Here is a 230,686-nt window from a genome sequence, read left to right as displayed (position 1 = left end):
TATTTACTTTTTTGTAAACGTAGGCTGCATTTGCGTATAACTGAGTATTATCACTCAAATCATAACCCATATTCACTTCAAATTTTGCAGCTGCAGTTTCAGGTGAACCATTAATATTACCTGCATCTGGATTTCTACCTAAAAATTCTTCAACATCCGATAACGTAAGTAATTCCGCTGCATTAGGGTCATAAAAATCAGCAAATTCACCATCAGCATCAACTGTGCCAGGTCTATTGGCTTGATTAACTTTAGATAAGTCAATTGTATAGTTGATAAAACCTTTGTCTTCGTCAATGGTAGAGCCATTGTTAACTGCAACACCAAACATTTCTCCATCACCCTCGCTTGTGATACCAGTTCTAACCGTCGCAGATCCTTCAGTAGGACTATCTTTTAGAATAATGTTCATTACACCAGCAATTGCATCAGAACCATATTGGGCAGAAGCACCATCACGCAAAATTTCAACTCTTTTAATAGCATCTGTAGGAATAGCAGAAATATCTGCTCCTGTTTCACCACGGCCTGGAGAAGTTTGTGTGTATAATAAGGCACTTAAGTTCTTGCGCTTTCCATTAATCAATATTAATGTTCTAGAAGGTCCCATATTTCTAATTTCATATGGATCTAACAAAGACGTTGCATCATTTACAGGAGTTTGTACCGTATTAAAAGAGGGTATTTTGTACTGTAAAGCTTTATCAAATGATACTTGTCCCGTAGAGGTTAAATCTTTAGCACCAATAACATCAACAGGTAATGCGCTATCCACATTACTTCTTGGCGCTGTTCTTGAACCTACAACAACAAATTCATCTAATTGGTTACCTTCAGATAAAGTTATATTGATGGTCGTTTGGCCTCCAATTTTCTTCTCTTTGGTTTCAAAACCAATGTAGCTAAATACTAAGGTTCCGTCACTAGGAGCTTCAATAGTGTAGTTTCCATCAAAGTCTGTAGTAGTACCATTTGTAGAGCCTTTTACGACAATATTGGCTCCTGCTAGCGGAATACCATCGCCGTCTTTCACGGTTCCTTTTACCTCGCTTTGCGAGAAAAGGCTTGTAACGCTAAACATTAGCGTTAGTAGTAATAAATTAGTCAATTTCATAAATAGTGATTTTAAAGATTAATTAGTAATTAAGATGTATCTCGGTGTGAGTAAGATATTAAATTGTAATTATGTATAGGAATTTTATGTATTATTAAATCATAAAATTCTTACTTTGTTAAAATTTGAAATTTAGGCCAGCGCGTAATGTGGTGCCGTTGAACCCAAATTGATTTACTTCCCAAGGATATTTAAAGCGCCCTCCTAAATCAGTAACAACATCACCTTTAGTGATAATTTCGTCAGGGTAAACATTTAATAAGTTGTTTACACCTATGTTTCCACTTATTTTACTTGAGAAATTGTAATTGAAAATTAAATCAGTAATAATTTTTCCAGAGAAAGTTTGATCTTTGTCAATATCCGTGGCATGTTGCCAGGTTACTTCGCCAAAATAGGTATTGTTCAATACGACGGTCAGGTCTTTAATAGCATAATCTAATCCTAACAAAACTTTAGACTTAGGTCTAGCTGAAATAATTCTAGATTCTTCTTTTCTGTTGAATATATCGTAATTGTTTTGTGCTAAAAGGGTAGGAGTGTTAATTTCTCCGTCAATTTTAGTTTCATTGAAATTAGCAGAAAGTGTTGCATTTAAATAACCGCCACCTAAAGAAATGTCCTTATAGGAAGCAACTAAATCTACTCCGTTTGTGGTGGTATTTACAGCATTTACAAAAAATTTGAGGCTAGTGATAGAATTGTCTATTAATATTTGTTCTACAGGATTTGTGTTTGCATCATCACTATCAAACCCTATCTCTCCTGTAAAAAGTACTCTGTCGTCCATTTTTACATTGTAGTAATCCAATGCTAAAGTGAAGTCATTGGTTACTTTATAAGTAAGTCCGGCAGAAATATTTTTAGAAGTCTCTGCAGTTAACTGTGGCACACCTAGTCCGTCTCTTATTACAGGATCAACGTTATTAAATGTTCCTTGGTTAGATATTGTATTTCCAGAAACCAATGTTTGTACATTGCTTAAATAGATTTGATGAAGTGAAGGAGCTCTAAATCCAGTACTATAAGAGGCTCTTATAGCCCCTTTACTTTCGCCAAATAAATACCTAGAGCTTACTTTCCAAGAACTATTGCTGCCAAAATCACTGAAATCCTCAAATCTGATGGCGCCACCAATTAAAAAAGCTTCCGTGATATCCCATTCAGCATCACCATAAACACCAAAATTATTTCTTTCGGCAATAACGGCATTAGACGGCTGTAATCCTGGAAATGATTGGGCTCCTCCTAAAACGTATGATGCCGTATCTCCTGCTTTAGCGGTAAAGCGTTCTTCACGGACTTCCGCACCAAAAGCAATATTGAAATCGCCAAAACCTCTAGAGAAATCTAAATTGCTTAATGTATTGCTAAAAGTATACGCACCAACATCAAATGAGGTAGGGCTACTTGCTCCTAAAGCAGGGTTTAGACTATTGCTCACTGTATAATCTACTGCATTTCTACCATAGGTTCCGCTTAAGTCTACATTAAAGCCTAAAAATTTAGTTTTTATACCTATAGTAACATTATTGTCTCTAATATCAGTTTCAAACGAAGGTTGAAAACCATCATAAGGTTGGTTTTCATCATGTAGCAGGTTAAATGGGTCTCCCACCCAATATGGAGCTCTGTAAAGCGCAAAGCTTTTACCTGTTCTATAGGTTAGGCCACCGAAAGTGTAAAACTCTCCATTCCCATTTTTAAATGGGACGCCAGCATTGAAAAATACATCAGCGTTTTTCATTTCTGGTTGACCGATAGTCATTCCTAAATCTGGATTTGCAGCTAACCAGTCTCCCCATGTAGGGTCATTTGCCGCGATTCCAAACAGAGAATCTTCTCCAGGAGTTCCTGCTCTGTTTGTAGATTCTTGTTCATAGTATCCTAGAGTGAAATTTAAATACCCACCGTTGTCACCTATATTTATTGAAGAATTCAAATCTGCTCCAAAATTAAAGCCATCACCTTCTGTAGTTATTCCTGTATTGATATTTATAGTAGTATACTCTACATTTTTTTTCAAAACCATGTTGATTATTCCTGCTATAGCATCAGAGCCATACTGTGCAGAGGCTCCATCTCGTAATACTTCTATGCGTTCAATTGCTGCGGAAGGAATACTTTTTAAATCAACACCAACTTCACCTTTACCAGGGGTATCATTTATATAAACTAATGCACTTTGGTTTTTTCGTTTTCCATTTATTAGCACCAAAGTTCTGCTTGGTCCTAAGCCTCTCAAGTCTGCAGGATCAAAATGGGCAGTTGCATCTGAAACGGTTTGATTCGTAGAGTTGAAAGAAGGTACTTTATACGTAAGCATCTTATCTACGGTAGGTTGCCCGGTATTTTTAAGTTCCGAAACACCAATATTATCTATAGGTACGGCAGATTCAATTGCTGTTCTAGGCTTAGAACGATTACCTACCATGATAATCTCATCTAGTTGTTCTCCTTCGTTTAAACTTACGTTTATAGTATTTCTTCCTGCTATTTTTTGTTCTGTAGTATTGTAACCAATATAGCTAAAGACTAGTGTGGCATCATCACTAACTGTGATCGTGTAGTTGCCGTCAAAATCTGTTGTTGTTCCATTTGTGGTACCTTTTTCGATAATATTAGCACCCGCTAAAGGAATACCGTCCTGGTCTACAATTTTTCCTGAAACAGAATTTTGAATGACTAAAAAACGTAAAGAAGTATTTACTTTTTTTGATGTGCCAACTTCAACTTTTTCAAGAATACTTCTTTCTATCTCTTTTCCATAAACAGCATAGTACTTATTTCCTAGATATTCAAAATCAAAACTAGTCTTCTCTTCAAGTTTAGTTAGAATTTTATCTAAACGATTATAATTGTACTCTTCAGGATTTAATGAAGAGCCCGAGAGTACTTCTGGGTTATAGGTAAAGTAAACTGTGTGTTTTTTACTTAGTTCATCTAGAAAAGCCACTAAGGCAATTTTAGCATCTTCACTTTCCGTTTTAATAGGATCATTTGCAGTAGCATAATTTATTTGTGCTACTAGAAAAATGAATAGAAGCAGTGTTTTAATTGGAGTTCTCCCGTTCATAATAGTGAATTTTAATTATTGATAATTAGTAAGTTATTGTCTATATGATGTATTTTAATTCCCGCAGATTTTTCTATAGCTTTAATGCAGATGTTTAAATTACCGTTAGGTATTCCACCTGTAAGTGTTATTTTTTTTGATTTTTCATCTTCAAATTCTGTCGTTACGCCGTAAGAGTTTTCTAAGTAATGCATCACCTCAAGTAATGAGATGTTATTAAAAACAAATGTTTCTTCTCTCCAGAAAGAATAGTCAAGATTAGAATTGATAATTTCATGTGAGAAAAGATCGTTTTTATTTGAATAGGTGGCAATTTCACCAGGTTTCATTTTTTTTCTTGAACCATTTTTCAATTCTAATTGTATAGATCCTTCGTCTAATAATACCTTCGTTTTTTCGTCTCTCGTATTCACATTAAAATGCGTCCCAAAAACCTCAACTTTAAGATCGTTGGTGGTTACCCAAAACTTGGCTTTAGTAGAAGGTTTAGATTTTACCTTAAAATAGGCTTCACCTTGAAGTAATACATTTCTAGGATTTTCTTTATCATATTTTAATTCTGAATTTCCATTTAAAACAACTGTAGTGCCATCAGATAATGTTAAGTTTATGGTCTCTCCAAATCCTGTTTTTTGAACTACGTAAGTTTTGTTTTCTTGTAAATTATAAAATAGAATAAGTAGGGTTGCTATAAAAAAGCTAGCCCCAGCTAAAACGTATTTAGATACGTTTGATTTTTTTCTAGGAATATCAATTGCTGCTTGGTCTGTATTTATTTTAGCTAATACATCATTCAGTTTAGCTTCAATAAATTCTGGCTCAAAAGTATTATCCTTAAAATTGATTCCTAAAATAATGTCACGAGCAGTAAATACAATTTCTGCATAATCAGAATTGGCCTCAATCCATTTGTTCCAAAATGTTACATCATTTCTATTTCTTTTGTACACCCAATTTTTAAATGAAGTGTCTTCCAAAAGATTCTCTAACAAATGTTGCTTACTCTCTTCCATGCTTTAATTTGTATAACCAATTATGCTGTTACACTTATAAAGAGAGGAAAGGTTGAATTATATACCCTATAAAATTGAAAAATAAACAAATTATTTTCTCAAAATAGCCGAAAGCATATTGTTTTCAATGGTTTTTCTGATTTTTGAAAAAGCTTTTTGAAGGGTATTTAGAACACTTTGATAAGAAATATCCATAGAGGTAGAGATATCAGACATGGATAATTCGCCATAATATTTTAAATAAATAACCTCTCTTTCTCTAGGGGAAAGGGTATTCAATATTAAGGTGATGGAGTTTGTTTGCACAAAAGAAATTTCTTGATGAATCTTTAATTCTTCAGGAGAGAATTCAAAATTAGATATATTCTCAGTATCTGAATTTAAGTCTGTAAAATTACGCTCCTTTTTAAGTGTGCAGAAAAGAGCTCTTCTGAATGAAATAAATAAGTAAGCTTTAATATTTTTCACTTCTCCTATAGTATTTCTATTATCATGAAGGTAGATAAAAAACGCTTGAAGGCAATCTTCTGTAATACATGAATTGTTACAGAGCTTTATACCATAATTATAAAGTGAAGCGTAGTACTTTTTAAACAATAAAGAGAATGCATTAGTGTCCCCTTGTAAAAATAGAGACCATATGATTTCTTCGTTATTTAAAGACATAAAAATTTTTTGTTTGAATTTAAAAGTATAACATTAAGGTTGAAAAAAGGTTAAATTAGCAAAATAAATGATGATTTATGTATTTAGCAGCTAAAACATTATTGATTTCTCTAATTAGCGCGCTAAATGTTTAGCATTTATTAATGTTAGTTGTAGTGTTTTAGTTTAATGGTAAAGATTATATTTGCACTTTCTTAAAATAAAGAACTGATGAAAGCAGGAATTGTAGGGTTACCAAACGTGGGGAAATCCACACTATTTAATTGTTTATCGAATGCAAAAGCACAAAGTGCGAATTTTCCTTTTTGTACGATAGAACCAAATATAGGTGTGGTGAATGTTCCGGATCCGAGATTGCAAAAATTAGAAGAGTTAGTAGATCCTGAACGCGTATTACCTGCTACTGTAGATATTGTAGATATTGCAGGTTTGGTAAAAGGAGCTAGTAAGGGTGAAGGTTTAGGGAATCAGTTTTTAGGAAATATTCGTGAAACGGATGCTATTTTGCATGTGTTACGTTGTTTTGATAATGATAATATAGTACATGTTGATGGGTCTGTAGATCCTATTAGAGATAAGGAAACTATTGATATGGAGTTGCAGTTGAAAGATTTAGAGACTGTAGATAAGAAACTAGAAAAAGTAAAAAGAGCTGCTAAGACAGGTAATAAAGAAGCTCAGAAAGAAGAAGCGGTGTTATTGGCTATAAAAAAAGGACTTGAAGCGGGTACTTCTGTTAGGGCAATAGCTATTTCTAAAGAAGATCATAGTGAGTTTGTACATCCTTTACAGTTTATTACAGATAAACCTGTGATGTATGTTTGTAATGTAGATGAAGAAAGTGCTGTTAACGGTAATGCTTATGTAGAAAAAGTAAAAGCAGCTGTGGCACATGAAAATGCAGAAGTTATTTTCTTAGCGGTAGGAACAGAAGCAGATATTACAGAATTAGAAACCTATGAAGAACGTCAAATGTTCTTAGAAGATTTAGGGCTTTCTGAGCCTGGATCAGGTAAATTAATACGTGGAGCTTATAAACTGTTGAATTTAGAGACTTATTTTACCGCAGGTGTTAAAGAGGTCCGTGCTTGGACTATTCCTGTTGGGGCTACTGCGCCTCAAGCAGCGGGAGTTATTCATACTGACTTTGAGAAAGGATTTATCCGTGCAGAAGTCATCGCTTATGATGATTATGTGGCTCATGGTAGTGAAGCAAAAGTAAAAGAAGCAGGTAAAATGCGAGTAGAAGGTAAGGAGTACATTGTTAAAGATGGCGATGTAATGCACTTTAGGTTTAACGTATAAGCCCCCTTTTGAGTATCGTATTTTCTAAGCTAATCGAGTTTAAAAGAGGGTAATCTCTTTTAAATTTGTTTAGATGTTTAAGAATTCGTCGTCAACAAGCTTAGGAATTATAGTTGCAATTTTAGGAGTAGTCTTATTTTCTGCTAAAGCGGTTATTGTAAAACTTGCCTATCAATATAAGGTAGACTATTTAACGCTTTTATTTCTGAGAATGGTATTTTCTTTTCCATTCTACTTGGTAATAGCATTTTGGAAAAAACCAGCACATCCAGAAGTAATCAAGAAAATTGATTGGTTCTGGTTGTTCTTTTTTGGATTCATTGGTTATTACTTAGCCAGTTTGTTTGATTTTATGGGGCTGCAATATATTAAAGCAGGTCTAGAACGCATCATATTATTTGTATACCCAACCATTGTTGTACTTATTTCTTGGTTAGTTTTTAAAAAGAAGCTGAGTAGAAATCAATGTATAGCACTTTTAATCACCTATATAGGAGTTCTTGTTGCATTTTGGGGTGAGATAGGTTTAAAAGGGGAAGGTGCAATTTTAGGAGGATTCTTAATTTTATTGAGTGCCATCACATATGCATCTTACCTTGTTGGGAGCGGTTGGTTAATTCCGAAGTTTGGAACACTTCAATTTACTTCGTATGCAATGATTGTGTCTACTATCGTTGTTGTTATTCATTATTTAATTAAAGGAAATTACCAACTTTTTGAGTATCCTAAGGAAGTATATTACTTAGGGTTTTTAATGGCTATTTTTTGTACTTTAATACCTTCGTTTTTGGTTTCCGCAGCAATTGAGCGACTAGGAGCATCAACATTTTCTATGTTTGGTAGCTTAGGACCAATAGCAACAATTTTGTTGGCTTTTGTTTTTTTAGATGAACGGGTTACTTTCTTGCAGGCAATTGGTATGTGTATCGTTCTTTTTGGTGTAACTTTGGTTGCCTTTAATAAACGTAAAAATAACGTAGTCTAAAGTTCTGATTGTAAATAATTATTTTTTATAAAAAGCAAAATCCATTTTATTTAATTTGAAATAATGGAACTATCAACAAAAACTTATTTGTTATTGTTGATTACTTTCGTTTCAGGAAGTTTTATCTTTCAATTACACTTGTTATATTAGCAACACTTTCGAAGAAACCCCAATCATGTCAGAAAATACAGATTATACAGAAGATAATATCCGTTCACTCGACTGGAAAGAGCATATTCGTATGCGTCCTGGTATGTATATTGGGAAGTTAGGCGATGGTTCTTCCGCAGATGATGGTATTTATATTTTATTGAAAGAAGTAGTAGATAACTGTATCGATGAATTTGTAATGGGTTCTGGTAGAACTATTGACATCACTATAAAAGACAACTTAGTAGCTGTTCGTGATTACGGTCGTGGTATTCCTTTAGGTAAGGTGGTAGATGTAGTCTCTAAAATGAATACTGGTGGGAAGTATGATTCTCGCGCCTTTAAGAAATCGGTAGGACTAAATGGGGTAGGTACAAAAGCAGTAAATGCGTTGTCTACTTTCTTTAAAGTAGAGTCTTCTAGAGATAACCAATTAAAGACGGCGGAATTTCATCAAGGAAATTTAGTTCAGGAAGAAGGTCCAGGTGATACTTCAAAAAGAAAAGGAACTAAGGTGTCTTTTATTCCAGATGAAGTTATTTTTAAAAAATACAAGTATCGCAATGAGTATATAGAGCGAATGCTCAAAAATTATGTCTATCTAAATCCAGGGTTGACTATCGTTTTCAACGGTGAAAAGTTTTTTTCTGAAAACGGATTAAAAGATCTTTTAGAGGACAATAACAACATGGAAGATATGTTGTATCCTATTATTCATTTAAAAGGTGATGATATAGAAGTTGCAATAACACACAGTAAAACCCAATACAGTGAAGAGTATCATTCGTTTGTAAACGGCCAACATACTACACAGGGTGGTACGCACCAGTCCGCATTTAGAGAAGCGATAGCTAAAACTATTCGTGATTTTTATGGTAAAAGTTATGATGCTTCTGATATTCGGAAGTCTATTATTTCTGCAATAGCCATTAAAGTGATGGAGCCAGTTTTTGAAAGTCAGACAAAAACAAAATTAGGTTCTACCGATATGGGAGGAGAGTTTCCTACGGTAAGAACATACATCAATGATTTTATAGGGACAAAGCTAGATAATTACCTGCATAAGAATCCGGACACAGCAGAAAAGCTTCAGCGTAAGATTATGCAGGCCGAAAAAGAACGTAAAGATCTTTCTGGAATTCGGAAGCTAGCAAGAGATAGAGCTAAAAAATCGAATTTACATAATAAAAAACTACGCGATTGTCGTGTACATTTAGGAGATATTAAAAACAACCGGTATTTAGAAAGTACTTTGTTTATTACAGAGGGGGATTCTGCATCTGGATCCATTACAAAATCGCGTGACGTAAATACGCAGGCTGTATTTAGTCTTAGAGGGAAACCTTTAAACTCTTATGGAATGAGTAAAAAGATCGTTTATGAAAACGAGGAATTTAACTTATTGCAGGCAGCCTTGAATATTGAAGATTCAATGGAAGATTTACGTTATAATAAAATTGTCATAGCAACAGATGCTGATGTCGATGGTATGCACATTCGTTTGTTATTGATTACATTTTTCTTGCAGTTCTTTCCAGAATTGATAAAAGAAAACCATTTGTATATTTTACAAACACCTTTGTTTAGAGTTAGAAATAAAAAACAAACTTTTTACTGTTATAGCCCTGAGGAGAAAAAAGCAGCAATGGAAGCTTTGTCTGGTAAACCAGAAATTACCCGATTCAAAGGTTTGGGAGAAATCTCTCCAGATGAATTTCAACATTTTATAGGTGAGGATATTCGTTTAGAGCCTGTAATGTTAGATAAATCAATGTCCATCGAGGCGTTGTTAGAGTTTTATATGGGTAAAAATACACCAGACCGCCAAAAATTTATTATAGAAAATCTTAAAGTAGAGTTAGACCTTATAGAGGATAACTAATTATAAACCAAAATAATACGATTCTTTCTGCATGGAAGAGAATGAAGAGCTTAACGAAGAACATTTAGAGCCTCAAGATAACCAAGAGAATGCCCAAGATTCCTTAACGAAAGTTACAGGAATGTATAAAGATTGGTTCTTAGATTATGCCTCATATGTAATTTTGGAGCGTGCGGTACCAGCAATTGAAGATGGTTTTAAACCAGTTCAAAGGCGTATTATGCATGCGTTAAAAGAATTAGATGATGGGCGCTATAACAAAGTAGCGAATGTAGTAGGACATACCATGCAGTATCACCCACATGGGGATGCTAGTATTGCGGATGCTATGGTGCAAATTGGTCAAAAAGATCTTTTGATTGATACACAAGGGAACTGGGGTAACATTCTCACAGGAGATAGTGCTGCGGCTTCACGTTATATTGAAGCGCGGTTGTCAAAATTTGCATTAGAAGTTGTTTTTAGTCCTAAAATTACAGCATGGCAATCCTCTTATGATGGTCGTAAAAAAGAACCTACAAATTTACCGGTTAAGTTTCCGTTGCTTTTAGCACAAGGAGCAGAGGGTATTGCGGTGGGTTTGTCTACGAAAGTATTGCCTCATAATTTTATTGAATTAATAGATTCTTCGATAAAACATTTAAAAGGTCAGAAATTCACCATTTTCCCAGACTTTCCAACGTCAGGAATTATAGATGTAAGTAACTATAATGACGGCATCAGAGGTGGGAAGATTAGGGTTAGGGCAAAAATATCTCAATTAGACAAAAGTACGCTGGTTATTAATGAGATACCTTATGGTACTAACACTTCTTCTTTAATAGATTCTATCTTAAAAGCTAACGAAAAAGGTAAAATAAGGGTTCGTAAAATTGAAGACAATACTGCGGCAGATGTTGAAATATTAATTCATCTACCTCCAGGTTTGTCACCAGATAAAACTATTGATGCCTTATATGCTTTTACGGCATGTGAATCTTCAATTTCACCGCTAGGGTGTATTATTGAGGATAATAAACCTTTATTTATAGGGGTTACAGAAATGCTTCAGCGTTCAACGGATTATACGGTAGAACTATTAAGGGCAGAGTTAGAAGTGCAATTAAGAGAGCTTGAGGAGCAATGGCATTTTGCATCACTAGAGCGAATCTTTATTGAAAATCGTATTTATCGAGATATTGAAGAGCAGGAGACATGGGAAGGTGTAATTAAAGCTATTGATGATGGTTTAAAACCATACATTAAGCATCTTAAACGTGCTGTTACCGAAGAGGATATTACACGCTTAACGGAGATTCGTATAAAACGTATCTCAAAATTTGATATTGATAAAGCACAACAGCTTATTGATAGTTTAGAAGAAAGAATAGCAGAAGTAAAAAATCATTTAGCACATATCATTGATTTCGCGATTGATTATTTCAAAAATTTAAAATCGAAATATGGCAAAGATCGTGAGCGTAAATCTGAAATCAGGATTTTTGATGACATCGAAGCCACGAAAGTTGCAATAAGAAATACAAAACTATACGTGAATCGTGAAGAAGGCTTTTTGGGTACTTCACTAAAGCGCGATGAATATGTTGGTGATTGCAGTGATATTGATGATATTATTGTAATGACTAAAGCGGGCGAAATGATGATAACAAAAGTAGATTCTAAGACTTTTGTGGGTAAAAACATCATTCATGTCGCTATATTTAAGAAAAAAGACAAGCGTACCATTTACAATATGGTGTATAAGGATGGTAAAGGTGGGCCTAGTTACATCAAAAGATTTTATGTTACGGGAGTTACGCGTGATAAAATGTATGATTTAGTGAATGGAACTCCTAATTCTGAAGTTTTGTACTTTTCTGAGAATCCAAATGGAGAAGCGGAAGTGATCTCTATTTTATTGCGACAAGCTGGTAGTATTAAGAAGTTAAAGTGGGATATTGATTTTGCTGATATTTTGATAAAAGGGAGAGCTTCAAAAGGAAACATCGTAACAAAATACCCGGTGAAGCGCATCGAGCTAAAAGAAAAAGGTGTTTCTACCTTAAAACCTCGTAAGATTTGGTTTGATGATGTAGTGAGGCGTTTAAATGTGGATGCAAGAGGGGAGTTATTAGGGGAATTTAGAGGAGAAGATAGGCTTTTAGTAATTACTCAGAAAGGATTTGTTAAAACCTTCTTGCCAGAAATGACAATACACTTTGATGATGATATGATTGTTCTGGAGAAATGGATTCCAAATAAACCGTTGTCTTCTGTTTATTATGAAGGCGAAAAAGAGCGGTATTACATCAAACGTTTCTTGGTGGAGAATGAAAACAAAGAGGATTTGTTTATCTCTGAGCATCCTAAATCTGTTTTAGAAATAGTCTCTACCGATTGGCGACCAGTTTTTGAAATTGAATTTTCAAAACAACGCGGCAAGGATCAAAAACCTAATCAAACAATTGATGTAGAAGATTTTATAGCTGTTAAAGGAATAAAAGCTTTAGGTAATCAAGTAACTGCAGATAAGATAAAAAATGTAGATGCCTTAGAGCCTTTGGAGTATATAGCCCCGGAGCCAGTAAAAACAGCTGATGTTACAGTTGTAGCTAAAGAAGGTGCTGTTACGAACGAAGAGTCAGAAGAGTCGCCAGAAAAAAAGAATGACGATGGTGAAGATGACGGTTTTCCGGCTAGCCTATTTTAAATAGAATTTATTTTGAAGAAATTTTTTCAAGAATTTAAGAGTTTTGCTATTAAGGGCAACTTAATAGATATTGCTGTTGGGGTGATCATTGGGGCTGCTTTTAATAATGTCGTGAATGTGTTGGTTAAAAAGATTATTATGCCACCGCTCTCGTTATTAACAGAAGGTGTTAATCTTCATGAGAAAAAGTATGTTTTAAGACCAGCAACAGGTGTAAGTGATGAAGTAGCAATAGGTTATGGCGAGTTAGTAGAAGTTTTAATAGACTTTGTAATCGTCGCGTTTACTATTTTTATTGTTGTAAAAGGCTTTAATAGATTTAAAACAAAAGCCCAAGATCCTAAAAACAAGAATGTAGAAACACCACGAGAAATAGAGCTTTTATCTAACATGGAAAAGCTTTTGCAAGAACAAAACGAATTGCTTAAAAAAAAGTAAGTCAAAAAATTTAAATGTTAAACAAAGTGTGCATTCACTAGGAATAGTAGTATTTTTGACAAATTAAAATTTTTAAATGGAATTAACGAATCCTCTAGTTTACGGTGCGCCGTGCTTTATTATCTTTATTTTATTGGAACTTACCTACAGTAAAAATCACGATGAACATCACGATTTGTACGACTGGAAAGATCTTTTTGCAAGTGGTTTCATGGGGGTTGGTTCAGCGATACTAGCAGCACTTTTAAAAGTTGTTTCTGCCATAGTTATCTTCACTTATGTGTTTGAGTTATTTAATCCTGCAGTAAATGGCGTGAATGTAAATATTTTAGGCTATGAATCTTTTGGCTATGTTTGGTATGTATGGTTGCTTTGTCAATTAGCAGACGACTTTACATATTATTGGTTCCATAGAGCTAATCATGAAATAAGAATATTATGGGCCGCTCATATTGTTCATCATTCATCAGATAACTTTAATTTAGGTACTGCGGTGCGTAATGGGTGGTTTACACTTTTATACAAGCCATTGTTTTATATGTGGATGCCAGCAATTGGGTTTAAACCAGAAATGGTAGTTTTTTGTTTAGGAATAGAGGCGTTATGGCAATTTCAACTTCATACGGTGTTACTTCCTAAGCTTGGTATCTTTGAAAAATTTATGAATACACACACCATGCATCAAGTGCATCACGCACAGAATGTGGAATATTTAGATAAAAACCATGGTGGATTTTTAAATATTTTTGACAGGATGTTTGGTACTTGGTTGCCTTTAGATGATAGTATTGATGTGAAATACGGGGTTATTCACGCACCGAGCTCTAACAATCCAATTGTTATCCTGACACATGAATTTAAGGATATCTGGGTTGATATGAAGAAATCGCCAAAAATATGGCACAAGCTTATGTATATATTTGGTCCTCCGGGTTGGAGTCACGATGGGAGTACATTGACGGTTAAACAGCAGCAAAGATTGTTTAAAGACCACGAAAGTAAAAATTCGAAAGTAGCTTATAGTAGGCCTAACTAATTGACAGAGAACATAAAATAAAAAAAGGCCTTACATGGATTTCCATGTAAGGCCTTTTTTGTTTTGAAATGGATGTAGATTGAGAAACTAGCATTTCTGTGACAAACAGCAGTCTGTATTTTCAATTTCATGTTTTTTATTAAGGGAATACTATGAATGGTTGCATCGGTTTGAAAATAGAGGTCCAGAATTTCAATTTTTATAACTTAAGGAGGTATTCTTATGTTTATTTAAAAGGGCCTTAATTAGGTTCTCTATTTCAGTTTCTAGGCTCAAGTGAAAAGGAGTCTAGGCTTATAATTATTAAAAAAGCTTATTCTCTCTATTTTAAACGATAATAAGGCGTTCTAAGGTCTTATTTAGTAGTTAACAATGAATCTTATTGTAAAAAACCAGTCTAGTGAGATAGGTGCTTAAAAATAGTACTAGCTCTCCTTTTGATAATAGCTAAGATGAAGTGTCTCGGTAGACTTCATTCTTTTTTTTGTGAAGCCTGAATAAGAAAAATAAAAACAAAGAGTGTGTAGCGAAGAAAGTGGACTTAAACGTTGTGTTTAAATAATTGATATTTATGTATAACGATTAGCCTTATTTAAATTTTCAAAATGAATTCAGAAATTTTATTAGTAAGGAAACAACGGAAGAATAAACTCCGCTTAGTCTGTTTTTACTGCGGTTCCTTTAGATTTGTGGCTTTTGCCAACTACACCATATTCAAATAAGTAGGAATCTTTTGTAGTCGATAGTATTTTATAGTGAATGGGAGTTTGGTTGTCGCTGGGGGTTAAGATAAATTCACAGTCATTTAACCATCTTACAGCAGCGGTATCTATTTTGTTATCATATCGTTCAATACTGTATTGATCGGTTCTTGTAAATGAACTGATCTTTTTCTCGCCATTAACGGTGTATTCAAAAGTAAAATCACCTGTCTTAAATGATTTACAATCACGTTCTGGCTGGTAGCAAGCGCTTAAAATAAAACAAAAAATCAACCCTAAAAAAAATCGTGTTCCCATAGGTGCAAATTAAAGAAATTTTGTTGGGATGTACTAGGGTAGATGCTACTTAAAAGTTACATCAAAGCTGATAGGCTTCAAAACTTCCATCGTCATAAAATAAAACAACTTTTTCAATTACTTTTTTTCCATCGCGTTTTTTTTCAACAAGCTTTTCTTTAAATTCTAAAGGAAGTTGTGGTGGGGCAATTGGAGCTTCTGCTTTTTCTGGCGTAGGTTTTTTAACTTCAGGAGTTGGGGTTGGAGGAGGTGCAACGGGTGTAGCTGAAGGTGGTGCAGGTTGCTTTTCTGGCTTGTGAGGAAAACTGCCTTTTCCGTTTAAGAACCAATAAAGGTTTACTTCAGGATAAGCATTCACAACTTTCATCACAAATTCCAAACTTGGCTTGTTTCTGCCAGAAAGTAAATGGGATATACTAGAACGTTGAACGGATACTTTATCTGCAAAAACAGCTGCTGATAATCCGTAATAATCCAGTATTTTCTCTAGTCTTTTTATAAATTCTTCCGAGTTTACCATTGTAAACAATATTTATGTGATGTTACAAATGTTACAACGGTAAACAAATGTGTTTTTCACTGGTTTTTAGCTAATTATATTAAATAAATACTCTAGTTAACAAGGGTTAAATGTCTGAAATATTGATTTATAGGCTGTTAACATTGTATTTCCTTATATTCTGCCGTTTTGTAAGTTACAATTGTATTATTTAAGATGCAAATATACTAAAATACTGTTTACAAATGTAAATTATACGGTATACAATTGTAAATTATTAAGGTCTTACTTTTGTAATCCAAATGAAGCAAATTATATGGTAGATTTTATAGCATTACATGACTCTTGTAGGGAGCCTACTGTGCAAGGAAGGTATGTAACAAATAACATGGTATTTCCTTTTTTAGACCGCTTAGAGGGGCAATTTAAAATCGAAGTAATCGGGAGATCTGTTTTAAACAAAGAGATCAAATCAGTAACTTTTGGGACAGGGAAATACAAAATTTTAATGTGGTCTCAGATGCATGGTAATGAATCTACCACCACGAAAGCAGTGTTGGATTTTTTTAATCTTATAGACTCCAATTCAGATGTTGCACAATATCTTTTGACATCATGTACTTTTAAAGTTATTCCTATTCTCAATCCTGATGGTGCAGAAGTCTATACCCGAATTAATGCCAATGGGGTAGATTTGAACAGAGATGCTCAAGATAGGTCTCAACCTGAAAGTAATGTCCTTAGAGCTGCTTTTGACTCTTTTGTACCTGATTATTGTTTTAACTTACATGACCAACGCACAATTTTTAACGTTGGGGTAACTTCAAAACCTGCTACAGTTTCATTTTTAGCACCTTCTCATGATGAAGAACGCAGTATTTCTGAGACTAGAGGAATAAGCATGCAATTAATTGTGGCAATGAACAAAGAGCTTCAAAAATACATTCCTGGGCAAGTAGGTAGGTATGATGATGGCTTTAATGCTAATTGTGTGGGAGATTCTTTCCAAATGCTTAATAAGCCTACTGTATTGTTTGAGTCTGGTCATTTTTCTAACGATTACGAAAGAGAGGAAACTAGAAAGTTCATTTTTTGTGCTTTAGTTGCAGGTTGTCAGGCTATTGCAGCGCAAGATATAGCAGCATATCCTCAGGCAGACTATTTTGAGATTCCAGAAAATGGAAAATTATTTTATGATATTCTTATAAAAAATGCCGATTTTGTAAATAAAAGCTTACAAAACGGAACTGATATTGGGATTTTGTTTAAAGAAACCCTTGTCTCAGGTGTATTAACATTTGTTCCATATATTGAAAAAACGGGAAACTTGAGTAATTTTTATGGTCATAAAACATTTAATTGTCTGAATAATAAGGATATAGAAGAGTTAAAGGGGATGAAAGAGGTATTTGACTTAATTAAAAAAAAATGAATATTTTTTTTTAATACTACTAAAAGATTACGTTTTTGTTAAAATTATATAAGATTTATTGAATTTAATTTCTTTATTCGTTACTTTTGCCTCAAATTATAGTATAGAATGGGAAAAGTTAAGTTAGATGAAATAGACCACCAGATTCTGGATATGTTAATTGACAATACCAGAACTCCTTTTACAGATATTGCAAAGAAACTTTTGATTTCTGCAGGTACGGTTCATGTACGTGTTAAGAAAATGGAAGAAGCAGGGATCATAAAAGGTTCATCATTGACATTAGATTATGTGAAACTTGGATATGCTTTTATAGCATATGTTGGTATTTTCTTAGAGAAAACACATCAAACAAAATTTGTTTTGGAGCGTTTAAATCAGATTCCGAATGTAACCGTAGCGCATATTACTACTGGTAAATTCAATATCTTCTGTAAAATTAGAGCTAAAGATACAAATCATGCCAAAAACATCATTTTCAAAATAGATGATATTGATGGTATTAGTCGCACAGAAACGATGATTTCTTTAGAAGAAAGTATCAATGATAAGAAACGATTGATGCATACCATTTTTAACGAAATGTAAAAGCGTAAAGTACAATTTATCAAATCAATCCCATTGGAAACATTTTTCATTGGGATTTTTTAATTTCTAATTATGAAAACATCAGAATTACTTAAGGAAGATTACAATCCGTATTACCAGACCTATATTCTAGCTTTAGGTGAGGTCAATTTGAAAGAAGAATTGATAGAAGGTTTAGCTAAGTTTGAAAAATTTGCAGCTGAAATTCCTGAAGAAAAACTAAACTATGCATATGCTGAAGGAAAATGGACAGTAGCCGAAGCACTAGTGCATATAATTGATACGGAAAGAGTATTTCAATATAGAGCCTTGTGTTTTTCTAGAAATGATAAAGCATCTTTTCCGGGTTTTGAGCAAGATGATTATATACTAAATGCTAACGCAGGTAATAGGAGTAAGAAAAGCTTATTAGAAGAATTTACGGCAGTGCGTAAATCTAGTATTGCGTTATTTAATTCGTTTTCAGAAACAGACTTGCAAAAGCGGGGGGTTGCAAGTGGTTCATCCATGAGTGTAGGAGCGGTTGGTTTTATCTTATCAGGGCATTTAAACCATCATAAACGAATTTTAGAAGAAAGATACCTTTAATCTAAATCTTCTTCTGTTTCGTATTCATTTTTAAAAACATGCTCATGAATTTCTACTTCAGATTCTTCATTGGCTAAATTTTTGGGCTCAGTAGTTAACTCTTTCTCGATGTTATCGTCAAAATTGGCGATGAAATTAGAAAGGCTCTTGCTAATTTTTACGAGATAGATGATATCTTGTGTTTTTACCTGTACAGCTTCTATTAATTCGCCATGCATGTTTTTAAACGCAATGATGTCAGAATCGCCATAACCATGAGGATAACTTTCAATGAGTAAAGCAGCTACTTCGTGACTTAATTTTTTGTAATCTACAATTTTACGTAACATAGTTTGGTTGGTTTTTGATTATATACCTAAACTATACATTTTTAGTTCTTCTCTTAATTAAGAGTTGTAGCCTGCTGATTTTTAGTAGGTGTAACCATTAATTTTTGTAGTAAGAGAAAGATTCTTCTAATAATTCTTGTGAAACTTTCACGTCAATTTCAGGTTCTCCTATCTTTTTTAAGAGTACAAAATTGATATTACCATGAGAATTCTTTTTATCAAACTTTAGTAATTTTAAAATAGCCTCAATATCTTCAGGACTAAAGTCTATTTTTGGATAGTTGCTTAAAAAAGTAGATTTAATATCTTCTAGTTCGTCTTTTGGTAAACCTGTTAGTTTATAGGAAATATACCCTTCTAATATCATTCCAATTGCAATAGCTTCACCATGTAGAAGTAATTCATGCTTTGGGTTTTCTAAAAAATAAGACTCTACAGCATGACCTAAGGTATGGCCGTAGTTTAATATTTTTCTAATATTTTGTTCTGTTGGATCTAGAAGTACAACTTCATTTTTAATGGTAACAGAGTGGTAGATAAGTTTGTCAATATTCTCTAAAGAACTTAAGGCTTTTAGTTCATTCCAGTACAATTGATCCTGGATTAAACCATGCTTAAGCATTTCAGCAAATCCGCTTTGCATTTGACGTTCTTCTAAGGTTTGTAAAAAACTAGATACAACGAGTACCATTTCTGGTTGATTGATGACCCCAACTTGGTTTTTTAAAGCTCCTAAATCTACACCTGTTTTTCCTCCAACGGAAGCATCGACCATAGACAATAATGTGGTTGGTACGTTTATAAAGTTAATTCCTCGCTTAAAAGTAGAGGCAACAAAACCTCCAAGATCGGTAACAACTCCGCCACCCACGTTAATCATGACACTTTTTCTATCCGCATCTAATTCGGATAACACTTCCCAAACTTGGGTGCATGTTGCTATGTTTTTGTTAATTTCTCCTGCTTCAATTTCAATGACTTCAAAATCATAATCTCCATGTATTTCGGCCATAAAAGGAGCTAAACAGAAGTTATGGGTATTTTCATCAACCAAAATAAAAATTTTCGAATAATTAGCTTTGCTTAAATGCTCGTTTAAACGAAGGAAGGCAGTTTCATTAAAATGAACAGCGTAAGATGATGAAGTGATAGAAATCATTACTATGTGTTTTTATGGTGTAACCCATTCTTAATTTTTCTTAAACCTATTTTATTCAATTTAAGCTGAGTTATTTATTGTAAATATGCTGCAAAATAAAGACTATTTTTAGTTTTAAGAATACAATTGGAGTAGTTATATTTGATTCGTTAATAAATTATTAGAAATGAAATCTATTTTTGAGAATACCGCAACGGCTTTTGCATTAAAAACGGATGCCGAGTTGGAGCGTGCTTATTTTTTATTTAAAATGATATCAAATGAGCCTCTTGTTCGTATTGGTACGGCAATGACAAATTTTGCAATAAAGGCTAAGTTACCTGTAGAAGGGTTGATAAGGGCAACTGTTTTTGATCATTTTTGTGGCGGAATTAGCGAAAAAGATTGTTTGCCAGTCGTAGATAAATTATTTACAAAAGGGGTTAGTTCAGTCTTAGATTATTCCGTAGAAGGAAAAAATACTGAAGATCCTCTAGACGAGGCGCTACAAATGATTTTGAAAGTTTTGGATTTTGTGAAAGAGAAAGAAGCAATTCCGTTTGCCGTATTTAAGCCTACAGGGTATGGTAGGTTTTCTTTATTTCAAAAAAAGACGGAAGGAAAGCCTTTTACGGATAAGGAACAGGAAGAATGGAATAGAGTAGTGGCGCGTTTTGAAAAAACGTGTAAAAAAGCGTATGACTTAGATGTTGCGCTTTTAATAGATGGTGAAGAAAGTTGGATGCAAGGTGCAGCAGATGAGCTTGCAGAAGAAATGATGCGTAAATATAATAAAGAGAAAGTTGTCGTGTACAATACTTTACAGCTGTATCGTTGGGATCGTCTTGATTATTTAAAAGACTTGAAGGAAAGAGCGGAACGTGATGGGTTCAAAATAGGAATGAAACTAGTTCGTGGTGCTTACATGGAAAAAGAGAATGAAAGAGCTTTAGAGAAAGGATATCCTTCTCCAATTTGTGGTTCTAAAGTAGCAACAGACACGAATTATGATACCGTTGTAGCTTATATGATTGAAAATTTAGACAAGATGTCTATTTATATGGGTACACATAACGAGGAGAGTTGTTATAAGATGATGGATTTAATGAACCATAAAAATCTAAAACCAGATCATACTAGTATTTGGTTTGGACAGTTATATGGTATGAGTGATCATATATCTTTTAATCTTGCTGCAAGTGGCTTTAACGTATCTAAATACTTACCCTTTGGCCCCGTTAGAGACGTTATGCCCTATTTAATACGAAGAGCAGAAGAAAACACCTCGGTAGCGGGGCAAACCAGTCGCGAATTAAATTTACTTAAGATAGAACGTAAGCGCAGAAAAATATAAGAACTAACTTATTTAATATTTTCAATGACAATTTTGGTGGGGCAATTGGTAACAGTTAATGTTTTCATTGCTCCACTTTTTTGTTCGTGTTCTATACTATAGGTTTTACAAGGTTTAGATTTTGTATCACTATGTTCAAAATCGACTTCACCATCTGTAAAAAAAGATTTAATTTGAATAGAATCTATCTCTCCTGCTTGCACCATTCTGGTAACTTCATCGGAATAGGAGTATGATTTTGATCTAAGATCTTTTAGTACCCGACAGTTAGGAAAGTAACAGAATTCAGTACCCGTTTCTTTGGCTTTGTTTTTTAAGAAAACTGCTAAAAAAACTAGACCGATTGATAAGCCGAATAAAAAGAAGCCTAATCGTTTTAAAAATGACATAAAGTAGAATTAAAAAATAAGAAAATTAATATCGTTGTAAGAAAGGTCAAACCATTCGCCAACAGTTTTATTGGTAAGTATTCCTCGGTAAAAATAAAGTCCGTTTCTCAAACCTTTATCAAATCGAAGTGCGTTTTCTACGCCACCATCTTCTCCAATCTTCAATAAGTACGGCGTAAAGATATTACTAATAGAGATGGACGCTGTTTTTGGGTATCGAGACGGAATATTGGGTACAGCATAATGAACTACGCCATATTTTTCTAAAGTAGGTTTATCGTGACTAGTCACTTCACTAGTTTCAAAGCAACCGCCCATATCAATACTTACATCTATAATTACCGCACCTTTTTTCATATGCTCTACCATGGTTTGTGATACAACTACAGGAGCTCTATCTTTTCCACGGGTAGCGCCAATTGCAACATCGCATCGTTTTAGCGCTTTGAGTAAGTTTTTTGGCTGAATGGTAGACGTATATACGGTTTGCCTTAAGTGTGATTGTATGTTTCTAAGCTTGGTAATGGAGTTATCAAATATTTTAACATTTGCACCTAAACCAATTGCGGAACGCGCTGCAAACTCTCCCACGGTGCCAGCACCTATGATAACAACTTCTACTGGTGGAACGCCGCTAATATTGCCAAACATGAGTCCGTTTCCTTTATTGGTATTAGACATTATTTCCGAAGCAATAAGCACCGAAGAAATTCCAGCAATTTCACTTAAAGAGCGTACCGCAGGGTATTTGCCGTCATCATCCATGATGTATTCAAAGGCAATAGCTGTTAACCGCTTTTTGGCAAGCGTTTCAAAATATTTTTTAGACTGTGTTTTTATTTGAAGCGCAGAGATAATGGTTGTTTGCGGATTCATTAATTCTAATTCCGCTAATGTCGGTGGTTCTACTTTTAATAGAATAGAGCAACCGAATACTTTTTTAGTATCTCTAGTAATTTCTGCACCTGCATTGGTGTATTCTATATCTGTAAAATTAGCCCCTTCGCCAGCTCCTGCTTCCAAAAGTACGCGATGTCCGTTTGCGGTAATCGCATTTACGGCATCGGGAGTTAAGCAAATACGTTTTTCTTGGTATTGATTTTCTTTAGGAATTCCAATGAAGAGTTCTCCTTTTTGGCGTAATACTTCAAGGGTTTCTTCTTGCGGAAGTAACTGTTGTTTGCTAAAGGGCGACGTTGGTTTATCCATTTGCTGTAAATATAAAAATTAGTCAATGAAAATTGACAAACTAGCACTATTAAAATAATAGTAAAAGCAAATTTACAACTTTTTACCCTTTAGGTCTTTTTCTTTTTGCAGGCGTTCTCTTTCCTTATATTCTTTTAGTTCTGCATCAATAGCATCTAGATCTATGCCGTGTACATGTTTATCAAATAATTTTACGCGAATAAAATATACTATGGGTATGATAATCATACAGACGCCCAATAAATAAAGCAATTCGTTTTCGTCAACTTTTAAAGACTCACCATAAATAGAAGAAAATAATTGGAAAGCATACATGGCAATTGGGATTAAAATAGCATGGTACCACCAGTTTTTGCAAGTTATAAACCAAATAGTTAATAGGTATAATGGTATTATTTTATTTAAATAATACCAAACGGCAATTTTTATGTTACCATAACCATTTTGAGTTATTGGAACTCCTAAGAAATTCCAAGTTTTTATATCTGGGCTTGAAGGTAAATACTTGTAGCTGTAAAAGAATAAGACTGATAGTGAGATGAATAAAGCTAGCAAACCTTCGATTAGTAATTTTTTTCTAATTTTTTTTTTTTCGGTGCTCATAAATGTCTCTAGTACTAGGATAGTACTTTAAACTTTAAATATTTGAAAATATTGTATACAAAAAAGCAACTCAATAAAATTGAGTTGCTTTAACGAAATAATTTAATTTTTATCCTTGAGGAAGAATTTTGATTTCGGCCTTATCGACTGAGTTTATCTCATATAATTTATCATCATCAGTTGAACTTGTAGAAGTACAAGAAGATAATGCGAATAATGCGATTGCTGCGATTGCTAGGAGGGATTTTTTTGTGTTCATCGTAAAATAAATTTAGTTGGTTTTTATTTGATTTTGATTTAAATGTAAGAAAACACCTAATTAAATATCTTCTCACAATGTTAAATTAAGTATTTTAACATTAAAAACCTACACATTGTCGATAAAATTTTTTTTAACGGAAAAAACATAACAAAAACAAGGCCTAAGCGATGTACTTATTTTTTTGCATATTGGGCATGAGTATAGCGAAAGGTATTAAGACGGAATTTGAAGCATTCTGGTGCTTGTATCTAGTATAGAAATAGAGAGGTGAGTAGCATCTTCTGGAATTAAACTACCAATTTTGTCTGGCCATTCCATAAAAACCCAATGATTGGAATACAGGTAATCTTCCACGCCAAAATCTAAGGCTTCAGATTCGTCATTTAATCTGTAAAAATCAAAATGATACGCTAGAGTATTGTTTTGAGCATCACTATATTCATTGACAATTCCAAAAGTAGGACTGCTTGCTTCTCCATGGCCGCCAAGTTCTTTTACAATAGCTTTTATTAAAGTTGTTTTACCTGCACCCATTTCGCCATGAAAACATATTTTTTTTGAAGGCGAGTTTTCAATAATTAATTTCGCTATTTCTTTAATTTCCTCTTGTCTATATTCCTTATTCATATCATATTTTTAGAACATACAATTTTAAGGTATATATTTATGGCAAAAAAGTTCCCTATTGAAAATTATACCTAAGAAATTATTAAAGCTGAATTTACTTTTGGCTATTTTGGTATTTTGTTTACCGGTTTTACTGTATATATATTTATTGTTTCCAAGAACTACGATATTAGATTTATGGTTTTTTTCCTATGAAATTCAACATTTTAAAAATGCAGAATATTTAATCTATTTCTTATTTGGGAAATTTTATGTCATTGTAATACTTAGTATTTGGTTTCTAACAATATCAAATTGGTGGAGGTGTTTAATACTTCCAACAATCATTTATTTTGTATTTCAATTAAATCAAATTATTGTCCAAGAATTAGAGGTTGAACAGAACATTTATTTTGTGGGCTGTGGCTTAGGTGTTTGTTACAGTATTTTATTGCACCTTGTATATAGGAGATCTAAAATATTTAAAGTCACGTTTATTCAAATATTGACCTATGATATGTTAAAATTATTGAAAACTAATTTTAAAGAGAAAAGAATATTTGATTTAAAGAGCCGATGGCTCACTGATAAAGCAGCTAAAACAACTTCCATAAACGAGAAAAATACGCTTATTGAAGAAGTTAGGAAATTAGAAATGCATCTATTATACAATAATAAATTACCATTGTTTAAACATGGAAATAAATCAAACGGTAAAACAGGTTATTTTATAGCTGTTCTAGTGGTTTTAACTCCTTGTATGCTATATATCTATAATTTTATTCCTGATGATCTTGATGGAATTTTGCGATTAGGAACATTTCATTACAACACAGGGTTTGCGCATGTAAAACTCTTTGGGTATTATTTTTTTACTAAACTCTTCTATATAGTACTTTTGGCTACCTGGTTTTACACCACTAATAATATTTTGAAGTGGGGTATATTTATAAACCTAATTGTTGTGGTATTTCAAATGTTTACAATTTTAGATAATTCTAATACTAAATTAGATGAGCATGAGTTATTAACATCATTGCCCATAATGATTCCTGTAATACTGACTTTTATATTGTTAAACCAAATTATAAAATATAAGAGTAAGAACGATGTTTTAAATGAAGATATAGAAGAAGAGGTTCAGGAGGTACTAACACAACTTACTGTTTTGGGAAATAATGAGCATGGATTAATCAAAGAATTATTACTTCTCAGAAATGACAAGAATACTCTAGACAAAGAAGATTACTTTAGTCAGTTGAAAGCTTTAAAATCTAAACTTCAAAATAGCCTTGTTAATTAAATCAGTTTTTAAACTCTAATTTTATTTTGAATATAATCCCTAGAAATTTATTAAGATTAAACCTAATTATAGCGATAATAGTTTTTTCGCTTCCTTTATGGTTTTACACGTACTTATTAATTCCTAAAACATTATATGTTGACTTGTTTTTTTGGAAATATGAGATGCAGAGTTATTCTAGCTTTTACATATTCGTTTATATGATGATTCAGAAATTATACGTACTAGTTTTTATTAGTATTTGGTTCATTACAATATCTGATTGGTGGAAATATTCTTTAGTACCAATCATAATGAGTTTGGCTTATTTAATTTCAGATATGTTTTTCAGAGAGTCTGGATATACGCATATTTATTTTTTTGGGATTATGCTGGGATTGATTTATGTTTTATTTCTTAGTTTTTTAAGCAGGAAATATCAATTTAATGCCATTGAAAAAGTGAGGTTTTTGGTATTTGACATATCAAAACTTTTATTTTTAGGACTTCAGGAGAAGAAGATATATATAGAAAAGAAAGATAATTTTAATTCAGAAAAATTTGAAAGTATATCTAATATGCATCAAAATAGTTTGAATTTTAAAATAAAAAATTTGCAATCTTTTTTAAGGTATAAAAATAAATCAGTTTTAAATTTAAAGGAACGCAAAGAGTCATTTAATTTAGGCCTTGTAATTATAATTTTACTTTCTCCATTTTTATTTTTTATGCATTATTTAGCACCAGTCGATACATCAATTATACATATTGGATCATTCCAGTATGAAACTAAATATTTAGCATTAAGAATTTTTTTTTATTTTTTTAATACTAAGTTATTTAACTTAATTGTATTATCTGTGTGGTTCTTCACGACAAGAAATATTTTAAAGTATGGTATTTTTTTTAATGTTATCATTGCAGTTTTTCAGTTTGTTACGGTACTAGATAATACAGAGTCTAGAGCTGATGAGAGTGAGTTAATTACTGCACTTCCCATCATGATTCCAATTTTATTGACTTTTCTACTCTTACACAGGGTCATTAAATATAAAAGCAAGAACGATATTTTAAATGAAGAGATAGAAAAGGAGATTCAGGAAGTGATAACACAGCTTAATGCAGTGGAAAATAAGGAGAATGAACTCATTAAAGCATTGCTTCTTCTTAGAGGTAAGAAGAATATTCTAGATAAAGAAGATTACTTTAGTCAGTTGAAAGCTTTAAAATCTAAACTTCAAAATAGCCTTGTTAATTAAATCAGTTTTTAAACTCTAATTTTATTTTGAAAGTTCCTCAAAGAAGACATCTTAAACTGAACCTAATATGGGCGATTCTAGTATTTTGTTTGCCCTTACTGTTGTATGTTTATTTATTATTTCCAGAAGTAAAAGTATTTAATTTTTGGAATTTTACATGGGAGACAATAGAATACATTAATATATCTAATTTAATGTATTATATTTTTGTACCAGTTTATGTATTATGCTTTTTAAGTATTTGGTTTTTAGCTATAACAGATAATTGGTGTTATATGATCTTACCAAATATAATTTATTTTTGGTATCAAATTGTGGTAGCTGTTTCTAATGAGTTTGCAATAAGTTTTATTATATATGAATTAAGTATTTTACTAGGAATTTTTTACTGTCTATTCCTATATTTTTTGAAAGGTAGAATTAAATTGTCTTCATTACAGAACATAAGTCCGCAATCCTTTGATATAATAAAAATTCTTAATCACAGTATTAAGGAAAAGAGCGTTTTTAGTAATATGAGTGTTTTTAAAAAGCAGGAAATTATTGAAAGGAGTATAGGTATTAAAAATTTACATGAAAGGATAAAGCATTTAGAAACATTATTAAGCAATACTATTAAAGCCCCTTTTTTTCAAGGGGTAATTAAAGTAAATAAAAAGAGTAATTTCATTATAGGGACAATATTGTTAGTTGCTCCTTTTCTACTCTTTTTGTATAAATGGATTCCTTCTAATTCTAAAACTATTGATTTGTACATATTTTCTTATGAAACAAACTTTCCTAATGCAAAAATTTTCATGTACTTTTTTATGAATAAATTATATAATTTAATTTTACTCTCAGTTTGGTTTTTCACAACTAAGGGTATTCTTAAATACGGTATTTTTTTCAATATTATTATGGTCGTATTTCAAATTACTCAAGGTTTAAATAATACGGAATCTAAAGTCGATGAGAGTGAGTTAATTACTGCGCTTCCTATCATGATACCAATTTTATTAACCTTTCTACTGTTTCACAGGATCATTAAATATAAAAGTAAGAACGATATTTTAAATGAAGAGATAGAGGAGGAGATTCAGAAGGTGTTAACTGCAATCAATGCTATGGAACAAGATGAAAATAGCTTAGTTGCAGAATTAATTTCACTACGAGAAAATCAAGCAAAACTTTCTAAAGCAACATATCAAGAGGAACTTTTAAGAATAAAAGGTGCTATTGAACGAAAAATAGCGTCAGAATAACTTTTAAACATACCAATGGTCCTAATTCTACGTACATATAACAAAGTGTAGAATCCTTACCTATGAATTTGTATTTTAAAAAGAAGGTGGCTTTTCAGGTTATTGTTACTTTTTTTATTTTAATTCTTTGCATTTTTATGTATGCTTATCTTTTTTTTAAAGATATGGTCGTATGGAAAACACCTTTTTTTGAAATCACTCCAGTTTTTTTCGATAATATAGAATACAGTGTGTGGCATTATTTTTCGAAAATCCATCTAGCCCTTTTAGCTTCTTTTATTTTTTTAACGACAATTGATAGGTGGAAATATGCCTTGATAGTTTTTATTTTCATTGGTTATTATCAAGTTTGTGGAGCATTTAATGTAGTTGGTTACGGTGTAATTTTGTCGGAAAAATTACCTTTTGTAGTATTTCCTCTACATTTGGTGTTGCTTTTCTATATTGATAAAAAATTGAATAGGTACAGAATCGAAGCGACCAACGTTAAACAAATTAATATTCTAAAAGAGTTACTTAGTTTGCCGCAATACAAGGTCAAAAATGACACTATTCAAAGGAAGATTAACAATCAAGATATATTATTCAAAACTATATTTTCTTTAGACCGACGTTTGAAAGAATTACAGACCCTTTCTCATGATATTACGAGTAGGTATACAATATATATGGCTAGTGCAAATACGAAAAATATTTTTCTATTTTTCTTTATTCTTTTACTACCTCTACTTACTTTTTCTTTTAATTGGGTTCCGGTTACGGTAAATGAAGTAGCTTTTTTTAACGTAAAATTAAAAATTCCGGAAGGTGATTTTCAGACCTATGTATGGTTAATAAGTTTTAAGCTTACCGTATTTGTATTACTTTTTATATGGTTTGTAACGTCAAAACAACTTTGGAGGTATGCTGTGTTAATTCATTTAAGTGTAGTTGCACTACAGCTCTACCAAGTGATAATTGGCAGTGAAACAATATTTGATGAAGTAGAAATTTTTAATGCGATACCGGTAATAGTTCCTTTGTTGGTATTAATTCTCTTTTTAATAAAGTGGATCAATTACAAAACGAAGGCAGAGTATCTCAATGAAGTGGTGAATGAAAAAATGAATATAATTTTAGAGCTCATTGAAAAAAGTCAGTTGGGGGGAACTAAATTAATCCTCCAATTTCAAGACTTAAAATCCGAAAAGGAAACGATGAAAGAGGAGGATTATTTTGAACGATTAAATGAGCTTAAGAAAGCCATTGAAAATCAAGGCGTAATTTTATAGAAGACACTTAATTTTTGCCTTCCATTGCATTAATTTCGTCAGTTACATCTTTTAAAAGACTACGTAACTCTCTTTCTTGACGCTCTCTAATCTTACGCTCAATAATTTGCTCAATTTCCGACTGTTTTTCCTTCGGTAATTGGTTAAAATTTAAAGAATTTGCTTCGGATTTTAACATCTCTCCTTCGCCGGTTATTAACCAAACTAAGTTTAAATTAGGATAAGTGGCGACTATATTCTCTATAACGTCACTCCCTATTGAGGCATTGTTCTTTAGCATTCTTAATGTGTAACCATTACTTGCACCTATGGAAAGGTCAAATTGTCGGGCACTCATACCTGCATGCTTGATGAACTGCATCAATCTATCTACTGTTTTGAACATAACTATTGTTTTTAGTTGAAACTATAGTAAATATAGGTATTATTCGTTAAACAATGATGCGTAATTCCCCATTTATTAGATGAAATGCACTCTTTTCGTGTGTGTTACATAAATTGGTAGGAAATACGCTGTGAAATACTTCAGGGTAGATTCTATTCGTCAATGCCTAAATTAGGTTTTAGTTTAAAATCTACCTTGGTTCTAGTACTACAAACGGAATTATCATTTCTTCTAAAGATACCCCGCCATGTTGGTACGTATTTCTATAATAACTCACATAATGATTGTAGTTGTTCGGGTATGCAAAAAACAAATCATTCTTAGCAAATATAAAGGAGCTGCTCATGTTGATGGTCGGCAGAAATATAGCACTTGGTTTTGTTGCTTCGTACACTTCTTTTTTCTCGTAGGATAAACTTCGCCCCGTTTTATAGCGCAAATTTAGACTAGTGTCTTTATCACCAACAACCTTAGAGGGCTGTTTAACATTTATTGTTCCGTGGTCTGTAGTAATAATCAACTTTTGACCCATAGTCTGTGCTTGTTGGATGATTTCTAACAGAGGAGAGTTCTTAAACCAACTCTGAGTTAAAGACCTGTAAGCTTTGTCATTAGAGGCTAGTTCTTTAATTACTTCCATTTCTGTTTTTGAATGCGAAAGCATATCCACGAAATTGTAAACAATAACAGTTAGATCATTTTTTTTCTGAGTTTTGTAATTCTGAGACAGTTGTTTTCCTTGTCTTAGGCTGGTTATTTTATGATATTCCCAGGTTAAGTCTAAACCTAATCGCTTTAATTGTGTGCCTAGAAACTCTGCTTCAAATAAGTTTTTACCACCTTCATCTGTATCGTTTTTCCACCATTCAGGATATTTTTTTTCCATATCCAGAGGGGTTAAGCCAGAGAATATCGCATTTCTAGCATATTGCGTAGCTGTAGGTAGAATGCTAAAATAACTTGTTTCCTTTTTCTTTTTGAAAAAAGGAGTTACAGTATCTTCAAAGGCAAGCCATTGATCATAGCGTAAATTATCAACTACCACGAGTAGGGTAGGCTGGTCTTTTAATTCAGGTTTTACTAATTCTCTAAATACGGTATGTGACAAAACAGGTGCATCTTCATCTGTAAACCAATCTTCGTAATTTTTATCAATAAATTTTCCAAATTGATTATTTGCTTCAGATTTTTGAGATTCTAATATTTCAAACATGCTAGAATCTTCAATTTCTTCAAGGCGTAGTTCCCATGTAATTAATTTTTTATATAGATCGGTCCACTCCGTATAAGAATTTACCATCGATAAATCCATGGCTATTTTACGAAATTCTTGCTGATAATTTGCCGTTGTCTTTTCAGAAACCAATCTTGAATTGTCTAAACTTTTCTTCAGAGATAATAAAATTTGATTCGGATTGACGGGTTTAATTAGATAGTCTGCTATTTTAGATCCAATAGCTTCATCCATAATATATTCTTCTTCGCTTTTGGTAATCATAACCACAGGTAGCGTGGCATCTATATCTTTTAACTCTGTTAGCGTCTCTAATCCTGAGATTCCTGGCATGTTCTCGTCTAAGAAAACAATATCAAAACGCGTTTTTGCAACCTCCTCAAGTGCTTCTTGTCCGCTTTTACAGGTTACTACCTTATAATTTTTACTTTCTAAAAATAGAATGTGAGATTTTAATAAATCAATTTCATCATCTACCCAAAGTATCGTTATTTTATTCATGTATGTTGTATAAATCTATTTAAGGCCTTTTAGCCTTCTAATATTCTAGCTTTTTAATGGTATACTTAAAGTGCAATTGTATAACTTTGAAGCTAACAAATCTTTTTAATTTGATAAAGTTAAAGAAACTTGAAATTTTTAATGATCCAATTTACGGATTTATTAACATTCCCGACCCTTTAGTTTTTAGTTTGATAGCTGAACCTAGCTTTCAGCGCTTGCGTAGAATATCTCAAATGGGCATGTCTTATTTGGTGTATCCTGGTGCGCATCATACGCGTTTTCATCATGCTTTAGGGTGTATGCATCTTATGCAAGAAGCTGTTCAAACACTACGTACTAAGGATATTGAAATTTCTAAAGAGGAAGAGCAGGGCTTACTTTGTGCAATTTTATTACACGATATAGGTCATGGTCCTTTTTCACATGCTATGGAACATAGTATTGTAGAAGGAGTAAGTCATGAATATATTTCCTTAAAGTTTATGGAATCTTTAAATGAGAAATTTAAAGGTAAATTAACTATAGCTATAGCTATTTTTAAAGGAGAATATCCTAAGAAATTTTTAAATCAACTAGTATCCAGTCAGTTAGATATGGATCGTCTTGATTATTTAAAAAGAGATAGTTTTTATACAGGGGTGGCAGAAGGGAATATTAATTCCGAACGATTAATTACCATGTTAAATGTTGTTAATAACGAGCTTGTGGTAGAGCGAAAAGGAATTTACTCTGTAGAGAAATTTCTAATGGCCCGCAGGTTTATGTATTGGCAAGTGTATTTGCATAAAACAGGGCTGGTTGCAGAACAGTTGCTTATTAGTATTTTAAAACGAGCAAAAGAATTGCTGGTCAGAGGTGAGAAGCTGCATTGTAGTGAAGCTCTTATGTTTTTTATGACCAATAAAATAGGAAAAGATAATTTTACAGAAGCGGTATTAAATCGTTTTGCCGCTTTAGATGATGTGGATATTCTTTCGGCGATAAAAGAATGGCAGAATTCGTCAGATTTTACACTTTCTAAGCTTTCTGGGATGATTTTGAATAGAGAATTATTGCAAATTAAGATTAAAAGTAACCCGATTGATCCAAAAAAAATCAAAAAACAGCGTGCTATATTTATGAAGGCTTACAACCTAAATGAACAAGATGTAAATTATTTTGTTTTCTCTGGAATCGTCCAAAATCAGACCTATGATTCTAAAAAACAAAATATTAAAATAATAAATGATAACGGAAAAGTAATCGATGTAGTGAAGGCTTCTGATCAATTAAATTTGAAATCAGTTTCTAAAATTACTACCAAATATTATATCTGTTATCCTAAACTTACTGTTTAACTATTTTTGTTACTTTTGCCTTTATGAAATTTACAGCAAGTCAAATTGCAGGTATTTTGGAGGGAGAACTGGAAGGTAATCCTGATATCGCTGTTGATAGATTGGCTAAAATCGAAGAAGGAGAACTAGGATCTCTTACTTTTTTAGCAAATCCGAAATATACGCAACATATATATACTACTAAATCTTCGATAACAATCGTAAATAGAGATTTTGTAGCTGAGCATGATTTATCAACTACACTTATTAAGGTAGATGATGCCTATGAGGCATTCTCAACGTTATTAGAATATTACAATCAAGTAAAAAATAATAAAACAGGTATAGAGAGTCCGTCTTTTATAGCAGAATCCACTACGTACGGAGAAGACTGTTATGTAGGTGCTTTCGCCTATATAGGAGAAAACGTTACATTAGGTAATAAAGTAAAGATATATCCTAATGTTTATGTTGGAGACAATGTACGTTTAGGAGATAATGTTATCATTTTTGCGGGAGCTAAAATATATTCAGAATCTATTATTGGTAATAATTGCGTAATCCATAGTGGTGTAATTGTGGGGTCAGACGGATTTGGTTTTACGCCCAATACAGAAGGAGAGTACCGAAAAGTACCGCAAACGGGTAATGTAATTATTGAAGATAACGTAGATATTGGTGCAGGAACCACTATTGATAGAGCGACGCTAGGATCTACAGTGATAAGAAAAGGCGTAAAGCTAGACAATCAAATACAGATTGCACATAATGTAGAAATTGGAGAGCATACCGTGATTGCTGCACAAACAGGGGTTGCAGGTTCTACCAAGATAGGAAAACACTGCATGATTGGTGGTCAAGTAGGGATAGTTGGGCATATAACCATTGGAGATAATGTGCGTATTCAAGCACAGTCTGGTATCGGAAGAAATATAAAGAATGGAGAAATAATACAAGGTTCACCTGCATTGACTTATGGTGATTACAATAAGTCTTATGTGCATTTTAAAAATTTACCGAAGATTATTAATAGGATTAACGAATTAGAAAAAAAGATTGGCCGTGAGCAATAAACAACGAACAATTGGCAAAGAGGTTACTTTATCTGGTGTAGGATTACATACAGGAGAGAACGTTACAATGAAATTAGTACCTGCGCCTGAAAATCATGGGTATGCTTTTAAACGAACAGATTTGGAAGGAGAACCTATTATTGAGGCAGATGCAACCTACGTTGTAAATACTCAAAGAGGAACCAATTTAGAAAAAAGAGGCGTAAAGATTCAAACTTCTGAGCATGTTCTTGCAGCATTAGTAGGTCTGGAGATAGACAACGTATTAATAGAGTTAAATGCTCCAGAACCACCAATTATGGATGGTTCGTCTAAGTTTTTCGTAGAAGCACTTGAAGAAGCGGGAATAGTTGAGCAAGAGGCTGAAAGAGAAATATACGTAGTTAAAGAAGTGATTTCGTATAAGGATGAAGCTACTGGAAGCGAAATAACTATAATACCATCAGACGACTATCAAATTACTACTATGGTAGATTTTGGGACTAAAGTTTTAGGAACTCAAAATGCAACGTTAAATAAGCTATCAGATTTTAAAGCAGAAATTTCTGAGGCTAGAACGTTTAGCTTTCTACATGAATTAGAAATGCTTTTGGATCATGGATTAATAAAAGGTGGCGATCTAAACAATGCCATCGTTTATGTAGATAAAGAAATCTCAGAAGAGACCATGAAAAAGCTTGAAAAAGCTTTTAATAAAAAGAAGTTATCTATTAAGCCAAACGGAATTTTAGACAACTTGACCTTGCATCATCCTAATGAAGCAGCGCGTCATAAATTACTAGATGTTATAGGAGATGTGGCTTTAGCAGGGACACGTATTCGAGGTAAAATCATTGCAAATAAACCTGGTCACTTTGTAAATACGCAGTTTGCAAAAAAACTGTCGAAAATTATAAAATTAGAAAAACGCAATAAGGTTCCACAATATGATTTGAATAAGCCACCTTTGATGGATATTCATCAAATTATGGATGTATTGCCTCATAGGCCTCCATTTTTGTTGATCGATCGTATTTTAGAGCTTTCAGATACGCATGTGGTAGGTATGAAAAATGTAACCATGAATGAAAATTTCTTTATGGGACATTTTCCAGGAGCTCCCGTAATGCCTGGTGTATTACAAGTAGAAGCTATGGCTCAAACAGGAGGTATCTTAGTGTTAAGCACAGTTCCGGATCCAGAAAATTATTTAACTTTTTTCATGAAGATGGATAATGTTAAATTCAAACAAAAAGTACTTCCAGGTGATACATTAACATTTCACTGTAGCCTTATTACGCCAATAAGAAGAGGTATATGTCACATGCAAGCGTATGCTTATGCAAATAATAAGTTGGTATGTGAAGCAGAATTAATGGCGCAAATAGCTAAAAAGAAATAGAATGAATCAACCACTGGCATATATTCATCCAGGAGCAAAAATAGCTAAAAACGTAGTAGTAGAACCCTTTACAACGATACACAATAATGTAATTATTGGAGATGGTACTTGGATAGGTTCAAATGTTACTATTATGGAAGGTGCAAGAATCGGAAAAAATTGTAATATTTTTCCTGGTGCTGTAATTTCCGCACCACCTCAAGATTTAAAATATCAAGGAGAAGAAACTACTGTTATCATAGGAGATAACACAACTATTAGAGAATGTGCAACCATTCATAAAGGAACTTCTGACCGTATGAAAACGGTTATTGGAAAAAACTGTCTGATCATGGCGTATTGCCATGTTGCCCACGATTGTTTGGTTGGAGATAATTGTATCTTTTCAAATAACTCTACGTTGGCGGGTCATGTAACGATTGGCGATAATGTTATTTTAGCAGGCTTGGTAGCAGTACATCAATTTGTATCTATTGGGCAACATGCTTTTGTTACAGGTGGGTCTTTAGTTCGTAAAGATGTTCCTCCATATGTAAAAGCAGCACGTGAGCCACTTTCATATGTAGGTATAAACTCTGTTGGATTAAGAAGAAGAGGAATTCCTTCTGAAAAAATTAGAGAGGTACAAAATATCTATAGAATTTTATACCAGAAAAACTATAATAATTCTCAAGCAGTTCAAATTATTGAAGCGGAAATGGAAGCGACTCCAGAGCGTGATGAAATTCTTCAGTTTATTAGAGATTCTCAACGTGGAATAATGAAAGGTTATTTTAGTAATAATTAACCTAACTTCCAATTTATAAAAGTAAATTTAAACGTTAGTGATGATATTTTAGTTGATTAACTACGAATCATACACCAACAATTAGTACTATAATTATGGCATCAACATCAGATATTAGAAAAGGACTTTGTATTCGTTACAATAACGATATTTTCAAAATTATTGAGTTTTTACATGTAAAGCCAGGAAAAGGTCCGGCATTTGTTCGTACAAAATTAAAAAGTGTTACCTCAGGTAAAGTTTTAGATAATACATTTTCTGGAGGTAGTAAAATTGAAGATGTTCGTGTTGAAACGCGTTCGTATCAATATTTATACCCTGAAGGGCAAACGTATCATTTTATGAATACGCAAGATTATAATCAAATTACACTTGAAGAAAGTGCATTAGATTCTCCTGGACTTTTAAAAGAAGGAGAAATAGTTACTATTCTCTTCAATACAGAAGATAGCATGCCTTTATCTGTAGATATGCCGGCAAGTGTGGTGTTAGAAGTAACGTATACGGAGCCAGGTGTTAAAGGCAATACAGCAACGAATGCTACTAAACCTGCAAAAGTGGAAACTGGTGCAGAGGTAAATGTTCCTTTGTTTATTAATGAAGGAGATAAAATTAAAGTAGATACTACTTCAGGTTCTTATATGGAACGTGTTAAAGAATAATAGAAGTTAAGCGAGTATATAAATGAAGTTTCCTATTGCGTATAGTTTAGAGCAAATTGCCAGTATTATTCAATCTGAATTTGTGGGTGATGCTGATTTTCAGGTTTTGGGAATGAACGAAATTCATGTGGTAGAATCAGGTGATATTGTTTTTGTAGATCATCCAAAGTATTATGATAAGGCTTTAAAATCTAAGGCAACTACAATTTTAATAAATAAAAAAGTAGACTGTCCCGAAGGAAAAGCTTTGTTGATTTCAGAGGATCCTTTTAGGGACTTCAATAAACTTACCGCTTTTTTTAAACCATTTAAGAAAACCTCTCATAGTATTTCTTCCACCGCTAAAATAGGGAAAGACACGGTTATTCAGCCAAATACATTTATTGGTAATGAAGTTGTTATTGGAGATAATTGTAGAATACACTCCAATGTGTCTATTTATGACCATTGTGTAATTGGTAATAATGTAACCATTCATGCGGGGACTGTTTTAGGATCAGATGCATTCTATTATAAAAATAGACCAGAAGGCTTTGATAAATTAGTATCTGGTGGGCGTGTTGTTATTGAAGATCATGTAGATATCGGAGCACTTTGCACTTTAGATAGGGGTGTTACAGGAGATACGAGAGTAAAGAAAGGAACTAAAATTGATAATCAGGTTCATGTTGGTCATGATACCGTTATTGGTGAAAAGTGTCTAATAGCATCGCAAACGGGTATTGCTGGTTGTGTAATTATTGAAGATGAAGTTACCCTTTGGGGGCAAGTTGGGGTGATAAGTGCGATCACTATTGGGAAAAAAGCAGTAGTTTTAGCGCAATCAGGAGTTTCAAAATCTCTTGAAGGAAATGCTGTTTATTTTGGGAGTCCTGCTGAAGAAGCACGTGAAAAAATGAAGCAAATGGCTTGGATTAAACAAATTCCGAACATAATAAAAAAATAGAAGCACAAATAAGCTAAGGAAATACTTTATAAATTGTTTTCAATGCCATATTTTTGCATAGCAATAAATTAATATAGATATAAAATGAGTGTTTTAGTCAATAAAGATTCCAAAATAATTGTACAAGGTTTTACAGGTAGTGAAGGTACCTTTCACGCAGGTCAAATGATTGATTACGGTACGAACATCGTTGGTGGTGTTACTCCAGGTAAAGGCGGGCAAGAACATTTAGGAAAGCCGGTTTTTAATACTGTTCATGAAGCTGTTGAAAAAGTTGGAGCAGACACGACTATTATATTTGTTCCGCCAGCTTTCGCTGCAGATGCAATTATGGAAGCTGCTAATGCAGGTATTAAAGTAATTATTACAATTACTGAAGGTATTCCTGTAGCTGATATGGTAAAAGCAGCAAACTATATTAAAGATATGGATTGTCGCTTAATTGGCCCTAACTGTCCAGGTGTTATTACTCCAGGTGAAGCTAAAGTTGGTATTATGCCAGGTTTTGTTTTCAAAAAAGGGAATGTTGGTATTGTTTCTAAATCAGGAACATTAACCTATGAAGCGGCTGATCAAGTAGTGCGTCAAGGTTTAGGTATTACAACGGCTATCGGTATTGGTGGTGATCCAATTATTGGAACAACAACAAAAGAAGCGGTGGAAATGTTAATCAATGATCCAGAAACAGAATGTGTGGTTATGATTGGTGAAATTGGAGGTCAATTAGAGCCAGATGCTGCAAGATGGTACAAAGCAAGTGGTAGTAAAAAACCAATTGTAGGCTTTATTGCAGGTGAAACTGCTCCTGCTGGTAGAACAATGGGTCATGCTGGTGCAATTGTTGGCGGTAGTGATGATACTGCTCAAGCTAAAAAACGCATCATGCGTGAGTGTGGTATTCACGTGGTGGAGTCTCCAGCTGAAATTGGATTGAAAGTTAAAGAAGTAATGGGATAATTGTCTAACAATTAATTCAAAGTATATAAGCTTAAAAAATCCCGTTTATTCTGAATAATTTTCAGTTTAAACGGGATTTTAGCTATCTATATATCAAACAAAAGGTATATTTGAATAACAACTGAACAAATCGAACAAAAATGAAGTTATTAGAAGGTAAAAACGTAATAATTACAGGTGCAAGTAGAGGTATTGGTACCGGTATTGCTCAAGTTTTTGCAGACCATGGAGCTAATGTGGCTTTTACATACAGTTCTAGTGAGGCGCCAGCTTTAGCATTAGAAAAAGAACTAACGGCTAAAGGTGTAAAAGCAAAAGCATATAAAAGTAATGCTGCTAGTTTTAGTGATTCAGAAGCATTGGTGGCTAAAGTTTTAGAAGATTTTGGCGGATCAATAGATGTTTTGATTAACAATGCTGGGATTACAAAAGATAACCTTCTAATGCGTATGTCTGAAGATGATTTTGATAAAGTAATTGAGATTAATCTAAAGTCGGTTTTTAATATGACTAAAGCGGTTCAACGCACCATGTTAAAACAACGTAAAGGTTCTATTATAAATATGAGTAGTGTGGTTGGTGTTAAGGGTAACGCAGGTCAAACCAACTACGCAGCATCAAAAGCGGGTATGATCGGCTTTACAAAATCTATAGCACTAGAATTAGGTTCTAGAAATATTCGTTGTAATGCTATTGCTCCAGGGTTTATTGAAACAGAAATGACAGATAAACTTGATGCAAAAGTTGTGCAAGGATGGAGAGATGGTATTCCTTTAAAAAGAGGCGGAAGTCCAGAAGATATTGCAAATGCTTGTTTGTTCTTTGCTTCAGATTTATCTGCATACGTAACTGGTCAAGTGTTAAATGTTGATGGAGGAATGCTAACTTAGTAGTAACTAAAACTATGCAAATTCAGACTATCCTTTTTTTAATTGCAGCAGCTTTTGTTGCTATAGGAATAGTCCTTTTTCAATATTATTACAAAAATAAAAAGAGAGGAAAACGAATTGTTTTGCTCTCTTTTTTACGTTTTACAGCATTGTTTTCTCTTTTTTTACTACTTATTAATCCAAAATTTGTAAAAACGGAATATGTATTAGAAAAAACTAATTTAGTGGTCGTTGCTGATAATTCTAGTTCAATGGCAGCCAATTCAGCGGAATTAGTTGCATTTTTAGACCAAATTAAATCAAATAAAACACTAACTGATAAATTTAAAATTGATTATTACAGATTTGGTAATCAGTTTCAAGCACTTGATTCATTAAGCTTCTTTGAAACGAATACGAACATTGCGAAAGCGTTGAAATCTGTATCCGGAATTTACAACCAGAAAAATACAGTTGGAGTATTACTTTCAGATGGGAATCAAACCATAGGGCAGGACTATGAGTTCTATGGCGATAAAATTAATATTCCTTTTTATTCCGTAGTTTTTGGGGATACTACAAAGTATGAAGACATTAAAATTAATCAGGTAAATACAAATAAATTTGCCTTCTTAAAAAACAAATTTCCAATTGAATGCTATATAGCTTATGATGGAGAAAAAAACGTTAGTGTTCCTGTCTCTATTACTGTAGATGGGAAAACAGTATTTAAAGAGCAGGTACAGTTCTCTAACGACATACAATCAAAACGTATACATACCTTTTTAAATGCAGATGCCATTGGTGTGAAAACCATTGACATTACTGTAGGGGCCTTGAAAAACGAAAGAAATATAATAAACAATAGGAAATCTATTGCAGTTGAAGTAATTGATGAAAAGACGAATGTAACGATAGTTTCAGCTGTTATGCATCCTGATTTAGGAGCTTTGAAAAAAGCAATAGAAACTAATGAGCAGAGGTCCGTGACCATTGTAAAACCTTCTGTGTCTAAAGAAATATTAGAAGAGACCGATGTTTTTATCTGCTATCAGCCAGATGTGAATTTTAAGGCTGTTTACTCTTTTATTATGGATTCTTATTCTAATTACTTTACAGTTGTGGGAACCAAGACAGATCTGAATTTCCTTAATTCGTTGGGCTTGGGTTATAGAATTGAAACGGGATACCCTATTCAAGAAGTGTTAGGGAAAGTAAACCCTTCCTTTTCTAAATATGATATATCGTCCAGTGACTTTACGGATTACCCACCTTTAACAAGCAATTCAGGTGCAATTACTTTTTCCGGAACTCATGATGCATTGCTGCAAAGGAATATAAGGGGAGTAGATTTAAATAATCCCCTTTTGGCAATTTCTGAAAATAAGGGTCAAAAAACAGCTGTTTTACTTGGGGAGAATATTTGGAAATGGCGTTTGAAGAATTATGTGAACCTTGAAAATTTCGAAAATTTCGATACTTTTTTAGGTAAACTCATGCTTTATTTGTCTAATAATACAAAAAAAGAGCGTTTGTCAATTGATTATAAGTCGGTTTATGAAAATTTAGGGTTGGCAAAAGTTACGGCTACCTATTCTGATGAGACTTATGTATTTGATGCCAAGGCAAATCTTTTTATACAAATTGCTGGAGGAGTAAAGATTCCAATGCTGTTAAAAACCAATTATTTTGAAGCAGATCTAAGTGATTTGAAACCGGGTACTTATTCCTTTAAGATAGGGGTAGAAGGGAAGTCAATTTTAAAATCTGGTAAATTTACTGTTTTAGATTATGATGTAGAGCAACAGTTCTTTTCATCGAATTATCAGAAAATGGAAAATTTTTCTACAGCAACTAACGCATCACTTTTGTATCCTAATCAATTTACGCAGCTTTTAAAGGTGCTTGATGCGGATAAACGCTTTCTTCCAACCCAGAAAAGCGTAGAAAATGTCGTATCTTTGATAGACTTTAAAATCCTTCTAGGGCTTATTATTATAGCACTTTCATTAGAATGGTTCATCAGAAAATATAACGGATTAATTTAAATTTAAATTCAAATATGGATAAAATTCCAAAAATTGCATTACCAGCGGTTTTCGCTTTAGTAGTTTTAATAATATTAATTTCAAAATCTACCGTTACGGTTGACTCAGGTCAGGCTGGTGTTTTGTACAAACAATTTCAAGGCGGTGTTGTTACAGATGAACCACCATTAGGAGAAGGTTTTCATTTTGTGGCTCCTTGGAATAAGGTTTTTATTTATGAGGTGAGACAACAAGAAGTTTTGGAGAAAATGAATGTTTTATCTAGTAATGGATTAGATATTAAATTAGAAGCTTCTGCTTGGTTTGAGCCTGTTCGTAGTGAATTAGGTAAGTTACACCAAGAAAAAGGGGAAGATTACATACAAAGAGTATTATTACCTACAATACGTTCTGCGGCACGTTCTGTAGTAGGGAGGTATACGCCAGAGCAATTATATTCTAGCAAACGTGATGCTATTCAGCAAGAGATTTTTGACGAAACCCAAAAGATCGTTGAGGGAGAATATATTCAATTAAATGAAATTTTGGTTCGTGACGTAACCTTGCCTTCTACGATTAAAGACGCAATTGAGCGTAAGCTTAAACAAGAACAAGAATCATTAGAATATGAATTTCGTTTAGTGACAGCAAAGAAAGAAGCGGAAAAAGTAACCATTGAAGCTCAGGGTAAAGCTGATGCAAACCGTATTTTAAGTGCATCATTGACCGATAAGATTCTACAGGATAAAGGTATTGATGCTACATTAGAACTATCTAAATCTCCGAACACTAAAGTTGTTATCGTTGGTGGCGGAGAATCAGGCTTGCCATTAATTTTGGGGAATAACTAATCTGTTAGTTTTTGAATAAAAACAAGAACAGTTGTTAAAAAAACGATTTTTTATTTTTTAACACTAAAATTAATTTTACTTTTACATCAGAATGAAAAATACAACTACACATCATCATCATTTTTATACTTGCTTTCAAGCGAGGTAGAAATGTATTGTAGTAGTACAACATATTTTAAACCCGTTTGAGCAATCAAACGGGTTTTGTTTTTAAACTTTTTTTGATTGCCAGACACAAACTAATAAGAAAATGACAAAAATTAGAATTGCTATTCAAAAATCAGGACGTTTAAATGAAGAGTCTATCGAGATTCTGAAAGATTGTGGTATCTCAATAGATAATGGTCGCGATCAATTAAAAGCTTCTTCTCGTAACTTTCCAATGGAGGTGTTTTATTTGAGAAATGGAGATATTCCTCAGTACTTAAGAGATGGAGTGGTAGATATTGCTATTATTGGAGAGAATGTTTTAATTGAAAAAGGGGAAGATATCTCTATTGCTGAGAAATTAGGATTTTCAAAATGCAAAGTGTCTTTAGCAGTACCCAAGGCGGTAAAATATGATTCTGTCAAAGATTTTCAAGGAAAGCGTATCGCAACATCATACCCAAATACAGTAAAAAATTATTTGGCAGAAAAAGGTGTTTCTGCAGATATTCACATTATTAATGGTTCTGTAGAGATTGCTCCAAATATTGGTTTGGCAGATGCTATTTGTGATATTGTTTCTAGCGGCAGTACTTTGTTTAAGAATAACCTAAAGGAAGTAGAAGTAATGTTGAAAAGTGAAGCTGTTTTGGCAGTATCACCTAAAATAACAGAAGAAAGAAAAGGTATTCTTGAAAAACTGCAATTCAGAATTCAATCGGTTCTAAGAGCGAGACAATCAAAATATGTATTGCTGAATGCGCCGAATGATAAATTACCTATGATATTAGATTTATTACCAGGAATGCGTAGTCCTACCGTTTTACCATTAGCTGAAGAAGGATGGAGCTCGGTGCATACGGTAATTAAAAAAGATTCTTTCTGGGAGGTAATAGATGAATTGAAACAAGCTGGTGCCGAAGGGATTTTAGTTTGTCCTATTGAAAAAATGGTTTTATAGTACAACTGATGAAGCTTAATTTTGAAATAAGATTGATTCCTTATGAAGAGCTGGAATCAATTATCCCATTAGTCATTCAATTAAATATGGGAAAATTACCTGAAGAAACATTGAAAAGCAGATTGAAAGATATGCTTGTCATGGGAGGGTATCAGTGTATTGGAGTATATGATAATAAACAATTGATTGGATGCTGCGGATTTTGGGTGTTAAACAAGCTATATGCAGGGAAACATCTAGAACCAGACAATGTTTTTGTAGAAACGAACTATAGAAGCGCAGGAGTTGGAGAATTAATGATGAATTGGTTGTTTGATTATGCAAAAAGCATTAATTGTGTTGGAGCAGAAGTGAATTGTTATCGGCATAATGAAAAAGGAAAAAAGTTCTGGGAGCGTCAAGGTTTTGAAGCTTTAGGGTATCACATGATAAAGAAATTTGATTAGTATTTGCTATGAATAAAATATATAATCCTGAAAGAAAAGATTGGAAAACAATTCTTAAGCGTCCCACTAAGAGCGTTGCAGATATTGAAAGTACGGTAAATCAAGTTTTTGAAGAGCTTCAAGAAAACGGTGATGCTACTATAAAAAAGTATACCGAAAAGTTTGATGGTGTTTCTATATCAGCGCTATTAGTTACGGATGATGAAATTGTTAAAGCAAATAGTTTGGTTTCTGTGGATTTAAAAGAGGCTATTCTTCTTGCTAAAGATAATATTGATAAATTTCACGCTGCTCAAAAAACAGAAAGTATAGAAGTAGAAACCAGTCCAGGAGTACACTGTTGGCAAGTGAAAAGACCAATAGAGAAGGTAGGTTTGTATATTCCGGGAGGAACAGCACCATTATTTTCAACAATCTTAATGTTAGCGGTTCCTGCTAATATTGCAGGTTGTTCAGAAATTGTTTTATGTTCGCCACCCAACAAAGAAGGGAAAATACACCCTGCTATTTTATATACGGCTAATCTTTGTGGTGTAACTAAGATTTTTAAAGTAGGAGGCATTCAGGCAATTGCGGCAATGACCTTTGGAACAGAAACTATTCCTCAAGTGTATAAGATATTTGGCCCTGGAAATCAATACGTAACAGTTGCAAAGCAGATTGCTACAAAACATGGTGTAGCTATTGATATGCCTGCGGGGCCAAGTGAGCTTTTAGTAGTCGCAGATGATACAGCCAATGCGGAATTTGTAGCATCAGATTTATTAAGTCAAGCAGAGCATGGCATTGATAGTCAAGTTATATTGGTAACCACTTCTAAAAAAATGCTTGATGCGGTAGAAAAAGAAGTTGAATTTCAAATTGAAGATTTACCACGTAAAGAAATCGCTCAAAAAGCAATTGATAATAGTAAATTAATTTACTTAGAAGATGATCAGACAGCTCAGGAATTAATCAATGAGTATGGTCCTGAACATTACATTGTCTGTGTAGAAGATGAGGGTTCTTATTTGAGTGCAATTACGAATGCAGGTTCTGTTTTTATTGGAAATTATACACCAGAAAGTGCAGGAGATTATGCTTCAGGAACCAATCATACGCTACCAACTAATGGTTATGCTAAGCAATATAGTGGTGTAAACTTAGATAGTTTTATGAAAAGCATGACTTTTCAAAAAATTTCAAAAGAAGGGATTCAAGAAATTGGTTATGCTATTGAGTTAATGGCAGAAGCAGAAGGTTTGCAAGCACATAAAAATGCCGTAACGCTACGATTAAATAGTTTAGACGATGAATAAACTAGAAATACAAAACTTGGTTCGCGAGAATGTAAAAGGATTGAGTCCTTATTCTTCAGCGCGCGATGAATATGTTTCTGATGGTTCTCAAATGGTGTTTTTAGATGCTAACGAGAATCCATTTGAAAATGGAGTCAACAGATATCCTGATCCGCAGCAAAGAAACTTAAAAGAGGTCTTAGCAGCACAAAAAGGGGTGAAGGCAACTAATATTCTGTTTGGGAATGGTAGTGATGAAGTTTTAGATCTTATATTTCGTGCTTTTTGTGAGCCTAAAGAGGATAATATCATCACACTGCCACCAACCTACGGCATGTATAAGGTATTATCGGGAATTAATAATATTGAAAATAGAGAGGTGCTGTTAACAACCGATTTTGAGCCTGATGTTGATCAGATTCTTAATACGGTAGATGCTAACTCTAAGGTGTTATTCCTTTGCTCCCCCAATAATCCAACAGCAAATAGCTTTTCTAAAACAAAAGTCACCACTTTATTGGAGCGGTTTAAGGGAATTGTTGTTATTGATGAAGCGTATATTGATTTTTCAAAAGAAGAATCATGGCTGTCAGAATTATCAAAGTATAACAATTTGATACTAACACAAACACTTTCAAAAGCATATGGAATGGCAGGAATCCGATTAGGAGTGTGTTATGCATCTGAAGAAATTATAACTATTCTTAATAAAATTAAGCCTCCATATAATGTAAATGAGTTGACTCAAAAAAGAGCATTAGAACGTGTTTTGGATATTAAAAAGGTAAATAAGGAAGTTGCAGATATTTTAGCTGAAAGAGAATTGTTAGCTAAAGCATTGTTTCAATTAAATTTCGTTACTAAAGTATATGACACCGATGCTAATTTTGTACTAGCTAAGCTGGATAATGCTACAGAGCGATACAATCAATTGCTGGCTAGGGGTGTTGTGGTAAGGAACCGTACAACACAGCCTTTGTGTGAAAATACTTTACGCTTTACAGTAGGTACTGCAGAGGAGAATAAAAAATTAATACAGGTTCTAAAAGAAATTCAATAAGGATGAAAAAAGTACTTTTTATAGATCGAGATGGTACGATCATTAAAGAAACCGTAGATGAGCAAATTGATGGTTTTGAAAAAATGACCTTCTATCCAAAAGCATTTACGTTTTTAGGTAAAATAGCTAAGGAGTTGGATTATGAATTGGTGATGATAACCAATCAAGACGGACTAGGAACGGATGTTTTTCCAGAGGATACGTTTTGGCCTGTGCATAATTTTATCATGAATTCTTTTGAGAATGAAGGTGTTGTATTTGATAAAGTATTTTTAGATAGAACATTCCCGCATGAAAATGCAAATACGCGTAAACCAGGAACAGGATTACTTACGGAATATTTCTCGGAAGAGTATGATTTAGCAAATTCTTTTGTTATCGGAGATCGTCTAACAGATATGGAATTAGCGAAGAATCTTGGAGCAAAAGGTATTTTTATAAATGATGAAACTAATCTCGGAACAGGAGAAATTACTGTGAAAAGGGATAAACTGGATGAATTTATAGCTACTGAAACTAATGATTGGGAAAAGATTTACGAGTTTTTAAAATTAAAAGATCGAGTTTCGACGATAAGTCGTAAAACCAATGAGACTGATATTCAAATCAAAGTGAACCTTGATGGAACTGGAAAAAGTAGTATTGCTACTGGTCTTGCTTTTTTTGATCATATGTTAGATCAATTGGCGCGTCACGGTCAAATGGATTTAGATATTAAAGTTGATGGTGATTTAGAAGTAGACGAGCACCATACTATTGAAGATACAGCAATTGCACTAGGGGAAGTTTTTCATAAAGCATTGGGTACAAAATTAGGTATCGAGCGTTATGGATTCTGCTTACCAATGGATGATTGCTTGGCACAAGTAGCTATAGATTTTGGGGGAAGAAATTGGTTGGTTTGGGAGGCCGAGTTTAAAAGAGAAAAAGTAGGCGATATGCCAACTGAAATGTTTTTACACTTTTTTAAATCATTTAGTGATGGAGCAAAAGCCAACATAAATATAAAAGCAGAAGGGGCTAATGAGCATCATAAAATTGAAGCTATTTTCAAGGCTTTTGCAAAAGCAATAAAAATGGCAGTAAAACGTGATGTAGAAAAGATGGTATTGCCATCTACGAAAGGAATGTTATAAAATAGTTGAATGAAAATAGTAATTATTAATTACGGAGCTGGAAATATTCAAAGCATAAAATTTGCAATTCAACGCCTTGGTTTTGAGGCTGTTTTAACAAATGATGTAGATGAAATTCTAGCAGCCGATAAGGTCATTTTTCCAGGGGTTGGCGAAGCAAGTAGTGCAATGCATAAATTGCGAGCCAGTGGTTTAGATGCCTTGGTTCCAAAATTAAAACAGCCTGTTTTAGGGATTTGTTTAGGAATGCAGTTAATGTGTAATTCAACCGAAGAAGGTAGCACAGATGGCTTAGGAATTTTTGATGTGGATGTAGTGAAGTTTTCAAGTCAAGTAAAAGTGCCACAAATTGGATGGAATCAAATTCAGGATTTAAGGTCAGAATTATTTAATGAGGTTTCGGAAGAAGAATACATTTATTTGGTACATAGTTATTACGCACCAATTTGTGAAGAGACGATAGCAACATCTGATTATGATGTTATCTATAGCGCGGCATTACAAAAAAACAATTTTTACGGAACCCAGTTTCACCCTGAAAAAAGCAGTAGTGTAGGAGAGAAAATTCTTTTGAATTTTTTAAAAATGTAAGAGCATGTCATTCGTAATTTCAACAGATAAAGACAAATTAGATATAAAAAAAATACACCAATACATTAGTGTAGAATCTTATTGGGGTGTAGGTAGAACTATTGAAGAAGTGAAAACTACTATTGATCATTCTTTTTGTTTTGGAATTTATGATAAATACGGCGAACAAATAGGTTTTTCAAGGGTCGTTACAGATCAAATTTTGTTTGCTTATTTAATGGATGTTATCATTTTTACGAAATATCAAGGTAATGGTTATGGCAAACATCTTGTAGATTTTATGATGAATCATGAATTAATTAAAAAAGTAAAGACAATTGCTCTCAAAACAAAAGATGCACATAGTTTGTATGAACGACACGGATTTAAAAAAGTTGGAAATTCTGATTTTTGGATGTCCATTGATAAAATAAAATTATAATGAGAATTATCCCAGCAATAGATATTATAGACGGTAAATGTGTTCGGCTTTCAAAAGGTGATTATGACACTAAGAAAATTTACAATGAAAATCCACTTGAAGTCGCCAAAGATTTTGAGGCGCACGGAATTGAATATTTACATTTAGTAGACTTAGATGGAGCCAAGTCTAAACATATTGTAAATCATAAGGTATTAGAACAAATAGCGTCACAAACCAATTTGAAAATCGATTTTGGTGGTGGTTTAAAGACCGATGAGGATTTGAAAATAGCTTTCAATAGTGGAGCTTCTCAAATTACAGGCGGAAGCATTGCGGTAAAAGATCAGGACACATTTTTAGGTTGGATAGAAACTTACGGAGCTGAAAAAATTATCTTGGGAGCCGATGCTTTAAATGAAAAAGTGGCAGTTTCAGGGTGGCAGGAAGATTCTAAACAAGAACTAATACCATTTATTCAGGCTTATCAGGATAAGGGAATTGTATTTGTTATCTGTACAGACATTAGTAAAGACGGCATGTTGCAAGGACCTTCGTTTAATTTGTATGAACGTATTTTAAACGAAACAGGTCAAGGAATTGATGGAAGTGGAATTCATTTGATTGCCTCAGGAGGTATTTCTACCTTTGATGAGTTGCCTAAATTAGCGGAACTAGGTTGTGAGGGAACTATCATTGGAAAAGCTATTTACGAGAATAGAATCAGTTTAAAACAATTAGAAGATTACATACTTTCTAAATAAACAATATGCTAACAAAACGAATAATACCTTGTTTAGATATTAAAAACGGACGTACCGTAAAAGGGATCAATTTTGTTGATTTACGTGATGCAGGCGATCCGGTAGAATTGGCAGAAATCTATGCAAATTCTGGAGCAGATGAGTTGGTCTTCTTAGATATTTCAGCTACCGAAGAACGACGTAAAACACTAGCTGATTTAGTCTATCGTGTAGCGGAAAAAGTAAATATCCCATTTACTGTTGGTGGTGGAATATCTTCTATTGAAGATGTAGATATATTGCTGCATAATGGTGCAGATAAGGTTTCTATTAACTCATCAGCTGTTAAAAATCCGCAATTAATAAATGATTTATCAGCAAAATTTGGTTCGCAATGTATTGTCGTTGCAATAGATGCAAAGCTGATTGATGGTGAGTGGATTGTGCATTTAGTGGGAGGGAAAGTACCTACTGAAATTCGCTTGTTTGATTGGGCAAAAGAAGTAGAAGAACGTGGCGCGGGTGAAATCTTATTCACCTCTATGGATAATGACGGTACCAAAGACGGTTTTGCGAATGAAGCACTTGCAAAATTATCAACAGAATTAAATATTCCTATCATTGCCTCTGGTGGCGCAGGGAATATGCAGCATTTTACAGATACTTTTATAGATGGTAAAGCAGATGCGGCACTTGCGGCTAGTGTATTCCATTTTAAAGAAATAGAAATAGTAGATTTGAAAAAAGAATTAAAGGCTAACGGTATTCCTGTTAGATTATAACATAGTAAAAAAGGAGTCTGAAAAATAGTATACCGATAGAAAATAAAAACAGCGATGTACAGCCGACTTACATAAAATAAATAAAGTTCAACTGATGAAAATAGATTTCAATAAAAATACAGACGGATTAATACCTGCCATCATACAAGATGCAACAACAAAGAATGTTTTGATGTTGGGGTATATGAACCAAGAAGCTTTTGATAAGACACAAGAAACAAATAAAGTCACCTTTTTTAGTCGTACTAAAAAGCGCTTATGGACCAAAGGAGAAGAGAGTGGTAATTTCTTAAATCTTGTAGCTATTAAAAACGATTGTGATAATGATACTTTACTGATCACTGTAAATCCAGTAGGACCTACATGTCATAAAGGAACGGATACCTGTTGGGAAGAAGAAAATACAAGTTCTTTTGGATTCTTGACAAAGCTTGAAGCGATTATAACAGACCGTAAAAATAACCCAGAGAATCAAGACAGTTATGTGGCGTCACTTTTCAGAAAAGGGATTAATAAAGTAGCTCAAAAAGTAGGGGAAGAAGCCGTAGAAGTTGTTATTGAGGCAAAAGATAACGATGATAAATTATTTTTAAGTGAAAGTGCTGATTTGTTATTTCATTACTTGATACTGTTACAAGCGAAAGGATTTACTTTAAAAGATGTAGAAGAAATTTTGAAGAAGAGAAATTAATTTCATAAAAATAGTTACTTTTTATAAATCCGAAATAGTGTAGAGATATGCTAATTCGGATTTTTTTTGTAAAAATGTGTTGCTCGTGAGAGCTAATTACTCAATTGTAACGTATATGTTAAGGTTGTTAAAAAACAAGGGAATATCATACTTGTATAAAGCTGTGTAATTATACAGAATGTGTGTAAAATTTACACATCTTTTATAAGGGGAATGCCTGAAAACACCAGCAAATTGGTTTTAATTATAAATGGTACGCAAGTTGCCCTAAGTAATTAAGAATTGATACGAAAAAAATAAAGAGAGAACGCATATTATGAAAACAGGAACAATTACGTTAAAAGAATTATATTCCACAGTAAACAATAAATTTTTAAGTGGAGACAAGCCATCTAGTCCTATTAATTTTTGGGCTATTGCGGTGCTTATAAGTTCGTTTGCTTTAATGATTGGAGCAGGTTACGTTGTTTACTTATTACAAGCAGATTTTGAGCAATTTAATTTTGAAAGACTAAACACAAGTTGGGGCTTTGCATTTTTTATAGTTGCAGCTTCTTTGTTTTTCTTTAAAGTTACTTTCTTCTTATATAACTTATTTCTTTACTTTAAGTACAAGCCTATAGCCTCAGTAAGTGATGAAGAGTTGCCAACATGTACGGTAATTGTACCTGCTTATAATGAAGGAAAGCAAGTTTGGGCTACTTTAAAGAGTTTAGCAAAAAGTGACTATCCGGAACATAAACTACAATTATTAGCTATTGATGATGGTAGTAAAGATGATACTTGGAAATGGATGCAAGAGGCAAAAAGAGTCTTAGGAGACCGAGTAACAATTTTACAACAGCCAAAAAACATGGGAAAACGCCATGCGTTATACCGTGGTTTTAATTTAGGAACAGGAGAAATTTTCATTACAGTAGATAGTGATTCTGTGGTAAACACAGATACGCTTCGTAATTTAGTGAGTCCGTTTATTGTAGATGAAAAATGTGGCGCTGTAGCTGGTAATATTCAAGTATTGAATAATGAAAGAGCTATTCTGCCTAAAATGCTGAACGTGAGTTTTGTAATGAGTTTTGAATTCAAACGTTCTGCAGAGAGTAGTTTAGATTCTGTACTTTGTACTCCAGGTGCATTAGCAGCTTATAGAGCAGAAGCAGTTTTTAATTGCTTGCCAGAATGGATCAATCAAACCTTCATGGGGCAACCTTCAGATATTGGTGAAGATAGAGCAATGACCAATATGATCTTAAAACAAGGCTACCATGTTTTATTTCAAAGAAATGCATTTGCGTATACAAATGTTCCTGAAAAGTATACAGGGTTATATAAAATGTTCATCAGATGGGGTAGAAGTAACGTTCGTGAGAATATTGCAATGTCTCAATATGTTTTCACAAACTTTAGAGAAGGTTCTAAATTTGGATCAAGACTCTTATTTATTAGTCAAGCTCTAAAAATTATCATGACGTACCCATTCTTATTGTTTATGTTGTTCTTCATTATAACACATCCCATATTATTTGTAAGCTCTACATTGTTAAGTATTTTGGTAGTATCTACTTTCCCTGTATTGTTTTACGCAAAGAGATATAGCTTATCACAAGCATTTTGGGCGTATTCTTACAGTATTCTATTTACATTTGGGTTATTCTGGATTACCCCTTATGCAATAGCAACAGCAAGCAGAAGAGGTTGGTTAACAAGAGAGATTGCAGCTTAATTAGTTAAGCATTAAAAAAATAATCTAAAATCCGCATCATATCCTTTATGATGCGGATTTTTTATTTTAATAAGTAATGTATAAAAATGAAAATACTGCAATAAAAATCCATAAGCAGAAAGCCAAAAGAATAGGTTTGTATCCTGTTGCTTTAAGATCTTTTATAGAAATTGAAGTACCCACTAAAAAGAGCGTTAGAATTAGTAATTTTTTAGAAAGTGATACAATAGAATGTGTGGCAACTTCTGGTAGAAGATGATAGCTATTAACAACAATGGCAATGAGGAAAAGGAGAATAAAATAAGGGATTTTTATACGTTCTCCTTTGGTTTTAAAAACAAACATAGATAGCACGGATAATGGAATAATCCAAAGTGTTCTCGATAGTTTAACGGTAGTTGCTATCCGCAAAGCTTCATCACCATAACCTAATGCAGCGCCAACTACAGAACTTGTATCATGAATGGCTATAGCGCACCAAAGACCAAACTGGTGTTGGTTAAGACCAAATAGGTGTCCTAAAGCAGGGAAAATAAACAAAGCAATGGCATTTAGGGTGAATACAACACCTAGTGCTACACTAATGGTTTTGCCATTGGCACGAATGACAGGAGAAATTGCAGCAATTGCACTACCACCACAAATTGATGTTCCTGAGGTAATTAAATGCCCAAGTTTTACCTCAATCTTTAATAATCGAGTTAATAAAAAACCTAAACTAACCGTAAGTACAATGGAGAAAAAGGTTAGGCCTAATCCTTCTTTACTTGTTGCTAAGGTGTCTTTTATGTACATGCCAAAGCCCAGCCCAATGATTGACACTTTTAAAAGTATCTGAATGGCATTTTGACTGTATTTTTTAATTGGATTTTTAAAGAGCAGTGAAAAGGTAAAGCCTAAGAATAATGCAGTAGGGCTATTGATAAAGCCTAGCATTGCAGCAATTAAAATACTTATAAAAAGTAATGGGGCTAATACAGCTTTCATTTCAACTAATTTTGAAAGACAAAACTAGTGGTTAATCATAACTATTAAGCAAACTTAATTCGTATGTGTGATAACTAAAAGTTATAGTTGTTTTGAACAAATCGTTCAAAGTAATCCATAAGACTAGATTTATAGCCCGTTCTAGATACAAAATAAAACCATCGTTCCATTGAAAACCCTTTAAGGTCAATAATCTTGAGTTTGTTCGTGATTAAATCTTCTCGAACGGCGTGAATGGAGAGTAAAGCATAGGCATCAGAATAATATAAGTAATTTTTAATGGCCTCTGTGCTATTCAGGGTTACGGCTACATTTAATGACTTTATATTTTGATCTAGTAAAGCTTCATAGATTATTTCACGTGTTCCGGATCCAGACTCACGTTCAATAATAGGTAGTTCTTGGAGCTTTTTTAAAGTGATAGTTCCCTTAGGAAATTGTGTGTTCTTTTCACTAGTCACTAAAACAATTTCATCTTTAATAAATTTTTTAAAATTGAGTTTCGGATTCGTATTTTTCCCTTCTGTGATTCCGAAATCTAATTGTTGGTTTAGGATGAGTGCTTCAATATGATCAGAGTTATCACTTTCAATTTGAAAACTTGTTTTTGGATACTGAGTTCTGAATTGGGCAATAATTTTGGGGATGATATAGCTGGCTAAGGTGGTGCTTGCTCCAAATTTTATAACATCGGGCAGCTGGTTGTCTTTGTGTATAAACTGATTTTCAATTTCAGAATAGACCTCTAGTATTCTATTTACATAGATTAAAAAAGATTTTCCGTCCTCCGTAAGTTCAATGGAGTTGCGCTTTCTTATAAAAAAAGTAGTGTTATATTCATCTTCTAAGTTCCGTATGGCCTTAGAGATTGCCGGTTGAGAAATAAATAACTGTTCAGCAGCTTTTGTAAAACTGGAGTGGTATGCAACAGATTTAAATATCTTAAGTTTATTATCCATAGATCATGAAAATAGCTTTTCAAAGATACTTTAAACTTTAGAGATGGTTAAGCTGAAAAATAAATCGTGGAAATGTTAGTTTTCTGCTAATTCCATAGATTTAAGGTCTAGTTCTGTAATTAATTCCTGTGTATTTTGATGTACTCTTTTGCTATAAAACCTACCACGATCCCAGTCAGGAGCATCTACAGCATGCTCTAAGTCACTTATCGTATGTTCAATTTTTAATTTTAATTCTTCATCTTTACTAGTCTCTAAGTATTCAGAAATATCTAAATATGCTTCTAAGGCTTTCTCTGAGTAATACCGTTGATGGTCAAAATTGTTAGAGCCTAAGGCTTTCTTTGTATGGTTTAAAGCATAGCTTGCTTTCGTGTAAATAACATCCCACTCGGTATCATTAGAAGTAAACAAGAAGGAACATAAAATGCTGAAGGTGATAATTAATTTGGTCATAGGTTTAGTTTTTGTAGGAAAACGTTTACAAATAACGTTTATTTTTTTCAATTAATACCTACCACCACACGATAAAAATTTTTTGAAGCTCATTATTTTTATCTTTCATCCATAACATGGGAGCTTGTTTTCGTTCATGCGATCTTTGAATGTCTATCAGGATAGCTTGGTGTGTTTTCCATGCTATAGCAGCTGTTGGAGTTATAATCCAATCTTGTTTATTGAGTAGATGAAAGTGATTTTCTTTAAATTCAGGCGATTCTAGTTCATTGAAGCGCAACCAGCAACCAACAATACAATTTTTATTTAAGGTATTAAGAGTTACTTCCTTATAATAGGGTTTAAATAATTGTGCTTTAAAACATGTTTTTGAGCTTATCTTATTCGGGTTTATACACTTTGATTCTAGAAACTGTAAGGCTTCTTTCGTTTTTAAAAGAGTGAATTGTTTGTGCTTAATTTTCTGAATTTTTTCATAGAATGCATCTTTTCGGTTTGGACCAACTAATTGATGCATTTCATCGGAAATAGCGGTGTCAATAATATAAAATTTATACGTTAGTTCAACATGTGTTACTTCTTGATTTTTAGTGTTTTGTAAGATAAAATCTATTTCCCCGATGGTTCTGTTCTCATTGCGAATAGGCTGGTTAAACACTAAAGTTTTATACGAAGTAGAATGGGCGATTAGTTGTTGAAATAGATATTCAATTTGATGCCCTAATCTAATATTTTGCGGAACCGTCTGAAGGGAGAAGTCAGTTAAATTAATTTCTGGAAAATTAAATTGAGGAATATCATTAAAGGTGTCATTCCATAACTCTTGGGTCTGTAAGAAACCTTTTACTTGTGCTACATTCATTACAGCTAAAGTTACAACAAAGCGTTAAGGTTTCTTAAATGGTAGCTTCCTTTTGTTAAAAGTGTTATTTTTATAGTATGGCTATGAATACAAGAAAAGGGTTCCGGTTTGCGACCTATGAAGCGCCGGACCTAACTCCCTTTGAAAAACTTTTTGATATTTTTCAAGAACTGATTACGCATACTTCTGGAGATGTTGATGAGGCATTAGATTGGTTGCGTGAGTTGGATAAGGAGTACGAACTTACCGATGAGAATTATACAATAGATGATTTTATCGAAGACCTGAAAGCAAAAGGGTATTTACAGGAAGAATTTAAAGATGGAGGAGGAGAAGGTACTGATGGGGATGAATCCACCAAGGGTGGCGATTTATCGATTACTGCAAAAATGGAACGTATTATAAGACAACGTGCATTAGATCAGATTTTCGGAAAATTGAAACGGAATGGTGCAGGCAATCATAAAACTGGAAAATCTGGGCAAGGAGATGAGCATACCGGTGAATTAAGAGAATATCGTTATGGTGATGGTTTAGATCGTATTTCAATGACGGAGAGTATTAAAAATGCTCAGATTAGCAGTGGTATAGGAGAGTTTTCTTTAAATGAAGATGACTTGGTAGTAGAAGATACCCACTACAAAGCGCAGATGAGTACAGTGTTAATGATAGATATTAGCCATAGTATGATATTGTATGGCGAGGATCGTATTACACCTGCAAAAAAAGTGGCAATGGCACTGGCGGAGTTAATTACCACACGGTACCCTAAAGACACGCTAGATATTTTGGTTTTTGGTAACGATGCGTGGCCAATTCCTATTAAAGATCTTCCTTATCTAAAGGTAGGACCGTATCATACAAATACGGTTGCTGGTCTTCAATTGGCAATGGACATGCTTCGTAGAAAACGGAATACAAACAAGCAAATTTTTATGATCACAGATGGTAAACCAAGTTGTTTGCGAATGCCAGACGGTAGTTATTATAAAAACAGTGTAGGTTTAGATGATTTTATTGTAGAGAAATGTTACAATATGGCACGCCAGGCAAGGAAACACCATATCCCAATTACCACTTTTATGATTGCACAAGATCCTTATTTAATGCAGTTCATAAGGCATTTTACGGAGGCAAATAAAGGAAAAGCCTTTTTTACAGGTCTCAAAGGTTTGGGAGAAATGATTTTTGAAGATTATGAAGCAAATAGAAAAAAACGTTTGAAGTAATGCGCTTAGTTGCTTTAAAATAAGTTATTTATAAAAAAAATTGAATACAACATATGAAACTAAAGTATAACGAAATAAACACTTTGGGTGAGCTAAAAAAAGCGGGTTACCTAAGTAAAAGTATAAAAGATGAGCTTAGAGATAATCTAAGAGATAAAATAAAAAAAGGAGAAGAAACCTTTACAGGAGTTTGGGGGTATGAAAATTCTGTAATCCCAGAATTAGAAAGAGCCATTCTGTCAAGGCATAATATTAATTTATTAGGTTTAAGGGGGCAAGCAAAAACAAGGTTGGCACGTTTGATGGTGAATTTGTTAGATGAAAATATCCCTGTAGTTGGTGGATCAGAAATTAATGACGATCCGTTAAAGCCAATGTCTCGCTATGCCATGGAATTAATCAAAGAAAAAGGCGATGCCACTCCTATTACTTGGCTACACCGAAGTGAGCGTTTTTCTGAGAAATTAGCAACGCCAGATGTTACGGTAGCAGATTTGATTGGGGATGTAGACCCTATTAAAGCGGCAAATTTAAAATTATCCTATGCCGATGATCGTGTAATTCATTTTGGAATGATACCTAGAGCCAACAGATGTATTTTTGTGATTAATGAATTGCCAGATTTACAAGCTCGGATCCAAGTATCTTTATTCAATATTTTACAAGAAGGAGACATTCAGATCCGTGGTTTTAAATTGCGTTTGCCTTTAGATATTCAGTTCGTATTTACGGCAAACCCTGAAGATTATACCAATAGAGGGAGTATTGTAACTCCTCTAAAAGATAGAATTGGTTCACAGATTTTAACCCATTATCCAGAAGATATTGAAACGGCTCGTAAAATTACAGAACAAGAATCTAAGTTAGATACACGACAAACAGATGCCGTTTATGTGCCAGACGTTGCAAAAGATTTGTTAGAGCAAATTAGCTTTGAAGCGCGTGAAAGCGAATATGTAGATGCAAAAAGTGGGGTGAGTGCCCGTACGAGTATTACGGCTTTTGAGAATTTATTGAGTACAGCAGAGCGTAGAGCATTACTAACGGGTGCGGACAGTACAATGGTTCGTTTGAGTGATTTTCTTGGGATTATTCCTTCTATTACAGGTAAAATAGAATTGGTGTATGAAGGGGAGCAAGAAGGGGCAGATGGCGTTGCTGCCATTTTAATTGACGATGCCGTTAAAACTTTATTTCCGAAGTATTTCCCTGAAATAAATAAGTTAGAGAAAAAAGGAGAAGAAACACCTTATGATGAATTGTTGCATTGGTTTTTTCAAGGAGACGGTTTTGAACTTCTAGATGAGTATACCGATGAAGAATATAAGAGAGCTTTAGATGATATTCCAGCATTAAATCAGTTAATAAAAGAATATCAACCAGAATATGCTAAGAAAGATATTTATTTCTTAAAAGAATTATTGCTTTGGGGCCTTGTGGCTTATAAGAAGTTGAATAAAAATCGTTTTGAAGAAGGCTATCAATTTAAAGATATGTATAGTAGTTTTTTTAACGATTTGTAATTAACATATCTATTCTGAAAATGAAAAAACCCTTCCCATACAGGAAGGGTTTTCAACTTTCAAAACATAACAATCTGTCTCCCATTTAGTTTACCTGATACGCAGGTAGGTTAAAAATAAAAGAACTTCCTTCTTTGGGTTTACTCAATACTGTAATGGTGGTATCATGTAAGTCCATAATTTTTTTAACTATAGCTAGGCCTAAGCCATATCCTTGTTTCTTAGTGCTTTTGTCCACTTGCTTGTAACGGTCAAAAATATACGGCAATTCACTTACTGCAATTCCTGTTCCCGTATCACTAATATTAATTTCAATATTTTTTCCTTTCTTGAGTAAGGAAAGCGTTACAGTACCATTATCTTCTGTATATTTCAAAGCATTCTCTATGAGGTTTTGTAAGGCTCTCTCCACCAAGCTTACATCGGCAAAAACCAAACAATTGTCTTCGGGATTGTTAAGTTTAAGGCTTATATTCTTTTTATCTGCCAATACTTTAAATTTCGCAATTAAATCATGCGAAAGTTCTGTTATAGAAAAAGGTTCTTTTATCGGGCTAACCTGCTCAGCTTCTAATTTAGAATATTCAAACAATTGATTTATAAGCTTTGAAAGCTTGTCTATATTATCATGGGTAATTTGGAGGTATTCCTTTTTATCATTTTCCGATAAAGTTTCATTTTTCATTTGCAATGTTTCAACATACCCTTTTAGAATAGCTAGTGGGGTTCGTAAATCATGCGAAACATTGGCAATTAGTTCTCTTCTGAGTAGATCTACAGATTTCATTTTATCCATGTTATCTACTATGGTATCTGCCATTTCATTGAAAGAATTAGCTAAAATTGCAATATCAGATGTATCAGGATTTTCTATGCGAGCATCTAAATCTCCTTCTTGGAAACTTCTAACAGTTTTGGTAATTAATAGCAAATTTTTTGTCAAAAACCAGATGCTTAATAAGGCAATCAAAGCGGCAAAAAACATAGTTAATAATGTGGCACCCAAGCCAAGTTTCATGAAATATTGTCCCAAAAGATTATCACTTACTACTTGAAAATCTTTTCCTGCTAAAATTATATAGATAAACCCTTCTCTACCATCAATATTAAAAGGTGCTACTGAAAAAATATTCTGTTCTTCGTGGTTTCTTGGATCATCGCCTAAAACATATTTTTCACCTTTTGTGTTTATAAAATAGTTAATAGGTGCTAATGAAACAGATTGCATAGGTGCATTGCCACTATGGTCTAATACAACCGAATAAAGTACAGTTCCAGATTTATTTAACAAGTAAACCTCGATACTATGGTTAACAGCCATCATATCATGCATTAAATCACCAAACAGCGCTTTGTTAACACTACCGTCTTCTAAAAAGGGAGATTCCTTCTGGAATTTTTCATTGATTACATGATTTGCCGTATTGGCATTTATGCGTTGGGTAGTTTCTTCATTATATTTATTCGCTAAATAAGCTGTAATAATAATGTAAGAAGCGCCCATTAAAACAATAATTAAAACAAAGGCTAGCCATAGTTTTTTTATCAATTTAGGAGTAAGCGTTTTTTCGTTTTTTTTCATGCAAGTATATCTTCATTGAATTTGTAACCAACTCCCCAAGTAGTAAGAATAAAAGAGGGGTTTGCCATATCAGATTCAATTTTGGCTCTTAATCTATTAATGTGAGAGTTTACAGTATGCTCGTACCCCTCAAAATTGTATCCCCAAATCATGTTTAGTAAATCTGTTCTTGTGTAATTTCTGCCAGGATTAGAAGCCATTAACACTAGAAGTTCAAATTCTTTCGGGGAAAGCTCAATTTTTTTATCATTTAAGATCACTTTTCGTTTATCTATATCGATACTGAGTCCTTCCGCATAAATAGAGGAAGAATCTTTTTGAGGAATAGGTTTTATATCTGTTCTGCGTAAAACTGCTTTGACTCTAGCTAAAAGCTCACGAATGCTAAAGGGTTTGGTGATATAATCATCTGCTCCAATCTCCAATCCTAAAACACGATCTATTTCTTCAGATTTAGCGGTTAGCATAATAATAGGCGTATTTTTTTGGCTTCTTATTTTTTTGCAAATTTCAATACCATCCATAGTTGGTAGCGTTAGATCTAGAAGTATTAAATCATAAGAATTGTCTAAAGCCATTTCTAAACCAACTTTTCCATCCATAGCTTTTGCTGTGGTATATATCAAATCAGTTAGGTGTATTTCTAACAATTTGATTATTTCTGGATCGTCTTCTATGATTAATATTTGTTTCATAACTATTTTCAGATGCTAAACACGTTAAAATGTATCACACAAATATCACAACGCACTAAAAGTTTCTATAAAGCTGAAAATGCAGCATTTAAAACATATTCGGATGTGGTTATTTTAATGATTTTATAGCAAATAGCCGAATTTTTATAAAAATCCTTACAAAAAATATTGTTTTTCTGTCAATAGTTTAGTCTTAAAGCAGAAATAGGGCGCTTAAAGAGGGATGTCTTACTTAGAGTTTTTGTCTAATTCTTCAAACTTAAAAGAGCCTATGAATATTTTTCTATAGTGAAAAGTTAATAGAGTAAGGACCAGTAGAAAAAAGTGTAGGACAATAATTAGAAGCCCAATAGGTAAAAAGGTTTTGGGCATTTCTAGATGGCCAAAATTATTGATAGTACTCAGGCGGTAGATAGCTTCAAAAAATTTAAAAACATACACGGAAAATATAAAATATAAAACATACTCTACATTCCTTAATTCAGGATCTGCATTTTTCTTAGTAATTAATTTTACAAGAATTTGGTATAGGTAAGTAAAATGTACGAACGATAATATTGGAAAGATATAATTATCAAACTTTAAAAAATAGAACTTGTTAGTATATAATCCATAAAAGCTGAATACATTAAGTATCAACAATAATATTGTGGATAATAACACAAGTACCCTTGGGGGGAAAAGGCGTATTATAAGGCGCATAAGTAGGTTTGTTTGGTCTTGGGAGACCATTTAATTTAAAACGATACTTGATTTTATTTATTTGAAACTAATCGTTGAACTACAGTAAATGTTGAGAAGTAGTAAAAACCTGTTGTAGGAATATCCATGAAATACCTATTTGTTCGATTTGAGAAATTAGCATTTAGAAATTTACTTTTTGATTTTAGTTTTACAGAATTCGTATTGTTATATTTGAGAGAACTAAATAACTATAAAATGAAAAAAATACTATTCACCTTAGTAGCCTTGCTACTGGTCATGACACTGCAATCGCAGCGTAAAGTAGAAGACGTAAAAAGCTTTACTCTTACTAATGGAATGAAAATTATGGTCTTGGAGGATCATAGCATTCCCAATGCTAACATGTATATTTTTTGGAAAGTAGGTTCTAGAAATGAATACCCAGGTATCACCGGTCTTTCCCATTTTTTTGAGCATATGATGTTTAATGGCTCAAAAAAATATGGACCTAAAATGTTCGATAGAACAATGGAGGCTTCAGGAGGTAGTAATAATGCATATACCACTGAAAATGTTACGGTGTATACAGATTGGTTTCCATCTAGTTCTATGGAAACAATTTTTGATTTGGAAGCAGATCGTATTGCAGATTTAGCTTTGGATCCTAAAATGGTAGAAAGTGAGCGTGGTGTTGTTTTGAGTGAAAGAAGTACAGGCTTAGAAAATTCTAATTTTAGAAATATAAGTGAAGAGGTTAAAGCTTCTGCTTTTTCTGCGCATCCATACCGATGGTCTGTAATTGGGTATGAATCTGATATAAAAAACTGGACTATTGAGGATTTGCAAACGTATTTTGATACGTATTATGCGCCTAATAATGCTGTTGTTGTTATATCGGGCGATGTTACTTTAGAAGGGGTGAAAAAAATGGCAAAACAATATTTAGAACCTATTCCTGCACAACCAGCACCTAGAAAAGTGCATACCGTGGAGCCTGTGCAGCGTGGAGAAAAGCGAGTAATGGTACATAAACAGGTAAGTACACCAAATGTACTTATTGCATACCATGTGCCAGAAACCCAACATGAAGATTATTATGCTTTAGATGTTTTAAGTTCTGTATTAAGTAGTGGTAAGAGTAGTAAGTTGTATAGTGCCTTGGTTGATGAAGCTCAAATTGCAACACGTGTTTTTACATATGTACCAGAGAGTTTTGATCCAAACCTGTTTTATTTTTACGGGATCGCAAATCAAGATGTATCCGCAGACACTTTGGAAAAAGGAATTTTAAGTGTTTTAGAGGATGTAATAGCGAATGGAGTTACAGAAAAAGAATTGCAAAAAGTAAAGAATCAGAAATTAATGGAGTTTTATAAAACCTTAGAAACCATTAATGGTAAAAGTAATACGCTAGGAAGCTATGAGGTATATTTTGGGGATTATAAAAAAATGTATACCGCTCCATCCGCCTATGAAAAGGTAAGTGTGGAAGATATTCAAAGAGTAGCTAAAAAATATTTTATAAAAAGCAATAGAACGGTAGGAGTGTTGCAAAATAACGAACCAGTTAGTAGTGATTCTTCTAAATAGACCAGCACCTTTAACACTTAAGAAATTACGTATTATGAAACATATTATTAAAACAGTTGTTTTTGCAGCCTTTGCTTTTCTTTTTACAAGTACTATAACGGCTCAAGAAAAATTTAAGCTTCCAGAATATACCCAATTCAAATTAAAAAATGGTTTAACCGTGTATCTGATGGAGCAGCATGAAGTTCCCTTAATTCAACTGACGGGTGTCTTTCCTGGAGGCGCTATCTTTGATGAAGAAAGTAAAAGCGGACTTGCTAATATCACAGCTGAAGCATTAGCTTTAGGAAGTAAAAACTACACAAAAGCTCAAATAGAAGAAAATGTGGAATTTTTAGGAGCCACAATGAGCACAGGGGCTTCCTTAGAATATGCCTATTTGTCCTCTTCTTTTATGAAGAAAGACCAAAAAGAAATTCTTACTATACTTAAAGACGTCTTATTAAACCCAACTTTTCCTAAAGAAGAGTTAGATAAACTGTTGAGTAGGAGGCTAGTGGAAATGGATCAAAGTAAGGAAAGTCCAAGAGCTGTTTTAGGGAGTTATTACAATAAATTTGTTTTTGGAAATCACCCTTATGGGAATCCTGAAGAAGGGATTAAATCTACTTTAGAGACAATCACCAAAGAAGATATTACCAGTTTTTATAAAGACATGTATGTTCCAAGTACATCGGCCATTGCGGTAGTTGGCGATTTTGATACAAAAAGCATGAAAAGAGAAATAGAATCACTTTTCGGTAAATGGAAATCAGAGGATGTGATAGCGTTAAGTTTGCCCGTCGCTCCTGTACCTAATGAGCCCCGCGTTTTGGTTGTAAATAAAGAAGATGCAACGGAGACTACATTTTATATTGGAGGACCAGGTATTTCTAGGAATAATCCAGATTATGTAGGGTTAGAGGTTATAAATACTATTCTAGGAGGTAGATTCACCTCTTGGTTAAATGATGAGTTACGAGTAAATTCAGGGCTTACCTATGGTGCTTCAAGTTGGTTTTCTCATTATAAATTAGGAGGTTCATTTATTATGGCCACATTTACGGCAAATGAAACCACAGAGCAAACAATAGATTTAGCTTTGACTACCTATAAAAAGCTTCATGAAAAAGGCTTGGATCAAGAAATATTACTATCTGCTAAAAACTATGTAAAAGGGCAATTTCCTCCAAATTATGAAACAAATAGGGCTTTGGCGGGTTTATTGACAGATATGTTTACTTATAATTTTGATGAAGCATACATCAATACATTTAGTGATCAAGTAGATGCATTAACGGTTGAGAAAGCAGGCCAATTAATTGAAACCTATTTTCCGAAAGATAACTTACAATTTGTCCTTATTGGAAAAGCATCCGAAATAGTAGAGATGGCTAAAAAATATGGCACAGTTAAACAGGTAGAAATCACAGCAGACGGATTTTAGAACCTATTATAATTGTTGTAAAAACCCCATCATTGTTACCTGTGATGGGGTTTTTGTTGTTTATTATTCACTGTGTTTTCTTGAGGATACTAAAACTTTAATCAGGAAATAATTAGGAGGCAGTTAGGTGCGGAGAAAAAGAAGTAGCTCATATGTTTTATATAAAGAGTATTTTTGCTTTAGATTAATGAATACATGCAAAGAATCCGTTATTATTACCTTGTTAAGCTTCAATTCTTGGGTTTTAGATATAGTGGTTGGCAGAAACAGCCAGGACAAAAAACGATAGAAAGCATGTTGGTAAAAACGCTAAAATTTATTTTGCCAAATCAGAAGTTTAAGATTCTAGGAGCAGGGAGAACAGATGCTAAAGTTTCTGCCTTAGATGCTGCTTTTGAGCTCTACCTAGAGGAGTCACCTATAGCTTCGCTGGAAGATTTTTTAGAATTGTTTAATAAAAACCTTCCTCCAGATATTCGCATACTAAGTATTACAGAGGTCGACGAGTCTTTTAATATTATTCAAAATAGCAAAGAAAAAGAATACATTTACTTATTTTCATACGGTAAAAAAAGCCACCCGTTTTGTGCGCCTTACTTGGTTACGTTTTTAGATGATTTAGATCTTGATAAAATGAAGACCGTAGCTAAGTATTTTGAGGGTACACATAATTTTAAATCGTATACCGCTAGATTACAAGAGAATACAACCGTTATTAGAACTGTTAATTCATGTGAAATAGTAGAGAATAATATTCTGAAAGCCAATTTTTTTCCAGAAAAAACGTATGGTTTTCATGTTAAGGGAGAAGGTTTTATGCGGTATCAGATTCGGATGATGATGGGGGTTTTGGTCCAGGTAGGTAAAGGAGAGTTATCAGAAGAAGAAGTTTTAAATTCTTTAAAAGAGGAGAGTAACATGCAATTACCCTTCGTAGCACCGGGTTCGGGCTTAATTTTGAATCAAGTGGATTTTCATAATTTAGGGTAATCCTCTAAATTTATATTAAAATTAATGTATGACAAAAAAGAAGCCGAAATTTAAATTAAGAATTAAAAAGCCTTCAAAACTTCATAAAATCACAGGGAAAGCTCCTGGTACTGTTACGTATACAGGGCAGAGAGAAGGAGTCAAATCTATTTTGTCTGCAATTAACTATGACGAGAATACCTTAAATATTCATGAGGAAATAGGGTTAGATCAAATAGATGTCCATCAGAAATCATCATTTACTTCTTGGATAGATGTTGTTGGAATCAGTGACGAGTTGTTTATAGATCAATTGGGAAAATTGTTTCAGATAAACCCTTTGGTTTTAGAAGATATTGCAAATACACAACAGCGACCCAAGATAGATGAATATGAAAATTATATTTTTGGGGTTTTTAAAATGTTGTATTTAAATGAGAATCAAGAAATAGTTAGTGAGCACTTAGCGCTTATTTTAATGGAGTCTTCAGTAATTGTTTTTCAGGAAATGAAGGATGATGTTTTTGATGGACTGCGAGATCGAATAAAAACAAAATCGGGGAGAATACGTACCCGTGGGGCAGATTATTTATTCTTTGCATTATTAGATGCTGTAGTAGATAATTACTTTGTAATCTTAGAACATATTAATCATAGGATTGAAGTGTTAGAAGATGAAGTATATGATAATCCTACCAATGATGTTGTACATAGAATACAAGAATTAAAAAAAGAAGTACTCAAAGTAAGAAGACAGATAGCGCCAGTTAAAGAATTAGTAGGTAGGTTGTTAGATTCGGAAAGTGCGTTGATAAAAAAAGATACTAAACTATTTTTAAGAGACGTTCAAGATCATTGTATAGAAATAAATGAAAGCCTTCAAATTTATAGAGAGATGTCTATGAGTTTAATGGAGATGTACATGAGTAATATGAGTAATAAGATGAATGAAGTTATGAAAGTACTAACCATCATGGCTTCAATATTTATTCCTCTAACTTTTATAGCAGGGGTCTATGGGATGAATTTTGACAACATGCCCGAGTTACATTCTAAATATGGTTATGCTGTAGTTTGGGGCATCATGATAATGATGTTTATTGGAATGTTAATTTACTTTAAACGTAAAAAGTGGTTATAATCTTTTCGGTTAGTTATCAAACAAACCAGAAGATAAATAACGATCGCCTCTATCGCAGATAATACTCACAATGACACCACTTTCTAAAGTATTGGCTAATCTGATGGCTGCAGCTGCCGCTCCGCCACTGCTCATCCCTGCAAAAATACCTTCTTCCTTAGCTAATCTTAAAGTCATTTGTGTAGCTTCTTCTTGGCTCACTTCTAGAACAGAATCAACCTTTGAAGCATTAAATATTTTAGGTAAATATTCTTGGGGCCATTTTCTAATACCAGGGATACTAGAGTTATCTGTAGGTTGTACGCCTACGATTTGTACGTCTTTATTTTGTTCTTTTAAATAGGTCGATGTTCCCATAATAGTACCAGTAGTGCCCATTGAAGAGACAAAATGTGTTACTTTCTGATCGGTATCTTTCCATATTTCAGGACCTGTAGATTTATAGTGTGCTTTCCAGTTATCATCATTTCCAAACTGATTTAACATGACAAAGCTTTGATTCTTTACTTTATCCTCTGCGTAATCTCTGGCACCTTCAATACCAACACTGGAAGGGGTTAAGGTAACCGTTGCTCCATATGCTCGCATAGTTTGTACACGTTCTACAGTAGCATTTTCGGGCATGACTAATTCAATGTTTAATCCGTAAATATTAGCAATCATAGCTAAAGCAATACCCGTATTTCCGCTTGTAGCTTCTATTAATTTAGTGTCTTTAGAAATAGTTCCACGATCAAGCGCACTTTTTATCATATTTAAAGCAGCTCTATCTTTAACGCTACCACCAGGGTTTTGTCCTTCTAATTTAAAATATAATTTTACATTAGGGTTGGTGTTTAATACGCGAGATAAAACAAGAGGCGTATTTCCTATTAAATCAATAATACTATGAGACATTTGGTGCTGTTTTTATTTTAATTTCAGAAGAGTGATACACGGTTGAGTTTGCGGGTACAGACGAAGTTATAAACGCATTTCCGCCGATGATGCTATTGGCACCAATGACCGTTTTGCCTCCAAGAATAGTTGCATTAGCATAGATAGTAACATTATCTTCTATGGTAGGATGTCTTTTAGTTTTTCGTAAATTTTTAGCAACATACAATCCGCCTAAGGTAACTCCTTGGTAGATTCTAACATGATCCATGATTACAGCAGCTTCTCCAATAACAACTCCGGTTCCATGATCTATAAAGAATGATTTTCCAATTTGTGCGCCAGGATTTATGTCTACACCAGTTTGTCTGTGGGCATACTCCGTCATTAATCTCGGTACTAAAGGAAACCCTTCTGCATACAATTCATGTGCTAACCTGTAAATGGCAATAGCATAAAAACCTGGATACGCCATATATACCTCTTCAATAGAAGAGGAAGCAGGATCACAATTAACAAAAGCTTTGGCATCTAGATTAAGTTTTTCTAGAACTTCAGGCAATTTTATCACGTAACGCTCCCAGACCTTCTTACACGGCTGGTCTATTTCCCAACACCCTAAATCCACCAATTCATCAAAAAGATGTTCTAGGACCTCTAAATTTTCTTCTACAGGGGTGTCAATGTCAAAAAGTGTATAAAACAGTTTGTCTGTAAACTGCTGTACTTTTTCTTTTAACTTGAACCTTAGATTAGGTTGTGTTTTATGCTTATTTATCTTGTCGATAATTGACTCTGAATCCATAATACTAAAATGAATATCAAAATTAACCAATATTTTAAAAGACGCTTGCTTAATTTGGTTAACTTTCTTGTTAAATTCGTTGTAAAAATAAGTCGGATGGAGCACCAAGTACTAACAAATGATGTCTTAAAATTTTTAAAACAACTAGAAAAAAACAACAATAGAGCGTGGTTTGATGAAAAAAAAGCTGTTTTTAAAGCGCATGAAAAAAGTGTTAAGGAGTTGTATAGTAGTGTTTTAGAAGGGCTTAGAGGTACTGATGAAATAGAGAAATTAAAAATGTTTAGAATTTACAGAGATGTACGTTTTTCTAAAGATAAAACCCCTTATAAATCACATTTTGCAGGGTCGTTCTCTAGGACAGGAGCAAAATTACGTGGGGGATACTATATTCGTTTAAAACCAGGAGAAAGTTTTATTGCAGCCGGGTTCTGGGCACCTAATAAAGAAGATTTGTTAAGAATTAGAAAAGAATTAGAACTTGACGCAGAAGAGTTTAGAGCTGTAATCGGCGCGCCCTCATTTAAAAAAGTATGGGGAGCTATAACGGGTGATGAACTAAAAACAGCCCCAAAAGGATTTGATAAAGAGCATAAAGACATTGATCTTATACGTAAAAAGCAATTTATTTTTGTGCGTAATTTGTCAGACCAAGAGATTTTAGCTCCTGATTTTGTTAAAAAAGTTACAGATTCATTTGTAGCTGTTCGCCCATTTTTTGACTTAATGAGCGATATTCTTACTACAGATTTAAACGGTACCTCTCTTTTAGACTAAAGCTTCGTTCTCAAAAAATTGAATTTGATTTTTTAGGCGTTCTACCACCATATTCATCATTCTTTTATTTAAAGCAGAAGAATTTTGAATATAGGTTTGGTACTCCTCAACGGTAAATTGGCCAATAATCATCCCTTTTAAAGCGTTCCGAAACTTGATATCTTTTTGAATAGCATTTTCAATATAAATGATTCGTTTTTCTAGAGAAAGCGAATAATAAGTGTTCTTGTGTTTTTTAATATAATTTTTAAAAACATCAAGTAGTAATGGGTTTTGGAGTTTTAGAACAGGCCTTAAGGTCTTGTTCTGGAAATACTCTTCGACACTCATGGTATCGGAAATTCTTGCTGTGGCTATTTCAGGCCTAATCTTTGTCAGACTGTGTGATCTTTCGTTCATCAGTTCTTTTTTCTTAAAGATAGGTATTAGAATATTTGCATCTGTTTCTCAAACATTTACTTTTTAACGGTTTTATGAACAATTAATATTTTCAAGAATAAGAATATAAGTATTTTCTTCTATAAAAATTATTAAATTGTATAAAATTATCTAGGGAGAATTCAGGATTCGGAAAATAACAAAACTTTGCGATTTAAGATTATTCTACCCTAATTTACTTTATTAATTTTGCAGTCAAAAAGATATAATTATGAGATTTCATACAAGAAAATGGGTTAAGCCAGAAGACTTAAATGCGAACAACACATTGTTTGGAGGTAGAGTCTTGGCTTGGATTGATGAGGAGTGTGCATTGTATAGTATCATTCAATTAGAGAACAAGAAGGTAGTTACAAAATACATGTCTGAAATCAATTTTATGAGCACTGCAGAGAAAGGTGATATTATAGAAATTGGAATAGAAGTAGTAAAGTTTGGAAAATCTTCTTTAACCTTAAATTGCGAGGTACGTAACAAAATGACTCATGAAACGATTGTAACAGTAGACAATATTATTATGGTTAATTTAGGAGAGAATGGAAAATCATTATCGCATAATAAAACGAAGATAGAATATGTTAAGGATAGATTAGCAGCTCAGGAGTAAGTTGTTCATTTTTAATTAATTATATACTGTTTTCTAATATAAAGTTTAAGTCCAAAGTATTAGGTAAAACAGTTTCTTCCAAAGTGCTTTAGCTTTATTTATTCGTATACTACTTAAGTTGTCTTAATTTAAGTAGCTAAAAATCAGATTGTTATTAATTTCAATCTGATTTTTTTATTCTTCAAAGTCTAGTTAATATAGATAATAAGTATTCTTTTAGCGATGAATTACATCCATATTCTTTGCGCTAACCTCATCTTTACTGGTTTTTACAACATTATTGGTTCACTAGATAACATTTAGTTGTGTAACCTACGCTATTTCAGCAATTTTAGACTATAAAGAACGTAGCACAGCTACTTGCGATCCTATCAAGGAGCATTTATCAGGACAAAAAAATAATAGTAACCCAAATTTATTTACTTTGAAATCTAACGAATTACTTTCCTATATATCGGACTTAGAATTAAAACTAAGTAGTTTTTCCTTTGAAGAACTGACCTCTGATGAGGCGGTTAGGTTAAAAGATTCTTTCCAAGCTTTTAAAGAAAAGATTGAGGAGAAAACGGTAAGTGCGGTAGCTTCAGAAGCGCCTAGAAAGGTAAAAGCTTTAAACGAAAACTTAAAAAGTCGCAATAAAACAATTCCGGCATCAAATGATGAGCAGCTTATTGCCCGAGTGAGTCATGAGATAAGAACGCCGCTCAATGGTATTGTTGGTTTTACAGAGTTATTGTCAGAAAGTACACTAACAGAAAACCAGGCAACACATGTGCAGGCCATAAAAGGAGCTTCTAACACATTGTTAACGCTAATAAATGAACTGTTAGAATATTCAAAATTGACTTCTGGAACTGCCTATTTTGAATCTGTAGATTTCAATTTTAATAATATTGTTAATGACGTTTGCTATTTATGCCAGACGCTTATAGTGAATCCTAAGGTTAGCTTTAATGTTTCTTATTCAGATGCAGTACCTGAAAATTTAATAGGCGATCCTTCTAAGTTATCTCAAGTGCTTTTAAACCTTATTGGTAATGCTATAAAATTTGTGGAAGAGGGTAGTATCAACCTAGCGATTGATGTAGCTCATAAAAGTAAAAATAAAGTGGTCCTCAATTTTTCGGTAACCGATACGGGCATTGGAATAGCGGAAGAAAAGTTAACTACTATTTTTGATTATTACAAACAAGCATCAGAAGATACTCAGAAGCATTACGGAGGTACAGGCTTAGGGCTGAGTATTGTAAAACATATTATTGAATCTCTAAACGGTAAAATATCTGTTAAAAGTGAATTGGGTGTGGGTACTACGTTTAATTTTTCACTTCCATATCAAATTGGGCAAGCAAAAGATCTTGTTTCTAATATACTTATAGATGAAGAGATTCTCGCGCAAGAGCTGCAAATAAAAAAGCTTAACATTCTTGTGTTTGAGGACAATACGATGAATCAGAAACTAATTCAGAATCGCCTAGATAATTGGGGTTGTTGCAATTATATTACGGATGATTTAAATGATGGCGTCGCTATTTTAGAACACTATAAAATAGATGTTATTTTAATGGACTTACGGATGCCTGTAACTAGTGGTTACCTTGTTGCAAAAGTGATTCGTGAACATAAAAACGAACGAATTAAAAGTTTACCCATTATAGCGCTTACAGCAGATTTTTCTATTAAAGATAAAAATTTATGTGCAGCCAATGGAATCAATGATTATTTATTAAAACCTTTTGACGCTAAGGTGTTGTTGCAAAAGATTACAACAAATGCGAATATAAATAGGAATACCTTAAACCAAATTGAACCTATGAAATCCCCCCAAGTAATTTCAAAAATCAATTTTACAGAACCTTTTAATGTCAATCTATCTGGCGTAATAGAAGATTGTTTAGGTGATGTAGAAATTTTAGAAGAATTAGTACAGTTATTTAAACAAAATATTGTAGAATTTATTGGCAAAACAAAATTAGACTTAAAATATTCCAATAGTGAGGGTGTACAGTTTAATACACATAAGATAAAAGCAGGATTGCGTATCATGCAAACTGATGGATTGCTCCGTATTGTAGAGCAAATGCATAAAGTGTGTTTAGAAGACCAGGATTTTAAATATTTAAATTTTCTTTTTGATTGTTTTGTAAAAGAATACCCAATCATTGAAAATGAAATAGAAATAGCTATTTCAGCCTATAAGAATAGCAATTAATATGGGTGCTATAAAATTACTTTTGGCAGATGATGATCAACTTCTGGCTTCCCTTTTAGACTTTCGTCTAAAAAAGGCGGGTTATGAAGTTAAAATCTGTACAGATGGTAAAAGCGTAAAAGCCTATTTGGAAACAGAAAAGCCAGATATTATAGTGTCTGATATTATGATGCCCTATTTTTCTGGTTTAGAAATCACAGATTACGTACGTAACGAATTAAAATTAGATGTGCCTATAATTATTCTATCATCCGCAGGGAATGAAGAGAATATCTTGAGTGCATTTAAACTAGGTGCTAATGATTTTTTAGCAAAACCAGTAAGTCCAGCCGAATTGCTTTTAAGGCTTAAAAAAGAGCTCGCAAGAATTTAATTAAATAAAATATTTGAAGTTCCCCCAACTCAAAATTTTTCATTTGATAAGTGCTCCGAAGATCCATACGGATATTTTGTGGGATTTATCTGTCTTATTTGTAATACTTTCTGCAGTATATTTTGTCGCTATCTTTTTTTATAGAAATAAATTTCTGAAAAAATCTGCAGATACTAGTAGACGTAAAAATACCTTGGCACCCTTGGTAAGTGAGTTCTTGTTTTATCAAGAGCAAGAAGGGTCTAAAGACGAAAAGAAGAGTTATATACAGAAAAAAATAGAGATACGAGAGCTTATTAAGGATGTTGAAAATGAAAAGGTCTTAACAGAAATACTTCTAGATCTTAAAAAAGATGTTTCTGGCGATACACGAAAACAGTTATTCAAGCTATATAAAGATTTGAACTTAGAGATCCGAGCTTTCGAGAAGCTTAAGAGTTGGAAATGGCAAAAAATTTCTCAAGCCATGTTTGAGTTAACTCAAATGCAAGTGGCAGAATCTTATGACTTTATTAGTGGGTTTATAAACGATAAGCGATCAGTGATTCGTAAACAAGCAGAGATTTCCTCAGTTACACTAGATCATAATGGTATTTCATATTTCCTAGATACCACGGTATATCAGATTTCAGAATGGCAGCAGCTCAAGATTTTAGAAGTGCTTTCTAATCATGAGGATTTTGATCCGCCGCGTTTTTATAAATGGCTAACATCTAAAAATAAGCATGTTATTTTATTTGCACTAAGGCTTATAAAACATTACGATCAAGATGATTCAAGAGCCTCTATAATTGCTTTAATGCGTCATAAAAATAGTAGCATCAAATTGGAAGCTATCAACTGTATCAAGCAATTTTATTTTGTAGAAGCAAAACCGGCCTTGAAAACTGTTTTTTGGAAGAATAGAACAAATGTTAAACTAGCTATTTTAGATACTTTGGCTGAAATTGGTGATAAAGCTGAGCTTTCTTTTCTATTAGATGTTGCTCATAAAGAACGCAATTTTACGGTAAAAAGTAAAGCTTTGAGTGCTATGAATTCTATACAACCAGAATATATAATTCCTACAGAAGATATTGAGTTATTTGATGAAGAGGAAGAGGAACCACCTCTAAAAATTAATACCCCAACTGTGGCTGCCGAAGAGGATACTGTACCTGATGAAAATATAGCACTTTCTGTAGATAGTCATGAGGAAGTCTTGTCAGAAGTACTACCACAAACAGATATTATAGATACCATGTATGCAGCAATGGTGGAGTTTATTCCTAAGGATGTAAAGGTTAATCAACTTCTCGTAGATCAAGATTTTTCTACCGAAGAAGCCAAGCAATTTCTAAAACATGAAACAGTTTCTATTTCTGGAGAGGAGATTCCGTTTGAGGCTGAAATAGACGCGGATAAAGAGGAGGTCGATTATGAGTCCATAGAAATTCAAACGGAGTCTAAAGTGTTAATCAAACAAGAAGATAGCTTTGATAATGTAGCGGAAGATTTAGCACCTACTTATGAAAGTATCTTTAAGTCTTTATTCGAAAAATCTGATGATGCCTGTAAATTAATATTATTAGAGGAAATGGTTTCATTAGCTGATGATAAAGATCTTGCTTTTTTAAATAGTTTAGAGAATTATCCCAATCCTAAAATTAAATCAAAAGCTTCTTTTGTAATACATGTTTTAAAAGAAAGGATAAAAATAGAGACACCAGAGAAAGGAGTGGTAGATTCAATGATAAGTATGTTGAATGAAATTTCAAAAGATACCACGGTTGCTATTCATCCAGAAGTGAATCAGGAAATACCGATAAACCTTGAAGAAGAAGTCCCGCTAAGCATGTCTCCCATTATAGAGAAATTAAAATCTTTAGAATATTGTTTTTTGGAAGAGGAGAAAGAACATCAAGAATCAGAATATTTAGATCTTTTTGATATTAATTTTCAGATAGATTTAGCACCAGAAAAACGCCTTGCAGATATGGCAAACGATAATGTTGTTCGTCCTATAAAACATGAGCACGCCTTAACGCAAGAAGAACATGGCTTTTTTCAGCAATTTTTAGATTTCCCCGTTACGGTAATAGACAAACTCCATGGATAGCGGTCTTTTTAATATCATTTTAGATTATATAAACATCGTATTCTTTGTGTTTACAGCAGTGCTATTTACCCTTTTTACAGTTATGGGGTACTTGTCTACTAAAGGCTCGCTACATTATAGAAATAAGAATAGTTTTGGAGATTTGTCAAAGGTTATGGCATCTCCGTTAGCCCCAAGCCTTACTATAGTAGCACCTGCATTTAATGAAGGAATGACTATTGTAGAGAATATTAGATCACTTATGTCTTTAAAATACGTGAACTACGAGGTAATGGTGGTTAATGATGGCAGTAAAGATGATACGCTACAAAAAATGATAGATGCGTATGATTTGGTAAAGATTGATAGACCAATAGACCCCAATTGGAAATCTAAACCTATTCGAGGCATATATAAATCTACGCAACAATCTTTTTCTAAACTTACGGTAATTGATAAGGAGAATGGGGGGAAATCGGATGCATTAAATACTGGCATGCAGCTTTCAGAAAATCAATACATAGGGTGTATAGATGTAGATTGTTTGTTACTCCCAGATGCGTTACTTCATGTGGTAAAATCTTTTTATCAACGCTCAGAAAAAAGAGTAATTGCGGTAGGAGGAGTTATTCGTGTTGCCAATTCTTGCGTTATTAATGGAGGAGCATTGGAGGAGATTCGATTGCCTAAAAATTGGCTAGCAAGGTTTCAGCTATTAGAATATACTAGATCATTCTTATTAGGGAGAATGGCATTTGGCCGCATGGATAGTCTTTTAATTATTTCAGGTGCTTTTGGTTTTTTTGATCGTGAAATTGCATTGGCTTGTGGTGGTTATGATACCCATACAGTAGGGGAAGACATGGAAATTGTTTTCCGGATGCGAAGGTATATGGTTGAAAATAAATTGCCACATACCATTGAATATATTCCAGATGCACTTTGTTGGACCGAAGTTCCTGAAAGTAAAAAAATATTAGTAAACCAGCGAGACCGTTGGTCGAGGGGTAATTTTGAAACCCTATATAAACATAGAGATATGTTCTTTAACCCTAAGTATGGTAGATTAGGAATGATAAGTTATCCTTATTGGTTCTTTTATGAATGGTTAGCGCCCTTATTAGAGTTTTTCGGATTTTTCTCTATCATCTTGTTTTATTATTTAGGTATTTTAAATTTCCCTTTTTTTATAGCGATTACCACTATGATTTATACCTATTCCATCATGTTTAGTTTTTATGCTATTCTTTGGGAGGTTTACTCGTATAATGAATATAAAAAAGTGAAAGACATTTTAAATTTAAGGGGTTGTGCTCTGGTAGAACCATTTATTTTTCATCCAATTGTCGTGTTTGCGGCGGTACGAGGAAATTATAAGAAGCTATTTAAAATTAAGTCGGGTTGGGGTACCATAACGCGAAAAGGGTTTGCAAAAACGGTATAGGCATGGAAGTTAAGATAAACATACTTCGCAAAGCGACCTTAAGAGGATATACTAGGTTAATTCTAGCATATTTGTTTTGTCTTATTCTACTTTCTGTTTATCAGTATGTGGCGCTTTATTTTAAAGGGGTTACCGATCGTATTTTTGGTATGAGTTTTTTTCTTGCGACAATTCATCATATAGGTTTCAGCGCATTAGTGGCCTTATCTTTGGTAATTCCTTATCGTTTGTTGGAGCGCTTAAAACCTCGACTTGGAATCAAATTTGTTTTTGCAATCATAGTTTTCCTTTTGTGTTTAGAAGCGCTATTAATAGGCTATTATACAGCTGCCTATGTTCCTTTAGGTTCAGATCTTTTAGGGTACTCAATTCAAAATATTCTGAATATTATTTTTAAATCAGGTAATTTCGGCAGGTATGCTACAGGACTTTTTGCGGTCATAATCTTTGTTTTTTATACCTTTTTTAAATTTACAGGTTCATTTTATCATTATATCAGTAAAATGTTTCCGTTCACTATATTTTTAATGAGTTTGTTTTTAATGACCTTATTTACGGAACGAAAACCTATAAATGATAATAAAACTCAATATTTAGTTTATAATTTAATTTCCGCTTCTTTAGAGAAGACAGATTATATTGTGAAAACGGAATTCCCACTACTCAGGGATAGTAATAGTAAGGATGTATTAGGGGCGTATTTTAACCTTAAAGAGGAGGTTCCAAATTTTGTTTTTATTGTGGTTGAGGGTTTAGGGGGCGACTTTGTTGGCGATGATGCAGAATTTGGTGGTTTTACACCATTTATTGATGAGTTAACTCATAAATCGCTCTATTTTGATCATTTTTTAAGCAATACGGGAAGAACTTTTGGAGTCATTCCATCATTATTGGGTTCCTTGCCTTTTGGTAATAAAGGATTTATGAACCTAGAAGAAATGCCTAATAAAGTGACGTTATTTAGCATCTTAAAAAATAATGGATACCATACTAACTTTTATATGGGAGCGAATAGTTCTTTTGATCATTTAGATCAATTTCTGCGAAGTGAAAATATTGATGTTCTAATAGATCGAAGTAAATACGAAAGAAGTTACAAACTACAACCGGCTGATGCTGCAGGAGCCTCTTGGGGATACCCTGATAAAGAGTTGTACAAAAAAGCATTGGCAAATTTTATGGCTGATGATGCACCGAGCTTAGATGTTTTTATGACCTTGACCACACACGAACCGTTTATATTGCCCAATCAGGATTTTTACGATGCTAAAGTCGAGACCATTTTAGAACACTCTAATCGCTATGAAAAGCGTACCCGAAAGTTAATTACTAGAAACAAGGCTATATTCAGTTGCTTACTTTATGGAGATGAGGCCCTCCGAGACTTTATGATTGCTTATGAAAAAAAACCTTCCTATAGCAATACAATTTTTGTGATTACAGGCGATCATCGTTTGGTGCCTATTCCGCAGAAAAATACATTGCGTCGCTTTCATGTTCCCATGCTGTTTTTTAGTCCTTTATTAAAAGAACCCCAGAAGATTAGTGCAGTTTCTTCTCATATAGATGTGGTACCTAGTATTCTGGCTATGCTTTCTGAAAAGTATAAAATTAACTTGGCTGAGAAGTCATCCTGGCTAGGGGAAGGTCTTGATATGCATGCTGAATTTAGAATAGCTAAAAACATTCCTTTAATGCGAAATAAAAACGAACTCAACGATATTATTTCTAATGAGCATTTTTATAGTAAGGGCAATCTATTTAAAATTAGTAAGTATATGGAATTAGAGGAACTAAGTGAAGATGTGACGGATTACGAGGTGCTATTAGATGATTTTAAAGGATTAAATGCTTATGTAACAAAAAATAACAAGATTCTACCAGAAGCGTATGTATTTCATAAAATGGAGCAAAAGAAGTTTACTAGTAAAGAGACGGTTTGGATAAATAGTCAGTTTAATGGTAAAGATTTTGACAATGCCTATGAAACCGCGAAGCAATTAGCTTTTAATGGCGATTATGATAAGGCTTTGTTGCTTATAAAGTTTATACGATCACAAGTACCAAGTCACATTGATGCTTCTATTTTAAAAGGGCGCGTGAAAGCTTGGAATGGAGATTATGATGAAGCTATTTTGATTTTAGAGGAATGTCTAAAAACAAATCCCAATTATGAGGATATTTATCTGGCCATGTTAGATGTTTATTTCTGGTCTGGCAAAAATGAAAAAGTATTGTTTTTGTTTGAAAAAATTCAGGATAATAATATCCTAGGATCAGAAATTAGTAAAAAGCTAAAGCGCTCCTATCAAATACTTCAAAAAACAAGGAAAGAATCTAACACCTTAATTGTTAACGCTAATATAGAAGCTTATATGGCTTCGGAAATATAATATGGATAAGAGAAGAATATACCTATTACTAGTGTTATGTGCGATAGTATGCGGCGTAAAAGCACAGGAGTCTGTGTTTACTGGCGATGCTGATGCTTCTTTTTTAAATGCGCGAGAAATAGCTTTTGCTGGACGTAGAGGAGAGGCGAGAGATACGCTGCGGTTAATTCTCTCTAAATATCCTAACTACACAGAAGTACGTACCTTATTGGCAAAGACTTATAGCTGGGATGCTGCTTATGATGAAGCTAGAATAGAATTTAATAAAATAACGTCTTCCAATAAAAACAATAAAGAAGTATGGGTTGCCGCTATTAAAAATGAAATCTATGGTAAGAACTATAGTACAGCTATAGGGTTGTCTAATAAGGCCTTACTTTATTTACGGGAGGATATGGATATTATGGTTTTAAAGGAAGAGGCCATCCAAGCTATTGCTACTTCTCGTGAAAAAGAATTATCTATTCAAGAATCAGATAGTATACTACCAGGTATAAAAGAATTTAAAAATAGTGTTGATGTCTCTGGGAGTATAGATGTTTTTAATAAGGTCTACGACCCCATGTATTTGACAAGTATAAGTTATACTAGAAAAACAAAATATGGGAGTATCATTCCTAGAATAAACTATGCCAATAGATTTAATACAAGTGGTGTTCAGTATGAGGTTGATGCTTATCCTCAATTTTCTAAAAAAGTATATATGTATACAAATTATGGTTTTTCAGACGCTAGTATTTTTCCTAAGCATAGGGCAGGAGCAGAGCTCTATGTAAACTTACCAAAGGCTATGGAAGTTTCGTTAGGAGCGCGTTATCTCAACTTTGTAACCAGTGATGTTTATATTTATACGGCTTCCTTTGGCGTATATCGTGGTAATTACTTTTTTTCGCTCCGCCCTTATATCACACCATCAGCAGGCAATAGCCTTAGTGTTTCAGGGAATATTTTAGTACGTAAATATTTAAAAGACAACTATAATTATTGGGGAGCCAATTTTAGTTATGGGTACATTTCAGATCTAAAGCAGTTTAAAAACGGAACTACCTTATTGGCAGAAACCTTACTGTACTTAGAAACTCAGCAGCTTAATCTAGAGTATCAATTTACATTTAAAAACAATCCTAATGCCTTAAAAACAATGGTGGGAGTTACTAGGCAAGAATTAAGTTTTGATCCAGGAAACTTCTTCATAGCGGGTACAGTAGGTTTTATCTATCAAATTAAGTTTTAAACGGAGCATTTTTTCCTTCAATTTAATTTGACCACAATTTTCAAGAGTTTCACCACATTAAATTGTAACACTTCAACTATTCATATACATTTATGGTGTAATTAACCCAAATCCTTTAATTATGCTTTACGATACCTACGGAGAAGAATATTTATCATTCTTACAAGATCTCAATGAGATTTTAAGTTTAAATGAATTAGTAGAATTAGATTTTTTTTAAAAAGAGGCATTAACGTATAAACAAAATAAACCTATGTCAAACAAGAATCAAGAAAACTCAGCTTATGTAAATTTCATCAATAATTTGAATGAAATATTAGGTAATTATAATATCAACGAATTAAATCGTTCTTAGAAAAAGAGAATTATATCCATAAAAAAGGCTCGCAAATTGCGAGCCTTTTTTTATTTTAACCTAAATAGGTTTTAAGTATTTTACTTCGAGAATTGTGTTTCAATTTACGAATTGCCTTTTCTCTAATTTGACGTACACGTTCACGTGTTAAATCAAAAGTCTGACCTATTTCTTCTAAGGTCATAGAATGTTGATCACCAATACCATAATAAAGTTTTACTACATCTGCTTCACGTTGCGACAAAGTCTCTAACGCTCTATTGATTTCAATATTTAAAGACTGTTGTAATAATTGTTTATCAGGGTTAGGAGATTCTCCTGATCCTATTACATTGTACAAGTTAGAATCTTCCCCTTCTTTTAAGGGAGCATCCATAGATACGTGTCTTCCCGTATTCTTAAGAGACTGCTGTACTTCACTCACGGTCATTTCTAACTCTTTTGCAATTTCTTCTGCAGAAGGAGGTCTTTCATGTGCTTGCTCTAAATAAGAAAAAGCTTTTTTAATCTTGTTTATAGAACCAATCTTATTCAGCGGTAACCGTACAATACGAGATTGCTCTGCTAATGCTTGTAAAATCGCTTGTCTAATCCACCAAACTGCATATGAAATAAATTTAAACCCTCTTGTTTCATCAAAACGTTTGGCTGCTTTTACTAAACCAACGTTTCCTTCATTAATTAAATCGGGCAATGTTAAGCCTTGATTCTGGTATTGTTTAGCAACAGATACTACAAAACGTAAATTTGCCGTAGTTAATTTTTCTAAGGCTAATTGATCACCTTCTCTAATTCGTTGCGCTAAATCAACCTCCTCATTTGCGGTTATTAAATCTATTTTACTGATATCTTGCAAGTATTTATCTAATGATTTTGACTCTCTATTAGTTACTTGCTTAATTATCTTAAGTTGCCTCATATATCTATCTATTGTTCGAACTTACATTATACGTTTTAAAAAAGACATTTCCTAATATATGGGTAAATAAGCCTCATATTTATGAAAAATTTAAGGAATCGGAAAATTTGCCTCCAACTTTTGAGCAGCTTATCTTTGTAGTCTATGAGTAAGACAGCCTTGAAAAAATTCGTATCAGAAGCACCAAAAAAAGAATTGGAAGCACAACTTGTAGATTTGTATGTAAGATTTCCTGTGGTCAAAGAATATTATGATTTTATCTTCAACCCAAAAGAGGATAAGCTAATTCAAGCGGCAAAAATTAAAATTTCAAATGAATATTTTCCTATTCGGCGTAAAAGAGCACGGGCACGAAGATCTATCGCTCAAAAATTTATAAAGCATTACCTCAAACTTGGGGTAGAGTCTTATCTTTTGGCAGATTTGATGTTGTATAATCTAGAAATAGCACAATCTTTTTCCTCAGAAAAGAATGTCGCAGATACGTTTTACAAAAGTATGCTCAACTCATTTGATCAAGCGATTACCTATATTTCTCAGGAAAACCTGTTGCCAAATTTTAATAAACGTATTGCTGTTATTTATACTTCTGTAGAGGAACAGCGTTGGCCAAACCTTGAAGACTTTTCTAGAGTTTTAGATAAAATTGATACTTAAAAAATTTATTTAAGAACTAATATTTTATTTAAGCACAAAAATCTGCTAGTTTTGTAAAATTGGCATTTTTGTACATAAATAACAGAAATACCAGCTAAAATTTAAATCTTGGGCAGCTTTTGAAGGTACAAAACCATACAACAGAAAAGACACTTTACGATTATCAGTTAGAAGATTTGAATACTATTTTTACGTTTTTAAATGAATCTAACGACGATGTTAATCTCTTATATCAACTACCCACAGGGGGAGGAAAAACAGTAGTTTTTTCAGAAATTGCGCGTCGTTTTATTACCGAACGTAAGAAAAAAGTAATTGTGCTAACGCATCGAATAGAACTAGGGGCTCAGACCTCTAGAATGCTAAAAACTTTTGGCGTTAAAAATAAGGTTATTAACAGTAGTGTTAAAGAGCTTGTAGATCAAGATGAATATATGTGTTTCGTGGCTATGGTAGAAACACTGAACAATAGACTTCAGGAAGATAAAGTAGAGCTTAATGATATAGGTCTTGTTATTATTGATGAAGCTCACTATAACTCTTTTCGTAAACTTTTTAAATATTTCGAAAAAGCAGTTATTCTTGGGGTTACGGCTACTCCGCTGAGCTCCAATATTAAGCTTCCGATGAAGGATAACTATAAGAAGCTAATCATCGGTGAATCGATACAATCTTTAATTGATAAGAATTTTCTAGCGAAAGCCGAGGTGTACCATAAAGATGTAAGTTTAAAAACACTTAAATTAGGTGTTGGCGGCGATTATACTGTAAAATCTTCTGATGAACTTTATGGTAATTATGGTATGGTTACCAAGTTAATATCAACCTATGAGGATATTGCAAAAGGCACAAAAACGTTAATTTTTAATAATGGGATCAATACGTCTAGGTATGTATATGAATCTTTTAAAAAAGCGGGTTATACTATACGCCACTTAGATAATAAAAATACGGCTACAGAACGAAAAGAAATCTTAAAGTGGTTTTCTGAAACCCCTGGAGCAATCCTTTCCTCGGTGAGTATTCTTACCACTGGTTTTGATGAGCCCACAGTAGAAACTATTATATTAAACAGAGCAACAAAATCACTCACCCTATATTTTCAAATGATTGGTAGAGGTTCCCGTATTTTGCCAAATAAAGATAAATTTACCGTAATTGATATGGGGAATAATGTTGCACGTTTTGGTATGTGGGATGCTCCAATTGATTGGAAAGAAATTTTTCTTTTCCCAGAGTTTTATCTGGAAAACATTAGAAATGATGAAGAAATTGAACGTGATTTTGTGTATGAAATGCCGGATGATTTACGTGCGCAATTCTCTAAATCTGATAACTTAAGTTTTGATGTAAAAGAAGAGTATAAAAAAGTTTTTGCAGCAGGAAAAAAATCCAAATTGGTTCTGGAACATAGTATTGAACAGCATGCTAGAATCTGTATTGAAAATAGCGAGGATGTTTTTGATGCACGAATTCTTGCCAAACAACTCAAAGATGATATTGAATATCGTGTTCGTTTATATTCGTATTGTATTATGAACAATACTAAAAACTACAAAGAATGGCTGGCGGAAGATTATGAGCGTAAATTACGTTTAAAAATCTCTCAAAAATTTTCTGAGAAACTATAGACATGCGAATGCAAAAAGTGCTATTTATAGGTGTTAATTGGCCTGAGCTTACCACTGCTGCGGGAACCCGAATCATGCAATTGCTTCAGGTTTTTCTTCAAAACAACGTTCAGGTTACTTTTGCAAGTACGGCGGCCGAATCTCAATTTACCATAGATTTACAGGAATTAAATATTGTCAAGGCGAAAATTGAATTAAATAACCCGTCTTTTGATGTTTTTATCTCAGAGTTACAGCCTGATGTTGTTGTTTTTGATCGTTTTATCATTGAAGAACAGTTTGGATGGAGAGTTGCAGAACACGTCCCTGATGCCATACGTATTTTAGACACAGAAGATGTGCATAGTTTACGAATTATCCGTCAAGAATTATTCAAAAAAAATAGTCCATTCTCTGCTTCTTTATGGCTCCAAAGTGATGTGGCTAAAAGAGAATTGGCTAGTATATACCGCTGTGATCTCTCATTGATTATTTCAAGTTTTGAAATGCAAATTTTACAAGAAGAGGCTAAAATAGATCCAGCATTATTACTCCACTTGCCTTTTATGGTACATGCAGTTTCAGAGGAGCAAATAGCGCAGTATCCAAATTTTTTAAATCGAAAAGATTTCATATGCATTGGTAATGGTAAGCATGCTCCTAATGTAGACGCGGTATTGTGGTTGAAAACTAAAATTTGGCCTCAAATAAAAAAAGAATTACCAGGCGCTAATTTGCATATTTATGGTTCATACCTCTCCCAACAAGTTTTGCAAATGCATAAACCTATTGAAGGTTTCTATATTCAGGGATTTACGAAAAATTTAAAAGATACTTTTACAAGTGCAAAGTTGAATTTAGCACCTTTGCGTTTTGGAGCAGGAATTAAAGGAAAACTTCTAGATAGTATGCGTTTTGGTACGCCAAGTATAACTACAGCTATTGGAGCAGAGGGCATGGCAGATAATTTGCCATGGAATGGTGCAATTGCTACAGATGAGGTAGACTTTGTTAGGAAAGCCGTTGCATTATATACTAAGGAAGAGCAATGGATAGAAGCTCAGGCTAACGGATATAAAATTCTAAAATCTAACTATGATGCTGTCCGTTTAGAAAATCAGTTTGTAATGATTTTAGAAAAACTCCAAAAAAACATAATACTCCATAGACAAAACAATATAGTAGGGGGGTTATTGCAACATCAAAGTATGCAAAGTACCAAGTATATGGCTAAATGGATAGAAGCTAAAAATTCTTAGGAACAGAAGAGCTCTTTTCCATCATTCTAAAAACGGTTTGAAAGTCTAAGAAGACCATTGGTGTTTCACTAAACTATCCATATATTTTCTCTTATCTTTGAAGCATTAAAGTGAAATTGAAAATGAAAAAAATCGACTGGAAAACGGTAAAAGAGTTTGAAGATATTACCTATAAAAAGTGTGATGGAGTTGCGCGTATAGCATTTAATAGACCAAATGTGCGTAATGCATTTAGACCAAAAACTACAAGTGAATTATACCAAGCATTTTATGATGCACAAGAAGACACTTCTATAGGAGTTGTTTTGTTAGCAGCAGAAGGGCCATCAACGAAAGATGGGGTGTATTCTTTTTGCAGCGGTGGCGATCAAAGAGCTAGGGGAGATCAAGGGTATGTTGGTGAGGATGGAATGCATCGCTTAAATATATTAGAAGTCCAGCGCTTAATTCGGTTTATGCCAAAAGCAGTTATAGCGGTAGTTCCTGGTTGGGCAGTAGGTGGCGGACATTCTTTACATGTGGTTTGTGATTTAACATTAGCGAGTAAAGAACACGCCATATTTAAGCAAACGGATGCCGATGTTACTAGTTTTGATGGCGGGTATGGTTCTGCATATTTAGCAAAAATGGTAGGTCAGAAAAAAGCGAGAGAAATTTTCTTTCTAGGACGAAATTATTCTGCTCAAGAAGCTTTTGAAATGGGTATGGTAAATGCTGTTATTCCTCATGATGAATTAGAGGATACTGCTTTTCAGTGGGCGCAAGAGATTTTAGAAAAATCGCCAACCTCTATAAAGATGCTTAAATTTGCTATGAATCTAACTGATGATGGTATGGTGGGGCAGCAAGTATTTGCGGGTGAAGCTACACGTTTGGCTTATATGACAGAGGAAGCTAAAGAGGGTAGGAATGCCTTTTTAGAAAAGCGTAAGCCCGACTTTGGTAAAAATAAATGGATTCCTTAAACCGGGTGGAATATGAATACTGTATACGTATAGTTTCACTTTAGGGAATTAAAAAAGACCTATTCAATTAAGAAAAGGCCTTTTACGAGAACACTATATGAAAATGAAAAATTTTATTTCGTTTTGATTACACTGCTAAAGTATACAAGACATATACCTTTTTAAAACTATTGTTGTGAACACCTCCATAATTGTGGTGAACGTTTTAAAAGTTGTTATTTAGCTTAAAAAGAATACAAAAAAACTATTTCGAATACATCAAATTATGTCGTTTAAAAAGTTACAGCCAGAATTAAAAGAAGTCCTAAGTAATCATGGAATTACACAGTATACAGAATTCCAAAAAGCAATACTCCCTAAAATAAAGGGAGGTGCAAGTGTTTTTGGGATTGCACCTCAGGGAGCAGGTAAAACGACAGCCATTGTTATCGCGGTACTTCAGAAATTAGAATGTAAGCCTTTTGAAGATGCGCCCCGAGCATTGATTTTTGTAAAAGATAAAAAATCTGCGCTTGAGTTGGCAGCAGAGTTTGATAAGTACATACGCAGAATGGACTTACGGGTCTATTGTGCATACGATGAGCAGAATTTGGAAGACCAGCGTGCCGATATTTACGATGGTGTAGATGTTGTTATTGCAACACCTAAACGGTTGAATAAAATATTCTATTTAAATGGAATTAACCTAGGAGCTCTTAAAATGTTTATGGTTGAAGATGCGGAATTTTTAATTAAAGCAAGTGCATATTCAGATTTAATTAGAACACCAGAGAGTTTAGAAAAATGCCAATATATTGTATTTGGAACTGAGTTTGATGAACGTATGACTCGTATGCAAGACGCATTTATGGCGAATGCGCATATTGTAGAAACCAAATAATCTTTTAGCAGGTTTAATAAATTGAAAAAGAGCTTTAACCATTGGTTAAAGCTCTTTTTACGAGAACACTATATGAAAAATGAAAAACTAATCTAATATCTTAACTACAGTGTAAATTTAAGATGCAAATACATGTTCTCGAAAATATTGTTGTCAACTAAGGAATAGTTGTGGTGAGTTTCTTAAAATTTGTTTTTTACGAGATTCAAAGACCAAAGGGTTACTCTTTTAAAGCACTTATTATCTCACTTAGAAATTCATTCACATTAAAATTAGGGTTCTCAGAAAGTCCCGTTCTTACAACCACTAAATCTTTAGAAGGGATTACGAATACATATTGTCCTTGAAATCCGTTTGCAGAAAACATATCTCGGGGTACATCAGGAAACTTACCTCCGGCGTTTAACCAGAAATGTGCACCATATACACCATCCGAGTGTTTTGTGGGTGTGGTGATATAATTCACCCAGTTCTCGTCAAATAACTGCGTACCGTTCCAATTTCCTTTATTGAGGTATAAAATACCAAATTTAGCCCAATCACGTGTGGTTGCCCAAGAATAAGAAGATGCGATGTAATTTCCATCCATATCAGCTTCTAGGAGCATAGAGTGCATTCCTATTTTATCAATTAAAGTTTTATACGGGAAATCTAAATAATCCTGACGATTTGCAAATCGATCTCTTAAAATACCTGAAAGCAGATTAGAAGTTCCCGAAGAATAATTCCAAATTTCCGTTGGTTTGGCTACCGCTTCTTTTTCTGCCTGTACTTTAGTCATATCACTAGCTAGGAAAAGCATTTTTGTTACATCAGAAATAGTCGTGTAATTTTCATCCCAAGCAAGTCCGCTTTGCATACGTAGTAAATGGTTTAACGTTATGTTTTTTCGGTCATCCTTTTGCCATGAAGCAATAGGTGCCCGCATATCTAAATCTATTTTACCTTCATATGCTAACATTCCATACAAGGTAGCTATGATACTCTTAGTCATGGACCATCCTAAAATACGTGATTCTTTATTAAATCCGTCAGCATATCTTTCTGCAATAATTTTTCCTTTATGGTAGACTAAAACCGTACGGGTTTTCTTTAGTTCAGCATCTGAAAAACTATGTGCTATTGCTGCATTTAATTTAGGGAAATTTACATGATCAAATAAACTATCTGGTGGTTGTGAGGTCTCAAAAGGAAAAGATGAATCAATTGCCTTTGTTCTATTTGGTTGTAAATAAGGTTTGTTTTCATCATAAGAATCATTAACCAATACACATCCTAAACCTTCTCTATAAACCGCTTTCCTTGGCATTAATCCAAATACAGTCCCCGTTGTACTATTTTTAGCTATTTTCACGTCTGCTAGTTTTACGAGAGGAACATTGTTGTCATTTTCAGCTACGGATGCTGCTGTTCTTTCGCCAATAAAAATACTAGACGCCATGTTTTTTGATGCGAACCCGGCGATTAGATTTAATTTGGGATAATTTAAATAACCAATAACAAATAATGCAAGTACAAGAACGAGTAGGATTCTTTTGAAAATTTTCATTTAAAACGGATTTGTAGATTTATTGTATCTTTAAATTAAGCATAAATATAACTAATATAATAGGGCTATTGCTAGTTTAAATATTTCATAAAGAATCAAGACTAGTGGCGTGTCTTTTAAGTGGAGCTAGCTTTTAGATAGTGCGAACTAAAAAAATATTAAGATTGAAAAGAATATATAATCTAGGGAGTACATTAAGGTTTTAACGGTGTAATAAAAAAAATACTGATAATGGTTTTAAAACGATGTTATTACGTGTTATTTGCGCTGGTTTTACTAGTAGGATGCAATCACGAAGAAAAGAAAAAATTAGATTTAAAGGATTGGCAACCTTTAAAGGTAACCGTGACTGCTTATAATTCATTACCCTCGCAGACTACAGCGCTAAATGCTAATATTGCTGCTTGGGGTGATACGTTAAAACCAGGAATGAAAACAATTGCAGTTTCAAGAGATTTAATGCGGAAAGGCCTAACCTATAATACCATGGTCCGAATAGATACGTTTCCAGATACATTTTTAGTAAAAGATAAAATGCATTTTAGACACCGAAATAAAATAGATGTTTATATGGGAACAAATAAAAAGAAAGCTAAAGAATGGGGAAGAAAAAAATTAACCATTTTTTACTTAGAAGAAAAGGATAGCAGTTTGTTATCTGCTTCAGTAAAATGATCTAAATAAGTACTAATTACAAAGTAAGTTAAATAATGAGAAGATACCTGTTGTGTACCGTGCTATTTTTTACAATGATATCCTGTGTGGTAAACCGAACAGTTGTAGCAAAACCCATACTTTTTGACGCAGAACGTGAGCAGCTTACCCTTGAGTATATGAGAGATAGGTATGGTTTAGAAACATCTAGTTCGGCCATTGACCCAAAAATGATTGTATTACATTGGACTGTCATTCCTACTATGGAAGAGTCATACAAGGCCTTTTATGAGGCTAAGCTTCCAAATTGGCGACCAGATTTAGAGAATGTAAGCGGATTGAATGTCTCTTCGCAATTTTTAATTGATCAGGACGGTACCATCTATCAATTATTGCCAGAAACAACAATGGCGCGTCATGTTATTGGTTTAAATCACTGTGCTATTGGAGTAGAAAATGTTGGAGGAGGAGAAGGTTTGCCTTTGACAAGGAAACAATTAAAATCTAATGTGTGGTTGGTAAAATATTTAAAAGAAAAATATGATATTGACTATGTTATAGGTCACTATGAATATACTAATTTTGAAGGTCATGAATTGTGGCTCGAAAAGGATTCAGCTTACCGGACTGTAAAAACCGATCCAGGAGAACATTTCATGAAAAAAGTGCGTAAAGCAACTAGAAAATTAGAATTTAAATTGGTCCCTGAAAAATAAAATAATGAAAATTTACTTCCTTCTAATCACGATTATTGTGAGTTTATCTGCTTCTTGTCAGTCAATAACAACGAATGAGCACGTAAAAGAAAATTCCGAAATCAAATCTAATTTAACATCGGCGCTTTATGATACTTATGATAGGTATAAAGAAGCAACCTTAACAAAAAGGAGAATTAAACACCACGATATTCAGCCTTTAATAGCTAAATTCAGGAATAAAGAAGGGTATACCGTTAAAAAAGTAGGAGAATCTATAGAAGGCAGGCCTTTATCGTTAATAAGTGTTGGGAGCGGAGATACTAGTGTGTTCCTATGGTCACAAATGCATGGAGATGAACCAACAGCCACGCAGGCTATTTTTGATATTCTTAATTTTCTAGATAGTGGTGAGTTTCAAGCAGAGAAAGAATCAATTTTAAGTAATTTAACATTGCATTTTTTACCCATGTTAAATCCTGATGGGGCAGAAGTGTATACCCGCAGAAATAGACTAGGCATTGATATCAATAGAGATGCACTCGTTTTACAATCGCCAGAAGGCAGGACACTAAAAAAAGTCAGAGATAGTTTAGACGCTGATTTCGGATTTAATTTGCATGATCAGAGCACCTATTATAATGCAGAACGTACAGATAAACCTGCTACAATCTCATATTTAGCACCCGCTTACAATTACGAAAAAGATATTAATGAGGTTCGTGGCAATGCCATGAAAATTATCGTTTTTATGAATCGCATTATTCAGGATTATGCGCCGGGCCAAGTGGGGAGGTATAATGATGATTTTGAACCACGAGCGTTTGGAGATAATATTCAGAAATGGGGAACAAGTGCTATTTTAATAGAATCGGGAGGCTATAAAAACGATACAGAAAAGCAAGAAATAAGAAAGCTTAATTATGTCTCTATTTTATCGGCTATTTATACAATATCAACTAAAAGTTATAATGAGATAGCTATTTCAGATTATGAAAAAATACCAGAGAATGATCGTAAGCTTTTCGATTTAAAAATTGAAAATATACAGTATAACCTTTTAGAAAAGACCTATACCTTGGATTTGGGAATCCAAAGATTTGAAATTGATAAGCCAGACCATAAGGACTTTTGGGTATCTAGTACTATTGTGGATCAAGGTGATTTATCTACCTATTATGGGTATGAAGTGTTTGATGCTTCAGCGTATACAGCAACAATGGGTAAGGTATACCCTAAACGTCTCACTTCTATGACGGAATTTTTAAAATTAGATGCCTACGCCTTATTAAAGCAAGGCTATTTGTATGTTTCCGTAGATGGAATCCCTGAAAAAATAATGGAATCTCCTATGCCTTTAAATATAACACGAGGAAGTTATAAAGCTCCAGAAACGTTAAGGTTAGCTGTAGGAGCAAATCCCTCGTTCTTTTTAGAGAAAAACGGCAGTTTGGAATACGCTGTAGTTAATGGGTATTTAATTGATTTGAAAGCAGAACAAGGAGTATTCAAGAATGCTTTAATTTTAAAGTAAGATTACTCGTATAAGTACCCTAAGGTAACACTAGTACAGGAAAAATTTATTATAAGCAATACCAGCATGGTAATCAACAAAAAAGTAATGGCCGTAAAGATGGAAATTGCTAGTGCTTTTATCCAATTTGACATTCCGTGTAAAGAACTTTGTTCTATAATTTGATACATAACATTCATACTATTAATTTTTAGTGTTACATAGCTCAAAAATGATAAGTAGGTAAGTAGGGGACCTTTCCTATAGAACAATTGAGAAGTAAAATACCCTACCTCAACTATAGAACATAAAAAAGGGGATGCTGTGTAGCATCCCCTTTTTTATGTAATTTTATTAAACTTTATTAAAGATTCTCAGAATCTAATAAAGCGAAGAATTTATCTAAGTTAGGAATAATAACGATTCTTGTTCTTCTGTTTTTAGATCTATTTTCTTTAGAGTCATTTTCTACTAAAGGTAAATAGCTACTTCTTCCTGAAGCAATTAATTTTTCAGGAGCTACATTGTATTTTTTCTGTAAAATACGAACTACAGAAGTTGCTCTTTTTACACTTAAATCCCAGTTGTCTTGAAACATTGGAGTTTGAATAGTTCTAGAATCTGTATGTCCTTCAACCATAACTTCCATACTTGGTTCAGAGTTGATCACATCAGCAATTTTTTTAAGGATATTATTTGCTTTATTACTTACAGTATAACTACCACTATTGAAAAGTAATTTATCAGAAATGTTAATCATAACAACAGTTTTGTCAATGTTGATATTTACATCATCTTCATCATCAGCGATAGATTTCTTTAGGTTATAAGAAATGGCTAAGTTGATAGAATCTTCCATTGTTTTAGCATTTGCTAAAAGAGCAGGATCTACTTTACTTAAAGTCGCTTTCATTTTCTCTTTAGTGTTATTGCTCATTACTGCAATATCATCTACAGAACTATACTGAGAATCATTTACTTCTTTTAATGAATTTATTTTATCATTATACTCAGTAACTCTAGCTTCAATTTTAGTCATTTTAGCTTCAAGATCTTCTTTTTCAACTTGAGTCTTAGTTAAAATGCTTTTTGTATTATTTAGATCAGATTCTAATGCTACATATTTTTTCTTCGATACACATGAGCTAAAAGCAACAATCGATAAAACGGTGATTACAGATAATTTTTTCATTTTAAAATTTTTAGTTATTTCTAATAAACAATGTCATTCTTGCTTATTATCTACGAAGAAAGTTTAAAAAAAGACGTCTTGATTTAAAAAAACAAAGGCCACCCAAATAGGGTAGCCTTGTAAAATATTGTTAATCTGATAGTTATTCGCAACCACCCGTAAATCCATTTGCACTAAATTTTGTTTGCACGGCACCTTGTAAACTGCCAGAAGTTACTTGTATCGCTAAATTATTGTCACCACTACCATCACGTTTTGGGCTACAATATTCAAAAAGATAGAAACTATTAGCTCTTTGCGATACCAAATAGGAGATGTTGTTGAAGGTTGTTTCTAACTCTGCTTTATTACCAGCAAAGACACTAGATGTTTTTCCTATGCTCGTTAATACCTCAGTATCAATCTCACTACCTAAACCAATGGTAAAGTATGATATATTTAAGCTAGCATTTTTTACTTTATCTAAAGCAGCTTTTTCAGTATATCGAGATGCTTGATCTGTTCCATCAGTAAAAATTACAATTGAAGCAGCACCAATGATATCGTTATTTTTCGTTTCATTAATTAATTTTTCGGCTTTTTCAGTAGATTTAATTACCGCACCATATAAATCGGTTGATGGGTCATTACTAATATCATCAGTAATACTATCTATAGAAGCAATCAATTCTTCCTTAGAAGCGGTCAAATCATTTAATAAGTGAAGTTCATCTTCGCCATCAAACCAATAGATGGCCATTTTATTAGATTCAGTTTCAACTTCAGGCATTACATTATTTACAAAGCTAACAGAGGCGGTTTTTAATTCTTGCAAGCTGCTGCTTAAAACACTATTACTTAAGTCTAGTACTAATAAAGTACTGTTATTAAAAATCTGTGCGTTAGGCGAAATTCTTGCTTGCGCTTCAGAAGTAGATATCTTATTAAAGCAATCGTCATTTCTACCTTGTTCGTAAATGGTAAATTGATTAGCCGTTAACCCAGATACTGGGTTTCCTTCTGTGTCTGATACCTTAAAGAATATAGAAACTTTTCCTGGCAAAGTAGTAAATTGATCTTGAATGGATAGGGTAAGTTGACTGTCGCCTAGATCTAAACAAGAGTCTACAGTGGATCCTTCTCCTAAATCTGTACCCGAACTCGGATTAAAAAAAACATCGTTTTCTGCGTTTCCACAAGAAAACAAGGTAAACAATGCTATAAGGTAAATTGATGATCTCAATATTATTTTCATTTTCAATTTTTTTAATGTTCAAGCGTTATAACGCTTATTGTGCTACAAAATTATAGTAATGTTTTCTATAATCTGTTAAAGATTGTTAAGATTTATTCTGTCATCGTTTCGTATTTCGTATTAAAACTATGTTAAAAAGAGCTGTTATTTAGTGATTACTACAAAATCCCCTAAATATTTTCAATATCTTGTAGTTCTATATCCACCAACTAAATCAAATAGTATGCCATCATATACAGTGACAATAAACGGAATTGCGACAACAGTTGCGGTTAGCGCAGATACTCCAGTACTGTGGGTATTACGAGATCAATTAAATTTAGTGGGCACCAAATTTGGGTGTGGTATTGCGCAATGTGGTGCGTGTACTATTCACTTAGAAGGAAATGCGGTAAGAAGTTGTAGCCTTACTATGGAGCAAGTGAATGGAAAAGAAATTACGACTATAGAAGGCTTGTCAAAAGAAGGTACGCATCCAGTTCAAGTAGCTTGGAAAGAAATAGATGTTCCGCAATGTGGATACTGCCAAGCTGGACAAATAATGACGGCCTCAGCTTTTTTAAAAAGCAATCCCAATCCATCTGAAGAAGAAATAAAAAATGCGATGCATGGTAATATTTGTAGATGTGCATCTTACCAACGCATACAAAAAGCTGTTAAAAAAGCAGCGGAAGGTATGGCGTAAGTCAATTTTAGTACTATAATTATCTATCTTAAAACCAATATCCATGTCATCTATATCATTCAACAGAAGGGCTTTTATACGAACTTCATCTTTAGCCAGCGGTGGTTTATTAATAGGTTTTAACCTATTTACAGCATGTAAAGATGCTGTAGAACTTCCAATAGATATTGCCAACCTAAATTTTAACGATTTCAATGCTTTTATAAAAATTGCAGATAATGGAATGGTTACTATTTTTTCTCCTAATCCAGAAATAGGACAAGGGGTAAAAACAGCGATGCCAATGCTCATCGCAGAGGAGCTAGATGTCGCTTGGAAAAATGTAGTCGTAGCACAAGGTATTTTAGATACCAATAATTATACGAGGCAAGTTGCAGGGGGGAGTCAATCTATTCGTTTTGGATGGGAACCTTTGCGTCAGACAGGAGCTACAGCTAGGCAAATGTTGATTAATGCTGCGGCAGCAAAATGGGGTGTAGATCCAGAGGAATGTACCACTAAAGAAGGAGTAATTAGTAACAGCAAAGGAGAAACTCTTGGGTATGGAGCGGTAGTAAAAGAAGCTGCTGCCTTAGAAGTTCCAGAAAACGTAAGTTTAAAAGACGTAGAGAACTTTACGATAATTGGGACCGATGCTAAGAATGTTGACATCGATAAAATTATTACAGGAAAACCTTTATTTGGATTAGATTACAAGGCAGAAGGTATGGTTTATGCCGCTGTAATGAGACCTCCTGCATTTGGACTTAAGTTAAAGGCATTCTCAGATGAGCAAACAAAGAAAATAGATGGTGTTATAAGTGTCCACCAATTTGGAAATAAAATAGCTGTGTTAGCGCAGAATACTTGGGTGGCGATGAAGGGTAAAAATGCCATTGAGGCAGAATGGGAAATTGATGGAACTTTAGAAAATACGCAAGATCACGATAAGGCTTTACTGGATCTTTTAGATGGTACCGAATTTGAAACATTGCGAAAAGATGGGGATGTAAAGAAAGCATTTGCTCAGGCAGATACTGTTTTAGAGCGCACCTATGAATCTCCTTTTTTGCCACATAATTGTTTGGAGCCCATGAATTTTTATGCACATGTAACCCCAGAAAAAATTCATTTGGTTGGTCCAATACAAACTCCAGAAGGAACAGCAAAGGGCATTGCAGAAAAACTAGGAAGACCTTTTGAAGATGTGCATTTAGAAATGACCAGAATGGGAGGTGGTTTTGGTAGAAGGTTGTACGGAGATTTTGCAATGGAAGCTGCAGAAATAGCTGATTTAACTAAAAAACCTGTGAAAGTCGTCTTTTCTAGAGAAGATGATATGACAGATGGTATTTACAGACCAGCCATTAAATACAGAATAAAAGCATCTATTAAAGACGGTGAGATTACAGGGTATCAGCTAAAAGAAGCTGCTGTAAATTCTAATATGTATGGATTAATTCCTAATTTCTTCCCTGCAGGTGCTATTGAAAATTACCAAGTAGATGTTGCAACGTATTATAGCAATATCACCACAGGTGCATGGCGTGCTCCGTATACCAATTTTTTAGCTTTCGCTGAACAAAGTTTTTTCGATGAATTGGCGGAAGTCATGAATAAAGATAAAATACAATTCCGATTAGATTTACTGGAAAAAGTAAAGGGAACTACGGATAAACGTATTCAATATGCTCCAGAACGTATGCAGGCGGTTATAAAAATGGCTGTAGAGAAGTCAGGATGGGGGCAAAATAAAGAGGGGGTATACCAAGGTTTCGCAGCTTACTATTGTCATAACACCCATGTGGCGGAAGTTGCAGATGTTATCATTGTAAAAGGGATGCCCGTAGTGAAAAAAGTAACGTGTATTGTAGATTGCGGTATAGTCGTTAATCCGCTAGGAGCAATGAATCAGGTAGAAGGCGGGGTAATAGATGGTATTGGTCATGCTATGTACGGAGATTTTACTTTTCAAAACGGTACCCCTAGTGCGCAAAATTTTGATACCTACAGATTGATACGAATGAATGAAGTACCAAAAGTAGAAGCTTATTTTATAGAGAATGATTTGTCACCAACGGGTTTAGGAGAGCCAACATTACCACCAGCGGGTGCTGCATTAGCAAATGCGTTAAAGGCAGCCACAGGCAATAGATTCTTAAAACAGCCATTTTCTAATTATCCTGAATTGTTGCAAGTTTCAGAAAAAGAAATAGTAGGGTAGTGGTATGACGCATGAATTTAAAACGATAGTTGCTGCTTATCAAACCGCGAACACACAAGGTAAAAAAACCGTTTTAGCGACTGTTGTGGCATTAGATGGTTCTTCTTATAGAAAGCCAGGTGTTCGAATGCTACTCTTGGATAATGGTACTATGATTGGTGCTGTAAGTGGCGGCTGCGTAGAAAAAGAAATTTTGGTGCAATCGCAGTCCGTTTTTAAAACAGAAACGCCTAAAGTGATGACGTATGATGGTCGCTATCGATTAGGTTGTGAAGGTGTTCTATATATTTTGTTAGAGCCCTTTAGTTTATCGGATCTGTTTATTGCAGCCTTTAATAAAGCGATCAGGGATAGAGTTAGTTTTAGAATTACTTCCTTTTATAAAAAAGAGTTGATAGCAGAAAAGGGTTTAGGAACATCAGTACAATTTCAAAAGAATACGTACCCTGTTGATGCTAAGTATCCTTTAAATGCGGATATTGAAACTTTGGAAGAGCGCATGAAGCCTTGTTTTAAATTACTTGTCATTGGATCAGAACATGATGCTGTGGTTTTAGCTACTATGGGGAGTTTAATGGGGTGGGAGGTTGTTGTCGTAACACATCCTTCAGAAGGGAAATCAATTTCGGACTTTCCTGGTATTTCAGATTTTAGAGTAAGTACTCCTGAGAGTTTTCAAGTAACGGGAATAGACTCCCAAACCGCAATTGTTTTAATGAATCATAGCTATGCTAAGGATTTGTTATTTTTACAAGCCTTACAATATAGTTCTCCTATATATATTGGCATTTTGGGTCCAATGGATCGTCGGGAAAAGCTCTTAAATGCGGTCATAGATGCAAATAGCAACATTTCGGAAGCATTTATGAATGTGATTCATGGTCCAGCCGGCCTTAACATAGGATCAATCACACCTCAAGAAATAGCGCTGTCAATCTTAGCAGAAATTATGGCGGTAGTTAGGAATGAAAATCCAATAGCTCTAAGAGATAAGGAACATCAATATTTTAGTTGATGCAGAAAATAGCACTACTACTATTAGCTGCAGGAGCATCTACAAGGATGAAAGATCATATAAAACAATTATTGCCTTTCAAGAATACCACATTTTTAGAACATGCTGTTAAGAACGCTAAAGAGAGTAATGCGTCTGAAGTTTTTGTGGTGTTGGGAGCTAATTATGACACCATTCTTGCAACTACAAATTTAGAAGGGGTAGCTGTTATAAAGAATGACGAATGGCATTTAGGTTTAGGAAGTTCTATAGCCAAAGGAGTGATCTATATAAATAGTTTGTCACAGGACTATGAAGCGGTACTAATTGGTTTGGCAGATCAACCCTTAATGGATGCCGATTTTTATAATCACTTAATGACCAGCTTTGAGCATACGGATTATGATTTGGTGGCTACAGCGTATGGCACAAAAAAAGGAGTGCCTGCGGTAATTGCAAAAAAATATTTTGAAATACTCATGACCTTTGACCAAGATTATGGCGCACAAAAGATTTTAAATGATAAAAAAACACTGGGTATAGAGGGTTCAACGAAAAGTGTTGATATCGATACCTGGGAAGATTATCAAGCCCTACGAAATAAAAAGGACTGAGCCTTTTATTCCTTAGGATCCTTCTCTATACCGCTGGTGGAAATTTCCTTACCATAATCTTGAAAAATTCCACAAGAGTTTTCTTTCTTTATTAAAGAAGGTGTTACTTTTCTTTTTGCTAATGCTTCAATTTCTGGAGATAAGTACGTCATAACCTGAAAATTTTTTAAATTACTTTTTGCTAACGGACACATTCTTAAATTGTTGCGTTCGATATGGCAAAATTAGTTAAAATATAACTTTGAATCGACGTATTGTTATTTATTTAAGAATCTCTTCACCTAAATTTAACAATACAAAAAAAGATATACGCATTGTGTTGCGTTAAAAGGGTACTATTTTAAATTATTTTATGTACTTTTCATTTTCCATTTTTTATATCAAAAAAACTACCTATCTTTGCAGAAGCATTGAGAGTTATTATAGAGCTCATTATCTGCGCGTTGTTGCAACTTCTTTATAGATTATTAGGCAAATCATATTTACCAATCGTTCATTTTGAATTTCAATAACTTCACGACGGCTTATCACAAGCACGTCTTATATTAATTTAAATTTATAATTTTAATGGCGAGAGCACAAGAAACCTTTGGTAAAAAAGAACGAGAGAAGAAGCGTTTAAAAAAACGAGAAGAAAAGGCTAAGAAAAAAGAACAACGTAAAGCAAGCGGTGACCAAGATAGTATGTTTGTTTACGTAGATGAGAACGGACATTTAGTAGATACGCCTCCGGATCCATCAAAAAAAGTTAAAGTAGACGCTGAGAGTATTGTTCTAGGCATACCTAAGAAGGAAGAAAGTGACGAAGTAATAGATCCAGTACGTAAAGGTCGTGTAGAATTTTTTAACGACTCTAAAGGATACGGATTTATAAAAGATACAGAAACTCAAGAAAAATTCTTTGTACATGTTCAAGGTTGTCTTGAAGAGATCAAAGAAAATAACATGGTTCAATTTGAACTAGAAAGAGGCATGAAAGGAATGAATGCTGTAAGAGTTAAGAAAGTTTAATTCGAATACGAATTTTATAGTAAAAAGGGTGTTCATTTGAACACCCTTTTTTTATTTCTCTTTGTCAAGTACAGCCAGCGCCAATCGGATTTTGAAATAGTCTAGTTGTTCTTCAAAATGATCAAAATAAGGTTTTAACGCTGCAGGTTTCTCTAGGACTATTTTAGCTTTTTTTACAGCTTCAACTTCACTCTTTGTTACAAAGTCATATATGTTAATAGGTTTACCATCTCCATATAATTTGGCAATATGTGAATAAACGGTAGTCGATTTTAAATTTCGTTTCTCAGAAATTTCATCAATGCTTAGGCCTTGTTGGTACAGTTCGTATGTTACTTTATGGGTATCTGTTTTTTTATCTTTCTTCTCTTTGTTAAAAGCGATGATTTCATTGATGAACAAATCTCCATAAACCTCTAATTTACGTTGACCGACACCACTTATTTCTAAGAATTCATCATCAGTCAGCGGTCTAGATTGTTCTATGGCTTGTAATGTAGCATCGCTAAAAATTAGATATGCAGGAATGTCTTCGTCTAAAGCAATCTTATGTCGCAATACACGTAAACGTTCAAATAAATCTCCTGTTTTCTTCTTTTTAGTAGATTTTTCTTTCGGATTTCCAATTTTCTCAATGGCTTCTATAGGCTTGGTTAATGAAACCTTAGCAGCTTTAAAAAGTACATTTTTAGAAAAAGCGGTTAGTTGTAAGGCATTGTGATTTTGAAATGCAATTTCAGCATACCCTTGATTAATTAATTGGATGATATAGTGTTGCCAATCTTTCCATGAAATATCATGTCCAATTCCGAAGGTTTTTATGCTTTCTAGTCCTTTTTCGATAATGGCAGCATTTTTAGCACCGCGCAAGACATCTATGATGACACCTGTAGCTTCGGATTCCTTTACTCTGGCAATTGTAGATAGTATTTTTTGGGCAATAACAGTTCCATCAAAAACTTGTGGTGGACTTTTACAAACATCACAATTGCCACAATTTTCAGCCAGTAGTTCTCCAAAATAACTCAATAGTATTTTTCGGCGGCAGGTAGTGGCCTCCGAAAATTGCTTCATGCGTTCAAGCTTGGCAATCTGTACTTCTTGGTTAGAGGCACCTTCTGTGAAACGTCTCAATTGTATTACATCAGCATAACTATGGAAAAGAAGAGCACTAGCGGCTAGCCCATCACGTCCGCCACGACCAATTTCTTGGTAATATCCTTCAATATTCTTTGGCATGTTATAGTGAATCACCCAGCGCACATTAGACTTGTCTATCCCCATACCAAAAGCAACAGTAGCACATACAATTTTAGTCTTGTCGAAAATAAAGTTTTCTTGCACTTTTGTACGCTCATCAAAACTAAGTCCGGCATGGTAAGCATCTGCTTTTAATCCTTTTGCTTTTAATTTACTGACCAACTGTTCTGTAGTTTTTCTACTCAAACAGTAAATAATTCCTGAAGACTTAGGTCTTTTATCAATAAAATTTAGAATCTGTTCTACCCTTCCATCGGCAGGTCTTACGGTAAGACTTATATTTTTTCTATCAAAAGAAGTAATAAATTGTTCTGCTTTTGTGATGTTTAATTGTGTTACAATATCTTGTCGCGTTGCTTTGTCGGCCGTTGCAGTTAATGCTATAATTGGCGTGTTCGGCATCTTTTTCTTTAGAAAACCTAATTGCTGATAAGAAGGCCTAAAATCATGACCCCATGAGGAGATACAATGCGCTTCATCAATCGCAATACAGCTAATATAGGTCTCATTCAATATATTGTCTAAGGCAGGCATGCTTTCAGGAGCTACATAAATTAGACGTAATTCAGATTTTGTAATCTTTGTAATAATCGCCTGTTGTTCCTCGCTTGACTGGCTGCTATTAAAGTAAGCAGCGGCAATACCATTGGCGTTACAACCATCTACTTGGTCTTTCATCAATGCGATTAAAGGAGAGACCACCAAAGTAGTTTTAGGGAAAATTAAAGACGGTAATTGAAAACAAATTGATTTTCCGCCCCCTGTAGGCATAATTACCAAGGCATCTTTTTGTTCTAAAACTGCAGAAATTATAGTTTCTTGTTGCGGTCGGAAACTATCGTAACCGAAATATTTTTTTAAGGTAGGGTGTAGTTGTTCTTTGTATTGGGTGAGTGACATAAAATAAAATCTATTTTGTAAAACTACGTGATTTATAAGATTGATAAAATAAAGAATTGAAATTTAGACTATAAATTGCCAAGCGATAAACCTACTTTTCTTGTTTCCTTGTTCCATTTCAATGGTTTGGTAACTGGCTTTGGCTTTACTTAATTGCTTGTATATTTTTGGTAGATTTTCACTTTTAGAAACTAAGCATGTAAACCAACCTACTTGATTTTTAAAGGATACACTTTGCTTAATCATTCTTTTAATAAAAAGAGCTTCTCCGCCATTGCACCAAAGTTCATTGGCTTGTCCTCCAAAATTTTGTTTAAAAGCAGAATCGGATTTTAAGTTTTTTAATTTTCTACGGGTACCAGAAATGGCTTCTTTCTCTGAAGCATGAAAGGGCGGATTGCAAAGGACAAAATCAAAATATTCTCCCTCTTTAATAATTCCGTTAAAAATATCAGCATTAGCCGCTTGTTTTCTAATTTCGATACTGTCTTTGAGTTGTTCAGAATTTTTTAAAGCAGATGCAACAGCAACGGAGTCAATATCGCTACCCACCATTTTCCATCCATAAATTTGTGTACCGAGTATTGGGTAAATACAATTGGCACCTGTGCCAACATCTAAACCTTTTATAGGAGCTTTGTTTTTTTTGGAAGCAATTAGATCAGAAATATGGTGAATATAATCTGCTCTTCCTGGTATTGGCGGGCATAAATAACCTTCTGGAAGTGTCCATGAGTCTATGCTATAATGATGTTTTAATAACGCTTTGTTAAGTTCTATTACCGCTTTTGGGTTGGAAAAATCAATACTTTCTGTGTTGTACTTATTTAAAATAACAAATTCGCCAAGTGGGTTATGGCTGTTTTTTAATGCTTGAAAATCGTAAGGAGCGCGGTGTAAATTTTTTGGATGCAAATTATATTTTTATCTTGCAAAGATAGGTATGTTAAGTTGCTATACAATGGCAAAGAAGAATACCATACCTTTGCAAAAATAAACTACTTTTTACCATGAGTTCTTTTGAAGATTTCAACTTAAAAAAACAACTAAATTACGCGATTGAAGATTTAAAATTTTCAGCTCCAACGCCTATTCAAGAAGCGGCTTTTTCTGTAGTTATGTCAGGCAAAGATATTGTTGGAATTGCACAAACAGGTACGGGGAAAACCATGGCGTATATGTTGCCAATATTGCAAGAAATAACATTTTCTAAGCAGGTACATCCAAGAGTATTAATTTTGGTGCCTACGCGAGAATTAGTACTGCAAGTTGTAGAGAATATAGAAAGTTTTGCTAAATATATAAATATTCGTGTTTTAGGAGTTTACGGCGGCACCAATATTAATACCCAAAAACAACAGTGCGCTCAAGGAACAGATATTTTGGTAGCAACACCAGGTAGGTTGTATGATTTAGCACTCTCTAAAGCGGTTAAATTAAAAGAAGTGAAAAAATTGGTTATTGATGAAGTTGATGTGATGCTTGATTTAGGCTTCCGTTTTCAGCTGATTAACCTTTTTGATTTATTGCCAGCAAGAAGGCAGAATATTATGTTTTCTGCAACTATGACTGATGATGTAGATGCTCTAATTGATGATTTTTTTACAGCTCCAGAAAAAGTTTCTATTGCAGTAAGTGGTACTCCGCTAGATAACATTAAGCAAGTTTGTTATGCTGTGCCTAATTTTTATACGAAAATTAATTTACTTATTCGCTTACTAAAAGATAAGGATACCTATCAGAAAGTATTGGTTTTTGTGAGTAATAAACGTTTTGCAGATAAAGTCTTTGAACAGATGGAAGTTGCTTTTGGTAATGAATCCTGTGTCATTCATTCCAATAAGACTCAGAATTACAGAATGCGTTCTATTCGTCAGTTTGACGAAGGTAAAAACCGTATTCTTGTAACCACAGATGTAATGGCTCGTGGTTTAGATTTAGATAAAATAACCCATGTCATTAATTTTGATACACCGAACTATCCTGAAAACTACATGCATAGAATTGGTAGATCGGGTAGGGCGGAACACCAAGGAAATTCCGTTTTGTTTTATACAGAAAAGGAAGCGCCTTTAAAGGAGGCTATTGAAGCCCTTATGGATTATGAGATTCCATTGTTGGCAATTCCTGAAAACGTTGAGATCTCAGAAGAACTGATTGCAGAAGAACGCCCAAGAATTATTGAAGCAGATAACCCAAATCAAAATACCTTAGATTCTCAAGGAAGTTTTCACGAAAAGAAAGAAAAGAATAAGAAAGAAAATCAAGGAGGATCTTACCAAAGGATTATAGCGCAAAAATATAAGAAGCCTCAAACGAGAGGGGATAAGAATTATAATAAGAGAAATAAGAAGAAATAGGGGAATAATGCCTATATTTAGTCCCAACGAATCTTATTCTACTTAATGATATCATACACAATAGCAGAAATTAATGCTGTTATAAACGGAGTTGTTTTAGGAAATACCTCTAACGAAATTAATGCTCCAGAGCAATTAGAAAAAGCAACAATTCATAATATTAGTTTTATTGGAAATCGTAAATATGCAAAGCTTTGGTCTTCTTCCAAAGCATCTGTAGCGGTTATCGATGAGAAAATAGCGCTAGAACCTGGAGACAATAGGGCGCTAATTAAAGTGAAGTGTGCCGATTTGGCAATGGCTCAAATTCTAGAATTTTTTAACCCAGGAATGCCTCAATTGGATGAAGAAATTCATCCGAATGCCGTAGTACATATTTCTGCAACCTTAGGTGCAAATGTACATCTAGGCGCCAATTGTTATATTGGAAAAAATGTGACCATTGGTGATGGTACCACAATATATCCCAACGTTACGGTGATGGATGATAGCACGATAGGGACGGGGTGTACCATCTGGTCAGGAACGGTTATTAGGGAACGAACAGTAATTGGCCATCAATGTATCTTTCATAGCAATGTGAGTATAGGATCTGACGGTTTTGGATTTAGACCAAGTCCGGACGGTAGAGGTTTGGTGAAAATTCCTCAAATAGGAAATGTGGTGATAGGTAATGGCGTTGAAATAGGTGCAAACTCTTGTGTAGACCGAGGTAAATTTAGTTCTACAATAATTGGAGACGGTACCAAAATAGACAATCTCGTACAAATAGGACATAATTCTGTATTAGGACGTTCTTGTATTATGGCAGGCCATAGTGGATTGGCAGGCTCTGTAACTTTAGGAGATGGTGTTATTATAGGAGGTAGTGCATCAATTAAAGATCATACTACTTTACATTCTGGTGTAACAGTAGGAGCTGGTTCTGGCGTTATGGGCGATGTAGCAGCAGGAAAAACGGTTTTAGGATATCCTGCATGTGATTCTAGAGATATGCTTAAACAGTGGGTGGCTTTGCGTAAATTAGGTAAAGGCGCATAGGTTTATAAATCATTCATCTACTTAAGTTCACTTTTAAACAAAAAACTCAATTGTTTTTTAGCAATAATTTGTATAGCCCTCTTAAAGGCTTTAATTTTGTACTCCCCCTAGAAAAGGATATTTATGACGGAGATAGCAACAGGCTTGCAAGAAAAAAAATCAGATAAAGAACTTTATAGCTACCAACAAGGAGCGATTAATAAAATTTTTGAAAAGTTCGATACTGCAGCAGATAATTATCACCTACTGTATCAACTGCCAACAGGAGGGGGAAAAACCGTTATTTTCTCCGAAATGGTACGGCAATATTTGAAAAACCATAAGAAGAAAGTTTTAGTGATGACACACCGTGTAGAGCTGTGTAACCAAACATCAACGATGCTTACTAATTTTGGGGTGCCAAATAAAGTGGTAAACAGTAAGGCTAATTTAGACGATCAAGAGCAATATATTTGCTTCGTTGCAATGGTGGAGACCTTGAACAATCGTTTAAATGATGGGAAACTAGATATATCTGATATCGGTTTGGTTATTATTGATGAAGCGCATTACAATTCTTTTACTAAACTATTTAAGTTTTTTGAGAACGCTTTTGTTCTTGGGGTAACGGCAACACCGTTGAGTTCTAGTAAGGAACTCCCAATGAAAGATAATTATGATGAACTGATTACAGGGGAGTCTATTCATTCTTTAATTGAAAATGAATTTTTAGCACGTGCTGAAGTTTTTCAGTATGATATGGGGTTAACCTCTCTTGAGGTAGGATCAAACGGTGATTATACCGTTAAATCATCTGAAGATCTGTATACGAGTCCTGCAATGTTGGATAAAACATTGCAAGCTTATTTAAAACATTCTAAAGGTAAAAAAGCATTAATATTTAATAACGGTATTAATACCTCTATTCAAATTTATTATACGTTTAAAGCAGCTGGTTTACCGGTAATGCATTTAGACAATACCGCAACAAAAAAACAGCGTAAGCAAATATTAAAATGGTTTAAAGAAACACCAGATGCTATTCTATCATCTGTAAGTATTTTAACCACAGGTTTTGATGAACCTACGATAGACACTATTATTCTTAACAGAGCAACTAAGTCTTTGACGCTTTACTATCAAATGATTGGTCGTGGTTCACGTATCCTAAATAATAAATCGGCTTTTAAAGTGATTGATTTAGGAAATAACTACCATAGATTTGGTCCTTGGGGAGCAGATTTAGATTGGCAAATGATTTTTAAGTCTCCTAACTTTTACATGGAGCGTCTTCAGAATGATGAGGATATAGAAAGTAACTTTAGACATGAAATGCCCGAAGAAATTCGTGTGCAATTTGCCAAGTCTGAAGAGGTTTATTTTGATATTAAAGAAGTCTACACGGATGCAACCTACAAAGGAGAATCTTCTAAAGTAGTTCTAGAGCGTTCTATAGAACAACACGGTAGAATTTGTATAGAAAATAGCGAAGATGTTTATGATGCCTTAGGTTTAGCGAAATTGCTAGATGAAGACATTGATTACAGAATACAGAGTTATGCAAAATGTATCAGTAGAAGTACTTTCAACTTTTTAAAATGGTTGAAAGATGATTATAAATTAAAATTAAACTCTTATTTACGTCAGAATTTTGATGAAGTTTTTGAAGAGATAAATGGATTTCCGCCAGAAGAATAAAAAATACTTAAACATTAAAAAAGCAGTAGTTATATTAATAACTACTGCTTTTTTGTTTTAGCATCATATCTGTCAAATTCTTAATGTGCTCCTTATTGGAATAATTCTAATTTTACCTGATCATAATAACTATCACTGATAGGGATTAAAGTATCGGTAATATAGAGGTCTCTCCCTTTTAAAGAAGTTACTTTTGTTTTATTCACGATATAAGATCGGTGAACACGCATAAATAGTGAAGCTGGAATTTGTTTTAGCAGTGATTTTAAGGACTGTAAACTCATTATTTTTTTATGCGCAGTGTAAAAAGTTACATACTCACTATCGCTTTTTATGTATAGTATATCTGCATATTTAATTTTATGAAGATCATAGCCAGATTTCACGGTAATACTATCCTCAATGCTTTCAGCGGGTTCAGCTTTACTTTTAACTTTGTTAACGGCAGTTAAAAAACGATTAAATGTAATGGGCTTTAATAAATAATCGACCACGTTTAGTTCATAGCCTTCTAAAGCGTATTCGGTATAAGCTGTTGTAAAAATAATATTGGTGTCAGCACCAATAATTTTAGCAAAATCGGTCCCATTTATAGCAGGCATTTGAATGTCTAAAAAAATTAGATCTATAGCAGAATTCTTAATTAAAGGCAAGGCTTCTAGAGCATTTTCATACTCTCCCATCAGTTCTAAATTGGGCGTATCTGAAATGTACTTTATAATTAAAGCTCTTGCTAATTCTTCATCATCTATGACTAGACATTTAATTTTACTCATTATAAATTTAGTTTTAAACTTACTTTGAAACTCTCAGGAAGATTTTCAATTATTAATTCATGCTTATTAGGGTACAAAATAGCTAATCTTTTCTTGACATTATCTAAGCCAATTCCTCCGACTTTATCTTTGTTTTCTACAAATTCAGATTTGCTATTTTCAACTTCAAAATAAATTTCATCGGCTTTACTGATCACTTTTATATGCAGAAAAGTACCTTCAACTTTTTCAATATTACTGTGTTTGAATGCATTTTCTACAAATGGAATCACGAGCATTGGGGCAATTAAAACTCCTTTAGCTTCTATTTCATATGTAGTCGTAATTGGATATTTTTTACTGCTTTTGGTTGTAAATAGCTTAATGTAATTTTCTATATAAGAGATTTCTTTGGTTAAAGGTACAAAAGCTTGTTCGCAATCATAAAGAACATAGCGCAACATATTGGCCAAATAACTAATAGATTCTTGAGTTTTTGTAGCACTAATCGCAGATAACGCGTAAATATTATTCAAGGTATTAAATAAAAAATGTGGATTAATCTGAGATTTTAATAATTTAAGCTCTGTTGCCAATCGCTCGTTATTATTTTTTATAGTTTCTTCTTCTTTCTTTTGGGCATAAAAAAGCGTTTCTAAAAAGGTGCCTAAGACTGCAGAAACAGCTAAAAGTAAAAAGTGGATTAAAAATTTTGAAGGGACGCCACCTCCAGGTGCTCGATCTATTATATTTTCTACGCCAGGCATCCTTGGTGGCATTCGCGGTGGTGGCATTGAAAAAATATTAGCACTTATATAGCTCCCTAAAACTATTGCTGTAAGTCCGATAATTAAGAATAATAAATATTTCTTTTGGAATAATAATTTAGGAGCTGCAAAAAATATAAGGCCCGCTAATAGTAGTATCTGAAAGAGAAGAGAAAGTAAGTTTTCCCTTAAAAAACCAAAGTCAAAACTTTGGGTAATCCATAGTACTAACCAGATAATAATCCATAATAAGGATTGAAATATAAATCTTTTTGTTGCTTTCATACCGCAAATAAAAGTAAAATAAAATTAGACCATTACGCATTTTGGGGGCGTATACTTTCTATAAATATTCATTTACTGATTAGGAGAAGCAATTAACTGATTAATATGCGTTGTTTATTGATTCGTAAAATATCGTTCACTTCTTTTTCTGAAATTTGAAATAGAATTAATACAAAAAAAAATTAAAACATGAAAAATAAAGTAATTCAATTAGGTGTATTGGGAGTTTTCTTATTAATGTTTTCTTGTGGCAACGCACAAGAGAAAGAAAAAGGAAAAAAGCCACCAACTTTTTCAGAACTTCTTGAAAAAATGGATAAGAATGAAGATGGTAAACTTTCTAAAGATGAAATAGAAGGACCTCTTAAAGACAATTTTGATGCCGTAGATACCGATGAAGATGGTTTCATAACAGAGGAAGAAATGAAAAATGCTCCTAAACCAGAACGCCCTAAACGCAACTAAACCCAAATAGTACTATTTTTAAAACAATACCATGAGGAAAAAGAAATTAGGATTTAAATATGTACCTGTAGCAGCAGGAGTCTTAAGCTTATTATTTGCTTTTACAGCTTGTAGTAGTGATAGTGAAAGTTCAGATGATACTGTTTCTGAAGATGTAGAAGATATAGAAGATGAAACGGTGACAGAATTGCATGCGGCATATGCTGCATTTAATACCGATGCAACTACCATTTATTTAGATGGGGCAAATGTGGTTATAGAAACTACAGGGTTGCCAGATCACGAAACTGTGTATTGGGGAGAAGGTGATGAACTTTATAGAGATGAGCCAGATGTATCTGTAACGGGAACAGAAAATGGAGGCGAGGGTACTACGATTTATTCTAATAACAATGCAACAACAATAACCGTAGACGCTACTCCTGATTTAACAGGTAGTACTGTAGAAACACAATTAAATACAATAGGTATTGCAGTAAGTGGTGCTTCAATTTTTAACGATCAAGAAGGTGCTGGAGATTTAGATCAAGCAGCACGCAGTTTAGATTGGACGGGGGCACACATAGGACCAGGAGTATATCATTATCATTTAGAACCAAAAGCGTTTACAAATGATGATTCTGAATTAGCTGGTATACTTTTAGATGGGGTTTTTCTTTATGGCAGAAAATGTGATGCTACAGGTGACTATCCTTCGGATTTAGATAGTTCTGGAGGGCATACTGCTACAACGCAATATACAGATGGAGCAGAAGAATACCATTATCATATTATTAATGAAGTATATTCTACTACAGGTTCTTATTTAGCTTTTGCAGGTCCTTATCAAGGGTATTAAATTAAATAATTTAAGTATTATGAAATCATTTTTTTTACTACTCCTTCTTTTATTTCTAGTTCAATGTTCGGAAAGACCTTCGAAGAATATAGCAAGTACTGTAGATAGCAGTATGAATGAAGTTGAACCGCCCAAGGTGGTTGATAGTTTGGTGGTGTTAAAAACCGAATTGATTCTAGATCCATTAAAAGGGGTTTGGTCTTATGATCAAAAACCATTTAATGGGTATGCAGTTAAATATTATTCCAATGGAACCATACGAGAAAAACTTGGATTTATTAACGGCAAAAGAGAAGGAGTAGCGAAAAGATGGTCTGAAAATGCCATATTGCGGTGGCAGTCTCATTATGAGCATAATAAGTTAGTAGGCTCCTACAAAACATGGTGGGAGAATGGTGTCTTGGCAGAAGAATCTATCTATGAAAATGGATTTTTGCAAGGTGTTCAAAAGCAATGGCATGAAAACGGACAATTGTCTAAATTACGCAGGTTAGAACAAGGGAAAGAAAATGGCATGCAACAGGCTTGGTTAAAAAATGGTACCTTATATGTTAATTATGAAGCTAAAAATGGTCGTGTATTTGGATTAAAACGTGCAAATTTATGTTATCAATTAGAAGATGAAGTTGTTATCAAAACTGATTCTATAAAAAAATAAGCTTATGAAAAAGTATATAGCTCTGTTGTTTTTTGTGGCTTTTATAAGTTGTAATGAAAAAATAAAAAAAGAAGATATTAAGGTAGAAGAAACCAGTAGAGTAGAAAGTTTACCTTACTATAATGAAAAATCTTTTACCCCACATTGGATTACGCCAAACACGCCAGAAGAACAGGCCTTTCATAAAATTCCTGATTTTAAACTGGTGAATCAGTTGGGAGATACGCTTACACAGAAAAATTTTGATGCTAAGATTTATATCACAGATTTTTTCTTTACCAGTTGCCCTGGTATTTGTCCGCAAATGACCAATAGTATGGTGGGACTTCAAGAAAAGTTTAAAGATGATGACGCAATAGTGTTCTTATCACATTCGGTGACACCAACGATAGACACGGTTAAAGAACTTAAAATATATGCAGATAGGTTTGGGGTTATAGCCAATAAATGGCATTTAGTAACAGGTGATAAATCGGAGATTTATAATTTAGGAAGAAATGAATATTTTGTAGAGAATGATTTAGGAACTCCTAAAGATATTAATGACTTTTTACATTCAGAAAATTTTTTATTGATAGATAAAAACAAACATATCAGAGGTATTTATAATGGTTTGAATAGGGCATCTATGGCGCAGTTATTAGTAGATGTAAAAGCCTTAGAAAATGAAGGGTAAATATCATAAGGAAAAAATTCTAGCCTTTAAATTCAAGGTTTTAATTACAAATGGATGGAGAAATTAATTTTTTCATCCATTTTTTTGTCTAAAAAGTGCCTAAGACGTTAAGATTTTATAAAAAAATCGCAATATTTTCTTTGAACCATTTTACAACCCATAAGTTTGCATCAAATTAAAGTTGAAATTTACAAATATCACAAAATTATGAGTAAAGTAAAGGAGAATGATACGGTTCAAGTACATTATACTGGAAAACTAAACAACGGAGAAATATTTGATAGCTCTTTAGAAAGAGAACCAATAAAAGTAACACTAGGTCAAAAAAGTTTGATCCCTGGTTTTGAAAATGGTTTGATAGACATGGCAGTTAATGAAAAGAAAACGGTAGTTATCCCTTCAGCGGAAGCATACGGTGAAATTAATAAAGAATTATTTCAAAGTGTTCCTAGAGCAGACTTACCAGAAGATATCAAGCCTGAAGTAGGTATGGGTCTTATGGCTAAAAATGCGGATGGTAGTGAGCGCCAATTACGAGTAGTAGAAGTTAAAGAGGATGCTATTATCATTGATGCAAACCACCCTTTAGCAGGACAAGAACTTACTTTTGAATTGGAAGTTGTTGCTATTGGATAATTTTTTTTAAACAAGAAATCCATAAAAGAACTTTGGTCGTATATGACTATATACAACAGAAAGTTCTTGCGGAAATGTTTACATAAAATAAAAAGACCAGTCATTTGACTGGTCTTTTTTGGTTTAGTTTGGAATTCTTTGAGTTGTGAATTACAATTTTTAAAAAATAATATATAATTATTGCGTTATCATTTTAGTATGATGCCATAGAAATTACGGCTAATAATACTAGAAATAAGAGTATAGATTTTCTCATAGATTTATATTTAATGGTTTATACGACCAAGATTGACATTTATATGGGCACTTGAAATTTAATTAGTTCCAAAGTCAAAATTTTCGACAAACCGCAGATTACTATATAATTAGACTATTTTAACCGTTGATACCCGTAATCGAAAATTATCAGCATAATAAATAGGGGTAAAACCAATTAATTAATGTAGTTTCGCGCCTGATTTTGAAAAAGTTAAGAGAATGAAACGCATCAACGAGTATAAAAAATTGTTTTCTGTTGAAAATGAGATTGATTTAAAAGGTTTGAAGAATACATACCGTGGTTTAGTTAAACAATGGCACCCAGATAAATTTCTTGAAGGTGATGCTCAAAAAGAAGAGGCAGAGCTAAAAAGTAGACAAATTATAGATGGTTATCATTTTTTGGTAAGTATTGCACCTGAAACAAAAGCTGCTAATTTAGAGGAATACACTAGATTAACAAATGAATCTGGTATATCAGATTTTCAACATAAAGGTTTGTTGTTAGAGATTACTTTTTTAGATGGTTCTACGTATGAGTATTTTGGTGTTCCAAAAACGATCTATGTAAAATTAATTAACTCTCCAAAACAATATCGTTTTGCAAAAAGGAGTATTTTTAATAGCTACATCTACCGTAAGTCTAAAAAGACATTACAAGAGGCATAAATTATTTGCTTAATATATGTACAGAATAACCTTGTAATTTAATTGCAAGGTTATTTTTTTGCTTAATTTTCATCAGTTTTTAATCTATAAATTATGTAAGCTTTAAAATAATGAATCTAAAATAAATGAGACGTTGCATAGAACTAAATAGGCTAATTCATGAATTTTTAGAAACTTATTCTTAATCTTGTAGTCAACTTTAAAATGATGGCGTTCGTATGGCAAAGTCTTCAAATACGGTATTAATAATTCTAGCTTTTTTTGCCATTTATGTAATATGGGGATCTACCTATTTACTAAATAAAATAGCAGTAACAGAATTGCCTGCATATATGCTTGCCGGAATACGTTTTACAACTGCGGGACTTTTAATTTTCGGGATATGTAAAGTATCAGGAATCACTATAATGGTGACCTTAAAACAATTCAGAAATAGTTTTATCGCAGGGTTTTTATTTCTAACCTTCGGGAATGGTGTTTTTGTTTGGGGACTAAAATATGTAGACAGCAGTTTTGCAGCCTTAGAAGTAGCTGCAATGCCCCTAATTGTTTTAATTTTAATGCGTGTTGTAGATGGGAAAAAAATACAACCCATGTCTGTCGTAGGAGTCATCTTAGGTGTTATTGGTATTTATTTATTGGTCAGTCAGAAACAAATTGTTCAGCAAGAAGAATCTTTATTAGGAATGATTATTATCTTCTTTTGTGTATTAGGCTGGTCTACAGGAAGTTTATTTGTCTCTAAGGCAGAACTTCCGCAGAGTTACTTAGTGAATACCGCATATCAAATGGTTACCGCAGGTATTACTTTGGGAATAACAAGCTTGGTTTTAGGTGAAAACTGGTCGTGGCCAAGCACTTGGAGCGGACCTGTTCAATTATCCATGGGGCTTCTAATTATTTTAGGAAGTATTGTCGCCTTTTCAGCATTTAATTTTTTATTAAAAACCGTATCTCCTGAGAAAGTAGCCACCTCTAGTTATGTAAACCCTGTTATTGCATTGCTCTTAGGGTGGTATGTTTTAGATGAGAATATAACGAGTCAATCTATAATGGCAGCAGCTATTTTATTAACGGGAGTTTATTTTATTAATACGAAGAAAAAACTAGTCATGTTTTCTCGTTTTAGAGGGAAACTCAAGAATAGATCAGAAGTTATTAAGTAACTCGTTTAAAAAACAAAAAAGGATGTCTTTAGCTCTTAAACTTTTTAGCATTTCTATATTTATGATGATGTTAAGCGCATGTACGCAGCCTAAACAATCATTGTTTAATGGAAAAGATTTATCAGGTTGGCATGAAGATATACCTGTAAAAGATAGCGTAAAGGATGCACAAAGTCCTTTTATAGTAAGAGATGGGAACCTAGTGAGTTTAGGAGAACCCAGAGGGCATTTGATTACCGATAAAATGTATGCCAATTACAGATTAGACATAAAGTATCGATTTGTCAATGAACCAGGGAATTGCGGAATACTTGTTCATGCTTCTACACCGAGAGCTTTATATGGCATGTTTCCAAAGTCTATGGAAGTACAAATGGAACATGAAAACGCAGGAGATTTCTGGTGTATTCAAATGAATATCGTTACAGAAGATATGATACTTCGTCGAGGTCCAAAAAAAGAATGGGGCATTGTAGAAGGTAAAGCGCGTAGAATTAAAAATTTAACCGAAGGATCAGAACACGCTTTAGGAGCATGGAACACCATGACTATAGAATGTTTTGAAGATAAAATTAAAGTCTGGGTGAATGGAGATTTTGTAAATTATGGCTACAATACAGACGAAACTAGCGGTCAGATTGCTATTCAAGCTGAAGGGGCAGAAGTAGAATTCAGAACCTTAGACATAACACCAATTACAAAACTCACGGAGTAGCATTATAAAAGCGAGTCTAGTTTTTGCACCGCTCCGGGTTGCATATTTTCAAGATATTGTGAGCCTATTCTAATGCGGATTAATCGCAAGGTGGGATAACCCACAGCTGCAGTCATTTTTCGCACTTGCCTAAACTTTCCTTCTGTTATTGTTATACTAATCCAAGAGTTGGGACGATGCGTTCCAATACGTAATTTTTTATCAGGTTCAGAAAGAACAGGAGCTTCTTCTAGTATTTTTACTTTACACGGTTTTGTAATGTGTTTTTTTCCTGAGAAGCCAATAATAACTCCTCGTTCCAATTGTTGCACTTCTTCCATTGTTATTTCGCCATCCAATTGGGCAAGATATTCCTTTTCAATACCAGATTGATTTATCAAATCACTCAATTTTCCATCCGTGGTAAGTAATAATAAACCTTCCGATTTTTCATCCAAACGTCCTACGGGCATTATTCCTTCGGGAAAAGCGTGCAAGGCTCCCAAGAAACGCTTTGTTCGTGCTTCTTTGGTATCATTGGAGATAAACTGACTCAACATACCAAAAGGCTTGTAAATCTTGTAATAGAGGTTCTTTTTCATTTGAAGAATTAAAGATACAACAGAAAGTAATTTTTAGACAAAATAGTTGAAAAGAAGATTTTGCGTAGCTGTGCTATCTACATTTTAATTTTTTTTAGGTGGAATAGTAATTATAAAGTACCGAGCTGCGATGGTCCTAAAATCATCTAAAAAGGTTGAAAATCTTGTTTGAAGGTGTAAAATTAAAAAGCCCTGCAAACATTAAATTTACAGGGCTTTTTATACAATGAATTTATTTTCTTATTTCAAGGCTTCTAATAATTTTTCAGCTACTTTTTCTGAAGAAGCAGGATTTTGACCTGTGATTAAGTTTCCGTCTTGAATAGCATAAGCTCCCCAATCTGCTCCGCTAGAATAAACACCACCGTTTTCAATAAGCATATTTTCAACTAAAAAAGGAACTACATCCGTTAATTGTACTGCTGATTCTTCTGAATTAGTAAAACCAGTTACTTTTTTACCTTTTACAAGGGGCGTTCTTCCGTCAACATCTTTAACACTTTTTAATGCTGCTGGTGCATGACATACAAAGGCGATAGGTTTCTTTTGTTTATTGAAGGTTTCAATAAGCGCAATAGACGTTTCGTCATTTGCTAAATCCCATAAAGGTCCGTGACCACCTGGATAGAAAACAGCATCAAAATCATCTGGATTCATATCCGATAATTTTTTAGTATTCGCTATTCTTTCTTTAGCCTCTGCGTCTTTATTATAACGTTCTGTATCTTCCGTAGCAGCATCTGGTGAGTCACTACTAGGGTCAATGGGTGCTGCTCCTCCTTTTGGGGTAGCAATAGTAATTGCTACACCTTTATCTAATAAAGTATAATATGGGTTTGCAAATTCTTCAACCCAAAATCCTGTTTTTTTTCCTGTATCTCCTAATTTATCGTGAGATGTTAATACAAATAGTACTTTCATTTTATCTTCTTTTTTAGTTGTTATTGTTTCTTCTGAACTTTTTTCAGAAGCTTGTTTATTTTCATTTTTGCAGGCAGAACTGGTAATTATACTCAGTACCAATACTGCAGATTTTATGTAATTCATTGAAAACGATTAATAGGCCATTTTTACAATTTTTTCTGCGTCTTGTGGAGTTAACGCTTGGCGTTCTCCTAATCCTAACCATCCACGATCTGTGAAACGTTTAGAAATTTCTTCGGCAGTACCTTCAAATTTATCTGTGTATTCAGATAGTTTTGTTTTGATTCCTAATTGGTGGAAAAAAGCTTCCGTCTTCTCAATTCCAGCATAAGCCTTATCATCCATACTTCCCGCTGTAATATTCCAAACACGTTCTGCATACTGCGCTAATTTTTCTTTCTTAGCTTCAAAATTGTATTTGTAATGGCTTGGAGCAACTACAGCTAAAGTTCTTGCATGATCAATACCAAATAAAGCAGTTAATTCATGCCCCATCATGTGTACAGCCCAATCTCCAGGAACACCTTGTTGAATTAATCCGTTTAAAGCCATGGTACAACTCCACATAAAGTTGGCACCAGCTTCGTAATCTGTTGGATCTTTAATTACTTTAGGTCCTACTTCAATTAAGGTTTGTAAAATACTTTCTGCGAATCTATCTTGTAACAAACCACCAGCAGGGTAGGTCATATACTGTTCTAAAACATGAGTAAAAGCATCGGTAACTCCATTTGCCAATTGGCGTTCAGGTATAGAGGCAATTACTAATGGATCTAAGATAGAGAAGGTAGGGAATAGTGCTGGTCCGCCCATAGCTAATTTCTCTTTCGTTTCTTCTCTTGTTATCACGAGTCCAGAATTCATTTCAGAACCCGTTGCAGGTAAGGTAAGAACAGTTCCAAAAGGCATCCCTTTTGTTGGGCGCTCTTTATTCTTTAGCATTTCCCATGGTTCTACTCCTTCATATACTGCCGCTGCAGCTAAAAATTTAGTCCCGTCAATTACAGAACCACCACCAACGGCTAATAAGTAGGTGATTTTTTCCTCTTTTATTACTTTTAAGGCATCCATTAAGACGGCATACTCCGGATTTGCAGGAATTCCGCCAAATTCAACAAGGTCAACCTTAGCTAATGCAGTTTTCACTTGCTCGTAAATACCATTCTTTTTAATACTTCCGCCACCATAAAGCATAAGTACCTTAGCGTCAGCAGGAATTTCTGCTGTTAATTTCCCAATAGTATCCTTTCCAAAAATTATTTTAGTAGGATTCTTATATTCAAAATTATTCATAGCTTTTTTTTTCTTTTATTAAATCTTCACAATCATTTTTCCTTTGTTTTTTCCTTCGAATAAATCTAGGAAAGCACTGGGGATATTGTCAAAACCTTCTACTACAGTTTCGGTATATTTCAATTTTCCTTCAGACAACCAAAGCGACAATTGCTTCATTGCTTCTGGGAATTTATCCTGATAATTAGAAACGATAAAGCCTTGCATTAGTGCGCTATTTTTAACTAAAAAAGGTTGAACGCTAACTCCTGTTGGGATTTCTGTGCTATTATACACAGAAATGGCACCGCAAATAATCATACGGGCAAATCTGTTAATGTTAAAAAGAACAGCGTCTGAAATTGGTCCTCCAACATTATCAAAATAGATATCTACTCCGTTTGGTGCAGCAGCTTTAATAGCGGCATTCATATCTTTCGTTTCATTATAATTGATTCCGGCATCAAAACCAAAATCAGAAGTAAGCATCTCAATTTTCTCGTCAGAACCTGCAATTCCGATTACGCGTAGCCCTAAGATTTTGGCAACCTGACCCACAACACTTCCTACAGCACCTGCTGCTCCAGAGATTACAATCGTTTCACCTGCTTTAGGTTTCCCAATTTCTTGTAAGCCTAAAAATGCTGTTAAACCCGTCATTCCTAAAATACCTAAATAGGCACTTAAAGGAGCTAAGTCTTTATTTACTTTGGTAAGACCTTCTCCTGTAGACACCTGTTGTGTCTTCCATGCTAACAATCCAGAAACATAATCTCCATTGTTAAAATTTTTATTTTTAGAAGCAATTACTTTTGCTACAACCCCTGAGCTCATAGGCTTCCCAACCTCAAATGGTGGTACATAGGATTTAGCATCACTCATGCGTCCTCTTAAATAAGGATCTACAGAAACGTAACTAGTTTCTAGGAGTAATTCGCCATCATTAATGACAAGTTCTTTATCACTCTGTGTGAATTCAAAATCTGAGACTGTTGGTTTGCCAACAGGTCTTTGTTTTAATACTATTGTTTTGATCATGTTATTTTTATTTAATCGATTACGGTTACTAAATCTTCAGTGCTTTTACGCACTTTTGGTAAGTTTACTAACCAATCATTTTTATCATCTCTATACCCTATTGGTAATAGAACAGCACTACGTAAGCCTTTTTCTCTTAATCCTAAAATTTCATCTACAGCAGCAGGATCAAACCCTTCTAGAGGAGTGGTGTCTACATTTTCAAAAGCCGCAGCAGTTATTGCTTCTGAGAAAGCGATATATGCTTGTTTCGCGGCATGGTTAAAGTTTTCTTCAGCATCTTTTTGAGGGTAAGAACCCAACAACATCTGACGGTAACTTTCCCATCCTTCATTTTTAAAACCTCGGATATCATTGGTTAAATCGAACATGTAATTAATGCGGTCAGCCGTATAGGTATCCCAAGCAGCAAATACCAAAAGGTGAGAACAATCTGTAATAACGGATTGGTTCCAAGCTACGGGTCTAATTTTTTCTTTTATTTCCTGATTTGTAATGACATAAATTTCAAAAGGTTGTAAACCACTAGAAGTGGGAGCAAGGCGTGCAGCTTCAATAATATTGTCTATTTTTTCTTGAGGCACTTTTTTACCGTTCATTGCTTTTGCTGCGTATCTCCACTTTAATTTGTCTAATAATTCCATTTGTGTATATTTAAAATTAGGTTTAAGTTTTCTTTTTTATAATTTGATGCTATCCCAAGCGGCTTGGTATGCTTCTGTAATTGTTTGTTTATTTATGGAACATTCTCCACGGTGTTGCGCTAACATTAAAAAGGAAAGCGGGTTTATACTGTACGCATACAATAGGTAATCAGAAATAGGTTTTATCACTCCTTCTTCTTTTCCACGGTGCCAAAGATCTAAGAGTGGTTGCAAATGTTTAATTCCCTCTTGTCTACTTGCTTCGTCTATCATAGGAGTGTTATCGCATTGTGCTAAAAACAAAGCCTCTTCAGGATCTTTTAATTTAAAGTCGGCTATACGGTTCCAAATCAATTCAAATCCAGGCTCAACCTCCATATCACCTGTAAACGTTTCAAAAGCATAGGTTGAAAAAGACGCTTTTACTTCTATATATACTTTGTTTACCAAATCTTGTTTGTTTTCAAAAAACAAATAGATAGTGGCAGGAGATATATTAGCCATTTTAGCAATCTTAGACATTGGAGCAGCGTGAAAACCATCGTTATTTACTAAACAGATCGTAGCCTTTACTAAAGCTTCTCTTTTGTCTTTACTTTTTTGAAGTTTTGCCATGTTCCTTAAATTCTGATACAAAGGTATTATAAAAAATGAACGTTCATTCTTTTTTAAGAATCTTTAACAAATATTTAAGTGTAAAAAATATTTTATTGAAAGAATCAAAGCTGTATTTAGTATCAAGATATATTGTGTGATGTTTCGTGCAAGTAGGGTGCTTGTTGTAAAATACAAGTGTTTTTAGTTTGATATCGATATACAAAAAGAACGAAAAGATACTTAGGAAATGCAGTACTATTTCTAATACCTAAAGGATAAAAAGGTTCCATCTTTATCCTCAGAAGAGGAAGAACAGCCTCCAATAGGATGATAAACTTGTATAAATTGGCTATCCAATAAGCGGCTTTGAATTTTACTCGCCTAATCTAGCCTTTAAAAAAGCTTTCTTAAAAAGGAAACGCAGCGCTGTAGTACAATGGCAAAATATAAATGTGAGGCTATTAAAAACAAACGATCAGCGGATTACTAGGTTTAAGCCAGAAGAGGTTTATACCACCACTAATAACAGATATGAAGTAGTTATGATTTCGTTAAATCTATCGTATACTTTTAATGGTACTAAAAACAAAACGAAGGTTCTAAAAAGTAAGTTCGGAGAAAAGGAGTTTTAGAGAAAATTTTATTTTGGATAAGAAAATTAATAATTTGTTAGTACAGCTGCAGTATTTAGGTTTAAAAAATAGTTTTAACTTTAGGAATTCATCTTTTTCGTTAAGGAATTGAATTCTTCTCGACTAAAAATAAAATCAATAGAGCAAAACGTAATTTTTACAAGCAATTACATTTGATTTATAGGACCTATTTAAATGACTAACCACGAGTTAATACATCAATTTAAAAAAACACGAGCGCATTCCGTAGCTTTATGCGCGCCTCTTGCGCCTGAAGATTATAATGCACAGCCCGTTGCTTTTGCGAGTCCACCAAAATGGCATTTAGCACATATTACATGGTTTTTTGAGGAAATGATTCTTAAAAAATACGATGATAGCTACGTTATTTTCAACAAAGACTTTTCATACCTTTTTAATAGCTATTATCAAACAGTAGGTGAAAGGGCTACCCGTTCTTTAAGGGGAGCAATGACCAGACCACTTATAGAAGAAATCTATAGTTATAGAACCTATGTAGATGAACATATTGTTGCGCTTTTAAAATCTAAGTTATCCTTAGAAATAGAAACCCTGGTAACCTTAGGCATTCAGCATGAGCAACAACATCAGGAATTATTAATTACAGATTTAAAGCATACGTTTTCTTTCAATCCGCTTCATCCCGTATATCATGAAAATTTTAATCTGGTACAGGATCAGAATGAAGATCATGGTTGGTTGCAAATGCCAGAAGGGATCTATGAAATTGGTCATGACGGAAACGGTTTCTGCTTTGATAATGAATTAGGCAGACACAAGGTATTTTTACACGAATACCAATTATCTAAAAATTTAGTAACCAATGGCGATTTTATAGCATTTATAGAAGCTGGCGGATACCAAGAGTTTAAATATTGGTTAGATGAAGGTTGGTCTTGGGTGCAAGAAGAAAATAGTACCGCACCACTTTATTGGAAAAAGATAAACGGAACTTGGCATTACTACACTTTAGCGGGTTTAAAGCCTGTAGCTGTAGATGCTATACTCTCTCATGTTTCGTTCTATGAAGCACAAGCTTTTGCAACGTTTAAAAAAATGAGACTCCCAACAGAATTTGAGTGGGAAGCAGCATCAGAAAAATTTAATTGGGGAAAACGATGGGAGTGGACCTACTCTGCTTACTTGCCTTATCCTAATTTTAAGATCGCCGATGGAGCTGTAGGAGAGTACAATGGCAAATTTATGATCAATACCATGGTACTTCGCGGTAGCTCTGTAGCTACAAGTGAGGGTCATGAAAGAAATACATATAGAAACTTTTTTCATCCAAAATATAGATGGCAGTACACAGGAATCAGACTAGTGAAATAATTATAGACACAGCATTTTTAACGCATGTAGACTTAGGACTTAATAGTAGTCCTAAATTTTTGTCATCGCGCTATTTTTATGATGAAATAGGGGATAAGCTTTTTGTTAAAATAATGAATCTTCCAGAGTATTATTTGACGAGGGCAGAGCATGAAATTTTTAAAGAGCAACCTAATGACATTATTAATGCTTTAGGTGTTGCTAAAGACACGTATTTTGAGCTGATAGAATTGGGTGCGGGAGACGGAACAAAAACCAAGGAACTACTAAAACCTTTAGTAGCACAGGGTTTTAAGTTTGATTATCTACCCATAGACATTTCGCAACATGCGCTAGACGATTTAGAAGAAAATTTAAAAAATGAAATCCCTAATCTTTCCGCAAAAACACAACAGGGAGACTATTTTGGGGTCTTAGAGAGTTTTAAGGATAGTGAACATCCTAAAGTGGTACTTTTCTTAGGTTCAAATTTAGGGAATATGGAAGATGATGAAGCGGCTAGTTTTATGGAGCAACTTTCTGAGAACCTTAACACTGATGATAAACTTTTTCTGGGGCTAGATTGTATCAAACCATCGGCTGTAGTTTTGCCTGCATATAATGATGCACAAGGCGTTACTGCTGCATTTAATCTAAATTTATTAACAAGGATAAATAAAGAATTTGGTGCAGAATTTGATATTTGGAACTTTATACATGCTCCGGAATATGACGAAATAACTGGGATTGCAAAAAGCTTTTTGGTAAGTAAGAAAAAACAAAAAGTTTGGATAGCAGCGCTAGACCAGCATATTTCATTTTCTGAAGGAGAAAAGATACACACCGAGATCTCTAGAAAATATGACGCTAAGATTCTAAAATCTATTTTAGCGAATACAGCTATGGAAATCCAGACTAAATTTACGGATAGCCATAACTATTTTGCTGATTATGTTGTAGTTAAAAAGTAACTGTAAATGCTTCTTTTCGTAGTTATTTCTCTTTTATTTTTCACGAGTTAAATGGTGGTAATTTCCTATATTTACAGGGACTAATTTTAAAATAATTACATGAAAAATGTATACACTATGTTTTTGCTTACGGTGTTATTTACAAGCTGTAATGACTCAAAAAGTAAAAACGAAACCACTTCAGAACAGCCTATGAATACTACTGAAAATCCATTACTGGTAGAAAGCACATTGCCGTACTTTGCACCAGATTTTAGTAAAATTACCAATGATCATTTTAAGCCGGCACTAGACCAAGGTATTGCCTTGCAAGAGAAAGCTGTGCAAGAAATTGCAAATGCTACAGCGGCAGCTACTTTTGACAATACCATTTTACCTTTAGAGAAAAGTGGCGAAGTGTTAGAGCGCGTATCAAATGTTTTTTACGGATTAACAGGAGCGAATACCAATGATACGCTTCAGGCCATCCAAGAAGAAATGGCCCCTAAATTTGCAGCGTTGCAGGATGCTATTTTTTTAAATGATAAATTATTTCAGCGCGTAAAGCGCTTACAGGAAACAAAAGATAGCTTAGGATTAGAAGCTGAAGCTGTAAAATTAATAGAAAACTATTTTGAGCAGTTTGAAAAAGCAGGAGCAAATCTTTCTTCAGAAGATAAAGAGATCTTAAAAGGGTACAATGCTAAATTAGCAGCGTTAGAAAATCAATTTAATAAAATCTTATTAGAAGCAAATAATAGCGGAGCTTTAGTTTTTACCGATAAAGCCGCATTAGCCGGACTCTCGGAAGCACAATTAAAATCCTTAGAAAATACAGAAGGCGAAGGGTGGAAAATTCCGTTGTTGAATACCACACAACAGCCATTACTGCAAAGCCTTGAAAATAGAGCTACGAGAGAAAAATTATTTAAAGCAGCGTTCTATAGAACAGATGGTTCTGCCAATGATACTAAGGGTATTATTACAGAACTAGCAGAGCTACGGGCTAAAAAGGGAGCGCTTTTAGGCTTTCCTAATTATGCAGCATGGAGTCTTCAGGGAACCATGGCCGAAATTCCTGAGAATGTTTTTAAAATGTTTGAAGGTTTAATTCCTGCGGCGACTGCAAAAGCAGCCAATGAAGCTGCAGAAATACAGCAAATGGTAAAAACAAAAGGCGAAGATTTTACTTTAGAAGCTTGGGATTGGAACCATTATGCAGAAATGGTGCGCATTGCGAAATATGATTTAGATGAAAATCAAATCAAACCTTATTTCGAAACAAAAACAGTTTTAGAAAAAGGTGTTTTTTATGCTGCCCGTAAATTATATGGGATTACGTTTAAAGAGCGTATTGATATTCCTACCTATCATGAAGATGTATTGGTGTATGAGCTTTTTGAAGAAAACGGTGAAGCATTAGGCTTATTCTATGCAGATTACTTTGCAAGACCTAGCAAACGAGGAGGTGCTTGGATGAGCAACTTTGTAACCCAGTCTAAATTGTATGATAAAAAACCGGTAATTTACAATGTATGTAATTATCCAAAACCTGCTGAAGGAGAACCTGCATTGCTTACTTATGATGAAGTAGAAACTATGTTCCACGAATTTGGCCATGCTTTACACGGCTTCTTTGCAGATCAGCAATATCCTTCTTTATCAGGAACAGCAGTAGCAAGAGACTTTGTAGAATTCCCATCGCAGTTCAATGAAAATTGGGCTTTATATCCTGAAATTTTAAAGAACTACGCCTTACACTACAAAACGGGAGAACAAATTCCGCAAGCATTATTAGATAAGATTAAAAAATCAGGAACCTTTAATCAAGGATATAGCTTAACAGAAAACTTAGCCGCATCTAATTTAGACATGCAATGGCATGTAATTGCTGCAGATACTAAAATAGCAGATGCCAATGCTTTTGAAAAAGAAGCTTTAGCAAAAACAAAGTTAGATGTTGTTAGTGCCGTTCCGCCTAGATACAGATCTACGTATTTTGCGCACATCTTTGGCGGGGGGTATGCCGCAGGGTATTACTCGTATTTATGGACAGAAATGTTACACCACGATGCCTATAATTGGTTTGAGAATAATGGAGGTTTAACACGTGCCAATGGGCAACGTTTTAGAGATATGGTGCTTTCAAGAGGAAATACGTTGGACCTAGAGCAGATGTATAAAGATTGGAGAGGTTCTGATCCACAAATTGCACCAATGCTTACTGCTAGAGGTTTAAAATAGAAATCGATTATTTTACATAATTAAAAAGGAGCTCTTAGGAGCTCCTTTTTTTATGCCCAAAATTATGCGTTTCAGAATTTTTTTTAGATTTTTTGATAGGATCCAAAGCGCTAATTGATTGTTTATCTGCATTCACTGAATACTTTCCTTGTTTCGCTTATTGTTAAAATTTAGCTCCTTTTTATCGGGTAGATTTACACTATAAAAGAACTTTAATTAAACAATTTAGCCATGAAAGTATTTGAAAAATTGAATATATTTTACGCAGCCTTGATTATAATGGCACTCGCTTTTTTTATGGTGTGTACCAGTTGTAGTGATAGTTCATCAGACAGTGATACCGAAGAAACAGAAGAAACAACAGATACGTCTAGTGATGATTATATAGTCGCCGTAGATCCTGAGTTGTTTTTAACCGATAGCGGAGCAGTCACGGTGACCTTAGTACCGTGTACACTTTCAGATGGATCTGAGGGGGATTGTTACCAGATAGTAACATCTAGTACACCATCAGATCATACTATGGGACCTTGGTGTCCTGATAATATTGCAGATGGCGCTGATGCTGGAGGTATTTGGTTAGAAGGCGGAGAAGTATATGATGTAGATGGTGCTTTCATAGAAAATATGGCCACTTTTTATGGCGATGATAATTGGATGATGTATGATGAAAACGGAGACATTTACACTACAGAAACGGAAGATGATTGTGCTAATGCTGCAAATCCAGATGTAGGTGAGGAATATGAGAATTTCTGTGTGGAGTGTCTTCCTTCATATGTTACAGATATGAGTACTACTTATGTAATTCCAGTAACTCCTGTAAAACTAGCTACTCCACTTTCATTTGGTGGTTTTGGACCTCCGGGGGCAGCTTCGGCACCTTCCAATAGAGGGGTTGCTTTTAATGGGGTTGTGTTTGATGCTCCGGCTCCAACAGATGCTATTTTAGGCGCGTATACTTTAGCACCTTTTGATGATGCTGGCGGACATATTAATTTAAATGCAGGATATCATTACCATGCCGCAACAGGCGTATCTACTCAAGTGGCGCAAACAGATGACCATGCTGCTCAGATAGGATATGCTATGGATGGCTTTGCGATGTATGCACAATTAGATGCAGATGGGAATGAGCCAACAGATTTAGATGATTGTAGAGGACACTCAGATGATACAAGAGGGTATCATTATCATGTAGCTGCACCAGGAACAAATAGTTTTATAAATTGTTTATCAGGAGCTTACGCAGAATAATAAGTAAAAAAAATATAGGTTATGTATAAAATATTAATTGCATTGTTTTTTGTTAGTCTTAGTGTGCAAGCACATCAGGCAGATGCTTCTACGGTTCTTTTAGTAGAACAAGAAAACGGGAGCTGGGTATTACAAATTTCAGGGGCACTAACAGCTTTTCAACATGAAATAAAAACCCTGCATCCTGAACAAGAATACAAAACACCAGAAGAATTTAAGCAAATGGTCATTGATCATGTGCAAAACAATTTAAGTTTTTTGTTTAACGACAACATCAACTATAAAATTAAAAGTGCTCAGGTAAAATTGGGACACGAAACAAAAGTAGTTTTTGAGGTAAGTGGAATCCCTGAAAACTTAAAAAATGTAGTGGTGAAAAACACCATTTTTAAAGAGATTTATAAAAACCAGAGTACCTTATTACTCTTTAAAAACGGATTTACGAAGACAAGATTTGTTTTGAATAATGAGAATCAACATACCTTGAATTTAAAGGTAGAAGAACATTCATTTATAAGTGCACCTGTAGAAGGAAAAAGAGATTATTCAACATTATACGTCGTTGGAAGTGTCGTTTTTTTACTGGGAGTAGTAAATTATTTATGGATGAGTTACAAAGAAAAAATGCCAAGTAAAGTGGTAAAGAGTCATAGTTTGAGTTAGTCACTTAATTTTAATGAGTAGTAGTTGTTTATTAAAGCCGAGTTATGTAGTAGTTCTCGGCTTTTTGTTTTTTGAAGTTGAGTAAGGGGTCTAAGAAATTAGATCCCTTTTTTTTATTGGTAAGTTTTCAATTAGTGTATCACAATTGAAAAGTATAGCGTTTTAGTGCTATATTTAAAATCTTTAATCCGTTCTGTCCCTTTAATATTGTTTTAGGAAGAGCGCTTCAAAACAAATAGTTCAAGCATGAAAAGTAAATTGAAGTGGATTCTAGGTGGGATTTTTATGCTGGTTATTGCTATCGCTGTTTTTTTTCCTATGGGACTACAGGATCGAAATGATTCGGGCATTACAACTACCATTGAAAAAGCCCCTAGGATTGTTTATCTTAATTTAAATGATATTAAAAAAGTAGAAAAATGGTTAAAAACGAAGGATACTCCTGTTATTTATGAAACCTATTTTTCAATAGAAAGCGATACCATTCCCTCCATAGAACGCGCCGATAGTTTAACTGTAAACACTACTCAAAAAATAACACGAACCTATTCTTCAACACAACAAGGAGATACACGGATTAAAATTATTAATTATACGATTAAGGAGGCCAATCATGGATATACTTCAGGTGTTTTATGTACGCTATGGCCAAGAGAAAATGGTGTTTTTACGGCTTTTTCTCTTGATTATTATATAGATTATAAAGACGCATCATTTATAGAAAAGACTATAGGAAAGTGGAAAATAATTTTAGCAGGTGAAGATTGGAAAAATAAGGAGACAGATTTGTTACAACGTCAGTTTGTAGAAAGCCTTTAATTGTAGCGTAATTTATAAGATTATTCTTCTCTAAACTCAACAAAAGAGTCAGATAATGGATAATCCCTACCATTCCCAAAAAAACTGTAGTTATCTTTGCGGAAAATTATTTTATGTCAAAGCATTTTTCCAAGCTAGGAGTTAACGAAGTATTTCAAAAAAGTTTAGCTGATTTAGCTATTACTACCCCTACAGATATTCAGGTGAAGACCATTCCTTTAGTCCTTACGGCTAAGAAAGATATCGTGGCTTTGGCAAAAACGGGTACGGGAAAAACAGCTGCATTTGGGCTGCCATTATTACAATTGGTAAATACAAAAAACAACGATATTCAAGTGGTTATTTTAGCCCCTACACGGGAGTTAGGACAGCAGATTTACGCCAATTTAGTCTCGTTTGCGAAATATAGTCCTGCTATTGTTATCGCATCAATTTGCGGAGGAACACCTATAAAACCTCAGATTGAAAAATTAAAAAGTGCAACGCACGTAGTTGTTGCTACACCAGGACGTTTGGTAGATTTAATTCAGCAAAAAGCCATCAACATAAAAAATACCTCGTATTTGGTGTTAGATGAAGCCGATGAAATGGTGACAGCTTTAAAGCAAGATCTAGATCCTATTGTAAAAGAATTACCAGAAGAGCGCAGAACATTATTATTTACAGCTACTATGCCAGGCGCTATCAAGCAATTGGTACAGAATTACTTGAATAAAAATGTAATGCACCTAGAGGCAGATATGGATACCATAGGCCATCAAGGTATTGAGCATCAATATATCGTTGTAGAACCTATTGAAAAATTAGACGTTTTATTACATTTCTTAAGTTCTAGAGAAGGAGAACAAGGTATCATTTTCTGTAAAACAAAAGCAGCTGTAAATAAGCTAGCGAAGAACTTAGCGATTAACAAATTTTCATCAGGAGCACTTCATGGGAGTTTAACCCAGGTAATTCGTGATCGTGTTATGGGGCAGTTTAGAGAAGGGCAACTAAAAATTTTAGTAGCTACAGATTTAGCCTCTCGTGGTATTGATGTGAAGAACATATCTTACGTAGTAAATTACCACTTACCAGAAACTTACGATTTATACGTGCATAGAAGTGGTAGAACGGCTAGGGCCGGAGCAAACGGACTCTCCATGACCATTCTACAACAAGAAGAAGTTGCAGAAATTCCAGAATTTGAAAAAGAATTAGGGATTACCTTTCATAAAATTGAAAAGGCAGATGCAGCGAGTATTGAAGAAACAAACGCCTTACTTTGGGCAAAGAAAGTTTTTAAAACGAAACCAAATAGAGATGTCTCTGAGGATTTTAAAAATAAAGTAAAAACTGTTTTTCATCACCTTACAAAAGATGAATTAATAGATAAAGTATTGGCTAATTATTTAGAGCACAATACCAATATTCTTCCAAAGGAAGAAACACCAACAAACAAGAAAAATATATAATTGCAATGGCGAATAGTATAAAAGATCAAGAGGATATTTTAGCAAAACTGAACATCCATCAATTGAACCCAATGCAAGTGGAAGCTATTGCTGTTATAGAGAAAACAACCAATACCATTTTACTTTCACCAACGGGAACCGGTAAAACATTAGCATTTTTATTACCCTTATTAAAAACATTGGATGCTACTATTGATGAAGTGCAAGCCTTAATTGTGGTGCCTTCTCGAGAGTTAGCCATACAAATAGAGCAGGTACTTAGAATCATGGGTACAGGATTTAAAGTGAATGCGGTGTATGGTGGGCGTACTATGGCAAAAGATAAGTCGGAATTAAAACATAATCCGGCTATTTTAATAGGAACTCCAGGGAGAATTCTAGATCATTTTATGAACGATCGTTTTTCTAAAGAAAGTATTAAAACATTAATTTTAGATGAGTTTGATAAATGTTTAGATAAAGGTTTTTCTGATGAGATGAAGGGTATTATTGCCAACGTACCCCGTATCAATAAAAGAATCTTAACTTCTGCCACTCAGAATATAGAGATTCCTCCATTTGTACGTTTAGACAAGCCAGTACTTATCAATTACTTGAAAGAGAAAAAAGCACTTAAATTAGAGATTAAAACGGTAATTTCTCCTTTAAGAAACAAATCTCAAACCCTTTTAGATTTAGTAATGCATTTAGGGAATGAGCAAGGGATTGTTTTTTGTAATCTAAAAGAAAATATAGAGTACTTAGACAAATTTTTGACGGAAAAGAAGATTAGCCATTCTACGTTTTCAGGAGAGATGGAACAGTATGATCGTGACCGCGCCTTAATCAAATTCAGAAATGGTACGAGTCAACTTTTAATCGCCACAGATTTAGCAGCGAGAGGTATTGATGTGCCTGAGCTTAAATATATTATTCATTATGATGTGCCAGCTTCTGAGGAAGAATTTACGCACCGTAATGGTAGAACAGCGCGTGTAAATACTAAAGGTACTGCCTATGTAATGCGTTGGGAAAAAGAGGAATTTCCAGAATTTATTAAAAATCCTAATCGTGCAAATATTGCGGTAAAAGCACCTCGCAAACCACAATATTGGGAGACTTTATTTATTTCTGGTGGTAGAAAAGATAAGATTTCTAAAGGAGATATTGCTGGATTGTTCTTTAAGCAAGGCGAAATTAATAAAGATCAATTAGGAACTATAGAATTAAAACAAGATTGTGCTTTTGTTGCCGTTCCTTTAGCGATTGCGGATGAGTTAGTACGAAAATTGAACAATACAAAATTGAAAAAGAAAAAAGTTAGAATTACAATTTTGGAGTAGTTTCTTTTTTAATGTATTAAGTAAAAAGAGTGATAGTTATCAAGCTTCTCAATCATAAGTCAGCACACCGCTGTCACTTCGAGTGAATTTTGCAGTAGCGATAGCGGATGAATAATTAGTATCGAGAAGTATTTGAGTAGTAAAAGGTTCTCGATACAATTTTCTATCGAAAACCACTCGAACTGACATTTGAGTTATAACTAACGAGTACTTAGTATTAAGTAAAGAGTACAATGTATGAAAGTCTGATTGCTATTTTTAGTTGAATTAAAGAACGGCCTATCGAAAATTTGTCGTAAAATTTGAATTGAAATATCCGTAGCAATTTCAGGCTGTTTGAGCTTAACGCTAGGTTTTATTTTTCTTGATGGTTAAAAGCGAGTTCCTGAAATTCAGGAGATTGATAGAAAAATTTAGACTTAGTTTCGTCAGCCTAGATTTTCCTGCCTGCCGGCAGGCAGGTTTGGTTCGTTTTTTTATCGATGAAAAAAATGAACAGATAATTGAAATTTAGATACTAGTAAATAGTACAAAGTAAAAAGAATACTAGTGATCAAGCCATTGCAGATTAGCACACTGCTGTCACTTCGAGTGAATTATGAAGTAGCGATAGCGGATGCGTAATTAGTATCGAGAAGTATTCGAGTAGTAAAAAGTTCTCGATACAATTTTCTATCGAAAACCACTCGAACTGACATTTGAGTTATAAGTAACGAGTATTAAGCATAAAGTATTAAATAAAGAGAGTAGTAGTGCTTATGCTTCTCAATTACAAGTCAGAATATCGCTGTCACTTCGAGTGAATTATGAAGTAGCGATAGCGGATGAATAATTAGTATCGAGAAGTATTCGAGTCGTAAAAGGTTCTCGATACAATTTTCTATCGAAAACCACTCGAACTGACATTTGAGTGATAAGTAACGAGTATTAAGTATAAAGTATTAAATAAAGAGAGTAGTAGTGCTAATGCTTCTCAATTACAAATCAGCACATCGCTGTCACTTCGAGTGAATTATAAAGTAGCGATAGTGAATGCGTAATTAGTATCGAGAAGTATTTGAGTAGTAAAAAGTTCTCGATACAATTTTCTATCGAAAACCACTCGAACTGACATTTGAGTGATAAGTAACGAGTATTAAGTATTAAATAAAGAGAGTAGTAGTGCTAATGCTTCTCAATTACAAATCAGAATACCGCTGTCACTTCGAGTGAATTATGCAGTAGCGATAGCGGAGGCGTAATTAGTATCGAGAAGTGTTCGAGAAGTAAAAGGTTCTCGATACAATTTTCTATCGAAAACCACTCGAACTGACATTTGAGTTGTATGTAACGAGTACTTAGTATTAAGTAAAGAGTACAATGTATGAAAGTCTGATTGCTGTTTTTAGTTGAATTAAAAAACGGCCTATCGAAAATTTGTCGTAAAATTTGAATTGAAATATCCGTAGCAATTTCAGGCTGTTTGAGCTTAACGCTAGGTTTTATTTTTCTTGATGGTTAAAAGCGAGTTCCTGAAATTCAGGAGATTGATAGAAAAATTTAGACTTAGTTTCGTCAGCCTAGATTTTCCTGCCTGCCGGCAGGCAGGTTTGGTTCGTTTTTTTATCGATGAAAAAAATGAACAGATAATTGAAATTTAGATACTAGTAACTAGTACAAAGTGAAAAAAGTAATAGTTATTTGGCCTTTACAAATCAGAATACCGCTGTCACTTCGAGTGAATTACGAAGTAGCGATAGCGGCTGCGTAATTAGTATCGAGAAGTACTCGAGTAGTAAAAAGTTCTCGATACAATTTTCTATCGAAAATCACTCGAACTGACATTTGAGTTATAAGTAACGAGTATTAAGTATAAAGTATTAAATAAAGAGAGTAGTAGTGCTAATGCTTCTCAATTACAAATCAGCACATCGCTGTCACTTCGAGTGAATTTTGCAGTAGCGATAGCGGATGAATAATTAGTATCGAGAAGTTTTAGTACAGCAGAAAATGCTCCATAGTATAGTAAGATTTTTTAATTCATTTTTTATAAAAAATGAAGATTTATATGAAATTAAACGCTGAAGACCCTTCAATTACGCCTCCTATTTCCACTGAAGAGATAGAAAAATGCATTGCCGTATTAGCGCAACTCGTAAAAAATACGGATCAAATTTTTGATATTCCCCTTGAACAAAGAACGGAACTCCTTAAAGTAACCGGACAATTTTCTAGACCAAATAGAGACGAGTTTTCCCGTCGGAAAAAGGACGCCAAAAAAGCAAACAAACGCAAGCAAGATAAGATGGACCGTGTGGCACGTAAAGATACCGGCATCCGTAATGCACGAGAAGCGCATATTTTTACCGCACCAAAATTACTACAAGCATCAGAATTAGTACATAAAGAACAGCAAGAATTAGAAATTGCTCGTAATTGCTATGTCTGCAAAACATCTTTTACCAAGCTGCACCACTTTTACGATACCATGTGCACGGAGTGTGGCGATTTTAATTATGCCAAACGTTTCCAATCCGCGAACGTAAAAGGGCAAGTGGCGGTCATTACCGGCTCTCGCTTAAAAATAGGCTATCATATCACCTTAATGTTATTGCGTGGCGGAGCAACCGTTATTGCAACTACGCGCTTTCCTGTAGATTCTGCTTTACGGTTTTCCAAAGAGGCCGATTTTATGGAATGGGGGCACCGCTTAAAAATTCACGGATTAGATTTGCGTCATATTCCTAGTGTAGAAATCTTCTGTAATTTTATAGAACAGCAGTATGACCATTTAGATATTCTAATTAATAATGCCGCACAAACGGTACGCAGGCCAGCAGGGTTCTACCACCATTTAATGGCCAATGAAGAACAACCGATAGCAACGCTACCTAAGTTTGCACAAGAACTATTGCAAGATCATAACAGTTGTTTAGAAGAGTTAACGCAACTAACCACTACGGCGTCTCCGAACCAGAATATGCCAGTGACGTGGCATGGTCCAGAACCAGGAATAGGACTACGAGCTTCGGCGCAACTCTCGCAGATACCCTATAGTTTTGATAATGCTTTAGTAGCCAAAGAAGTATTCCCGGAAGGGGAGTTGGATGCCGATTTGCAGCAGGTAGATTTACGAAATACCAACAGCTGGCGTTTGAAATTGGGTGAAATAGAAACTACAGAAATGATAGAAGTACAGTTGGTGAATGCGGTAGCGCCTTTTGTCTTGTGTAACCGATTGGCAGAGGTGATGAAAAAGAATCCTACAGGGCAAAAACATATTATAAATGTTACGGCAATGGAAGGCAAATTCCACCGTGCTTTTAAAGAATCGCGCCATCCGCATACCAATATGGCAAAAGCGGCTTTAAACATGTTAACCCATACGGCTGCAGGCGATTTAGCCAAGCAAGGTATTTTTATGAATGCGGTAGATACGGGTTGGGTCACCGATGAAGATCCTGCTGCCTTGGCAAAGAAGAAGCAAGAAGAGCAAGATTTTCAACCACCATTAGATATTGTTGATGGTGCTGCACGGGTTATGGATCCTTTATTTGATGGCATTAATACTGGAAAGCATTGGGCAGGTAAATTCTTAAAAGATTATTTCCCTATAGATTGGTAGTTTAAAGGACTTCTGCTCATCACCGAAAACAACGTATCGTACTAAAGAAATTGGGTAGTTCCTGTTTTGACATAACGAACAACGATTAGAATAATTTTACGGTTAGCGGTATGGTACCTACAAGCGAAAAAAATAGAAAATACCAATTATAAGTTATGAATGACAGCACTGTAAACGTAGTAATAGTTCTAATTTTACTTTGCCATTTAGCCGCCCCTATCCTTGGATATAAAATGGAAAAGACCACTCTTTTTATTTCTTATTTAAATGCAATTGTTGTAGCAGGGATACTTATTTTTTGGATCAACAAAAATCTGAACATACAAGAGCATTATTTTGAATTTAGAGAAGCATGTGCATTATGTGTAGAAGCCTGTATTTTAATATTCGCTCTGTATTCCATCATAGGGTATTCTACCAATACCTATGTAAAAGTCATAAATTATGTGGGTTTTGGACTTCATGTATTGGCGACACTAGGAATGCTCATTTTTATGTCCGTATTCAAAATGAATAAGCTTTTTTAATACGAAAGCGCACGCCGCCAGGCAGGTAAAAAAACCGAAACAAGAAGAAATGGCAGCACGAACATTTGAAAGTTTGCCCCAGTAGATAGCACCCTAAAAAATTATTTGCTAGTTTAGTTGTTTAAACCAAGCAATTAACCCTATACCCACCCTTGACGGTACTTAGATAATGAAACTACTTGAAGACTGTATCACAAAACAAGTTAGTATGGACAAGGAATCCTTAGAAAGGGTTTTGTCCAAATTTGAAAAGGTTGAAATTAAGAAAAATGAATACGTGCTGCAGTCAGGAAAAGTATGCCGAGAAATGGCTTTTATAGCGACGGGGTATCTTAGAATGTATGACATTGCCGATGGAAAAGAAATTAGCTTTTGGATAGGAAGTAGCGGAAAATTTATTACTTCGGTGTCCAGCTTCGTTTTTCAAACCCCAAATTTTTGGAATATTCAGGCTATTACTGATTGTACCCTATATGTCATCAGTAGAGAGAAACATATGGAACTCTGTAAAACGGAACCAAAATGGCTTGAATTTGACAATTTACTTTTGGCGCATTCTTTTGCTTTGCTAGAGAAAAGTATGTTTTCGCAATTACATACTACCGCGAAAGAAAGGTTTGAAAACTTAATGGAAGAAGAACCTGAGCTTTTTCAGTATGTTCCTCTTCACTATATTGCGTCCATGATAGGGATTGCTCCTGAATCATTAAGCAGACTCAGAAAAAATCTAGTCAACCCAATTTCCTAACATTTGTCAAGAGAAAATTGCTTCACACTTAAGAACTTTGTTAAAAATTCTAAGATGAATCAATTGCAAAAATCACTTCGGCTTAACGCGCTATTTTCAGGACTCTCAGGCATTCTATTAGTCGCCAAAAACAAACAGATTGCTCATTTGTTTGACAGCGCTAATACCGCTGTATTTTGGATTATAGGTACCGCGCTAATTTTATTTTCTTTCCTCATTGTTTATGAAATGAAAAGGCAAAAACCATTGGGTGTATTAGCGATAATTATTCAGGATTTCCTTTGGATTCTAGCGAGCTGTATCCTTTTAATTTTTCACCCATTTGAAATTTCAAGAACAGGAAACAGTACGATTGCTGTGGTGGCCTTGATTGTTTTATTTATGGCAATCAACCAAGCGAAAGCACTTGAGCAAACAGACCATAACTCTAAAAAGGGGAGGAAACAATTAAGCTTCGAAAGAACTTTTAAAGCTAGTAAGCAAAACGTTTGGAAAGTTATCTCTGACGTAGCAAATTACCATGTCGTAGCACCAAATATTGATGCTGTTAAAGTAATCTCTGGTAAAGGGGAGGGGATGGTTCGCAGTTGTAGCCACGGAAAAGATAGGTGGACAGAAACTTGTTCTAAATGGGTGGAAGAAGCGGAATATACTTTTGAAGTGCTTACTGCTGTTCCCGATTATCCTTATCCTTTTAAAAACTTGAAAGGAAACTGGAAAATGGAGGTAATTGATGAGACGCAAACAAAAGTAATAATGGTCTTTGAATTTGAGTATAAAAAGAAATTCCAAAACTGGTTGCTTCACCCAATTCTTAGAGGGAAGTTTAGCAAAACAGGGGAGCAACTTCTTGCTAATTGGCAGCAGCAAATAGAGCAGAAATAATTACCGCTAGACGGTAAAGAAGCAAAAGTGATTTAGAAGTTGTAGGAGCCGTTTGTTGCGAAATTAGAGTATATTGTATGCTGAAAAGCAGTCCCTATACATCTGCAATTTTTAGATCAAGAACTGTTTCCTCCAAGGCTATAATAATTTCAAGCGAACAAAAGAAAGCAATGACTTTAAAATCCAATCAAACAGCCATAGTAATGTTAGGGGCAAGTGGTGCTGTGGGTACAGAAACCTTACAAGCCTTACTGCAAGAAAAGTACATCAGTCGGTTAACAGTACTGGGGAGAACCCCTATTCCTAATATAAATGCAGCTTTTGTACAACAGCATAAAATAAGCATCTTCGATACCGCCTCGTACCAGGAGTATTTACAGGGACACACTGCAGCCATTTGTACTTTAGGCGTTGGTGAACCCTCAAAAGTGAGTAAAGAAGAATTTATAAAAATTGATAAAACAGCGGTACTGAATTTTGCTACAGCCTGTAAAAAAGCAGGCATTCAACATTTTGAATTACTAGCTTCGGTAGACATAAGTTCTAAATCTAAATCCTTTTATTTAAGAACAAAAGGCGAACTAGTAGAAGAATTAAAAGCTTTAAATTTTGAGCGATTAAGTGTTTTTCAACCTTCAATGATTTTAACGCCAACCAACAGGTACGGAATGGCTCAAGCCATTACCTTAAAAGTTTGGCCACTTTTAAAGCCTTTTCTTAGAGGAGGATTACGCAAATACCGTGGAATTCCGGTGCATGTTCTAGGGCAGGCCATGGCAAAAAATATTTTTAAAGATGCCAAAGCCTACGAAATTTTACAATGGGACCAATTTTATACAACCGCTGAAAAGGAATAAAAGGAGCCCAGTACTATCAACCAATTCAGGTAAAAAAACACACCATTGCTCTCTTAATTGGTGATCATATTTTTACATTTTCAAACTTTTTTTTCACTTCTGCGGAAACCCGCAAGGTTTGGAATAGGATTATGTTTTATATTAGCAATGTAATAATTCCCCCACAAGTTTTTATGTAGTTTTCGCCACGCCTTAATTTGGGTATTGGGATTGCTATATTTAAAAAGTAGCATATAAATGGAGTAACCGTATGTATGCGGTTTTAATAGAAATAGTAAACAAAACAGTAAACATACGGTTATGCGTATGTTGAGTTTCATGCAGAAAAAACCCATTAATAAAGCTAGAACTGAAATATGAAAGTAAAAATATTCTTTTCTTGGCAGATGACAACAGATTCGAAATACAACAAGTACTTCATTCTAGATTGCATAAAAAAGTCAGTCAAGAAACTTAAAAACAAACCTGAACTAAAGGGTGTTGAATTCATCATACAAGAGGGTATAACAGGAGAATCAGGCTCTGTGCAGGTTGCTGCAAAAATTGCAGACGAAAGAATTCCAAGTTGTGACATTTTTATCGCGGACTTATCTGTTGTAAATCACGTTAATCGTTTCAAACAATTTCTTAGAAAAATAACAGGAGATAAATACAAACCATTTCAAAATAACAATGTTTTTTATGAATATGGTATTGCATATGAAGCTATTGGTGAAGAAAAGATAATAGGTGTACTTAATAACTCATATGGCTCTCCCAATGAAAATCCCGACAACATACCTTTTGACTTAAAGCATTTAAGGTTTCCATTAGAATATAAATACTCATCCCAATATAACGACAAAGAAAAAGCTCATGGTCAATTAATCTCTGGCTTAACTGGGGCTTTAAAAGAAACGGCAATTTTCGCGCTTCAACATCAAAAAGATAGATATAAACCATTGGCAGTATGGCAAGACTGGAAATCTTTAACAAATACATCTCAAAAATATCATGAGAATGAGATAATAAATAAGATTACTAGTCAAATAAAAAACGGGATTAAAAAACCAAATGAAAGTATACGGCTAATTGGTTTATCGGGCTTAGGTAAAACCAGAATATTACTTGAAGCATTTAGAGCAAATGAATCGGAAGAATTAATCAATCTAAATAGTAGAGTTCTTTATCTAAACTGTAATTACGATTCCAGCGCTGATTATCAGTCAATTTTCACAAAGCTTACAAAAGAAAAGGAAGACAGGATAGTTATTTTAGATAATTGTTCAAGAACACTGCACAGACAACTTCTTCATTTCATTCAAAATGAGAACAATATCATTTCGCTAATTACAATTGATTCTAATCCTGAAGAGCTTGAGCAAGACAAGATAAATGGAGTAAACTATATTCTAATTAAAAAAGAAGATTTATCATCAATTGTTGAACAGATTTTAACAGAAGATTTTGAGGTACTGGGGAAAGACAATATCGAGAAAATCAAAGAATTTTCTCAGGGGATACCTTTAATGGCGGTTCTTATTGGAGAGAGTATAAAAAATGGAGAAAAATTTATTGGAAAACTAGATGATAAAGAACTTCTTGATAAACTTCTTGGAGCAAAAGGACAAAATGAAAGGTCTAGAACAATCCTAAAATCATGTTCTATCTTTAATTATTTTGGAATTGAAGATGAATTAAAATCACAACTTGAATTTATTGCAACAGATATAAACATCACAAGTTTAACCGGAGAAGATCAGATAAAAATTAATGAATTTCATGATACATGCTCACATTTTTTAAAACGAGAAATATTTGAACGAAAAGGAAGATTAATAGGTCTACGACCTTTTCCACTAGCAATGTCCTTGGCTCAAGAATGGCTTGAACCATGCACACCCGATAGGCTTCTAAATGTAATTACAAATATTGCCAAATTAGAAGACCCTGATAGAAAAAATCTTTCGGAAGCTATAGCCGAACAAATGAAGTATCTCGGTTATAACGATAAAGCTGTTTTAATCATTGACAAAATTGTAGGGCCTCAAAGCCCTTTCGATAATGCGGAAGTTTTAAATTCAGAGCTGGGTTCACGCCTCTTCCGCTCATTTGTTGAAGTGAATCCAGTAGCCGTTTCTCAAAACTTGGTGAGACTTTTCTCAAATAAAACAAAAGATGAATTACTAAAAATAGATACGGGAAGGAGAAATATTGTTTGGGTTCTTGAAAAGTTATGCTTTGACAGAAGAACCTTTAATGAAAGTGCGAAAGTGTTATTTTCCTTTGCAATAGCTGAAAACGAAACTTGGTCAAATAATGCCACTGGTCAATTTCTTCATTTATTCAAAATTTATTTAGCAGGAACAGAAGCCAACCTTCAAGAACGTTGGGAAATAATTCAATGGGGGTTAAATAAAGGTAATCAGGAATATTATGAGCTCGCAATTAGAGCAATGAAATCTGGATTAGATTTCGGTCATTTTAGCAGAATGGGAGGGTCTGAAAGTCAGGGAAGTAAAAAGCTGATTGATTATCAACCAAGTTGGGCAGAGATAAGTGAGTACTGGACTAATATTTTAACAAAACTGACATCAATAATTAAATCAGATGATAGTAATTCAAAATTTGCAAGTGATTCGATTGCTAATAGCGTAAGGTCAATCTGTAATGCCAGACTAGGTCACATTATAATTCCTTTCATTAAAGAAATAGCTATTATCAAAGAAAATGATTGGGACGAAGGACTGAAAGGATTGAAATTTGCTAGAAAATATGAAAAAGCGCATTTAACAGAGGAGTCACTTGCAAATATGGAGGCTCTCATTAAGTCTTTAACAAAAACAGATTTCAAAACTAGATACAGTACAATTTCAAATTCTTATCATTTGGATAATGATGAATCTTATTCTAGCGAGAAAGTTAAAGTAGCTATAATCGAACTAGCTGATGAATTTATTAATGAAGAAATTTCATGGGAATCCCATTTTCCAATATTTTATACCAATCAACAAATATATTCCTATCACTTTGGTAAGAGGATTTATGAACTGATTAGTGACAATCCTAAAAAATTAAATGAATTTATTGACCTATCTATAAAAATAGTACTTGACTTAAAAAAAGAAGATAGAAACGTTTCTGTTTTTGGTGGCTTCATATCTGAGGCGAGTGATGAAATTAAAGAGGCGTTCTACAAGTCACTTTCAAATAATGCAGAGCTAAATTATCTACTCTTTTATTTCCTTTCAATTGACAATAAAGGAAAGGAGTTTTTCTACTTATTATTTGAATTAATTGATAGTTCTAAATGTGAACTAGACAACTTTAATGTGTTCAGTTATAGTTATTCACTTGGTCACTGTAATCAAAAAGAACTTGAAAAATTCAGCAAAAAACTATTCAATTATGGGGACGAAGGGTACGCCTTGGTATTTGACTTATATTTTAATTTAGGTTATAACAATGATGAGTTAAAGGCTTCTTTGCTACCCATATTCAAAGAGTGTATTTTTAGATTAGGAGCTAACAAAAAAGAAATAAGACAATTAGATAACTACAAATGGTCACAAACCATCTGTTCTATTTTGTCTTCAAATCAAGAATTAGAGTTTGCTAAGTTTATCAATAATTCTATAATTGATTCAATTTCTTGGGAAAATTCATACCATCTTGACAATGACGTCCAAAGAGTTTATGAAGTTCTTATGGAAACCCATTTTCATACGATTTGGAGTGATTTATCAAAAGCCTTACTTTCAACAGATGACGACTATATTAAATTCTATGGTTTAAAACATATTCTTGGTTCTCATATTGGAGGGGTTGGAAGAAGTATAGGGGTTTTATTTGATGGCGATATAGAATCAATATTTGAATGGTGTAAATCAAACCAACCACTTGCCCCTTCTCGCTTAGCTGAATTAGTACCAATCTATGGAAACAATAATAATGAGTATTCAACATGGCATCCAACCGCAAAAAGACTTATTGATGAGTTTGGTGATATTGAAGATGTTCTAAGACATTTAAGTTCAAATATGGGAACATATTCATGGACGGGTTCAGTAGTTCCACTTTTGGAAGCAAAAAAAGAATTATTCAAATCTATAGAAAATCATCAGATACCATTAATTTCTGATTGGGCTTCTAAATATTTATCTTATGCTGATGAACAAATCAGACAAGAAAAAAATCGAGATGAAGAAATGTATTTATAAATAGACAAACACGAAAGCACAACAAAGAATTGAGGTAAAAAACAAGTAAATTCTTCTTTAATCTGAGACACTATTATTCTAGGCTCATAGATTCAAAAAACAGATTCTTTGAGCTTTTTTTATTCGATTTATCCTCTATTTATTCAGGCAATATAGAAATGTAAGTTTCACCATAGGGTCTGCCAGATTTTGCAATAGCAAAGGACAGATTTTAAGAAGAACTAAAACAAAAAAACAAGCCAGTATTTCCTTAATGGGTTACTATTTTTCACTTCTACTGTTTTTCCTAAGGTTTTAAATAGTATTATTTTCTATATTAGTGCTATGATATTCCACAATAAATTTTAGTGTTGTGAAACATATGCTTTATTTAGGTGCTAGGAATAGCAACGTTTAAAAGCAATAGAAAAATTGAGTAACTGTATACATACGGTTATCCGCATGTTGTGTAACATTTTGACCCTATGATAAAATGAAATACTTAATAATAGTTTCTATCTTTTGTGCTTTTTTTAGCTGTAATGAAAGTACGGCTAAAAATCCCAACAGTTTAACTAATAATATCAATAATCAATTTGCACAAGGTATCGATAATGACCTCAAATCAAAGAATATTTATGGTCAACCTAAGACAATTAATGAATATAGATTGAGAGATATACTTATCAAAGGAGATGAAAATATTAATGACAACTTAGTTATAACCAATTCATACTCTTTTAACCGACGCGGTAATCTTACGGAACGAAAGGAATATCAATTCAATAATTCAAAATTAGAACAGGAGACAAAATATGATTATGACCATTCGGGGAATTTAATCAAATCTGAAAGTAATGACTATATGTATAATTACACTTACGATGGAAATAACAATAAAATTGAAGAACGATTTTATTCGCCAAAGAACACTCTTTACTCCAGAGAAGAATTCATTTTTAATGATTTAAATAAATTAGAAAAAAGAGTGTGGTATAAAGCTAATGGAGAAATAAAAAGTGAAAGATTATTCCATTATGATAGTTTAGGAAATAAGACATTAGTTTTATTATATATAGGAGGTAAATTGAGCTCAAGGACAACATTTGAATTTAATACTAAAGACAGCTCAAGAATTCATAAAGAATATGATTCAAATGGAAAATTAAAAATAACGGAGGTTTTTGAAATGAATGGAGAAAACGAAATAGTTACAACATACAGAAATGAAAGTCCCTTATCCGCCAAATCGATAGATTGCTATGATAAAGAGAAAAGACATATTAAATGGAAAGGTTTTAATGAAGATGGCTCGTTAAAAGGCAACAAAATAATTGAATATGATGCTTACGGTAATATTGTGTTGGAAGACATCAGTACGGGAAACAGTTTTATTGATAAATATGAAGAATTTGAATACAAATTTGATAAAAAAGATAATTGGGTAAAAAGGATTCGATTTAAAGACCAAGAATTATCAGACATTACAATACGTAAAATTGTATACTATTAACGAACAAGATTGCACAACAAAACCTAAACGTAATGCGGGCTTTAGGGCAAAATCGAAAGGTCTGTATATATCTGCCTGTCGGCAGACAGGTTTATGAAGTTGCTAAATCTTATGGATTTAGCTTTGGACAAGAAAAAAAAACAACACCAGCCTCGCCGGCAGGCAGGCAATAAGCTTTAGCTTTGTGCGCAGACGGAAACGAAAAGTTTCCTTGCCTCCGCACTAATCATAGCTTTAACGTTAGCAACAAGCAGAAAAACCAACTATGAACAAAGATTTAAAGGCATTTATAGAAGATATAAGTTGGTTTTTTCAAGAAAATGACAAAATTGAATATGAAGAAAACATCCTCGAATTGTCAGCTGATTTCAAACACATATTTCCAAAATTGACAAAACTGATTGAGTGTTCCCGAAAAACTTTTCTGCTGATAAATAATGTTCCTCATATTTTGTTTGCTTGGAATGATATTGATGACGAAATATTTGGATGGTTAAATAAAGTTGAGGATTTAGAAGGAATATCAGATAAATTAAGTGCCGAACATAAAATTTTATTACAAAACATTGGTGGAATTCAAGAGTCGTTTAATCAACCAGAAGATTCTCTAACAAATAATCAAAATTTTATGTTTATCGGAACTGAATGCAGTTTCGGAATTGGAAGTTGGAATGAATATTATAAAGAGATTTGCGGGGAAGAAAATATCGAACCGATAGAACACTCTAATTTGATTTGTTTTGCGGAAGAGGCAAATGGGAATATGACCTTTTATCATCCTAGAACTAATAAAATTATGCTATTTGCTTCAGACCATTGTTTTGATGACATTACACCAATTACTGGGCAACCAGAATATACTTTTTACAATTATGACATCATAAATACATTTACAGAGTATGTCGAAAAAGTAGCTGACGAGTGGATTGCGAAAAATGCCAGTTGCTAGCATTTTATACTATAACTATTATAGGCTTTTCGATAGGTTTTTGTTTATTTATGGAAACTATAAATTCTAAAAATTTCGCTTCGAAGAGAAAAAATAAAAGAAAAATAGGAACATTAAGCTTGTGTTTCATCTGAAAATTATCACTTATTTTTAGCATTAATTCTTATATACGAGCTCAACCGTTGTCAGCAAGTTTCAAAACAACATCAAATTAAATAAAAAGCACCTGGAATGAAAAATCTATTTTTATTACTTATTATTTCAATAACATTATTTTCGTGTAAAGAAAAAATAGAACCAAAAGAAACATCAAAAAAAAATTATAAGGCAATAAACGATACATTGACTAAAAACTTGCAACTAGCATTTGATAAAGATGCTATTATTGGTTTTTCAGTATCCGTAGTGGATGATAAAGGATTGATTTATGATAAAGGATTCGGATTTACCGATATTGATCAAAATAATCCTTACACGTCAAATACAATTCAAAACATAGGTTCAATATCCAAAACACTAATTGGAATATCTTTATTAAAAGCTCAAGAACTAGGAAAATTAGATTTGAACGACCCAATAAATAAATATTTGCCTTTCAAAATTGTTAATCCAAATTATCCTGATCATCCTATTTTAATTAAACATTTAGCGTATCACACTTCTTCAATTATTGATCTTGACGAGATATATGGAAAATCATATGTTCTAGAAAAATCTGAACATGAAGAAAATGAAGGTGTATTTGATTACTTTAATAAACCTGAAACAAAGATTTCATTGTTAGAATATATTGAAAACAGCCTTACTGTAAAAGGTAAATGGTACACTAATGACACATTTTCAAATACAAAACCGGGAGAAAAAAGGGAATATTCAAATATAGCTGCCGCGCTTTGTGCACAGATAATTGCATCTGCAACGGGTCAAGATTATCAATCTTTTACAAAAGTCAATATATTAAAGCCATTAAAAATGTCATCTTCTGGTTGGTCATCAAAGGATATTGACACCACAAGGCGTTCTAAGCTGTTTGCAAATAAAGAAATGATGATAGCCGATTACTCCTTAATTACTTATGCGGATGGTGGCTTTATTACTTCAAGCAAAGATTTGGGATTATTCCTGTCTGAGTTAATTAAAGGCTACAACGGTAAGGGAGCTTTGTTAACCAAACAGAGCTATGATAAATTATTTGAAAAACAAAAAGTTTCCGAGAAAGAAACTGACGGAGAATTCGGAATATTCATGGAGTTTAGAGATGAATTTTTGGGTGTTGAGGAGAAAATAATTGGTCATAATGGTTCTGACCCTGGAGTGATGACAGCAATGTATTTTAATCCTAAAACAGAAACTGGAAAAATATTAATTATTAATACAGATACGGATTTTAGTGATGATGTTTGGCCAGAAATAGAAGAAATATGGGAATCCTTGTCAGTTTATGAAAACACAATAAATAAATAAATAAATATAAGTTAGCAGCATATTATGAATTGCAAATAGGACGTTTAGTATTTAATCAAAAGGTCTACGTATATTTATAAAGTGGCAAAATCTTTTAATCGGGCTACTTACACTATCATAATCGTTGGCATTAATTTTGATATACAATATCTTATAAATACGAAATATAGCCTATGAAACTTTCGAATATATTATTAGCCAGTATGATTTCTTCAGGAATTGGTGTGTCTGCACAAGTAAGCAATGTTGTCAAAGACAGCCTTGTTCCAACTAAAAATAGTACTGAAATCTCATTGTCAACACCAGTTAAAGATTCAACTAAACTAAGGGAGCAGAGACGAAAAAATGATTCCATCAAGATTCATGAACAGAAAGTAAGAAGAGATTCTATATTAGCATTACGAGTTGAATCTTCTCCTCGTTTTGGTTGTCCAGCATGCGGAAGAGGATAATGGGCATTAAAAAACCTAAACTGGGTATTGCTATAGCACCTAGCCTAAAATTTTTAGAAGCTGCTTTACCGCTTTTTGCAGGAGAGAAAATTGAAATTATAGAATGGTCTTTCGACACATTAAAAGACGCTGCGGATGAGCCTGCATGGCTATCACTTTTACTTAAAGAGTATGGAGAGAAAAATAGGCTTCTTGGACATGGAGTGTTTTACTCTCTTTTAGATGCTAATTGGAGTTCTAGACAAGAAAATTGGCTTAAAAAAGTGAGGCAGGAAACTTTGTCCCACAAGTATTGTCAAATTTCTGAGCATTTTGGACTTATGAGTAGTGCTAATGCTCATAGCGGGTTTCCGCTACCCATTCAGTTATCTAATCCTGTACTTCAAATAGGCATAGATAGATTAAAACGACTTCAAGCTACTGCTCAGGTAGATGTTGGAATAGAAAATTTGGCTTTAACGGCTAATGTAGCTGATATTTTGGAACAGGGAGAGTTTCTTTTTAAATTGGTAAATCCGGTTAATGGATTTGTTATTCTTGATCTTCATAATATCTATTGTCAATCAGAGAATTTTAATATTGATATGATGACCATAATCAAGTCTTACCCTTTATCATTGGTTAAAGAGCTTCACATTTCAGGGGGTAGTTGGGACACTGACCCCACATTATCTAGAAAAATACGAAGAGACACACATGATGGTAGAATTCCAGAAGTAATACTTGAAATATTGCCAGAGGTATTAAAAATATGTCCATTCTTAACATTTATAATTTTTGAAAAGATTGAAGATTCTTTCTTAACAGAAAAGGATGGAATAGATTTTAGAGCTGATTTTCAAAAAATACGAGAAATTATTGATGCTACAGTGTTTAGTGTTACACCTAAAGAAAAGAAGCAAGTTGCTGCAATTTTAGGCCCACCAGTAATAGATGTAGAACTTTTACAAGCACAAGTAGCACTGCGTGAAAGCATCGCGTTAGGTACCTATCAGACAAATTCTGAATGGGATAAAGATATGTGGAAGGTAGCGACAAAGCTTTATGAAAAATGGAACAACTATTAGCCAACAGTATAAATATAAAATAAGGAGATATATCCCTTTTTTAAAAGACTTTAATTTGTAAAGAGTAAAACTCATAATTGAAGCAAAGAACAATCCAGTATTTCCTTAACGGGTTTCTATTTTTTTATTTCTACTGTTTTTCCTAAGGTTTTAAATAGCATTATTTTCTATATTAGTGCTGTGATATTCCACAATAAATTTTCGTGTTGTAAACCATATGTTTTATTTAGGTACTAGGAATAGCCACGTTTAAAAGCAATAGAAAAATTGAATAACTGAATATATACGGCATCAATAGAATTATTAATCGAAAAGGCAAACACACGATTATCCGTACGTTGTGCTCAACTCTGAGCCTAGTAACCAAAAAGAAAGAAAAAATGAAAATTGGAATCAAATCAATACTTATATTTCTGTTAGTATTTTCGTTTTCAAAAACCAATGGACAAAATATCATAGAAGAATATCAAAAGGCGCAAAATGACAGTATAAGAATAGGAAAATTGGATAGTGATTTTCTAAAGTATATTGAAACAGGATATACACTTGCGAAACCCGAGAATGGAAAGAATATTTCAGGAGTAATTATTTTTTTGGAAGACTCGGGTTTTGAAAATAAAAATATTAGCGCAAAACAAATGTATTCTCAAGCGAATAAAGCTGGGTTTGCTGTTTTATCTGTTTCAACAGAAATTCCATTAGACTTCTTTTTTTCCAACAACTCCATTATCGATGCACACAAAACAATCAAAAATGCATTTGAAAAAAACTATCTGCCAAATAAAAATGTATTTCTAATTGGAGTGGGTTTATCTGGGCACCGAGCATTAAAGTACGTGGAATACATTAAAAAAACTCAACCCAAGTTTTCATTAAACATTTCCGGACTAATTATTTGTGATGCACCTTTAGATTGGGTAAGACAATATAATGAAGGCAAAAGAGACAGAAGAATAAATTTTGAAGAAGGAGCCGTATGGGAAGGTACTTTCTCTAATTATGTTCTAGAGAAGCATCTAAACGGTACACCAAAATCAAATCTTGAAAGCTACCTTGATTTTTCGACTTACAGTTATTCAGACGAAACAGATAGGCACATTCAATATTTTCAGGAATTTCCAATCCGAGCTTATATGGAAATTGCCATAGAATATTGGTTAGAAAAGAAAAGAAAAACTACCATAGACAATAATGCTCCAGATATGGTTGGACTTATTGCTCAAATGAAACTAGCTAAAAATGAAAACGCAGAATTAAAAATAATTTATCCGCAAGACAGCAAAACGGAGAAAAAAAATACCGCTGCAACTTGGATTTCGGTAGATAAAGACGAACTAATGGAATGGATAACGATACAATGCGAATAAGAACTAAGCACAACCCAGCCAAATCGTAATGTCGACTTTAGGGCAAAATCGAAAGTTCTGTGCATAGTAACAAAGTCCGCTAAATATAAAATTTGGCGTTTATGATAGAAAAGGTAAAATCAAAATATTTATATTTGGCTAAGTATAAATTCGAAATGTATCGCTAATTACCTGCCCTACTATTTCTTATATTTAACGTTAGCTGCAATAGCAAAACCGCATCCTAAAATAGGTGGACTAAAAAGAGCTTCTAATTCATGAGTACAGCAGGACCCACTAAGAATACGGTTAAAACATTATGGCATACAATTATCAGCGGTGCTGCATGGCCTTGGTTTCAGAAAGTACTTGCATTTACGATTTTCTCTTTAGTGGTAAATCATTTAGCATCGCAAGAAAGTTTTCCAAATGGAGATGCGTATAGATTTCCCCTAGAAGGTTTTTTATCGTCTATTGCTTTATGCATTCTTATAGGAATCATAGCGGAACTTAATTTTAAATATTACAAGAAAAAGCATTTTTCTAAAAAGGTAGAAATTGTCACAATTGTATGGTTTATGGCTTCTACGCTAGGATATAGTACACTCATGTATATTCCTGTCAATATTATTTTAAACATAGTTACAGGTGGCCAAACGGAGCTCTATTATTTGGTGATTGGTTTGCTAATCACCTTAGTATTAAGTTTTATTATGATAAGCTTACTGTATGCACAAGACCTATACAATTTATATCAGTTATCTATAAAAGATGCCGAAATAACTATTGAAAGTGGCGCAAAAATTACGAAGCTTACCTATGAAAATATTGCGTGCTTTTACAGCGAAAACAAAATTGTGTACGCTGTTCAAAATGATGGTAAAACAATAACCTCTGATTTTACATTGAATGCGCTCGAAGAAAGATTGAACGATCAATTGTTTTTAAGAGCCAACCGGCAAATTATCATTCATAAAGATGCGGTAGATCAAATTGAAAAAATTGAAAATGGCAAGTTGCGTGTTCGGCTAAAAGCTGCTGTTAAGAACGATGCAATTGCTGAAATTAATATCAGTCGCTACAAACGAAAAGCATTTATGGATTGGTTTTCATAAAAGATACTTACAACGACCGACTATTCAGCTCTAAATTTACGACCATTCAGTAAGAACGCCCATTTTTAAAGAGATTCTTAAAGGTTTTGTTCTTTATTTCGCTTAGAAATAAAACAAACACGATGAACAAAATTACCTTACAACAAGCATTAATTCCTTTAATCACCCTCGCAATTATCTGCTTTATATGGTTTGGACCCCTCCAAATTGGTATGATAGAAAATATCGTAATTTCTATACTAATCATCATAGCGAATTATATAGAATATAAAGGCAAACTATTTTCAGCGCTTGGATTTCAACGTGAAAAATTCACGCTAAAAAACATCTTTGTACTTGCTCCATTAGTAGCACTAGGACTCTTTGCTTTTTATGTCTTTGCTGTGGTTCCTGGAATAACAAAACTCACAGGGGTTCCTATAGATTATTCAAGCTTTAAGCAACTAGAAGGTAATCTTCCATCTTGTTTAATTGCTTTATTGGTAGTGTGGGCTACGGCAGGATTTGGGGAGGAAATTATCTTTCGCGGGTATTTTATGCGGCAATTTGTAAAATTCTTTGGGGAAAGCAAAGTCAGTATAATCCTTAATATCGTCCTATTTGCTTGTTTTTTTGGTTTTATGCATAGTTATCAAGGAATTACAGGGCAATTGGTTGCTGGGTTTGTGGGATCGCTTTTAGCTTTGATATTCTACCTGCGCAAATACGATTTGTGGTTTATCATTGCTGTTCACGGCTTTTTTGACACTTTTGCCTTAATTTGCATTTACTTTGGTTTGGCGTAACGATTCCAACTAATAATATATTGGAGAAGCTGGTAGGGCTATAGGTCTAATTTAGAGGTTGGATTTTCTATACTATAAAAAGTAGTAAGAAAATTGATTAACCATTTACCTATGGGTTTAAGATGAATATTAAATAATACAATAAACATATGGTTACCCGTATGTTGTATGCAATGAAACCAACTCTAAAAAAATGAGCGATTGGAATACTATCTACCTATTTGATGTAGATAAATTTTATAAAAAAATAGTTCCTCAACTTATTGAAGATAAAGGCTATATAATTGATTTCATTAATTCAAAACCTTATAGTAATTGGTATTCAGAGAAGATTACTGATAACGAGATTGATAGTACCATTGATTTTTTCCAAAGTTTAACAACAGACTTTAAATCTAATAAAGTACTACTGGAAATATTAAAATCCGAAAAAAAAGAATATCAACTTTACGCTGATTTTAACTCAATTAAAAATTCTAGAATCAAGGATTTCTACGAAGTAAATGGTAAAATAATAGAAGTAATTAATCAGTTCTTGCCTTATCTGATTTACGAAGAATGTGTTTATAGGGAACCGCATTTATCCATTGGGAGATCCATTTTAACATCGAAAATTGTGATTAAGTCGAATTCACTCATAGAAGAAATTATGATGTCAATTTATAAAGAAGAAATTGGCAGCACGCATAGACTTTTTGGAAGTGGCATAATGAATTGGCTAACACTTGAGCAAGTAAATATATTATTATTAGATGTTGATAATCTAAAGGCTAAAACATCTGACTCTGAAGATTATAAAAATGACTTCATAAAAATCTTAAGTTTAACTTATGAACAAAAACTTGGTATAATTACTCTATCGAATTTACAAGAAAATTTACTTGATGAAATTGAAAATAAAGTACAACGCACGCAACGTGACCTATAGGGTATGCGGAGACCCTACTAAATCGAAAATTCGTACTTTTACTCTTATCCGCTAAATCTTATAGATTTAGTTTTGAACAAGAAAAAATAAAACTAAACAAGCTTCGCTGGCAGGCAGGTAAAAAGTTTTAGCTTCGTGCGTAGATGGAAACGAAAAATTTCCTTGCCTCCCTACTACGCTAAGCTCAGCCATAGTAGTACATTAAAACAAAATAATGAACATAACTGAAATGACATACAAAATATCCTTTATAATTGGGTTGGTTTTCTTTCTAATTGGTCAGATTATATTGTCAAACGGAAATGATTTTGTGTACGCTCAAGAACCTATTGATTTTGCACATTGGTTTTTATTGGTTGGAGTAGTTTTACTAATTCCTCAAGTAGTTTCTTTTCCAAAAAAAATCTTTAGCTTAATCGGAATTCCTTTAACGTTAATAGGCATTGTTTGTATTATTGGAATGTGTGTATTAGACTTCATTTGGTGGAGCTTTCCAAACGAAGAAATGCGTAATGAATTCACTAATCATATCTCGAAAGTTTCATCAATTTGGAAACCTTTTATGAGCATAGGACCAAGCTCTAAAATTTTCAATCTTGGTTTATTGATTTTAAGTTTTAATTACTTTCAAAACAGTAAGATAGGAATAGTAATTATTTTCATTGCTAATCTAATTTTGTGGCATATCATCCCATTCCCTTTCCGACTGATTTTTGGATATGCGATAACTATAATTGGTTTCAGTCTAATTTTTGTTAGAAGTGGCAATAAAAACGTGTTACAAAAACATGTATAAAACATAGCGAGTACGTGCTAAACGTACTTTTAATAATTAATAACAAACAAGATAACTAGATATACTTAACTTTTTAGTGTTGGTAAAAAAGGGATTACTGGTGCTGTTGTTTTCTCAATTTGCAACTGTTTTCGCGCAAAAAAAACCACAGTTAATATCGTGTGGAAAATTTAGCTATGGATACTTATATTCATTTGCTGAGAGTGCAAAAATTTAATAAATAGACTAATTATCAAAGTAAAATAATTATAAAATTTAATCGTATTCGAGTTTGAAAATGGAAAAAATTATACTTACAATATTTAGCATTTTACTTTTCAATTTAGCATATAGTCAAGTAAAAGAAACAATATATTTTAATACCAATTGGGAGCAAACAACAAAGGATGATGCTGCTTATTATCGTAATTTACCACTAGAAGAAAAAGATAATTTAGTATTGATTAAAGATTATTATATCTCTGGAGCGCCACAAATGATAGGTTGGGCAAGAAAGGAAGATGAAAGTATTTTAGTAGAAGAAGTAAAATGGTTTCATGAAAACGGAAACTTAAAACAAATTGCTCATTACTTTTTAAATAGTAACATAGCTCCTGATGGTTTGCAGTACGGAGATTATAAAGAATACTATGAAAATGGTAACATTTACAGGGAAGAACATTATTTTATGGGAGACCTAAATGGTATTTCTAATTACTATGATGAAAAAGGGGAAATAGTTACCTCTTGTATTTATGAAAACGGTAGACCAATTGAAGGGGTGACAAATTGTTTTACAACCTATAAAGAAGGGAAGCTTATAGAACGAAAGTTAATCTATGAAGATACAAAACAAGTAGCCTATGAAGAGTATCGTGATGTGAGTAATAAGCGTAATAATAGAACAGTTTATTATAGTAAGAGTGGAGAAATAGTAAAAGAAAAGAAAATCAAATTTTATCCTTCTAAAAAATGTGGGTATGTCCTTGGGATAAAACATATAAAAGATATTTTTCGTAGCTATGCAAAACCCTCAGATGAGGAACTATTTTTTGACAAAAGAGGTGAAATTCTTTATAGAGGAACTACAAAATATGGCAATCCATTTAATGGTTCTTTTTTTAGTGCTGATAGCCGTTTATCTGAAGAGTCAGAAGACGAATTGTATTATATTAAAACGTATAAAGAAGGTGAAATACAAAATAGTAAAACCTATTTGAAAGACTCTATTTTCACAGATGGTAATTTTGTAAATGAGGAACCTCATAATGGAACGTTTCAATTTGTCACCTATTTTAATAACAGTCAAACCAGTGTAGTTTTTACCTTAAAAGATGGTTTAAAAGAAGGCAAAGAGTCTTATTATGGTGAGATAAGCGATATCAATAAAAATAAAACACTCGCTTATTTTTATTATAAAAACGGAAAGAAAGACGGAGAGAGTAGTATCTATTCTAATATAGATCGTGAATTTTACGATATGGTGTATAAGAATGATGAACCTTTTGAAGGGTTCATAAAAGACAAACATCGTACTGTTTTACACTATAAAAATGGAAAAATTGTAATGCAAAAGAAATGGATGTCTTATAAAGATTATACGTACTATGAAATTTATAAGAACGATGTAAAAACAGGAATTGAATACAATTTTCTAGATAATGATGGAAAAGAAATAGCGCCAGGTGTTTTTAAAAATGGTAAGCCTTACAGTGGGTATTTTTTTAATACAGAAATAAACACGATTACTTTAGAGTATTACAGGGCAGGAATTAGACAACCAAAACAAGCTAAGGAATTTAAGAAAATTGGCTATCAGGAAATACGATTGGAGTAGTTGTGGCATAATTTTGTACATAGTGGGTAAAATGTCAATCGATTACATGCGGTGTAAGCAGCATAAAACCATGTCTTTTGAAACGGAACTACCAGAACTAAATGGCACCTATAAAGTGGTTGATTTTAATCATGATTCCATGGAGTTTATTTAACAATAAGTTTCTCAATTAGGCATGTACCATTAATTTCTAAATAAAACGTACAGAAGATGAATAAAACAAAGAGGGAGAAATTTATATAATCAGAACTTTTTCCTGAATTTTAAAAATGAATAATTAAAATAATTAGAATGAGATTTAAATTGATATTAATAACCACTTTTGCTTTTATGTTTTTTGCGAGCTGCAGTCCACAAGATAAAGTATTAGATGTACTTGAAATTGACCTAGCAAATGATTGGAATGAACTTTCAGAAGCTACCGTATTAGAACAAGGACTTAGTACTACTTCTGAATATTTATTTTCTTATTCCACTAAGAATGTGGATAAATTTAAAATTGGGGAATTTAAATTATTAACAGAAAAATCTATAAATAATTCTTCATTTGAAATTCCAACAGAGAATCAAGTATCTTTTATTTTTAATGATACTACAAGAAGTGAACTAATTGAGATTGAAGCTGAAATTGGTTTTTTAGAAAATGATCATGTTATTTTAGATGTAATAAATAAAAAATATGGTAAAGGAGAATTATTGAGTAAAATAGGCTCTATCAATGAATTAAAAGGAAGACAAAATTATTTATGGAAAAATTTAAAAAATGATCAATCCTTAATTATTTCAACTTTTTTAGCAGGAAATATATATAGCGCGGAAGGAAATTCAAGCATTAAAAATTATAAATGTAGTATATACTTAATTGACAATGGTGCAGAAATAATATATCCTAACGGACAAAAAGAGAGTGTTCTAGAAAGAGTATTGGAGGAAGCCTCGGAATAATAAGATATATTAAGTGTTTAACTTCTTATTCATTTAAAAAGTTATAAAATAGCAATTCAAAAATGAACACAACACAATTTTTCTCCTCCGATATACTACTTGAAAACGAGTCCGTTGTACTACGCCCTTTAACGATGCAAGATATGGATGCTTTAGAAACCATTGCTTACCATAAGGAGTTAGGGGAGTTTGGGGCAAGAGTAAAAAATAAGACTGATTTGGTGGAGTATATGAACTTCTGTATGAAGTCCAAAAATAAAAAAGAGCTGTATCCATTGCTCATTTTAAATAAGGAAGATCAAACGCCCATAGGAGTAACCATGTTTGGAACTATTAGTTTTCCGCATCAAAGATTAGAAATAGGGTGGACGTGGATTGGAGCACAATTTCAAGGAACCGGTATCAATGGCAGTTGCAAAAAGCTACTCCTAGACTATTGTTTTGATGTATTAGCATTGAGAAGGGTTGAGTTCAGAATAGATATAAAGAATCTTAAATCTCAAAAAGCTGTAGAAAAGTTAGGGGCGGTTAGAGAAGGGCTTTTAAGAAATTATGCCATACAGTCTTACGGCATTAGTGCGGGTACGTATATGTATAGTATTCTTAGCGAGGAGTGGCGTAAAAGAAAATAATATGACCAATTACCGAAACTATAGTATCATTTGTTGTTTTTTGTTGGCACTAGCAAGTTGCCATCTCTCAAAAAAAGAACCGAAAGTAATGGCGGAAGCTCTTCCAGTAGTCCATCTTCCAGATAGTTTGTTTCAACTATATATTATTGATAACGAGAACTTTGTAAGGATTACGATTCCCGAAGGAATTGATTTTGAGCTGCCTGATGCATCAGCAAAGACAGAACCAGAAAAGTATGCCGATTTTAATGCGGATAATAAGCCAGATCTCATGGTGTATTTGGGCGCTTGCGGTACGGGCGGCTGCATGTACGGTATCTTTTTAAATCAATACGATAACTACTATAGGTTGGTGTTTATGGATTATCTGAAAGGAACCACATTTGACACAGATGAAAACGGATTTTTAAGCTTTCAATCTTATGAAGAAGTAGCCCCTATGAACCCTTCAAAACTATACGTAACCACCTTTAAGTTTGATCCCAAGGCCTATGCCTATAAAATGGATGGTACGTTTATTCAAACGAATTGATAGGCTTGGAGTCTTCAGTTAGTTAATACTAATTGATGTAGCACACGGTATTTATAAAAACTTTCCTGTCCGTTTGTCACTTAGCTTCACTCACCATTTCTACATTATAAAATCGCCCTTTAACAGCCTTTAAAACAAGTGTTGCATTCTAAAAATACAAACCCATAGTTTTATGCTATTGTTATGTTTTTATGAAAATATACTATCTTTTTGCATCCTACGTTCTATACAGAATGCACAGCGTATATTCTTAAATAAACCCAATGAAAAAGATCTTCCTTGTTGCCTTGCTTATTACTGCTGCACTAGCGTGTAAAGAGGAACCAAAACCTGAGCCTAAAATTGAGGTTGTAGAAGTGGAAGAGTTAACACCTAGCCCTGTAAACAATGCTTCTGTAACGGAGACCCAATTAGCTCATATAAAAAGAATCCAACAAACCTTCGAAGAAGTATATCCTATTTCTCTAGAGGAAACCATCAAAAACTTTAAAAGAGACCTGCATCCAGATAATGAAATAGATATATGGCTGGCTATGGCCAATGCCTATGAACCTTTTGCTACAGCAAATGCAGGAGCGGAAAAGCTTGCGCTAAGAAAAGAAGCCTATAAATTAGTTTTAATGCGCTCAATGATGCCAGACAAACAAGCGATTAGCAATGCGCGTTTAATAGTATTAAGTGAGATAGAAGCGCAAGCAATTTTAAAGAATTATAGGTTGAACGCCGCACCGATTAAAGTGCACACAAATTAGTAGCGTGCTAGAAATTTAAGAATCAATTAAATCATTGTGGACTTTATTATTGTCCCGAGAAATTAGAAACAATTACTAAGAACTGCTATGAACTATAGAATCTTTCTTGCACTTACATTTTTTTCGGTCTATACTTTTGGTCAGAAAAATTATAGCGTCACAGCCAAAAGCGGATTAACAGTAAGAGATGCACCAGATATAGCGGGCAGAAAAATTGGAAAGCTAGAATTTGATAAAAAAGTAGTACTCCTAGAAGAGACCGATTTTTCTTTTAGTACTGAACAAATACATGGATTTTGGGTTAAGGTAAAATCTAATTCTATTGGAGAAGGCTATGTTTTTAATGGTTTTTTAAAGCTTTTTACAGGAAATAAAATAAAGTATACGCTAAATAATAGCGAAGACCTTCACAAAGAATTAATAGCTACAGTAAATGGTAAAGAAACAGTGCTTATTAGTTTTGAAGACGAAGGTTGTTTTGATCTCATAGAGATACAAGATTACAATGGAGATGGCTACGAAGAAGTGCTTTTAGAATCTAATGCTTGTGGAGGAAATTGTTGCGGCAATTCTTTATTTACCTTCTCTTTTAATGGCAATGAATTTAAGCGATCCGCTTATATAGGATACTATTTTGGCGGAATGAATTTGAATTATGATCAGCATACGAACAGACAGTTTGTCGTTGAAACTAACTCTATTGGAGCAGGAAATACAGCACTATGTGAAGATTTGGAAGAAACTTATGTTTTTGATCACCATGATTTTAAATTAATACAAAGTAAGGGAGATCATAAATTAACTACGCTCATAGAATTAAAATCAAGCGATTTTCTATCGCAAGAAGCAGAAACAGATTATTTAACGATAGCCTACGATTTAGATGGTAATGGCATTATGGATCAAATTTCTGGTAGCTATTGGGAACGATGGGGAATTTTAAATGACTGCACTATTGTTTTAAATAACGAAACTTTAGATATAGAGGCTATTGGATCACCAAAAAGAATAGGCGTATTAGCATCAAAAACAAACAATGTAAATGATATTGTTATTGAATGTGATACTGTATTGATATGGAATGGAATTAATTACGAAAAAAAATAATCAAACTAAAACAACCATGAATAAAAAAATCTTAACCCTTGTCGCATTAATTATGAGTGCTGTATCTTTTGCACAATCTTCTTCGGAAATATTGGTATTGAGTGCGGTCGTCAAAGATAAAGTAATGCCAAATGCTGAAATTATTTTTCAGAAAAACGGAGAAACATCCATTACTAAATATACAGATAGCCAAGGAAAAGTAACTATTCCGGACCACTATAGAAATGATTCAGACGTTATTTTAATTATCAAGAAAGAAGGGTATTCGCCTTTAATTACCAAATGTTTATGTGATGGTTTAACCTATGCTATTAGTCCAACCATGCAGGAATTAGATGGTATGAGAATCGTGTTAAGTTGGGGGAGTAGTCCTAGAGATATAGATTCTCACTTATCATATTCTGGAGGATACGTGTGTTATCATAAAAAAGAGGCCAACCAGGCAAATTTAGATGTAGATGACACCGATAGTTATGGCCCCGAAACCATTACGATTACAAAAAAACAGCAAGGTGAAAAGTATGTATACGCTGTTCACAATTATTCCGATAGAGAATTAATAAACAACACCAATCTTTCTAATTTAAGTAGAGCAAAGGTATTTATATATATAGGAAATACGCTAGTTAAAACGTATACCATGCCAGAAGGAAAGAAAGGGAATATTTGGATTCCTTTTTTAATTGATGAAATGGGGAACATTGTAACTGTAGGAGATTTTAAAAATGCCACTACCTGGGAAGGCGTAAGTACAATATTAAGAAATTATAGATTTGATGGTGATACTTCGGTTGTTTCCAGTTCGGATAAAGCAGAATCTCAAATTATCAATAGAAAAGGAGAAGAAGAATATCATGCTGGACATTTAGAATCGGCTGTTTCTTTATATCAAAATGCCATTGAATTGAATCAAAATAATGGACAAGCGTATAGCAATTTGGGCTTAGCTTTTCAAAAACTGAATAAAGAGGCAGAGGCTTTATGGGCGAATAGAAAGGCTATAGACCTTGCATCGGGTGGCAAGGCGCATTATGTAAGAGCTAGTTCTTATTACAATATTGCTAGAATATATGAAAAGAAAAGTCAGTGGGAAGAAGCCTTACAAAACTTTGAGCTAGCGCAGCAAAACAGAGCACGTGAAGCATATACTAAGGGAATAGCAAGAATGCAGTCAAAACTAAGATAACACATGAAGAAAAGTATCAATAGTATTTGCTTCATGTTGCTTTTTATGCCCTTATTTTTCTTTGGTGCTAATGTTGAAGTTACAACTACCGAGCCTTGGCCTTTAAAAATGGAATCGAGGGTGAGTTTTGATATAGCCTCTAAATGTGAGATGCTTGTTTTTATAGAAGTGTTCAATAGCTATGATTCCTTATCGGAATCGGTTCTAGCACAACGCGTTGCCCTTAAAAGTGTACATACGGAGTCAGTAACCCAATGGAAAGAGGCTACTAAATCAAGAATACTAGTGAATTTTAATCAGCTTTCTGATGCAGCTTTAAAAGAGCTCATTCCAGTAGAAAAAAACAGCAATTGGAATGCCTTATCCTTAGGAAATTTAGAACAACGGTTCCCTAGTACTTTTAGCGTTTGGTATGCTACCACAAAAATATTCTATGAGGACTATGTAAAAGAGCAAATTAGATTAGCGGCTTTATTTCCTAGAATTACGAGTGAAATTTTACAATTTTCGGAGACCGATATTCAAGGCCACAATTTTACGGATAGGCACTATTTATTAACCTTTGATGATGGCCCTACCGCAGTGAATGGTAATACGGATAAACTAATACAGGTATTAGATCGCTATAACCTATCAGGGATGTTTTTTGTTTTGGGCGATAATTTTGAAAAGCGATTAAAAGCTTCTTCCAAAGAAGTGTTACAAGAACTTTACGGAGAAAATAGCGTGTTTTCTCATGGAAAAGTACATAAAGCACATCAAAAATATGCAGAATGGAAATCATCTATTGATGATACCAATACGCTGATTCAAAATGTTTTTCCAACAGAAAATAAGAATGCCTTGGTATATTTTAGACCTCCATACGGCCAAAGAAATACGGATATGGTAGCTTATTTTACGGAAAAAAACTCTAAAATTATACTATGGAATATAGACTCCAGAGATTGGAGTGCTAAGTTAAACGTGCAGCAAGTTGCTCAACGTGAAATAAAATTAATGTTGCTTTGGAGAAAAGGAATTTTGTTGTTTCATGATATCCATACTAAAGTTCAGGAGGTACTGCCAATAGTACATGAGTATTTTAAGGATACAGAAATCATCTGGATGAAGCCTCGCGATTTTTAGCCTAAAAATACAGATAACCTTTAATTGAAGTTGCGTTTATGTAGTAGTAAGGAACATTGAAAATTAGAAAGATATTCAACAGTTTAAAATTAGCAAAAAACATATGCTCATGAAATCTATTTATCTCTTAATTTTTACGCTAATACTTGCTTGTAATAACCCAAAAAAAGAGGAAAGTGTAGAAGCCAATACTGTATCAGATGTTGTTGCTATTTCCTATGGATTAAATAATGGTTATGGTCAGTGCAATACACAACTGTATGCTAGGATAAATGGCGAACGACAAGTGCTGATTGATTTTGATCAGCACAAGTTTTTATATATCCAATTGCAAGACGATTTCAATAATGATGGCTTCTTGGATGTTTTGGTAGAAAATAGAAAGGGGTGTCATTCAGAAACTGGCAGCACTTATCTGGACCATGAAGGAAGTTCTTATTTTATTATGGCGTATGATGGTCAACAATTTAAAATCTCTAACGAAGTAGGTAAAGACTGGGATGGTATTGAAATGGAAATGCGGGACGGAAAACTTCATTTAGCCATAGATACGGCTGAAGAAAGAAGCTATACCTACAGCGATAAACTATCTTGTAATGACAAGGAAGAAACATTTGTTTTAGAAAATTTTAAGTTGAAACAAGTTGGGATACATCAAAAAGCTAAAATGGCGACAGTGATGGAAATGGACTGCCTATCACTTATTCAACAGACTTCTATTGTTGAATCTTACGAAGAATTTAATGTTGATTTTAATAATGATGGTTATAAAGATGAGTTAAGGTTTACCTACTATAAAGACTTGAAAGGCTATGACAACCTGTATCTTCGGCTCGCTACAATAAATCCTGATATAGAAATAAACACACAGAAAAGAAGTGTAAAACGATTGGGGATCTTAGCTTCTAAAACCAATGGCTATAATGATTTAGTCATAAATTGTGACGAAATTATGTCCTGGAACGGAGAAGAATATAGGTATAAAAATGTGTACAAATCAGGAAATAAGTACCGAGTGTTTGCTAAAAATGGTTTAATTATAAGAGATAGTCCAGATGGCATTCCCATAGGGAAATTTGACTATAATGCTGAAATTACTGTTATTGAAAAAACAGAAATTGAAATGGATTATGAAGAAGAAGAGTATGTGACTATAGAAGGATATTGGTATAAAGTAGCATTTTTTGACGAATATAGTAATAGTACCAAACAAGGTTTTGTATTTAGTGGCTATTTAGCAAACCTAGATTATTGTTCAATTTTTAGTGACTGGAATGAAGTAAGTATCTCGAAAAATGCTATTGTTTATAAATTACATGGACAATGCTATTACACCTATCCAGTAAAAATTATTAGCGATACTGAAGTTGAACTTATTTGGTCACAAGACGGTGACTGCGTATTTTTAAGTGGACTTGATGAAGATTTTGCATTTATAATATCTCCAGAGAAAGGAAAACCATTTGCGAAATTTACGTTAGATGGGAATACTTTAAAAGCAAGCTATTACTATCCTGATTGGGTTAAAGAATACAATCAGAAATATCCTGCAATTTTTTCAGAAACATACACTTTAAACTACCCCTTATTAATTGATTATTAATCATCAGACGAATGCTTTTTTTAATTTTATTTGAATTTAGCAATAAAATATAAAAACTAAACATAATTAAAGCCTAAAACACAAGACTAAAGGGGCTGTGTAGAATTTAATAGTAAGGCAAAGGAGCGTGCTAAAGCTTCATGGTAAAAGTGCAAGCAAGCAATAAGAACTCAGTGAAACCGTTGCAACTAATAAGGATACTAGCGTATTCATTAAAAAACAGAAATGGATTTAAAGGACCCTTATATATTTTTTCCGTTACTCATAGCTTTAAATATAGTAGCATATGTATTAAATGTTGTGATCAGTATTTTCTGGGATAAAGCTCTAAAATTTAAAGCCACCATTACAAGAAAAGAGATACTCACATCACTAATAATCGTACTCCTAAATACTGCCATTGCAATTCCGGGGTATTTATTATGGATAAACGAACTAATTGTTTTTTCTAGCATGCCTGTAGTAGTAACGTTTATAGTATTATTTTTAGTCTTAGATTTTTTAATGTATGTGTTGCATTGGGCCTCTCATAAGATAGGCTTCTTGAAGAAAATCCATTTAAAACATCACGAACATTCCGAAGCGTTTAATTCCGTTAGCCTGTATTACATGTCTCCATGGGAATCTATTTTCTTTGGGCTCTTGTTAACCGTAGTAGCCATTCTCTTGCCACTTAATATCTATGGTTTTATAGCATTTCTGGTTTTCAATTGGTTTTATGGCGTTATGACACACTTAAATAGTAAAAGTGAAAGGACTCATTTTTTAATTTTTACCACTAATTTGTTTCATAAAAACCACCATCAATTATCCTATAAAAATTATGGCTTCTATACGTTCATCTGGGATAGAATATTTAGAACTGAGAAAATAATTTAGGGTACCAGGCGTTAGGACATAGGAGACGTCTACATCCTTTAATAGTTGTAAGTTTTCACACAGGAGAAACAATTTAAAAAGAATTAATCTCCTAAATAATGATATTGACTTGTTCAAAGAAAAGCAGAAAATAACAACTATTATAACTATACTTTATTCTATAATTTTTACCTACTTATGAAAAAAACACTACTTATTATTTTATCTATAGTATCACTTATTTCTTGTGATAATGACTCGGCAGCAATAGAAAATGAAACTAAAGATTTAGAAATTTTCGTTGATGGTACGTTTTACAAAAATATGTCATTTCAATCAGGAGCAAATGAAAACTGCGGATATATAAACCTTAATATGTACTCATTGGGTGCTGACGATTTTATTTTTGATATGCAAATGACATTCTTAAATAATGGAGAGTTGCTAAACCTAAGTTTAACACAGATAACTGAAGATGGTACTCGGATTAATTTCAATCCTCCTTATCTAAATGAATCTGCTATACGGATTGATAACTTTGTGTATGATGAAGCGAATGAAGTTGTATCGTTTGATTTTGGAGGAAAATTATATAACCCACAAGATAATACGCTTACAAAATCTATATCAGGTACCCTAAAATATCCAAATTTTGGTTCTGATAAATGTGAACCACAATTTGTTCCTCAAATTACTTATGATACGGACGAGTTTAAGTTTATTGCAAATCGTGTAACTCAAAATAGGCCTACAGGTTCTAGCTATAGTTTTGATTTCTATTCAACGAGTGAAAGTCGTATAACGATAACTTTAGATGAAAATGTTTGGGACTTACCGTCACAGGCCTATAGTTTTGATCAATCTTCTATAGCAAATTATGTACAGTACGATGAGTATTTTGAAACTATACCCACTACAAATGAAGAAGAAAAATGGTTTTCGTACGGCACCGAAGGTGAGATTCTGATTGAGGAAAAAGTAATTGAAGGTGGTCGTGATAAATTAAGAGGAACCATTAACATGAAGATTTTTAATAATACTGAATTAAAATATACGGTAGAGCGAATGGGTTTTAATATTTGGAAAGATTCTTAGTAGTCATTTGAATTCCTTAAATTCAACAGTGTTTTTACATCAAACAATACCTTAGCTAATGAGCTAGGTGTTGGTACGCATGTGTTAAGAAGAATACGCTGGCTTCATGTGAGAACTGCTTCTCTATTTTATGTTTTTTTAATGTCTTCCTAAAAATCTAAACTTCCCCATAAACCGGGTGTTTTAAGAACGGGAAGTGCAGTACATTTATCTTGTACAAATAATAAGGCATAATCAGTGTGTATCTAATAAAAAAATGAGAAATAAAATTCTGAGTGTACTCTTTGCTATGGGAATGTTATTTGCTTGTAAATCCGTAAAAAGCACCTCGAAAAACAAGGAAAATTTAAGTGTGAATTTTACTACGATTTCAACGATAGTTCCTCCTGAAAAGTTTGAAAAAATTCAGCGTTTTATATTGAAGAATGGAGATAGAAGGACGTATCGAAATTTTGATAACAATAACCCTCATTATAAATTTTCAAATTGTGAGGTATTTCTGGGAGCCGATATTGGCCAACGTAATGGCACTAACGACCCTGCGATTTCAAATTTTAATCAACTCACCATAACCGATTATGATGCCACACTCAGGTACTATGAACTTATTATCGTTAGAAAAGGAGATTTGGAAGTCGAAAAAGCATGGATTAGAGAAGGAATGGAAGAGGAGCAAGTGTACCTAGTAGATGTTTATGGGAAGGGCTTAGCCTTGATGAAAAATAACTTACCCATTTATTTAGAGCAAATTGAAAAGGAATTAAAGGTAGATAGTAGTGAACATGAATAAAACCATTAAAAGCAATTTTTAAGTTGATAGGCTCAGGTATACTTGAGTTGTTCTAATCTGTATATTTAGGGTAGCCAAGATCTTAATAGCCTAAAAAAAATATAATGATACAATTGAAACCTTTTAGAGCTAAAGACTTTAAATATTTATCAAATTGAATATAAAGAGTTTATAAGCACCAGAATAAGAGAGCCGTAAAAAAATGATGTTTTAGCCTATATTTTAAAAATTGATTTGTACACCAAATAGTTAAAATTCAGCAATGAAAGAAGAAAGGAAATTCACTAAAACGATAATTCAATTTCAAAGTAAATATCAACCAAATCAAATTTGGGAATTTTTGACGCACCCAAAATATGCAGTAGCATTTACGAAAGACCCCTGCTATCATAATACGGTGAATGCCTCTTTTAAATTAGAACCCGGAAACCAATGGACCGAAATTCACACAGGAGAAGATTGTGAAGGAGATGTTGTAGAATGTAAAATAATTGAAAGTACTAAAGACAATTCTTTTAGTTCTGTTAGACATCAAGCTGGAATAAAAAATACAACACTATTTAAGTTGGAAAAAAATCAAGCAGGAACAATCATTACAGAAATACAGAAATTCTCATTAAGTGGTAGAAAAATAAGACCAATTAATATAATCTCATGGATAATGCTGGGTACAGGATTATTAACTAAATTCTCTTTCAAACCTGAAGATGATTCCTATTGGTTTAAACACATGGAACAAAAGTTAGATGAAGTATTTAATTCAGATTTATAAAATTATTTCGTGTCTTAGCGTATTGATAAAGTTTACCTCCAGAACCAATATTTTCTGAAAGTAAACTTAATGCTGATTTTAGATTACTAGTGGTTTCCAATCATTTTTTAAATACCTCAGCGCCTCTTCTAAGGCTTCTTTTGAATGTTTCGGGTTAAAACCTAATTCTTTTCTAGATTTTTGAAGGTCATAATCTTGTTTTAAACCGTAAAACATAGCTACATACTGGCGCTGTAATAAGGGCTCTTTTCCTGATAGTTTACTACTCCATTCCATAAGAGCTGCCACGGTATATAAAAGCCATTTGGGTATTTTTTTGAGTGTCTTAAGCTTTAATTCTGGATACAGATTTGCTGCAATGGCTACACTTTCTTGCAAGGTAGTATGCGTTTCATTGGCGAGAATATAGCGTTCTAAATGGCGCCCTTTATTCATAGCTTTATACGCTCCAAGCGCTACATCTTTTACAGCAATCCAATTAAGGGTTACGTTGGTATCTACAGGTATTTCGCCTTTTAAAATTTGAAGGACTAGGTTATTGGTATAACTTAGTTTAAAAGCTTCTGCGCCAATCATTGCAGAAGGGAGTACTACAACAGTTCTTATACCATACTTTTCGCCTAAAGCTAATGCTAATTGATCGGAATCATTTTTAGAATTATAATACCAATTCCTGCGGTCTTTATTATACCCGTTAGTTACCGTTGCAGGCAGTGTTGTAAAATCTAAAGAGGCTACAGAACTAATATATACAATGTTTTTAATGCCGCACTCCTTGGCTATATCAAACACATTTCGTGTTCCTTGAACGTTGGTGTCATAGATATCTTTTTTCGGGTTTTTGGCCCACATGCTAAAATTTGCAGCTACAGCATAAAGGTTAGTAACTCCTTTAAAAGCTTTACGCAAGGAAGCGCTGTCGGTGATATCTGCTTCAACAACTTCACAAGCTACTCCTTTAAAAGGGGATAAGTTTTTTAGGTTTCTAATGCTTGCGCGTACATTATGGTTTTCTGCGACTAAAAGTCGGACTAAGTTGTTGCCTAAATGACCATTTGCTCCTGTTACTAATGAAATTTCTTTGCTCATTCTATTCTTAAATTTATGAGAACAAATTTCAATGAAACTCAAGAGATCAAAAATAACATTTGTTAGAAAGCAATTTGTTTTCGGATTCTACTCAAAGACTGCGGTTCTATTCCTAAAAAAGAAGCAATATTATCTATAGATACCTGTAAGGCCAGTTTAGGATTTTGCGCAACAAACTTTAGATACCGTTCTTTAGCTGTTAAGATTTGAAAATCTTTTACACGTTCTAATTTGCAATTTAAATGTTCATTGGTAATACTGTTTACAGCATCTGTCCAAAAAGAGCTTTTTTCCTGTAAAGAATCAAAGTCTGTCTTAGTAATTTTTAATACGGTACATGGTGTAATAGTCTCGTAGTAATCTGTAGTAGGGGTTTGAGTCATAAAACTTTCTAGTGAAGTAAAAAAATCATGCTCCGCAACAAGATGTTGAATAACAATTTTACCATCTATATTTTGATACCCTTTTACAATACCTTTACTCAGAAAGTATAGGTAACGTTCTATATTCCCTGAAGCTAAAAGAGGAGTTTGCGCGGGTACTTCTTCTTCTGTGAAGTACATATAGAGCAATTCAATAGCTGTGGCGCTTATAGGAACACGTGCTTTTAAATAAGATTCTAAATTCTTCATGCTAGTAGTGGTAATAGAAACTTAAAAATAGTATTAAATAAAGAAACTCAGCATATTCAAGCTAATCTTATTGTTTTATAGTGATGACACATGGGTTTTGAATGCACTCCGCTTGTTGTGCTATATAGATTAACCATGCTTCTTTTGAGGGTATGGCACCAAACTGATCCCAGGCAGCCCCTGTGTAATAAGAAATACCTGTTTGCGGTTTTGGTTGCATGCGGCTCACCAAATGATTATTTATCGTATCCATTTTCACAATAGCCTCTGGCGCTGTAATGAAACCAGTACCCAGGTTTCCTTTGCCTTCTCCTAAAGACTCCCAACTCGCTAGCCAACCTAAATCTTGTTCAATTTTGGTATACGAATCATCGCGTTGTACAAAACCTACCGCATGGGTATATCCTAGAGCAGCAATATCCGTAGTATACGTGCTTTCAATTTTATTAAAATAATGACCAGCATCCAAGGTCACTCTTTTGATTTCTATAAGATCACTGTCTAGAGTCCAGCCCGTAAATTTTAAATCAAAGACCGTACGAATAGGACCATTTGCAATGATGTGCTGATCGTAAAAAGCATTTGAAAAATAAATAGAATCGTTTGCGAAAATACCTGTACCGCCACACCCTTGGTTCTTCCCCGAACTATAATGATCTGCACCATAACCGGTATCTACATGGTAACTTTGTGAAGGGGCATACCATTTTTTTGTTAGAATTTCAGGAACACGTTTGCACCAAATATCCATAGCAATTCCGGTACCTTGCTTTAATGCTCGCTCTTGACCGTAAAATCGATAACCAATAAAATCATTCTCCCAAGTAAAATCTTCCATACCTTCTTCTGTAGGGAGATACGTAGCAGCTACTTTAGAAGTAGTAACAACAGCTTTATTTAAGATACTAAGTTCAAAGCTTCTTTTTTCGTTTGGCGCGAAATTGGTTTGAAAAATAAACTCTTCTGGAAGACCATCTTCATTATAATCCATGGCTTGTGTGGTAAGAAAAGTTTGAGTCTGTAAATCTTTCACTTGAATATGGGTAAATGCTACGTTTAAAAAATGTTCTTTAATAAATTCAGCACTTAAGGTTATGGTCTCATTGGCTCTTATGAACGATAGTGGGTTTTCTACCGTAATAGCAATAGGAACATCTTCTTGTGGCGAAGCGTTTTGACTATAGGTGAGCTGCAATATACTGAGTAAGAGAAGTAGGAATAGGGTGGACTTCATGAAAATAATTTTATCATTTCTGAATTTCTAGGTATGAATATAGTCTTTTATGCTTTTAAGGACGGTATTTAAAAACTACAATTTTTGAGGATATTGTTTATAATCTTCAGCTTATCTTAGAATGAAGTGCTTAATAATTACATATATTAGTAGTGTACTATTTTACTTACGAAACAAATAAATATTTATGTTGTTTTCTGACGTTGATGTGGACGGTAAAATAAAGTGATTTAAGAATTAAAAGCTACATATGTAACGTAAAAAGCGCCACGAAATGGAATTTAAAATAGTTTCAACAGATGAGGAATATGAATTTACCGATACCCTTATTCAAAAAGCATATCATTCAAAAAAATTAATAGACGAAGGAGATTTTACCCATATAAATAGGGTGAAGAAACATAGCTTTATAAGGGCCTATGGTAAAAAAGGCGAGCAACCTATTATAACATGTTCAGCCATCATTAGCTCTAAAAAAGAAGAACTGCCTAGCTCAGATATCTATGCAGAAGAAATAACAGAACTTCTAAAAACAAAAGAGTATGTCGCAGAAGTTTGTCTTCTCGCAGATTGCAGAAAAATTCCTAGATATAGTGATCTTCTAAATTTACTTTCACTCCTTAGTTCAGAAAGCTTAAAGAGGGGAGTCACCAATGTAATTCTCTCCGTAAATCCAAATTCCTGTAATTTTTACGAGAGTTTTTTTAATTGTACAAAACTTGGTGTTGAAAAAGAATACGAAAAACTTTCAGAAGCTCCCGCTCAATTAATGTATTGTGATTTAAATTTAATAGACTCAGAAAATTTCCCAAATTTATTTAGACAAACCATCTATAAATATTACAATGCATAAACAGACCATAACAAGATGCTTAGACAATATATCTACAAGTAAAAATAGTGTGTATCCAGAAAATACAGAAGAGATAAAAGAGGTCATAACGTATTGTAATACCAACGGCTGTAGTTTTTATCCCGTGTCATCGGGTAATAATTGGGGGTATGGGAGTAGTTTTCCGTCAGATGAAAATACTCCAATTGTAATGAACTTGTCAAAAATGCCAGAGGTAATCAACTTTGACGCCGCTGAGGGCTTGCTGACATTTGGACCTGGTTTAACCCAAGGAAAACTTTATGATTTTTTAAAAGCTAATTCCTATGAATTTATGGTGCCAGTAACTGGGGCAGGGCCAGAGGCAAATATTATGGGGAATGCTTTAGAGCGGGGATTCGGAATAACTCCAATTCATGATCATGTCGCATCAGTGCGTTCTTTAAAAGCAATTTTACCAGATGGGAGTACCTACGAATCTCCTTTTTCTCAATTGGGATTATCACAATTAGACAAACATCATAAATGGGGTGTGGGGCCTAATTTTGATTATATTTTCTTTCAATCTAATTTTGGGGTTGTTTATGAAATGACCATAAAACTAGAGCGTACACCAGAAAAGATTGTTATGTTCACGATGGCTATTTCCAATGAAGCGCTAAACGAGTGTTTATTAAAACTGAAGGAAATAAAAGAAACCTATAAAGGATTTATTTCGGGTATCAACCTTATGAATACCCGCAGAATGTTAGCTATGAAAAGCAATTACCTCTTAGATGAACAAGGCTATTGCGCCGAAGATAAAATACAAGAGCTTAAAACTGCGCATAAGTTAGAAGATTGGACCGTTATTGGTGCTATCTATGGACCTAAAGGAATCAGAGCTACTATTAAAAAGGAACTACAGAAGGCATTGAAAGGTATTGGGACAAAAAAACGTTTCATTTCTTCAAACAATATCATATTGAATAAAAGTTGGCTAGGGAAGCTATTTGTTGCTGCTGACGACTTAAAAAAGATAAAAGAGGGCTTCTCTATTTTAAAAGGAAAACCTTCTAGATATCCTCTAAATTTAATATACTCTTTGTCTGATATGCCAGATGAGAACAAAAAATACAATCCATTAAAAGATGGGATAGGAATTTTGTGGTATGCACCAGTTTTACCATATAAAGTATCTATTATTAAAGAATATATGGAGGGTATCTATAAAATATTTGAAACGTTTAATATTGAACCTATGGTAACCTTAACCATTCAGAATGAAAATATCATAGCATCCACCATACCAATTTTGTTTAAAAAAACAGAAAAGGAAGCAGTAGAAAATGCCCATAACTTATATAGACGTTTATTAGAATTCTCATTAGAACTTGGCATTTATCCGTATCGCTTACCAACCATATTTCATAAGGACTATGTAGATCGTGTGAACTGGAAAGATAGTCTCGCTTATAAACTGAAAAACAAATTAGACCCTAACAATATTGTAGCCCCAAATCGCTATTCAGAATAAGGACTAGAAAATAATAAATAGACGATGTGTCATGATCTTTTTTTTGGTAGATGAAGAGAAGGGAGTATTTAAATTGAATAATTTTCTGCTATATTAGTATTTTCTATAAAGAATTTATAAGCTATTATAGCTTATAAAACATTGGCAGTAAACGCTGCCAATACCCTTTAAAAGAAACGAAAACTTATATTCCCATGAGAAAACTATTAGTTCTTACCGGTATACTGGTACTGTCTTCAATAACATCACCGTTGTTTGCCCAGCAAGATCATTTTATTAAAGAATACATAGAGCGTTTAGAAAACTCAAGAAAATATTTACTTCTCGTGGCAGAGACAATGCCAGAGGAGAACTATACGTTTAAGCCCACGCCAGAATCCTTGAGTTTTGAAGAGCACCTAATGCATATTGCTTGGGCAATGGATTGGCATAGTGAATCGTTATTAGGAGGCAGAGCGGCAAGAGATTGGGATACAGATACAACGCTTAAGGTAGCCGATAAATCTAAGGCAGAAATGATGGCTACGATTGATAAAACATTTGATGATGCCATAAGCTTCATCAACCACTTTGAACTGGGTAAATTAGAAGACCGCTTAGACTATTTTGGGGCAGATAGAACAAAGAGGCAAATTCTGTTATTGCTAAGTGATCATATCACACACCATAGAGCACAGCTACTCGTCTATATGCGATTGAATCAACTGGTGCCGCCTAGATATGTTTTATTTCAATAATAGTTTTTAAGAATTTTACGATGGATGGATTTGCGGATTGGATCAATGGATTTATTAAAACGAATTTTAAAAGAAAATTTTTACTATTTATAGCAGTACCTTATTTATTGAGTTCCTTGTTTATAGCCGATTTTTTGCTGTTACCAGAGCATCATCAGACAGAAAGTTTACGGGATATAGAATGGATATTTTTACCCTACCATTCGGTAGCTTCTAAAGAAAGAAGCAAGCACATGGGATATAATTATACTACCGCAAACAATTTTAAATTTTCTACGTTGCGAACAAAAATTGAAAGTCCATATATTGAAATAACCAGTAGCCCGATATTTAAAACAGTAAAGACCGTTATCGCAGAAGATAAAGAAATCGCGATTCAATCAGGCTTGAATGGTGTTTTGGGTGTGCTGATGATTTCAGGGAACCTAATCCTATTAATTTCGGGAAGTTATGTACTCTTGAAACAAGATATATCACAAAATGCGAGATTAAATTTAAGCTTTCTTAATCTATTTCTTTTTGCTGTTTGGGGTTATGCGCTTGTTGAATATGGATAATCTAAATAGGATTTAAAGGAAATTTATTAAAAAACAACACCGTACATCTACATATGGTCACTTTTGAAATATGCAAATAACCTCTACCAATTCCATAGTATTTATTGGCCTCGTCTCAATAATTACGTATTGTTTTGTAAAAAGACTATCTCCTGAAAAAGGCTGGTTTACCTATTTTTATAGTGGACTTATCTTAGCTCTTATCAATTTTATCTTTCTTTTTTTTAGTAATTTTTTCTTGACTACAGTACAAAACACGTTTAAATCTCTGGTTGCAGGAGAAAATTATACGGCTAGAGTGATTAATATTACTATAGATGAAACGACGTATAATTCTAAAGGAGATTCCTATATACCCACTATACGTTTTACAACTATTGAAGGAAATTCTCTAGAAAGAAAATTAGAGATCTCCTTGTCCGAAATACAAGTAGGAGATAAACTAATGATTAATTACCATCAAAGAACTGATGTGGTGATTCTAAAAGAGAAGTTTTTCACTAGTAAACTATTAGGAAGCTTTTTGTTCTTTCTTGTGTTTATCTTTTTTTTGATTGGTCAACTTTTATTTGCTTTTAACAGGGATATGACCTGGTATTTTAAAGGTGTAAAGGTGATAGTTTTTTATTTTTTGATTCCTTTAATCATGATAGCTTTTGATGCCTTATTAGTAATTGGACTTTTTAAAGGCGACAATATTTCTGCACTACGTATCCTTATAATCATGTTTTTTATTTTTGTCCTGAGCGTATCAATACTAGGTTATTTTAAAGTGATTTTATCCAGAGGGACTCCTAAAATAAAACAAGTAGGACCTAATAAATGGGTTGGTGATTGGGAAGATAAAGAAAAAGCCAACCTAGAGGCTTAGCACCCATAAAGCGGTAGCGAATACAATTCTCAATGGCAAACTGACTTCCTATTCAAAAATCTCATCTATAGAATTCTTCTTTTGGTATAGGGAATAGGGTAGAACTTCTATTCCGTTCACTAGATACGTGTATAAGTTTCAATTTTGAAGTGTAAATTAAAAATCACTCCCTATGAAACTATATACACTTATAGCATCGCTACTGTTTAGCTTGGGCATTTTTGCTCAAGAGCAGCCCGTTACTTCAGATGCTAAGGTTTGGACTTTAGAAGAATGTATAGCTTATGCTTTAGCACATAACATTACAGTACAACAAGCCAACGTTAATAGGCAATTGACAGAGGTTGCTTTAATGGAGTCTAGATCTTCTCGTTTGCCAAGTTTATCTGGTGTCGCAAGTCAGAATTTTACCAATGGGAATACGATTGATCCTATTACGAGCGATTTTGTGTCGCAACAGATAAATTCTACGAGCCTTTCCTTAAATACCTCAGTAACGTTATTTCAAGGAAATCAGATCAACAATCAAATTAAACAAAGCAAGCTCTTAGTAGATCAGTACCAATTATACGAGCAAGAGTCTCAGAATAACATCACCTTAAGCATTACAGAAGCCTACATTCAATTGTTGTATGCCAAAGAGGCTATATATATTGCAGAAAATAATGTAAACACTTCTCAGAAAGAAGAAGAGAGAGCAAAAGCACTTTTTGATGCAGGTTCATTAGCCATACGCGATTATACAGATGCTAAATCTCAAACCGCTACAAACAACTATAATTTAATAGCCGCTACGAATACCTATGACTTACAATTGCTAGATTTAAAGCAATTGTTAGAGCTCTCATCATCAGATAGCTTTGCTATTGTAGACGGCGTAGAATACTTGCCAGAGAATGTTCCAGAACTGCAAGAGGTATATTCAGAAGCAGTAGCCATTCTCCCGGAAATAAATGCCAGTAAAACAAATGTTCTAGTGTCTGAGAAAGCTTTAGATATTGCAAAAGGAGGTTACCTGCCCACCTTATCACTTACAGGGAGTTTAGGATCAGGATATACTTCTACGCAAGATTTAAATTTTACAGATCAGTTCGATGGCAACTTTAACCAACGGGTAGGGGTATCCTTAAGTGTTCCCATTTTTAATAAAAATAAGACAAAGGCAGCTGTGCAAGAAGCACAATTAAACATAGACAATGCAGCCTTGCAATTAGCACAAGAAGAAAAAGACTTGTATGTAAAAGTAGAAACGGCGTGGAAAAATACCATAGCCACTCAGAGTCAGTTACACGCAGCCTATATCGCACGTAATGCCGCAAAAGAATCCTATAGACTAGCACAGAAGCAATATGAATTGGGGGCATTGAGTACTACAGATTTAATCTTGAGTCAGAATACCTATACAAATACAGAACAAAATTATATACAGGCAAAATATTTAAACTTATTGTACAATCAATTATTACAATTTTATCAAGGAAACCAAATAAGCATTTAATCATATGAAAAATAATAAAACAAAAAAATGGATTGGAGCTGCAGTTGTTATTGCACTTGGTTTAGGAAGTTATTTCTTCTTTTTTGCTGGGACAGGTAACGCTGAAGTACAAGTACTCACAGTCCCTGCAAAAACCGGAAATGTTACTACGATGGTGACCGCTACAGGAACAATAGAGCCCGTAAAACAAGTAGACGTGGGTACGCAAGTATCGGGAGTGGTAGAAAAGATCTATGTAGATTACAACAGTGTGGTTACCGAAGGTCAACTTATAGCCGAATTGGATAAGACAACTTTAAAATCGACTTTACTTAAGCAACAGGCTAATTATAATAAATCGGTGAACGATAGAAACTATCAAAAGACTATTTACGACCGTCAGAAAATACTATATGAGAATCAGGTCATTAGTACATCTGATTATGATGAAGCGCTGTACAATTATGAGGTAGCTAAGAATACGGTTTCAGAAACCTATTCTGATTATCAGAATGCGAAAACAAATCTTAGTTACGCTAATATATATTCTCCTATAAACGGAGTGGTGTTGTCTAGAGACGTAGATGAAGGACAAACGGTTGCAGCAAGTTATAGTACCCCTACGTTATTTACGATTGCAAAAGATTTAACTGAAATGCAGGTAGAGGCAGATGTAGATGAGGCAGATATCGGACAGGTTAAAGAGGGGCAGCGCGTAAGTTTTACGGTAGATGCGTATCAAGGCGAAGAGTTTGAGGGTACCGTTACTCAAGTCCGTCTTAATCCAACAACCACTTCCAATGTGGTAACGTATACAGTAGTTATAAAGGCAGATAATCCAGATCTAAAATTAAAACCAGGCTTGACGGCAACAATTTCTATTTATACGGTAGAATTGAAAGATGTTTTAACCGTAGAAGCTAAGGCCATCAATTTTAAGCCAAATCAAGAATTAATGGCAGCATATCAAGCGCAAGGTGGACAAGAAAATGCTGCTCCACCAGCAGCTAAAGATCGTGTAATGCCAGATGAAGATTCAACCATTTTATGGGTAAATGACAACGGTAATCTTAAGCCGAAAAAAGTGAGTTTAGGCGTTAGTGATGGTGTTAATGTAGAAATAATCGAGGGGATAAGTGCTAATGATGAAGTGGTGTACCAAATGAAGTCTATAGCTGCTGGGTCCCAAAGTGGCGCTAGCAATGGCGATAGTGAAAGTCCGTTTATGCCATCAAAACCACCAGGAGGAGGCGGACCACGTTAAAAATATATGATTATGAAAAAGATAGCCATACAAATAGACGATTTAAAAAGAGAGTTTAAAATGGGGGATGAGGTTGTTCATGCCCTAAGAGGAGTTTCTTTTACGATAGAAGAAGGAGAATTTGTTACCATTATGGGCGCAAGTGGCTCAGGCAAAAGTACGATGCTTAACACTTTAGGGTGTTTAGACCAACCTACATCGGGAAGTTATAAGATAGATGGGGTATCGGTAAAGGAATTAGACAAGAATCAATTGGCTAAAATTCGGAATGAAAAAATAGGGTTTGTTTTTCAGTCGTATAATCTATTGCCCAGAACAACGGCCTTAGAGAATGTAGAATTACCCTTGTTATACAATTCATCGGTATCAACAGAAGAACGCAGGGAAAGAGCGTTAGAGGCCTTAGACAAAGTAGGTTTGTCAGAACGTTTGCACCATACGCCTTCACAACTATCAGGAGGGCAACAGCAACGTGTAGCTATAGCAAGGTCTTTAGTAAACAATCCTATTGTATTATTGGCTGATGAGGCTACGGGAAATTTAGATACCCGTACTTCTTATGAAATTATAGCACTATTTCAAGAACTGAATCACCAAGGGAAAACCATCATTTTTGTAACTCATGAGCCAGATATCGCCTCTTTTAGTACGCGTACCATTGTGTTAAAAGATGGGCGTATTATAAAAGATGAAAAGAATACCAACATAAAGAATGCTAAAGAAGAATTAAAAGCGATCCCAAAAGAAGACTGATATGAGAATTCTAAATTTATTGAAAATATCATTCAAGGCTATTATCTTAAATAAGGTAAGGGCTTTACTCACCATGTTAGGGGTAATCATTGGTGTTGCTTCAGTAATTGCTATGTTGGCTATTGGTGAAGGCTCTAAGCAGAGTATTAAAACGCAGATATCCAATATGGGGTCTAACATGATTACCATAAGACCTTATGCAGAACGGAAGGCAGGGGTGCGTTTAGATCGGAGCGAAATGCAATCGCTTACCCTTGATGATTATGAGAAATTAGCATCGGAAGCCAGTTTGCTTACCTATGTTTCTCCGCAAGTAGATGGTAACGGACAAGTGATCAATGGCGCAGAGAATTGGCCGTCAAGTATCTATGGGGTCAATCCGGATTATTTAGCGATTAAAGTGTGGGATATAGAAAACGGAAGCATGTTCACAGATGCTGAGGTAAGATCGGCAGCCAAAGTTGCTGTTATTGGGCAAACGGTCGTAGAGAATGTATTTACCAATGGAGAAGATCCGGTAGGGAAGATGATTCGGTTTAACAACATCCCTTTTATGGTGATTGGCGTATTGGCAGAAAAGGGAGAAAATACTTTTGGTCAAGATCAAGATGATGTGGTTTTAGCACCCTATACAACGGTTCAAAAACGTATTTTAGCCATAGATTATTTACAATCAATTATTGCCTCGGCGGTTAGTGAAGATCAATCTGCAGATGCCGTAGCAGAGGTCACTAAAATTATGGATGAAGCACATGGTTTGCAAAGTGGAGCCACTGCAGATTATGAAGTACGTTCTATGGAAGAATTAATTTCTACCTTTAGTGCTACCAGTGAGATGTTAACGGTATTGTTAGTAGCTATTGCAAGTATCTCCTTATTAATTGGAGGTATTGGAATCATGAACATTATGTATGTATCTGTAAAAGAACGCACCAGGGAGATAGGCTTACGATTGGCAGTAGGTGCAAAAGGAGCCGATATCTTGATCCAATTTCTAATCGAAGCGATATTAATTAGTATTACAGGTGGAATTATTGGGGTAGTTTTAGGACTAAGCACTACTTTTATCATAGAAACAGTATTGCATTGGCCTACAAGTGTTACAGCATCGTCTATAATAATCTCTTTTGCGGTATGTGCCGTAACAGGTATATTCTTTGGATGGTACCCCGCACGTAAAGCAGCAGCCTTAGATCCTATAGCAGCAATGAGATATGAATAATAGATTTTTTAATATGCCCATAAATAATAAAGTACTACTACCTGTATTGCATGTTCTAGCATGGTTTATCTTGTTTAGTTTGCCTTATTTTTTGCTTACGCTAGATGCTACACAAGATCAAGTGTTGTTAAAGACATTTATACGCTCTTGGGTGCACTTGTTTTTCTATGGGATTATATTTTATATCAATTACCTGTATCTTATTGATAAGCTTTTGTTCTCCAATAAATTGGTGCAGTTTATTGTTGTAAATGTGATCATTATCGGGGCTTCCATTTTATTAAGAGAATACTTAAAAACCTCTTATTTTGATGATTGGTTGGACCTTAGTACTGAAGAGACCCGTAAAATGCCTCGTAAAGAAATGTCGATCTATTTTAATATCATTGCAACCATAGTTCCCATAGTTTTCGCTGTAGCTTTAAAAACTACGGAACGCTGGGTGAAGATAGAAAAAGCAACTAAAGAAGCGGCAACCTTAAAATTACAAACAGAGATTCAGCATTTACGCTACCAATTGCAGCCACATTTTTTCTTTAATTCTTTAAATAATATCTATTCTTTGGTAGACGTTGCACCTGAGCAAGCCAAATCTACCTTACATAGTTTAAGTAAGTTGATGCGTTACTTGTTGTATGAAACAAACACTAGTGTAATTGCTTTGAGTAAGGAAATAGATTTTTTGAAGAAGTATATAGATTTGATGGAGTTACGGACCTCAGATAAAACAAAAATTAGCTATAGTTTTCCGTTAGAGGAAACACAAATACAAATAGCGCCTTTGTTATTTATATCGCTTATTGAAAATGCCTTTAAACACGGAGTTTCGGCAACTCAAGAAAGTGAAATTAATATTGCCTTGACTACCGAAGCTAATCTGGTTATTTTTAAAATTGAGAATACAAATTTTCCGAAAACGACAGCAGACAAAAGTGGCTCAGGAATTGGCTTGCAGAACCTAAAAAAAGGTCTAAACCTTTTGTACGCCGATAAATATTCTTTTGAAACAAAATTAAAAGATGGTATTTATAGTGTAGATTTAAGAATAGAAACTTAACAGATGGATGTAATTACCTGTATTATAGTAGATGATGAGCCTATGGCACTAAATTTAGTGGAGTCGTATGTTTCAAAAACATCATTCCTGCAACTTAAAAAGAAATGCAGCAGTGCCTTAGAAGCCTTAGACTACTTAAATGAAGAGTCGGTAGATTTAATTTTTCTAGACATTCAAATGCCAGATTTAACCGGCTTAGAATTTTCTAAAATGCTTCCTAAAAATACCCGATTTATTCTTACTACGGCATTTGATCAATATGCCTTAGAAGGGTTTAAGGTAGAAGCTTTAGATTACTTGTTGAAGCCTTTTGATTATGCTGAGTTTCTTACTGCGGCACATAAAGCGAAAGTCTGGTTTAATTTATCAAAGAAGCAAACGGTACCGGTTCCAGTGGTGCCAGAATTAAAAGAACAGCCAGAAAAAGAATTTCTTTTTGTAAAATCTGAGTACAAACAATTGCGGATTAAATTAGCCGATGTATTGTATTTTGAGGGCTTAAAAGATTACATCAAAATTTGGGTTAAAGACAATCCTAAGGCTATTTTAACCCTGATGAGTTTAAAGTCGCTTCAAGAAGAACTACCTGAACAAAGTTTTATGCGGGTACACCGGTCTTTTATTGTCTCGTTAAAGAATATTGAAGTAATAGAGCGAAGTCAGATCCTCATAAACAACCAGCGTATTACCGTTTCGGAGCAATATAAAAGTAAATTTTTAGACTATATAAATTCTAATTCCCTAAATCTATAATTCCTCCTTTTTATTTGGTTTTTAAAATGTATTGTAAAGTGCACTAGGTGTCTAGTGGCTAATTTTAATATAAAAGGCAATGTTTTTTAAGGTTAATGTTAAAAAGATGTTTTAGTAATTAAATTAAAGTATATGAAGCTATTCCGTAAGTTAAGAAGAAATCTAATAGCCTTGGGTAAGGTAAAATCTTATATCATTTATGCTTTAGGTGAAATTGTATTGATCGTAATAGGGATTCTTATTGCTTGGAAAATAGGCGATTTAAATGAAATCCGAAAAAACAATATCGTAGAGCAGAAGGTGTATGAAGGTTTAAATGAAGAGTTGAATACCAATCTACGGATATTAAATGGTTTGGTAGCCGAATATCCACGTGCCATAGTCCGATTAGAAAAAACCTTGGATTATGTAGGGTACACAGAAGATAAAATTACTCAGGGTACCAGAGACACCATTATCCATGTAGTAGATAAAGAAGTGAATCTATTAGATGGCGCTATAAATTCGATTATCAATACCACAAAGTTTGAGTATATAGAAAGTACTGATTTAAAAGATTTAATCATTATGTATCCAAATAAGATTCAGGTTTTTAAAGAACAAGATGCTAAGATTAAAGTGATTGTAGCAACCCGACTCAAGCCTGTGTTAGAAAAGTACATTTCGCTGGTAGATATGTTACCCAATAACGATCCAAAATATGATAGTATTCGAAAGTATGCTACCAAATCTGACTATATGGGCTTACTGTCCGATAAAGAATATCAAAATTGTATTATAGATCGCATGTTACAAACACAAATACAGTATGATCACGTAAAGCGGCTACGCAGTAAAACTAAAATTCTCATTAACACCCTAGCGGAGGAGCTAGACTAATTTGAAAGCTAGTGTTGAGGTTTTTTACTTTAGATTATTTATTAGTAAGAAGTAAGAAGTAAAGTAGTAATAGACAGGCCTTCTTGAAATTACAATAGTGTTGTGTTGTCACTTCGAGTGAATGATGAAGTAGCGTTAGCGGATACATCATTAGTATCGAGAAGTTGTCGTATTTCAAAAAGTTCTCGATACAATTTTCTATCGAAAATCACTCGAACTGACATTTGTGTTTTTAGTATTAAGCAGTGAGTACAACGAATTAAGTATGAAGTAATAAGTAAAAAGGACAAAAGTAGATATGTGTACTTATTATAAAACAAAGCGACGATGTCACTTCGAGTGAATGATGAAGTAGCGTTAGCGGATGCATCATTAGTATCGAGAAGTTGTCGTGTTCAAAAAGTTCGCGATACAATTTCCTATCGAAAATCACTCGAACTGACAGTTGTGTTTTTAGTATTAAGTAAGTAGTGCAAAGTAATAAGTAATACAGTAAGGAAGGAATAGACAGGTCTTTTGAAATTACAATAGTGTTGTGTTGTCACTTCGAGTGAATGATGCAATAGCGCTAGCGGATGCGTCATTAGTATCGAGAAGTTGTCGTGTTCCAAAAAGTTCTCGATACAATTTTCTACTGAAAATCACGCGAACTGACATTTGTGTTTTTAGTATTAAGTAGATAGCACAAAGTATTTAGTAAGAAAGTCTGATTGCTGTTTTTAGTTGAATTAAGGAACGGCCTATCGAAAATTTGTCGTAAAATTTGAATTGAAATATCCGTAGCAATTTCAGGCTGTTTGAGCTTAACGCTAGGTTTTATTTTTCTCTTCTGTTAAAAGCGAGTTCCTGAAATTCAGGAGATTGATAGAAAAATTTAGACTTAGTTTCGTCAGCCTAGATTTTCCTGCCTGCTGGCAGGCAGTTTTGGTTCGTTTTTTTATCGATGAAAAAAATGAACAGCTAGTTTGGGTTTGAATAATAGTAAATGGTATTGATTAGATATGTGTACTTATTATAAAACAAAGCGACGCTGTCACTTCGAGTGAATGGTGAAGTAGCCTTAGCGGATGCATCATTAGTATCGAGAAGTTATCGCGTTTCAAAAAGTTCTCGATACAATTTTCTACTGAAAATCACTCGAACTGACATTTGTGTTTTTAGTATTCAGTAGATAGTACAAAGTAATAAGTAATACAGTAAGGAAGGAATAGACAGGTCTTTTTGAAAGTACAATAGTGTTGTGTTGTCACTTCGAGTGAATGATGAAGTAGCGTTAGCGGATGCATCATTAGTATCGAGAAGTTTTCGAGCAGTAAAAAGTTCTCGATACAATTTTCTACTGAAAATCACTCGAACTGACAGTTGTCTATTCAGTGTAAAGTTATGATTTTGAAAGTACAATAGTGTTGTGTTGTCACTTCGAGTGAATGATGAAGTAGCGTTAGCGGATGCATCATTAGTATCGAGAAGTTGTCGTGTTTCAAAAAGTTCTCGATACAATTTTCTACTGAAAATCACTCGAACTGACATTTGTGTTTTAGTATTAAGTAGATAGTACAAAGTATTTAGTAAGAAAGTCTGATTGCTGTTTTTAGTTGAATTAAGGAAGGGCCTATCGAAAATTTGTCGTGAAATTTGAATTGAAATTTCCGTAGTAATTTCAGGCTGTTTGAGCTTAACGCTAGGTTTTATTTTTCTCTTTTGTTAAAAGCGAGTTCCTTAAATTCAGGAGATTGATAGAAAAATTTAGACTTAGTTTCGTCAGCCTAGATTTTCCTGCCTGCCGGCAGGCAGGTTTGGTTCGTTTTTTTATCGATGAAAAAAATGAACAATTACACGTTACCCCCTAAACAGAAAGAAATCATCCTTCATATACTCAATTTTAGCATCCTCATTCGTAATAATATAATCAATAGCTAAAGAGGTGAATTCTTCTCCTTTTTCCGTTAAGGAAACCACCCCATTATCAATAAGAATCATATTATTTTTTTGGGCGAGTTCCAATACGGTTTTACTGCGGACTTTCTGCCAGTTGATGTGTTCGTTGAGGTGATTAACATGGCGCTCTTCTTCCTCTTGGTGATTTTTCAAATGCAATAAAAAGGTAAGCAACGAAACTTCTATACGTTGCTGTTTCTCGCGATAGACTACTGCAATAACCCCTTTACTAGGAGCGAATAGATATACTAAAAAGAAGATAATACCTAACATGGTAGTTATAGAACCCGCAATAGAAGCGTCTAGGATATGCGCTAACCAATATCCAGAAATAGCTCCAGTAACCCCAAAAACAATGGCCAGCACCAACATACGCTTTAAGTCTGTCGTTAATAAATAGGCGGTAGCAGCGGGAGCAATCATTAAAGCAACCACTAGAATAGCGCCAACAGCATCAAACGCACCTACTGTAGTCACTGACGAAACCGTCATTAATCCATAATGGATTACCGTAGGAGAGAATCCCAATGATGCAGCTAATCCAGCGTCAAAAGTGCTGATTTTAAGTTCTTTAAAGAATAAAAATAGTAGAGTGATGGTAATAATGAGAATTGTGCCAATTATGATCAGCGATTTAGGACCGATATCTACGCCACCAATAATCATACGATCAAAAGGAGCAAAGGCAAGTTCTCCCAAAAGTACGGCATCTACATCTAGATGCACATCATTTGCATTTTTAGCAATTAAGATGACACCAATACTAAATAGGGTAGGGAACACCAAGCCAATGGCGGTATCCTCTTTTACCAAGCCTGTTTTTTGAATGTATTCTACTAAAACAACGGTGATAATTCCAGTAAAGGCAGCAAGAATAATAAGTAATGGAGAATTTAAATCTTGCGTGATAAAAAAACCAATAACAATACCCGGAAGAATAGAGTGACTGATGGCATCACTAATCATAGCCATTTTTCGGAGTACCAGAAACGTTCCTGGAATAGCACAAGCGATGGCTACAATACTAGCGATAAGCTGAATTTCTATTTGTGAGCTACTCATCTTTAGTATTTTGTTGGTTATACAAATTAGAAGCTACAGTAAACCCTTCCTTGGTTAAACTCCACATGTTTCCTTTAATGGTTACATAATTTTTTTGTACTAATTCCTTTAGGGTTTTCGTAGTATATCCTTGAAAATTATTTAATATTTTAATGGCATGTGGATGTGAAATGTTCTCATGCGTTTCTGCAATGTGATACATAAAAGCTAAGGTCTTATGTAGCTCTAAATCTCGTCTGTTTTTAATAAGTCTTATCTGCTTAAATAGTAAACCACGACTGGGAGAAAATATAAAAGAAAATATTACAAAAACTCCTGCTACAATAACAATGACAGGTCCGGTAGAAAGGTTGCTTTGGCTGGCACTAATTGCGGTACCAAAAACACCTGCAAAAGCACCAAAGATAGCCGCTAATACGACCATAAAACTTAAACTATTGGTCCACTGCCTTGCTGCAGCAGCGGGAGCAAGGAGCATTGCGCTCATTAGTATAACACCTACGGTTTGCAACCCTAATACAATAGCCAGCACAATAAAGGTGGTAATTAAGATATCTATAAATTTTGTATTGAAACCAAGGGTTTTGGTATAGTCGGCATCAAATAAAAGGATTTTAAATTCTTTCCAGAAAAGTAGTAAAATGATTAGGCAAATACCGGTTACGATAGCCATAAGCCAAACATCACTTTCTACGAGTGTTGCAGCTTGTCCAAAAAGGTATTTATCTAAACCTGCTTGGTTGGCATTGGGTTGCTTTTGAATAAAAGTAAGGAGCAACATTCCAAACCCGAAAAAGAGGGATAATATTAAGCCCAATGCGGTGTCTGATTTTAAATGTGTTTTGGAGGTAATACCACGAATCCAAAACGTACCTATGAGTCCGCTTACTAATGCTCCAATTAATAAAACGCTACTGTCTTTTGTTCCTGTAATTAGAAATGCAATGGCAATACCAGGCAATGCGGCATGTGAGATAGCATCGCCAAGAAGACTTTGCTTTCTAAGAACTGCAAAACTACCGAGCATGCCACAAACCGCTCCTAAAATGGCAGTCCCTAACGTAATGGTTCGGAGTGTATAGTCTGTAAAAACAAGTTCTATGTATTCTAAAGGATCTATGATTATCTGTTTTAGTGGTTAGTATTTCGTTTTTAGTAGTTAGTCTGTAGTCTTTAAGTTCTTAGGCTTGAATTTTTGTTCTCCAATGTTTTTGTAGACCGGAAATCGTCTTAGACAGTTCTACTACTTTATCTCTTAAACCTCTAATCGCTATTCTTGCACACTAACTTTAAAATTAATGCCATAGGTTTTGGTCAAGTTATCATCATTGAAAATATCTTTTACGGGGCCAGTAGCAATTTTCTTTACGTTTAAAAAGGTCACCCAATCAAAATATTCGGGTACGGTTTGCAGATCGTGATGTACTACAATTACTGTTTTATTGGCTTTACGTAATTCTTTAAGAATATTGATAATGGCAATTTCTGTAGTAGCATCTACCCCTTGAAAGGGTTCATCCATGAAATAGATGGCAGCATCTTGTACTAAGGCGCGTGCTAGAAAAATACGTTGTTGTTGTCCGCCAGAAAGCTGATTGATTTGTCGGCTTTGAAAAGCAAGCATCCCTACTTTTTCTAAAGCTTCTAATGCCAATTTTTTTTCTTTTTGTCCAGGACGTTTAATCCACCCTAAACTGCCATAGGTACCCATCATAACCACATCTAATGCGGTGGTAGGAAAATCCCAATCCACACTTCCTTTTTGAGGTACATAGGCTACTAGAGACCGTTGCTTATTATAGGGTTTGCCATAGATGGTAACACTCCCTGCTAAAGGTTTTAAGATTCCTAAAATAGATTTTATTAAGGTAGATTTACCTGCACCGTTAGGCCCAACAATGGCCATAAGCACTCCTTCTGGAATCTCTAAATCGATATCCCAAAGTACAGGTTTGTAGTTGTAGGCTACCGTTAAATCATCAACTTTTACGGCTATATTTGTCATTTTAATAGGTGTTTAGCCCTGATAGTAGCGGCATACTTTTTTGATTTTTCTTTAAAAAAGATATAGCGGATAGCAGGAAATAGCTTCTAGATTTCATTATTTTAAAGCGTTTACGATGGTATTCACATTATACTCGAACATACCAATGTAGGTGCCTTCTGCCGTACCCGGATTCCCTAAGGCATCTGAATATAATGAACCGCCAATTTCCACATCGTGGTTTTTAGCATTTACCGCAGCTTTTACCGCCTCAATGGTACGTCTAGGTACCGAACTTTCTATAAAGATAGCTTTTACTTTTTGGTCAATAATAAAATCTGACATTTTTTGAACGTCCTGAACACCAGCTTCCGTAGCTGTTGAAATTCCTTGTAGTCCCACCACTTCAAAGCCAAAGGACTTTCCGAAATAATTAAAAGCATCATGAGCCGTAACGAGCACACGTTTGTCTTCTGGTAGGGTTTGGATGGTTTTATTCAGTTTTGTTTTCAGGGCTTCTAGCTTATTTAAATACGCTTCACCGTTGGTTTTAAAAACAGCTTGGTGTTCTGGAACCGCTTCAGATAATTGCTTCACGACATACTTGGTTGCTTCTTTCCAGTAATCTACATTGAACCAAATATGGGGGTCATAATTAGAGGCAAAGAATTCTGAACCAATTAAGGTGTTTTTGTCTAGTGCATCTGATAGGGCGATGGTTTTTTTATTCTGATGCGCCATTTTCTCAAAAACTTCTACCAGCTTGCCTTCTAAATGTAGGCCGTTATAAAAAATGATATCTGCTTCTGATAGTTTAGAAACATCGCCCTCACTAGCTTTATAGAGGTGCGGATCTACGCCGCTGCCCATTAGGCCTTGGAGGTTGATATAGTCTCCGCCAATATTTTTAACCAAATCTGTGATCATAGAGGTGGTAGTAACGACATTTATTTTTCCGTTGTCTTTCTTATCTGATTTACAGCTAATAATAGCAAGGGTACAAAGCGTAATTATAAGGTATTTTTTCATTCTAGTATTGGACATTTTTTGATTCGTTTTCATTCACATAAATAATGGTTGAAAAATCTTCGTTTAGTAATATGGTATTATTATTTACGACAATCTGAGTCATTTTATTTTTAATAAACTGTTTGGAAACGGTAATGGTATTGCCATATTTTAAGCCATGTTGTGCACAGAAATCAAAGAACTCTTTGTCATCGCTCATTAAGCGCGAGATGATATAGGTTTTACCTTCATTAGCTTTAGAAAGGGTAAAGGAAGTATCTGTAGTGGTTATGATGCCGTTTTTATCTGGAATTGGATCTCCATGCGGATCAAATTTAGGATTGCCTAAGTATTCACTAATTTTATTAGCCAGTAAATCTGAAGTCTGATGTTCCAATAGTTCTGCTTCGCGGTGAATATCATGTAAAGACATATCAAACATTTTAAAGAGGAGCGATTCCCAAAGGCGGTGCTTACGAATCACATTTAGCGCCATTTTATTCCCTTTATCTGTGAGTTTTAATTCTTGGTATTTTTGATAGTGTAGCAAGTCTTTAACCGCTAATTTTTTTGCCATATCTGTGGCTGCAGCATTAGAAATGCCTAATTCTTTAGCAATGATCCCGGGTTTGGTATCATTAGTACGCTTCGCATTTTTATATACGGCTTTTACAAAATTTTCAACAGCTACAGACATAAAAGGTTTGCTTTAAACTATTTTTAAGTATACTTAAAAATTTATCAAATATAACTAAAATAAAGAGTTGGACAAACTATAAATATAACTTTAAGAAAGGATTATGTGCTAAGGAGTAGGAGGTTAGTAGTGGAAGGTGATAGCAGCTAAAAAAAAATAGAGCGCCGTTAGGCGCTCTATTATCTATTTGATGATGTGCTTATTCTTTATGCTGAGATGGACTTTTTTCTCATTTTTAGTATTCTTGCGGTACTGAGAATTATACCTAGCGCAATTAAGACATATATGCCATACGTATTAAAGAAGGATATGTTTTTTGATCTCGCCACCTGTGGGGTTTCTGGATTGTAATAAATCGTAATGATATCACCAGTAGATTTTACGGAGCCATAAATGGGGATGGCTAATATTTCTACTCTGGTCTGGATGGCTTCTTCTTTTTTTGTGGTAAAGGTCACATCTGCAAAAGCGTTTGTTCTACCTCTGCGCCCAATACTTTTATGAATTTCTGTTATGGTAGCTTCGGCCTCTATCCATGTAGGATCTATTTCTTGGGCCGCTAAGGGTAGTGTGATGCCTATTAAAAGTAATGTGGTTATTATAAATTTTAGGGTAGCCGTCATGATCATTGGAGGGTTAGTTACACGAAAGTGCCATTGCTTTAATTTCATCAACACTCATGCTTTGAGATGCTACCATTGTAGGATATTGTTCTACCATTTTATGTAGCATACACGTACAAAGTTCTTTAGCTTTTTCATCAGAAACGACCCCATTATTGGCCTTAGCACAACTAGAAACAAATTCAGTTTTTTCTTTATCAGACCATCCTTTAGGTTTTGATTCACCGCAAGAATAGGTGCCTAGTACTATTAGTGACAATAGTAATGGTGTCATGATTTTACGTTTAACTATTTTCATTTATGGTTGATTTATTTATTGTTAGGCTAAATATAGTGTAAATTCTATTGTTTTTTTACTCTTTAGGTTTAAGTCTATTTAATTTGGATTGGACGTTCAAATTTGCAATTCATTTGTGGAATAAAATGTAAAGTGTAAGGAGTTACTCTAGCGCTTTAAATTTACTGGGGCACAACTTCTTTCCATTCCCCATGCAAGGCAATGTTTTCGGCTGATTGCCATAATTGATGTGTAACATCTCCATTTTGGTTCGTTGAAATAATATCTTTCCAATGTTTTTCACGTTCTATTTGCCATTTGTCTTTAAATTCATCTGTAGGAACATAGGTCCGGAATAGCGGAGGGGGAAATCCTTCTTCTTTTCTGCGTTTATACTCTTTTTTACGGTAATCATCAAATGCATCGCCTAGCGGTAAGGGTCTGTTTTTATCTGTATACCACAATATAAATGAAAGTTCTTGATTGTAATTTCCACCTAAAGAAGGTGTATATCCATTTTCTAATTTGTTAGGTTTGATTATAATAAATTTATCTCGATTTGGAGAGCCACTAGCTCCTCCACCATATCCTACTCTAATATTTATTATCTTCATAGTGTATGGTTTCCCGTAACTGAATGCAGGGAAAGATACTAACCCATTTTTGCGATCTAAAATAATTTGTTTTTCAGGAACAGTCAGATAATAAGCTGCTGATAAAATCATTACGCTTAAACTTAAAATAAATGTTATACTTTCATAAATAGTCCATTCAAAATCAGAAAAAAAAATCAGTACAGAACGTATTACAAAGATTAAAGAGGATATTCCAAAAATTAACGGTCCCGCTAATTTTGAATTTTTTCGACGAATGAACTCATCAGTAGCTATAAAATTTTTATTTATGTCATTTGAAGGTAGTGGATATTCTTGGATGCTTAAAGCTAAATAACCTGCCCAAAATTCGTTCTTTTTACGTTTTTTTGGGTAAGAAGAATGCGTAATTTCTCTTTTTAAACTTGAGTTTAGTTTTGCCATGTTTTATATTTACGTAGTTCGCTTAAGGGAAGATTTTTTACTTTTTTACTTTCACTAGTATTAATAAAGGTAAGTCCTTGGGATTTTGGCGTAATTTTTATGCCCATGTACCGATTGTTGTTTCCGCCTCTTGCATATGGAAAGAATAGCTTTTTGTTAGAATCAATAGTAAGTTTAGCAGCATATATAAGTTCTGTTTTTGTATGAATTTAAGCGTATTAAATTACGTTATTTTTTTCACTTCTGCTTTTCGTTACCACATGTCGCCTTGAGGGGACAGCCGATAGGCTGGGGTGTTTTACGGCTGTTGCTTAGAATTAGATATTAAAGTTTATGAATGGTATTTCGGATTTTTACATCCCCCGCCCTCCGGGCACGCCCTTCAAAGGGGGAATTGTTGGCATTGAAAATATGCTTTATTTGTTTTAAGCGGTTTTGCTTCTTATACCATATGACCTAAAAGTAGACTACCAACCACCAATTTTAGCACGTTCTGCTTGTTGTTCGGGTGTAGCTTCTGGAGTAGGAATATTGCTAGGGTAGCCTGGACGTGGGAAACCTTCTGCTTTTCTTCGTTCAAAATCTTGTAACCTATATTCATCAAAGGCATCTCCTGGGGGTAATGGGCGATTTTTATCCATGTACCAGGTTATCAGCGAAATATCTTCATAACAAGATTGAGCTCCTATCATAAAATCTTCAAAAGTATACCCTTTCGTAGGCCTGATTATCTGTAGCATAAATGCTCCTGTAGCATCCTCGCCACCTGTACTGTAGCAAAATATTGCATTCTTAAACGGCATAGTAATGTTTTTTTGCCAAAGTAAGCCCGTAAAAGTGATTAGACCATCTTCGCGGTTAAGGATTTTTTCTTTTTTGGGCATCGTAAAAAAATAGATAGTAAAAAAAACGAAAGCAATGCAGGAGATGGAAAAGAAGAGGAAATAAATAAATGTCCATTCTTCGTCATTATGTATTAAAAATATAAATATAGTAACTAAAGCTACCCCCCCCGCAATGTAAGGTAAGCTATTTGAAAAGGTAGGAATTGTTAAATATTTATCATTTGCATCGGTTTTCTTTTCATTTTCTAGTAGTTCTTTGCTTATTTTGAAAAAATCCTTCTCAGTAATCACTTTGTCCACCCCATGGGCATATTGCTGTAAACCAGATTCTCCTTTGCCATAATCTGTATGGGTTATTTTTCGCTTATAATCTTCTACTTCCATGTTTTTGGTTCCTTTAATTCTCTTCCTATCAAACCAAATTAAGTGTAATAATTTCTTTTCTATTACCAACCTCCAATTTTCTCGCGTTCTTCTTGTTGTTCTTTTGTAGCTTCTGGAGTAGGTATATTGCTAGGGTAGAGTGGACGTGGGAAACCTTCTGCTTTTCTACGCTCAAAATCTTGTAACCTATATTCATCAAATGCATCGCCTGGAGGTAAAGGGCGGTTTTTATCCATGTACCAAACATATAAACTCCATTCTTCTTGAGGGTTTTCATAGGAAATGGTCTTTAATAGATCTAACTTTTTAGGTCTAAAAGTATTAACTACTTTTAAATACTCTTGTGGTGAATATCCATCAATATCGCCACTCACTGCAAATACTACTTTTAATTCATTAAAAGGGCCTTCTAATGGTTTTCCGAAGAATGTGGCAGGATAAGAGATAATACCATTAAGCCGATCAAAACTTAAATTTGAATATCTTTTTGGTGTGAAAACACCTTTAATTAGCATAAGTAATCCTATAATAGGATATAACCCTAAAAAAAGTACAACAATATCAACATGATTAAAATGACTTAAAATCCATAACCCTGATAGAAAGAAAACAGTACCTAGAATAATACTAACTATTAAAGCTTCTTTTCTAGATTCAATAAAAAATTCATCAGTTGAAGTTATTATTAGTGCTCCTTTACTAGGTTTTACATTCTTTTTTTGAATACTTCTTGGGTTTTTTAAAATTCTGTGTTCTTGATGTTTTCCCATTTACCAACCTCCAATTTTCTCGCGTTCTTCTTGTTGTTCTTTTGTAGCTTCTGGTGTTTTTATGTTGCTAGGATATAGCGGCTTAGGAAAACCCTCTGCTTTTCTACGTTCAAAATCTTGTAACCTATATTCATCAAAGGCATCTCCAGGAGGTAAAGGGCGGTTTTTGTCCATATACCAGGTTATAAAGGATATATCATCATAACAATCTCCTCCTCCCGCTCCAAAAAGTTCAAATGTATAGCCCTTTGTCGGTCTGATTACCTGCAGCATAAATGACCCTGTTGCATCTTCACCGCCCGTACTGTAGGAGAATATCGCATTTGTAAACGCCATAGTAACGTTAGGCTGCCAATAAAAACCCGTAAATGTAATTAGACCATCTTTGCGGTTAAGTATTTGTTCTTTTTTTGGCATGGTAAATAAGTATACGGCAAAGAAAACAAAGGCAATACAAGAGATGGAAAAGAATAGGAAATAAATAAACGTCCATTCTTCACTAGAATGAACTAAGAATATTAAAATTACAATTAAGGCCACCCCCCCCCCCATGTGAGGTGCCACTTTTGCAGGAAAATTAAATATTAAATAATCTAAGTTAGCTTGTAAGAGTACTTTTTTACCGGCAAGATCATCTAATGTAAAAGGTCTGGGTTTCTTGGTGATTACTTTGTCCACCAAATGTGCATATTGCTGTAGACCAGTTTCTCCTTTGCCATAATCTGTATGGGTGATTTTTCTTTTATAATCTTCTACTTCCATGTTTTTGGTTCCTTTAATTCTGCCATTGTCCCTGTCTTAAAAGTAACATTTTGATTCGTAATACCCTTAGAATTGTTATTCTCTTGTAATTGTACCAAGGCAGCTAGCTTACGTTCATCGCAGTGCGAATTTCACGCTCGTAACCGAGAGAGTAAGATACAAAAGAGTGAAAGAAATGAGTGATGAAAAATATTATTATCAAAGCAATAACGGCACAAGCGGGACGCTTGCGTGATTGGGAGGTGGGCAAAATTCGGAGAGCGGAATTTTGACTTATTTACCACAATTCTCTAAAACCATTGGATTTACACCAGTCTCAATAATAAACTGAATATCATGAAAATCTCTTTCTTTTGTTTTTTCATTATAAAGCCCTAACCATAGAAATTCAGCTTTGCCATTGCCTAACAATCCCATTTTACCAACTATACTATCCGTAGAGTATCCTTTCCAATAACTCGGCACATGCATATCTGTATTTTTTGTTCTCTTTAAATGTAGAGTTATTAGATTGTTATTTGTTTCTGGTATAGCTTCAATTACTAAGTCCATTTTTTTGTTGGGAAAAATAATAACAGAAGAGTCTGAAACAACATAAAATGAAGTATTAGATTCTTTATCACAAGATGGTTTCCATTCAAAGAGAGGAGAGTGTTTTTTCCCATTTAAAAACTTCTCATTATTAAATACTTTTTTACCTAATAATAATTCTTCTTCTGTTCCCTCATTAAAATATTTTTTGGGGTCTTTGAAGATTTTAACCGAATTCAGATATTTTTCATCAATATATATATTAGGTTCCTTTTGTAAATCGTTTTCAAAAAAATATAATAGATTCTTTTCTTTATCATATTTTAAATAAAAATTTAATTCCCTAGAGTTTTTAAATTCTTTTCTATCCTTTTCATTATTATAAAAAGAAGTTTTTAACAACAGAAAATTATCTTTTTTTTCTTTAGTAACAATAAATACATTGTCCGATTCCATTGCACTAAATTCTTGATACTCTAATTGGCCCTGTGTTTCAAATTTAAAATAACCATTAATCTGCCTATCTCTGTAGTCATGATAAAATAGTTCTCCATCTTTTTTTTCCAATAGTAGAAACTTTTTCCCAATAAGATCACTATATCGAAAATCGATTTCTTTTTCTGGCTCTGTTTTTAGACTTGCTTTTTTACTAGAATCAGTCTTCTTACATGATGTCAAAAAAACTATAAATATTATAGTTAATATTATAGATATTCTTTTTCTTGTAATCATAATTTCACTTTAGAGTTTCTTCTTATTTGTGTTACAGTATATTTTCTTCCATCAGGTTTATTTCTTCCACCATATCCATTTTCATTGATAAGTGTTCCGTCTGATTGTAATTCAAATCTATACGCATCTTTAGATCCATGCATTGTTCCAACATCCCAATACGGATAATATACTTTACCATTAATGCATTTCCGTCCTATAATTATTACATAGTGGTCTGTTGTTTGTATATCACCTTCATTGTTTATTCCTCCATCTAATGTGTGATCAAGCCCAACCAAAACAGGTTCGTTTTTATCCAAAGAACTATCCAAATACGCCATTCCTGTTTTTATTTTTTCAGGGGCAAATACTAACTTACTATGAATAGAATCCTCAAGTGCTAATTGATAAAAAGAATGTCTATTTACCTCTGTAGCTCCTTCCGCTTCAACACCCATTTGCCTCATTATAGCTTTACAGGTCAGATTACATTTTTGATTTCCTGATCCTTGGTCGTAAAAAATCATTTTATCAGTAAGATCAATATGTTTTTTACCACATGTACATTCATCTGCACTAGAAGAACTCTTGCAATTACATTTTATTCCGAATTCTTTTAAGAAGCCTTCTTCAAGGTAAAGATTGGTATTACCTTCTAATTCTTCTTCAAAATATTTCTTATACCTATTGGCTACTTCTTCGAATGATTTTGCAGGTTGATCATATCGCTTAGGTGGCATACTAGCCCATTCATAACTAGCATGTATACGTAATCCTTTAGAGAATTCTTTATTTATAATGTCATGTATTAACCCCTTTCTTTTATGGATTAAAATTAACAATGTTAATTTATCTTGTTCAAGCGGTGTAAATCCATTTATTTTATATTTGGTAATATAGTCATTATTGGTATCCTGCTTCCACTGATTTAACTTATTCTTGTAATATCCTTGTAAAGTTTTATAGCAAGCAATATTTATTTGATACGCCCCCGCAGCAGAGGAGCTATATCCGCTAGCTTTAACAATATCCATTGGGTATTTACTATAGTCGTCAAACTTTTTAAAACTAAACAAAGTTCTATACGCATCATCACCTTCATTTTCTGTTCCTTCTGTCCATTTTAGTAATCGTAAAAACGCTCTTACCCTAGCTTCACAAGTACATTCAGTTCCCCCCTTCTCCATAAATAAGTTTCATATGCTTAACAAAAGCAATAGGGTGGAAATGATACACATGATTCGTATCTGGCATTAATCGTTCAGGTGCTTTTACTTGCTCTTCTACTGGTGTTTCTATTGGTTCTACAGTTTCAACTGGATCAGGTGTTGGTGCATGAATGTCATTTTCAACAGGGTCAACAGGAGCTACATTCAAGATCGGATCATTGGCAGTAGTAAGTTTGTATGGATAATCTATTATACCTAAGGCTTTCAATTCTAAAGCTACTTGCTCAGGTCTCTCTTTAATTTCGGGTTCTGGTTCTGGTGGGGTGTATACTTTTGTTTTTAATTCTTCCCAAAACATCATTTTTTCTACCTGCTCTTCTAAACCCTGTAATTTTTGTTTCTTCAAATCGTTTAATTCACCTTCAACACTTGGGTCTTCTAAACTAATATAATAATCGTAAATTTTACTAACCTCATCACTTATTTGTTTTTGGTGTATATGCCCATTCTATAGTGTGTTTGCATACCATTTTTGCAATAGCCTCTTGCGTCTCTAATGTAGCATATGCTAATTTTAGTTCACCTATATCAATTAGACCTTCGTTTTTATTCTTTTTTACGTCTAGTTTATCCCAAAGGGTTTTGGTAAACACACTGTCTGTTCTAACGCTATAATGCAGACCCTGAATGTCATAGATGTATTCATTACCCGCATCAAAAGTTTTAAAACCAAATTTATCCCAGTTATAGGCGCTAAAAGCATTTTTTGCTAAATCTGTAGGTTTCTTAACCCATCCCTTTTGTGTAGATGGTTTTTCACCTACTAAGTGAATACATTCTACTTGTATGTAATCTTTTATATCTGGATTTTTATATTTACGTAAGTCTATAATTGCTTCATGACATAGCTCTTCATCGATGTCATTTTCATTTTCAGGCAATATTAAGTAAGCTTCACAAATCTGCTTGGTTAATTTGGTTTTTATTATATATTTTTTTCGCTTACTCTTTACCGCCACTAGTTGCAAACTAGCGGGAGCGGGGATTACTCTATCCTTTTCATTTTATCACACTCTTTATCATACCAATTAAAAAACCCAGGAATTTCCTCTGTTTTTTTTGTTCTTCTATTATATATACCCAACCATTTCTTCTTAATAGTATTATTGTCTAAAATTTCTATTTCAGCGATTGGAAGTGTTTTTGAATAGTTTAGAGATTCTTTTGGAGGTGAATACTCTGACACATATTCTTTATAAAATAAAGCATATTTATCAGAAGACCCTCTTATTTTTCTGGCATCACATTGAAGATTTGAAGCTTCATCAAGCCGTATAGCAAAATAATTTTTATATTTTTCGACTATTTTAGTTATGGTGTTTTTATCTTCAAAATCTTTATTTGATATACTTAAATATGCTCCATAAACATTATTTCCTCGTTCGTTTTTATAAGTACAACGAAATTTTCCTTCTATTGGTAAGTCATCTATTAATTCAGAATAGATATTTAAATCTATCTCATTTTTTTTTCTAAAACTATTTTTTCTGGTGCTGGCTCAGGAAAATTCTCTGGAGTAACAAAATTTTCATCAACGCATCTAAATGTTTGAATTGACTCAAATCCGTCACGATACCTCAAATAACGAATTTTCCATTCCCCTATTCCTTTCTTTTTATCTATCCATTTAAATTTTGCATAATCTATTTCGGGATGATTAAATTGTATTATATATACATCCTTTTCTACTATAACAGTATCAAACTCTATTTCAAAAAAATAGGTCTCATAAATATCAAGAACTGTAAAAAAGACATTCTTTTTCGTTTTTACAGCTCCATCAGCCTCATAAGTTATAATATTCTTGTAAGTATTATACTTTTCATCTTCAGGGGTGTCATGAATAAATATCCAAGTTTTATTTGCTATCTCATCGGGTAAACTCTGTAATACTTTATCGTTATTTGAGGTTACTTTAATTTGAGTCGTATTCCTACAAGATACTACAAGCATTAATGAAAATGACAATAGTACTATTTTTATTTTATGTAAAATCTCCATTTATTTTATTTCCTCTTACCTGGGTTAATGTATATGTTGTTGTCAAATTATGCTGTCCTATTCCTGTTATAGTATTTTCATTTACATTCACATAAAGTCTATTATTATCGTGTTGCCCTTTATCTGACTGTATGGTTCCTACTTCATAAAAAAGAAAATATCTTTTACCATTTTCATAACCACGACCTACTACGATAACAAAATGATCTGTAGAATCGTCATAATTTTGTTCGTTTCTTCGATGTTTTTTCTCTTTACTTCCTTTTATATAACTAAAAAAAGTATGTCTAAGACCAACTAAAATAGTATTTCCTTTTTCTACTCGGGCCACATCTATAATCGCAGAACCTGGCGCGCTTTTGTAAAGCGTGACTAATTGTTTTTCTATTTCAAATTACCATAGAGGACGTACTTTAACCGAAGGGATTTCTATATTGTCCTCTTCATAGATTGCATAGCTACTGTTTTTCCAATCTCTTCTTTCATGATAAACTAATTCTGAAGCCACAGGATTATAATGTATATAATTTATACGTTGTTCTATTTTTTTGCTAGTATCTAAAATTACGGGATGATACCCATCTTTCCAAACCTTATAACTAACACCTTTCTTTACACGCTTTGCTGCATAATCAAATTTAGCTAAAAGCCACTCCCTTCTACTTTCAGGAAGTTCTTTTATCGCTTTTATAAATTCCTTAGAGGTGTGTTTTTTCAAATCGCGAATAATGTCCTACAACTCGTTTTCTTGCGAACTAATAATAAGATGTATATGACTACTCATATATACGTACGCATGTACGGTTAATCCTTTGTTTACAATACAATAATTTAGAGAATCATCCAATATTTTAAAATAGGTTGGTCGGATAAATAAATCTACCCAATCAATTATTGTTATTGTCACAAATGTTGGAACGGTACTATCTATAACTTTATATCTCTGAGACATAGTTTCAAGATAATAAATTGCATCGCAAATACTAAAGAAAATTAGACACACTTCACAGAAGTGCGCCAGGGTTGCGGATATGTCGCGCTAGGGGAAAAGTATATATTAATTATGTGATTGATAAGGATGGTTTGGTTAAGAACATTGAAATAAAATCTATGAATAAGTCATTGACTCACGATCTTAAAATATTATTTAATAATCTTGAGGTTATAAGTCCTGGAATAAATGAAGAAGACAAGCCTATACTCTTTATGTATTCATTACCTCTAACTTTACGTTAAGAAATAATAATAGTCCAAAATTTTGATATAGTTTTATTGGTAGAATAAAACTATATCAAAATTGATGTTTATTGAGGCACAACTTCTTTCCATTCCCCATGTAAAGCAATGTTTTCGCCTGATTGCCATAATTGATGTGAAATATCTCCATTTTGGTTCGTTGAAATAATATCTTTCCAATGTTTGTCTCGCTCTATTTGCCATTTTAACTTAAATTCATCCGTAGGAATAAAGGTTCTAAAAAGTGGAGGAGGAAAACCTTCTTCTTTCCTGCGTTTATAGTCTTTTTTGCGGTAATCATCAAAGGCATCTCCATCGGGTAAAGGTCTGTTCTTGTCCATATACCAAACTATAAACGATAAATTAGTATCAAGATTACCTCCAACGTGAAGCATATATTTAGAACCTATAATTCTATCTGGACGTTTTACATATAACATATCGGCGGTTGGTGAGCCTAAAGCTCCGCCTGCATGTAACATCCGAATACTTTCAAATTTCATTGTAATTGGACGATTCCATAAAAAACCAGGAAATGTTATTAAACCATTATATCTATCAAAAATCACCTGTTTTAAAGGCATTGTAAAATAATAAATAGTAAAGAAAATTACGGAAGAGGTACATATAATAAGAATAATAGTATTAGAAATACTCCATATATCAGAAAAGTATAAAATGGATAAAAAGTATAAAGCTATAAACAAGGTTATTCCTCCAAAAATTAATGGAAAAATATGTTGAGGATCCTTACTAACAATATATGAATTATTTAAAAAAATAATATCTTCTTTTTCACCTACATATTTGTCTTTATAATCTATAGGCTTCTCAGTTATTTTAAAGGGCATATAACCTGCCCAATAGTCATTTCTTTTTCTATTAGAAGGATATGATATATGCGTAATGTCTCTTTTTAAACTTGAGTTTAGTTTTGCCATGTTTTATATTTACGTAGTTCGGTTAAGGGAAGATTTTTTACTTTTTTACTTTCACTAGTATTAATAAAGGTAAGTCCTTGAGATTTTGGCGTTATTTTTATGCCCATATAACGATTATTGTTTCCGCCTCTTGCATATGGAAAGAAAAGTTTTTTATTAGAATCAATAGTAAGTCTAGCAGCATAGACAAGTTCTGTTTTTGTATTAATTTAAGCATATTAAATTACGTTATTTTTTTCACTTCTTCTTTCCGTTACCACATGTCCCCTTGAGGGGACAGCCGATAGGCTGGGGTGTTTTACGGCTGTTGCTTAGAATTAGATATTAAAGTTTATGAATGGTATTTCGGATTTTTACATCCCCCGCCCTCCGGGCACGCCCTTCAAAGGGGGAATTGTTGGCATTGAAAATATGCTTTATTTGTTTTAAGCGGTTTTGCTTCTTATACCATATGACCTAAAAGTAGACTACCAACCACCAATTTTAGCACGTTCTGCTTGTTGTTCGGGTGTAGCTTCTGGAGTAGGAATATTGCTAGGGTAGCCTGGACGTGGGAAACCTTCTGCTTTCCGTCTTTCAAAATCTTTTTGACGGTATTGGTCAAAACCATCTCCTGGGGGTAACGGGCGATTTTTATCCATGTACCAAACATATAAACTCCATTCTTCTTGAGGGTTTTCATAGGAAATGGTCTTTAATAGATCTAACTTTTTAGGTCTAAAAGTATTAACTACTTTTAAATACTCTTGTGGTGAATATCCATCAATATCGCCACTCACTGCAAATACTACTTTTAATTCATTAAAAGGGCCTTCTAATGGTTTTCCGAAGAATGTGGCAGGATAAGAGATAATACCATTAAGCCGATCAAAACTTAAATTTGAATATCTTTTTGGTGTGAAAACACCTTTAATTAGCATAAGTAATCCTATAATAGGATATAACCCTAAAAAAAGTACAACAATATCAACATGATTAAAATGACTTAAAATCCATAACCCTGATAGAAAGAAAACAGTACCTAGAATAATACTAACTATTAAAGCTTCTTTTCTAGATTCAATAAAAAATTCATCAGTTGAAGTTATTATTAGTGCTCCTTTACTAGGTTTTACATTCTTTTTTTGAATACTTCTTGGGTTTTTTAAAATTCTGTGTTCTTGATGTTTTCCCATTTACCAACCTCCAATTTTCTCGCGTTCTTCTTGTTGTTCTTTTGTAGCTTCTGGTGTTTTTATGTTGCTAGGATATAGCGGCTTAGGAAAACCCTCTGCTTTTCTACGTTCAAAATCTTGCCTACGGTAGGGTTCAAAGATTTCACAAGGGGGTAGCGGCCTGTTTTTATCCATATACCATACCATAAAACTCCAAGCGACATAGGGGTTTTGATAGCTAATCGTTTTTAACAAATCAATTATTTTAGGCCTAAAAGTATTGATTACCTTTAAATACTCTTGTGGTGAATATCCATCAATAGCGCCACTCACTGCAAATACTACTTTTAATTCATTAAAAGGGCCTTCTAGTGGTTTTCCGAAGAATGTGGCAGGATAAGAGATAATACCATTAAGCCGATCAAAACTTAAATTTGTATGTTTTTTTGGTGTGAATACACCCTTAATTAGCATTAGCAATCCTATAAAAGGATATAATAATAGAAATAACATAGTCCAGTGAAAATCATCAGAAGTAAAGAAATCATCAAGAGGATATATAATCCATAACCCTGATAGCAAGAAAATGGCACCAAAGATAATGTCAGCCAATTGCTTACCTTCTGTAGATTCAATAAACTTTTTTTCATTAGCCTCTATTATTGCCCCACCTCTTACCTCAATTCTATCTTTATCTGTAATAATTCTTGGTTTTTTTAAAATTCTATGTTCTTGATGTTTTCCAATTTACCAACCTCCAATTTTTCCGCGTTCTTCTTGTTGTTCTTTTGTAGCTTCATTGTTAAAATCTATAGCTCTCCCTTCTTTTAAATAAGCTTCTCGAACCAAATTATCTGCTATATTATAAATACGAACCGTATCATTAGCTTTGGTGTAAGAGTGATAGTAATCGTCCCCGTTTGGTAAAAGTTTTTTTTGTGAATAGCCAAAAAAACAAATTAACAAAACTAAAAGAGTAACTAATTTTTTAATCATTATTAGTTAGTCATATTTATAACTATTTTTTTCAAAGAGAACGTCATTTTGAAAAACGCTTGTTTCAATAAGCCGATTTTTAGAATCGTATTTATTTATAGTTTTTCTTAAAGTATTTTCAGATCTATGTAATATAGTTTCTAAACAAATTAAGCGATAATTTGTATACGTATAATTATAGGTTTCAATAGGTATTAGTTCAAAATTTTGAAGGGTATCTTTAAAAAGACTTTCTAAAAATTCTTCTTTACTTTTATTTGTGATGGCTTCATCAAATTGTTTTGGATTCTTAAAATTAAATTTTTTTAATTCAACTAAATTTCCTCTAAAATCATAATTAGATTCTTTATAGATTATATATTTTGTTTTTATTTTATTGTAATTAGATGTTATAATACATAATGTGTTAGAAACTAATTTTTGTTCGTTAAATTTGAAATATAATTCTAGATCTTTGTTCCCTTGTGAATATTGTGTGTAAGTATATATCTTAGTTTTTTCATCAAAGGTTTTGTCCAGTCTATTTTGGTATGCAATTAAATCTTTATTTTCTTTAGCATATTTGATAGAAGCTAATTCTTCTTTTGTTAATTTATAATTTTTATCTATTGGAGGTGGTAGCGTATTTCCGAAGTTTTGATCTGAATAAGTTATTTTTTTAGTTCCTGTGTTTTCATCTATTCCATATTTTTCAATAAATCCTTGCTTTAAAACAATTAAATCGGAATGCTCTTTGCTGATCATTAAGTAGTCTATTGTTTTTTTAGATGAAAATATCTCGTCAGAGATAAAACCAAATTCACCAAAATAATTTAAAAAAATAGATTCATTAAAATATATATAAACGAAGTCATTAGATGCATGAACTTCCTTCACTAAGTTTTCGTTTATATCATAAATGTATTTCGTTTCTCCTATTTTCTCATAGGAATGATAATATTCATTTCCTTGTGGAAATTCTTGTTTTTGAGAATAGCCAAAAACGTAGGAAAATAGAACTAAAAATTTAATTAATATTCTAATCATTATTACAAATAAAATTTATATTAAAAAATTAACAGCATAATCAATAATCGAAATTTAAAAGAATACTCTTGTTTTATAGAGTCAAAACATACTAGAGTTCAACTAGTCATAATAATATTTGGTAGTATATAAATGCATTTTATTTTGAAACATTTTATCAGTAACTAACCTGTTTTTTTCATCATAAAAATATCTATTTTCTAGATACGTATCAGAATGTTCATACTTATCTTTAAATTTAGATAAGTTGCCATTTTTATAATCATATAACGTGACGTATAAAACCTCTAATTTAAAATAGTCCAAAGGTTTCTCAAAAATTACATTTAAAAAAAAATCTAGACCATTTTTTTCAATGAGATTCTCAATTTGAAGATAATTAGTACTTCTCCATTCTTTAAGCTCTATTAATGCTCCTACACTATCATAGAGCGCCTTTCTCAACCCAAAATGTTTTTGTTCATTAATTAAACCTCTATTATTGACTATAACAAGTAATGCATCAGAAAGTGAGCCTCTATCATTAAACCGAGAAAAAAGCTCAAAGTTTTTATGGCCATCAATATAGTAAGTGGAATGATGAATGTTTTGTTTTTTATAATATTCTTCTTTTAATACGTTAGTCTCTTTTTTATTAATGTTTAAAATAGAATATTTATTAGCATTATTTTTTTCTTTAGATGTAGCATAAAGGTCTTCCTTAAAACCAAAGCGAGATATTTTCCATTTTCCATTTTTTTCATTAAAAATTTCGGAACCAAGGGAGTCAAAACTTTTTGCAGAAGTATATAAATATTCAATCTTATCTTTCGATTTAGGTAACATCTCAATAATTAAGTATTTACTCTTAAAATGTGTCCAAAATATTGCTTCATTGTTAAAATTTATAGCTCTCCCTTCTTTTAAATAAGCTTCTCGAACCAAATTATCTGCTATATCATAAATACGAACGGTATCATTAACTTTGGTGTAAGAGTGATAGTAGTCGTCCCCGTTTGGTAAAAGTTTTTTTTGTGAAAAGCTAGGTGTACTTTTAGAGAGAAATAGGATTAATATTATTAAAATTCGGATCATAGTTATTTAAAATAAGTTAATTATATGTATAGCTATATTTTGTCACATACGTCCCATTATTGTAATATTTGGATGTTATTAGTCTTTTTTTATCATCAAATGTGTAATTAATTTCCATTTTATCACTACCTCTAAACGAAGTATATTTAGTAGCAAGTTTATTGTCATATTCTACTGCTATACTTAGCACCATATTTAAATCCAAATAATTATTTGGATTTTCAAAAATGACACTTAAAAATAAATCTTCTCCTTTTTCAGTTATAAAATTCTCTACTTGGTTGTTGTCCTTGAAACGCCATTCTTTTTCCTCTATAATATTCCCCAAGTCATCATATTTCATTTTTTTTAAATACATGTTTTTATGTCCTGTTTCACTCATGGGATAGATTCTACTAAATAATACATCAGAAATTAAACCTTGATCATTAAATCTGATGAAAAGATCTAAAATTTTTACGTCATTAACATAGAATATACATGAATGAATATTTTCTTCTTTACTGTATTTTCTTATAATTTCTTTCTCTGATAACTTTATTATGGGCTTAGGTGTTTTTGTACTTTGAATCTTTTTTTCCGGATTAGAATTCTTAGTTTTATAATCTGTGTAGTTAAGTGGGGAATCTATATAATTATCTTCATATCCATCAAATTCACTAAATCCATATGGGGAAATTTTATAAGGTTTATGTTCTGACCTGCCATTTTTTCCTCCAGAAAGAATTCGCAATTCAATTTCCTTTGTAAATAAATAGCTATTCCTGTTTTTAGGTCGTATATAATTATTCCATTCTAATAAAAACCTGCTTTCTAAATGTGTCCAAAAAATTGCTTCATTATAAAAATCTACAGCTCTATCTTCCTTTAAATAAGCCTCCCGAACCAAATTATCACCTATATCATAAATACGAACGGTATCTTTCTTTTTGGTGTAGCTGTGATAATAGTCATCCCCGTTTGGTAAAAGTTTTTTTTGTGAATAGCCAAAAAAACAAATAAACAAAACTAAAAGAGTAATTAAAATAGACCTTTTTTTAAATTTCATTTTTAATTAATTTTAATTGAAAATTTATATTGAGTAGTTAACCAACTTGGCTTAAGACTTGATAGTTCGGACGAACATTTTTGCCAAGTTTTGGCGAGAAACTACTTCGTCATCAGTTTGTAAAAGCTCCCACTGCCATTTGTAAAAAGAAATAGTATTCATATTATTTATTCTGATAGCTATTTTAGGAGGGTCTCCTTCTAAAGCAATAGTATGAAATCTTAAGGGTGTTTTAGTCATATATCTTTTGTTATTCTCAGTAATATCATTTACCGGTCTTCCTTCTGGAGGTGCTCCTTTTAAGTAATCTACATAAATATCTTGATTATAAAAATAGTAATTATTATAATCCATAATATTTTCTGTACTACCACGTCTTAAAAGATGTTTGTTTCCAGTGGTTCTTTTATGAAAATAATAGGCAAATTCTCCAGAAGGGAATACATCAACATTTGAAATTTCATCTGGTCGATCATTATTATCAAAACAACTGGTTTTTTTTGTTTGATAACTATTAAAGGAGTGAGCTAAACCCATACTATGTGCTGCTTCATGAATTCCTGATGCAAAGTGACTTGTTCCATTATTATATAAAATTGCCCATTTTCCTTTATCAGCACTATGTATATTTTCTTCTACTTCGTCAACGCTACCAAGAACGCCATCATGGTGGTAATAGGTGTGGAGATATAGTATAAAACGTTTTTTTGTAGTACCCTCAAAATTACTCCTTACATCATGGTGGTTATTTTTAAATTGACTAAAAGAAATCGGTGTTGTATTGGTTAAAGAAGCTTTATATTCCTCATATAAAAATTTATTATTAATATATTGTTTATACTCACCATGATTAATTGTGTTCCCTTCATCGGCTACTAAAAATTGATTAGAGTCCTTACAATTGGATAACGTTTGTACGGAAAAACTACAATTTATAGAGGCTTGGGAGAAGGCTCTTCCCATTGTCTTTTGTAACTTTCTTAAATCATTAAGAGTGCTATTAGCAAAATCTGCTGTGTTTTTTCTTTGTACTCTAACAAGTACCACATCTAACATATACTTAATGTTATTCTTCATAACTCTCAATTCACCGACTAGAGTTCCATATTTAGCAAGATCAATAGTTCCATCAGGAGATTTAATCGTACAATTATCTGTATGGTATACCAAAATACTAACGTCTCTGTTGATAACATTTTTACAAGTGATATCTAATGGAAGTCCATTAGAATCTAAATCTTCTTTTTTGATCTCTGGAGCACTGATTTCAAAATGATTTTCATAACCGGGTTCAGCTACTATATGAAAAGAATCATCATTGTCGCCAAATTGTGGACCAACAGTAACGTCGTCATTTCGATATCCTACTAATAAAGAAACCGTCTTGCCCTGGCGAATAGTAACCCATGAAGGAAAATAGTCTTTTTTGTAGAGTGTATAAAGTTTTGCGTCTTTCTGAAAAATAGCTTTATATTTATTTACAGCTATTAGTAGAGACTCATTAGATTCTATGTTTTTATCCTCCATGACTATGGGGACTTTTTTTCCAGAATCCCCAGGATCTTCAATACTATTAAATACATCATTATAGATGTAATTGTAACGACCAGCTCTTTTGTTTAAATCATCTGTTTTTCCAAAATCATAATAGTCATCACCTAACCAATCAAAACCATATTTAAAATCATCTTCACGCGTTTCATGAAATCCATCAAAGTCACCCTTCATGAAATCATTCCACGAGCCCTCCCATCTTCTAAAATGAAATATAGGTTTGGCAGAAGGCCAAGGTGTAAGGGCTAATTTTTCTTTTTGTTCATTAAAAGATCGTCCTGCAACCTCAATTTCCATTGTTAATTCTCTATCTCTGGACATATGCTTGTTATTCTATTATTTGATTCCAATTCTCTTCAGTGGCTAATAGTTCTAATTTAGCAACTCCGTTTCCTTGTATTGTTCCAGTATATATGAATTGAGCTTGTTCACCATCAATTTTTTTATTTTTGGCTTCATTTACTTTAACAGTAATGGTCTCTCCGGCAGCTATGTTTTCTGTACGTATAAACATTGAAGCTTTTTCTCCATATATAATGGCCTCTACTTTCTCCTGTCCATGCTCATCCATCCAATAGCTCTCTACCACTTTAGGAGCTTTATCATTCCCTAACATAGCGCCCGGTATCGTCATGGCTATATTTTTAAATTCTTCCAGTACGCTACCAGCGGTGTTTATTTGCATAGGTTCTAAAATAGTAACCATACCACCCGTAGCACACATACATTCCGAATCTTCAAAAAGGAATCGTTTTGTTTTTCCCAAGGTGGCTTTGCCTGTAGTTTTTGTCCATTTTTGCAAAGCAGGAATACAGGGTAAATAACCACCACTAGTTGGTTTAAGTTTGCATTGCCCAAAGGTTTGCGGTACTTGTACATCCATATCCGTAGCTTTAAACTTGCCTTGGATTTTTACTTTTTGGTTTTCGGTTACCATCAGTTTTGCAGGCGTAAAGCCTTGGTTGCACTCGAGTAATGCACCATCTAATACATATATTTTGCTACTCATCTTTTTCTAAATTGAAGGTTAGGGTAGTGGTCTTGCTATACACATCTTTGATAAAAAAGCTATAGCTTAATTCTCCTGAATTTATAATACCAATTCTGGGCTGTACTTTATATACACCTTGATAGGTGAAATCTACATCATGATTACTTCCTTTACTATTTAGTAAACCTCCAATAAACATATTAATTTTCTCAGCAGGGAATAGTTTGTTCGTATGCTCTAATGTTGCAGATGTCTTTATTTCTATATTTTGAAATAATGTGTCCTGCTTAGTAATGGATTGTTTTTCTAAGACTGGAATATTTAGGTTGTGAATACCATTCACTAGTATTTTTTCGTGTTCTAAAGATTTATTTTCATTAAACTCTTGATAGAAAAAGTTAGCAAAGAAGAAGGTGTAGAAAGGGTCATTTTTATATATTTTTTGAATATTTTCTGTTTGCATTTGCCAATCAAAATCGCCTATAACTGTCTGTAAATCTGTAAATGAATTTTGTAGTATATTTTTTACGGATTGCCATTTTTTCTGAACAACCTCCGGATTTAATATTCCTATAAACTGATAATTCTTAGAAACCTCTAATAACAATTCATCATTTATTTTAGCAACGCTTAAGCCTATTTTTTGCGCTTTAGAAGGTTTGAAAACAGGTCTGTTTTTATCATCTAAAAATAAACGGCGTTGTATGCTACTTTTATATTTTAGATTGCCTTCTTCTGTAGTACCTAAATAGTGCAATGTGAAAAATAAGACTATTGCGGAATGCTCTACTTTTTTCCCCTTCACCACCACATTTTTTATTTCAGCGGTATAGGTACGCTCAACAGGTTGGCCATTGAGTGAAATAATTGGTTCATAGGAGGCTTGGGCTTGATGCATGTATTTTTTTAATTATAAATAGAAGGTCTATAGTATAGTTTTTAAACAGGGGTTACATATATTTTAATTTGAGATTTTTCAATGGGAATAGTATCATTTTCACTTTTTAAAGTTATTCTTATACTACTATTGTATTTGTCTACCTCTAATAATAATTCTGCTTGGGTAGTTTTTGGGTTTTCATACATTTTTTCAAAAGCATTCCATATCTCCTTTTCATCAAAATGAATGACACCGGTATACCTTGTTTTTGTTTTATCATCCCAATCAAAACTTATTCTCCTTGTGGGAGGAGAAACTCTGAACTCCTGTAATATTGGGTTATCTGCTCTTATGTTATATAATTCTCCATTGTAGAATTTATTTAAGAAGTCCACAAGTACACCGCCATCTTTATGTTTAAAAGTAGGTTTCCAATTATAGGATTTTCTATATGCGGTCCATTTCCCAATAGGAATACCTTCTTTTGCTAAATTATTTTTAGTTTCTTCAGAGAAATGTTTTTGTACATCGTTTACAAATTCTTCACGGTTCATGGATGCATAGGGTGCAAAATCTTTCATAGCAACATCTGTTTTTGTAGCTTGGTAATGACCTACTTCCACATAGTTACCTGCTCCCATCATCCAAACAGAAACAGCACCTCCCGGGGCTAAACCTACGGTAAGGTTAGTATATTTATCTTGTTTACCAGTATTATCTAAAAAACCTTTTTTGAACAAAGCTGTTATTTTTTCTTTTGGCAGATCAAAATCGCCATAATAAAACTGATTTTCGGTATAGGAAATCCAAATAATTCTTAGTTTGATAGGTATAGATTTGAAATTAGGACCTACTACCCAGGTTGACCCAGTAGTACCCCAACCCTGACTAAAAACACCACCTTTTGGGATTTCAAAATAATCATCTTCTTCTGTGGCAAAATCACCTTGATAAATGGTTACTGGGTAATGTTCTGGGGCACATTCAGTAGGGCGCCATTCATATTTGTTCATATGTGATACTTCTTCTATTTCTTCGCTTAGCTTCGATGGTTTTTGCTCTTTGCAACCTATAATTAGAAGAGAAATTGTGAAGAATATGTACCTCATAATGAATCGCACCTTTTTTTCCTTGATAAACTCATTTTTTATTTCAGCCGTATAGGTGCGCTCAACAGACTGTCCGTTGTGTGAAATAATTGGTTCATATGAGGCTTGGGCTTGATGCATGTATTTTTTTAATTATAAATAGAAGGTCTATAGTATAGTTTTTTAAACTGGGGTTACATATATTTTTACTTTTGACTTTTCTATTGGAATAGTATCATTTTCACTTTTTAAATTTATTCTTATACTGCTATTGTATTTATCTACTTCTAAGAGTAATTCTGCTTGCGTATTTTTTGGGTTTTCATACATTTTTTCAAAAGCATTCCATATCTCTTTTTCATCAAAATTAATGACACCAGTATATCTTGTTTTTGTTTTATCATCCCAATCAAAACTGATTCTCCTTGTGGGAGGTGAAACTCTAAACTCCTGTAATATGGGGTTATCAGCTCTTACATTATATAAATCTCCGTTATAAAATTTATTTAAGAAGTCTACAAGTACACCGCCATCTTTATGTTTAAAAGTAGGTTTCCAGTTGTAAGATTTTCTATATGCTGTCCATTTACCAATGGGAATACCTTCTACAGCTAAAGTATTTTTAGTTCCCTCGGAAAAATTATTTTTTCTATTTTGTACAAATTCATTCATACTGATTTTAGCATAGGGTGCAAAATCTTTCATAGCAACATTTGTTTTTGTAGCTTGGTAATGACCTACTTCCACATAGTTACCTGCGCCCATGACCCATACAGATACAGCACCTCCCGGGGCTAAACCTACGGTAAGTTTGGAATATTCAACTTTTTTACCTTTATAATTGAAGTAACCTCTTTTAAACAAATCAGTAATTTTTTCTTTTGGTAGATCAAAATCGCCATAATAAAACTGATTTTCGGTATAGGAAATCCAAATAATTCTTAGTTTGATAGGTATAGATTTGAAATTAGGACCTACTACCCAGGTTGACCCAGTAGTACCCCAACCCTGACTAAAAACACCACCTTTTGGGATTTCAAAATAATCATCTTCTTCTGTGGCAAATTCACCTTGATAGATGGTTACAGGGTAATGCTCTGGGGCACATTCTGTAGGGCGCCATTCAAATTTATTCATACGTGATACTTCTTCTATTTCTTCGCTTAGCTTAGTTGGTTTTTGATCTTTGCAACCTATAATTAGAAGAGAAATTGTGAAGAATATGTACCTAATAATGAATCGCACCTTTTTTTCCTTGATAAACTCATTTTTTATTTCAGCCGTATAGGTGCGCTCAACAGACTGTCCGTTGTGTGAAATAATTGGTTCATATGAGGCTTGGGCTTGATGCATGTATTTTTTTAATTATAAATAGAAGGTCTATAGTATAGTTTTTTAAACTGGGGTTACATATATTTTTACTTTTGACTTTTCTATTGGAATAGTATCATTTTCACTTTTTAAATTTATTCTTATACTGCTATTGTATTTATCTACTTCTAAGAGTAATTCTGCTTGCGTATTTTTTGGGTTTTCATACATTTTTTCAAAAGCATTCCATATCTCCTTTTCATCAAAATTAATGACACCAGTATATCTTGTTTTTGTTTTATCATCCCAATCAAAACTGATTCTCCTTGTGGGAGGTGAAACTCTAAACTCCTGTAATATTGGGTTATCAGCTCTTACATTATATAAATCTCCGTTATAAAATTTATTTAAGAAGTCTACAAGTACACCGCCATCTTTATGTTTAAAAGTAGGTTTCCAGTTGTAAGATTTTCTATATGCTGTCCATTTTCCAATAGGGACACCTTCTTTTTCTAAAAAAATTTTAGTTCCCTCGGAAAAATTATTTTTTCTATTTTGTACAAATTCATTCATACTGATTTTAGCATAGGGTGCAAAATCTTTCATGGCAACATCTGTTTTCATAGCTTGGTAATGACCTACTTCCACATAGTTACCTGCACCCATGACCCATACAGAAACAGCACCTCCCGGGGCTAAACCTACGGTAAGGTTAGTATATTTATCTTGTTTACCAGTATTATCTAAAAAACCTTTTTTGAACAAAGCTGTAATTTTTTCTTTAGGTAAATCAAAATCGCCATAATAAAACTGATTTTCGGTATAGGAAATCCAAATAATTCTTAGTTTGATAGGTATAGATTTGAAATTAGGACCTACTACCCAGGTTGACCCAGTAGTACCCCAACCCTGACTAAAAACACCACCTTTTGGGATTTCAAAATAATCATCTTCTTCTGTGGCAAATTCACCTTGATAGATGGTTACAGGGTAATGCTCTGGGGCACATTCTGTAGGGCGCCATTCAAATTTATTCATACGTGATACTTCTTCTATTTCTTCGCTTAGCTTCGTTGGTTTTTGATCTTTGCAAGCTATAATTAGAAGAGAAATTGTGAAGAATATGTACCTCATAATGAATCGCACCTTTTTTTCCTTGATAAACTCATTTTTTATTTCAGCCGTAAAGCTGCGCACAACAGACTGTCCGTTGTGTGAAATAATTGGTTCATATGAGGCTTGGGCTTGATGCATGTATTTTTTTAATTATAAATAGAAGGTCTATAGTATAGTTTTTAAACAGGGGTTACATATATTTTTACTTTTGACTTTTCTATTGGAATAGTATCATTTTCACTTTCTAAAGTAATATTTATACGACTATTGTATTTATCAATTTCTAACACTAAATTAGCTTCAATTGTTTTTGGATTTTTATATGTTTTTTCAAAAGCAGTCCATACTTCTTTTTCATCAAAGAGAATTTCAGAAGCATATCTATTTCCTAATTTATCATACCAGCTAAAAGCAATTCTTTTAGAGGGTGGGTGTAAAGAGTATTTACTTAACAGCTGATCATCAGCTCGGATGTTATAAAATTCACCATTATAAAAATTGCTAATAAAATTTTTTAGAACCCCTCTATCTTGATGCTTGAAGATGGGTTTCCAATTATAAGATCTTCTATAATTTGTCCATTTTCCAAAAGGGATTCCTTCTTTTGCTATAACTTCTTTTGTTTCACTTGAAAATTCTAGCTGTCGATTATTTAAGTATTCCTCTATAGTGATTGTACCATCTGGATTAAAATCTTCAATGGTTACCTCTGTTTTTTCACCCTTATAATGTCCAATTTCAATATAAGAACCTGCGCCCATAACCCAAACAGAAACTACTCCACCAGGTGCCATTCCAACAGCTATATTAGTATATTCACTATGTATTCCATTATGGTTTTCATAGCCATCTTTGAAATATTTTATTATTTCATCGTTTGGTAAATTAAAATCTCCAAAATAAAATTGTTTTTCGGTGTATGAAACCCATATAATTTTTAATTTAGAAGGAATGGATTTCTTATCGGACCCTACAACCCAAGTAGAACCTAATTTACCCCATCCGTTATTTTTAGTACCTCCACTAGGGATTACGATATAATCACCATCATCAGTGATAAAACTTGCTTGGTAGATTTCTACAGGGTAATGCTCTGGAGCACATTCTGTTGGGCGCCATTCAAATTTGTTCATAAGTGATACTTCTTCTATTTCTTCGCTTATCTTCGATGGTTTTTGATCTTTGCAACCTATAATTAGAAGAGAAATTGTGAAGAATATGTACCTCATAATGAATCGCACCTTTTTTTCCTTGATAAACTCATTTTTTATTTCAGCCGTAAAGCTGCGCACAACAGACTGTCCGTTGTGTGAAATAATTGGTTCATATGAGGCTTGGGTTGGGTGCATGTAATGTTAGAACTATTTTAATCTATTCAGTTGTGTAAACACTTATTTCACTTACCGTTTTTGTAATTGGATATGTTTTTGTTTCCGTTTTAATAAATGTAGTAATTATACTATTATATTTATCTAATTGAATAATTATTTCCATACTCGTATTTTTATCTTCAAGATAAACTTCATGGAACAATCTTAGCATTTCCTGATCATCAAAAGTAATTGTAGCTCCAAATTCATTCCCATTACCATCTGTCCAAGTAATTCCAGATTCTTTTGGTATGGCTCTTTGCTCTTTTACCATAGCTTTTTTATTACTGCCTATAGTTCTAAACATTTCGCCATTGTAATATGAGAAATAAACGTTAGTTAACTCCACATTACTTTGATTTTTAAAATCAATGGTTGGATTCCATTCATATTTTTTTCGATATATATCCCAAATCCCAAAAGGAATGTTATCCACGTCAATGGCACCTCTGATATCATCATTTACAATACGGTTCCTTGTTACTTTTAAATACTCCGTAACAGAGTATGAAGCATAAGGGATAAAATCTTTTTTTTCAACTTGTATCTCTTTTGCTTGATATCGTTCTATTTCCACAACCTTACCTGCACCTAGCAACCAGACAACAAGTACACCACCAGGAGCTAAACCTATTACTGTTTTAGTATAGGTTCTTTTTATTCCTCTGCGGTCTACAAAACCTTCTTCAAAATAATCAGTTATTTTTTCTTTAGGAAGTTGAAAAGTACCTCCATAAAATTTCTCCTCTAAATAGGATACCCATTTAATACTAAAACTACTGGGAACTTGCTTAAAATCTGGGCCTGAAATATGGATTGCGCCAGTATCTCCCCAGCCATGCATTAAAGTATGCCCCGTAGGAATATAGATGGAAGTTCCGTCATCCATAAAAACGTCTCCTTTAACTACTTCCGCAGGATAATTCTCAGGAGCACAAGCTGTTGGCCGCCATTCGTATTTTTTCATAGAGTTTTGAGGTTTACAGGAATAAAAATTCACAAAACATATACATATAATAATCCATACTTTTGTCATTTTAGTAAGGTATTGATTAGCCTTCATTAATTACACGTATTCTTTTACCATCTACTATATTTGGTTTATGAGGTGTTAAGCCATAGGAGCGATTATAGTGTGCTGAAAAATGAAAATATTTGTGTCGTATTCTTTTTAAAAGCTCTCTATCTGCATCGTTGGTAAAAGAAACTTTATCTCTATAGCCCCATACATAATTATCTAATTCTTTACGAATTTTAAGTAACACAGGGTCTTTAATAGAGTATTTATCATTTAACTTTCCAATTTCACAATCGACAGCTTTGGACATTCCATATTCAGCCATTACATGTAAAGGGATAAAGCTATAAAGATTACTAATACTTTTTCTTTCAGCTAGCAACTTAGCCACTCCGTAATCAACTTTTATTTCAAAATCTTTATACCAAGCTTGGTCTATTAAATAAAGCCTTTCTTTTTCTAAACGGCTTAAGTTATACTTATCAACAATCAGTTTTTCACCTTCACCGTCCATATAACCACCTCCAATATCAGAATGCACACCAGGAAATAGTACTTCTTTACCTCTGCCACCAGCACTTACTATATTTGTTCTTCTAAATTTGTTTCTATGTTCATCATCAGCTCCAATTTGAAATACATGATTAGCCTTTTTAATAGCATCTAAATTTAATTCTTCAGTATCATCATCATGATCGATTCCAAAAGAAGCCACAGTATCATATAGCCCGACAAATCTGATATTCAAAGATTTTACAATCCATAAATTATCGTATAAATGCTCCCCTAATGGACCAAAATCTACTTTATATTTTATTTCTTTTCCATTTCTAGAGTTTCTTCTTTTAACTTGCCCTTTTCTTTTGGTTACTTCAGATATAAAGTATCGTGCAGCAGCGGCACCACGGCTAAATCCAAAAGTATCGATTGTTAGGTTGTAAATTGTTTTTCCATTAACATCACTAAGAACTTCATTAATTTCTGCACCTAACGTTTCGAATGCCTTTTTAACCTTAGGTTTAATACCAGTATCGCCCTTTGCTTGAGCTACACCCAAAACATAACTATCTTCTTCATGATTTTCAGTCCCTACGCCTTCAATATATATAGAAAGTTGTTTGTGTTTTTTGGTATTCTTTTTTACATAATAAGGTTCACTTCTAGATATATTAGAGTGGTCATTTTCAAAACTGCTCCCTTCATTAAAAATATAATGTTCAGCAATATCCTTGTTTCCAGAAGCTCCTTTATCGTGTTCTTCCCTAGCTTCTGTATTTTTTCTATTATTCTGAGTTCCATCAAAATATACTCCAACTGTAACATTCACAGCATCAGCAGGAATAGCCTCTTCATAGCTGGAGTTTCCCACATTTACAAATGAGGTTTGAACGTCAATATTGCTAATAAATGATTTACTTTCTTCTGTATTCATTCGTTAAGGAGCTAGGTGTATTGTTTGTTGAATATTTAAACTAATTTATTACTCTCCATATTCTATAGAGTCCCCACTAGCAATAGTGATCTTGCCACCTGCGTTGGTTTTAATTTCTCCACTGGCATCCGTAGTAATTTCCTGAGCTTGTTGTTTATAGGTGCTACTAATCACCTTGATATCTTCTCCAATTTGGTGCTCTTCATTATTCGCCATAAGCGTATAATTTTCTGTGATACTTTCTGTTTTATTAGCCCCTACAGTAATGTCTAAATTTTCTTCAACATTTATCTGCATGTTCTTGCTATTTAACGCTAAATTTTCGGCAGCAGTAATTGTAATATCGTTATGTGCAGAGATTATAATATCATTACTAGCCGTGTTGATATTGATAATGTTCTCATTTTTATCCTTAATGGTAATCATCTCCCCACCATCAGTATCATTTAGTTCAATAATATGTCCACTGCGGGTCATGATAGCTTTTATATTATTATCGGCATCTGCAACACCACTCTTTGCGCTATTATTATAACCAGCACTCAACACATATGGTTTTTCAGGGTTGTTATTTTCAAAACCTACCAGAACTTCTTCGTCCAGTTCTGGAATAAAGTAAAAGCCTTTACCGTTACCACCGTAAGGGGTATTCATTTTTATCCATGGGGTAGAGGTGCCCATTCTGCGCTGCCAACCAAACTGTACTTTTATACGGCCTAATCCATCAGGGTCATTGTTATCTAAAACAACACCACGTTGTTCTTCTGCAGAGGGAGTGGCAAATACCGCACTGTAATGTGGGTGTTCTGTGCCTTCTGGTACCCCTTCAAAATGATTTTCATAATTACCACTGTGATCAAAACGGTGTGCTACTTTGGTAATCATATAGGATCCAAACGCATCTCTACGTGTTTTATCAGAAAAACTAACGCCTTCAATGGTTAAATTATCGCCCACACGTAAACCGACAATTTCTGAAGATCCGTTGGCAATAATCATATTCGCCGCTTTAGATAAGGTATCAACTTTTGCTACATGATCTAAACCTTGTTGTCCGCTATATTCATTCTGATTGTGATTCCAAGAGTAGTTTTCTTTCTTGGCAAATAAACCTTCTGATTCTCTTTTTACATTCCCAGCATACATATGTCCGCTTTGTGCACTGTACGATGAAGAAACCGATTCTAATTCACTATCATTGACCCAATCTTTAGAAGTAAAGCCGCTATTTTGGGACTGTAGGGTAGTGGAGAGGCCAAAGGTTTGAATATCCTGACCATACACCCCTAAATTGTTTCTCCCGTGCGTCCTACGCAAAAGGTTCTCCCATTGTCATACATCCAACGCCATAACGAGCACACATACGTTGTAAGAATGAAAAATCGGATTCGTTGTATTGTACGGTATAAGGCAAACGAATATTGGTTCCATTTCCTATTTCCATTTTTAATAAATCTGTGGAGTGTCCATTAAAGGTATCACTTACCACTTGGCTAAAAGAAGACCCTTCTTCATAGCTAAAACATTGTACGGAGCGCGAGAGTAAAATACTAGCCCCTTGTCCTGAAAGCACAATAGCGCCAGAAGCGCCAATTCCTTTTTGCAAAGCTACAGAAGTAATGATCCCTACATATTCTAGCTCACCATCATTAACCCCTATAGATAGTTTTTTACCGGAATAATTAATAGAATTATTCATTAGTGTACCGCCGTAACCTTCGGTAGCATTGGTTTGAAAAACCACACTAAAAGAGCTGTGGGTACCCATGGATTGTTCTATAGTAACCTTATAACCAGATTTAGGAAGAAAACGTTCTCCATCGATAATAAGCACTGGGGTAATCATTTTAGACATGGCGGTAGTTATTTAAAGGAGGTTAAAATAGACACAATCCCTGAGATGAACAAAAAATACCGCTGTATTTCGATGAATCACCTTAAAAATTATAGACTATCATCTATGATTTTTTGTTTCCAAAAATAAAAGCAGACCAAAAAAGACTAAGAGAATGAGGATGTATGAGATAGTTGTCTTGCTTAGTTAAAACGTTAAAAAACTCTTTCTTTTGTATATTCTACGAGCGCTACCAACCACCAATTTTCTCACGTTCTGCTTGTTGTTCTGGTGTAGCTTCTGGAGTAGGAATAGTACTAGGGTAGCCTGGACGTGGGAAACCTTCTGCTTTACGTCTTTCAAAATCTTGTAACCTATATTCATCAAAGGCATCTCCAGGAGGTAACGGGCGGTTTTTGTCCATGTACCAGGTTATCAGCGAAATATCTTCATAACAAGATTGAGCTCCTATCATAAAATCTTCAAAAGTATACCCTTTCGTAGGCCTGATTACCTGTAGCATCCTCGCCACCTGTACTGTAGCAAAATATTGCATTCTTAAACGGCATAGTAATGTTTTTTTGCCAAAGTAAGCCCGTAAAAGTGATTAGACCATCTTCGCGGTTAAGGATTTTTTCTTTTTTGGGCATGGTGAAAAAATACACTGCAAAAAAAATAAAGACAATGCAGGAGATGGAAAAGAAAAGAATATCTATAAAATCTAAACCTTCATTAATAAAAATTAAATAATTAATAATCATAGCTAAAGCGACACCTCCAACGATATAAGGTAAGTAATTGGAAAATGTAGGAATCTTTATATAGTTATCGTTTGCAAAAAATCTTTTGTCTTTTTCCAGTAATTCTTTTGATATCGTAAAAAAATTTTTCTCAGTAATTACTTTATCTACGCCATGTGCATATTGCTGTAATCCAGGCTCGGCTTTGCCATAATTTGTATGGGTGATTTTTCGTTTATAATCTACTATTTCCATGTTTTTTGTTGCTCTAATTCGGCAATTGTTCCGACCTTAAAAGTAACATTTTGATTCATAATACCCTTAGAATTGTTATTTTCTTGTAATTGTACCAAGGCAGCTAGACAACGTTCATCGCTAGTGCGAATCTCACGCTAATAATCGAGTAAGTAACATACAAAAGAGTAAAAGAAATGAGTAATGAAAATATTATAATCAAAGCAGTAAAGGTACAAGCGGGATGCTTGTGTTAGCGCGGGAAAATTTCTAAATTTAGATTATAATCTAATGCCCGATTTATTATAATTTATTTTTTTTTAACCTTACAAGGTCTAATTTACTATCCTTTTTGCTTTACCCAAGTTTTGTATTCGTCAGTTTCTATAGATTTAGAGTTGTCGATGACATCAAGCCCTTCTTCATCTTTTTTATAAACCGTGTTTTTATACCTACGTTGCGGTTGTTTCGGATCTCTGGGTCGTATAGCATACATACCACTTACTTGTGCTATATGCGAATCTCTTGGCTTTTGCACTATAAAAAGCACATCTTCACGACCACCATAGGCGCTTGGTACTTTATACAATTCAAGTTGAGGATCTTCAAAATAGCTATATCTCTTTACTTTAATTGTGTCCCCCAAAGGCATGTAAATCTCCAAATACCACCAACCAGCAGAATACCCTACATTAATAGGCCCTTGGTTTTCCTCTACATAAAAATCAGATTGGTAGTCTATCATTTTTATTAAACTAGTATCTCTGTCCTTAAAACCTTTATGATACCATTTTGGACCTATATTTTTTAACTCTACCATGCGAACATCTTGATCCTCTTTTTTGGGGTATTTTTTTTCAATGTCAAGATTATTAGCTTCACCCATTTTATAACCCTCCATAAAATACCATTTATCATTTACTTTGAAGTAGTAGTCACTCATTCTTATATGAACATATTTGGCTTTTGTATAGAATTCTTCGAATTTTTTTAACCATTTCTTAGGGTCTTTCTCTTTGACTTCGAACTCGTAAATATCATCTATTTTCTTATTCGTAAAAGGGTCTATATATTTATGTCTAGTAGTATCTCCATTTGTAAGCCAACTTATATAAAAATTACTATTCCACAGAGTACCATCCTTTAATTTAGCATGTGCTCCTGTAGAATCCATTTTACTGCCTAAAAAATCTAATTTGATCATATTATATTCAGACACATTACTTTTTTTTAGCTTTGATTTAAAAAAGGAATTGATGTATAATTTTTCTGAAATAGTATCTAAATCAAAAGATTGGGCCTCTTTTTGTTTAGGAATAATTACTGAAACTTCATAATTTTTGGACCCTTTATGGTTATGCAATTCTTCAAATGGTTTAGTATCCAATTCTTGTTTTTTATCCGTTGGTTTCATAGAACAACTTGTTAATGCTACAAGGAATAGCATAATAAGGTTAAATTTTATTTTCATAGTTTACTATTTCTAATCCATTATGCCTGATTATTCTTTTTCTTGATCAGTAGTTTCTTTAAAAAATTCTTGACTATAATTTTGCCCCATCTTATTATTTTTTTCAGAATAAACATTGCTAAAAGTATTATTTTGCATATTCTTTAAAGGGTCAACAGTGTTAATTGCATCTTTTTTACTTGATTTTGTCTTTTTATTTCATTTAAATCATCTATTTTACGTTGCGCTCTTTCTTCAGGCGTTTTGTTCATCGCTTCAGTAAATAAATTAGACAATTCAATTTCTTTATTAGATAACTCGGTCCCTACTCGTGCCACATCTATAATCGTAGAACCTGGCGCGCTTTTGTAAAGCGTGACTAATTGTTTTTCTATTTCAAATGACCATAGAGGATGTACTTTAACCGAAGGGATTTCTGGATTGTCTTCTTCATAGATTGCATAGCTACTGTTTTTCCAATCTCTTTCATGATAAACTAATTCTGAAGCCACAGGATTATAATGTATATAATTTATACGTTGTTCTATTTTTTTGCTAGTATCTAAAATTACGGGATGATACCCATCTTTCCAAACCTTATAACTAACACCTTTCTTTACACGCTTTGCTGCATAATTAAATTTAGCTAAAAGCCACTCCCTTCTACTTTCAGGAAGTTCTTTTATCGCTTTTATAAATTACTTAGAGGTGTGTTTTTTCAAATCGCGAATAATGTCCTGTAACCCGTTTTCTTGAGAACTAATAATAAGATGTATATGACTACTCATATATATATACGTACGCATGTAGGGTTAATCCTTTGTTTGGAATACAATAATTTAGAGAATCATCTAATATTTTAAAATAGGTTGGTCGAATAAATAAATCTACCCAATCAATTATTGTTATTGTCACAAATGTTGGAACGGTACTATCTATGACTTTATATCTCTGAGACATTGTTTCAAGATAATAAATTGCATTGCAAATACGAAAGAAAATTAGACACACTTCACAGAAGTGCGCCAGGGTTGCGGATATGTCCCGCGAGGGGGTCGTCCCAATGTGTATATTGAACCATGATTTCCGGTAATTCTAAAAAGGATTCGTCTAAAGAGAATTTAAAAGGGTCTCCTGTAATATATTCATTATACTTGATCAAAGCTTTTTTGAATTCTTCTAAAGATGTAAACTTATCTTTTTCAAAGTTCCACAAAATATCTTTTATCATTGTTTTTGATGGTCCCATAAGGTATAGGTGCTAATTGTAATTAATAAAAACGGGCTAGATCAAAACCATGTTTTAACGCTAGTTCGTAATAACTCATATTAGGGTCTTCTCCAATATCTTTGTAAATTTCTTTACGTATTTCAGGAAAACTTCTCAAATCTGAATCTCTAAAATAATTATCTATGATATCTTCTTGGTATTCTATTAAGTCTCTTCTGCCTGAATAATCTAAGGTTGCCAACTGAATATAATACATATTTCCTAGCGTTGGAAATACCTTTGTTTTATCTACATATTTTGTGTCAAAACTTGTTAGAATAGTCAATTCTCCCAAAGAAAATAGTATACCTGTCATATGAACATCTTGAAATACTTCAGGAAATGATACTTTCTTATGGTTTACAGGAATATTTTTTATGATTGTAATATCCTCACTCAATAGTGTTTTTTTTGGCACGAAAGTACCATTTAATATAACCTTGAATTCAGAGATTTCAGGTGTTTTGGATATGGTTTTATAAGTTTCAATTAAAACACTTTTACCGTGCCAACCTAGATAGTTGTGGTTTTCTATTTTTTCTTTGTATTGTTCTTTTACATCAAATAAAATTCTTCCAAAATAATAATAGTCCGTATTTTCTATTTTTATTGCAAAAACATCGCCAATGCTTATTTTTCTTATTTTTCCCATATTATTTTGTAACGGTAATATTTTACTCATTAATAAGGCTGTTCATAATTATACCGAACTTCTTTTATAGTGGTTACTTGGTAATTTTTTTCTAAATAGTTTTCATCATTGTAAAAAAGTGTAATTTCTGTAAGGCCTACTCCATTATATGCCGGCTTGCAGTAACTCTGCCCATACCAAATTCCTTGGGACCTTTTTTGACCTAAAAACGAAGTAAATAATGGTAGTTTATTATTTTTTCTATCTTGATTAAAGTCTTTAATTTTTGTATTTGCTTTAATAAGTTGGCCGTCAATAAGCACATATCCTTCTAAGGTGGGTAAATTGATAAAAGCAGCTTCTCTTTCTGACACCATAGATTCATAACCATCTGCTATATCCTTTAAAACCTCGGTGTCATCAGATAATTTTATGGCGATGCTATAAACCATCCTAGGCCTATTGTCTAAACCATTTGTTTCATCGAGATTATACATTTTCCCTAACCATTTAGTCTGAAAACTTATAGGTTTATCATTGTAATAATCATCATCATCTGAAGAGTAATTGCTTCCCATTACTTTTTCAAAGAGATGAAGACTATCTAAGACCACATGTTGTTCATTATAATATAATTTACAGGCTTTAATTTCAAAACGGTGCTCTTGAGCTTGGTATGCCGCGATAGCATCTTGAAAATTTATAGCGGTATCCTTATTATCTGAAGCAAGAAGGCTATCTTTTTTTATACGATTGCAGGCAACTATTGAACAGAAGAGTATTATAATCGTAATATATTTTTTCATATTATTTGATTTGTTCCTTTACGGTTGTAATTTCATCTCCTTTTTCTACCAAAAAATCGTCATCTTCCAATATACTATGCACCTTTGCTTTAATAGAGCCCTCTAGTGTTTTTAATATAGTAACTCTTAAATTAGGTTTGTTTTTAACGTAATAAAAAACATCAGGTATAAAATCAGTATTCTCATTAGGCGTAATCTCTAAGATATTGTCATCTACATTCGTAATTTGCCCCATATTTTCTGTTTGCTCTAATAGGTTTCTAATAGCAACACCTGATTTAAACCCCATATTATCAGTAATCAGTAATTTTACAAAACAATAATCATTTTCATAAGCATCTTTGCCTTCTTTTCTGTCTTTTTGATATGAAATAAATGCAGATGAATTAAAATAACGGCTTAAGGTAATTTGAGAATCATTTACATAAGCATCTACAAATGTTTGTAATTGTTTGTTATCAATATATAGCGTATTACCTGCAAACTCTACTCTGTAATAATATAATGCAGGTAAATAATAACACATTTTATAACTTAGTTCAACTCTTTGATATTTAGAATTATATACCCCTTTTCCTTCATGTTTGTCAGGAGAACCATTACCAGATTCATTCAGTAGGTATTTAATTTCACCGGAATGCTCCATTGAGATAATTAAACGCTTTGAGTTTCTGCCGCATCGTGCTAAACTATCTTTGATTTGACTGTGACTAATATTAATCGTAAAAATTAAAATTATATAGAGAAAAGACTTTTTCATTATTAGTTTTTGTTATTCTATTTTAAGTAATATTTTGTTTTTTTTAAGGAAGCTCTAACGTGTTTTGTGTACCTGAAACCTCAGTTTTGGCAGATCTTAGAAATGCTTTTTTTCCTCCTTCAAGAATTAAATCTCTACTCGTTCCACATCTATAATCACAGAACCTGGCGCGCTTTTGTAAAGCGTGACTAATTATTTTTCTATTTCAAATTACCATAGAGGATGTACTTTAGCCGAAGAAATTTCTATATTGTCCTCTTCATAGATTGCATAGCTACTGTTTTTCCAATCTCTTCTTTCATGATAAACTAATTCTGAAGCCACAGGATTATAATGTATATAATTTATACGTTGTTCTATTTTTTTGCTAGTATCTAAAATTACGGGATGATATCCATCTTTCCAAACCTTATAACTAACACCTTTCTTTACACGCTTTGCTGCATAATTAAATTTAGCTAAAAGCCACTCCCTTCTACTTTCAGGAAGTTCTTTTATCGCTTTTATAAATTCCTAAGGTGTGTTTTTTCAAATCGCGAATAATGTCCTGCAACTCGTTTTCTTGAGAATTAATAATAAGATGTATATGACTACTCATATATACGCAAGCATGTACGGTTAAATCCTTTGTTTGCAATACAATAATTTAGAGAATCATCTTATATTTTAAAATAGGTTGGTCGAATAAATAAATCTACCCAATCAATTATTGTTATTGTCACAAATGTTGGAACGGTACTATCTATAACTTTATATCTCTGAGACATAGTTTCAAGATAATAAATTGCATTGCAAATACTAAAGAAAATTAGACACACTTCGCAGAAGTGCGCCAGGGTTGCGGATATGTCGCACGAGGGGAGTATTACTTAGTCATATAAGAAAGTTGTTTTTTTCATATATATATTGTTTCCATAATACATGGTTGTCTGCAGCCTATTCTTATTATCATAAAAAAAGAGAGTTTTCATTCCCCCATTGAAGGCGAGTTTCTAAATTTAGATTATAATCTAATGCCAGATTTATTATAATTTATTTTTAACCTTACAAGGTCTAATTTACTATCCTTTTTGCTTTACCCAAGTTTTGTACTCGTCAGTTTCTATAGATTTAGACTTGTCGATAACATCAAGCCCTTCTTCATTTTTTTTATAAACGGTGTTTTTATATCTACGTTGCGGTTGTTTCGGATCTCTGGGTCGTATAGCATACATACCACTTACTTGTGCTATATGCGAATCTCTTGGCTTTTGCACTATAAATAGCACATGTTCACGACCACCATAGGTGCTTGGTACTTTATACAATTCAAGTTGAGGATCTTCAAAATAGCTATATCTCTTTACTTTAATTGTATCTCCTAAGGGCATATAAACCTCTAAATACCACCAGCCGGCAGAATACCCTACATTAATAGGCCCTTGGTTTTCCTCTACATAAAAATCAGATTGGTAGTCTATCATTTTTATTAAACTAGTATCTCTGTCCTCGAAACCTTTATGATACCATTTTGGACCTATATTTTTTAACTCTACCATGCGAACATCTTGATCCTCTTTTTTGGGGTATTTTTTTTCAAGGTCAAGATTATTAGCTTCACCCATTTTATAACCCTCCATAAAATACCATTTATCATTTACTTTGAAATAGTAGTCACTCATTCTTATATGAACATATTTGGCTTTTGTATAGAATTCTTCGAATTTTTTTAACCATTTCTTAGGGTCTTTCTCTTTGACTTCGAACTCGTAAATATCATCTATTTTCTTATTCGTAAAAGGGTCTATATATTTATGTCTAGTAGTATCTCCATTTGTAAGCCAACTTATATAAAAATTACTATTCCACAGAGTACCATCCTTTAATTTAGCATGTGCTCCTGTAGAATCCATTTTACTGCCTAAAAAATCTAATTTGATCATATTATATTCAGACACATTACTTTTTTTTAGCTTTGATTTAAAAAAGGAATTGATGTATAATTTTTCTGAAATAGTATCTAAATCAAAAGATTGGGCCTCTTTTTGTTTAGGAATAATTACTGAAACTTCATAATTTTTGGACCCTTTATGGTTATGCAATTCTTCAAATGGTTTAGTATCCAATTCTTGTTTTTTATCCGTTGGTTTCATAGAACAACTTGTTAATGCTACAAGGAATAGCATAATAAGGTTAAATTTTATTTTCATAGTTTACTATTTCTAATCCATTATGCCTGATTATTCTTTTTCTTGATCAGTAGTTTCTTTAAAAAATTCTTGACTATAATTTTGCCCCATCATCTTATTCATTTTTTCAGAATAAACATTGCTAAAAGTATTATTTTGCATATTCTTTAAAGGGTCAACAGTGTTAATTGCATCTTTTTTTACTTGATTTTGTCTTTTTATTTCATTTAAATCATCTATTTTACGTTGCGCTCTTTCTTCAGGCGTTTTGTTCATCGCTTCAGTAAATAAATTAGACAATTCAATTTCTTTATTAGATAACTCGGTCCCTACTCGTGCCACATCTATAATCGTAGAACCTGGCGCGCTTTTGTAAAGCGTGACTAATTGTTTTTCTATTTCAAATGACCATAGAGGATGTACTTTAACCGAAGGGATGTCTGGATTGTCTTCTTCATAGATTGCATAGCTACTGTTTTTCCAATCTCTTTCATGATAAACTAATTCTGAAGCCACAGGATTATAATGTATATAATTTATACGTTGCTCTATTTTTTCGCTAGTATCTAAAATTACGGGATGATACCCATCTTTCCAAACCTTATAACTAACACCTTTCTTTACACGCTTTGCTGAATAATTAAATTTAGCTAAAAGCCATTCCCTTCTACTTTCAGGAAGTTCTTTTATCGCTTTTATAAATTCCTTAGAGGTGTGTTTTTTCAAATCGCGAATAATGTCCTGCAACTCGTTTTCTTGAGAACTAATAATAAGATGTATATGACTACTCATATATACGTACGCATGTACGGGTTAATCCTTTGTTTGCAATACCATAGAATGGAGAATCATCTAATATTTTAAAATAGGTTGGTCGAATAAATAAATCTACCTAATCAATTATTTTTATTGTCACAAATGTTGGAACGATACTATCTATGACTTTATATCTCTGAGACATTGTTTCAAGATAATAAATTACAATGCAAATACTAAAGAAAATTAGACACACTTCACAGAGGTGCGCCAGGGTTGCGGATATGTTGCGCTAGGGAGGTTTAAAATGATTGATATGGAATTACAAAACTTTAAAACCAAACAAGCCTTTGCTTCTTAAAAACTAAAAAACCACAGCTTAAAAAACTGTGGCTTTTATTATTATTTATGTTGTTCACAAGCGCGACGCTTGCGCCAGCTGGGGAGTAAGTTTCTATTTCACTTTATCAAACTCAATTGCTCCTTTTGGTAAATAAGGTAATTCTCCCTCAAAATAAAACTTACCATTTGAAGCTTTATAAAGCTTTAAAAAGTCATAAGCTCTATTTTCATTGTAATTTCTCCCTGAAATATTTTTATGATGAAATAAACCTAAAGTATCACCTACTTGAACGACTTTCAATTGATCAATATAGCCATATTGATTGTCACCAACTTCTAGTTGTATTATATCATTTCTACTATCTATAATAAATTCTTTTCCTGTTTCTTGAGATTCGTAATAATAGACTCCTATCCATTTATTATTCACTGTTATTTTAGCATCATTAGCTTCATAAATATTTTTACTGTAACCTTTTTCTTTTGTTAGTGGTAAATCACTCCAGTCCTTACAAACAATATTATGAGGTTTAGCTTCAAATGTAACACCATAACAATTTGTCCATTTAACTAATTGTTCTTCTAAATTAAGAATCTCTACCTGAAAATTTCCATTACCACCATTGCTTTCTTCTTTTATTTTAATTTCTAAGGTCTTTGAATTTAACTGTTTTATACTTTCTACTTTAAACTCAATAGGCTCCATTGCAGTGTGTAAATAAACAAAATCATCTTTTATAGTTATACTCCTACTGTCTTCAGAACAAGGGAAATCATCTTTTAAATCAATCCATTTATCTTTTTCTATAAAACTTTTAAATTCCTTTAAATTTTTAAAATAGGTTTGTTTTATATCTTCTTTAAGAATAACTTTATTATTCGTGTTTTTTTTTGCTTCATAGCAAGAATTTAAAAGAAAACTTAAACAAATTATTTTTATTACTCTAATCATTATACATTAATATTAAAAATTTTTACGGACTTGACTTACCAAATATTTTTCAGATTTATTTTTTCTATATGACCTTAAAGAAAAATCATTTTCGTCAAAATAAAGCCTATTATTGGAACTTTGTCCTTTATGAGCCCAACTAGTTCCTACTTCATAAAATCGATAATAAGATTTATTAATTTCATAGCCTCTACCTACAATAACGACAAAGTGATCTGTTGTTTTATCATTTATACCGTAAGAAAGTGAATGATTTACACCAACTAAAACAGGGTTACCCTTTTCTAACTGAATATCTATATATTCGACACCAGCTTTAGCATCTGCTGTTACTGCTATAGAAGTATGATCGTTATTTTCCAGAGCAGTAACAATAGGGGTTATATTTTTACCAGAATCAGAACCTAGCCCTGCATTAAGTAATAATTTTCTTGAAGTTTTCCAACAAGCTTTTGTGTACATCTCTAAAACTCCACTTGCGTTTTTCTTTAATTCTGATTTATTATACTGAGACATCCAAGTAACTTTATCAGTTAAATCAATACATTTTATATCACACGAACAATTTGTATTACAAGTACAATCACCAGAAGTGTTCCTAAAAGGTTCTCCTTCTTTATAAACTGCTTCTATTTTCTTTCTAATTTCCCTAACATAGGTTTTTCCACCTATTTTACCTTTTTGTTCATATACAACTTCTTTACTATTCTTTTTATATTCTCCTTCTTCACTATGAAAAGTTCCATTACTCCAATAACTGGTCTTTTTTCTTCCAGTAGCATCATCATCAAAAACAATAAAATTATCATTTCCCCCTTGACCAACAGCTTTAGGCCATAATACCGCTAAATAAAAATCTGTGAGTGTATTTAATTTCCCTTTGCGTTCAGCTAAGTAATATTCTACATAACACAACTGCTCTACAGCAGTCATATACTTTAAATTTTTTTTCTTAATCTTAGCTGTATGTAAGAAGTAATTAGTGTTTAAATCAGTAATAGCACTATTACCAAACTGAATTAAACCAACATAACCATTACCATCCGCGTCTGGATCTTTTCCATTATCTACACTTGGACTAAACCTATGTTTTGCGGTTGTTTCAAGTGCCATTATAGTCATTAAATGATTGGGGTCACATTCCGTCCTCAGTTTCTCCATAAACAAAAGCAACATGTGAATGTGAAAAAATAATTATAGCTCCAGGAAAGATTGCCACAAATGTTGGAACGGTATTATCTATGACTTTATATCTCTGAGACATTCTTTCAAGATAATAAATTGCATTGCAAATACTAAAGAAAATTAGACATACTTCACAGAAGTGCGCTAGGGTTGGGGGTATGTCGCGCGAGGGGGTTCATAATAATAAAGACCTTTCTACTCATTGGAAACCTCTAATACAGCATTATGATCTGCTAGTACGATCATCACGCTCGTAACCACGAGAGTAAGATACATAAGAAGTAAAGAATTGAGTGATGTATATTATTATTAAAGCAGTAACGGCACAAGCGAGACGCTTGTGTTATCGGGGAACAATTAAAACTTAACTAAGCCTGTCTCAGTTAACTTATATTTTATAGATGTTTTTTTGATTTTCCCTTCATCTCTTTTTTGATCAGCTTCATACCCATAATAATCCGTTTTTATTATTTCTAAGAAGTCTTTTGTTAAAACATAGTCAAGCCTTTCATATCTAGATTGGGCGCCATATATATTCTTTATTTCTGTTTTTCCTTCCTTTATTAAAACCAAAAATGTTTCATCATTACCACATAGAGCTGTTGGTATTAGCAAATATTCGATTTGATCAAAGCACTTTATCTTATAAGTTATTCCCTCACAACTTATATCTTTGATTTTATCATTGTCAAACATATCAAGCTCAGCTTTTTCTATTTTGTCATAAAACCTATAATCTTCTGTCATTTCAAAAGTTATAGGATATATGTTATTTTCATCATCTATTTTGTCAATACAATTAACCGATTGATTAGATTTAGAATTTCGTAAGGTTAGTCTAAGATTTTCAAGCTTTTTAATCTTATTGATAAAGGCAGTCTCTTCATCTGTAAACGTAATTTTTAAATTTGGATTGGAGATATACCAATCCTTATCTGAAAAGTATTTTTGAAGAGTTGCATTGTTAAAAACATATCCTTTTCTTGCAAAAACCTCATTTCTTACTAACCTTAGTTCCTTCGTAGATTTTGATTCTAACTCGATATACGTTAAAAATTTAAAAGATTCTTTTTTTTGTTCTATTTGCCCTTTACAAGAAATAAATAAACCTAATAGAACTACTAATAATATTTTCTTCATTATAACTGTTTTGTATAATTTTCAGGTCTAAAGTAACCTTTCCAACCACCATGTTTCGCTAAAGCTTTCTTATCTTTTCTATAATATGATGTGCGCGAACAATGCATACCTTCATACCCTCCTTCATTTATATGATATGGTTCATCTGAGGAACCATTTTTACCAATAGCTTCTAAAATAGTTATTTTGTCACCATCTACATTGTGTACAACGCCTGTATGACCATCACCAGGAGCTCTTGACCAAACGAATATATCTCCTGCTTGTGGGATAAAGTCAGATTTTTCACTACCCGCGACAAGGTCTATATTATTATTCCCTAATGACTCTCTAAAATCTTCTTATGTTATCATCATTCCTGTTGAGATATGTTTAACCGTATTAGTAATGCCCAATTTATGTACGTAACGGCATACAAATTCTGAACAATATAATTTACTTAATGCATCTTTATCGAACTTAGTCCTTAAAGGTGTTGCAGTTTCTTTTATCGCTTTTATAAATTCCTTAGAGGTGTGTTATTTTAAATCGCGAATAATGTCCTGTAACCCGTTTTCTTGAGAACTAATGATAAGATGTATATGACTACTCATATATACGTACGCATGTACGGTTAACCCTTTGTTTGCAATACAATAATTTAGAGAATCATCTAATATTTTAAAATAGGTTGGTCGAATAAATAAATCTACCCAAATCAATTATTGTTATTGTCACAAATGTTGGAACGGTACTATCTATAACTTTATATCTCTGAGACATTGTTTAAAGAAATTGCATTGCAAATATTAAAGAAAATTAGACACACTTCACAGAAGTGCGCCAGGGTTGTGGATATGTCGCGCTAGGGGGAGAACCTATTTCACCAATAACTTGCCCTTTTTTAATCTTATCTCCTTTATCTATCAAAATAACACTTAAATGAAAATATTTTGTTACAAAAGCTCCATCCGTAGACTTTATAGAAATTCTCCTACCTGCTCCATTTTGTATATTCTCTTCTGCCTGTGTTATAATACCATCATGGGTAGCTATTACAAGAGCACCATAATAATCATATCCAGAACCAAAATTTATATCAATTCCATTATGATGACCTCCATATCTTGGGCCAAAAGGACTTCCAAATCTTCTTTTAAGACCATTATGAAACTCTTTAACTGGCCAACTTCCTTCATTATTTGATAAAGTATTATCTTTACAATAATCAAAACCAAATTCTTTTAAAAATCCTGGTTTTAAATGTAAATCAGTAATACCCTTTACTTCTTCTCTATAAAATTTACGGTAATTCATCAAACAGCTTTCTTACTCAATACGGCACTCGTTACAAACGAGTGCTAGCGAGGATTTTAAAAGCTATGTACCATCGGGTGGCTTTATGTTTTTTTTAAAAAAGTTTTTACTTAAAATTCTACTATACCATTTTCAGTAAGTTTATATTTAGATACTAGCTCTCTACGAATTTCTTTAACTGGATATCGGTTTTGTTCTGTACTATTTTCTTCGTCCAAAATTTTATAGATTTTATACACTTCAAATTTACCTTTCTCTAATTTAAAATCAATATCATGATAACCACTAGTCACACTATCATAATCACTAGTTCTTAGCGATGAATCGACTACTTTTATTATTTTAATAATTTTACTCCCTTTAATACTTAGGATATGAAAAATAGGTTGTTCATTACAGTAAGCCTTGACTAAAATTGTTTCTGTTTCAGTATTACAATTTATATTATAAAAGTAAAATCCAACACAATGAATACCTTCTTCACGAACCACAGACTTTATACGATCATAGTTACTTTCATAATAATCACCTAAATATATATTTAGACCCCATTTATTGCTCTCCATTACACTTTGGGATATTGGATAAACTTTTTTAATGTTTTCATTAATATAATCTAAGCATTTATCTATTTTTTGATTAGGGCTTTCTATACTTTTTACTTTATCAATATAGCTTTTTTCTTCATCAGATAAAGTAACTTTTACACTAGCATCAGCAGTATACCAATCTTTAGTTTTAAAATATGTATTTAAATCCTCACTTTTAAAAACATAACCTTTTCTTGCAAAAACTTCGTTACGGAGTAAACGTAATTCTTTTTTGGATTTTGTTTTTAATACTTCTTCTGATAAATACTCAAATGATGAAACTACTTCTTTCGATTCTGTTTGTCCTTTACAGGACAAAATACTAAATAGTAATATAAATAATATAAATTTTTTCATTATAATTGTTTTGCGTAATTTTTAGGTCTAAAATATCCTTTCCAACCAGCATGACTGGCTAAAGCTCCACCATTTTTTTGATATACAGAAGTACGGGTACAATTATATCCTTCATAGCCTTCATTTTCGTTATTATAGTTTTCATCCGAAGAACCATTCATTCCAATAGATTCTAGAATTGTAATATTATCACCATCTATACTATGAACAATACCTGTGTGACCGCTACCAATTTTTCTCCAAACGAATATATCTCCTCTTTGAGGCATAAAGTCACTTTTTTCACTATTGTCTATATGGTCAATATTATTACTTCCTAGGGCTGTTCTAAAGCTTTCCTGGGTAACCATATCTCCAGTTGAAACATGCTTTACAGTATCGGTAATTCCTAATTTATGTAAATATCTACACACAAACTCTGAACAATCTAGCTTCTCTAAAGCAGCTTTGTCAAACTTAGTTCTAAGAGGTGTAGAACTTTCCATAGTATACTGTACATGCTCATCAGCCCATTTACGCATTTCTTCTAGTACACCTTCACCATATTCACGTGGGTTTTTACTAGCATCGGTAACACAGTTATAAGGATAGTTATTAAAAGCTTCTTTAAACTTTATCCATGCAGCACGACGCATTTTGTACCCATTAACTTGGTGTGTTTTTGTAGCCTTTGGAGCATTTATCGTTTTAGAGGTTCCAAAAATATCATCTTTTTTTGCAAATTCATTTACTTTATTTGTCTCCCAAAACCAACTACCTGTATCGGCAGCTAATTCTAAACTACTAGTAACTTTTTTATAATTAGTTCCACCAAAAATGTTTTCATGTCCAGGTACATCTGAATATGCTATATAATTCGTATCCCAAGTTATATGAATAAAACCACGTCCTTTATAGGGCATATATCTATGATTATTACCGTCTTCTTCAAGTTTTGAAAAATATTGTGTTTCTACATACATATTTGCTAAATAATGTATTTTATGAGAACACTTGGTAATGCCACGTTTCTCAAACGAAGTATTCAATATTTCCGTAAGCCTATCAAAATTATTTTGATCTGATGATGGAATATCATTACTAGCATGAAATAATTGATGGTCTTTATGCATTAAGGAAATATGTTGTTTCCTGTTTTTGGCATCCCTGTAAAAAGTATTGTAACGTACATCACGAATAATTCTTTTCAAGTCCTCCGTAGTAAAATCTTTATTACA

220 protein-coding genes (2 of these 220 cut by a window edge) are annotated in these 230,686 nt (G+C 33.4%); 122 read left to right on the top strand and 98 right to left on the bottom strand.

Annotated elements, in window-relative coordinates; genetic code table 11:
* The 4 genes from GQR94_RS21880 to GQR94_RS21865 all read right to left on the bottom strand — a co-directional run.
* Window positions 1-1,114 carry the start of a TonB-dependent receptor gene (locus GQR94_RS21880; RefSeq protein WP_158979228.1) on the bottom strand. Its footprint begins 1,787 nt before the window's first position, so the window shows 1,114 of its 2,901 coding nt (coding positions 1-1,114); its start codon is at window positions 1,112-1,114; the stop codon falls past the left edge of the window.
* 118 nt (window positions 1,115-1,232) lie between these two features.
* Window positions 1,233-4,190 carry a TonB-dependent receptor gene (locus GQR94_RS21875; protein WP_158979226.1) on the bottom strand — a complete coding sequence of 986 codons (2,958 nt, stop codon included), beginning with the start codon at window positions 4,188-4,190 and terminating at the stop codon, window positions 1,233-1,235.
* Between the two features lie 11 nt (window positions 4,191-4,201).
* Window positions 4,202-5,203, bottom strand: a complete 1,002-nt coding sequence (locus GQR94_RS21870; protein ID WP_034665828.1) for a FecR family protein — start codon at window positions 5,201-5,203, stop codon at window positions 4,202-4,204.
* Window positions 5,204-5,293: 90 nt separating this feature from the next.
* Window positions 5,294-5,869 (bottom strand): RNA polymerase sigma factor, encoded by a 576-nt coding sequence (locus GQR94_RS21865; RefSeq protein WP_158979224.1) that lies wholly within the window; start codon window positions 5,867-5,869, stop codon window positions 5,294-5,296.
* Between the two features lie 210 nt (window positions 5,870-6,079).
* Here GQR94_RS21865 and ychF point away from each other — a divergent pair, with 210 nt between their 5' ends.
* The 6 genes from ychF (at window position 6,080) to GQR94_RS21835 (ending at window position 14,354) form a co-directional block, all read left to right on the top strand.
* Window positions 6,080-7,174 carry a redox-regulated ATPase YchF gene (gene ychF, locus GQR94_RS21860; protein ID WP_158979222.1) on the top strand — a complete coding sequence of 365 codons (1,095 nt, stop codon included), beginning with the start codon at window positions 6,080-6,082 and terminating at the stop codon, window positions 7,172-7,174.
* Window positions 7,175-7,247: 73 nt separating this feature from the next.
* Entirely contained in the window at window positions 7,248-8,159 is a 912-nt protein-coding gene (locus GQR94_RS21855) for a DMT family transporter (protein ID WP_158979220.1), read from the top strand.
* 175 nt (window positions 8,160-8,334) lie between these two features.
* Entirely contained in the window at window positions 8,335-10,191 is a 1,857-nt protein-coding gene (locus tag GQR94_RS21850) for a DNA topoisomerase IV subunit B (RefSeq protein WP_158979218.1), read from the top strand.
* A 31-nt stretch (window positions 10,192-10,222) separates the two neighbouring features.
* Window positions 10,223-12,880, top strand: a complete 2,658-nt coding sequence (locus GQR94_RS21845; RefSeq protein ID WP_158979216.1) for a DNA gyrase/topoisomerase IV subunit A — start codon at window positions 10,223-10,225, stop codon at window positions 12,878-12,880.
* 12 nt (window positions 12,881-12,892) lie between these two features.
* Entirely contained in the window at window positions 12,893-13,318 is a 426-nt protein-coding gene (gene mscL, locus GQR94_RS21840; RefSeq protein ID WP_158979214.1) for a large conductance mechanosensitive channel protein MscL, read from the top strand.
* A 76-nt stretch (window positions 13,319-13,394) separates the two neighbouring features.
* A complete protein-coding gene (locus GQR94_RS21835) occupies window positions 13,395-14,354 on the top strand; it encodes a sterol desaturase family protein (RefSeq protein ID WP_158979212.1) in 960 nt (319 codons plus the stop codon).
* 656 nt (window positions 14,355-15,010) lie between these two features.
* Here GQR94_RS21835 and GQR94_RS21830 read toward each other — a convergent pair.
* Together GQR94_RS21830 and GQR94_RS21825 are read right to left on the bottom strand one after the other, a co-directional pair.
* Complete coding sequence (locus tag GQR94_RS21830) at window positions 15,011-15,373, bottom strand: hypothetical protein (protein ID WP_158979210.1); 363 nt, start codon at window positions 15,371-15,373, stop codon at window positions 15,011-15,013.
* A 61-nt stretch (window positions 15,374-15,434) separates the two neighbouring features.
* On the bottom strand, window positions 15,435-15,893 hold the full coding sequence (locus GQR94_RS21825) for a helix-turn-helix transcriptional regulator (RefSeq protein WP_158979208.1): 459 nt from the start codon (window positions 15,891-15,893) through the stop codon (window positions 15,435-15,437).
* 295 nt (window positions 15,894-16,188) lie between these two features.
* On the opposite strand from GQR94_RS21825, the gene GQR94_RS21820 reads away from it, so the two are divergent.
* The 3 genes from GQR94_RS21820 to GQR94_RS21810 all read left to right on the top strand — a co-directional run bounded on the left by GQR94_RS21820 (window position 16,189) and on the right by GQR94_RS21810 (window position 18,480).
* Entirely contained in the window at window positions 16,189-17,304 is a 1,116-nt protein-coding gene (locus GQR94_RS21820) for a M14 metallopeptidase family protein (protein ID WP_233268548.1), read from the top strand.
* A 108-nt stretch (window positions 17,305-17,412) separates the two neighbouring features.
* Window positions 17,413-17,892 (top strand): Lrp/AsnC family transcriptional regulator, encoded by a 480-nt coding sequence (locus GQR94_RS21815; protein ID WP_013552876.1) that lies wholly within the window; start codon window positions 17,413-17,415, stop codon window positions 17,890-17,892.
* 72 nt (window positions 17,893-17,964) lie between these two features.
* On the top strand, window positions 17,965-18,480 hold the full coding sequence (locus GQR94_RS21810; protein WP_158979206.1) for a DinB family protein: 516 nt from the start codon (window positions 17,965-17,967) through the stop codon (window positions 18,478-18,480).
* On the opposite strand, the gene GQR94_RS21805 is transcribed toward GQR94_RS21810, so the two are convergent.
* Both GQR94_RS21805 and aroB read right to left on the bottom strand, forming a co-directional pair.
* The gene (locus GQR94_RS21805) at window positions 18,477-18,809 is read right to left on the bottom strand and encodes a hypothetical protein (protein WP_158979204.1); all 333 of its coding nucleotides are present in this window, start codon (window positions 18,807-18,809) and stop codon (window positions 18,477-18,479) included. The genes GQR94_RS21810 and GQR94_RS21805 overlap by 4 nt on opposite strands.
* A 97-nt stretch (window positions 18,810-18,906) precedes the next feature.
* Window positions 18,907-19,968 (bottom strand): 3-dehydroquinate synthase, encoded by a 1,062-nt coding sequence (aroB, locus tag GQR94_RS21800; protein WP_158979202.1) that lies wholly within the window; start codon window positions 19,966-19,968, stop codon window positions 18,907-18,909.
* A 166-nt stretch (window positions 19,969-20,134) separates the two neighbouring features.
* On the opposite strand from aroB, the gene GQR94_RS21795 reads away from it, so the two are divergent.
* Window positions 20,135-21,301 carry a proline dehydrogenase family protein gene (locus GQR94_RS21795; RefSeq protein ID WP_158979200.1) on the top strand — a complete coding sequence of 389 codons (1,167 nt, stop codon included), beginning with the start codon at window positions 20,135-20,137 and terminating at the stop codon, window positions 21,299-21,301.
* 8 nt (window positions 21,302-21,309) lie between these two features.
* Here GQR94_RS21795 and GQR94_RS21790 read toward each other — a convergent pair whose 3' ends face one another.
* The 4 genes from GQR94_RS21790 to tsaE all read right to left on the bottom strand — a co-directional run bounded on the left by GQR94_RS21790 (window position 21,310) and on the right by tsaE (window position 24,391).
* Window positions 21,310-21,690 carry a DUF4258 domain-containing protein gene (locus tag GQR94_RS21790; RefSeq protein ID WP_158979198.1) on the bottom strand — a complete coding sequence of 127 codons (381 nt, stop codon included), beginning with the start codon at window positions 21,688-21,690 and terminating at the stop codon, window positions 21,310-21,312.
* Window positions 21,691-21,699: 9 nt separating this feature from the next.
* Window positions 21,700-22,899 carry an alanine dehydrogenase gene (locus tag GQR94_RS21785; protein WP_158979196.1) on the bottom strand — a complete coding sequence of 400 codons (1,200 nt, stop codon included), beginning with the start codon at window positions 22,897-22,899 and terminating at the stop codon, window positions 21,700-21,702.
* A 72-nt stretch (window positions 22,900-22,971) separates the two neighbouring features.
* Window positions 22,972-23,502 (bottom strand): hypothetical protein, encoded by a 531-nt coding sequence (locus GQR94_RS21780; RefSeq protein WP_158979194.1) that lies wholly within the window; start codon window positions 23,500-23,502, stop codon window positions 22,972-22,974.
* Window positions 23,503-23,977: 475 nt separating this feature from the next.
* Complete coding sequence (tsaE, locus tag GQR94_RS21775; RefSeq protein WP_158979192.1) at window positions 23,978-24,391, bottom strand: tRNA (adenosine(37)-N6)-threonylcarbamoyltransferase complex ATPase subunit type 1 TsaE; 414 nt, start codon at window positions 24,389-24,391, stop codon at window positions 23,978-23,980.
* A gap of 508 nt (window positions 24,392-24,899) precedes the next feature.
* Between tsaE and GQR94_RS21770 the strand changes: the two genes are divergently transcribed.
* From GQR94_RS21770 to GQR94_RS21755, 4 genes are all read left to right on the top strand, one after another.
* On the top strand, window positions 24,900-25,673 hold the full coding sequence (locus GQR94_RS21770) for a hypothetical protein (protein ID WP_158979190.1): 774 nt from the start codon (window positions 24,900-24,902) through the stop codon (window positions 25,671-25,673).
* A gap of 200 nt (window positions 25,674-25,873) precedes the next feature.
* Window positions 25,874-26,911, top strand: a complete 1,038-nt coding sequence (locus tag GQR94_RS21765; RefSeq protein WP_158979188.1) for a hypothetical protein — start codon at window positions 25,874-25,876, stop codon at window positions 26,909-26,911.
* Window positions 26,912-27,336: 425 nt separating this feature from the next.
* Window positions 27,337-28,155 carry a hypothetical protein gene (locus tag GQR94_RS21760; RefSeq protein WP_158979186.1) on the top strand — a complete coding sequence of 273 codons (819 nt, stop codon included), beginning with the start codon at window positions 27,337-27,339 and terminating at the stop codon, window positions 28,153-28,155.
* A gap of 62 nt (window positions 28,156-28,217) precedes the next feature.
* Window positions 28,218-29,426 carry a hypothetical protein gene (locus tag GQR94_RS21755; protein ID WP_158979184.1) on the top strand — a complete coding sequence of 403 codons (1,209 nt, stop codon included), beginning with the start codon at window positions 28,218-28,220 and terminating at the stop codon, window positions 29,424-29,426.
* A gap of 7 nt (window positions 29,427-29,433) precedes the next feature.
* On the opposite strand, the gene GQR94_RS21750 is transcribed toward GQR94_RS21755, so the two are convergent.
* Together GQR94_RS21750 and GQR94_RS21745 are read right to left on the bottom strand one after the other, a co-directional pair.
* A complete protein-coding gene (locus GQR94_RS21750) occupies window positions 29,434-29,811 on the bottom strand; it encodes a hypothetical protein (RefSeq protein ID WP_158979182.1) in 378 nt (125 codons plus the stop codon).
* 190 nt (window positions 29,812-30,001) lie between these two features.
* Window positions 30,002-31,546: a bifunctional response regulator/alkaline phosphatase family protein gene (locus tag GQR94_RS21745; protein ID WP_158979180.1), complete on the bottom strand. Its 1,545-nt coding sequence runs from the start codon at window positions 31,544-31,546 to the stop codon at window positions 30,002-30,004.
* A gap of 110 nt (window positions 31,547-31,656) precedes the next feature.
* Here GQR94_RS21745 and GQR94_RS21740 point away from each other — a divergent pair, with 110 nt between their 5' ends.
* The 21 genes from GQR94_RS21740 (at window position 31,657) to GQR94_RS21640 (ending at window position 52,375) form a co-directional block, all read left to right on the top strand.
* On the top strand, window positions 31,657-32,886 hold the full coding sequence (locus tag GQR94_RS21740) for an HD domain-containing protein (RefSeq protein WP_158979178.1): 1,230 nt from the start codon (window positions 31,657-31,659) through the stop codon (window positions 32,884-32,886).
* A gap of 23 nt (window positions 32,887-32,909) precedes the next feature.
* Window positions 32,910-33,938, top strand: a complete 1,029-nt coding sequence (lpxD, locus tag GQR94_RS21735) for a UDP-3-O-(3-hydroxymyristoyl)glucosamine N-acyltransferase (RefSeq protein WP_158979176.1) — start codon at window positions 32,910-32,912, stop codon at window positions 33,936-33,938.
* The gene (locus GQR94_RS21730) at window positions 33,928-35,319 is read left to right on the top strand and encodes a bifunctional UDP-3-O-[3-hydroxymyristoyl] N-acetylglucosamine deacetylase/3-hydroxyacyl-ACP dehydratase (protein ID WP_158979174.1); all 1,392 of its coding nucleotides are present in this window, start codon (window positions 33,928-33,930) and stop codon (window positions 35,317-35,319) included. Before lpxD (GQR94_RS21735) ends, GQR94_RS21730 begins: the two co-directional genes overlap by 11 nt.
* 1 nt (window position 35,320) lies before the next feature.
* Window positions 35,321-36,106, top strand: coding sequence for an acyl-ACP--UDP-N-acetylglucosamine O-acyltransferase (gene lpxA, locus GQR94_RS21725; RefSeq protein ID WP_158979172.1), 786 nt, complete (start codon window positions 35,321-35,323; stop codon window positions 36,104-36,106).
* Window positions 36,107-36,201: 95 nt separating this feature from the next.
* Window positions 36,202-36,768, top strand: a complete 567-nt coding sequence (gene efp, locus GQR94_RS21720) for an elongation factor P (RefSeq protein WP_158979170.1) — start codon at window positions 36,202-36,204, stop codon at window positions 36,766-36,768.
* A gap of 22 nt (window positions 36,769-36,790) precedes the next feature.
* The gene (locus GQR94_RS21715) at window positions 36,791-37,714 is read left to right on the top strand and encodes a UDP-3-O-(3-hydroxymyristoyl)glucosamine N-acyltransferase (protein WP_158979169.1); all 924 of its coding nucleotides are present in this window, start codon (window positions 36,791-36,793) and stop codon (window positions 37,712-37,714) included.
* Between the two features lie 84 nt (window positions 37,715-37,798).
* Entirely contained in the window at window positions 37,799-38,671 is an 873-nt protein-coding gene (gene sucD, locus GQR94_RS21710) for a succinate--CoA ligase subunit alpha (RefSeq protein WP_158979167.1), read from the top strand.
* Window positions 38,672-38,811: 140 nt separating this feature from the next.
* Window positions 38,812-39,561 carry a 3-oxoacyl-[acyl-carrier-protein] reductase gene (fabG, locus tag GQR94_RS21705; protein WP_158979165.1) on the top strand — a complete coding sequence of 250 codons (750 nt, stop codon included), beginning with the start codon at window positions 38,812-38,814 and terminating at the stop codon, window positions 39,559-39,561.
* Between the two features lie 14 nt (window positions 39,562-39,575).
* Complete coding sequence (locus tag GQR94_RS21700) at window positions 39,576-41,588, top strand: VWA domain-containing protein (protein WP_158979163.1); 2,013 nt, start codon at window positions 39,576-39,578, stop codon at window positions 41,586-41,588.
* Between the two features lie 14 nt (window positions 41,589-41,602).
* Window positions 41,603-42,418: a prohibitin family protein gene (locus GQR94_RS21695; protein ID WP_013552850.1), complete on the top strand. Its 816-nt coding sequence runs from the start codon at window positions 41,603-41,605 to the stop codon at window positions 42,416-42,418.
* A gap of 250 nt (window positions 42,419-42,668) precedes the next feature.
* Entirely contained in the window at window positions 42,669-43,526 is an 858-nt protein-coding gene (gene hisG, locus GQR94_RS21690; protein ID WP_158979161.1) for an ATP phosphoribosyltransferase, read from the top strand.
* A gap of 8 nt (window positions 43,527-43,534) precedes the next feature.
* A complete protein-coding gene (locus GQR94_RS21685) occupies window positions 43,535-43,972 on the top strand; it encodes a GNAT family N-acetyltransferase (protein WP_158979159.1) in 438 nt (145 codons plus the stop codon).
* Between the two features lie 8 nt (window positions 43,973-43,980).
* Window positions 43,981-45,270 carry a histidinol dehydrogenase gene (hisD, locus tag GQR94_RS21680; RefSeq protein WP_158979157.1) on the top strand — a complete coding sequence of 430 codons (1,290 nt, stop codon included), beginning with the start codon at window positions 43,981-43,983 and terminating at the stop codon, window positions 45,268-45,270.
* Window positions 45,263-46,309: a histidinol-phosphate transaminase gene (hisC, locus tag GQR94_RS21675; protein ID WP_158979155.1), complete on the top strand. Its 1,047-nt coding sequence runs from the start codon at window positions 45,263-45,265 to the stop codon at window positions 46,307-46,309. The genes hisD and hisC overlap by 8 nt, the downstream gene beginning before the upstream one ends.
* Window positions 46,310-46,311: 2 nt before the next feature.
* Window positions 46,312-47,445, top strand: a complete 1,134-nt coding sequence (hisB, locus tag GQR94_RS21670; protein ID WP_158979153.1) for a bifunctional histidinol-phosphatase/imidazoleglycerol-phosphate dehydratase HisB — start codon at window positions 46,312-46,314, stop codon at window positions 47,443-47,445.
* A gap of 9 nt (window positions 47,446-47,454) precedes the next feature.
* Window positions 47,455-48,036 carry an imidazole glycerol phosphate synthase subunit HisH gene (gene hisH, locus GQR94_RS21665; protein WP_158979151.1) on the top strand — a complete coding sequence of 194 codons (582 nt, stop codon included), beginning with the start codon at window positions 47,455-47,457 and terminating at the stop codon, window positions 48,034-48,036.
* Between the two features lie 4 nt (window positions 48,037-48,040).
* Window positions 48,041-48,457 carry a GNAT family N-acetyltransferase gene (locus GQR94_RS21660; protein WP_158979149.1) on the top strand — a complete coding sequence of 139 codons (417 nt, stop codon included), beginning with the start codon at window positions 48,041-48,043 and terminating at the stop codon, window positions 48,455-48,457.
* Window positions 48,457-49,200 carry a 1-(5-phosphoribosyl)-5-[(5-phosphoribosylamino)methylideneamino]imidazole-4-carboxamide isomerase gene (gene hisA, locus GQR94_RS21655; RefSeq protein WP_158979147.1) on the top strand — a complete coding sequence of 248 codons (744 nt, stop codon included), beginning with the start codon at window positions 48,457-48,459 and terminating at the stop codon, window positions 49,198-49,200. The genes GQR94_RS21660 and hisA overlap by 1 nt, the downstream gene beginning before the upstream one ends.
* Before the next feature lie 5 nt (window positions 49,201-49,205).
* The gene (hisF, locus tag GQR94_RS21650; RefSeq protein WP_158979145.1) at window positions 49,206-49,961 is read left to right on the top strand and encodes an imidazole glycerol phosphate synthase subunit HisF; all 756 of its coding nucleotides are present in this window, start codon (window positions 49,206-49,208) and stop codon (window positions 49,959-49,961) included.
* A gap of 91 nt (window positions 49,962-50,052) precedes the next feature.
* Window positions 50,053-50,652: a bifunctional phosphoribosyl-AMP cyclohydrolase/phosphoribosyl-ATP diphosphatase HisIE gene (gene hisIE, locus GQR94_RS21645; RefSeq protein ID WP_255451575.1), complete on the top strand. Its 600-nt coding sequence runs from the start codon at window positions 50,053-50,055 to the stop codon at window positions 50,650-50,652.
* 316 nt (window positions 50,653-50,968) lie between these two features.
* A complete protein-coding gene (locus GQR94_RS21640; protein WP_158979141.1) occupies window positions 50,969-52,375 on the top strand; it encodes a glycosyltransferase family 2 protein in 1,407 nt (468 codons plus the stop codon).
* A 66-nt stretch (window positions 52,376-52,441) separates the two neighbouring features.
* On the opposite strand, the gene GQR94_RS21635 is transcribed toward GQR94_RS21640, so the two are convergent.
* From GQR94_RS21635 to GQR94_RS21620, 4 genes are all read right to left on the bottom strand, one after another.
* A complete protein-coding gene (locus GQR94_RS21635) occupies window positions 52,442-53,362 on the bottom strand; it encodes a YeiH family protein (RefSeq protein WP_158979139.1) in 921 nt (306 codons plus the stop codon).
* Window positions 53,363-53,436: 74 nt separating this feature from the next.
* Window positions 53,437-54,321 (bottom strand): LysR family transcriptional regulator, encoded by an 885-nt coding sequence (locus GQR94_RS21630; RefSeq protein WP_158979137.1) that lies wholly within the window; start codon window positions 54,319-54,321, stop codon window positions 53,437-53,439.
* A 75-nt stretch (window positions 54,322-54,396) separates the two neighbouring features.
* A complete protein-coding gene (locus GQR94_RS21625) occupies window positions 54,397-54,777 on the bottom strand; it encodes a hypothetical protein (RefSeq protein ID WP_158979135.1) in 381 nt (126 codons plus the stop codon).
* Between the two features lie 58 nt (window positions 54,778-54,835).
* A complete protein-coding gene (locus GQR94_RS21620) occupies window positions 54,836-55,639 on the bottom strand; it encodes a DUF1853 family protein (protein WP_158979133.1) in 804 nt (267 codons plus the stop codon).
* A gap of 77 nt (window positions 55,640-55,716) precedes the next feature.
* On the opposite strand from GQR94_RS21620, the gene GQR94_RS21615 reads away from it, so the two are divergent.
* Entirely contained in the window at window positions 55,717-56,868 is a 1,152-nt protein-coding gene (locus tag GQR94_RS21615) for a VWA domain-containing protein (RefSeq protein WP_158979131.1), read from the top strand.
* Window positions 56,869-56,921: 53 nt separating this feature from the next.
* Window positions 56,922-58,391, top strand: a complete 1,470-nt coding sequence (locus tag GQR94_RS21610) for a magnesium chelatase (protein WP_158979129.1) — start codon at window positions 56,922-56,924, stop codon at window positions 58,389-58,391.
* 85 nt (window positions 58,392-58,476) lie between these two features.
* Here GQR94_RS21610 and GQR94_RS21605 read toward each other — a convergent pair whose 3' ends face one another.
* Window positions 58,477-59,973 carry a HAMP domain-containing sensor histidine kinase gene (locus GQR94_RS21605; RefSeq protein WP_158979127.1) on the bottom strand — a complete coding sequence of 499 codons (1,497 nt, stop codon included), beginning with the start codon at window positions 59,971-59,973 and terminating at the stop codon, window positions 58,477-58,479.
* Complete coding sequence (locus GQR94_RS21600; protein WP_158979124.1) at window positions 59,970-60,668, bottom strand: response regulator transcription factor; 699 nt, start codon at window positions 60,666-60,668, stop codon at window positions 59,970-59,972. The genes GQR94_RS21605 and GQR94_RS21600 overlap by 4 nt, the downstream gene beginning before the upstream one ends.
* 939 nt (window positions 60,669-61,607) lie before the next feature.
* Between GQR94_RS21600 and GQR94_RS21595 the strand changes: the two genes are divergently transcribed.
* The 4 genes from GQR94_RS21595 to corA all read left to right on the top strand — a co-directional run bounded on the left by GQR94_RS21595 (window position 61,608) and on the right by corA (window position 66,478).
* Complete coding sequence (locus GQR94_RS21595; protein WP_158979122.1) at window positions 61,608-62,942, top strand: pitrilysin family protein; 1,335 nt, start codon at window positions 61,608-61,610, stop codon at window positions 62,940-62,942.
* Between the two features lie 34 nt (window positions 62,943-62,976).
* A complete protein-coding gene (locus GQR94_RS21590) occupies window positions 62,977-64,368 on the top strand; it encodes a pitrilysin family protein (RefSeq protein ID WP_158979120.1) in 1,392 nt (463 codons plus the stop codon).
* Window positions 64,369-64,563: 195 nt separating this feature from the next.
* A complete protein-coding gene (gene truA, locus GQR94_RS21585) occupies window positions 64,564-65,358 on the top strand; it encodes a tRNA pseudouridine(38-40) synthase TruA (protein ID WP_158979118.1) in 795 nt (264 codons plus the stop codon).
* A 28-nt stretch (window positions 65,359-65,386) separates the two neighbouring features.
* Entirely contained in the window at window positions 65,387-66,478 is a 1,092-nt protein-coding gene (gene corA / locus GQR94_RS21580) for a magnesium/cobalt transporter CorA (protein ID WP_158979116.1), read from the top strand.
* Window positions 66,479-66,487: 9 nt separating this feature from the next.
* On the opposite strand, the gene cysM is transcribed toward corA, so the two are convergent.
* Together cysM and epsC are read right to left on the bottom strand one after the other, a co-directional pair.
* Complete coding sequence (cysM, locus tag GQR94_RS21575; RefSeq protein ID WP_158979114.1) at window positions 66,488-67,375, bottom strand: cysteine synthase CysM; 888 nt, start codon at window positions 67,373-67,375, stop codon at window positions 66,488-66,490.
* Window positions 67,365-68,159: a serine O-acetyltransferase EpsC gene (gene epsC / locus GQR94_RS21570; RefSeq protein WP_158979112.1), complete on the bottom strand. Its 795-nt coding sequence runs from the start codon at window positions 68,157-68,159 to the stop codon at window positions 67,365-67,367. The genes cysM and epsC overlap by 11 nt, the downstream gene beginning before the upstream one ends.
* 96 nt (window positions 68,160-68,255) lie before the next feature.
* Between epsC and GQR94_RS21565 the strand changes: the two genes are divergently transcribed.
* Window positions 68,256-68,936, top strand: coding sequence for a DUF2461 domain-containing protein (locus tag GQR94_RS21565; protein ID WP_158979110.1), 681 nt, complete (start codon window positions 68,256-68,258; stop codon window positions 68,934-68,936).
* Here the strand turns inward: GQR94_RS21565 and GQR94_RS21560 are convergent.
* Entirely contained in the window at window positions 68,928-69,335 is a 408-nt protein-coding gene (locus GQR94_RS21560; protein WP_158979108.1) for a glyoxalase, read from the bottom strand. The genes GQR94_RS21565 and GQR94_RS21560 overlap by 9 nt on opposite strands.
* 250 nt (window positions 69,336-69,585) lie before the next feature.
* Between GQR94_RS21560 and GQR94_RS21555 the strand changes: the two genes are divergently transcribed.
* The 7 genes from GQR94_RS21555 to GQR94_RS21525 all read left to right on the top strand — a co-directional run bounded on the left by GQR94_RS21555 (window position 69,586) and on the right by GQR94_RS21525 (window position 79,714).
* Window positions 69,586-69,981 carry an acyl-CoA thioesterase gene (locus GQR94_RS21555; protein WP_158979106.1) on the top strand — a complete coding sequence of 132 codons (396 nt, stop codon included), beginning with the start codon at window positions 69,586-69,588 and terminating at the stop codon, window positions 69,979-69,981.
* A gap of 424 nt (window positions 69,982-70,405) precedes the next feature.
* A complete protein-coding gene (locus GQR94_RS21550) occupies window positions 70,406-72,193 on the top strand; it encodes an ATP-binding protein (RefSeq protein WP_158979104.1) in 1,788 nt (595 codons plus the stop codon).
* 1 nt (window position 72,194) lies between these two features.
* Window positions 72,195-72,566, top strand: coding sequence for a response regulator transcription factor (locus tag GQR94_RS21545; RefSeq protein WP_158979102.1), 372 nt, complete (start codon window positions 72,195-72,197; stop codon window positions 72,564-72,566).
* A gap of 43 nt (window positions 72,567-72,609) precedes the next feature.
* The gene (locus GQR94_RS21540) at window positions 72,610-74,664 is read left to right on the top strand and encodes a HEAT repeat domain-containing protein (RefSeq protein ID WP_158979100.1); all 2,055 of its coding nucleotides are present in this window, start codon (window positions 72,610-72,612) and stop codon (window positions 74,662-74,664) included.
* Window positions 74,657-76,087 (top strand): glycosyltransferase family 2 protein, encoded by a 1,431-nt coding sequence (locus GQR94_RS21535; RefSeq protein WP_158979098.1) that lies wholly within the window; start codon window positions 74,657-74,659, stop codon window positions 76,085-76,087. The genes GQR94_RS21540 and GQR94_RS21535 overlap by 8 nt, the downstream gene beginning before the upstream one ends.
* Before the next feature lie 2 nt (window positions 76,088-76,089).
* On the top strand, window positions 76,090-78,480 hold the full coding sequence (locus tag GQR94_RS21530) for an LTA synthase family protein (RefSeq protein ID WP_158979095.1): 2,391 nt from the start codon (window positions 76,090-76,092) through the stop codon (window positions 78,478-78,480).
* Between the two features lies 1 nt (window position 78,481).
* Window positions 78,482-79,714 carry a YaiO family outer membrane beta-barrel protein gene (locus tag GQR94_RS21525; protein WP_158979094.1) on the top strand — a complete coding sequence of 411 codons (1,233 nt, stop codon included), beginning with the start codon at window positions 78,482-78,484 and terminating at the stop codon, window positions 79,712-79,714.
* 410 nt (window positions 79,715-80,124) lie between these two features.
* Here GQR94_RS21525 and GQR94_RS21520 read toward each other — a convergent pair whose 3' ends face one another.
* Window positions 80,125-80,988 carry an RNA polymerase sigma factor RpoD/SigA gene (locus tag GQR94_RS21520; protein ID WP_013552813.1) on the bottom strand — a complete coding sequence of 288 codons (864 nt, stop codon included), beginning with the start codon at window positions 80,986-80,988 and terminating at the stop codon, window positions 80,125-80,127.
* Window positions 80,989-81,132: 144 nt separating this feature from the next.
* Between GQR94_RS21520 and GQR94_RS21515 the strand changes: the two genes are divergently transcribed.
* The 5 genes from GQR94_RS21515 to GQR94_RS21495 all read left to right on the top strand — a co-directional run bounded on the left by GQR94_RS21515 (window position 81,133) and on the right by GQR94_RS21495 (window position 86,359).
* Window positions 81,133-81,645, top strand: a complete 513-nt coding sequence (locus GQR94_RS21515; protein WP_158979092.1) for a DUF6155 family protein — start codon at window positions 81,133-81,135, stop codon at window positions 81,643-81,645.
* A gap of 119 nt (window positions 81,646-81,764) precedes the next feature.
* Window positions 81,765-83,276 (top strand): DEAD/DEAH box helicase, encoded by a 1,512-nt coding sequence (locus tag GQR94_RS21510; protein ID WP_158979091.1) that lies wholly within the window; start codon window positions 81,765-81,767, stop codon window positions 83,274-83,276.
* Window positions 83,277-83,284: 8 nt separating this feature from the next.
* Entirely contained in the window at window positions 83,285-84,514 is a 1,230-nt protein-coding gene (locus GQR94_RS21505) for a glycosyltransferase (RefSeq protein WP_158979090.1), read from the top strand.
* A 122-nt stretch (window positions 84,515-84,636) separates the two neighbouring features.
* Entirely contained in the window at window positions 84,637-85,479 is an 843-nt protein-coding gene (locus GQR94_RS21500) for a 1,4-dihydroxy-2-naphthoyl-CoA synthase (RefSeq protein WP_013552809.1), read from the top strand.
* 265 nt (window positions 85,480-85,744) lie between these two features.
* A complete protein-coding gene (locus tag GQR94_RS21495) occupies window positions 85,745-86,359 on the top strand; it encodes a DEAD/DEAH box helicase (RefSeq protein ID WP_158979089.1) in 615 nt (204 codons plus the stop codon).
* Between the two features lie 220 nt (window positions 86,360-86,579).
* On the opposite strand, the gene GQR94_RS21490 is transcribed toward GQR94_RS21495, so the two are convergent.
* A complete protein-coding gene (locus tag GQR94_RS21490) occupies window positions 86,580-87,908 on the bottom strand; it encodes a serine hydrolase (protein ID WP_158979088.1) in 1,329 nt (442 codons plus the stop codon).
* Between the two features lie 231 nt (window positions 87,909-88,139).
* Between GQR94_RS21490 and GQR94_RS21485 the strand changes: the two genes are divergently transcribed.
* The 3 genes from GQR94_RS21485 to GQR94_RS21475 are packed head-to-tail and all read left to right on the top strand — an operon-like array spanning window position 88,140 to window position 90,791.
* Window positions 88,140-88,583 carry a 3D domain-containing protein gene (locus GQR94_RS21485; RefSeq protein WP_158979087.1) on the top strand — a complete coding sequence of 148 codons (444 nt, stop codon included), beginning with the start codon at window positions 88,140-88,142 and terminating at the stop codon, window positions 88,581-88,583.
* Between the two features lie 35 nt (window positions 88,584-88,618).
* Entirely contained in the window at window positions 88,619-89,278 is a 660-nt protein-coding gene (locus tag GQR94_RS21480; RefSeq protein ID WP_158979085.1) for a peptidoglycan recognition family protein, read from the top strand.
* A gap of 4 nt (window positions 89,279-89,282) precedes the next feature.
* Entirely contained in the window at window positions 89,283-90,791 is a 1,509-nt protein-coding gene (locus GQR94_RS21475; RefSeq protein WP_158979083.1) for a M14 metallopeptidase family protein, read from the top strand.
* Window positions 90,792-90,793: 2 nt separating this feature from the next.
* On the opposite strand, the gene GQR94_RS21470 is transcribed toward GQR94_RS21475, so the two are convergent.
* From GQR94_RS21470 to GQR94_RS21460, 3 genes are all read right to left on the bottom strand, one after another.
* Window positions 90,794-90,970: a hypothetical protein gene (locus GQR94_RS21470; protein ID WP_158979081.1), complete on the bottom strand. Its 177-nt coding sequence runs from the start codon at window positions 90,968-90,970 to the stop codon at window positions 90,794-90,796.
* Window positions 90,971-91,134: 164 nt separating this feature from the next.
* Window positions 91,135-91,962 (bottom strand): OmpA family protein, encoded by an 828-nt coding sequence (locus GQR94_RS21465; RefSeq protein ID WP_158979079.1) that lies wholly within the window; start codon window positions 91,960-91,962, stop codon window positions 91,135-91,137.
* A 142-nt stretch (window positions 91,963-92,104) separates the two neighbouring features.
* Window positions 92,105-93,196, bottom strand: a complete 1,092-nt coding sequence (locus GQR94_RS21460; protein ID WP_158979077.1) for a VWA domain-containing protein — start codon at window positions 93,194-93,196, stop codon at window positions 92,105-92,107.
* Window positions 93,197-93,419: 223 nt separating this feature from the next.
* Between GQR94_RS21460 and GQR94_RS21455 the strand changes: the two genes are divergently transcribed.
* From GQR94_RS21455 to GQR94_RS21440, 4 genes are read left to right on the top strand one after another with little or no spacing between them, the layout of a single operon-like run.
* Window positions 93,420-93,881, top strand: a complete 462-nt coding sequence (locus GQR94_RS21455) for a (2Fe-2S)-binding protein (protein WP_158979075.1) — start codon at window positions 93,420-93,422, stop codon at window positions 93,879-93,881.
* A gap of 43 nt (window positions 93,882-93,924) precedes the next feature.
* Entirely contained in the window at window positions 93,925-96,084 is a 2,160-nt protein-coding gene (locus tag GQR94_RS21450; RefSeq protein WP_158979073.1) for a xanthine dehydrogenase family protein molybdopterin-binding subunit, read from the top strand.
* Between the two features lie 4 nt (window positions 96,085-96,088).
* Window positions 96,089-97,099 (top strand): XdhC family protein, encoded by a 1,011-nt coding sequence (locus GQR94_RS21445; protein WP_158979071.1) that lies wholly within the window; start codon window positions 96,089-96,091, stop codon window positions 97,097-97,099.
* A complete protein-coding gene (locus tag GQR94_RS21440) occupies window positions 97,099-97,692 on the top strand; it encodes an NTP transferase domain-containing protein (protein ID WP_158979069.1) in 594 nt (197 codons plus the stop codon). Before GQR94_RS21445 ends, GQR94_RS21440 begins: the two co-directional genes overlap by 1 nt.
* A gap of 5 nt (window positions 97,693-97,697) precedes the next feature.
* Here GQR94_RS21440 and GQR94_RS22545 read toward each other — a convergent pair whose 3' ends face one another.
* Window positions 97,698-97,844, bottom strand: a complete 147-nt coding sequence (locus GQR94_RS22545) for a hypothetical protein (protein WP_199271507.1) — start codon at window positions 97,842-97,844, stop codon at window positions 97,698-97,700.
* Between the two features lie 415 nt (window positions 97,845-98,259).
* Here GQR94_RS22545 and GQR94_RS21435 point away from each other — a divergent pair, with 415 nt between their 5' ends.
* Window positions 98,260-98,703 carry a cold-shock protein gene (locus GQR94_RS21435; protein ID WP_013552797.1) on the top strand — a complete coding sequence of 148 codons (444 nt, stop codon included), beginning with the start codon at window positions 98,260-98,262 and terminating at the stop codon, window positions 98,701-98,703.
* Window positions 98,704-98,754: 51 nt separating this feature from the next.
* Here GQR94_RS21435 and recQ read toward each other — a convergent pair whose 3' ends face one another.
* Window positions 98,755-100,863 (bottom strand): DNA helicase RecQ, encoded by a 2,109-nt coding sequence (recQ, locus tag GQR94_RS21430; protein ID WP_158979067.1) that lies wholly within the window; start codon window positions 100,861-100,863, stop codon window positions 98,755-98,757.
* Window positions 100,864-100,926: 63 nt separating this feature from the next.
* A complete protein-coding gene (gene rlmF, locus GQR94_RS21425; protein ID WP_158979065.1) occupies window positions 100,927-101,778 on the bottom strand; it encodes a 23S rRNA (adenine(1618)-N(6))-methyltransferase RlmF in 852 nt (283 codons plus the stop codon).
* 95 nt (window positions 101,779-101,873) lie between these two features.
* Here rlmF and GQR94_RS21420 point away from each other — a divergent pair, with 95 nt between their 5' ends.
* From GQR94_RS21420 to GQR94_RS21410, 3 genes are all read left to right on the top strand, one after another.
* The gene (locus tag GQR94_RS21420; protein ID WP_158979063.1) at window positions 101,874-103,223 is read left to right on the top strand and encodes a DEAD/DEAH box helicase; all 1,350 of its coding nucleotides are present in this window, start codon (window positions 101,874-101,876) and stop codon (window positions 103,221-103,223) included.
* Between the two features lie 45 nt (window positions 103,224-103,268).
* Window positions 103,269-104,264 (top strand): UDP-3-O-(3-hydroxymyristoyl)glucosamine N-acyltransferase, encoded by a 996-nt coding sequence (gene lpxD / locus GQR94_RS21415; protein ID WP_158979060.1) that lies wholly within the window; start codon window positions 103,269-103,271, stop codon window positions 104,262-104,264.
* A 123-nt stretch (window positions 104,265-104,387) separates the two neighbouring features.
* Complete coding sequence (locus tag GQR94_RS21410; RefSeq protein WP_158979058.1) at window positions 104,388-105,941, top strand: DEAD/DEAH box helicase; 1,554 nt, start codon at window positions 104,388-104,390, stop codon at window positions 105,939-105,941.
* 92 nt (window positions 105,942-106,033) lie between these two features.
* Here GQR94_RS21410 and GQR94_RS21405 read toward each other — a convergent pair whose 3' ends face one another.
* Both GQR94_RS21405 and GQR94_RS21400 read right to left on the bottom strand, forming a co-directional pair.
* Entirely contained in the window at window positions 106,034-106,717 is a 684-nt protein-coding gene (locus GQR94_RS21405; RefSeq protein WP_158979057.1) for a LytTR family DNA-binding domain-containing protein, read from the bottom strand.
* Complete coding sequence (locus GQR94_RS21400) at window positions 106,717-107,748, bottom strand: sensor histidine kinase (protein ID WP_158979055.1); 1,032 nt, start codon at window positions 107,746-107,748, stop codon at window positions 106,717-106,719. Before GQR94_RS21400 ends, GQR94_RS21405 begins: the two co-directional genes overlap by 1 nt.
* A 189-nt stretch (window positions 107,749-107,937) precedes the next feature.
* Between GQR94_RS21400 and GQR94_RS21395 the strand changes: the two genes are divergently transcribed.
* The 8 genes from GQR94_RS21395 (at window position 107,938) to GQR94_RS21360 (ending at window position 113,829) form a co-directional block, all read left to right on the top strand.
* Window positions 107,938-108,213, top strand: a complete 276-nt coding sequence (locus GQR94_RS21395; protein WP_158979053.1) for an EF-hand domain-containing protein — start codon at window positions 107,938-107,940, stop codon at window positions 108,211-108,213.
* A 31-nt stretch (window positions 108,214-108,244) separates the two neighbouring features.
* On the top strand, window positions 108,245-109,051 hold the full coding sequence (locus GQR94_RS21390) for a YHYH protein (protein ID WP_158979051.1): 807 nt from the start codon (window positions 108,245-108,247) through the stop codon (window positions 109,049-109,051).
* A gap of 19 nt (window positions 109,052-109,070) precedes the next feature.
* Window positions 109,071-109,709, top strand: coding sequence for a toxin-antitoxin system YwqK family antitoxin (locus tag GQR94_RS21385; RefSeq protein ID WP_158979049.1), 639 nt, complete (start codon window positions 109,071-109,073; stop codon window positions 109,707-109,709).
* Between the two features lie 4 nt (window positions 109,710-109,713).
* Complete coding sequence (locus GQR94_RS21380) at window positions 109,714-110,385, top strand: SCO family protein (protein WP_158979047.1); 672 nt, start codon at window positions 109,714-109,716, stop codon at window positions 110,383-110,385.
* A 207-nt stretch (window positions 110,386-110,592) separates the two neighbouring features.
* Entirely contained in the window at window positions 110,593-111,021 is a 429-nt protein-coding gene (locus tag GQR94_RS21375) for a peptidylprolyl isomerase (RefSeq protein ID WP_158979045.1), read from the top strand.
* 477 nt (window positions 111,022-111,498) lie between these two features.
* On the top strand, window positions 111,499-111,948 hold the full coding sequence (locus GQR94_RS21370; RefSeq protein WP_158979043.1) for a KTSC domain-containing protein: 450 nt from the start codon (window positions 111,499-111,501) through the stop codon (window positions 111,946-111,948).
* 218 nt (window positions 111,949-112,166) lie between these two features.
* Window positions 112,167-113,114, top strand: coding sequence for an EamA family transporter (locus tag GQR94_RS21365; protein WP_158979042.1), 948 nt, complete (start codon window positions 112,167-112,169; stop codon window positions 113,112-113,114).
* A gap of 22 nt (window positions 113,115-113,136) precedes the next feature.
* A complete protein-coding gene (locus tag GQR94_RS21360; protein WP_158979041.1) occupies window positions 113,137-113,829 on the top strand; it encodes a DUF1080 domain-containing protein in 693 nt (230 codons plus the stop codon).
* A 2-nt stretch (window positions 113,830-113,831) separates the two neighbouring features.
* Here GQR94_RS21360 and GQR94_RS21355 read toward each other — a convergent pair whose 3' ends face one another.
* The 6 genes from GQR94_RS21355 to GQR94_RS21330 form a co-directional block, all read right to left on the bottom strand.
* On the bottom strand, window positions 113,832-114,410 hold the full coding sequence (locus tag GQR94_RS21355; RefSeq protein WP_158979039.1) for a pseudouridine synthase: 579 nt from the start codon (window positions 114,408-114,410) through the stop codon (window positions 113,832-113,834).
* Window positions 114,411-114,650: 240 nt separating this feature from the next.
* On the bottom strand, window positions 114,651-115,457 hold the full coding sequence (locus GQR94_RS21350) for a type 1 glutamine amidotransferase domain-containing protein (protein WP_199271506.1): 807 nt from the start codon (window positions 115,455-115,457) through the stop codon (window positions 114,651-114,653).
* 9 nt (window positions 115,458-115,466) lie between these two features.
* Window positions 115,467-116,627: an iron-containing alcohol dehydrogenase gene (locus tag GQR94_RS21345; protein WP_158979037.1), complete on the bottom strand. Its 1,161-nt coding sequence runs from the start codon at window positions 116,625-116,627 to the stop codon at window positions 115,467-115,469.
* Between the two features lie 18 nt (window positions 116,628-116,645).
* The gene (locus tag GQR94_RS21340; RefSeq protein WP_158979035.1) at window positions 116,646-117,644 is read right to left on the bottom strand and encodes an NADP-dependent oxidoreductase; all 999 of its coding nucleotides are present in this window, start codon (window positions 117,642-117,644) and stop codon (window positions 116,646-116,648) included.
* Window positions 117,645-117,655: 11 nt separating this feature from the next.
* Entirely contained in the window at window positions 117,656-118,288 is a 633-nt protein-coding gene (locus GQR94_RS21335) for an NAD(P)H-dependent oxidoreductase (RefSeq protein ID WP_158979033.1), read from the bottom strand.
* Window positions 118,289-118,324: 36 nt separating this feature from the next.
* A complete protein-coding gene (locus GQR94_RS21330; RefSeq protein ID WP_158979031.1) occupies window positions 118,325-118,903 on the bottom strand; it encodes a TetR/AcrR family transcriptional regulator in 579 nt (192 codons plus the stop codon).
* 809 nt (window positions 118,904-119,712) lie between these two features.
* Between GQR94_RS21330 and egtB the strand changes: the two genes are divergently transcribed.
* From egtB to GQR94_RS21140, 37 genes are all read left to right on the top strand, one after another.
* Window positions 119,713-120,870: an ergothioneine biosynthesis protein EgtB gene (egtB, locus tag GQR94_RS21320; RefSeq protein WP_158979029.1), complete on the top strand. Its 1,158-nt coding sequence runs from the start codon at window positions 119,713-119,715 to the stop codon at window positions 120,868-120,870.
* Complete coding sequence (locus tag GQR94_RS21315; RefSeq protein WP_158979027.1) at window positions 120,837-121,820, top strand: L-histidine N(alpha)-methyltransferase; 984 nt, start codon at window positions 120,837-120,839, stop codon at window positions 121,818-121,820. The genes egtB and GQR94_RS21315 overlap by 34 nt, the downstream gene beginning before the upstream one ends.
* A gap of 99 nt (window positions 121,821-121,919) precedes the next feature.
* Window positions 121,920-124,043 (top strand): M3 family metallopeptidase, encoded by a 2,124-nt coding sequence (locus GQR94_RS21310; protein WP_158979025.1) that lies wholly within the window; start codon window positions 121,920-121,922, stop codon window positions 124,041-124,043.
* A gap of 231 nt (window positions 124,044-124,274) precedes the next feature.
* Window positions 124,275-125,300 carry a YHYH protein gene (locus GQR94_RS21305; protein ID WP_158979022.1) on the top strand — a complete coding sequence of 342 codons (1,026 nt, stop codon included), beginning with the start codon at window positions 124,275-124,277 and terminating at the stop codon, window positions 125,298-125,300.
* Between the two features lie 21 nt (window positions 125,301-125,321).
* The gene (locus tag GQR94_RS21300; protein ID WP_158979020.1) at window positions 125,322-125,963 is read left to right on the top strand and encodes a DUF6702 family protein; all 642 of its coding nucleotides are present in this window, start codon (window positions 125,322-125,324) and stop codon (window positions 125,961-125,963) included.
* A 246-nt stretch (window positions 125,964-126,209) separates the two neighbouring features.
* Window positions 126,210-126,782, top strand: a complete 573-nt coding sequence (locus GQR94_RS21295; protein WP_158979018.1) for a hypothetical protein — start codon at window positions 126,210-126,212, stop codon at window positions 126,780-126,782.
* Window positions 126,783-126,895: 113 nt separating this feature from the next.
* Window positions 126,896-128,236: a DEAD/DEAH box helicase gene (locus GQR94_RS21290; protein ID WP_158979016.1), complete on the top strand. Its 1,341-nt coding sequence runs from the start codon at window positions 126,896-126,898 to the stop codon at window positions 128,234-128,236.
* Window positions 128,237-128,241: 5 nt separating this feature from the next.
* Entirely contained in the window at window positions 128,242-129,558 is a 1,317-nt protein-coding gene (locus GQR94_RS21285) for a DEAD/DEAH box helicase (protein WP_158979014.1), read from the top strand.
* A gap of 2,047 nt (window positions 129,559-131,605) precedes the next feature.
* The gene (locus GQR94_RS21280) at window positions 131,606-133,162 is read left to right on the top strand and encodes an SDR family oxidoreductase (protein WP_158979012.1); all 1,557 of its coding nucleotides are present in this window, start codon (window positions 131,606-131,608) and stop codon (window positions 133,160-133,162) included.
* Window positions 133,163-133,395: 233 nt separating this feature from the next.
* Window positions 133,396-133,689: a hypothetical protein gene (locus GQR94_RS21275; RefSeq protein WP_158979010.1), complete on the top strand. Its 294-nt coding sequence runs from the start codon at window positions 133,396-133,398 to the stop codon at window positions 133,687-133,689.
* A gap of 208 nt (window positions 133,690-133,897) precedes the next feature.
* Entirely contained in the window at window positions 133,898-134,437 is a 540-nt protein-coding gene (locus tag GQR94_RS21270; RefSeq protein ID WP_158979008.1) for a Crp/Fnr family transcriptional regulator, read from the top strand.
* A gap of 54 nt (window positions 134,438-134,491) precedes the next feature.
* Window positions 134,492-135,322, top strand: a complete 831-nt coding sequence (locus tag GQR94_RS21265) for a type II toxin-antitoxin system RatA family toxin (RefSeq protein WP_158979006.1) — start codon at window positions 134,492-134,494, stop codon at window positions 135,320-135,322.
* A gap of 170 nt (window positions 135,323-135,492) precedes the next feature.
* Entirely contained in the window at window positions 135,493-136,179 is a 687-nt protein-coding gene (locus GQR94_RS21260) for an NAD(P)H-binding protein (protein WP_158979004.1), read from the top strand.
* Between the two features lie 356 nt (window positions 136,180-136,535).
* Window positions 136,536-140,378 carry a hypothetical protein gene (locus GQR94_RS21255; protein ID WP_158979002.1) on the top strand — a complete coding sequence of 1,281 codons (3,843 nt, stop codon included), beginning with the start codon at window positions 136,536-136,538 and terminating at the stop codon, window positions 140,376-140,378.
* A 472-nt stretch (window positions 140,379-140,850) separates the two neighbouring features.
* Complete coding sequence (locus GQR94_RS21250) at window positions 140,851-141,870, top strand: hypothetical protein (RefSeq protein ID WP_158979000.1); 1,020 nt, start codon at window positions 140,851-140,853, stop codon at window positions 141,868-141,870.
* 265 nt (window positions 141,871-142,135) lie between these two features.
* Window positions 142,136-142,819: a hypothetical protein gene (locus GQR94_RS21245; RefSeq protein ID WP_158978998.1), complete on the top strand. Its 684-nt coding sequence runs from the start codon at window positions 142,136-142,138 to the stop codon at window positions 142,817-142,819.
* A 231-nt stretch (window positions 142,820-143,050) separates the two neighbouring features.
* A complete protein-coding gene (locus GQR94_RS21240) occupies window positions 143,051-144,283 on the top strand; it encodes a serine hydrolase (RefSeq protein WP_158978996.1) in 1,233 nt (410 codons plus the stop codon).
* 173 nt (window positions 144,284-144,456) lie between these two features.
* Window positions 144,457-144,735, top strand: a complete 279-nt coding sequence (locus GQR94_RS21235; protein ID WP_029449564.1) for a hypothetical protein — start codon at window positions 144,457-144,459, stop codon at window positions 144,733-144,735.
* On the top strand, window positions 144,720-145,802 hold the full coding sequence (locus tag GQR94_RS21230) for a DUF692 family multinuclear iron-containing protein (RefSeq protein WP_158978994.1): 1,083 nt from the start codon (window positions 144,720-144,722) through the stop codon (window positions 145,800-145,802). Before GQR94_RS21235 ends, GQR94_RS21230 begins: the two co-directional genes overlap by 16 nt.
* Window positions 145,803-146,182: 380 nt before the next feature.
* Window positions 146,183-147,169 carry a hypothetical protein gene (locus GQR94_RS21225; RefSeq protein WP_029446793.1) on the top strand — a complete coding sequence of 329 codons (987 nt, stop codon included), beginning with the start codon at window positions 146,183-146,185 and terminating at the stop codon, window positions 147,167-147,169.
* Window positions 147,170-147,426: 257 nt separating this feature from the next.
* The gene (locus GQR94_RS21220) at window positions 147,427-148,263 is read left to right on the top strand and encodes a LytTR family DNA-binding domain-containing protein (protein ID WP_158978992.1); all 837 of its coding nucleotides are present in this window, start codon (window positions 147,427-147,429) and stop codon (window positions 148,261-148,263) included.
* Window positions 148,264-148,385: 122 nt separating this feature from the next.
* Window positions 148,386-149,048, top strand: a complete 663-nt coding sequence (locus tag GQR94_RS21215) for a CPBP family intramembrane glutamic endopeptidase (protein WP_158978990.1) — start codon at window positions 148,386-148,388, stop codon at window positions 149,046-149,048.
* Between the two features lie 193 nt (window positions 149,049-149,241).
* Window positions 149,242-149,976 (top strand): hypothetical protein, encoded by a 735-nt coding sequence (locus tag GQR94_RS21210; protein WP_158978988.1) that lies wholly within the window; start codon window positions 149,242-149,244, stop codon window positions 149,974-149,976.
* A 214-nt stretch (window positions 149,977-150,190) separates the two neighbouring features.
* Complete coding sequence (locus GQR94_RS21205) at window positions 150,191-150,772, top strand: hypothetical protein (RefSeq protein ID WP_158978986.1); 582 nt, start codon at window positions 150,191-150,193, stop codon at window positions 150,770-150,772.
* 277 nt (window positions 150,773-151,049) lie between these two features.
* Window positions 151,050-152,588: a toxin-antitoxin system YwqK family antitoxin gene (locus GQR94_RS21200; protein WP_158978984.1), complete on the top strand. Its 1,539-nt coding sequence runs from the start codon at window positions 151,050-151,052 to the stop codon at window positions 152,586-152,588.
* A 291-nt stretch (window positions 152,589-152,879) separates the two neighbouring features.
* Complete coding sequence (locus GQR94_RS21195) at window positions 152,880-153,533, top strand: hypothetical protein (RefSeq protein ID WP_158978982.1); 654 nt, start codon at window positions 152,880-152,882, stop codon at window positions 153,531-153,533.
* A 62-nt stretch (window positions 153,534-153,595) separates the two neighbouring features.
* Window positions 153,596-154,165 carry a GNAT family N-acetyltransferase gene (locus GQR94_RS21190; protein ID WP_158978980.1) on the top strand — a complete coding sequence of 190 codons (570 nt, stop codon included), beginning with the start codon at window positions 153,596-153,598 and terminating at the stop codon, window positions 154,163-154,165.
* Between the two features lie 88 nt (window positions 154,166-154,253).
* Window positions 154,254-154,697, top strand: coding sequence for a hypothetical protein (locus tag GQR94_RS21185; protein ID WP_158978978.1), 444 nt, complete (start codon window positions 154,254-154,256; stop codon window positions 154,695-154,697).
* Window positions 154,698-154,960: 263 nt separating this feature from the next.
* A complete protein-coding gene (locus GQR94_RS21180) occupies window positions 154,961-155,449 on the top strand; it encodes a hypothetical protein (RefSeq protein ID WP_158978976.1) in 489 nt (162 codons plus the stop codon).
* A gap of 87 nt (window positions 155,450-155,536) precedes the next feature.
* Entirely contained in the window at window positions 155,537-156,556 is a 1,020-nt protein-coding gene (locus tag GQR94_RS21175; RefSeq protein WP_158978974.1) for an SH3 domain-containing protein, read from the top strand.
* Between the two features lie 16 nt (window positions 156,557-156,572).
* Window positions 156,573-157,742: a tetratricopeptide repeat protein gene (locus tag GQR94_RS21170; RefSeq protein WP_158978972.1), complete on the top strand. Its 1,170-nt coding sequence runs from the start codon at window positions 156,573-156,575 to the stop codon at window positions 157,740-157,742.
* Between the two features lie 3 nt (window positions 157,743-157,745).
* Window positions 157,746-158,870, top strand: coding sequence for a polysaccharide deacetylase family protein (locus tag GQR94_RS21165; protein ID WP_158978970.1), 1,125 nt, complete (start codon window positions 157,746-157,748; stop codon window positions 158,868-158,870).
* Window positions 158,871-158,979: 109 nt separating this feature from the next.
* Entirely contained in the window at window positions 158,980-160,473 is a 1,494-nt protein-coding gene (locus GQR94_RS21160) for an SH3 domain-containing protein (protein ID WP_158978968.1), read from the top strand.
* 225 nt (window positions 160,474-160,698) lie between these two features.
* Window positions 160,699-161,352 (top strand): sterol desaturase family protein, encoded by a 654-nt coding sequence (locus GQR94_RS21155; RefSeq protein ID WP_158978966.1) that lies wholly within the window; start codon window positions 160,699-160,701, stop codon window positions 161,350-161,352.
* Between the two features lie 177 nt (window positions 161,353-161,529).
* Window positions 161,530-162,426, top strand: a complete 897-nt coding sequence (locus GQR94_RS21150; RefSeq protein WP_158978964.1) for a hypothetical protein — start codon at window positions 161,530-161,532, stop codon at window positions 162,424-162,426.
* 256 nt (window positions 162,427-162,682) lie between these two features.
* Entirely contained in the window at window positions 162,683-163,216 is a 534-nt protein-coding gene (locus GQR94_RS21145) for a hypothetical protein (RefSeq protein ID WP_158978962.1), read from the top strand.
* Between the two features lie 262 nt (window positions 163,217-163,478).
* Complete coding sequence (locus GQR94_RS21140; RefSeq protein ID WP_158978960.1) at window positions 163,479-163,988, top strand: hypothetical protein; 510 nt, start codon at window positions 163,479-163,481, stop codon at window positions 163,986-163,988.
* A gap of 78 nt (window positions 163,989-164,066) precedes the next feature.
* Here the strand turns inward: GQR94_RS21140 and GQR94_RS21135 are convergent, their stop codons facing one another.
* The 3 genes from GQR94_RS21135 to GQR94_RS21125 all read right to left on the bottom strand — a co-directional run bounded on the left by GQR94_RS21135 (window position 164,067) and on the right by GQR94_RS21125 (window position 166,943).
* Window positions 164,067-165,077 carry an NAD-dependent epimerase/dehydratase family protein gene (locus GQR94_RS21135; RefSeq protein WP_158978958.1) on the bottom strand — a complete coding sequence of 337 codons (1,011 nt, stop codon included), beginning with the start codon at window positions 165,075-165,077 and terminating at the stop codon, window positions 164,067-164,069.
* A gap of 62 nt (window positions 165,078-165,139) precedes the next feature.
* Window positions 165,140-165,709, bottom strand: coding sequence for a Crp/Fnr family transcriptional regulator (locus tag GQR94_RS21130; protein ID WP_158978956.1), 570 nt, complete (start codon window positions 165,707-165,709; stop codon window positions 165,140-165,142).
* Window positions 165,710-165,776: 67 nt separating this feature from the next.
* Window positions 165,777-166,943: a DUF4861 family protein gene (locus GQR94_RS21125; RefSeq protein WP_158978954.1), complete on the bottom strand. Its 1,167-nt coding sequence runs from the start codon at window positions 166,941-166,943 to the stop codon at window positions 165,777-165,779.
* A 274-nt stretch (window positions 166,944-167,217) separates the two neighbouring features.
* Between GQR94_RS21125 and GQR94_RS21120 the strand changes: the two genes are divergently transcribed.
* The 12 genes from GQR94_RS21120 to GQR94_RS21065 all read left to right on the top strand — a co-directional run bounded on the left by GQR94_RS21120 (window position 167,218) and on the right by GQR94_RS21065 (window position 178,861).
* Window positions 167,218-167,796: a hypothetical protein gene (locus GQR94_RS21120; RefSeq protein ID WP_158978952.1), complete on the top strand. Its 579-nt coding sequence runs from the start codon at window positions 167,218-167,220 to the stop codon at window positions 167,794-167,796.
* Complete coding sequence (locus tag GQR94_RS21115; protein ID WP_158978950.1) at window positions 167,789-169,291, top strand: FAD-dependent oxidoreductase; 1,503 nt, start codon at window positions 167,789-167,791, stop codon at window positions 169,289-169,291. Before GQR94_RS21120 ends, GQR94_RS21115 begins: the two co-directional genes overlap by 8 nt.
* A 194-nt stretch (window positions 169,292-169,485) precedes the next feature.
* Complete coding sequence (locus GQR94_RS21110; RefSeq protein ID WP_158978948.1) at window positions 169,486-170,028, top strand: DinB family protein; 543 nt, start codon at window positions 169,486-169,488, stop codon at window positions 170,026-170,028.
* Between the two features lie 20 nt (window positions 170,029-170,048).
* Window positions 170,049-170,585 (top strand): hypothetical protein, encoded by a 537-nt coding sequence (locus tag GQR94_RS21105; RefSeq protein WP_158978946.1) that lies wholly within the window; start codon window positions 170,049-170,051, stop codon window positions 170,583-170,585.
* Between the two features lie 70 nt (window positions 170,586-170,655).
* A complete protein-coding gene (locus GQR94_RS21100) occupies window positions 170,656-171,456 on the top strand; it encodes a hypothetical protein (RefSeq protein ID WP_158978944.1) in 801 nt (266 codons plus the stop codon).
* A gap of 172 nt (window positions 171,457-171,628) precedes the next feature.
* Window positions 171,629-172,954, top strand: a complete 1,326-nt coding sequence (locus GQR94_RS21095) for a TolC family protein (RefSeq protein ID WP_158978942.1) — start codon at window positions 171,629-171,631, stop codon at window positions 172,952-172,954.
* Window positions 172,955-172,958: 4 nt separating this feature from the next.
* Window positions 172,959-174,197 carry an efflux RND transporter periplasmic adaptor subunit gene (locus tag GQR94_RS21090; RefSeq protein ID WP_158978940.1) on the top strand — a complete coding sequence of 413 codons (1,239 nt, stop codon included), beginning with the start codon at window positions 172,959-172,961 and terminating at the stop codon, window positions 174,195-174,197.
* A gap of 12 nt (window positions 174,198-174,209) precedes the next feature.
* The gene (locus tag GQR94_RS21085; protein WP_158978938.1) at window positions 174,210-174,950 is read left to right on the top strand and encodes an ABC transporter ATP-binding protein; all 741 of its coding nucleotides are present in this window, start codon (window positions 174,210-174,212) and stop codon (window positions 174,948-174,950) included.
* A 1-nt stretch (window position 174,951) separates the two neighbouring features.
* A complete protein-coding gene (locus GQR94_RS21080) occupies window positions 174,952-176,172 on the top strand; it encodes an ABC transporter permease (RefSeq protein WP_158978936.1) in 1,221 nt (406 codons plus the stop codon).
* On the top strand, window positions 176,165-177,229 hold the full coding sequence (locus GQR94_RS21075; RefSeq protein WP_233268545.1) for a sensor histidine kinase: 1,065 nt from the start codon (window positions 176,165-176,167) through the stop codon (window positions 177,227-177,229). Before GQR94_RS21080 ends, GQR94_RS21075 begins: the two co-directional genes overlap by 8 nt.
* A 3-nt stretch (window positions 177,230-177,232) precedes the next feature.
* Window positions 177,233-177,982, top strand: a complete 750-nt coding sequence (locus tag GQR94_RS21070; protein WP_158978934.1) for a LytTR family DNA-binding domain-containing protein — start codon at window positions 177,233-177,235, stop codon at window positions 177,980-177,982.
* Between the two features lie 132 nt (window positions 177,983-178,114).
* Window positions 178,115-178,861, top strand: a complete 747-nt coding sequence (locus GQR94_RS21065; RefSeq protein WP_158978932.1) for a hypothetical protein — start codon at window positions 178,115-178,117, stop codon at window positions 178,859-178,861.
* 1,839 nt (window positions 178,862-180,700) lie between these two features.
* On the opposite strand, the gene GQR94_RS21060 is transcribed toward GQR94_RS21065, so the two are convergent.
* From GQR94_RS21060 to GQR94_RS20800, 56 genes are all read right to left on the bottom strand, one after another.
* Complete coding sequence (locus GQR94_RS21060) at window positions 180,701-181,861, bottom strand: metal ABC transporter permease (protein ID WP_158978930.1); 1,161 nt, start codon at window positions 181,859-181,861, stop codon at window positions 180,701-180,703.
* Entirely contained in the window at window positions 181,854-182,981 is a 1,128-nt protein-coding gene (locus GQR94_RS21055; protein WP_158979747.1) for a metal ABC transporter permease, read from the bottom strand. The genes GQR94_RS21060 and GQR94_RS21055 overlap by 8 nt, the downstream gene beginning before the upstream one ends.
* A gap of 150 nt (window positions 182,982-183,131) precedes the next feature.
* Window positions 183,132-183,866 carry a metal ABC transporter ATP-binding protein gene (locus GQR94_RS21050; protein WP_034666767.1) on the bottom strand — a complete coding sequence of 245 codons (735 nt, stop codon included), beginning with the start codon at window positions 183,864-183,866 and terminating at the stop codon, window positions 183,132-183,134.
* 96 nt (window positions 183,867-183,962) lie between these two features.
* Window positions 183,963-184,874 (bottom strand): metal ABC transporter solute-binding protein, Zn/Mn family, encoded by a 912-nt coding sequence (locus GQR94_RS21045; protein ID WP_199271505.1) that lies wholly within the window; start codon window positions 184,872-184,874, stop codon window positions 183,963-183,965.
* Window position 184,875: 1 nt separating this feature from the next.
* The gene (locus GQR94_RS21040) at window positions 184,876-185,550 is read right to left on the bottom strand and encodes a metal-dependent transcriptional regulator (protein WP_158978926.1); all 675 of its coding nucleotides are present in this window, start codon (window positions 185,548-185,550) and stop codon (window positions 184,876-184,878) included.
* A 206-nt stretch (window positions 185,551-185,756) separates the two neighbouring features.
* Window positions 185,757-186,221 carry a DUF3592 domain-containing protein gene (locus tag GQR94_RS21035; RefSeq protein WP_158978924.1) on the bottom strand — a complete coding sequence of 155 codons (465 nt, stop codon included), beginning with the start codon at window positions 186,219-186,221 and terminating at the stop codon, window positions 185,757-185,759.
* The gene (locus tag GQR94_RS21030; protein ID WP_158978922.1) at window positions 186,187-186,471 is read right to left on the bottom strand and encodes a hypothetical protein; all 285 of its coding nucleotides are present in this window, start codon (window positions 186,469-186,471) and stop codon (window positions 186,187-186,189) included. Before GQR94_RS21030 ends, GQR94_RS21035 begins: the two co-directional genes overlap by 35 nt.
* A 161-nt stretch (window positions 186,472-186,632) precedes the next feature.
* Window positions 186,633-187,487, bottom strand: coding sequence for a hypothetical protein (locus GQR94_RS21025; protein WP_158978920.1), 855 nt, complete (start codon window positions 187,485-187,487; stop codon window positions 186,633-186,635).
* Between the two features lie 467 nt (window positions 187,488-187,954).
* Window positions 187,955-188,716 (bottom strand): hypothetical protein, encoded by a 762-nt coding sequence (locus GQR94_RS21020; RefSeq protein ID WP_158978911.1) that lies wholly within the window; start codon window positions 188,714-188,716, stop codon window positions 187,955-187,957.
* 62 nt (window positions 188,717-188,778) lie between these two features.
* A complete protein-coding gene (locus tag GQR94_RS21015) occupies window positions 188,779-189,486 on the bottom strand; it encodes a hypothetical protein (protein ID WP_158978909.1) in 708 nt (235 codons plus the stop codon).
* Window positions 189,487-190,248, bottom strand: a complete 762-nt coding sequence (locus GQR94_RS21010) for a hypothetical protein (RefSeq protein ID WP_158978907.1) — start codon at window positions 190,246-190,248, stop codon at window positions 189,487-189,489.
* Window positions 190,249-190,521: 273 nt separating this feature from the next.
* On the bottom strand, window positions 190,522-191,511 hold the full coding sequence (locus GQR94_RS21005) for a hypothetical protein (RefSeq protein WP_158978905.1): 990 nt from the start codon (window positions 191,509-191,511) through the stop codon (window positions 190,522-190,524).
* Window positions 191,508-192,680 (bottom strand): hypothetical protein, encoded by a 1,173-nt coding sequence (locus GQR94_RS21000; RefSeq protein WP_158978903.1) that lies wholly within the window; start codon window positions 192,678-192,680, stop codon window positions 191,508-191,510. The genes GQR94_RS21005 and GQR94_RS21000 overlap by 4 nt, the downstream gene beginning before the upstream one ends.
* Window positions 192,661-193,068: a hypothetical protein gene (locus GQR94_RS20995; protein ID WP_158978901.1), complete on the bottom strand. Its 408-nt coding sequence runs from the start codon at window positions 193,066-193,068 to the stop codon at window positions 192,661-192,663. Before GQR94_RS20995 ends, GQR94_RS21000 begins: the two co-directional genes overlap by 20 nt.
* Before the next feature lie 70 nt (window positions 193,069-193,138).
* Window positions 193,139-193,603 (bottom strand): hypothetical protein, encoded by a 465-nt coding sequence (locus tag GQR94_RS20990; RefSeq protein WP_158978899.1) that lies wholly within the window; start codon window positions 193,601-193,603, stop codon window positions 193,139-193,141.
* Between the two features lie 104 nt (window positions 193,604-193,707).
* Window positions 193,708-193,908 (bottom strand): hypothetical protein, encoded by a 201-nt coding sequence (locus tag GQR94_RS20985; protein ID WP_158978897.1) that lies wholly within the window; start codon window positions 193,906-193,908, stop codon window positions 193,708-193,710.
* Window positions 193,909-194,177: 269 nt separating this feature from the next.
* Entirely contained in the window at window positions 194,178-194,723 is a 546-nt protein-coding gene (locus GQR94_RS20980; RefSeq protein WP_158978895.1) for a hypothetical protein, read from the bottom strand.
* Window positions 194,707-195,054: a hypothetical protein gene (locus tag GQR94_RS20975; RefSeq protein ID WP_158978893.1), complete on the bottom strand. Its 348-nt coding sequence runs from the start codon at window positions 195,052-195,054 to the stop codon at window positions 194,707-194,709. Before GQR94_RS20975 ends, GQR94_RS20980 begins: the two co-directional genes overlap by 17 nt.
* A 63-nt stretch (window positions 195,055-195,117) precedes the next feature.
* On the bottom strand, window positions 195,118-195,441 hold the full coding sequence (locus tag GQR94_RS22790; protein WP_233268517.1) for a hypothetical protein: 324 nt from the start codon (window positions 195,439-195,441) through the stop codon (window positions 195,118-195,120).
* A 15-nt stretch (window positions 195,442-195,456) separates the two neighbouring features.
* Window positions 195,457-195,675 (bottom strand): hypothetical protein, encoded by a 219-nt coding sequence (locus GQR94_RS22785; protein WP_233268515.1) that lies wholly within the window; start codon window positions 195,673-195,675, stop codon window positions 195,457-195,459.
* A gap of 352 nt (window positions 195,676-196,027) precedes the next feature.
* The gene (locus GQR94_RS20965) at window positions 196,028-196,900 is read right to left on the bottom strand and encodes a hypothetical protein (RefSeq protein ID WP_158978891.1); all 873 of its coding nucleotides are present in this window, start codon (window positions 196,898-196,900) and stop codon (window positions 196,028-196,030) included.
* A gap of 467 nt (window positions 196,901-197,367) precedes the next feature.
* A complete protein-coding gene (locus GQR94_RS20960; protein ID WP_158978889.1) occupies window positions 197,368-198,075 on the bottom strand; it encodes a hypothetical protein in 708 nt (235 codons plus the stop codon).
* Window positions 198,076-198,666, bottom strand: a complete 591-nt coding sequence (locus GQR94_RS20955; protein WP_158978887.1) for a hypothetical protein — start codon at window positions 198,664-198,666, stop codon at window positions 198,076-198,078. It abuts the gene before it with no gap.
* A gap of 135 nt (window positions 198,667-198,801) precedes the next feature.
* Entirely contained in the window at window positions 198,802-199,050 is a 249-nt protein-coding gene (locus tag GQR94_RS20950) for a hypothetical protein (protein ID WP_158978885.1), read from the bottom strand.
* 6 nt (window positions 199,051-199,056) lie between these two features.
* Window positions 199,057-200,076: a hypothetical protein gene (locus tag GQR94_RS20945; RefSeq protein WP_158978883.1), complete on the bottom strand. Its 1,020-nt coding sequence runs from the start codon at window positions 200,074-200,076 to the stop codon at window positions 199,057-199,059.
* Between the two features lie 102 nt (window positions 200,077-200,178).
* Window positions 200,179-201,150 carry a hypothetical protein gene (locus GQR94_RS20940; protein WP_158978881.1) on the bottom strand — a complete coding sequence of 324 codons (972 nt, stop codon included), beginning with the start codon at window positions 201,148-201,150 and terminating at the stop codon, window positions 200,179-200,181.
* A 16-nt stretch (window positions 201,151-201,166) separates the two neighbouring features.
* Window positions 201,167-202,198: a hypothetical protein gene (locus tag GQR94_RS20935; RefSeq protein ID WP_158978879.1), complete on the bottom strand. Its 1,032-nt coding sequence runs from the start codon at window positions 202,196-202,198 to the stop codon at window positions 201,167-201,169.
* 51 nt (window positions 202,199-202,249) lie between these two features.
* Window positions 202,250-204,073, bottom strand: coding sequence for a hypothetical protein (locus GQR94_RS20930; protein ID WP_158978877.1), 1,824 nt, complete (start codon window positions 204,071-204,073; stop codon window positions 202,250-202,252).
* Between the two features lie 7 nt (window positions 204,074-204,080).
* The gene (locus GQR94_RS20925) at window positions 204,081-204,761 is read right to left on the bottom strand and encodes a PAAR-like protein (RefSeq protein ID WP_158978875.1); all 681 of its coding nucleotides are present in this window, start codon (window positions 204,759-204,761) and stop codon (window positions 204,081-204,083) included.
* Entirely contained in the window at window positions 204,754-205,641 is an 888-nt protein-coding gene (locus GQR94_RS20920) for a hypothetical protein (protein ID WP_158978873.1), read from the bottom strand. The genes GQR94_RS20925 and GQR94_RS20920 overlap by 8 nt, the downstream gene beginning before the upstream one ends.
* 41 nt (window positions 205,642-205,682) lie before the next feature.
* Entirely contained in the window at window positions 205,683-206,852 is a 1,170-nt protein-coding gene (locus tag GQR94_RS20915; protein ID WP_158978871.1) for a DUF2931 family protein, read from the bottom strand.
* Between the two features lie 42 nt (window positions 206,853-206,894).
* Window positions 206,895-208,064 carry a DUF2931 family protein gene (locus tag GQR94_RS20910; RefSeq protein ID WP_158978869.1) on the bottom strand — a complete coding sequence of 390 codons (1,170 nt, stop codon included), beginning with the start codon at window positions 208,062-208,064 and terminating at the stop codon, window positions 206,895-206,897.
* Window positions 208,065-208,106: 42 nt separating this feature from the next.
* Window positions 208,107-209,276 carry a DUF2931 family protein gene (locus GQR94_RS20905; RefSeq protein ID WP_158978867.1) on the bottom strand — a complete coding sequence of 390 codons (1,170 nt, stop codon included), beginning with the start codon at window positions 209,274-209,276 and terminating at the stop codon, window positions 208,107-208,109.
* A 41-nt stretch (window positions 209,277-209,317) separates the two neighbouring features.
* Window positions 209,318-210,367, bottom strand: a complete 1,050-nt coding sequence (locus GQR94_RS20900) for a DUF2931 family protein (RefSeq protein ID WP_233268543.1) — start codon at window positions 210,365-210,367, stop codon at window positions 209,318-209,320.
* A gap of 142 nt (window positions 210,368-210,509) precedes the next feature.
* On the bottom strand, window positions 210,510-211,475 hold the full coding sequence (locus GQR94_RS20895) for a DUF2931 family protein (protein ID WP_233268541.1): 966 nt from the start codon (window positions 211,473-211,475) through the stop codon (window positions 210,510-210,512).
* Between the two features lie 85 nt (window positions 211,476-211,560).
* The gene (locus GQR94_RS20890; protein ID WP_158978861.1) at window positions 211,561-212,958 is read right to left on the bottom strand and encodes a DUF2235 domain-containing protein; all 1,398 of its coding nucleotides are present in this window, start codon (window positions 212,956-212,958) and stop codon (window positions 211,561-211,563) included.
* Between the two features lie 48 nt (window positions 212,959-213,006).
* Entirely contained in the window at window positions 213,007-214,275 is a 1,269-nt protein-coding gene (locus GQR94_RS20885) for a phage baseplate assembly protein V (protein WP_233268539.1), read from the bottom strand.
* Window positions 214,268-214,813 (bottom strand): contractile injection system protein, VgrG/Pvc8 family, encoded by a 546-nt coding sequence (locus GQR94_RS22780; protein ID WP_233268529.1) that lies wholly within the window; start codon window positions 214,811-214,813, stop codon window positions 214,268-214,270. Before GQR94_RS22780 ends, GQR94_RS20885 begins: the two co-directional genes overlap by 8 nt.
* A gap of 229 nt (window positions 214,814-215,042) precedes the next feature.
* The gene (locus GQR94_RS20880; protein WP_199271504.1) at window positions 215,043-215,216 is read right to left on the bottom strand and encodes a hypothetical protein; all 174 of its coding nucleotides are present in this window, start codon (window positions 215,214-215,216) and stop codon (window positions 215,043-215,045) included.
* Between the two features lie 58 nt (window positions 215,217-215,274).
* Window positions 215,275-215,787 carry a hypothetical protein gene (locus GQR94_RS20875; protein ID WP_158978860.1) on the bottom strand — a complete coding sequence of 171 codons (513 nt, stop codon included), beginning with the start codon at window positions 215,785-215,787 and terminating at the stop codon, window positions 215,275-215,277.
* A 322-nt stretch (window positions 215,788-216,109) separates the two neighbouring features.
* Window positions 216,110-217,237: a hypothetical protein gene (locus tag GQR94_RS20870; RefSeq protein ID WP_158978858.1), complete on the bottom strand. Its 1,128-nt coding sequence runs from the start codon at window positions 217,235-217,237 to the stop codon at window positions 216,110-216,112.
* Window positions 217,238-217,380: 143 nt separating this feature from the next.
* Complete coding sequence (locus tag GQR94_RS20865; protein ID WP_158978856.1) at window positions 217,381-217,728, bottom strand: hypothetical protein; 348 nt, start codon at window positions 217,726-217,728, stop codon at window positions 217,381-217,383.
* A gap of 500 nt (window positions 217,729-218,228) precedes the next feature.
* A complete protein-coding gene (locus tag GQR94_RS20860) occupies window positions 218,229-218,447 on the bottom strand; it encodes a hypothetical protein (protein ID WP_158978854.1) in 219 nt (72 codons plus the stop codon).
* A gap of 40 nt (window positions 218,448-218,487) precedes the next feature.
* Complete coding sequence (locus GQR94_RS20855) at window positions 218,488-219,168, bottom strand: Imm26 family immunity protein (RefSeq protein WP_158978852.1); 681 nt, start codon at window positions 219,166-219,168, stop codon at window positions 218,488-218,490.
* Complete coding sequence (locus tag GQR94_RS20850; protein WP_158978850.1) at window positions 219,168-219,923, bottom strand: hypothetical protein; 756 nt, start codon at window positions 219,921-219,923, stop codon at window positions 219,168-219,170. Before GQR94_RS20850 ends, GQR94_RS20855 begins: the two co-directional genes overlap by 1 nt.
* Window position 219,924: 1 nt before the next feature.
* Window positions 219,925-220,569 carry a hypothetical protein gene (locus GQR94_RS20845; RefSeq protein ID WP_158978848.1) on the bottom strand — a complete coding sequence of 215 codons (645 nt, stop codon included), beginning with the start codon at window positions 220,567-220,569 and terminating at the stop codon, window positions 219,925-219,927.
* Between the two features lie 1,175 nt (window positions 220,570-221,744).
* A complete protein-coding gene (locus tag GQR94_RS20840) occupies window positions 221,745-222,872 on the bottom strand; it encodes a hypothetical protein (protein WP_158978846.1) in 1,128 nt (375 codons plus the stop codon).
* Window positions 222,873-222,902: 30 nt separating this feature from the next.
* Window positions 222,903-223,643, bottom strand: coding sequence for a hypothetical protein (locus tag GQR94_RS20835; protein ID WP_158978844.1), 741 nt, complete (start codon window positions 223,641-223,643; stop codon window positions 222,903-222,905).
* A 418-nt stretch (window positions 223,644-224,061) separates the two neighbouring features.
* On the bottom strand, window positions 224,062-224,901 hold the full coding sequence (locus tag GQR94_RS20830) for a hypothetical protein (RefSeq protein WP_158978842.1): 840 nt from the start codon (window positions 224,899-224,901) through the stop codon (window positions 224,062-224,064).
* A gap of 12 nt (window positions 224,902-224,913) precedes the next feature.
* Complete coding sequence (locus GQR94_RS20825; protein ID WP_158978840.1) at window positions 224,914-226,014, bottom strand: hypothetical protein; 1,101 nt, start codon at window positions 226,012-226,014, stop codon at window positions 224,914-224,916.
* Window positions 226,015-226,036: 22 nt separating this feature from the next.
* Window positions 226,037-226,165 (bottom strand): hypothetical protein, encoded by a 129-nt coding sequence (locus GQR94_RS22860; protein WP_255451530.1) that lies wholly within the window; start codon window positions 226,163-226,165, stop codon window positions 226,037-226,039.
* Between the two features lie 278 nt (window positions 226,166-226,443).
* The gene (locus GQR94_RS20820; protein ID WP_158978838.1) at window positions 226,444-227,226 is read right to left on the bottom strand and encodes a YARHG domain-containing protein; all 783 of its coding nucleotides are present in this window, start codon (window positions 227,224-227,226) and stop codon (window positions 226,444-226,446) included.
* Window positions 227,226-227,534, bottom strand: a complete 309-nt coding sequence (locus tag GQR94_RS23010) for a CHAP domain-containing protein (protein ID WP_158979745.1) — start codon at window positions 227,532-227,534, stop codon at window positions 227,226-227,228. The genes GQR94_RS20820 and GQR94_RS23010 overlap by 1 nt, the downstream gene beginning before the upstream one ends.
* A 490-nt stretch (window positions 227,535-228,024) precedes the next feature.
* Window positions 228,025-228,522 carry a M23 family metallopeptidase gene (locus GQR94_RS20810; protein ID WP_158978836.1) on the bottom strand — a complete coding sequence of 166 codons (498 nt, stop codon included), beginning with the start codon at window positions 228,520-228,522 and terminating at the stop codon, window positions 228,025-228,027.
* Between the two features lie 110 nt (window positions 228,523-228,632).
* Complete coding sequence (locus tag GQR94_RS20805; RefSeq protein ID WP_158978834.1) at window positions 228,633-229,469, bottom strand: YARHG domain-containing protein; 837 nt, start codon at window positions 229,467-229,469, stop codon at window positions 228,633-228,635.
* On the bottom strand, window positions 229,469-230,686 hold the 3' portion of the coding sequence (locus GQR94_RS20800; protein ID WP_158978832.1) for a CHAP domain-containing protein. Its footprint extends 30 nt past the window's final position; only the last 1,218 of its 1,248 coding nucleotides appear in the window; the start codon falls outside the window, past its right edge — the gene reads right to left on this strand; the stop codon is at window positions 229,469-229,471. Before GQR94_RS20800 ends, GQR94_RS20805 begins: the two co-directional genes overlap by 1 nt.

This window comes from Cellulophaga sp. L1A9 (assembly GCF_009797025.1).
GTDB lineage: Bacteria > Bacteroidota > Bacteroidia > Flavobacteriales > Flavobacteriaceae > Cellulophaga.
The sequence above is the reverse complement of the archived record's forward strand: the minus strand, read 5'-3'. Positions and strand labels throughout refer to the sequence as shown.

Coding starts and splice junctions, on each gene's coding strand:
- GQR94_RS21875 (WP_158979226.1), bottom strand. CDS start 4,190: ATGAACGGGAGAACTCCAATTAAAACACTGCTTCTATTCATTTTTCTA.
- GQR94_RS21870 (WP_034665828.1), bottom strand. CDS start 5,203: ATGGAAGAGAGTAAGCAACATTTGTTAGAGAATCTTTTGGAAGACACT.
- GQR94_RS21865 (WP_158979224.1), bottom strand. CDS start 5,869: ATGTCTTTAAATAACGAAGAAATCATATGGTCTCTATTTTTACAAGGG.
- ychF (WP_158979222.1), top strand. CDS start 6,080: ATGAAAGCAGGAATTGTAGGGTTACCAAACGTGGGGAAATCCACACTA.
- GQR94_RS21855 (WP_158979220.1), top strand. CDS start 7,248: ATGTTTAAGAATTCGTCGTCAACAAGCTTAGGAATTATAGTTGCAATT.
- GQR94_RS21850 (WP_158979218.1), top strand. CDS start 8,335: ATGTCAGAAAATACAGATTATACAGAAGATAATATCCGTTCACTCGAC.
- GQR94_RS21845 (WP_158979216.1), top strand. CDS start 10,223: ATGGAAGAGAATGAAGAGCTTAACGAAGAACATTTAGAGCCTCAAGAT.
- GQR94_RS21835 (WP_158979212.1), top strand. CDS start 13,395: ATGGAATTAACGAATCCTCTAGTTTACGGTGCGCCGTGCTTTATTATC.
- GQR94_RS21830 (WP_158979210.1), bottom strand. CDS start 15,373: ATGGGAACACGATTTTTTTTAGGGTTGATTTTTTGTTTTATTTTAAGC.
- GQR94_RS21825 (WP_158979208.1), bottom strand. CDS start 15,893: ATGGTAAACTCGGAAGAATTTATAAAAAGACTAGAGAAAATACTGGAT.
- GQR94_RS21820 (WP_233268548.1), top strand. CDS start 16,189: ATGGTAGATTTTATAGCATTACATGACTCTTGTAGGGAGCCTACTGTG.
- GQR94_RS21815 (WP_013552876.1), top strand. CDS start 17,413: ATGGGAAAAGTTAAGTTAGATGAAATAGACCACCAGATTCTGGATATG.
- GQR94_RS21810 (WP_158979206.1), top strand. CDS start 17,965: ATGAAAACATCAGAATTACTTAAGGAAGATTACAATCCGTATTACCAG.
- GQR94_RS21805 (WP_158979204.1), bottom strand. CDS start 18,809: ATGTTACGTAAAATTGTAGATTACAAAAAATTAAGTCACGAAGTAGCT.
- aroB (WP_158979202.1), bottom strand. CDS start 19,968: ATGATTTCTATCACTTCATCATCTTACGCTGTTCATTTTAATGAAACT.
- GQR94_RS21795 (WP_158979200.1), top strand. CDS start 20,135: ATGAAATCTATTTTTGAGAATACCGCAACGGCTTTTGCATTAAAAACG.
- GQR94_RS21790 (WP_158979198.1), bottom strand. CDS start 21,690: ATGTCATTTTTAAAACGATTAGGCTTCTTTTTATTCGGCTTATCAATC.
- GQR94_RS21785 (WP_158979196.1), bottom strand. CDS start 22,899: ATGGATAAACCAACGTCGCCCTTTAGCAAACAACAGTTACTTCCGCAA.
- GQR94_RS21780 (WP_158979194.1), bottom strand. CDS start 23,502: ATGAGCACCGAAAAAAAAAAAATTAGAAAAAAATTACTAATCGAAGGT.
- tsaE (WP_158979192.1), bottom strand. CDS start 24,391: ATGAATAAGGAATATAGACAAGAGGAAATTAAAGAAATAGCGAAATTA.
- GQR94_RS21765 (WP_158979188.1), top strand. CDS start 25,874: ATGATGATTCAGAAATTATACGTACTAGTTTTTATTAGTATTTGGTTC.
- GQR94_RS21755 (WP_158979184.1), top strand. CDS start 28,218: ATGAATTTGTATTTTAAAAAGAAGGTGGCTTTTCAGGTTATTGTTACT.
- GQR94_RS21750 (WP_158979182.1), bottom strand. CDS start 29,811: ATGTTCAAAACAGTAGATAGATTGATGCAGTTCATCAAGCATGCAGGT.
- GQR94_RS21745 (WP_158979180.1), bottom strand. CDS start 31,546: ATGAATAAAATAACGATACTTTGGGTAGATGATGAAATTGATTTATTA.
- lpxD (WP_158979176.1), top strand. CDS start 32,910: ATGAAATTTACAGCAAGTCAAATTGCAGGTATTTTGGAGGGAGAACTG.
- lpxA (WP_158979172.1), top strand. CDS start 35,321: ATGAATCAACCACTGGCATATATTCATCCAGGAGCAAAAATAGCTAAA.
- efp (WP_158979170.1), top strand. CDS start 36,202: ATGGCATCAACATCAGATATTAGAAAAGGACTTTGTATTCGTTACAAT.
- GQR94_RS21715 (WP_158979169.1), top strand. CDS start 36,791: ATGAAGTTTCCTATTGCGTATAGTTTAGAGCAAATTGCCAGTATTATT.
- sucD (WP_158979167.1), top strand. CDS start 37,799: ATGAGTGTTTTAGTCAATAAAGATTCCAAAATAATTGTACAAGGTTTT.
- fabG (WP_158979165.1), top strand. CDS start 38,812: ATGAAGTTATTAGAAGGTAAAAACGTAATAATTACAGGTGCAAGTAGA.
- GQR94_RS21700 (WP_158979163.1), top strand. CDS start 39,576: ATGCAAATTCAGACTATCCTTTTTTTAATTGCAGCAGCTTTTGTTGCT.
- GQR94_RS21695 (WP_013552850.1), top strand. CDS start 41,603: ATGGATAAAATTCCAAAAATTGCATTACCAGCGGTTTTCGCTTTAGTA.
- hisG (WP_158979161.1), top strand. CDS start 42,669: ATGACAAAAATTAGAATTGCTATTCAAAAATCAGGACGTTTAAATGAA.
- GQR94_RS21685 (WP_158979159.1), top strand. CDS start 43,535: ATGAAGCTTAATTTTGAAATAAGATTGATTCCTTATGAAGAGCTGGAA.
- hisD (WP_158979157.1), top strand. CDS start 43,981: ATGAATAAAATATATAATCCTGAAAGAAAAGATTGGAAAACAATTCTT.
- hisC (WP_158979155.1), top strand. CDS start 45,263: ATGAATAAACTAGAAATACAAAACTTGGTTCGCGAGAATGTAAAAGGA.
- hisB (WP_158979153.1), top strand. CDS start 46,312: ATGAAAAAAGTACTTTTTATAGATCGAGATGGTACGATCATTAAAGAA.
- hisH (WP_158979151.1), top strand. CDS start 47,455: ATGAAAATAGTAATTATTAATTACGGAGCTGGAAATATTCAAAGCATA.
- GQR94_RS21660 (WP_158979149.1), top strand. CDS start 48,041: ATGTCATTCGTAATTTCAACAGATAAAGACAAATTAGATATAAAAAAA.
- hisA (WP_158979147.1), top strand. CDS start 48,457: ATGAGAATTATCCCAGCAATAGATATTATAGACGGTAAATGTGTTCGG.
- hisF (WP_158979145.1), top strand. CDS start 49,206: ATGCTAACAAAACGAATAATACCTTGTTTAGATATTAAAAACGGACGT.
- GQR94_RS21640 (WP_158979141.1), top strand. CDS start 50,969: ATGAAAACAGGAACAATTACGTTAAAAGAATTATATTCCACAGTAAAC.
- GQR94_RS21635 (WP_158979139.1), bottom strand. CDS start 53,362: ATGAAAGCTGTATTAGCCCCATTACTTTTTATAAGTATTTTAATTGCT.
- GQR94_RS21630 (WP_158979137.1), bottom strand. CDS start 54,321: ATGGATAATAAACTTAAGATATTTAAATCTGTTGCATACCACTCCAGT.
- GQR94_RS21625 (WP_158979135.1), bottom strand. CDS start 54,777: ATGACCAAATTAATTATCACCTTCAGCATTTTATGTTCCTTCTTGTTT.
- GQR94_RS21620 (WP_158979133.1), bottom strand. CDS start 55,639: ATGAATGTAGCACAAGTAAAAGGTTTCTTACAGACCCAAGAGTTATGG.
- GQR94_RS21615 (WP_158979131.1), top strand. CDS start 55,717: ATGGCTATGAATACAAGAAAAGGGTTCCGGTTTGCGACCTATGAAGCG.
- GQR94_RS21610 (WP_158979129.1), top strand. CDS start 56,922: ATGAAACTAAAGTATAACGAAATAAACACTTTGGGTGAGCTAAAAAAA.
- GQR94_RS21605 (WP_158979127.1), bottom strand. CDS start 59,973: ATGAAAAAAAACGAAAAAACGCTTACTCCTAAATTGATAAAAAAACTA.
- GQR94_RS21600 (WP_158979124.1), bottom strand. CDS start 60,668: ATGAAACAAATATTAATCATAGAAGACGATCCAGAAATAATCAAATTG.
- GQR94_RS21595 (WP_158979122.1), top strand. CDS start 61,608: ATGAAAAAAATACTATTCACCTTAGTAGCCTTGCTACTGGTCATGACA.
- GQR94_RS21590 (WP_158979120.1), top strand. CDS start 62,977: ATGAAACATATTATTAAAACAGTTGTTTTTGCAGCCTTTGCTTTTCTT.
- truA (WP_158979118.1), top strand. CDS start 64,564: ATGCAAAGAATCCGTTATTATTACCTTGTTAAGCTTCAATTCTTGGGT.
- corA (WP_158979116.1), top strand. CDS start 65,387: ATGACAAAAAAGAAGCCGAAATTTAAATTAAGAATTAAAAAGCCTTCA.
- cysM (WP_158979114.1), bottom strand. CDS start 67,375: ATGTCTCATAGTATTATTGATTTAATAGGAAATACGCCTCTTGTTTTA.
- epsC (WP_158979112.1), bottom strand. CDS start 68,159: ATGGATTCAGAGTCAATTATCGACAAGATAAATAAGCATAAAACACAA.
- GQR94_RS21565 (WP_158979110.1), top strand. CDS start 68,256: ATGGAGCACCAAGTACTAACAAATGATGTCTTAAAATTTTTAAAACAA.
- GQR94_RS21560 (WP_158979108.1), bottom strand. CDS start 69,335: ATGAACGAAAGATCACACAGTCTGACAAAGATTAGGCCTGAAATAGCC.
- GQR94_RS21555 (WP_158979106.1), top strand. CDS start 69,586: ATGAGATTTCATACAAGAAAATGGGTTAAGCCAGAAGACTTAAATGCG.
- GQR94_RS21545 (WP_158979102.1), top strand. CDS start 72,195: ATGGGTGCTATAAAATTACTTTTGGCAGATGATGATCAACTTCTGGCT.
- GQR94_RS21535 (WP_158979098.1), top strand. CDS start 74,657: ATGGATAGCGGTCTTTTTAATATCATTTTAGATTATATAAACATCGTA.
- GQR94_RS21530 (WP_158979095.1), top strand. CDS start 76,090: ATGGAAGTTAAGATAAACATACTTCGCAAAGCGACCTTAAGAGGATAT.
- GQR94_RS21525 (WP_158979094.1), top strand. CDS start 78,482: ATGGATAAGAGAAGAATATACCTATTACTAGTGTTATGTGCGATAGTA.
- GQR94_RS21520 (WP_013552813.1), bottom strand. CDS start 80,988: ATGAGGCAACTTAAGATAATTAAGCAAGTAACTAATAGAGAGTCAAAA.
- GQR94_RS21515 (WP_158979092.1), top strand. CDS start 81,133: ATGAGTAAGACAGCCTTGAAAAAATTCGTATCAGAAGCACCAAAAAAA.
- GQR94_RS21505 (WP_158979090.1), top strand. CDS start 83,285: ATGCAAAAAGTGCTATTTATAGGTGTTAATTGGCCTGAGCTTACCACT.
- GQR94_RS21500 (WP_013552809.1), top strand. CDS start 84,637: ATGAAAAAAATCGACTGGAAAACGGTAAAAGAGTTTGAAGATATTACC.
- GQR94_RS21495 (WP_158979089.1), top strand. CDS start 85,745: ATGTCGTTTAAAAAGTTACAGCCAGAATTAAAAGAAGTCCTAAGTAAT.
- GQR94_RS21490 (WP_158979088.1), bottom strand. CDS start 87,908: ATGAAAATTTTCAAAAGAATCCTACTCGTTCTTGTACTTGCATTATTT.
- GQR94_RS21485 (WP_158979087.1), top strand. CDS start 88,140: ATGGTTTTAAAACGATGTTATTACGTGTTATTTGCGCTGGTTTTACTA.
- GQR94_RS21480 (WP_158979085.1), top strand. CDS start 88,619: ATGAGAAGATACCTGTTGTGTACCGTGCTATTTTTTACAATGATATCC.
- GQR94_RS21475 (WP_158979083.1), top strand. CDS start 89,283: ATGAAAATTTACTTCCTTCTAATCACGATTATTGTGAGTTTATCTGCT.
- GQR94_RS21470 (WP_158979081.1), bottom strand. CDS start 90,970: ATGAATGTTATGTATCAAATTATAGAACAAAGTTCTTTACACGGAATG.
- GQR94_RS21465 (WP_158979079.1), bottom strand. CDS start 91,962: ATGAAAAAATTATCTGTAATCACCGTTTTATCGATTGTTGCTTTTAGC.
- GQR94_RS21460 (WP_158979077.1), bottom strand. CDS start 93,196: ATGAAAATAATATTGAGATCATCAATTTACCTTATAGCATTGTTTACC.
- GQR94_RS21455 (WP_158979075.1), top strand. CDS start 93,420: ATGCCATCATATACAGTGACAATAAACGGAATTGCGACAACAGTTGCG.
- GQR94_RS21450 (WP_158979073.1), top strand. CDS start 93,925: ATGTCATCTATATCATTCAACAGAAGGGCTTTTATACGAACTTCATCT.
- GQR94_RS21445 (WP_158979071.1), top strand. CDS start 96,089: ATGACGCATGAATTTAAAACGATAGTTGCTGCTTATCAAACCGCGAAC.
- GQR94_RS21440 (WP_158979069.1), top strand. CDS start 97,099: ATGCAGAAAATAGCACTACTACTATTAGCTGCAGGAGCATCTACAAGG.
- GQR94_RS22545 (WP_199271507.1), bottom strand. CDS start 97,844: ATGACGTACTTATCTCCAGAAATTGAAGCATTAGCAAAAAGAAAAGTA.
- GQR94_RS21435 (WP_013552797.1), top strand. CDS start 98,260: ATGGCGAGAGCACAAGAAACCTTTGGTAAAAAAGAACGAGAGAAGAAG.
- recQ (WP_158979067.1), bottom strand. CDS start 100,863: ATGTCACTCACCCAATACAAAGAACAACTACACCCTACCTTAAAAAAA.
- GQR94_RS21420 (WP_158979063.1), top strand. CDS start 101,874: ATGAGTTCTTTTGAAGATTTCAACTTAAAAAAACAACTAAATTACGCG.
- lpxD (WP_158979060.1), top strand. CDS start 103,269: ATGATATCATACACAATAGCAGAAATTAATGCTGTTATAAACGGAGTT.
- GQR94_RS21410 (WP_158979058.1), top strand. CDS start 104,388: ATGACGGAGATAGCAACAGGCTTGCAAGAAAAAAAATCAGATAAAGAA.
- GQR94_RS21405 (WP_158979057.1), bottom strand. CDS start 106,717: ATGAGTAAAATTAAATGTCTAGTCATAGATGATGAAGAATTAGCAAGA.
- GQR94_RS21400 (WP_158979055.1), bottom strand. CDS start 107,748: ATGAAAGCAACAAAAAGATTTATATTTCAATCCTTATTATGGATTATT.
- GQR94_RS21395 (WP_158979053.1), top strand. CDS start 107,938: ATGAAAAATAAAGTAATTCAATTAGGTGTATTGGGAGTTTTCTTATTA.
- GQR94_RS21390 (WP_158979051.1), top strand. CDS start 108,245: ATGAGGAAAAAGAAATTAGGATTTAAATATGTACCTGTAGCAGCAGGA.
- GQR94_RS21385 (WP_158979049.1), top strand. CDS start 109,071: ATGAAATCATTTTTTTTACTACTCCTTCTTTTATTTCTAGTTCAATGT.
- GQR94_RS21380 (WP_158979047.1), top strand. CDS start 109,714: ATGAAAAAGTATATAGCTCTGTTGTTTTTTGTGGCTTTTATAAGTTGT.
- GQR94_RS21375 (WP_158979045.1), top strand. CDS start 110,593: ATGAGTAAAGTAAAGGAGAATGATACGGTTCAAGTACATTATACTGGA.
- GQR94_RS21370 (WP_158979043.1), top strand. CDS start 111,499: ATGAAACGCATCAACGAGTATAAAAAATTGTTTTCTGTTGAAAATGAG.
- GQR94_RS21365 (WP_158979042.1), top strand. CDS start 112,167: ATGGCAAAGTCTTCAAATACGGTATTAATAATTCTAGCTTTTTTTGCC.
- GQR94_RS21360 (WP_158979041.1), top strand. CDS start 113,137: ATGTCTTTAGCTCTTAAACTTTTTAGCATTTCTATATTTATGATGATG.
- GQR94_RS21355 (WP_158979039.1), bottom strand. CDS start 114,410: ATGAAAAAGAACCTCTATTACAAGATTTACAAGCCTTTTGGTATGTTG.
- GQR94_RS21350 (WP_199271506.1), bottom strand. CDS start 115,457: ATGAATTACATAAAATCTGCAGTATTGGTACTGAGTATAATTACCAGT.
- GQR94_RS21345 (WP_158979037.1), bottom strand. CDS start 116,627: ATGAATAATTTTGAATATAAGAATCCTACTAAAATAATTTTTGGAAAG.
- GQR94_RS21340 (WP_158979035.1), bottom strand. CDS start 117,644: ATGATCAAAACAATAGTATTAAAACAAAGACCTGTTGGCAAACCAACA.
- GQR94_RS21335 (WP_158979033.1), bottom strand. CDS start 118,288: ATGGAATTATTAGACAAATTAAAGTGGAGATACGCAGCAAAAGCAATG.
- GQR94_RS21330 (WP_158979031.1), bottom strand. CDS start 118,903: ATGGCAAAACTTCAAAAAAGTAAAGACAAAAGAGAAGCTTTAGTAAAG.
- egtB (WP_158979029.1), top strand. CDS start 119,713: ATGACTAACCACGAGTTAATACATCAATTTAAAAAAACACGAGCGCAT.
- GQR94_RS21315 (WP_158979027.1), top strand. CDS start 120,837: ATGGCAGTACACAGGAATCAGACTAGTGAAATAATTATAGACACAGCA.
- GQR94_RS21310 (WP_158979025.1), top strand. CDS start 121,920: ATGAAAAATGTATACACTATGTTTTTGCTTACGGTGTTATTTACAAGC.
- GQR94_RS21305 (WP_158979022.1), top strand. CDS start 124,275: ATGAAAGTATTTGAAAAATTGAATATATTTTACGCAGCCTTGATTATA.
- GQR94_RS21300 (WP_158979020.1), top strand. CDS start 125,322: ATGTATAAAATATTAATTGCATTGTTTTTTGTTAGTCTTAGTGTGCAA.
- GQR94_RS21295 (WP_158979018.1), top strand. CDS start 126,210: ATGAAAAGTAAATTGAAGTGGATTCTAGGTGGGATTTTTATGCTGGTT.
- GQR94_RS21290 (WP_158979016.1), top strand. CDS start 126,896: ATGTCAAAGCATTTTTCCAAGCTAGGAGTTAACGAAGTATTTCAAAAA.
- GQR94_RS21285 (WP_158979014.1), top strand. CDS start 128,242: ATGGCGAATAGTATAAAAGATCAAGAGGATATTTTAGCAAAACTGAAC.
- GQR94_RS21280 (WP_158979012.1), top strand. CDS start 131,606: ATGAAATTAAACGCTGAAGACCCTTCAATTACGCCTCCTATTTCCACT.
- GQR94_RS21275 (WP_158979010.1), top strand. CDS start 133,396: ATGGAAAAGACCACTCTTTTTATTTCTTATTTAAATGCAATTGTTGTA.
- GQR94_RS21270 (WP_158979008.1), top strand. CDS start 133,898: ATGGACAAGGAATCCTTAGAAAGGGTTTTGTCCAAATTTGAAAAGGTT.
- GQR94_RS21265 (WP_158979006.1), top strand. CDS start 134,492: ATGAATCAATTGCAAAAATCACTTCGGCTTAACGCGCTATTTTCAGGA.
- GQR94_RS21260 (WP_158979004.1), top strand. CDS start 135,493: ATGACTTTAAAATCCAATCAAACAGCCATAGTAATGTTAGGGGCAAGT.
- GQR94_RS21255 (WP_158979002.1), top strand. CDS start 136,536: ATGAAAGTAAAAATATTCTTTTCTTGGCAGATGACAACAGATTCGAAA.
- GQR94_RS21250 (WP_158979000.1), top strand. CDS start 140,851: ATGAAATACTTAATAATAGTTTCTATCTTTTGTGCTTTTTTTAGCTGT.
- GQR94_RS21245 (WP_158978998.1), top strand. CDS start 142,136: ATGAACAAAGATTTAAAGGCATTTATAGAAGATATAAGTTGGTTTTTT.
- GQR94_RS21240 (WP_158978996.1), top strand. CDS start 143,051: ATGAAAAATCTATTTTTATTACTTATTATTTCAATAACATTATTTTCG.
- GQR94_RS21235 (WP_029449564.1), top strand. CDS start 144,457: ATGAAACTTTCGAATATATTATTAGCCAGTATGATTTCTTCAGGAATT.
- GQR94_RS21230 (WP_158978994.1), top strand. CDS start 144,720: ATGCGGAAGAGGATAATGGGCATTAAAAAACCTAAACTGGGTATTGCT.
- GQR94_RS21225 (WP_029446793.1), top strand. CDS start 146,183: ATGAAAATTGGAATCAAATCAATACTTATATTTCTGTTAGTATTTTCG.
- GQR94_RS21220 (WP_158978992.1), top strand. CDS start 147,427: ATGAGTACAGCAGGACCCACTAAGAATACGGTTAAAACATTATGGCAT.
- GQR94_RS21215 (WP_158978990.1), top strand. CDS start 148,386: ATGAACAAAATTACCTTACAACAAGCATTAATTCCTTTAATCACCCTC.
- GQR94_RS21210 (WP_158978988.1), top strand. CDS start 149,242: ATGAGCGATTGGAATACTATCTACCTATTTGATGTAGATAAATTTTAT.
- GQR94_RS21205 (WP_158978986.1), top strand. CDS start 150,191: ATGAACATAACTGAAATGACATACAAAATATCCTTTATAATTGGGTTG.
- GQR94_RS21200 (WP_158978984.1), top strand. CDS start 151,050: ATGGAAAAAATTATACTTACAATATTTAGCATTTTACTTTTCAATTTA.
- GQR94_RS21195 (WP_158978982.1), top strand. CDS start 152,880: ATGAGATTTAAATTGATATTAATAACCACTTTTGCTTTTATGTTTTTT.
- GQR94_RS21190 (WP_158978980.1), top strand. CDS start 153,596: ATGAACACAACACAATTTTTCTCCTCCGATATACTACTTGAAAACGAG.
- GQR94_RS21185 (WP_158978978.1), top strand. CDS start 154,254: ATGGCGGAAGCTCTTCCAGTAGTCCATCTTCCAGATAGTTTGTTTCAA.
- GQR94_RS21180 (WP_158978976.1), top strand. CDS start 154,961: ATGAAAAAGATCTTCCTTGTTGCCTTGCTTATTACTGCTGCACTAGCG.
- GQR94_RS21175 (WP_158978974.1), top strand. CDS start 155,537: ATGAACTATAGAATCTTTCTTGCACTTACATTTTTTTCGGTCTATACT.
- GQR94_RS21170 (WP_158978972.1), top strand. CDS start 156,573: ATGAATAAAAAAATCTTAACCCTTGTCGCATTAATTATGAGTGCTGTA.
- GQR94_RS21165 (WP_158978970.1), top strand. CDS start 157,746: ATGAAGAAAAGTATCAATAGTATTTGCTTCATGTTGCTTTTTATGCCC.
- GQR94_RS21160 (WP_158978968.1), top strand. CDS start 158,980: ATGAAATCTATTTATCTCTTAATTTTTACGCTAATACTTGCTTGTAAT.
- GQR94_RS21155 (WP_158978966.1), top strand. CDS start 160,699: ATGGATTTAAAGGACCCTTATATATTTTTTCCGTTACTCATAGCTTTA.
- GQR94_RS21150 (WP_158978964.1), top strand. CDS start 161,530: ATGAAAAAAACACTACTTATTATTTTATCTATAGTATCACTTATTTCT.
- GQR94_RS21145 (WP_158978962.1), top strand. CDS start 162,683: ATGAGAAATAAAATTCTGAGTGTACTCTTTGCTATGGGAATGTTATTT.
- GQR94_RS21140 (WP_158978960.1), top strand. CDS start 163,479: ATGAAAGAAGAAAGGAAATTCACTAAAACGATAATTCAATTTCAAAGT.
- GQR94_RS21135 (WP_158978958.1), bottom strand. CDS start 165,077: ATGAGCAAAGAAATTTCATTAGTAACAGGAGCAAATGGTCATTTAGGC.
- GQR94_RS21130 (WP_158978956.1), bottom strand. CDS start 165,709: ATGAAGAATTTAGAATCTTATTTAAAAGCACGTGTTCCTATAAGCGCC.
- GQR94_RS21125 (WP_158978954.1), bottom strand. CDS start 166,943: ATGAAGTCCACCCTATTCCTACTTCTCTTACTCAGTATATTGCAGCTC.
- GQR94_RS21120 (WP_158978952.1), top strand. CDS start 167,218: ATGGAATTTAAAATAGTTTCAACAGATGAGGAATATGAATTTACCGAT.
- GQR94_RS21115 (WP_158978950.1), top strand. CDS start 167,789: ATGCATAAACAGACCATAACAAGATGCTTAGACAATATATCTACAAGT.
- GQR94_RS21110 (WP_158978948.1), top strand. CDS start 169,486: ATGAGAAAACTATTAGTTCTTACCGGTATACTGGTACTGTCTTCAATA.
- GQR94_RS21105 (WP_158978946.1), top strand. CDS start 170,049: ATGGATGGATTTGCGGATTGGATCAATGGATTTATTAAAACGAATTTT.
- GQR94_RS21100 (WP_158978944.1), top strand. CDS start 170,656: ATGCAAATAACCTCTACCAATTCCATAGTATTTATTGGCCTCGTCTCA.
- GQR94_RS21095 (WP_158978942.1), top strand. CDS start 171,629: ATGAAACTATATACACTTATAGCATCGCTACTGTTTAGCTTGGGCATT.
- GQR94_RS21090 (WP_158978940.1), top strand. CDS start 172,959: ATGAAAAATAATAAAACAAAAAAATGGATTGGAGCTGCAGTTGTTATT.
- GQR94_RS21085 (WP_158978938.1), top strand. CDS start 174,210: ATGAAAAAGATAGCCATACAAATAGACGATTTAAAAAGAGAGTTTAAA.
- GQR94_RS21080 (WP_158978936.1), top strand. CDS start 174,952: ATGAGAATTCTAAATTTATTGAAAATATCATTCAAGGCTATTATCTTA.
- GQR94_RS21075 (WP_233268545.1), top strand. CDS start 176,165: ATGAATAATAGATTTTTTAATATGCCCATAAATAATAAAGTACTACTA.
- GQR94_RS21070 (WP_158978934.1), top strand. CDS start 177,233: ATGGATGTAATTACCTGTATTATAGTAGATGATGAGCCTATGGCACTA.
- GQR94_RS21065 (WP_158978932.1), top strand. CDS start 178,115: ATGAAGCTATTCCGTAAGTTAAGAAGAAATCTAATAGCCTTGGGTAAG.
- GQR94_RS21060 (WP_158978930.1), bottom strand. CDS start 181,861: ATGAGTAGCTCACAAATAGAAATTCAGCTTATCGCTAGTATTGTAGCC.
- GQR94_RS21050 (WP_034666767.1), bottom strand. CDS start 183,866: ATGACAAATATAGCCGTAAAAGTTGATGATTTAACGGTAGCCTACAAC.
- GQR94_RS21045 (WP_199271505.1), bottom strand. CDS start 184,874: ATGAAAAAATACCTTATAATTACGCTTTGTACCCTTGCTATTATTAGC.
- GQR94_RS21040 (WP_158978926.1), bottom strand. CDS start 185,550: ATGTCTGTAGCTGTTGAAAATTTTGTAAAAGCCGTATATAAAAATGCG.
- GQR94_RS21035 (WP_158978924.1), bottom strand. CDS start 186,221: ATGAAATTAAAGCAATGGCACTTTCGTGTAACTAACCCTCCAATGATC.
- GQR94_RS21030 (WP_158978922.1), bottom strand. CDS start 186,471: ATGAAAATAGTTAAACGTAAAATCATGACACCATTACTATTGTCACTA.
- GQR94_RS21025 (WP_158978920.1), bottom strand. CDS start 187,487: ATGGCAAAACTAAACTCAAGTTTAAAAAGAGAAATTACGCATTCTTCT.
- GQR94_RS21020 (WP_158978911.1), bottom strand. CDS start 188,716: ATGGAAGTAGAAGATTATAAGCGAAAAATAACCCATACAGATTATGGC.
- GQR94_RS21015 (WP_158978909.1), bottom strand. CDS start 189,486: ATGGGAAAACATCAAGAACACAGAATTTTAAAAAACCCAAGAAGTATT.
- GQR94_RS21010 (WP_158978907.1), bottom strand. CDS start 190,248: ATGGAAGTAGAAGATTATAAAAGAAAAATCACCCATACAGATTATGGC.
- GQR94_RS21005 (WP_158978905.1), bottom strand. CDS start 191,511: ATGATTACAAGAAAAAGAATATCTATAATATTAACTATAATATTTATA.
- GQR94_RS21000 (WP_158978903.1), bottom strand. CDS start 192,680: ATGGAGAAGGGGGGAACTGAATGTACTTGTGAAGCTAGGGTAAGAGCG.
- GQR94_RS20980 (WP_158978895.1), bottom strand. CDS start 194,723: ATGGAGATTTTACATAAAATAAAAATAGTACTATTGTCATTTTCATTA.
- GQR94_RS22785 (WP_233268515.1), bottom strand. CDS start 195,675: ATGTCTCAGAGATATAAAGTTATAGATAGTACCGTTCCAACATTTGTG.
- GQR94_RS20965 (WP_158978891.1), bottom strand. CDS start 196,900: ATGGCAAAACTAAACTCAAGTTTAAAAAGAGACATTACGCATATATCA.
- GQR94_RS20960 (WP_158978889.1), bottom strand. CDS start 198,075: ATGGGAAAACATCAAGAACACAGAATTTTAAAAAACCCAAGAAGTATT.
- GQR94_RS20950 (WP_158978885.1), bottom strand. CDS start 199,050: ATGATTAAAAAATTAGTTACTCTTTTAGTTTTGTTAATTTGTTTTTTT.
- GQR94_RS20945 (WP_158978883.1), bottom strand. CDS start 200,076: ATGATTAGAATATTAATTAAATTTTTAGTTCTATTTTCCTACGTTTTT.
- GQR94_RS20940 (WP_158978881.1), bottom strand. CDS start 201,150: ATGATCCGAATTTTAATAATATTAATCCTATTTCTCTCTAAAAGTACA.
- GQR94_RS20935 (WP_158978879.1), bottom strand. CDS start 202,198: ATGAAATTTAAAAAAAGGTCTATTTTAATTACTCTTTTAGTTTTGTTT.
- GQR94_RS20930 (WP_158978877.1), bottom strand. CDS start 204,073: ATGTCCAGAGATAGAGAATTAACAATGGAAATTGAGGTTGCAGGACGA.
- GQR94_RS20925 (WP_158978875.1), bottom strand. CDS start 204,761: ATGAGTAGCAAAATATATGTATTAGATGGTGCATTACTCGAGTGCAAC.
- GQR94_RS20920 (WP_158978873.1), bottom strand. CDS start 205,641: ATGCATCAAGCCCAAGCCTCCTATGAACCAATTATTTCACTCAATGGC.
- GQR94_RS20915 (WP_158978871.1), bottom strand. CDS start 206,852: ATGCATCAAGCCCAAGCCTCATATGAACCAATTATTTCACACAACGGA.
- GQR94_RS20910 (WP_158978869.1), bottom strand. CDS start 208,064: ATGCATCAAGCCCAAGCCTCATATGAACCAATTATTTCACACAACGGA.
- GQR94_RS20905 (WP_158978867.1), bottom strand. CDS start 209,276: ATGCATCAAGCCCAAGCCTCATATGAACCAATTATTTCACACAACGGA.
- GQR94_RS20900 (WP_233268543.1), bottom strand. CDS start 210,367: ATGAGGTACATATTCTTCACAATTTCTCTTCTAATTATAGGTTGCAAA.
- GQR94_RS20895 (WP_233268541.1), bottom strand. CDS start 211,475: ATGAAAAAATACGAATGGCGGCCAACAGCTTGTGCTCCTGAGAATTAT.
- GQR94_RS20890 (WP_158978861.1), bottom strand. CDS start 212,958: ATGAATACAGAAGAAAGTAAATCATTTATTAGCAATATTGACGTTCAA.
- GQR94_RS22780 (WP_233268529.1), bottom strand. CDS start 214,813: ATGTCTAAAATGATTACCCCAGTGCTTATTATCGATGGAGAACGTTTT.
- GQR94_RS20880 (WP_199271504.1), bottom strand. CDS start 215,216: ATGGACAAAAACCGCCCGTTACCTCCTGGAGATGCCTTTGATGAATAT.
- GQR94_RS20875 (WP_158978860.1), bottom strand. CDS start 215,787: ATGGAAATAGTAGATTATAAACGAAAAATCACCCATACAAATTATGGC.
- GQR94_RS20870 (WP_158978858.1), bottom strand. CDS start 217,237: ATGAAAATAAAATTTAACCTTATTATGCTATTCCTTGTAGCATTAACA.
- GQR94_RS20860 (WP_158978854.1), bottom strand. CDS start 218,447: ATGATAAAAGATATTTTGTGGAACTTTGAAAAAGATAAGTTTACATCT.
- GQR94_RS20855 (WP_158978852.1), bottom strand. CDS start 219,168: ATGAGTAAAATATTACCGTTACAAAATAATATGGGAAAAATAAGAAAA.
- GQR94_RS20850 (WP_158978850.1), bottom strand. CDS start 219,923: ATGAAAAAATATATTACGATTATAATACTCTTCTGTTCAATAGTTGCC.
- GQR94_RS20845 (WP_158978848.1), bottom strand. CDS start 220,569: ATGGAGCATTCCGGTGAAATTAAATACCTACTGAATGAATCTGGTAAT.
- GQR94_RS20840 (WP_158978846.1), bottom strand. CDS start 222,872: ATGAAAATAAAATTTAACCTTATTATGCTATTCCTTGTAGCATTAACA.
- GQR94_RS20835 (WP_158978844.1), bottom strand. CDS start 223,643: ATGAGTAGTCATATACATCTTATTATTAGTTCTCAAGAAAACGAGTTG.
- GQR94_RS20830 (WP_158978842.1), bottom strand. CDS start 224,901: ATGATTAGAGTAATAAAAATAATTTGTTTAAGTTTTCTTTTAAATTCT.
- GQR94_RS20825 (WP_158978840.1), bottom strand. CDS start 226,014: ATGGCACTTGAAACAACCGCAAAACATAGGTTTAGTCCAAGTGTAGAT.
- GQR94_RS22860 (WP_255451530.1), bottom strand. CDS start 226,165: ATGTCTCAGAGATATAAAGTCATAGATAATACCGTTCCAACATTTGTG.
- GQR94_RS20820 (WP_158978838.1), bottom strand. CDS start 227,226: ATGAAGAAAATATTATTAGTAGTTCTATTAGGTTTATTTATTTCTTGT.
- GQR94_RS20810 (WP_158978836.1), bottom strand. CDS start 228,522: ATGAATTACCGTAAATTTTATAGAGAAGAAGTAAAGGGTATTACTGAT.
- GQR94_RS20805 (WP_158978834.1), bottom strand. CDS start 229,469: ATGAAAAAATTTATATTATTTATATTACTATTTAGTATTTTGTCCTGT.